Below are 230,686 nucleotides of genomic sequence, written 5' to 3'. Positions count from 1 at the left end.
GCCCGTGGTCGCATGGATCAATGCCGCCTCACGCGCAGATATTGTATCCGACCTCTACGAGCTCGCCGTACAGAGCGGCATCGACGCATCGCAGGACCACGACCGAGAATCCATCATCCGACGCTACTTGAACAAGCTTCACTCAGAGGATGATACAGACTGCCTTTTCGTTTTCGACAACGTAGAGAACTTCAATGATCTCACTGACCTCACCCCCCACGGGGAATACAACAGCATACGAATCATCGCCACCACCACACGACACCTTGCCGACTGGAATGACTGGCACCCCATCCCAGTAAACGTCTTCAAGCGCGAACAATCGATCACCCTGCTCTGCGAACGTACATCACAACCTGACCGCGACACTGCTAACCACATAGCAGACGTTTTGGGGGATCTCCCTCTAGCCATCATTCAAGCAGTCTCGACAATACTGCGGGGGCGACTAACTCTCGCCGAGTATCTCGACAAACTAAATAACTCATCACTTGAGGGAAGCATAAAAAAACGCGAAGTCGGGAATTATAGGGACACAGTCGCGGTTACCCTATTCATGGCGCACGAGCAGACATTGGAAGATATTCGCCGACGCAATCCCGCAGGAGAATCGATAGCCCCCCAGATTCTGGGAATTCTATCACTGTTAGCCGCTCCCGGCATCCCCAGCCACTGGCTCCGAAACATCAACGACAACCCAGAGGACACCCAAGAGGCTTTAACATCACTATTGGAGTCTTCAATTTGTCAAGAATCTACCGATAAATCGCAAATTTCACTCCACAGACTTCAGAGTCAGGTCTTCAGAGAGAACTACATGAACACACCAAAACAACTCCAAGACGCTTGCGATAACACCATTTCACTACTCACCTCAGTCGCCAGATCATCTTCACCTTCCACAGAGCAGGGGCAACGAGACATATCTTCGCTACTTGACCAACTACACATCGCCAGTTCACAGCCCCACTCTCAGCACATTTTCCAGAACGAGAAAATAGTAAGCCTCATCAGTTTGATTCTAGATAGATTAAGGGCGCCGGGAGCAATCCCTATTCCGTACGACTTAATCTCACCAATAGATGTGGCAATCAAGTCGCTAGCATCTACCAACCCTGAAGTCCTAACCTTGCGCGCAGACCTTGCAGATCTATTCCTAGACATAGGAGACAACTGGGAGTCAAATATTCTTCAAAGTGAGACGTACGGTGACCACATTAAGCTCTTCGGGCCTGACAGCGAAAAAACTCTAAGATTCCTACATAGGATGGCTGAAAACTGCTGCTGGCATGGCGACACAGAAAACGCTGCTGAACTATTTCAGATCGCGCTACCTAAGTTCAAGGAAATACTGGGAGACAATCACCCACTAACACTTTCGGCACAAGAACATCTAGGCCACCTAGGGCAGTGGCTCTAGTCGTCCATAAGATGTGATCCGTCGAAATTCATCATACCTTGACACCAATTTACGTTAGTGTTTTACTGGTAAGGTAGAGTACATATCCTGAGGGTATCAAGCCAACTCTTAAGGTTTTCGAAAACTAATTAACTCGATCTGGGTGACACAACAACCCGACGCCGCCCCCTTACCCTTAACCTATACAGGACGGTTTACACCACAGGTCCCTGCCTGCAGTAGATTCCTACACACTAAGACATAGAATTTTGCATGCACGTCCCCCTCGCCTACCTGCATCATAGGGCACTACAAAGACCTGACTCGTGACGCTTCGAAAGGGCCATGGTCTCCATCTGGGTTTTCGTTTGGGCCGCCAAATTGGGAGGAACCTACCGACACGCCAACGGGATCTAAGACTGAGGCTGTGCTCTCATCTCCAGGTAGGGGCGAGACAACCTTGGGGAAGAGAGACCGTGGTGAGCAGCGGCCCTCCTCGAATAGATGTCGGTGGGCTGTGAGACAGTGTCGGCATGCGGATCCTCCACACCTCCGACTGGCACCTGGGGCGCACCTTCCACGGACGGGTGCTCGATGACGCGCACGCCGCCTTCGCCGACCACCTCGTCGAGCTCGTCACCACCGAGTCCATCGACGCCGTCCTCGTGGCCGGGGACGTCTACGACCGCGCCATCCCGCCCAATGACGCCGTCGCCCTCCTGGATGAGACCCTGCGCCGCCTGACCGAGCGCACCCGCGTGGTCCTGACCCCCGGCAACCACGACTCCGCCCGCCGCCTCGGCTTCGCCGCCGACCTCATGCGCGAGGGCCTCATCATCCGGGCCCGCACCGCAGGCCTCGACCGCGGCATCATCCTGCCCGACGCCGACGGCAACGAGGCCGCCATCGTCCACGCCCTGCCCTACCTCGATCCCGACGCCGCCCGCGAGATCCTTCCGCCCCTCCTCGCCGAACGCCTCGGGGAGGAGGTCCCAGCGGACCGCACCGCCGGAGAGGACCGGACCGAGGGCGAGCCCGCTACTTCTCCGCCCAGTACCGCGGAGCGTCCCCGCCTGCCCCGCTCCCACGAGGCCGTCGTCTCCGCCGCCCTGCGCCTGGTGGCCGCGGACCTGGATCGGCTTCGCGCCGGCCGCACCCGGCGCCTGCCGAGCCTGCTCATGGCGCACGCCTTCGTCGTGGGCGGCAGCGCCTCGGAGTCCGAGCGGGACATCCGCGTCGGCGGCGTCGACTCCGTGCCCTCCGGCGTCTTCACCACCCTGGGCGGCTCGCCCCTGGCCGAGCGCAGCGGCGGGCTGGACTACGTGGCCCTGGGCCACCTCCATCGCCCCCAGGAGCTCACCCAGTCGGCGGGCCCGCGCCTGGTCTACTCCGGCTCCCCGCTGCCCTTCTCCTTCGACGAGGCCGAGGGCGCCCGCAGCTCGGCCACCAAGTCCTCCGTTCTCCTCGAGCTGAGCGCAGACGGCGTCGCCCGCCTCGAACGCGTCCCCACCCCCGTCCTGCACCAGGTGCGCACCCTGACCGGCACCATGTCCCAGCTCCTCTCCCCCGCCTTCGACGACGCCACCGGCGCCTGGGTGCGCGTCATCCTCCAGGGCGAGCGACCACCCGGCGCCCTGGCCACCCTCAAGGAGCGCTTCCCCAGCCTCCTGGCCTTCCAGCACGAGGCCCCCGCACGCGCCGCCCGCGAGCGCGTCACCGTCACCGCCGCGGCGGACCCGCTGCGCATCGCCGAGGACTTCCTCGACGACGTCTGCGGGCGCGCCCCCGCCCCGGCCGAGCGCACCGTCCTGCGCAACGCCTACGAGTCCGCCCTGGCGAGCGCGAGGAGCCAGCGATGAGGATCCACTCCCTGACCATGACCGGCGTCGGCCCCTACGCCGGCCACGAGCACATCGACTTCGACGCCGTGGGCGCCTCGGGCCGCTTCCTGCTCACCGGCCCCACCGGCTCGGGCAAGACCACCATCATCGACGCGATCGTCTTCGCCCTCTACGGGGACGTGGCCGACTCGGCCGACTCCTCCAAGGAGCGCATCCGCTCCACCCTCGTGGGCCCGCACACCGAGAGCGTCATCGAGCTCGTCTTCTCCACGGGTGCCGGCGTCTACCGGGTGCGCCGCACCCCCACCTACGAGCGGGCCAAGCGGCGCGGGCAGGGCACCACCACCCAGAACGGCACGGTCAAGCTCTGGCGCCTGGCCGAGGTCGGCGGGGAGCCGCTCGACGAGCCCGTCACCCGCGTGGGCGACGCCGACGCCGAGATCGCACGCGCCGTGGGCCTCAGCCGGGAGCAGTTCACGCAGACGGTGGTCCTGCCGCAGGGGAAGTTCGCCCGGTTCCTGCGCGCCGACTCCTCCGAACGCCAGCACCTGCTCAAGGACGTCTTCGGCACCGGGATCTACGACGCCATCCAGGACGCGCTCATCCAGGCCTCCCGGGACGGGGTCCGGCGGGTCGAGCAGGCGGCCTCCGACCTGCGTGGCCAGGTCGCCTTTCTGGGGCGGCACCCCTTCCTGAGCGAGTTTCTGAGCGAGGTGCCGGAGTCCGCAGGTACCGACGCCGCCGGAACCTCTCAGGACGAGGCAGACCGGGAGACTGAGCCCTCGGGGCCGGAGGCGTCCGGAGGAGTCCAGGACGCCCTCCCCCTGCCCGGTCACGATGCTGGCCACGATGCCGGCCATGAGGCGGCAGGCGAGGAGGAATCCGCGCCCGTCCCGACGCCGGCCGAGGCGCTGGAGGCGGCGATGGCCGGTGCCACCCCGGATCTGAAGGCTCTTCGTCGCGTCGGCGTCGAGGTGCTGGAGACCTCGCGCGGCGTCGTCGAGCGGGCCGGCAGCCGGGCTGAGGCTGCCGGGCAGGCGCTCACCCGGGCGCGCGCCGCCCGTGAGGAGGCTCAGAGGCTGCACGACCTCCTGGAGCGCCGCCGGGCGTTGGTCACCGAGAGCCGGCAGCTGGCCGAGCGCGCCGAGCAGGACGCCGCCGACGCCGAGCGTCTGCAAGCCGCCGAGCGTGCCGCCCGGGTACGGCCGTACCTGGCCGCCGAGCAGACCGCCCGCAGCAGCGCTCAGCGGGCCGTGGCCGCCCTGGCGGCCCGTGCCGACCAGAGCGACCTGGCCCGCCTGGCCGAGCAGGCCGGAGCCGGTGAGGCCGTCAGTGCGGATGGCGCCAGGTGCGCCGCCGGTCAGAACCTCGATGGACAGGAGTCACCCACTGCTCTGGTGCAGCCTCTGGTCCGTGAGGCTCAGCGCCGGCTCGCCGCGCTCGATGAAGAACCGGGCGGGACCGGAGCAGGGACGTTCGAGCTGGAGACTGTCGAACCAGGAAGCCCCGCCACGAGGGGCACTGGGGAGACTGAGGCACCTGCGGCGGCCGAGGCACCTCGGCGGATCGACGCAGATGCGCTGAGCACCCGGGCTCTCGAGGAGCTGGCGCACCGGTGCCGTCGCGAGCACGGGCAGCTTGAGGTCCTGGTCGACCTCGAGGCCGGCCTGGACGAGCGCGATGAGGCCCTCAAGCAGCGTGAGGCGAGTCTTCGGCGCAGCGTCGCCGAGCTGGCGCAGCAGACCGAACAGCTCTCCTCCCGCCCGGTGCAGCGCGCCGCCCTGACGGAGAGGCTGGAGGCTGCGCGCGCGGCCCACGAGCGCCTGGACGGTCTCCGTGACCGCCGCACCCGGGCGGAGGAGCGTCACCGGGCCGCCCTCACTGTCGAACGGCTCACGGCCCAGCTCGCCCGGCGGGAGGAATCCTGCACCCAGGCCGCAGCGGTGGTGAAGGAGGCGGCCGGTCGGGTCCACGCCACCCGTCTGGCCTGGATCTCCGGGACCGCCGGGGCACTGGCCGGTGAACTCACCGAGGGCGAGCCCTGCCCCGTGTGCGGCTCGCTCACGCACCCCTCCCCCGCCTCCGGTGACACCGAGGGCGCCACCCGCCTGCAGGTCGAGGCGGCCGAGGAGCACCAGAGGCAGGCCGACGAGGCGCTGAGCCTCGCGGTTCGGGAGCGCGACACCTGTGCCGCACAGCTTCAGGAGGCTCAGCGCGCCAGCGACGGCATGGGTGTCCCCGCCGCCGGGGCCGCCCTGGATGAGGCCACCACGGCCCTGGCCAAGGCGGAGGCCGCGGCCGGCGGCGTCGACGAGCTGGTGGCCCAGATCGAGGCCTTCGACGCCCGTACCGAGCAGGAGCGTACCGAGCTCGATGCCGCCCGGTCTGCTCAGGACTCGGCCCGCACCCGCCTGGAGGCCGACCGTGAGGCCCTGACCCAGGACCAGCAGCGCTGCCTGGAGGCACACGGGATATGGACGAGCGTCACCGCCCGCGCCGCCGCGCTCCTCGTGCGGGCGCAGGAGGCCGAGGACGTCTCCGAGGACGTCGACGCCGCACGTGCTGCCCTGACCCAGGCCCGCCGTGCTCTGGCGGATCTGGCCGGGGCGCTGCAGGAGGAGGACTTCGCCAGCGCGGCCCAGGTGCGGGAGGCCTCCATGGATCGGGGCGCTCTCGAGTCCCTGTCCGCGACCGTGCGCGCCGCCGCCACCGCCCGGGACCGGGTCCGCCTGGGGCTGGAGGCCCCGGAGATCGCCGCCCTGAGCGGCCAGGAGGAGGATCACCTCGACGAGGCCTCCTCAGCACTGGACCGGGCCGAGGCCACTGCGAAGGAGGCGGCCTCCCTCCAGGCGCGCACCGCCGAGTCCCACGAGCACCTGCGCCGGGCCGTCGACGGCGTCGAGCAGGCGGCCACCGCCTACGAGGAGGCGGCCGGATCCAGCGCCGACCTCATCCGGGTGGCCGCGCTGGCGCGCGGCGAGAACGAGGCCGGCACGCCCCTGGCCACCTGGGTGCTCCAGGCCCGGTTCGAGGAGGTCCTCGTCTTCGCCAACGAGCGCCTGTCGCAGATGTCCTCCGGGCGCTACGAGCTCATCCGGGTCGCTGAGGAGACCAGCCAGCGCAGGCGCCGCAAGGGTCTGGGCCTGGCCGTCGTCGACCACCTCGGGGAGGAGCGCACCCGGGACCCCCGGACCCTCTCCGGTGGGGAGACCTTCTACGTCTCCTTGTCGCTGGCGCTGGCCCTGGCCGACGTCGTCTCGGCCGAGTCCGGGGGCGTGAGCCTGGAGACCCTCTTCATCGACGAGGGCTTCGGCACCCTCGACGCCGACACGCTCCAGATGGTCATGGCCGAGATCGACCACCTGCGCGCCGGCGGGCGCACCGTCGGGATCGTCTCCCACGTGGCCGAGCTGCGCGACCAGATCGCCGAGCGCATCGCAGTACGGCGCGTCGCCTCCGGCGGATCCACCCTGAGGGTGACCGCCTGAGGCGACGCGCCGCGAACACGTCCTCTCACCGGTGCCGCCCCACTGGCCGGTGCCGGTCGGCCGCCCCAGTGGACGCCGCCGGAGGACTCAATCGTGACGGTGGGCCCGTCGGAGTCCTTCGACCACTCCACCTTCCCCGAGAAGGTGAACCTCGCCTTCCGAGAGGTGGGATTCTTCTCGAAGGTTGAGGGCTTGGGCGTCCCGGAGACACTGATCTCATCAGACGTGAGCGTCAGACCGTCACCGTCCTCGGAGAACCGGGCTGCCGGGAGGTTCTCGACGTGCTGCTGGAAATGGCCGAGTCCTTACTTCTCGGGCAGATCGATTCTCGTACCACCTATCTTGAGTGAGGAGAGCGGTTCAGCGCTGGAGCTGACGAGCACCACCAGCGCGTTACTCACCTTCCATCTCCCCAGCCCGCCGGCCGGGTCTCCACCCACTGTCCGGTGGCCGGATCCATCGAGAAGACCGCGCCGGTGGCCGTGTCAGTGGCGGTACTGGCCCCCGTGGCCGGGTCGGTGCCGTAGACCCACTGCTGGGCCGACGGCGTTCCCGCCTGACTGCTCGAGGTGCCGGCCAGCCAGGCGGCACTGGCCTTCTTCCCACCGGCCAGCTGCAGCACGGCGGGGAAGGCGGAGTGGATCCGCATGGGGAGCAGCTCCGCCAGAACGGAGATGGCTGCCACGACGATCCCGACCATGATGAAGGTCAGCGCATTGGGCTGGATGCCGTAGGAGAGCTGACGAGCGGCCTCCGCGCTCGAGGAGCGCAGCGGGACGTCACTGCCTGAGAACCGCAGTGGCAGCAGACCGTAGAAGGCGATGGCCCCGACAACGAGGGACACGAGCGGGAGCTGCCAGGTGCGCTGCCACTCGACCCGACCAGCGCGGCCACGCCTGACACCCACACGCACGGCCGCTGCCACGATCGCGACGATCATGGCCACGAACAGCAGAATCGACCAGCTGCCGAACCAGGTCCAGGCGTAGGCGTCGCCGCCTTTCTCACCGCCCAAGGACGGCATGTAGTAGGCCAGGTCCATGGCCTGAGCGGTGTCCGCAGTCAGGCCTCCCAAGGAGCCCAGGCCCAGCGCGACGAGCACCAGGTTCGGAAGCAGGACCGGTAGCAGGAGGATCGAGGAGACCCCCGACCCTTGAGAGAGGACCGCTCCGATGTAGGCGATGATGACGAAGACCCCGAGGACGACACCGAGTGCGACGCCCAGGGCACCCAGCTCCCGACCGACCTGCACCAGGGGAACCGGTAGCCGTTCAAGCAGCTGCCCGCCACTGCGGGCCACCACCAGTGCCGCGAAGACCACAACAGTCACCAGTAGGATCGTCATGAGCGGGGAGGAGGAGACCACGACCCGCTTCAGCCCCAGCATCTTGGTGCTCAAGGAGAACGGGGCCGTCACCAGGCAGGCGAGCAGCGCGACGGCGAAGGCCTCAGCTCCGGCCCTTGCCAGCGTCGGCACAGGTGGAGCCGCCGATCCGTCGACCGCGGTACGACGGCGCGCTATCAGATACACCCCGATCGCGGCCGCGGTGAGCGCGCCCATCGGAAGCAGTGTGAAGGTCAGGGTGACCGTCTCATAGGAGGTTGAACCGGTCAGAGCGAACTGTCCGCCCAGGCTCCACCCCATGAGCAGCGGCAGCATGGAGAAGGTCGTCGGGAACGTGTCGGACGTATCCGCGGTCGTGATGGCCACAAGCGTGAGGATCGCGCTGACGGCAGCGGATCCAAGTACGACAGCGAGAGTCAGGGCCGTTGACGTCAGGCCCGGGGCACGGAACCACGCGGTGAAGGTCTGCGCCATGGCCGAGGGCTGCCCGACCTGCCAGGGCTGCGCGGTCCCGACCTGTCCCTGAGGCATCGGCGCCCCAGGAGCGGGGGCTCCGACGGCCGGTACAGCCATAGTCTGCGGGGCGGCCACGGGCTCGGCGTCAGCCCTCGGGGGCGCAGGAGCCTTGGTCGCGTTCGGCGGCGGGGCCGGGACCTCGCTCGGCGGCGGAACCGGTGCGGGAGTCGGGAGCTCAGACGCCGATGCGCTCGGTGGAGGCGGGACCGGGATGGCGGGAAAGCTACCAGTCTCCGGCCCTGACGTCATCGGGGGCGGGGGTACGGGGACACCGCTGGAAGCAGGCGGATTCCCGCCATCTCCTGGAGCCTGGGCCCCGCCGTCTGCGGAAGAAGGATCGGGAGGAAAACTGCTGTTGGACACAGGGCTGCCTTCGATAGGGAATCGATCACGGCAGTTCTACCCCATCGAATTCAGCCGCACGCCTGTTTCGAGACGACGTCTTAATATCTGACCATATCTGACCAGGTCCGACCCGAGGCGCCTGCAACTGCGCAGCTACACGGCTGAGATCAATGCGCCGAACGCCCTACTCGCCTTCGCTGCCGGCCTGCTCACCATCGTCCTGCTGGCCGTCACCCTGCTGGACATCACCGTCCCCCTGACCGGCGCCGTCCTGGGTGCCTCCCTGCTGGTCGCCGGACTGGTCGGCTCCGCCCGACACATCAACGCCCTGCTGGGCGGCCTTGTCCTTGACCGTGTTGAGGACACTGATGATGTCCTCTCGTCCGGGGAAGGAGACTCCGGACTGCAAGGAGCTGAGAACCTGGTCGATGTCGCCGATGTTGCCGACATTGAGCTGACCGGCGAAGTTCTCCGCCTCAGCCATGGTCTGCGTCTTGAGCACGCCCGCGCCGTAGTAGATGCCCGCCCCCGTTGCCACCGCCGGCAGGAACAACGCGGCCAGGACCAGCAGCGCCGCCGGAGCCTTCGGCTTGGCCCGAGCCAGAGCCGTGCACGCCACGAAGAAGGCGATGAAGGCCAGCAGCGCACCGCCGCCGATCGCGCCGATCGCGGTCCAGTTCGGCGTCCAGGTCTGGCTCGAGATGATCTCGAAGACGTGGAGCGTGGTCAGGAGGGTGTACGTCCCCCATCCCAGGAGCCCGGAGGCCACGAGCACCATGATCGTCCCCACTGGTAGCGCGGCTGTGCGACGGCGCTTGGGCGGGCGGGGAAGATCCACCGGCCGCTCGGGCTCGGGCTCGGGCTCAGTCCAGGTCTGCTGAACGGGCACCTGTGAGGCCGCGGGTCGGGCGGGCTCGGGGTTGACGTAGACCGGCTGCACCTGCTGCGCCGGCTCGGTCGGGTAGACCGCCTGCGCCGGCATGGCCATCGTCTGCGGCGCGGCCGGCATGGGCTGAAGGACCTGGGTGTACTGGCTGCGCTGGTCCGGTGAGGCGGCCAGCTGAGGGGTCGACGTCGACGGCGGCAGGTAGCCCCACCCCTCACCTCCCGGCGGCATGGCGATCGCCTCCGTCGCGCCCGTCTGCGCCTCGGCCTGTGCGAGGTCGATCCGCTCGGTGGGCCGTCCACGATCAACATGGCCGGCGCGGTCGACGGTTTCATCCGCCTCGGCGTCGTCGAACTGCGGCCCACGGGAGAGAGGACGGGACACGATGAGGCTCCTTGCCAGGGGTATCGGTTTGGTCTCTACGACCATGAGGCTACGCCACCAACGTCTCCGGCACGAGAAGCCTCAGCCCCTCAGACGGAACCGGGCTGCGTGTTCTCGCGCACCACGAGCCCTGAGCGCGGGGCCAGGACCACGTGGCCCGTGCACGCCTCACCGCTGAGCAGGTCGGTGCCCACGACTCCGGCCACCTCGGCGGCCCGGTCGCCGTGGTTGAGCAGGAAGAGGATCTCTCCGCGCCGCTGGGCCTCGACGCCGTCGGGCAGGTCGGCGACGACCGGCCGCACCCGGGCGTGAGCGCACACCAGCCTCAGCAGGGCGGCCCGGCTGAGTGCGTCGAGGTCGGCGGCCACGTACCAGGCGGCGCCGGAGCCGGCGACCGGGCGCCTCGTGACGGCGGGCAGCCCGATCAGGTCCGCTCCCCCGCCACGGCCGTCGAAGACGGCCACCACCTGGGCCGGCTCCCCGCCCTGGTCGACCTCGACGACGTCGGGCGCCTCATCGACACGAACCTCCTCGGCCCAGCCTCCCGCACGCAGGTCGGGGGCGGGTGAGCCCAGCTGGTCCAGGACGCGGCGCAGCGACTCACTGACCGCTTCCAGGCCTGTCCAGGTCTCGGCGGCGGGCACTCCGACGTCGCGGCTGAGACGGTTGACGAGCGTGTCTCTCGGATCGGCCTGCCCCACCGGGCCGCTCAGGGCGGCGTGGTCGGTGACCCGCACCCCGAGCAGCGGCCGCAGGGATCCCAGGTAACCGCCCAGGACCGCGCCCCCGTTCTCGTCGACGACCCCGGTGGGGCCGACCACCACGACCTGGGCGCCCGAGGCTGTGGCCCGCTCCAGGCGCCGGGCGAGCCCGGGGTAGTCGATGAAGATCGCGGGAACGATGATGAGACGGTAGTCGGCCTGCTCCGCGCCCGGATCGGCGGCCGCCGGGATGATGTCGGTGGCGATCCCGGCCTCCCACAGGCTGCGGTGCCAGGCACGGGCCGCCTCGAAGCGCTCACCGAACTCGACCGGACCGATGGCCGAGCTCATGGCCCACTGGCTGTCCCAGTCCAGGACGACGGCCACCTGCGCGTGCACCGGCTCCCCCAGGACCGGTCCGAGCCGCTTCAGCGCCCGCCCGGTGGCCACCACTTCGTCCCAGGTGCGGCTGGCGCGCCCGGCGTGGGGAACCATGCCGGAGTGGAAGGTCTCGGCGCCCTGGCGCGACTGGCGCCACTGGAACTGCAGGATCCCGTCGGCGCCGTGGGCCACGCGGGCCAGCGACCACAGGAGGAACTGGCCGGGGCGCTTGGGCGAGTTGCGCCCGCGCCACTGGACGGCGCTGGGCGCCTGCTCCATGAGGATCCAGGGGCGCCCGCCGGCCAGGCCCCGCATGAGGTCACCGGCCCAGGCGACCTCGTGGGCAGCGGCCTCATCGGCGGGGTCGGGATAGGAGTCGTCGGAGATGACGTCGAGCGCCTTGGCCCAGCGCCAGTAGTCGGTGGCCGGGAAGTCGCCCATGAAGTTGGTGGTGATCGGCCGGCTGGAGTGCTCACGCAGGACGCGGGCCTCGGTCTCCATGAGGCTGCGCAGCTGGTGGTCGCTGAAGCGCCTCCAGTCCAGGAGCTGGGCGGGGTTGTGGAAGGTGGGCATGGCCGCGGGCGGACAGACCTGTTCCAGGCTCGTGTAGCGCTGGGACCAGAAGTCGGTGCCCCAGGCGGCGTTGAGGTGCTCGACGTCGCCGTAGCGGTCCTCCAGCCAGGTCCGGAAGGCCTGGGCGCAGGCGGGGCAGAAGCACTCGGCGGTGTGGCAGCCGTACTCGTTGCCGATGTGCCACATGACGACGCCGGGGTGGTCGCCCAGGCGCTCGGCCAGGGCCCGGGCCAGGGCGGCGCAGCGCTCCCGGTAGACGGCCGAGCTGGGGCAGTACTGCTGGCGCGAGCCGAAGCCCAGGCGCACGCCGTCGGCGCTCATCGGCAGGGACTCGGGGTGATCGGCCGCCATCCAGGCCGGCGGCGAGGCGGTGGCGGTGGCCAGGTCGACGGCGATACCGGCGTCGTGGAGGCGGTCTACGACCTCCACGAGCCAGTCGAGCTCGTAGACCCCCTCGCGCGGCTCGAGGCGCGCCCAGGAGAAGATCCCCAGGGAGACCAGGTTGACGCCCGCCTCGGCCATGAGCGCGAGGTCCTCGGCGAAGGTGGCCTCGTCCCACTGCTCGGGGTTGTAGTCGCCGCCGTAGGCGGGGCCGGCCAGCCCCAGCAGCTCATGGGGCTGGCGGCGCTCGGCTGCGTCAGGTGCAGGAGTCTGCTCGGGCTGGTGCGTGGAGGCTGTGGCAGGGGGTGTGGCAGAGACTGCGGGCGTGGGGCTGGTCATGGGGTGATTGTCCCCTACACCCAGCCCCGCCGGCGCCCGGATCGAGCAACCGCGAGCGGGACTCAGGAGATCGTTGAGCGCGAGCTCGTCAGCCAGGTCAGCGGCACCGTGGTGAGGAACAGCCCCTGCCACTCGCGCTCCCACAGCAGGGCGATGTCGCCGCCGGGCAGCTGGGTCATGCACTGATAGACGTAGTGGCGCGGGTTGATGACCCGGTTGTGGGGCCAGGTGGCGCCGTCGTCGTGGCTGAGCCGCATGACGCCGCAGCCGCGGAAGGGCAGCATCCGGGAGGCGTTGGCGAAGACGATGCTCTTGCCGCTCGATCCACCGGCGCCGGTGACGGCGATGGCGTTGGGCTGGGAGAAGATCTCGGTGAGCTGGGCGTCATAGTCGACCTCGCCCCAGGTGGCGCCCCCGTCCCGGGAGACGGCGTGGGCGACCCGCCCCGAGGGGTGCTGGTTGCGGGCCCACACGTGCACGGCGCCGTCGGCGCCCTCGACCAGGACGGACTCGTACAGGCTGGCCCGCTCGTCGGCCAGGTCCCGGGAGGAGACGACGGCGCCCAGGACCTCGCGACCGTCGTTGGGTGAGGCACCCAGGCTCCAGGTGGCCCCGCCGTCGTCGGAGTGGATGACGGCGCAGGACAGGAAGCCGGTGCCTCCGGCCTCATGGCTGTAGTAGACGGGCACGAGGAGGCGCCCGGCGTGCTCCGGGCCGGTCAGCTGGATGGCGTTGCCGGGGCCGGTTCCCAGGAAGCACATCCAGTCGGCCTTGACCTGGGCGGTGATGTCGATCGGCTCGGACCAGGTGGCGCCGTCGTCGTCGGAGGTGATCATGAGCAGGTGGGAGCTGCGGTGCTGGAAGAGGCAGTCCTCGGGGGCCTGCTCGTAGGCGAGGTAGATGCTGCCGGCCGCCTCGCCGTTCAGGAGGACGTCACCGGTGCGGGCGCCGGTGACGTCGTCATCGCGCATGGCGACGCGGTATCCGGTGGGCTCGCCGTCATCGGTCACCACAGTGCCGTCGGGCTCGACGGCGAACAGCTCGCCGGCGCGGTTGTGCAGCCGGCGGCGTCCCTGGGCGTCGAAACCGGTGCCGACGGCGGCGTTGGGCTGGCCGATGCCGCCGGGGAACTGGTCGACCAGGCAGATGACGCGTCCGGTGGAGCGGTCCTGGACCAGGACGGAGTCGATGAGGGAGGCACCGAGCGCCCCCGTGCCCGGCAGGGACAGGAGGGTGCGCATCTCCTCCCAGGTGGCGCCGCCGTCGAGGCTGCGGCGCATGACGAGGTTGATGTTGTTGGGGGCGTCGTTGGGGATGGAGACTCTCTGGTCGGCGCCGGCCAGGACGACGCCGCTGTCCAGGGTGAGCAGTGAGGGGATCCGGTAGGACAGGGCCCCGTGGTAGCCGGTGTCGAACAGGGCGCGGGTGGGCAGCGGCTCGACTCCGGCCAGGCGCTTGATCTGCGCGTCGGTCAGGGCGGCGTCGTAGACCATGGCGGTCTGGGCCTCGCCGAAGAGCCGTTTGCCGTCGAGATCGGCGCCCACGACCACGCGGGCCACCGGCGCGATGTCGGCCAGGAAGGCCTCGCCGGGGGCGTGGGCGACCTGGTAGCCGTCGACGTGGATCTCCACCGCTCCGCGCCCCGAGGTGACGACGACGTCGTGCCAGGTCCCCTCGTCCCAGTGGCCCGGGGCGCGTACCTCGATGAGGGGCTCGGTCTCCGGCGAGTCGGAAGCAGGCAGGACCCGGTAGATCAGGCCCTGCGCGTCGATGTCGAGGTGCAGGGTGCCGCCCTGGCCGCGGGCGGCGATGACGGTGCCGGCCTGCCCGCGACCGCGGGTGCGCAGCAGGGCCCGGATGGAGCCGGTGGCAAGAGCCCCGGTGCGGCAGGCGTCGCGGGCGGAGAGCTCACTGGCGGCGAACTGGACCAGTGGGGTGGCGGCCAGGGACTGGGCCACGACGGCGCGGTCGCTGAGCGGCTCGGCCCAGACGGCCAGGCGCGTCACCATCGCGATCCCGTCGGGGTCGATGTCCAGGCCGGTCAGGTCGATCTGGGCGGCGAAGGCGGTCAGGGTCGTGGAGAAGCACTCGTAGCCGTCGGCGTAAAGATGGGTGCCGGTGTCGTTGACGCTCAGGGCGATGGTGTGGGGGCGGCCGTCGTCCAGGCCCAGGGCGTCCTCGGCGTCCAGGAGTCGCCGCTCGACGGCGCCCTCCTCCCCGGTCTTAGACGGCAGTGCACGGTCGGCGGCGAGGACCTGCTCGCCGTGGAGGCGGCCCCCACGCAGGGATAACGTGATCCGTCCGTTGGTGCCGGTCAGTGCGATGAGGGTGGCGTCGGCGCGGGTGGCGACGTCCAGGAGGATCGTGCCGCGCTCGCAGGCGGCCAGGGCGGCGACCTCTCGCTCGCCGACGCTCAGCGGCGAGGTGGCATCGGATGCGGTGAGATCGAAGAGCATGAGCGGGTCCCTCGTGCCGGGAGCGACTCTCCGGCGGTTGTCTGCGACCGGGTCACGCCGTGCGCAGCGGTGCGTCACCACGCCCTCCAGTCATATGATGTCTGATGTATCGCGCACTGTAGCACGATCCCAGAACCTCAAGGAGACCTGATGTCCGCCACCTCCCCGAACCAGACTGTGAATCAGACTGAGAGCCAGACTGAGAACCAGGCCGAGCGCCGCGTCGTACCGGTCGTCGTCGGCGCCTACCCCATGCTCCCGCCCGACGACGAGGACCGCCGGGGCGCTGCCGCCCTCTACGCGGCTCTGGCCGACCTCGGCTGGGTCGACGGCATCGAGCTGCCCTTCCGGGAGGCGCTCGACGCGCCCGAGCCGTGGCTGGCCGAGCAGCTGGCGGGACGCTTCACCCAGTGCGTCGTCACGGCGATCCCGGGGACCATGGGCCGAACCGGAGCCGATCCCGCCTTCGGTCTGGCCTCCCCCGACGACGACGGACGCGGCCGGGCTCTGGCCTACACCCGCTCGCTGCTCGGGGCGGTCGACCGCCTCCACGATGCTGCGGGCCAGCAGCTCGTCACCCGGATCGAGCTGCACTCGGCGCCCCACCACCAGGCGAGCGCCGATGCCTTCCACGCCTCCTTGAGCGAGCTGACCGAGGACTTCACCGCCCGAGACCTGAGCATGATCGTGGAGCACTGCGACGCCGAGGGCGGCGTGGGCCCCTCGGAGAAGGCCTTCCTCCCTCTGGCCCAGGAGATCACCGCCTGCCGCGACACCCCGGCCCTCATCACCGTCAACTGGGGCCGCTCCGTCATCGAGACCCACGACCCGGCCACCCCGGAGCGCCACGTGCGCGAGCTCGTCGAGGCGGGCCGCCTGGGCGGGGTCATGATCTCGGGTGCGGGTCCCGAGGAGACCCAGTGGGCCTGGGCCTGGGCCGACGCGCACCTGCCCCTGGCCGAGCACGAGCCGACCAGCTGGCTCACGCCCGAGCGGGTGGCCGCCACGATGCGCGCGGCCGGCTCCGCCCAGACCTACGAGGGCATCAAGATCAACACCCCGGCCGCGGCCTCCCTGGAGGAGAAGATGACCTGGGTGCGGCGCGTGCGCGAGGCCATGCTCACCGGTGAGCACACCGACTGAGCCGCCTGCGAGGTTCTCCTCTGCCCGTCACACACCCGTGAAACGGCGTCCGGCCCGCTCCCCCACCGGGGAGCGGGCCGGACGTCATGGACGACGCGAACCCCGCGGGCTCTCGGCTAGAACTCGACGTCCTCGCTGCTGGAGAAGCCGGTGCGGAAGTCGTCGGAGAAGTCCGCGCGCAGGTCGCCGCCGAAGTGGAAGTCGTCCAGGGCGATGGACTCGCCGAAGACGTTGTCCCCCAGGTCCACACGGGAGAAGACCTCGGCCTTGACCTCCTCGGTGGGCTCGACCTCGATGTCCGAGTAGCGGGCCAGGCCCGTACCGGCGGGGATGAGCTTACCGAGGATGACGTTCTCCTTGAGGCCCAGCAGCGGGTCGGACTTGCCGTTCATGGCGGCCTCGGTGAGCACGCGCGTGGTCTCCTGGAAGGAGGCGGCGCTCAGCCAGGAGTCCGTGGCCAGCGAGGCCTTGGTGATGCCCATGAGCTCGGTACGGCCGGTGGCGGTCTTGCCGCCCTCGGCCATGACCCGGCGGTTCTCGGCGCGGTAGTGCATGACGTCGACGAGGTCCCCCTGAAGGAGGTTGGTGTCCCCGGAGTCCAGCACGGTCACGCGGCGCAGCATCTGGCGCACGATGACCTCGATGTGCTTGGAGTGGATGTCCACGCCCTGGGAGCGGTAGACCTCCTGGACCTCCTCGACGAGGTGACGCTGGGTGGCGGCCACCGAGCGCAGGCGCAGGACCTTCTTGGGGTCGACCGGCCCCTCGGTGAGGGCCTGGCCGGGCTCGACGTGGTCGCCGTCGGTCACCAGCAGGCGCTGACGACGCGAGACCGGGACGATGACGTCCTCCTCGCCGTCGTCGCGGGTGATGACCAGGCGCTTGCCGTCGGCGTCGTCCTCGATCTTGAGGGTGCCGGCGGCCTCGGCCACGGCGGCCTCGCCCTTGGGGGTGCGGGCCTCGAAGAGCTCCTGCACACGGGGCAGACCCTGGGTGATGTCGGCGGCGCCGGCCGCACCACCGGTGTGGAAGGTACGCATGGTCAGCTGCGTGCCGGGCTCGCCGATGGACTGGGCGGCGATGATACCGACGGCCTCACCGATGTCGACGCGCTTACCGGTGGCCAGGGAGCGGCCGTAGCAGGCCGCGCAGGTACCGACGTTGGAGTCGCAGGTGAGCACGGAGCGGACCGTGATCTCCTCGATGCCCGCGTCGATGGCGGCCTGGATCTCGGCGTCGCCGAGGTCGGCGCCGGCCTCGATGATGAGGTTGCCCTCGGCGTCGATGGCGTCGCGCGCCAGGGTGGTGCCGAACACGGTGGTGCCCAGGATCTCCGAGGGCTCCTTGATGAGCTCGTCGCCCGCCTCGATCCAGGAGAAGATCCGCTTGGTCAGGCCCTTGCGGGTGCCGCAGTCCTCCTCGCGGACGATGACGTCCTGGGAGACGTCCACCAGACGACGCGTGAGGTAGCCGGAGTCGGCGGTGCGCAGCGCCGTGTCCGCCAGGCCCTTGCGGGCGCCGTGGGTGGCGATGAAGTACTCCAGGACGCTCAGGCCCTCGCGGTAGTTCGACTTGATCGGGCGCTCGATGAGGCGCTGCTTGGGGTCGGCCACCAGACCGCGCATACCCGCGAGCTGACGGATCTGGTCCCAGTTGCCTCGAGCCCCGGAGACCACCATCTGGTAGACGGTGTTGCGCTGCGGGAAGTTCGCGCGCATAGCCTCGGCGACCTCGGCGGTGGCCTTGGTCCAGATGTCGATGAGCGAGGCGTAGCGGTCGTCCTCGGTGAGGGCACCGAGCTCGAACTGCTCCTCGATCTCGGCGGCCTCGTTCTCGTAGCGCACGAGGATCTCCTGCTTGACCTCCGGGGAGACGACGTCGGCGAAGGCCACGGTGATGCCGGACCAGGTGGACCAGTAGAACCCGTTGGCCTTGAGGGCGTCCAGGGAGGCGGCCACCTCAACGCGGGAGTAGTTCTCCGCCAGGGCGTTGACGATGTTGCCCAGCTGCTTCTTGTCCACGACGTAGTTGACGTAGGGGAAGGTCTCGGGCAGCGAGGTGTTGAACAGGGCCCGGCCCAGCGAGGTGCGCAGGGTGATCGGGTCGCCCTCGCTCCAACCCTCGGGCGGCTCCCAGCCCTCGGGCGCGGCGATGCCCTCCTCGAAGCGGATGTCGCAGGCGGCGTTGACGTGGAGCTTGCCGAAGTCGTAGGCCATGACCGCCTCGGCGAAGGAGGAGAAGGCCGGAACGATCTCGTTGCCCTCGGCGTCGCGCTCGACCTCGACCGCCGGGTCGGGGTCGGAGGTGAGGTAGTAGGTGCCGATGATCATGTCCTGGCTGGGCATGGTCACGGGGCGCCCGTCGGAGGGCTTGAGGATGTTGTTCGAGGACAGTATGAGGATGCGGGCCTCGGCCTGCGCCTCGGCGCCCAGCGGCAGGTGGACGGCCATCTGGTCGCCGTCGAAGTCGGCGTTGAAGGCGCCGCACACGAGCGGGTGGAGCTGAATGGCCTTGCCCTCGATGAGCTGGGGCTCGAAGGCCTGGATGCCCAGGCGGTGCAGGGTGGGGGCGCGGTTGAGCAGCACGGGGTGCTCGCGGATGACCTCGGCCAGGACGTCCCAGACCTTGGGATTGGCGCGCTCGACCATGCGCTTGGCGGCCTTGACGTTCTGGGCCTCCTTGAGCTCGACGAGCCGCTTCATGACGAAGGGCTTGAACAGCTCCAGGGCCATCTGGCTGGGCAGACCGCACTGGTGCAGCTTGAGCTGGGGGCCGACGACGATGACGGACCGGCCCGAGTAGTCCACGCGCTTGCCCAGGAGGTTCTGGCGGAAGCGGCCCTGCTTGCCCTTGAGCATGTCGGACAGGGACTTCAGCGGGCGGTTGCCCACGCCGGTGACCGGGCGGCCGCGGCGACCGTTGTCGAACAGGGCGTCGACGGCGTCCTGAAGCATGCGCTTCTCGTTGTTGACGATGATCGTCGGGGCGCCCAGGTCCATGAGCCGCTTGAGGCGGTTGTTGCGGTTGATGACCCGGCGGTAGAGGTCGTTGAGGTCACTGGTGGCGAAGCGGCCACCGTCGAGCTGGACCATGGGACGCAGGTCCGGCGGGATGACCGGGATGTTGTCCAGGACCATCGACTCCGGGGCGGTGCCGGTCATGCGGAAGGCGTTGACGACCTTGAGGCGCTTGATGGCGCGGGTCTTGCGCTGGCCGGTGCCGTTCTCGACGATCTCGGCCAGGGCGGCGGCCTCGGCCTCCAGGTCGAAGCTGCGCAGGCGGGCCTGGATGGCCTCGGCGCCCATGGCTCCCTTGAAGTAGATGCCGTAGTCGGCGACCATGTCGCGGTAGAGGACCTCGTCACCCTCCAGGTCACCGACCTTGAGGCTCACGAAGCGGTCCCACACCTTGTCCATGTGCTCCAGGGCGCGCTGGTTGCGACGGCGCATGGCCGTGATCTCGCGCTCGGCGGTCTTGCGCAGCTTCTCGCGCTGGGAGGCCTCGGCGCCCTCGGCCTCGAGCTGGGCGAGGTCCTCCTCGAGGCGCTGCTGGCGCGCCTCGACCTCGGCCTGGCCGGACTCCTCGAGGTGCTTCTTCTTGACCTCGAGCTCGTTGCGCAGCGAGGGCAGGTCGTCGTGACGGCCCTCCTCGTCGACCTCGGTGACCATGTAGGCCGCGAAGTAGATGACCTTCTCCAGGTCCTTGGGCGCGAGGTTGAGCAGGTAGCCCAGGCGCGAGGGGACGCCCTTGAAGTACCAGATGTGGGTCACGGGCGCAGCGAGCTTGATGTGGGCCATGCGCTCACGGCGCACCTTGGAGCGAGTGACCTCGACCCCGCAGCGCTCGCAGACGATGCCCTTGTAGCGCACGCGCTTGTACTTACCGCAGGCGCACTCCCAGTCCCGGGTGGGACCGAAGATCTTCTCGCAGAACAGGCCGTCCTTCTCGGGCTTGAGGGTGCGGTAGTTGATGGTCTCGGGCTTCTTGACCTCGCCGTGGGACCACGAGCGAATGTCCTCCGCGGTGGCGAGGCCGAGCTGGATCCTGTCGAACACGTTGGCGTCGAGCACAGTTCCTACTTCCGATGGTGAATCTCATCAGGTGGTGGTCTGGGGGCGTTCCGTCGTCGTTGTTCCATGACTCCGACGGCGCCTGCGAGCCTGGTGGGAGGGCGGGCGGGCCTGCCGCCCGCCCTCAACCGGGGCTCGATGAAGTTGTCACGGAGTCGTCACCGAGGTGGCCACTCAGATCTCGTCGACCGTGGAGGCGGTGGCCCCACCCGGACGCCGGCCCAGGTCGAAGCCGAGCTCCTCGGCGGCGCGCGAGCCGTCGTCGTCGGTGTCGTCCAGGGCGATGGCGCTGCCCTCGGCGTCCAGGGCCTCGACGTTCAGGCACAGCGACTGCATCTCCTTCATGAGCACCTTGAAGGACTCGGGGATGCCGGGCTCGGGGATGTCCTCGCCCTTGACGATGGCCTCGTAGACCTTGACACGACCGTTGACGTCGTCGGACTTGACGGTGAGGAGCTCCTGGAGGGCGTGGGCGGCGCCGTACGCCTCCATGGCCCACACCTCCATCTCACCGAAGCGCTGACCACCGAACTGGGCCTTACCGCCCAGCGGCTGCTGGGTGATCATGGAGTACGGCCCCGTGGAGCGGGCGTGGATCTTGTCGTCCACGAGGTGGTGGAGCTTGAGGATGTACATGTAGCCCACCGAGATGGGGTACGGGAAGGGCTCGCCGGAGCGGCCGTCGAACAGTCGCGCCTTGCCGTTGGGCTCGACCAGCTGCAGGCCGTCGGAGGTCGGCAGCGTGGAGTCCAGCAGCCCCATGAGCTCGTTGTCGCGCACACCGTCGAAGACGGGCGTGGCCACGGGCGTGCGGGGCTCGGCCTTGATGCCGTTCTCGGGCAGGTTGGCGGTCCAGGCCTCGCCGGCCTCGCGGGCCGCCGTGGCGTCCCAGCCGCGGGAGGCCACCCAGCCCAGGTGCAGCTCGAGGACCTGGCCGACGTTCATGCGGCTGGGCACGCCCAGCGGGTTGAGGATGACGTCGACCGGGGTGCCGTCGGCCAGGAAGGGCATGTCCTCCACGGGCAGGATCTTGGAGATGACGCCCTTGTTGCCGTGACGGCCGGAGAGCTTGTCACCCACGGTGATCTTGCGGCGCTGAGCGATGTAGACGCGCACCATGCGGTTGACGCCCGCGGGCAGCTCGGCGTCGTCGGAGGCGGCGTCGATCTCGCGCACGCCGGTGACGATGCCGTACTCGCCGTGGGGCACGCGCAGGGAGGTGTCGCGCACCTCACGGGCCTTCTCGCCGAAGATGGCGCGCAGGAGGCGCTCCTCGCTGGTCAGCTCGGTCTCGCCCTTGGGGGTCACCTTGCCCACGAGGATGTCACCGCTGCGGACCTCGGCGCCGATGCGGATGATGCCGCGCTCGTCGAGGTTGGCCAGGGTCTCCTCGCTGACGTTGGGGATGTCGCGGGTGATCTCCTCGGCGCCCAGCTTGGTGTCGCGGGCGTCGACCTCGTGCTCCTCGATGTGGATCGAGGTGAGCATGTCCTCGGCGACCACGCGCTGGGAGACGATGATGGCGTCCTCGTAGTTGAGGCCCTCCCAGGTCATGAAGGCGACCAGGAGGTTCTGGCCCAGGGCCAGGTCGCCCTCGTTGGTGGCGGGGCCGTCGGCCAGGACCGATCCGACCTCGACGCGCTCGCCCTCGGTGGCCACGACCCGCTGGTTGTAGCAGTTGCCCTGGTTGGAGCGGCGGAACTTGGCGACCTTGTAGACCTTCTCGGTGCCGTCGTCGTTCGCCACGCGCACGAAGTCCGCGCAGACCTCGGTGACGACACCGGCCTTGTCGGCCACGAGGACGTCGCCGGCGTCGACGGCGGTGCGCCGCTCCATGCCCGTGCCCACCAGCGGGGCGTCGGGACGGATGAGCGGCACGGCCTGGCGCTGCATGTTGGCGCCCATGAGGGCGCGGTTGGCGTCATCGTGCTCGAGGAAGGGGATCAGGGAGGTACCCACCGACACCATCTGGCGCGGGGAGACGTCCATGAGGTCGACCTGCGAGGAGGGCACGAGGGCCGGCTCGCCGCCGGTGACGCGGCACAGGACGTGGTCCTCGGCGAAGTGACCGTCCTCGGTGAGGGTGACGTTGGCCTGGGCGATGACGTGGCGGTCCTCGTCGTCGGCCGTCAGGTAGTGGGTCTCATCGGTGACCTGGCCGTCGACGACGACGCGGTAGGGGGTCTCGACGAAGCCGAAGGGGTTGATGCGCCCGAAGGTGGCCAGCGAGCCGATGAGGCCGATGTTGGGGCCCTCGGGGGACTCGATGGGACACATGCGCCCGTAGTGCGAGGTGTGGACGTCGCGGACCTCCATGGAGGCGCGCTCACGGGACAGACCGCCGGGGCCCAGGGCACTCAGACGGCGCTTGTGGGTCAGACCCGCCAGCGGGTTGTTCTGGTCCATGAACTGGCTGAGCTGGGAGGTGCCGAAGAACTCCTTGATCGCGGCCGTCACGGGCCGGATGTTGATGAGCGTGTTCGGCGTGATGGCCTCGACGTCCTGGGTGGTCATGCGCTCGCGCACCTGACGCTCCATGCGGCTCATACCGGTGCGCACCTGCGCCTGGATGAGCTCGCCGACGGCGCGGATACGACGGTTGCCCAGGTGGTCGATGTCGTCGTACTCGACGGCGATCTCGGTGATCTCGCCGTCGCGCACGCCCTCGACGGTCTCGGCGCCGGCGTGCAGGGCCAGCAGGTAGCGCAGGGCCGCGACGATGTCCTCGATCCGCAGGGTGGACTCGGTCAGGTCCGAGGCCAGGCCCAGCTTCTTGTTGATCTTGTAGCGGCCGACCTTGGCCAGGTCGTAGCGCTTGGGGTTGAAGTAGAAGTTCTCCAGCAGGGTGCGCCCGGCCTCGACGCTCGGCGGCTCGCCGGGACGGATCTTCTTGTAGATGTCCAGAAGCGCCTCGTCCTGGGTGGTGATCTTGCGGTCCTCGTCCAGGGCGGAGGTCAGGGCCGGGAAGTCGGCGAACTCCTTGCGGATCTCGGACTCGTCCATGCCCAGGGCCAGCAGGAAGACGGTGACGTCCTGCTTGCGCTTGCGGTCGATGCGCACCGAGACGCGGTCGGACTTGTCGATCTCGAACTCGAGCCAGGCGCCGCGCGAGGGGATGAACTTGACGTTGTAGACGTACTTGTCCGTGGCCTTCTCGGTGGTGCGCTCGAAGTACACGCCGGGCGAGCGCACGAGCTGGGAGACGACGACGCGCTCGGAGCCGTTGACGATGAAGGTGCCCTTGTCCGTCATGAGCGGGAAGTCGCCCATGAAGACCGTCTGGGACTTGATCTCACCGGTGGAGAAGTTCTCGAAGTCCGCCACCACGTAGAGGGGGGCGGAGTAGGTGAGGTCCTTCTCCTGGCACTCCTCGGCCGTGTACTTCGGCTCCTCGAAGCGGTGGTCGTGGAAGGACAGGGCCATGGTCTCGCCGAAGTCCTCGATCGGGGAGATCTCGTCGAAGATCTCCTCCAGACCGGAGGTCTCGGGCAGGGAGCCCGGGTGCGCCTTGTTGGCGGCGATCATCCGCTCACGCCACCTCTCGTTACCGACGAGCCAGTCGAAGCTCTCGGTCTGAAGGGCGAGCAGATTCGGAGCCTGCATGGGCTCGGCGATCTTGGCAAAGTTGATACGACGCGACGCGGTACGAGCGGCGATGTCAGCAGCAGTGGGTGCAGAGGTGCGCGAGGCAGCCAAAGGGGGATCCTTCCCTCAGATCGGGGATCACACAACGCACACCGCGAGCACCGGGTTGAGTAGAATCTGCGGTGTCGGGCTCGCGCCCGCCAGGGGTCCGCGGGGCCGGGGCCCGCGCGGAGGGCAGATACTCCTCGCTCCAATACACACAATGCACGCAAAGCGCTAGCGTACACGGCAGGCGTCAAGGACTCCACGCCGATTCTCACCCGATCCTTGCGATTCCCACCACAGTCGCGCATACTGCCCCGCCCGTGCCCTCCACGTGATCTGAATCCCTCTGTGCAGTCGGCCCTCCTCCCGGCTTTCCGAGGGGCTCATCGCCTGTTCCACCGTCGCGTCCGCCGGCGTCCCTGTCCCACGGGGTCTCGCACATCCGTCAACTACGACGGCCCTCCAGGAACGACCACCAGCCCCAGAGCCCCACCCGAGCGCCGTCGACCACCGCAGACGCCCTCAGCCGCCGACCTCTCGGGGCCGGAACGCATGCCGCACCCACCCTGACGCCTGTCCACTGATTTGCTCGTCCAGCGGCTTGCAGCACCTGGAGTCAGCCACCATCGACGACGTACTTTCCGCGCGGGGACTGCGTTTTCTCGCAAACCACTGGGGTCAGGCAGCAGTCATCTGCGGCATTGCGCAGTCCTCGCCACGAAGGTACGTCCCCGATCGACACCAGCCCCACCGGCACGGATACCAACCACCACCAGCCCAGTCCCCTCCCCGCACTCGACTTGACACCGCAGCACCAGCGACGCGAGCGCCCCCGGAATACAACCGGGTCCCGTCCACCTGGTGGTGGACGGGACCCGGTGATGCTGGGCTCACCCGGCCGTCGGCGGCCCTCAGGCCGCCTCGGGCAGCGGGGACGGGCTCACTTGAGGGTGACGGTGGCGCCGGCGCCCTCGAGCTGCTCCTTGGCCTTCTCGGCGGCCTCCTTGTTGGCGCCCTCGAGGACGGCCTTGGGAGCGCCGTCGACGAGCTCCTTGGCCTCCTTCAGACCGAGGGAGGTCAGGGCGCGCACCTCCTTGATGACCTGGATCTTCTTGTCGCCGGCGGCCTCGAGGATGACGTCGAACTCGTCCTTCTCCTCGACGGCGGCCTCGCCACCGGCGGCGCCGGGGGCAGCGGCAACGGCCACGGCGGCCGGAGCGGCGGCGGTAACGTCGAAGGTCTCCTCGAAGGCCTTGACGAACTCGGAGAGCTCGATGAGGGTGAGCTCCTTGAACTGCTCGATGAGCTCTTCGGTGGTCAGCTTCGCCATGATGGGCGTTCCTTCCTTATCAGGTTCCTGCGCGCGCAGGGTTGGTGGATGACGCGTGCGGCCCGCTCAGGCCGCGGTCTCCTGCTTCTCGCGCAGGGCGTCGACGGTGCGCACGGCCTGGGAGGCCGGTGCGGCGAAGAGGTACGCAGCCTTGGACAGGGACGCCTTGACGGCGCCCGCGGTCTTGGCGAGCAGCACCTCGCGGGACTCGAGAGAGGCAAGCTTGTCAACGCCGTCGGCGGACAGCACGGCGCCGTCCATGACACCGCCCTTGATGACGAGCTGCTGGTTGTCCTTGGCGAAGTCACGCAGAGCCTTGGCAGCCTCGACCGGCTCACCGGTGACGAAGGTCAGGGCGGAGGGGCCCGTGAGGTCGTCGGCGAAGCCCTCGAGCCCGACCTGGCGGGCAGCGATCGCAGCAAGCGTGTTCTTCACCACGGTGTACTCGGCGTTACCGGCGAGGGAACGACGCAGCTCCTTGAGCTGGGCGACGCTCAGTCCCCGGTACTCAGTCAGCAGGACCGCGTCAGCCTGGCGGAACTTGTCCGCCAGAGCAGCGACGGCTGCTTCCTTGTCAGGCCGTGCCATGGGCCCTCCTTCCGTGGTATGCCGCAGGGCCCACCCACTGAAAAAGCCCCGCGCCGGTGGGCACGAGGCTCGCTTTCGGGCACGCCCGAAAGGGTCACGTTCTCACCTGCGCCGGCCCCACCTGAGTGGACTTGGTCCCGCCGGAGCGGGAGACCTGCGGTCTTTGGCAGAGAGCACCATACCCAGCGGCAGGCCCCGTTGCGCAAGGCGGGGCGCCGTGGAACCGGTCACTGGAGATGCTCCTCACCCGTTGTCCCGGACGCGTCAGACCCCGAGGGCCTCGGCCAGCGCGTCGCGCTCGGTGACGTCGAACCAGAGCAGGTCGGCCTCGGCCGCGCGCTCGAAGGCGTCCTCGTCACCGAGCCGGGCGGCGCGAACATCCGCCTGCGCCTCGGACTCGTCCACGAGCAGGGCCGCGACGTCCTCCCAGGGGATCTCGGCGGCGACCTCGACCGTACCGGGCAGGACGTCGCCCTCGACGACGAGCTCACGCACGTGCTCGGCGTCGACGTCGGCGGCGATGACGATGCGCCGGTCGGCCAGGCCCTCGGCCTCAGGCTCGGCCAGGAGCACGAGGGAGGCGTCGGCGGCGCACAGGGAGGCCGAGACCTCCAGGCCCTCCTCATCCTCCTCCGGCAGGGCGCGGGCGAGCGCCGGGGTGGCGGCGTGGGCCAGCAGCGGCGCCTGCGAGGAGCCGAGAGCGGCCGCGCGCAGGTGGGCGGCGGTGGCAGGAAGGTAGATGCGCATGACTCCAGTCTGCCTCACCGCCCGCTCCGGAGGTCAGTACCGGTGCCGCCCGGTTCCGGGAGGCGCCGGCGGAGGATCGTCATGACCTCGGCCGCTTCGTCGACCACGGCCTGGGTCACCGGCTCGGGCGGCGCCGTGACCGGCGTCCGAGGCCCACCCCGCCCCGCGATCCGCTCCGGGATCCGGCACTGAGCCTGCGCCGGTATCCCGCCACGGCGCCGCCCCGGGCCAGCGCGCCGGGCCGGCCGGTACATCCTGCGTCGGTGGCGGGATCCGATTCGGCGACTGGACCCGCGACTGACCCGATGGCTGGATCGACGGCGGTAGAGCCCGACCCGACTGCTGCGTGGCACGAGCAGCGCTCTGAGGTCCTTGAGGAGTTGCCACCCGCGCTCTGAGCGTCGCGCCTCGGCCCGCACTCCCGTGCCGCGCTCCCTCCTCGCCGCGCTCGGCTGAGCGGCGCCCGCCTCCGGCCGTTCTCGTCCGTTCAGCGGAGTCACGTTTCCGGCCGCGCCTCTGAGAGCGTCGCAGCAGGGACCGGCGCGAGGACCGGGCCCTGCGATCCGTCGCCGTCTGCGGATCGATCCGATCGACCAGCGCACTCAACGCCTTGCCCAACGCGCTTCCGGGCGCCCCCTCCAGGACACTGCGCCCCTGGAGCAGGCAGGCGTCGGCCGTCGCGGCGTCGTCGGGCAGCAGCACGATGTCCTCCAGGCCGCCGAAACGGGCCAGGGCCTCACGCAGGGCCTGTTGGGGCGAGGGCCCGGCGGCCGAGGCCCGCACCCGGTTGACGACGACCTCGACCCGCCCGGCGGGAGTCATGGAGGACCTCATCTCGTCCAGGAGCTGGAGCAGACGGCGCACCCCGACCGGGTCCGCGCCACCGACCACCAGGACGACGTCGGCATGGGACACCAGGTCGGCGGTCACCGCCCCGCGTCCCGGTTCAAGCGTGAAGTCGTCGACGTCGTCATCGACGACACCACCGGCCACGTCGACGACGGTCCAGGCCGCGGCCTGGCGGCACTGGAGCCAGACCTCGGTCATGGAGGCCGGTGGCAGCTCTCGCCAGCGCCCGGCCCGCCCCAGGCCACCCATCAGGAACAGCCCGGTACCCACCGGCGCCAGGACCCGCTGAAAGCTCTCGGCGTCGAGACGGCCGTGAGTGGCCAGTCGGGCGGCCCCGGCCAGGGCCGAGGAGTCCTCCGGCATGCCGAGGAGCTGGACCAGGCTGGGCGCCTCGACATCGGCGTCCACGAGGATCGCCCCGCCGGAATCGGCCAGGCCGTGAGCGAGGGATGCCGCCACGGTCGAGCGCCCGGGAGCGCCGTGAGGCCCCCACACCACGACGATCCGTCCGTTCACGGCGGCGTGCGGCCGAACCGGAGCGGCCGACGGCGGTATCGCCAGTGGTCCCGACGGCGGTCTCGACGGCGGTGCCACGGCCCCAGGCCGCTCGGTCGGCTCCCCGGTTCGGTCAGGTCCGGGAGAACGGCGCCACAGCTCCTCGAGCCAGGCGGTCTCCTGAGCGGCGTTGCCCGAGCCCGCCGAGGCGGGTGTGGTGGCTCTCAGCCAGTCGTCGCCCGCGGCTAGCGGCCCGGTGACGGCCTCCGAGGCCGCACCAGCAGCTTCCCCGGACGTTGCCCCTGGTGCGTTGGCGGGCCCGACGGAGGACGCACCGGCATCGGTCGCCCCGCGCCGCACGATGTCCTGCATCGCGGAGCAGACGCGGCCGGGAGACGCATCGCGCCTCATCACCGGCCATCCCACGCTGCGCCAGCGCTCCTCCTCATGCCCCTCAACCAGAAGCAACCCACTCAGGCCGGCGCGAGCGAGCCGATCCAGGACGGTGCGGTCGATCTCGTCGAAGCCGGTGTCCAGCAGGGCGAAGGACGCCAGTCCGGCCATGCCCGCCGAGAGCAGCTCGGGCAGGTCGGCGCACCTGCGCACGACGCACAGCCCGCTTCCGGCCTGACTCAGCGCGCGCAGGATGTCGGCGTCGTCGCCGCTGAGGGCCAGAAGGACCCCGGCGCCAGGAGTGCTCACGAGGACTTCTCCGCGGGCGCCTCCTGGCCGGTGGGAACCAGGACCAGTGCCCCCTCCTGCCCGACGGCGCTGAGGACGGCGGCGAGGGACTCCTCGGGGACCTTGACCTCCACCCCGGTGCTGGGACCGGAGATCAGTCCCTTGCTGGCGCCGGCCTCGCCGACCGAGGCGATGACCAGTCCGGTGGCCACGCGGCGGGCTCCGCCGCTACCGGAGTCCTCCTGACCGCTCTGACCGCCTTGTCCGGGACCCTCGGTCGTAGGCGCCTGGGCGGCGGGTCCGCCTGCGACGCTGTCCTTGGGCACGATCCACAGGTCGACGTAGTCGCCGACCTTCGTCGAGGCCGGCAGGTTGGAGGCGACGTTGAGGACCACCGGCCGCAGCGCCTGCTCCCGGCCGCTGTCCACGGCCACCGCCGCCAGCAGCTCTCCCTTGCTCATGGAGCGGGTGGACACCGCGCCGTCGGGCAGGTGCCCGACCTCGATATAGGCGTCGGTACCGGGATGGGCCTCGACCGTCGTAAGAACGCCGTCAGCGGTCAGGTCGGTTCCGGGGGCGACGTCCTGGGAGAGCACGTAGACGCGCGTGGTGTCCGCGGCGGCGTCGACGGCCCAGGCCCCCAGGGCCACGGCCGCGGCGACCAGGACCACTCCCCCGGCCATTCGGGGATCCTTCCAGGCGGGACGGCGCCATCGGCCACTGCGGGTGCTCTCGGGTACTGCTCGGGAATGCGCACGGGGAGATGATGTCACGGGAATCCTCCTTGATCGCCTGCAATCATCCTCAAGGCAGGATGATACCGCAAGGTTATCCACAGAGGTCTTTGAGAATTGTGGAGAGGATCGAGCAGTGGGATCATCGTTCTATGAGCACACGATTCCTGACCATCGCCGACGTCGCCGAGCAGCTCCAGCTGTCCGCCCAGGCCGTGCGCGCCCTCATCCGCACCGGGGACCTCCCCGCCATCCAGGTCGGTGCCCGCAAGCTCTGGCGCATCGAGGACCAGGCTCTCGAGGACTACATCCAGCGTCAGCTCGCCTCGACCCGGGCCATGGTGGCCGCGGGCTGGGGCGAGGACGAGGAGTCCTGAGCCGTACGCCTCGGCCGCCCCGCCTCGGGGCACTGTCCCGACCCCCGCGACTCTCCTCGGCTCTCCCCACGCATCCCGACACCGAGACGGACGTCAGCGGCTGCGCAGCACCTCGATCGCCGCGGTCATGACGCTGACGATCCCCGCACCTCCTGCGCCGGGGGCGCGGCGCGCACGGATCCCGCCCTCAGGGTCGAGGGCGACGTCGACGTGGTCCGAGCCCACCCGAACCAGCCGCCCCACCACCTCTCCGGACCCCAGGACCAGGCGCACCCTCGCACCTCGCCGAGCGATCTCACGCAGCAGCGCCCCCAGCGTGGGGCGACGACGGGCCTCCCGGGGAGCGGGACCGGCCAGCGCCGTCATCGTCGCCACCGCGGTCAGCGGAACGACCGCCTGCAGCCCCTCCCCCTCGTCGACGAGGACGTAGGTGGGCTCAACCCGGGTCACGACGCCGTCCACCGGCACGCCACCACGGGTCCTCAGGTGAATGAGGCGCCCCACCGTCCCCCGGAGTCGGTCAATCACCTCGATCGAGGCGTGCTCGGCCTCGGCGAGCTCGGCGCTCTGCGCCACCAGGTCCGCACGACGTTCGGCATCGAAGCTGCTCTCCAGGTCGGCGAGCATCAGGTCCCAGTCCATGCCCCCACCTCACCACACTCGGCTCACTGCGCAAAGTCTCCCCACTCCTGAGCCCCGCAACGGATCGTTCGCGGAAGCAGCACCATCTCAGACAACACGTACCACCTCTTGACATTGCGACACCACAGGAGTACATCTAACATCATCAAACATCATCATTGGCGATGGAGATGACATGGGTGCACGCCTACGACTCGCACTGCTGGCCGGGGTATCCGGCGTTCTTCTGGTGCTTCTGGGGTACGCGGCCCGCAGCTCCACGGCGAGTCTCCTGGAGGTCGGCCCGCAGTCCTGGGGCATGACCCACCTGTCCGACGCCGTCGTCGCCGGGACCTGCACGATCGGCGCCCTGGGCGCCCTGTGGCACCTGGCCTCGGCCGTGCTCGCCCTCGTCGCCCTCACCGGCCCCCGTGATCGCAGGCCTTCCCGGCGGGGCGGCGGTCCCGGGCCGGCCGACAGGATTCTTGATGCGTGGGGAGCCCCGGCGGTCCGCCGCATCGCGGCCTCGGCCTTGGTCGTCTCCCTGTCCTCGGCTCCTGCCCTGGCGGCCGAGGAGGCCTCCGATGAGGATGATCTGGGCTGGCGGCCCACGAGCTCGGCCCCCGCCTCGCCATCCCAGACCCCGTCCCCGACGCCGTCGTCGCAGGCCGACCAGTCACCGCCCAGCTCCGCCGGGGGACCGGAAGGCACGCAGTCTCCCGCTGAGGACGTCACGCCCTCACCGTCCCAGACACCGTCGGACGGATCCGGCGAGCCGTCCGACTCGGTACCACCGAGCACGCCGGACAGGCCCGTCTCCACCGCCCCGGACGGCCAAGCGCCGTCGGAGCGCACTCACACCGTGCTCCCCGGAGAGAGCCTGTGGTCGATCACCGCCGGTCTCCTGCCCGCCGGGGCCGGCCCCGCGCAGGTCGCACGGACCTGGCCCGTCCTGTATCGCGCCAACGCCGACGCCATCGGGCCGAATCCGTCACTGATCCGCCCCGGAGCGGTGCTGAGCGTCCCGGACTCGCTGGCAGCCCCGCCCACGACGACGGGAGGCCAGCCCCCATCACGATGAACCCGCCACCCCGCAACCGGGGCCTGCGTCCCCCACCACCGCTCTCACCGCACCGTCCATGGTCCTCACCGCGGGACCGCGTCCATTCCTCCCGTGCCCACACGGCACCCACGCACTCCCAGGAGCCCGCCATGGCTGTCACCGCCACGCCGACCCGAGAAGCCCGTCCCGCCCGCCCCACTCGCCGCGAGACCGGGCCTCAGCACCACACTCACCCCACACCGACCCACCCGACGCCGACCCGAGCCGTCCCGTCAAGGCCCCCGAAACCCATCAACGGCTCGGCAGCCGCTCAGCATCATGACCTCCTCAGGCCCCGGCCCCGCACCGGCGTCGACGCCTCGCGCACGGCAGCGATCGTGGTGGCTGCGGCCAGCGAGGTGCTGGCCGGGCTGCGCCCCGTGGACCACCTGGCCCGGTGGACCAGTCCCTCCCTGTTCGAGGCTCTCGCCCGCCGGGCGGGCCTGGCCTCCCGGATCCTCGGGCACGAGCCCAGGCCGAGGCGTCCACGTATCCGCAGCGTGCGCACCGAGCTGACGATGTCGGGGGCCTGTGAGGCCACTGTGCTCCTGGAGGAGGGCAACCGGGTCCGGGCCGCGGCGGCGCGCTTGGAGATGCTGCGTGAGCGCTGGATCCTCACCGGTCTGGAGATCGCGTGATCCCGCCGGATCCTGGCGGTCTACCAGGTCCCGGCGGGATCACCCGCGGCATGATTGAGTACTCGGCAAGGGCTCAGTGACGGCGCTTCTTCCTGGAGCGGCGGCGTTCGGCCCGGTTACCGCCCGAGGCCGAGGAGGCCGGACTGGAGGCCCTGCGCGAGGAGGCGCCGGAACGCTCCTCCTCATCACCGGACTCGCTGGGACCGGAGTAGGTGATCCGCTGCTCCATGGAGGCCTGCCCGGTGTCCCCCAGGACGGTGCCCCGGCTCTGGCCTCCGCCCGCTCCCAGGCGGATGCCGGCCGCCGCAGTGGCATTGGCCTTGGCGACCGCCTGCGCGGCCTCGACGGCGCCGTCCTCGGCGGCGCGCTGAGCGGCGGCGTCGAAACGGGTGACGTTGGCGAAGATCTGCTCGACGGTCTCCTCGCGGATGCCCTCCATCATCGCCCGGAACATGCGAGCACCCTCGTTGGCGTACTCCACGAGGGGGTCGCGCTGGGCCATGGCCCGCAGCCCGATGCCCTCCTTGAGGTAGTCCATCTCGTAGAGGTGCTCCCTCCAGCGCTTGTCCACCACGGCCAGCAGGATGCGGCGCTCCAGGGTGCGCATCGGCTCCTCGCCGAGCTGGGCGTGGGCCAGGGCATTGGCGTCGATACGCGCCTCGGCGTCCTCGTAGGCCACGGCGACGTCCTCGCTGAGCTCGTCGATGAGGCTCTCCGAGGTGAGCGCATCCTTGCCGCCCAGCGCCTCGACGACCTCGTCCTGGGTCAGACCCACCGGGTAGAGGCGGCCGAGCTCGCCCCACAGGGCGTCCAGGTCCCACTCGTCGGGGCGGCCCTCGGCCGTGCCGGCGTTGACGATGGAGCTGACGGCCTGGGTGCGGAAGGCCTCGACCTGAGGCTCGAGGTCCTCACCGTCCAGGACGCGCCGGCGCTCGGAGTAGACCTTCTCGCGCTGCTCGGTCATGACGTCGTCGTACTTGAGGACGTTCTTGCGGATCTCGTAGTTGCGCGACTCCACCTGGCGCTGGGCGCCGGCGATGCCGCGGGTGACCATCTTGGACTCCAGCGGGACGTCGTCGGGGTAGGCGCCCGAGGACATGATGCGCTGGGCGAGCCCGGAGGCGAACATGCGCATGAGGTCATCCTCCATGGACAGGTAGAAGCGGGACTCGCCCGGGTCTCCCTGACGGCCGGAGCGGCCGCGCAGCTGGTTGTCGATGCGTCGCGACTCGTGGCGCTCGGTGCCCAGCACGTAGAGGCCTCCGAGCTCGACGACCTCGTCGTGCTCGGCCCGGCAGGCCTCCTTGGCCGCGGACAGGGCCTCGGGCCATGCCCTCTCATATTCCTCGGCGTTCTCCTCGGGGTCGAGCCCTGCCTCCTTGAGGGCCGTGACCGCGATGTGCTCGGCGTTGCCGCCCAGCATGATGTCCGTTCCGCGCCCGGCCATGTTGGTGGCCACGGTCACGGCGCCCTTGCGGCCGGCCATGGCGACGACGGCGGCCTCGCGGGCGTGCTGTTTGGCGTTGAGGACCTCGTGGGGGATGCCCCGCTCGCGCAGCCGTTCGGAGAGGACCTCCGACTTCTCCACGCTGGTGGTGCCCACCAGGACCGGCTGGCCGGCCTCGTGGCGCTCGGCGATGTCGTCGACGACGGCGTCGAGCTTGGCCTCGACGGTGGTGTAGACGAGGTCCGGCTGGTCCTCACGGATCATCGGCTTGTTGGTGGGGATCGGGACGACGCCGATCTTGTAGGTGCCGGCGAACTCGGCGGCCTCGGTCTCGGCGGTACCGGTCATGCCCGAGCGGGAGCCCTCGGGGTAGAGGCGGAAGTAGTTCTGGAGGGTGATGGTGGCCAGGGTCTGGTTCTCGGCCTTGATCTCCACCCGCTCCTTGGCCTCGATGGCCTGGTGCATGCCCTCGTTGTAGCGCCGGCCGGGCAGGACGCGACCGGTGTGCTCGTCGACGATGAGGACCTCGCCGTCGCGCACGATGTAGTCCTTGTCCCGGTGGAAGAGCTCCTTGGCCTTGATGGCGTTGTTGAGGAAGCCGATGAGGGGGGTGTTCTCGGACTCGTAGAGGTTGTCCACGCCGAGGTAGTCCTCGACCCGCTCGATACCGGGGGACAGGACGCCCACGGTGCGCTTCTTCTCGTCGACCTCGTAGTCCTTGCCCTCACGCAGGCGCTCGGAGATCGTGGCGAACTCCTTGTACCACTTGTTGATGTCCCCGGTGGCCGGCCCGGAGATGATGAGCGGGGTGCGGGCCTCGTCAATGAGGATGGAGTCGACCTCGTCGACGATGACGAAGGCGTGACCGCGCTGGACCAGGTCGTCGGGGCGCTGGGCCATGTTGTCGCGAAGGTAGTCGAAGCCGAACTCGTTGTTGGTGCCGTAGGTGATGTCGCAGGCGTACTGCTCGCGACGCTCGGCGGGGGTCTGCCCCACGAGGATGCAGCCGGTGGTCAGTCCCAGGAAGCGGTGAACGCGCCCCATGAGATCCGACTGGTACTCGGCGAGGTAGTCGTTGACGGTGACGACGTGAACGCCCTTGCCGGTCAGGGCCCGCAGGTAGGAGGGCATCGTGGCGACGAGGGTCTTGCCCTCACCGGTCTTCATCTCGGCGATGTTGCCGCGGTGGAGGGCGGCGCCCCCCATGATCTGGACGTGGTAGGGGCGCATGCCCAGCACGCGGTCGGCGGCCTCCACCACCGTGGCGAAGGCCTCGGGCAGCAGGTCGTCCAGCGTCTCGCCGTCCTGGTAGCGCTCCTTGAGCTCGTCGGTCATGTCACGCAGCTCGGCGTCGGAGAGCTCGCCGAACTCCTCGGCAAGGGCCTCGACCTGGTCGGCGATGGCATCAAGCTTCTTCAGGGTGCGGCCCTCGCCAATGCGAAGGATCCGGTCCACGATCGACACGCTGCATTCTCCCTTGGGACGTCTGTTGCGAAGAGCGGCGATGAGACCGGGGCCCAATGGGCTGAGTCAGCCCGGAGCCGGACCGGATCAGCGCCCGGATCAGCTCGGTATCGGCACAGGTCTCACCGGCTACCTGCCTCCGTACTCTAGTGGACCCGGGTGCACAGCGGTCTTCCTGGCACCGAGATTCTTCCCACCGAGGACACGGGACCCGCGCGAGGCCGGCACGAGGCTGGTACAAGGCCATCACGACGGCACCGGGCCGGCACGCCGTCGGCATGAGACCGGGGCAGGCAGCCGTCAGACAACCCGCAGACAACCCGCGGGCAACCGGCGGACAGCCGGTACGGATCCACAGGGCGTGTCGGGAGCCGCCCGCCCCGCCCCGTTGTGGACCGCGAAGCGCCCGCGCGAGCGGAGGCGGCGGGGCGGCCCCACAGTGAAGGGCATGGAGCATCATCAGCAACGCTCGCAGCAACGCTCCCACCGACCCGCCGCAGGCCGCTTCCCGCGCAGCCTCCCGGCAACGCTCTCATCACGCCTGCTGCCAGGACTGTCTCTGGGCCTGCCGGTCAGCTGCGCGGGCTGCGGGTGCTGGGAGACGGCGCTATGCCCTCGGTGCCGCGAGCTGCTCGAGGGCGATCCCTTCGCCGTGGAGCACGCCGACGCCGCCGGGGACCTCGGCGTCCTGGCCCTGGCGACCTACACCGGACCGGTGCGCACCATGGTGCTGGGATGGAAGAACGGCTCACGGGAGGACCTCTCGGAGGTGATGGAGCGAGCCGGCCGGCGCCTAGGAGGCCGGTGGGCGCAGGCGCACCCTCCCGAGGAGATCTGGATCGAGCCACCCGGAGACCGCCCCGGAGATCACTCCGGAGATCACCCCGGAGATCACCCCGGAGATCACCGTGCCGCCGGCACCTCAGCCGCCTTGCCCGCCTCCCCCGTCCTGTCGGTGCGGCCCGTTGCAGCACTGCTCGTGGTTCCGGCGCCCTCCGGGATCGCGCGCCGGCTGCGTGGCCACCTGGTGGCCGCCCGCCTGGCCGACGTCGTCGCCCGTGGAATCGCCGACCAGTGGGCTCATCGGGGACAAGCAGCCCCCTCGGACCCCATGGATCGGCAGCTCGGCTCCCCGCCGCCGGATCGGAGGTCGCCTCTGAGGACCTCGCCCGCGCCGCTCGTGCTGAGCACTGACCTGCTGCGTCGTCGGGGCGGCGGGGCGCATCAGGCGGGACGCTCATCGCGCCAGCGGAGGGGCAATCGCGCCGTCGCTCCGCGTCTGCTGGCTCCCGTCGCCGGGCTGCCGGCGCTGCTGGTCGACGACGTCGTCACCACCGGAGCCACCTTGGGGGCCTGCGCCCGGGCGCTGGAGGAGGCCGGGAGCCGGGTTCTGGGCGCCCTGGCGCTGAGCGCGGCGCCGCCTCCGGCGCACGCGTCCGTCACGGTCCCGGCCCGCGTCCCGGCGACCGCCGGGGATCGCGCCGCTCCCGCGCCAAGAATTGATCCGGTACCGCCGGGCTTGTCCGCCTGCGGCGATCAGACGGTTCCTCCAGGGCGCGGCACGCACGAAAAGGAGGCATGAACAGTCCCACATGGTGTACCTTATGTGGCACAGCGCACAGGCGATTCCCGACGTCGACAAGGACAGTCGGCCGGGTTCCCGCCTCGGTGCTTGAGGGCCCTCACGAGGTGACAGGAGGTGATGACACCAGTTCCGAACCCGCCGTGAGAAGTGGCGGGTACTTGTTGCACACGGTCCGTCAGGACCGGCCCACGAGCCCAGAAAGAGGTTCCACCATGGATATCACCGTCGTCGGTCGTAACGCCGAGATCAGCTCTCGTCTGCGCGACTACGTCGAGGACAAGGCCGTCAAGGTTGAGCAGTTCGACCCCCGGGTCCAGCGCGTCGAGGTGGAGGTCACCCACGAGCGCAACCCGCGCCAGGCCGACACCGCCGAGAGAGTGGAGATCACCGTCGTCTCCAAGGGCCCGATCATTCGGGCAGAGGCGTCCTCCTCGGACCGCTTCGCCGCTTTTGATATTGCCATGGGAAAGCTGACCGAGCGCCTTCGCCGGGCTCGGGACCGCAAGAAGGACCACCACCGTCGTCACACCGTGACCACCCCCGGCGAGGACCTCCAGGCGGCACCCGTCCTGGATGAGCCCGTCATTCCCGAGACCGGTGACGCGCCGATCGAGGACTCCCCCTCCGCCCCCACCGAGCCCGGTGTCGCGGTCGAGGCCCAGCTCGGCGACTCCCCGGTGATCGTTCGCCAGAAGCTTCACGAGGCCAAGCCGATGACCGTCGACGAGGCGCTCTACCAGATGGAGCTCGTGGGGCACCCCTTCTACCTGTTCATCGAGAAGGCCTCCAAGCAGCCCTGCGCCGTCTACCACCGCCACGGCTGGACCTACGGCGTCATTCGTCTGGACGCTCAGGTGCTTTAGCCCCACCTCGCGCCGGCCCTGATTCCGGGTGCCCACGGTCCCAGTCGACCGGGGCACCCGGAACCGTATGACCGTTCATAATGCCGAGCCCCGGGACCGTCGACGGGGCCACAGCACCGGGCCACAGCACCGGGGCTCAGGGGCCGGTCACGAGGTCAGGGCAGGGGGAAGGAGGGGTCGGTGACCTCCGAGGTGAGTACCCGCCACATCGCTCCGCGGCGCTGCCAGGTCTGACCCGCCTCATCGATGATGATGAGGGACTCCTCGGAGCGGTCGGAGATGACGGAGTGGGCCCCGCGCACCCCAACGAGCGTATTGACCGCGCCACCGACCTGGATGAGACGCACCTCGGGGACGCCTCCCCCCTCGGCACCGGCATCGGCCAGGACGCACACGGCGTTCGGGGCGCACCAGGAGACTCCGCGGGTGCCCGCGCCACTGGCACGAGGCATCTCCAGTGCCGGCCCGAGCCCCTGGGGACGGCCGTCCTGGTCCCGGATGATGACGGCGACGGCGACCCGGCCGTCGGCTCGGCGCACGGCGATCCGCTCGGACTCCACGGACAGGTCGAAGGCCACGACCGGGCTCTCCGGCAACCAGGACGACTCCAGGGCGGCGCGCTGCCCCGAGCCGTTGACCGCGGTGAGCTGCCCATCGGCCAGCAACCAGGCCCACCCGTGCCGGTCGCCCAGCGGCGCGCCCAGGCCACCGGCACCCGCGGAGGGATCCCCCACCGAGAGGATGACGGCGGCGGACTCCTGCCCCTGGGGCAGATGCAGCAGGCTGGAGGCCGACAAGGCGTAGACGGCCCCGTCCGCCCCGAGGCTCGGGCTGCGGGCGTCATCGGTCCCCAGCACCCGGTCGGTCGCCAGCGTGATGCGGCTCGCCCCGGTGCCGCGTACGACGGATCCCTCGGACATCCCCACAATGCCACCGACCTCCGGAGCCATCGGTGTCAGCTGGGCGGCCGCCCCGAGGTCGACGGTGCCCGCGAGCACCCGCACCCGGTCGATGCCGCTGATCTGCAGGAGGCTCTGCTCGATCTGGGCCACCATGAGCTGGCGAGCCTCCTCCGAGGCGGGGTCGGAGTCCGCACTCAGGTGAACGGTCGCGGTCCCCGTCTCGACGACGACACCCCGGCCGGCGCTCTCGGCGTTGCGCGGAATGAGGCTGAAGGCCCCTTTCGACAGCCAGTCGGAGGGCCCGGCCAGCAGCCCGGCGACGAGGGAGTCGGCCTGCGAGCTGCGGGGATACCATCTCAGCTCGCAGACGAACCTGGTCCGGTCCCGTGACAGGAAGGCCAGGGAGCTGACCGCGAAGTTCTGCATGAGTCGGGAGAAGGGCAGCAGGATCCCGTGGGGCAGCCCGACGATGCGCCACTGTCCGGTGGAGTTGGTGGCCAGGGAGAACTCACCGACGTACGTGGCCCCCTCCAGGGCCGGGGTGAAGACGCCCAGAGAGTCCAGGACCCCTACCTGACCGGAGGTCACTGTGAAGGAGCCGTCCGCGGCGACCGAGACCTGCGGCTCGGTCGATCCGCTGTAGGCGCTCACCGACTCCAGGGGCTTCCACTGGGCCGCGGTGCGTTCGGTGAGGAACTGCTTGGCGGTGGCGAAGTCGTCGGAGAACCCGGCGATGGCGGCGCGCAGGAAACCGTTGACGACATCCTCGGCCGAGTCGCCCTCACCCGGTCCGGGCGCGGTCTCAATGAGTGCGTTGGTGTCGGAGGCGGCCACCCCGGAGCGCGTGACGCCGCTGGAGCTCGGAAGCGCCGTGCACCCGGCCAGCAGGCCCGCGGCGGTGGCCGACAGGAGCCCCAGCGCGTCGCGTCGCGACAAGGAGAACAGCCCGGAGCTCCCGGTGTGCTCGCGACCCTCGGTGAGCGCGGTGCGGCTCAGCTGCTGCCTCATCGGCTGCCTCATCGGCTGCTTCATCGGCGTCGCCCCTCCTCATCGGCCTCTTCGGGAGTGCGGGTGGCCGGCTCCTGACCGGGCAGGACGACGACGACGCGGCCGACGTCCTCGGTGACCGCGTCGTGACTCTCCCCGGCCAGGGGGATGTCGCCCAGGACGACGCTCTGGCGCGCCCGGCGCGTGGCCGGGGCCGGCCCCAGCGGGCCGACCGGGGAGAAGAGCGACTCCTCATCGGCGGGGATGCCGGCCCGAGCCACTGCAGGTGCGTCCTGTGGAACGAGATCGAGAGGGCCGGGACCACCCAACCGGCCGGGGCCGCCGTCGGCCCCCTGGGTGCGAGGAAGAACCAGCAGGAAGGAGGCGCCGTCGGCGGGCCACCCCCAGGCCGACAGGCGGCCGCCGTGCAGGCGGGCGTCCTCCATGGCGATGGACAGGCCCAGGCCGGTTCCTCCCAGGCTCCGCTTGCGCGAGGGGTCGGCGCGGTAGAAGCGGTCGAAGACCTTGGTGACGACGTCGGGACTCATGCCGATCCCGTGGTCGCGCACCCGTACCGCCACCGCGTCGTCGTCCACGGCGACGGTGACGTCCAGCGGCTTGCCCTCGCCGTGCTCGAGCGCGTTGACCACGAGGTTGCGGATGATGCGCTCGACCCTGGTGACGTCGACCTCGGCCGTGGCCGGCTCCTCGGGAAGGTGGAGACGCAGCTCGGTGCCGGTGGCGTCGAAGTGGAACTGGGTGGTCTCGATGACCGTGTCCACCACCTGGGCGAGGTCGACCTCCTCCAGGCGCAGCTTGACGTTGCCGGAGTCGATGCGAGAGATGTCCAGCAGGTCGGTGAGCATGGTCTCGAAGCGGTCCACCGAGCTGGACAGCACCTGGATGGAACGCAGGGCGAAGGGATCGGAGATCTCCTCGCGCGCGTCCTGGATCTGCTCGGTGGCCAGGCGGATGGAGGCCAGCGGGGTGCGCAGCTCGTGGGAGACGTCGGACACGAAGAGGCGCTGCACCTTGGACAGGGACTCCAGGCGCTCGATCTGGTCCTCCAGCGAGGTCGCCATATGATTGAAGGATCTGGCCAGGGTGGAGATCTCGTCCTCCCCCTCGATGCTCAGCCTCTCGGCCAGCAGCCCGGAGGCCAGGCGCTCGGCGGCCCGCGCGGTGTGCCGCACGGGGCTGAGTACCCACCGGGTGAAGGCCCACACCACGACGATGAGAATGGCCAGGAATCCCAGGCCACCGATGGTGATGTTGCGCGAGGCCAGGGAGACGATGCGCTGCTCGCTGGCCAGGCTGTAGACGAGGTAGAGGTCGTACTCCCCGGCCAGGGGCAGACTCACCCGGGTCCCCACGATGAGCCCAGGATCGGTGCCTCCCTCGTCATTGGGGACGGCCACCGACTGCCAGTACTGCGAGCGGGCGCCGCCCTCGTCGAGCGCCTGGGACATCTCGTCAGTGATGAGGGAGCGCAGGCGGGTATCGGTCTCCAGGTCGTTGACCACCGTTGTCGAGGTCTCCTCATCATTGCGCAGCATGAGGACGCCCACTCCGCCGGAGGAGGAGATCGAGTCCTTGGCCCCGTTGACCTGCTGCTCCGCGGTGGCCGAGACCTCGTCAACGGTGACGGCGGTGGTGGAGTCGAACTCGGCCTGGGCGACGCTGGCACGCAGCGCGGCATCGGCAAGAATGACGTCGCGCTGGTCGGCGAACACCTCCGACCTGATCCGGTCGGTCACGAAGGTCAGCAGCAGTACGATGAGAAGCAGGCCGATGACGGTGGCGGTGCACACCATGCGCACCTCAAGGCTGCGGCGCAGCAGTCCCGGCAGGGGCAGACGCCGAACAACCCGTTCCTCCGCAGTGCCCACCGATGATCCCACCGACGTGCCCACTGAATTACGCATCGGGTTCATTGTAGGGCGCCCGATGCGCCGTCGCTCACGCGGATTCGCCGACCCTGTAGCCGACACCGCGCACCGTCACCACGATCGAGGGGCGCTCGGGGTCCTTCTCGATCTTGGCCCGCAGGCGCTGGACGTGGACGTTGACCAGACGGGTGTCGGCCGGGTGCTGGTAGCCCCACACCTGACTGAGGAGCTCCTCGCGGGTGAAGACCTTCCACGGCGAGCGAGCCAGGGTCACCAGCAGCTCGAACTCCAGGGGCGTCAGGGCGATGACCGTCTCACCGCGCTTGACCTGGTGACCGGCGACGTCGATGTCGAGGTCCCCGGCGCGCACGTGCTCGGCCGCCCCCGGGTTGGTGCGGCGCAGGCGGGTGGAGACGCGGGCCAGCAGCTCCTTGGACTTGAAGGGCTTGGTCACATAGTCATCCGCACCGGCCTCGAGGCCCGCGACGACGTCCTGGGTGTCGGTGCGCGCGGTCAGCATGATGATCGGCACGTCGGACTCGGAGCGGATGAGCCGACAGATCTCGACGCCGTCGAGCCCCGGAAGCATGAGGTCGAGAAGGACGAGGTCGGGGTTGACCTCGTGGAAGGCGTCCAGGGCCTTGGCCCCGTCATGACAAAGGGTGGGCGTGTAGCTCTCCGACTCCAGCATGATGCCGATCATCTCGGCCAGGGATGCATCGTCGTCGACGACCAGAATGCGCGTGCTCATAGCCCGTATCTTGGCATGAGCCCCAGGACCCAAGGGGCATCTGAGATACAGAGATGGCGTTCACAGTTCCCTCAGGAACTTAAGAGATTCCCTTCAGTTACGGGAAAAAACGGCACAAGTGCGCGAGGGAGCCGGAATTATTGCGGCCAAACCGTGATCTTCCAGACGGCTCTCGCGCACCTCTGAGCACGCCCCGGGGAGAGGCGCGCAACCCGGCGCGACGATTTCCTCCTCCAGGGGGAGGGCACAGCGACACCGAGGCGTGACAGCATGGGTTTATGAGCACCGACTCCCACCCGGACAACATCCACCCGAGCGGCGACGAGACGGGCCCTGAGGCTCCCTCCGCCGGTGACGGCGGCGTCGGAGGAGACCAGGAGGGATGGCAGGCCCCCGACGCCGGGGCGTTCACAGGCACCTCGCCCTACCCCTATTCCCCCCAGGGCTCGCCGCAAGGATCCCCGTATCCCGGTTACGGCGGCTATCAGACACCACCGGTCGGCCAGCCCGGCCCGCCTCCCGGCGGTCAGCCGGGTTACGGGGCGTACGACGGCGGCCAGCGACCTGGCAACCCGGCCGATGCCGGCTACGGCCCCGGCTACGCTCCCTACCCCGGAGCTCCCGGCGATCCCGGCGCCTCGGGGTACCCGGGGTACGGGGGCTACACATCGGTCCTGGCTCCCAAGCCGTCGATCATTCCGCTGCGACCGCTGTCCATCGGGGAGATCCTCGGCGGCGCCTTCGAGTCCCTGCGAGCCAACCCCAAGGCGATGTTCGTTCCCTCGCTCGTGGTGATGACCATCATCGGTCTCCTCTCCGCGATAGTGTCCGCCGTCTTCTACTACCAGCTCGGCGCCCCATCGACCTATTCCTCCTCGGGCGGGCTCAGCGAGGCCGAGCTTCAAAGACAGGGGGCGTGGTTGGCGGGCACATACGCCCAGTCCATCATCAACAACGTGCTGATCATGTTCGCCTCCTCGATTCTCACCGGTCTGCTCATCGTGACCGTCTCACGCACCATCCTGGGCCGCAAGGCGTCCCCGAGCGATATGTGGCAACGGACCAGACCGCGTGTCTGGGCGCTCATCGGTCAGACGCTCATCGTCCAGATCACCCTCGGCGTCGTGACAGCAGTCTTCGTCGTGATCGGGGTCGGTATCGGTTCGGTGACCCTGGGGAATCTCATCGGCAACGGCAGTGATGACAACCCCGTGGGAACCGTCCTTCTGACCATCCTGATCCTCCTGGCGCTGGGCGTGGTGTGCTTACTCGCGGTCTTAGCGCTGTACTGCAAGCTGAGCCTGGCTCCTGCGGCCCTCATCCTGGAAAACATCGGCGTCTTCGAGGGGATCTCCCGCTCCTGGACACTCACGCGAGGCTACTTCTGGAGAGTCATGGGCATCCGGGTCCTCTCCTTCATCATCATCTTCATCACCAGTGCGATAGCGACGACTCCGGTAAGCATCCTGGCGGGGGCGCTCGCCATCGCGGCACCGAACGCCGAGATCATCACCATGGCCGCATCGGTTCTGCTCGGCAACATCATCGGGGCCGCCACTCTTCCCTTCGACTCCTCCGTCAGTGCCCTCATCTACACCGACCTGAGAATGCGCTCGGAAGGCCTGGACGTGGAGCTCCGACGCGCCGCCGGGGTGTGAGTCGCCCGTGGTGCGCATCCTGCCCTCCGCAATTCCGACCGGGTCCCCCGGACTCCTGCGCCACGCGGCCGGTGCCGCCGGCGCACTCGCTGCCAAGGCCCCAGCGACCCCGGACGCCGACGAGGCCAGGCGCGCCGCGCGCAAGGAGCTCTCCCGCTCCGTCTACCACGAGCAACCCAGCCTGTGGGACCGGTTCTGGGACTGGATCCTGGATCATCTCGATACCGGCAGCGTGGTTCCCGGGGTTCCCTCCTGGGTGTCGACGGCGATCGTCGTCATCGTCGGCGCCGTCGTCATCGCGCTGCTGATCCTCCTGGTCACCAGGATCTCCTCGGCACGCCGGGTGGAGACACCGTCACTGTCCGTGCTCACCGATGACCGCGACGCCGCCGCCCTGACCCGGGCAGCGGACGAGGCCGCGGAGCAGGCCGACTTCACCACCGCCGTCGTCGAGCGATTCCGCGCCATCATCCGCTCCCTCGACGAACGCGGGATCATCGACGAGTACCCGGGCATGACGGCCCTGGAGGCCGCTACCCTGACGCATCAGGCCCTCGGCGAGCACCGCGTCGTGCCTGCGCTGTACGAGGCGGCTCACCTGTTCGACGCCGTTCTCTACGGTCGGGTGGTCCCCACCGGCTCCCAGGACCAGCAGATGCGCGAGCTCGCCGACCAGATGACCACGGTGACACGCCCCACCAGACACGACAGGACCGTCGTCGAGCCCGTTGCAGCGGCCCCGGGGGCACCCGCATGAGCGCGCCCCTTCAGACGTCCCCGCCGAGTCCCTCCCAGACGGATGCCGCCTCCGACCAGGTGACGAATCCGCATTGGTCCCACCGCTGGCGCCGGTGGCGCCCGGTCGTCATCACCCTGGCCCTCATGCTCATCCCCGTTCTCATCACCCTGTGGACCCGTCCCATCACCTCCAAGGCTCCGTTGGCCATCGACAACCCCAAGGACTCGGGGACGATGGCCGTCGCCGAGCTGCTGCGCCATGAGGGGATCTCCGTGAGCAAGGCCGGCAACGTCTCCGAGGCAGTGAAGGCGAGCGGGAGCGGAACCACCATCGCCGTGGTCAACGCCGACCGTCTGAGCCAGGAGGACAGGCAGGCGCTGGCCCAGGCGGGCGGGGACGTCGTCGTCATCGGCGCCAGAGGCGGCAGCGACGCGCTGGCGGGGCTGACGGACATGACCAGCAAGGGCACTGCGGCATCCGGCTCCAACAACCTGGAACCGCAGTGCGCCGACACCGACGCCCAGGCCGCCCAGGGCCTGGCCGGCACGCGCGCCTCGGTGTCGCTGCACAGCGACGCCGACGCCATCGGCTGCTTCCCCGTGGACGAGGACCGTTACGCCTACGCCACCGACACCCTGCCCAGCGGGGCCACGCTGCGCGTCCTGCCAGACCCCGCTCCGGTCACCAACAAGCACCTCGCCCAGGAGGGGAACGCAGCCCTGAGCGTACGCGCGCTGGGCCACCACGACCGCCTCCTGTGGTTGGACGGAAGCCGAGTTGAGACCGCCACCGTGTGGAACTCCCCCTCCACGCCCGCCTGGCTGCCGGTCCTCATTCTCCAGCTCCTCGTCATGGCCGGCGTTCTGGCGATCGTCCAGGGGCGTCGCTTCGGCCGCATCATGAGCGAGGAGCTGCCCGTCGTCGTACGCTCCACCGAGACCACGCAGGCACGTGGACGCCTCTACCGCCAGGGCTCGGACCGCCCTCGAGCGGCCGAGGCGCTGCGCTCGGGGACCGCGCTGCGTCTGGGCGCCGCCCTGGGGCTGCCCCCGGGGAGCTCACGACGCGATGTGGTGGCCGCCATCGCCCAGGCCTCAGGCATCGACCCGGCCACGGTCGACTCTCTTCTCTACGGTCCACCACCGACCAGTGACCGGGCCCTGGCCGCCCTGGCAGTTCAGCTCGACCAACTCGAGAGCGAGGTTCACTCCGCATGAGCACGGACAGCACCGACCCCACCCGCGACCCGAGCGCCACAGGTGGCGCAGGCACCGGTGGCCACCACCCGCCATCTCGCCCCCAGGGGCCGAGCGCCCCGGAGACCCCCGGCGCCCACCGCGCCTCTCAGCCCGCCCCTCGGGCCGACACCGGCACCGACCCGCGCCGGCGGCTGGTGGCGGTGCGCAGCGAGGTGGGCAAGGCCGTCGTCGGCCAGGAAGCCGCAGTGACCGGGCTGGTCATCGCCCTGCTCGCCGGCGGGCACGTCCTGCTCGAGGGGGTTCCGGGAGTCGCCAAGACCCTCCTGGTACGGTCGCTGGCCACCGCGCTTGACGTGGAGACCAAACGCATCCAGTTCACCCCCGACCTCATGCCCGGAGACGTCACCGGCTCCCTCATCTACGACTCCCGCAGTGCGCAGTTCTCCTTCCGAGCCGGGCCGGTCTTCACCAACCTACTCCTGGCCGACGAGATCAACCGCACTCCGCCCAAGACGCAGTCGGCGCTGCTCGAGGCCATGGAGGAGCGTCAGGTCTCTGTCGACGGCGAGCCCCTGGGCCTGCCGGATCCGTTCATGGTGATCGCCACCCAGAACCCGGTGGAGTACGAGGGGACCTATCCTCTGCCCGAGGCCCAGCTGGACCGGTTCCTGCTCAAGCTGGTGCTGCCCCTTCCCGAGCGGGCTCAGGAGATCGAGGTCCTGTCCCGCCACGCCTCGGGCTTCGATCCGCGCAACCTGCCGTCTGCCGGGCTGAGAGCGGTGGCCGGGGCCGAGGACCTGGCTCTGGCTCGTTCCCAGGTGACCACCGTGGGGGTGACCCCCGAGGTGCTGGCCTACGCGGTCGATCTCGTACGCGCCACGCGCTCCATGCCGTCGGTGGCGCTGGGGGTCTCCCCCCGCGGCGCCACCGCGCTCCTGGCGTCATCACGGGCCTGGGCATGGCTCGCCGGTCGGTCCTTCGTCACTCCCGATGACGTCAAGGCCCTGGCCCTGCCGACTCTGCGCCATCGCATCCAGCTGCGTGCCGAGGCGGAGATGGAGGGCATCACCCCTCAGTCCGTCATCGAGTCCGTGTTGAGAACCGTGCCGGTGCCTCGCTGAGACGCGGCCCGGGAACACCGATCCGATCACCTGACCGACTCACGACAGGAGTGGCATGTTCCTGACGATGCGCGCCGTGTGGGCGCTGCTTCCGGGGATCGCCCTGGTCCTCATCGCGCCTCGCCCGGCAACCGTGCTGGCCTGGGCCGGTGTCGTCCTGGTCCTCGTCGTGATCGACATCATCTACGCGCCCTCGCCCCGTCTGCTGCGGGCCTCGCGAGCCGTGGACCACGGGGTGCGGCTGGGCGAGTCGATCACCTCGACGCTGACGCTCACCAACACCGGTCGGCGCACGATCCGGCTCCTGCTGCGTGACGCCTGGCCCCCCAGCGCGGGAGCGACCCACGAGCGCGGAAGGATGACCATCCCCCCGACCCAGCGCCGTCGTCATTCCACAGTGCTCACGCCCCAACGCCGAGGGGATCGTGAGGCGGGACCACTGACCGTCAGGGTCACCGGGCCCCTGGGTATCGCGGGGCGGCAGGCCTCCCTGGCGGTTCCGGCCACCGTCCGGGTCCTGCCTGCCTTCCGCTCCCGGCGCCACCTGCACTCGCGCCTGGCCCGGCTGCGGGAGATGGATGGACGCAGCGCCGTCATGGTGCGCGGCGAGGGAACCGAGTTCGACTCCCTGCGCGAGTACGTCGTCGGGGATGACGTGCGCTCCATCGACTGGCGCTCCACCGCCCGCCGGGGCGAGGTCCTGGTGCGAACCTGGCGCCCGGAGCGAGACCGGCGCGTCCTCATCATCATCGACTCGGGCCGGCTGTCGGCGGCCCGCCTGGGGGACGCTCCTCGGCTCGATGCCCAGATCGAGGCGACCCTGCTGCTGGCCGCCCTGGCCTCTCGCGCCGGCGACCGGGTTGACGTCCTGGCCCTGGACGACGCCGTCCGCGCCCAGGTGAGGGGCAGCACCGGACCGGTGCTCATGACGGCACTGGCCGACCAGCTGACGGATGTGGAGCCGCGTCTGACCGAGCTCGACTGGACGCTCCTGGCCTCCCGGGTACGCACGGTGCTCTCGCAGCGGGCCCTGGTGGTGGTCATCTCCGCCCTGGACGGCAGCGGCGGGGACGCGGCGATGATCCGCACGCTGGCTGCTCTGGCCCATGACCACACGGTCGTTCTCGCCTCGGCGCTGGATCCCGAGCTGGAGGAGCTGCGGACCGGACGCGATGACGCCGACTCCGTGTACGTGGCCGCCTCGGCGGAGAAGGACGTGGTGGAGGTCGACGCCGTGCGCCGTCGTCTTCGCCGCGGCGGGGTGGAGGTCGTCGAGGCCCCCGACCAGGGGCTCGCCCCGGCTCTGGCCGACTGCTACCTGGACCTCAAGGCGGCGGGGCGACTGTGATGCTCAGGCACCCTGTGGCGCCGTGCTCAGCCGGCCTCGGGCTGGACGTAGCCGGCCTCGTTCTCCTCCAGGTCCCCCGTGGCTCCTGCGGCGACAGCGGAGCGTCCCAGGATGAGCGTGTACGCCCACAACAGCCCCAGTGCCCCGGCTCCGATGGTGATCTTGACCGGCCAGGCAATGGGGGCCGGGGTCACGAAGGCCTCGATGAGGCCGGCCACGGCCAGGGCGGCGGTCAGGCCCACGGCCACCGTGATGAGGGCTCGCCCCTCCGTGGCCAGGGCCGTGAAGCGGCTGCGGGGGCCGGGGACCAGCATGGTCCAGAACAGCTTGAGGCCGGCGGCGCCCGCAACGAAGATGCACGTCAGCTCCAGCAGCCCGTGAGGCGAGATGAGGGAGAGGAACACCCTGAGCATGCCGTGGTCGACCATGACCGCCCCGGCCTGTCCCAGATTGACGGCGTTGGCGTAGAGCATGTAGAGCGGCAGGACTCCGGTGATTCCGCTGGCCACGCAGATAGCCGCGATCCGAGCGTTGTTGGTCCACACCTGGGCGGCGAAGTCGGGGGCGGAGTAGGTGGAGTAGTAGGACTCGAAGGCCTCGTGGGCGTACTCGTCCAGCCTTTCGGGACTCCCCAGGGAGGCCATGGCCTCCGGGCTGTGCAGGGTCCACACCCCCACCACCAGCGCCAGGGCGATCTCGGCGACCATGACGCCGCAGGTCCACCAGCGGATCCGGTAGAGGGCCGCAGGCACTGCCTGAAACATGAACCGGCGCATCGAGTGGGCGCGCACCTCCCGGGTCCCGGTCAGGCGGCCGCGGGCCGTCGCCACCCGGGAGGAGAGCTCGGCGATCAACTGAGGATCCGGCGCCGCCGAACGCACCCGCGACAGATGGCGGGCACAGGTGCGGTAGAGGGACACGAGCTCGTCGGTCTCAGCACCGCTGAGGTGGCGACGCCCCACGAGCACGTCGAGGCGTTCCCACTGATCACGGTGCGCTGCAGCGAAGGCATCAAGATCCACGCAAGGAGTTTGTCATGGTGACCGATTCGTCCACATCCTCCGAGCGGATGATCGAGCGCGAGCTCCTGGTCACCGGGGAGGCCGTCGCCCTGGAAGTCGTCCCGGCGACGGTCGTCAACCGCATCATGTCGGGGCTCATCGACTACTCCGCCTACCTGCTGGGCGGGTTCCTGTCCATGTCCGCGGTGCGGTTCCTGATCATCGGCGCAGACCCTGAGGCGGCCCTGGGTGAGAACGCCGCTTTCATGAATGCGGTCCTCGCCCTGGTCGCCCTCGCCTGGGCGGTTGTCATCCCACTGCTCATCGAGCTCCTCAGCGGGGGGCGGAGCCTGGGGCGCATGGTGACCGGCACCCGAGTGGTGCGCGATGACGGTGGCACCGTCAGGCTGCGCCACTGCCTGGTGCGGACGCTGCTCGCCTTCGTCGAGATCTGGTCGACCTGGGCATTGCCGGCCCTGTGCTCCAGCGTCGTCTCCAAACGGGGCAAGCGGTTCGGGGACATGCTGGCCGGCACCTACGTGGTGCGTGACCGGCACCGCTCCGCCGAGGTTCCGCCCCTGCTCATGCCCCCTGAGCTGGCCGGCTGGGCGGCGGGTACGGACCTGCGCGCTCTGCCCGGTCGGCTGAGCCTGACGGCCCGGACCTTCCTGCAGCGAGCCTCGGTCCTGACTCCCGGATCCCGTTCTCGTCTGGGAATGGAGCTGGCCGCCCAGGTCCAGGGATACGTCTCTCCCCCGCCTCCCCCGGGTACGCACCCCGAACGGTTCCTCGCCGCGGTGCTCAGCGAGCGCCGTAATCGCGAGCTGGTGCTGGAGAGTCGCGACCGCCACCTGGAGCAGGAGGTGCTTCAGGACATGGCGCGCCCGCCCTACGAGGTCGGCAGGCAGGCCCGACGGCGCTGAGCGGGCCCCGTCCGACCTGGAACGGAGCGTCCGGAAAGGACCTGCGGACCGCCTTGCTCAGGCCTGCGGTTCAGGACTGGGCCCAGGAGCGCGCAGCGCCTCGTGGACCAGGAGGATCGGGACGCCGTCGCGCACCGGGTAGGCCAGACCCGCACTCGGGGAGATGAGCGCCGGTTGGCCGGCGTCGTCGATGCCGTCGATGAGCTCCTGCCCGCTGAGCGGACAACGCAGGGAGGATCGCAGCGCCGGGGAGAGCGTCGACTGCTGCGCCTGGAGCCCGGCGTCGTGCGAGTCATGGTTCATGCGTCGTCCTTCTGCCCGCGCAGGACCCGCAGGTGGCCGCGCCGCAGGATCTCGTCCTCGGCGACCTCCGGCGGAGGCGGCAGCGGGGCGGTGAGGGAGGCCGGCATGATCCCACCGGGTCGGGGCCGGTGCTCGGCCGGCGAGGCGACGGGGCGCGGGGCGCGGGAGGCCTCGCGAACGGCGTCGGCCAGGGCCAGGAGGTCGTCCTCGCTGGGAGGCGCCGGCTCGAACTCGGTGGCCAGTCGGATGATCTGCCAGCCACGGGGCGCGGTGAAGGAGGAGACGTGCTTCTCGCACAGATCGTAGGCCTCGGGCTGGGCCTCGGTGGCCAGTGGCCCCAGCACGATGGTGGAGTCCGCGTAGACGGAAGTCAGGGTGGCCACGGCGGGGCGCTCGCAGCCGGGCTTGCGGCAGTGTCGGACTCTTCTCACGCCCGCAGGTTACCGTGCCGCTGCCCGACGGTCATCCAGACGGCGCCTAGGCTGGCGGGTGTGACCGACCTGTTCCCCTTCTCGCCCGGGCAGATTCCGCCGCGATCCGCCGCTGCGCCGGCGCGGCGCCCGGCCAGGCGTCGTGATCGTCACGGCCGGGGCCTGCGCGGTCCGCTCCTACCACCGAACCTGCCGGCCTGGCGGACCCGGGCGGAGCGCTTCGACGAGCTCGTCGTGGACTCGGCCCAGGACCTGGCCCGGCGTTGGCCGTCCGTGGACCAGATCCAGTTCGCCGTCGAGGAGGTCCCGCCCTCGGACCCGGCGCCCTGGGAGCGCTCGGTGGTGCTGGGGCGTGGTTTCACCGCGGAGCCGCACGCGGGGCTGCCTGCGAGGGTCGTCATCTACCGGCGGCCGGTGGCCTCCCGTGCCACGGATGAGGCGGACCTGACCGACCTGGTGCGCCGCGTCGTCGTCGAGCAGGTTGCCCTCATGCTGGGACGCCGCCCCGAGGAGATCGACCCGGACTCGAGCCGGTGAGACGGCCCCGTCCTCCTCGACCCGGACATCTTTCGCGTGGCCGGGCGGAATTCCTGTTGGGCTCCGCGAAGAATGCCCGGCTCGGTGCGAAGCAGTCAGCCCAGCAGGATGCGGCGCTGGGCCTGAGCGGCGGCGTCGGGCTGGGCGGGCACCGTGGAGATGAGTGTCCCGGCCAGGTCTCCCCCGGCCTGCGCCGTCACGATCGTGGAGGCGGCCAGTCCGCTGGACGTGCGCGACTGGCCCGTGGAGCTCTCCCGTCCGGCCGCGCTCAGACGGACGGCGGCGACCTCGGCCGGCACCTCGACGACGACGGCGCTGCCCTTGGCGACGGCGACGTCCTGGCTCCATGAGCCGTCGATGGAGGAGACGGTGACGGAGGTGGCGGGGCCACTATTGGCCACGGTGACCGCGGAGGTCAGGGAGGCCGCACGTGGCACGGCCAGCAGACCGGAGTCGGCGGCACCCGGCAGAGCGGCCTGCGCCCAGGCCTGGTCATGGACGAGTGCCTGGGAGCGCTCGGGGTACTCGCCGCCGCTTCGCACCATGCGCACGGCGGCTCCCACCGGCGCGCTCGAGGTGACCTGAACGCCGTAGGTGCCCGCGGGCACGCCGGCCAGCGAGATGTCGAAGACGGAACCGGCGTCGATGGCCACCGACTGCGCCCCGGCCAGCGGACGGGGCCCGTCCTTGCCGAGCATGGTCACCGACACGGTCGCCCGGGACTGCCCGGGGTTGACGATGCGCACGGCCGGGGTGTCGGAGGAGTCCGCACCGGTCGTGGCGTCGGGGACCTCTCCCTGTGAGGCGGGCTCGACGATCTCCACCCCGGGGACCACGAGGTCGGTGGCCGGGGCCGCTCCCGGAGTGATGACGTCGGTGCCCGCGGGAGTCTCGCCGTCAAGGGACTCGGTGACGAGGGTGGGCACCACGGACCCGCCGTCGGCCTCGACGGACACGGCGATGCGCGGGTCCTGGCTCCCCTTCGTCTCCAGGGTCAGCGAGGAGGAGCCGCCCGCGGGGACGGTCACCTCGCCGTTGCTGGGCAGAGGGAGGCGTCCGATCGAGCCGTAGAGGTTCACTTTCGCGGTCGCCGGGGTGGCGCCGGGGTTGGTCAGGCGCAGCTCGGCGGACGAGCCGGCCGCGATGGAGCCGCCCACGATCCAGGACATGGCCGTCGGCTGGGCGCAGGGGGCGGTGGTGAGCCCCCGCAGGTCGCCGCTCTGGGTCAGGGTGGTCACCGAGCCGACGGCGTTGGCGACCTGGCCGTCGATGGGGGCGAAGGTGAGGATGCCGCCGTCGGCGGTGCTCAGGGAGGTGGTGGCGTCGGTGGGGATGGTTTGGCCGGCATAGGTGGCGGACTGGATCGTCTCGGCCCCGTCGGCGGGAATGATGGTGGTGGTCGACTCCATCGCGCCGACGTCGGTGCCCCGCAGCGTGTTGGTGGGGGCGTGGGGACACACGTAGGTGGTGGCGGCTCCGGGCTCGGCCAGGCTCAGGGCCTCCAGCTGCGGAGTCGGGGTGGTCGGGGCGGCGTGCCCCCACCAGGTGACTCCTCCGACGGCGCCGGCGAGGACGATCGAGGTCAGAATGCCGACGCCGCGAGCGATCGACTGACCCACGGTGCGCCGGCGCCGTCTGGAGTCCGCGCGGCGCCTCCTGGAGGAGGTGCCCGGCTCCGGGCCGCCCGAGGCGTCGGAGTCGGAGTCTCCGGTCTCAGCCGAGTCCGGCTCGGCGGTGCCACCGTCCGGGCCGGAGTCCCGGCTGCCGTCGCTCTCCTCATCCTGACTCGAGGCGCTGTCGGCCGCGGCCTCGACGCGCTCGGCCCCGGATCCGGGACGGGGCTGCCCGTCGGCCTCCTCCGTGGCCACCTCGTCAGCGGCCTGCCCCGGCTCCAGGCTCGCTACCTCGCGCTCCGCAGGTCGTGGCTCGTTCTGGTCCTGCTGCCTGTGCTGGTCCTGCTCGTCCTGCCGGCCGGCGGCATCGTCATCGCGGGGCTGAGTCATGAGGCCATTTCCTTTCCGCGTCGCAGGGGCAGCGCCGCCACCAGGGTCAGGGCCCAGACGGTCCAGATCGTGTAGGTCACGGCGGCGGTGGACCGGCGGGTGTGGGTGATGACCAGCTCGCCGCCCTGAGCGCCGACGGCGAAGCTCTGCTTCCAGCCGCCGTCCCGGGCGGGGACCGAGGTGGGCTCGAGACGCCGACCATCGAGGGTGGCGTTCCAGCCGGCGTCGGCCCGCTCCACCATGACAAGGGTGCGGCCCTCCGAGCCGGAGGGGATCCGGGTGCGGGTCCCCGAACCGGTGCCGGTGGAGGCGACCGGGGCGGCCTCTCCGCCCGCGTCGATGAGGCTCAGGCGGGCCGAGTCGGGGTGCGCCGAGGACGTGACGCGCCAGGAGTTGCCCGAGGCGGTCTGGGCGAGCTGCTCCAGGCCGGGCGTGGAGGTCAGGCCCACACGAGCCTCGGCGGTGACGGCGTCACCTTCCTTGTCCGCGAGCAGGACGACGGCGATGCCGTGGGCCGCCAGGGCGTCGGCGACCTCCTTGTCCTGTCCGGCAGTGGCACGGGTGACGATCTGGGCGAGCTCGGCGTCGGCCGGATCCTCCAGGACCACACCGGAGGAGGCCGTGCTGCTCCCGCCGTCCTGAGTGGCGCCGGTGGGCCTGAGACGGGGGTCGGCCAGGGCGCCCGCGGCCCGGCTGCGCGCCTCTGCGTTGACCGCCCCGGGAAGGACGTCGCTGACCTGGGTGCCGGGCCCGCGCCAGATGGTGGCCTGAAGCCCCTCCGAGGTGGAGGTGAGCTCGAGGACCCTGCCGGCCGTCCCCGAGCTCTGGAACTGCTCGGCGATGAGGGGGACCTGCTGAGTGGTGGGGTGCAGCGCCATGACCTGCGGGTTGCTGCCGCGGTGGGCCTGGTGGGACCAGATGGCGCCGACCATCACCGGGGCGAGCAGGACGAGGCATGCGGCGACCACGAAGGCGGTGCTCAGCCACCGCCGGCCACCAGGCGCCTCGGACGCAGCGGACGACACGGCCTCGGCGTCCTTCCGGCTCCTGCGCGCCAGCGCCCTGCGACCGTCGCCGGCGCGCCGTCCGATCATGCCCCAGATGGCCTCACCGGCAGGCAGCGCAGCGGCGAGGAAGCCGCTCAGTGCCAGGGATACTCCGGCCCCGGCCCACCCGTTGACAGGCGTCATACCGGCTCCGGTGACGTCACCCCCCAGACCGGTGGGCGTGCGCACCGAGATCCCCGCCAGGACCAGGCCGCCCAGGGCCAGAAGGACACCGGTGCGGGCCACCCGGACGCGCCGGGAGATGAACAGGCCGACAACGCCGAGGACCGGGACGAGCAGAAGCAGCATCCGGACCATGACGCCCAGGGCGCCGGAGGGGACGACGGCGTCCATGGCCACCGGCGATCCGGCCAGCAGGTCGAGGCTGCTCGGCGTCGGCACGGAGACGGGCAGACCGATGTCGGTCAGCAGCAGGCGGACGCCCTCGGCCCAGCCGTCCCTCTCCCCCAGCCGCCAGGCGCTCCACCAGGCCGGGGCGGCGGTGACCACCATGGGAACCAGGGTGAGAACGAGCTTGAACCCGCGTCGCGTTGTGACGGACAGCAGCAGGATGATAATGGTCAGCACGGCCGCGGTGGCCGGAACGGCCGCGACGACGATGCTCAGCAGCAGGCCGGCGACGGCCGCCGCCGTGGCCGAGCCGTAGCCGTACTTCTCGGTCTGGGGCAGGTCGACCTGGGTCTCGGGAGCGGCCGGGTCGGGGGCGTTGAGGGACTCGAGAACCTCGCGGGCCGTCGCCAGGGCCGATGCCGCCCGGCTGGCCTCCTCCTCGTCCTCGCCCCGGTCACGGCCGGTCTCGTCCTCGACGCCGGCGGAGGCCTTGACGCTCGTGACGCCCGAGCCCGCGTCCATGTTGTCCGTACTGGCCGAGGCCTCGTCGCGCAGGCGCGCCTGCTCATCGGAGCTCGACTCCGGCTCCTCGGCCCCGTCGACCATCTCGTCGTTCTCACGTTCGCCGGCGCTGTCCTCGGTCTCATCGCCGGCAGTGCCCTCAGCACTGTCCTCGGCACCGTCCTCGGTGCTCGCCTGGGCCTGCGCCTCCTCGTCGAGGTGGGCGAGGTCGGTGACTCTCTCGCTGGAGAAGCGGTCGAGCTCGTCCCGCTCATCATCAGTGAGCAGGTGGGCCCCCACGAGTCCGGACAGGACGAGGTCCCGCCGGTCAGCACCCACCGCACGGGCCAGGGCCAGCAGCCCCCAGGGAAGGACGAGGTGAACCAGGAGCGCTCCGAGACGCCCCTGCCCCAGAGCGAGCAGGAGGCTGGGCGCCAGGGCCCACACGAGCGCGGCCCAGGCCCGCAGGGCCACCTTCCGGGTCATGGTGCCGGCGGCGAACCAGGCCCCCAGGGCGGCGAGCGGCACGGCCAGGACCACCAGACCGCCGACGAGAGAGCCCGTCCCCAGTCCGATGAGCCTCCCCAGTGCCGCCGGACCGGCAAGGATGGCCAGCAGCGGGGTGACGCCGCCGGGGTAGCCGTCCGCGGTGGAGATCCAGGTGGCCCAGGCGGTGTCCCACAGCTGCCGCCAGCCGCCGCTGAACAGAGGCAGTGCCCCACCACTGACCGAGCGGGTGAGCAGCAGTCGGGACAGTCCGTAGGTGCTCAGTGCCGTCACCAGCACCATGAGGGCGCTCAGGGTCCGACGTCGGCTGCGGGCCAGGGCGGCGAGCTCACGCAGCTCGAGCTCGCTGGGGGCGGCCGCGCGGGCACGCCGCTCGCGCTCCTGGCGGGTTCGGTCACGGCGCACGCCCCGGATCTCCGCCGGGGTCGCGTAGAGGCGCCCCAGCGCGGAGGCGGGCACCTTGGTGTGCCGGGCGAGCCGACGTCTGGCCGCCTTGACCCGTCGACCACGACCGGCCACGGCCAGAGCCGCGCCGAGCTCGTCGCGGGCGAGCGCCGGCGCCTTGGACGCCAGCCGCCACACGGCTCGCATCGCCCCGAGGATGACGAACCAGGTCAGCAGCAGGCCGATCGGCCGCGACGAGAAGGCCGCCCAGTTGGTGAGCTGGGCGCTGCGGCGGGCGCGGAAGGATCGTTCCGGGTCGGGCGCGGGGAGCCGGACCTCGATGGCCTCGGCGTCGGTGCGGGCCTCGGGGCGCGAGGAGTGGGAGACGTGGGCGGGCCGGCGCAGTCCCTGGTAGGAGGCCCGGCGGTGGCGGATGACGGCGGTGGGCTCGACGACGACCCGGTATCCGGCCAGACGCGCGGCGCGGGAGAGCTCCAGACCGTCGCCGAAGGGGCCGAGCCACGGGGCGATGCCGCCGATCTCCTCCCACACGGCGCGGTCGATGAGGGCGCCCGCCGTTCCCACGGCCAGAACGTCGCTGCGGTCGTCGTGCTGGCCCTGGTCGACCTCGCCGGGGACGATGTCGTTGGCGCGCCGGGCCGAGGCCGTGGCGCGCAGCCCGACCTCAAGAAGCAGCTCCGGGTTGTCCCAGCCCACCTGCTTGGGGCCCACGATCCCCACGGAGCGCGCGTTGGTCGCAGCGGTGAGCAGCTGCTCAAGGCAGTCCGGGGCGGGCGCGGAGTCGTCATGGAGGAGCCAGAACCACACCTGGTGCTCCGAGGCCTCCGGGGCGGCCTCGGTTGGGGCCACGAGCTGCTGCTCATAGGAGGTGATCGGCGAGAGCGCGCCGGTGGGGCCGGTGATGGGACCGGAACCGGTCAGCAGGAGGTCGCGCACGGAGGTGCGTGACCCACTTGAGGCGGCGTCGGCGTCCGAGTCATCCGCGCCGTCACCAGCCCCTGCGCTGCGTCGGCGCCGGTTGCCGGCGGCGACGAGCTCGGCGTAGGCGGCCAGCCCCCGGGATACTGCGTCCCCGAAGCTCTTGGCCTCCTTGACTCTCACGACGCGCACCGCGGTGACGGCATCGAGCCCCGAGCTCTCAACGAGCTCCTCGATCGGTGTCCCGTCCCCCAGGCCGTTGGCGCGCGAGGCGACATCGACGACGAGGACGACGTCGGGCGCGCAGGTCTGGGAGGCGATCGCGGTCAGTGTCTGCGCCAGAAACGGGCTCGCCCCGGCCGACACGACGACGGCCAGGGCTCCTACCCGACTGGCTCCCTGCGTGGAGCCGGTGCGGGTCATACTGCGCGACGCTTGAGCTTGCGCCGTTCGCGCTCCGACATGCCGCCCCAGATACCGAAGCGCTCGTCGTTGGCGAGGGCGTACTCGAGGCACTCCTCACGAACCTCGCAAGTCGCGCAGACTCGCTTGGCCTCGCGTGTGGAACCACCCTTCTCGGGGAAGAACGCCTCTGGGTCCGTCTGAGCGCACAGCGCGCGCTCCTGCCATGCCAGGGGTCCTTCATCGACGTCGTCGCCACCGCCGAAGAGGAGCGAGAGCACCTCTGCGTCAGGCTCCTCCGGCTGCTTCAGTGGGCCGTCGCCGAGGATGTTCCACATGCCGGCCTCCCTTCGATCCGAGCTTCTTGCCAGTAAGAATTACATGCGTGTGAGACAAGGCCAGTCAAGCCGGCCAGAGAAAGTTGACACTCTCGTGACCATCGACACCATTCCTTGATATCTCAAGGAATGCCCCCATCTGGTCGTCACCATATGTTGACTTCCTACAAATCCCCTGGGAGGCATCCGCGCCCTGCCTGACAGCAGCAAAATGCACGGTTTTCCAGAGAACTTCAGGGGCCCTGACGCACGATTCCATATTGACCCAACCGGCTGGGCGTAGCCAGGGAGATTCCTGAACGTCAGTAGATCTGCTTCAATCTGAACCATGCACGACTCGCTGCTTTCACTGCTTCCCGGCCCTCACGACGCCGACAGACCGTGGCTGAATTGTTATAGAACCGACGAGCGAGTCGAGTTGACCGGACACGTCCTGTCCATGTGGTCAGCCAAGATTGCGGGATTGATCACAGCTGAGTCCGCACCGGGTGACGGAGTTCATGTGGGACTCCCTCCGCACTGGCGCACGGTGGCCTGGGCCTGCGGGGCGTGGCTGGCGGGACGGACCGTGCTTCTGGGCAGTGGAGAGGAGATCGATGCCGCAGGCCTGACCCCCGAGCTGAGCGTGGCCTTCACACCGGAGGACCTGTGCGACGAGGCGGAGGTGCAGGTGCTGGTCCCCACCGCCTCCCTGGCGCTGCGCTGGCCGGGCGAGCTGCCCGCCCTGGTGCTCGACGGCGCCGCGGACCTCATGTCCTATCCCGACCGCTTCACACCGGTCAGTGCCGACGCCGACCTGCCCTGCCTCATCGATCTCACCACTGACCTCAACGCCGGCCTCACCGCGGGCGGTGCTCACGGCGGTGCACACGGCGGTGCACCGCGAGGATCACGGCCCATCACGCTGACGCGCGCCGAACTGGTCTCCCGGGTCGAGGCCGCTGCCGCAGCCGCAGGAGATCGGGACCCGACGGACTCACGGGCCGTCCTGGTGCGCCGCCCAGGGACTGCTCAAGCGCTTGAGGAGGTGCTGGTCGCCTGGCGCACCGGGCGCACGGCGGTGGTCCTCACCCCCGAGGCGGGCGACGACGTCGCCGCGGCCGCGATCCGCCAGGAGGGGATCACCGAGGGAGTCGCCGGGGCGCAGACCGACTGAGCGCCACTGGAGCACCGAGCACCACTGTCAGGGGACGTCGGCCTGAATGAGGGCTCCCTCCCCCTCGACGGACAGGCTGCGCTCGTCGGCGCCGACGAACACGGCCTCGCCCTGGGCCAGGGTCTGCGAGTCGGCCTGGGTCACCAGGGTCATGGCGCCCTCGACGGCCAGGAGGATGCGCGGCCCCCGCCCAGGGACCGGCAGGCGGCCGTCGGCCGCCACCACGGTGGTGACCATGAGCTCGAAGTCGTCCACCGGCGCGTAGTAAGCACGAGTGGCCCGTGAGAGGTACTCGGGGGCGGGCCGCACCGGGGGCGCCGCCACGTAGTCGACGCAGGCCAGCATCTCGGGGACGTCGATGTGCTTGGCCGTCAGGCCGGCGCGCAGCACGTTGTCCGAGGAGGCCATGACCTCGACCCCGAGGCCGGAGATGTAGGCGTGAACGCTGCCCGCGGGTACGAACAGCGCCTCCCCGGGCTGGAGGGTGACGGGGTTGAGCAGGAGCGCGGCGGCGATACCGGGGTCTCCGGGGAAGGTGCCCGCCATCTTCAGAACGTTGGAGTCCACGCGCAGCGAGGGGGACGTTCCCGCCTCGAAGCGGGACCTGATCTCGGTGACGAGCTCGTCGATCTCCTCCGGACTCGGGCGGGTGGCGGCCGAGACGACGTCGGAGAAGACCTGCCGGATGCCGTAGCGGGTCGGGTTGAGTCGCAGGGTGCGGCGCATCCGCCGGGCCAACGGGCTGTCCAGGCCGGAGAGGACCTCGACGGCGCGCCGCGGGGCCCGGAAGCCGGCGACGGCCTGGAACCGGGTGAGGGCCAGGACCATCTCCGGCTTGTGATTGGTGTCCTTGTAGTTGCGGGAGGGGTGGTCCAGGGCGATACCCGCCTCGTCCTCCAGGGCGTACCCCTCGGCCGCCTGAGCCTGGCTGGGGTGAACCTGGAGGGACAGGGGCTGCTCTGGGGCGATGAGCTTGAGCAGGAAGGGCAGGCGGCGCCCGAAGCGCCAGATGATGTCCTCCCCCAGGAGACGCTCCGGCTCGGCCTCGATGAGGTCGGACAGGGCATCCCCCTGGGCCACCCGAGCCGGCCCGGCCGGGTGGGAGCCGTACCAGGCCTCGGCCCAGGGAGCGCCGTCGTCGGGCACGCCCAGAAGGGCTGGGATCGCCGCGGTCGACCCCCAGGCATACCGCTGGCGCGCGGGCTCAAGTCGTCTCATAGCGCCTCACCGTACCGGCACCCGGGCCCGATCGCGCCTGCGACGGCGGCATTCGGGCAGTTCTCCCCCATGAGACCCAACGCAGGCAGCCTTCGCGCAGCGGGGCCCAGGCGCGCCGGGCGATAGCGGCGGCCGAATGACCGACGGACGACCTTCCGGGGCCGGGAAGAGGACGTGGTTCTGATTGCGCCGAACGGTCGTCACCGGAAGGGGGCTGATCCTCGCCCGCCCTGGAGCGGCCACTGTCGATCCGATGAGCGCCTGCGCCCAGGCGGGCCACGATCACCATCGTGGCGGCCGCCCAGTAGACATAGGCGCCGGAGGCCAGGACCGCGAGGGGGCTCCACTGGGGCGAGTCGTAGCGCACGAGTTGGTCGGGGAAGTGAGTCGGGGCGATGAGCATGACGACGACGCTGCCCACCGCCGCCAGGCACTCCGTCTCCCACCCCGGCCTGCGCGCGTCGGAGGAGAGTCCGAGCACGGCCCGCCACACGAGGGTCATGATGAGGGGCAGGGCGAAGACCCAGTGGTGCACCCAGGCCACGGGCGAGACGATCGGGGCGATGAGGCCGACGACGCCGAAGGCGAGCAGATCGTCTCCGCGGCGGGTCAGGCGGGCGGCCTGCCCGGCGATGATGATGACGACGACAACGGCCAGCACCAGCCAGACGACCGATGAGAGGGGACCCGGCAGCACGCGGGAGAGCAGCCCGCGCAGCGACTGGTTCTCCGTGTCCCACCAGCTGGAGGCCACCCGGGTGGAGTCCCACATGGCCGAGCCCCAGAAGGTCAGCGACTCCCTGGGCGCGATGAGGAACCCGATGCCGGTGCAGACGGCGGCGCTGGCCAGCGAGACGAGCAGCGCCCGTCGGTCCCTCCTGAGGAGAGGCAGCAGCAGGAAGACGGCGGGGGTGAGCTTGATGGCGATGGCGATACCGGTGAGCAGGCCGCGCGGCCAGGCGGTCCGAGGAGGGAGCCAGTCGGCGGCCAGCAGGGCGATGAGGAACAGACCGACCTGCCCCCAGGTCAGGTGCGAGACCACGGGCATGAGCAGCGCCAGGGCGTTGGCGGCCGCCAGGGCGGTCCACGCACCACCGCCGCAGCGAGCGACGACGATCCTGGAGAGGACGAACAACGCCACCAGGGAGGCCGCGGTGTGAACGGCGGCCGCCAGGGCCGGACTGCTGATGGCGGCTCCGCAGAGCAGGGCCGCCCCGAAGGGCGGGTAGGTGAAGTGCATGAGGAAGCCGGGAACCCCGGTGTCGAGGGGGCCGGCGTAGAGGGGCTGGCCGTCAAGAAGATGCTGCGCACCGGCACGGTAGACGAGGAAGTCGATGTGCAGCTCCGGCTGGAGGGCTGAGTCGAGGAGCGCCCCTACCACCGTCACCACCGACCACAGGGCGATGAGGGCACGAGCCGCTGAGGTCGCGCTCCAACGCGGCGGGGCAATGTCCATGGTGGAGTCTCTTTCCGGCCGAAGGGAAGCAGCCGACCGAAACGGTCGGCGCCGAGGCGGCGTCGGGGAGGGCGCAGAGAGCCGCCACACACCGGACCGGAACCTGATCAAACTCCGGAAGAAGCCTTGATGAAACCGGATTCCAGGCCGGATAGCCGGGAGTATTCCATCAATTGGGGTCACTTATCCACCCCAACACTCACACAACCTCGTGATGTGATCCTTTTATTCATCAAAGTTTTCACTACTGAGTGTTTTCCCTGAAAAACACTCAGAACATGAACATCCTGTGAGGGCGGTCGACTGCTGCGACGCCCGGCGACTAACGGCGGCGGCGCCGCGAGCCTCGGAGGACTCGCGGCGCCGCCGCACCTGCGTTCAGACTTCTCCCAGCCGTCAGCCGTCAGCCTCGGGGGCCGGGAAGGGTGTGACGTCGGCCAGTCTCGGGTGAGCCCTGTCCTTGTCGGACAGGATCGCCTCGCTCAGCGCGATCGGCCAGGGGACGCTCGCCGTCTCATCGGCCAGGTTGAGGAAGGTGTACTGGGCGTCGGCCGACCAGTGGTCGTTGACGAGGTAGGTGTAGGCGGTGTTGGGCTCCAGCGTCTGGTAGGCGTTGCCCACCCCCCGGGGGACGAACACGGCCACCGACGGGTCGATCTCGCAGGTGTAGACGGTCCCGAAGGAGGGTCCCTCGCGCAGGTCCACCCAGGCGCCGAAGACCCGGCCGGTGGCCACCGAGACGAACTTGTCCCAGGGCTCGGCGTGGATGCCGCGAGTCACGCCGACCTCATTGTTGAAGGAGATGTTGTTCTGGACCGGCCCGAAGTCGGGCAGTCCCAGGGCCAGCATCTTCTCCCTCTGCCAGTTCTCCTTGAACCAGCCGCGGTTGTCGCCGTGGACGGTCAGGTCAATGCGCAAGAATCCCGGAATCGGCGTCGTCTCGACGGCGAGCGGCTTGCCCAACTCGATCTGCCCCATGGATGGCTCCTCCTATGTACGTCGTCATCAGTGTCGGCATCGCCGCGCCGGCGACCCGGACATCGGGGAGTCTATCGGCGTCACAGCCTCAGCACCTCGGAGACGACAGCGCACGAGCCGAACGTGCCGCGCACCACGAACATGCACCCCCGAATCATCCGATCCTGGCGTCATTCGATGCCCGAATAGGTCATGCTTGGAGCATGCGAGGAATCATTCTGGCCGGAGGCTCCGGCACGCGACTCAACCCGATCACCCTGGGGACCTCCAAGCAGCTGGTGCCCGTCTACGACAAGCCGATGATCTACTACCCGCTGAGCACCCTCATGCTCGCCGGGATCCAGGACGTCCTGGTCATCACCACCCCCCACGACGCCCCCTCCTTCCACCGCCTCCTGGGTGACGGCTCCCAGCTCGGCGTCAACCTGTCCTACACCGTCCAGCAGGAGCCCAACGGCCTGGCCCAGGCCTTCGTCCTGGGCGCCGACTTCATCGGCGAGGAGAGCGCCGCCCTGGTCCTGGGGGACAACATCTTCTACGGCCCCGGCATGGGCACCCAGCTGCGCCGTCACACCAGCCCCGACGGCGGCGTCGTCTACGCCTACCAGGTCGCCGACCCCACGGCCTACGGCGTCGTCGAGTTCGACGAGAGCTTCAAGGCCATCTCCATAGAGGAGAAGCCGGCCCACCCCCGCTCCACCTACGCCGTGCCCGGCCTGTACTTCTACGACAACGACGTCGTCGAGATCGCCAGGAACCTCGAGCCCTCCGCCCGGGGCGAGTACGAGATCACCGACGTCAACCGCACCTACCTGGAGGCCGGCCGGCTCACCGTCGAGGTCCTCCCCCGCGGCACCGCCTGGCTGGACACCGGCACCTTCGACTCACTGGCCGACGCCACCAGCTTCATCCGCACCGTCCAGCACCGCCAGGGCCTCAACATCGGAGCCCCTGAGGAGGTCGCCTGGCGCATGGGCTTCATCGACGACGACGGCCTGCGCCGGCGCGCCGAGCCCCTGGTCAAGTCCGGCTACGGCGCCTACCTCCTGGGCCTGCTGGAGCACCGACAGGCCTGAGCCGGCGAGCCCCAACGCCTACGGCTCTCCCTCCCGTGGGTGGACGGCAGGCACCGACGCCGTCCACCCACGGCGCATCCGCCACCATCTCCGCACGGTCCCCGCACGAACGCGGACCGATCTCGACAGTTCAGTTCGACCCCTCAATCTGTTATCTTCGAACAAGATGACTTCTACCGCTTCACTGAACGGATGGTGGACCCGATGACAGGCACCCTGTCGCAGTCGCAGTTCGACGTGCTCTACGCCCTCCTGCGGGCCGACGACGCCCTGACCCAACGTCAGGTCCAGGAGTCCACGGGCATGTCCCTGGGGCGCGTCAACGCCGCCGTCCGCGAGTGCGAGGCGGCCGGTTACATTCGAGAGCGCCACCTGACCGAGGCGGGCCGGGCCGCCCTGGAGCCCTACCGGGTGGACAACGCCGTCATCATGGCGGCCGGACTGTCCCAGCGCTTCGCCCCGATCTCCTACGAGCGCCCCAAGGGCATGCTGCGCGTACGCGACGAGGTCCTGGTCGAGCGACAGATCCGCCAGCTGCACGAGGCCGGCATCACGGACGTGACGATCGTCGTCGGCTACAAGAAGGAGTACTTCTTCTACCTGGCCGAGCAGTTCGGCGTGAGGATCGTCGTCAACGACGACTACGTCTCACGCAACAACAACGGCTCCCTGTGGCTGGTGCGCGACATCCTGGCCAACACCTTCATCTGCTCCTCCGACGACTACTTCACGGACAACCCCTTCGAGTCGCACGTCTACAAGGCCTACTACTCGGCCCAGTACGTGGCGGGCCCCACCGAGGAGTGGTGCATCACCACGGGACCGGGCGAGCGGATCACGGACATTGAGGTCGGGGGCGCCGACGCCTGGATCATGCTGGGTCACGTCTACTTCGACCGGGCCTTCTCCACCGCCTTCCGGCGCATCCTGGAGGCGGTCTACCACCTGCCCGAGACGGCGCCCAAGCTGTGGGAGGCGATCTACATCGAGCATGTCAAGGAGCTCGACATGGTCATGCGCCGCTACCCCGAGGGCATGATCAACGAGTTCGACTCGGTCGACGAGATCCGCTCCTTCGATCCCAAGTTCATCGAGAACGTGGACTCCGAGGTCTTCGACCACATCTCCGAGGCCCTGGGCTGCCGCAAGTCGGACATCTCGGGCTTCTACCCCCTCAAGCAGGGGCTGACGAATCTGTCGTGCCACTTCACCGTCGGTGGAGAGGAGTACGTCTACCGTCACCCCGGCGTCGGCACCGAGGAGATCGTCGACCGTCACGCCGAGGCCGCCGGGCTGCGCCTGGCCCGTGAGCTCGGCCTGGACACGACCTTCGTGGCCGACGACGACGTCAGGGGCTGGAAGATCTCCCGGTTCGTCCCCGGTGCCCGCAACCTCGACACCGCCAACGTCGACGAGCTCAGGCAGGCGATGCGCATGGCCCGCAGCCTGCACACCTCCGGCAAGGCGCTCGAGCGGGACTTCGACTACATCCAGGAGGCCCTGCGCTACGAGCAGCTGGTTGAGCGCCACCACCCCATCGACGTCCCCGACTACGTCGAGCTGCGGACCAAGGTGATGCGTCTCAAGGTCGCCGCCGACGCCGACGGCTTCGAGCGGGTGCCCAGCCACAACGACTTCTTCCCACCGAACTTCCTGGTGGCCGCCGACGGCCGCATCGACCTCATCGACTGGGAGTACGCCGGCATGTCCGACGTCGCCAGCGACTTCGGCACCCTGGTGGTGTGCACGCAGATGCGCATCGACCGTGCCGACGAGGCGATCGGCTACTACTTCGACCGCACCCCCACCGCCCGCGAGCGCCGCCACTTCTGGTCCTACGTGGTCTTCGCCGGCTGGTGCTGGTACGTGTGGGCCCTGGCCAAGGAGGCCGAGGGCGACGACGCCGGCCAAGCCGTCTTCACCTACTACCGCCACGTCACCGACTACGTCGACGCCCTCCTGTCCTGGTACCAGGACGGCGAGGACGCGGTTCCGGAGGTCTTCGCCGACGCCTGAGGGTCACCAGGGGCGGCACCCACGCCCCTCGGTCGACCACGATCGACCCGATCCAGTCGGACGATTCACACCGGACTCTCGGGCGCCCCTTCTTCAGCCTGGCTACACTGCTGAAACATCACAAAACACGCGATCGGTGATTATCAGCGACCAGGAGTCTCATGCTCGACATCATGCTCCCCTTCTGGGGAGATCCGCAGCACCTGTACGAGACGGTCGAGGCCGTCCTGAGCCAGACCGATGAGCGGTGGCATCTGACGGTCGTCGACGACTGCTACCCGGACGCCGGCGTCCCGGAGTACTTCGAGCGTCTGAACCACCCCCAGGTCACCTACATCCGCAATGAGAAGAACCTCGGAATCACCGAGAACTACGAGCGCTGCATCGAGATGGCCTCGGCCGACCTGGTGATGCTTCTGGGCTGCGATGACATCATGAAGCCCGACTATGTGGCACGCGTGCTGACCCTTCACGAGAGGTTCCCGCAGGCGGACATCTTCCAGCCGGGGGTTCAACCCATCGACTCCCGGGGACGGCCCGTGAGCACCCTGACCGACTCCATCAAGCGCATCGTCACGCCGCGCACCCGTCAGCCCCTCCTGCTCAGCGGTGAGGAGCTGGCCGCCTCCCTGCTCAAGGCGGACTGGCTCTACTGGCCCTCCCTGACCTTCCGCCGCGAGGCGCTCGTCTCCACACCCTTCCGCCCGGGCTTCCCGATCATCCAGGACCTGGCCCTGGTCATCGACATCATCGCGGCGGGCGGTTGCCTCCTGCTCGATCCGCATGTGTGCTTCTCCTACCGGCGCCATGAGGAGTCGGCCTCGTCGACGTCATTGTTCGACGGGCGCCGCTTCGCCGGCGAGCGCACCTACTTCTCCCTGGCCACCCGCCTCATGCGGCGCAACGGCTGGCACCGAGCCGCGCGCGCCGCGAAGCGGCACACGATCTCACGGGCACATGCCCTGTCCCTACTCCCCACGGCGCTGCGCCGCCAGGACTCGACGGCGGTGCGCACCCTGGCCACCCACGTCCTGACGCGCTGATCCCATTCCTGCCGAGCCGGGCATCTTTCGCGTACCCCAACGTTTTTTCTGCCCGGCTACGCGAATTCTGCCCGGCTCGATGATGGGCGCGAGCTCAGCGGGCCTCCTGACGCAGGTCTCCCCAGGGCCTGCGTCCCCGGGACCAGCGCATGGCGGCGCGCTCGATGCCGAGCCAGCTGGCGATGGACAGGATGACGGTGACGACGCCGGCCGCCAGCAGCAGGAGCGGCAGGCCGTGACGGTGCATCCCCAGCAGGATGAGGAGCTGGAGGACTGGGAAGTGGTAGATGTAGACGCCGTAGGAGATGTCGTGGACCTTGATGATCTCCGGTGAAGGCAGGACCGCGCCGAGCCACAGGATGACGTAGGCCATGAGCGGGGAGGCCAGCTGGGCGCCGAAGCTCGGCAGCATGAGGATGAGTGCCACGGCGCCGGTCGTCGCGGCGAGCGCGATCCATGACCTCATGGGGATCCGCTCGCGCAGCTGGTGCATGAGCGCCCCGCCCAGGAAGTAGGGCAGCATGAACACGAGCAGGGCGAACTCGCTGTTGCCGTCCACATAGGGGCCGATCCGGTGGATGCCGGCGTGCATGGCGACACTGACCAGGAACAGCAGCGCCGTGGGCCACACGTGGGAGCGGGTGAACCTCCAGGACAGGAAGACACCGATGATGATGTAGCACCAGAACTCATAGTAGAGGCTCCACAGGGAGCCGTTCCAGGCTCCGGGGTAGGGCACGGTGGCCAACGTGGTGCCGATGTTGTAGGTGGAGATGTGCAGCAGGATGTTGGAGTAGATGTAGCTGCCGGGCGTGGGCGCCGCTCCGAAGAAGCCGTCGAGCGTGCCCTTCTCGATGATGTGCGCCACCGGCGCCATGACGAGGGCGACGAAGACGAGGGAGAACAGGAAGCCGGGGAAGATGCGGGTGACTCGGTTGATGAGGTAGGGGCCGGCGTCGGCGCGCATGCGTGAGCCGGTGATGAGGAAGCCGGAGATGGCGAAGAAGCCGACGACGCCCCAGCTGCCGAGGTGCTGCCCGGCGACCTCGAATCCGTCCCCGGTCCCGGCGAGGATGTCCGCGTGGGAGTAGAAGACGAGGCAGGCCAGGGCCAGCCGGAGCAGGTTGAGGGCGTTGTCGCGGGACCCGAGGTCACGGGGAGAGAACAAACCAGCCGAGCGGGTCAAAAGCATGCGCGCTACCCTATAGGAGGCGCCCCGCACTTACCTCTCGGTCAGGAGTGTCCTTCGCCGCTATGCGCTGCCACGGCTCGCTGCTGGAACAGGGCGAAGAGAAGAACGAGGATGGCCATCCCGCAGGCGTAGGCGGTGGAAACGCCCAGGAGGGCGTATGAGGGGACCAGGAAGGCGCACAGCACGGTCATCGCGGCGGCGGTGACGAGGTAGCCGGCGAACACGAGCTTCTGGAGCCGCATCGTGGTCAGCGCGTAGTAGAGGACGACGCTGGCGGCGTTCATGGCCCCACCGAGCACCAGAACCATGAGCTCGGCGCGGAACATCGAGACGTCCTTACCGAAGACGAGCCCGAGGATGAGAGCGCCCGCCAGGAAGGTGACCGTTCCGACGACGACGAAGGCTCCGGCGGTCACCAGCAGGCCGCGCCGAATGAGCCGGTTGAAGCCGGGCAGGTCGGCGCGGACCCACAGGCTCGCCATGGAGGTGAGCAGGGGCCGGAAGACCATGAGGGAGAGCAGGTTGATGACCATGGCCGGCATGAACAGGATCTGGAAGTAGCCCTGCTGGGTGGAGTCGAGATAGCGGTCGATCGCGAAGGTGGGGACGTTGGCGAGGTACATGGAGATGAAGGAGGCCAGGCACAGGGGCAGGCAGATGACCAGCAGCTCCTTGATGAGTCGCATCTTCCACACCGGCCGCTGCGGGAAGAGACCGTGGGCCCGAGGCACGTAGAGGACGACGGTGACGACAAGGGAGACGACCAGCGTGACCACCGTCGAGACCAGCAGGTTGCCGGTGGCCACGAGCATCCCGCAGAAGGCCAGGGTGGTCGCCAGGGAGCGCCAGAACCAGGACTGCCCCCCGATGTCGAGGCGGCCGGCCCGTTGGAACTCGCAGACGTAGACGTCCTCAAAGGCGTCGAAGAGACGCAGCGAGGCGATGAGAACGATGAGCAGCATGTGGTGAGGACTCTTGCCGAAGGCGAGTGCGTAGCCGACGATGCCCAGGACCATGAGCCCCACCGTGACGATCCTGGTGGCCAGATAGGTGCCGAAGCCGAAGCGGTGCTGCAGGTCGGTGACCTGGTAGGGCCTGATCTCATACATTCCCAGAGGCTGGAACTGCTGACCGACCTTGTAAGCCAGTCCGAAGACCCCCGCCGCCGCAAGACCGGCCGTGCGGGTGACGACCACCAGAAGCACCACCGTCGCCAGTGACATCATGACGGAGGCGGCGGTGTTCCAGAAGTAGTCGCGGCTGATCTGCGAGGCCTTGCTCTCCTCCGTTCGAGGCATGTGCCGGGGCCTCAGTCGGTCGCAGTGCCGGCGGCCCCGGCGACCGACTCAGCACCCGCCTCGGCGGCGTTCTCAGGGCCCGCTTCGACGTCGTCGGCGTAGGGCCCGAAGTCGATCTCGCAGGGCTTGTGGTTGCGGCGCTGCTCCAGAGGCGGCAGCTCCATGTAGTCGCCGTAGGAGCGGCGCATCATGGCGTCGTAGTTGCGGGCGACCTTGACGGTGATGTTCTCGAAGGGGAGCTCGAGGGGCGGGTAGAGATCGTCCATGGTGACGGCCCAGTTCTCCGGGTCCCGCATGGAGAAGTCGGCCATCCGCCTGGTGGTGGCGTGCTCGTAGGTGCGGGCGGCCTTCTCCCATCGTCCCTGGAGGGAGCGCGGGGTGGCCCGCATGAGGCGCAGACCCACGTGGATCGCGGAGGTGATCGTGTGGATGGCCATGCGCTTGGCCCCGGTGATGCCGATGAGATAGGGGGTGGGGGTGCCCCGGAGGTAGAGGAGGCGGCCCCACAGCCAGGTCCTACGGCTCATCCTGCGGAAGGCGCGGGCGTCGTCGGGCACGTTGTCCACGGGCAGGATGTCCAGGGAGATCGGCGTCCGGTAGGCCGAGTCCTTGCCGAACTCGGGGACCAGGAGGGTGCCCTCCAGACCGAGCTTGGTGAACATGTAGGGGTACTCGGGGCGGGTACGGGTGTTGTCGATCTGGTAGCCGGGCGGCAGGGCCGAGGGCGCCTCAGCGAGGAAGCGCTCGTAGTCGGCTCGCGTCATGAGCACGTCGACGTCGTCGTCCCAGGGGATGAAGCCCTGGTGACGGATGGCCCCGATCATGGTGCCGCCGTAGACGGAGTAGGGGATGTCGAGGCGGCGGCACGTGTCGTCGAAGTCCTTGAGCATCTTCAGGAGCAGGGCATGGATGCGCTTGAGCAGCTCCGGGTCGTCCAACATCGCTTCAGACACTGTCTGACACTCCTATCTCTTCTCAGCCATGGTTGCCTCGGCCTTCCAACGGACCCTCGAGCGATTCTGCCACACGGTCAAGTCCGCTCAGGCCGGTCGCGGTGCGGCCTCCGACTCAGGCGGGGATGAGTCGAGTCGCCTGCGAGACGTGCGACAATGACCTTCGCCTTCCCAGGCGGACGAAAGGACAGGTCGATGGTCGCCACAGAGGATCCGACGCAGCTCAGGAAGATCCAGCTCGCCGCGACTGCGGCACTTGAGGAGTTCGACAGAGTCTGCACGCTTCTGGGAACCCGGTACGTGATCTATGGGGGGACCGCGATCGGCGCGGCCCGTCATCGGGGCTTCATCCCGTGGGACGACGACGTCGACGTGTGCATGCCCCGTGAGGACTATGAGCGCTTTCTCGCAGAGGCGCCCGCCGTGATCGATCCGGCCTTTGAGGTGCTCTCCACCAGTTCTCACCCCGATTACCCGAGAACCTTCGGCGTCCTTGGTCTCGTCGGCTCGACCTTCACTCCGGGCGTGGCCCGCAAACGATCATTCAGGATGCCATTGGGCATTGACCTGTTCCCCCTGGACCCCATCCCCGACGACCCCGAGGCCTTCAGGCGCCAGGCTCGCGCCACCTGGGTCTGGGGTCGCCTGCTGTTCCTCCTCGGCACGCCCACAGCCGACATCCCACTACGTACTCCCCTCAAGCAGATCGCCAGTGGCATCATGCACGTCATCCACTGGAGCCTGCGCACAGCGCGGGTGAAGCCCTCGACCCTGCAACGCCGCTGGGAGCACGCCGCACGCAGGTACGAGGCAAGCGGCTCCACCCGGTTGGGGGACTACTCAACACAAGACCCGGAACGCTGGTCGGCGTCCTTGAACGAGCTCTTCCCCGCCAGACGCGTTCCCTTTGAGCACATCACGGTGATGACCGCGCACGACGACGACGCGATCCTCAAGCGCGGCTACGGCGACTACATGCAGCTGCCCCCCGAGAAGGAACGCGTCAACCACCAGGCCTCCACCGTTGTCCTGGGCCCCAATGCTCCTACCTGTTAGCGGAGCACAGTATCGCGGCTCAACTGTGCTGGGGATGCTTGCGCCGGAAGGCGAGCCCCAGCAGCCGTGACGCAGTACGCGCTCCAAATATTCTGCAGACCGCACAGGTCATCCGGGAAACGCGGTTCCTGCTGTGACAAATGACTCCAGGCATCTGCGACAAAAGCTCCTTGCTGGACTTGTCACCACGAGAAAGCAGACCGAGTGCATCCGCCTGACCAGTCCACACTATGAACGGATAGGCAAGAAAAGCCAGAAGCGCCTCGCGGCGGTCCGGACTGAGCGAACGAGCCAAGACGAGATTATCTCGCAGAATCATCTCAAGATCTCGGACGGACGACTCGACCAACCTGTGAGAGGTCTGAGCGTATGGGTGCCCCATCCTGTAGACGTAGAAACGTTCATCGAACCACCCGACGCTCCGACAGTAGGCGAGCACCTTGGCGCTCCACTCAGTATCCTCATTGCGCATTCCGACTGGAAAAATGATATCGTGCTCGATCAACAGCTCACGACGCACCACCTTGGTCCACACGGCGCTCGTCGTCAGTCCGTGGTCGATGATGAACCGAATTCCACGCTCCACCGGCAATGCCGCAACCCGCCCGGAGTACTGCGTGGCCTCCACGTCACTGATCACAGTCCCATCGACGTTGGAACGAGCACTCATGTGCCACAACAGATCCACAGGTCTCTCCGTAAGCGAATCCACCACTCTACCCAGGCACGCCGAGTCGATCCACCAATCATCGTTATCCATAAAGGTGACATAACGCCCTCGCGCAACCTCGATCCCGGCATTACGCGCAGCACTTGTTCCCGCATTGTCCTGATGAATCACGGAGATGCGAGAGTCGCGTTCGGCATAGTCGTCACACATGCTCGCAGAATTATCAGTGGAGCCGTCGTCAACAAGGACGACCTCCCAGTCATCGTAGTCCTGACCCATAATCGACCCAAGACATGAATCTATATACTGTTCAGCGTTGTAGACGGGAATGATGATGCTAATGAATACCACGATGCCTCATAATTAACTAGTGATGCCGGTGCGATCCCAGAGCCATCTTAGCGCCTGGGACGCCCCTCCGACACAGGCTACGGAGCCGTCGCGGGAGCCACTCCTAGTGGAATGCACCAACAGTCGTCACCCACATTGATCGCCTTAACAAGATCAGAGTAAGGTATGCTCGTCCACTGCAACCCCCTATTGCAGACGGTCCCTACGAGCCCCTCCACAGGGGCACCCAACCACTGAGGTCACATCGGTCGTGAGCACCCCACCGCACCATCCGCGAGCAGAAGTCGCGACTCCCTCTCCCCTGCCTTTGAGAACGAACGTGATCTGGAGCTCAGCAGGGTCTCTCGCAAAAACCATGTGCAACTGGCTGATGACCATCGCAGCCGTTCGTCTCTCCTCCGGATTCGATACCGCCGGAGTTCTCGCTCTGGCGATGTCGATCTCGAACCTCGTGTTCCCGATCGCTGAGTACCGACTGCGCACCGTGCAGGTCACTGACGTGCATGGTGAGCACACAAGCCAGGAGTACCTGGGCATGAGGCTCATCGCCTCGTCCGCAGCGCTGATCATCGGGGGAGTTTACACGCTTCTGACGACGAATCCGAACGCCTTCCTCGTCATCATGATCTACACCCTCTCACAAGTTATAGCAACATACCTCGAGGGTTTTCATGCCACCCAGCAGCGCAGTATGCGGATGGACTACATCGGCATCTCCTACCTCCTGCAGGGCTTTGGAGGCCTCATCGCCTTCTGCGTCGGAATCACACTATTCAACTCCCTGCTTGCGGCAACCCTTTTCCTCACCGCTGCGATCATCATCACCGGCGTCTTCTACGATGCTCCGCGCGCACGCCGCTTCGGCTCGATCCGTCCAGTGATTCGTTGGCGCAACGCCATAACCACCTTCGCCAAGCTCTTCCCACTCGCTATGGTCAACGCCGCACTCAGTATCGTGACTCTGGTTCCCCGTCAGCACCTGTCCAGCGTTATGGGTGAAGATGCACTCGGCATATACGCATCGGTTGCGGTTCCCGCAGTCATCATTCAGGCGAGCGCCACATACATCTACACCCCCGTCCTAGGCCGGCTGATAGAGCTCATGATGACTGACAAGTCCAAGGCCGTCTCCCTACTGGCGCGGATTACTATCTTTTTCGTGGCGGTGGGTACGGCATCCTGCGCCATATTCTGGATGGCGGGAGAATGGATCCTGGGACTTGTTTTCGGTAGCGAGATCATCCCCTACATCTACCTCATACAGCCGGCACTCCTACTGTCCTTAGTTACAGCTTTCGTGTGGTTCACCAACGATATTCTGCTGGGTTTGCGCGATTATATCGGATGTCTATTGGGCGGCATTGTTGCCGCAGGCGTCACGGTGATCACCACGAGCCCGCTCACACACCGGTTCGGCCTGAATTCGCCAAGCATCGTGGGGATCGTCGCCAGTACCATCGCACTCCTGGTGATGGGCTTATTCTTGGTCAGAGACTACCGCAGGCTCACACCAACAAGATCCTCTTTCCCTGAAAACAAATGAATAAGGTGATCCACAATGTCTGACGCCATCCCCACCCTCCCCATTAAGAGCGCCCTAAATTCGGGATTACCTCAGTTGAGGATCGCCATGGTGACCAACACCTATCCTCCTAGAATGGGGGGACTGGAACTTCACATCGCTAATCTCGCTCAGAGCCTGTCGGATCTTGGGCATCGCATCTGGGTGCTGACGCTTGCATCGGAGCGCAGCGAGAGAATGGACAGCGGCATTCAGGTTCGTACAGAGCGATCACACCTGCCGATCGCGGATGTCATCTCGTTCCCTTCGTTCGGGACGACGTCTGACATCACACGCTTCCTGCGGGACAACTCGATCGATGTCGTCTCGACGCACACACGCTTCTTCCCAATGAGCCTGGTGGGCCTCCGCGCCGCACACGCCGCACGAATCCCGACCATTCATACCGAGCACGGCAGCGGTTTTGTGGCAACACCCTCGCCGATCATCGCAGTAGGTTCTCGCGCGGTTGATGTGTCGATGGGCCGTTACGTTCTCAGCCATGCTGATCGGGTACTGGCCGTCTCCCCTCAGGCGGCGGCGTTCGCACAGCGCCTCGGAGCTTCTCATGCAGAGGTGTTTTACAACGCGATTGCGCCTTCTCAGTACACGGGGTCAGTCGAGGACAGGCCTACCCATCTGGTATTCGTCGGACGCATGGTGGCGGGCAAGGGCTGGGACGCGTTCCAGGATGCTGTGTTTGCGCTGCGATCCGCCGGAATGGACGTAACTGGAGAAATGATCGGCGACGGCGCCCAGCTCGGAGCCGCTCGTGAGCGTTGCGAGGCCCTGGGACTGTCCGAGGTAGTCAAGGTGCGCGGCAGAGTTCCTCAGGAGGAGGTCAGGGTCGCACTGCGCGGGTCTACTCTCGTCAACCCGACGACCCTGTCAGAGGGATTCCAGACGACGTTGCTGGAAGCCATCGCGGAGCAGGGTCGAGTTGTCACCTTCGATGTCCCCGGAGCTCAGCTGCTACGTGAGCAAGGAGCGCCCATCACAGTCTGCGCCTCGAAGACGAGCGACTCATTGGTGGCCGGACTTACCGATGCCCTGAGCGATCCGCTTCCGCACGCATCAACCGACCTGATTCAGGAGTGGACATGGCCGGTGCGCGCACGTCAGTACGAATCCATTGCCTTCGAGGTCATCAACCAGTACGCACGGCACTGACGGATCCCGTGTCAGGAACTAGTCCCGTCCGTATCGTCACCCCGCGAATCCAGTTGGTTACGCAGCGCATCGACCTCGGCACGCAGAATGGCGATCTCCTCGGTGAGACGACGCCGGTCCTCGGAGGCCTGGGACAGATCTACGCTAAATCTTAAGGACAACAGCAGGAGAATGATACCTGCAACAAAGAAGCCGAGATTGAGGGGGACGGCAACTCCGAGGGCGTGAGAAAGAAATTCGAGCACTCCGGGGACCACCGAGAATAAGACGCTCCCCACCGCGATGACGATCCACCAGGTTGCATATGCTTCTTTCATCCCCGCGTTACGCATCTTGAGAAAGACGGAAACCAGAACCACCACACCGAAGGCGACACCCAGAAGATAAGTCGAACTCACGCTTCTTCTCCTTGTCCATAGCCTAGCGAGGAGTGGGGACGGGTCAAGGCGATCCCGAGAGCCAGAAAGGCTCGACCAAGGAGACGAGCGGACTTGAAGAAGCCGTGCGAAGGCGTCCCCCCGGCTCGTTGTCTCATCTGCACCGGAAGCTGACGCACCATCAAGCCATTGCGGACGGCAATGACCAGAGCCTCGATCGTGTCACCGAGGTACTCGGCCGGATACTCTCGAGAAAACAAAGTGATGGCCCGCCGATTCGTCAGCTTGAAGCCGGACGTGGTGTCCGTCAGCCGGGTGCCACACACGCGAGACAGCACCAGGGACAGCACATTCATGGCCCAATGGCGAGGTCCTCGCACCGTGTAGTCGCCCTTTCCAGCAAAACGGGCACCGATAACGATGTCCGCCCCCGTATCCCTCATGTGCTTGAGCATCGCGGGGATCTCAGCCGGATCATGCTGCCCGTCGGCATCTACCTGAATCGCGTAGTCGTAGCCATTCCTGACCGCATACAGGTATCCGGCTCGCATCGCCCCACCGACGCCAAGATTGAGAGGCAGATCGAGAACCGCTACACCCATCTCACGCGCGATGGCAGCAGTTGAGTCGGTGGATCCGTCTGACACCACTAGCACATCAACCAGGTTATCCATGACGGAGGTGATCTCAGCGAGCACAGGACCGATCACGGCCTCCTCGTTCCAGGCGGGAATGATGACGAGCACGTCCTGATCACTCATGAGGACTGCCTCTCAACTCTACGCGTCAGCATCGACATAATGATTCCGAATGCCGCGGTGGCAGTACATGTAGTAATAAACCATACCATCATCGGACTTACCGGAACACTCCACCACCACTCGATCTTCTCATTGAGATTGAGTTCCCAAGGCTCTTTGATACCGTGAACATACCGCAACAAGGTCGTGTGAAGACTGATCGTCTGACAAAGAGCTCCACAGACAACGATCCACACTGCCTGTGGAACCGTGAACCAGGCCTCTTCGTCTTGATCCAAAGCAAGGGCGAAGAAGAATGTGGGTGCCAGCAGAGGCAGAATATACCTCGCCTGATAGGCATCGATTACCTCAAACGCACCATTGGCGTGAAACACTGCCGGAAGACCCACAATCGCACCTATAAGCGTCACCAGGACCAGCCACTTGCGCCAACCCCCACGACGTAACGCTATGGCTACGAACGCTCCCGCAGCCATGACGGTAAGGATGAAGGGACTACGAACCCCCAACGGGATATCAGTCCACCCAGGATTCCAAGCGTGCCCCCAAAAACCACCAAGATACTTCGGGGCGGTTTCAATTCCGACAATCAATTTCTCGAGGAAAGACTGCTGCTCGACGGGCCCCTTTGCGGGATCGGCCACGTCAGCCACGTGCGACGACAACATCATGGAGCAGACTCCCACAAAGGCCGCCCCGACGACGAGACACAGCTCCGGCCACCGTTGACGAGTCCAACGCACTGCGAGGAGTATAGCGAGACCAACAACGAGGAGATAAAACGAAGCGTCATACCTGGAGGCCACGCACATGCCGGCACCGGCTATCGCGCAAAGCATAAGAGCGATACGAGCACGCCCTTCCTGCTGCGTAGCCATATACATGGCCGACGAGTACACGAGCAGCCCCGACACTGCCCATGAACTGGGATTGTTGGAGGCGATGAAGTAGATCCCCATTGGAACCCACGAGGCCATGATTGCCGCAATGAATGGCCGCCGCAACCTCTGCGGAGAACAGAATCCCACCGACCCAAGAAGAAATACCGAGATCAGAACATTGACTCCCCGCATGACCAGAGCCGATGTCTGAACATCCTCACCGATGAGGAGGTGATGGAAACGGTAGTATCCAACCGGGTATCCACCGTCATCGTAACGGGTGGACCACACCATTTTATTGTCGTCATACCCGAGCGTACAGGCCGCTGATTTATCCGGCTGGAAGACGAAGCACCTCATCGAGCTATCCGCCACAGCAACAGGCACTCGGACGACCGGTTTACCATCAACAACACTCGTCTCACATGAGCTATTTACCGGTCGCGGGCACCAGATACTGCCCAGATGATAGTCATCGTCAGGAGAGGACTCCAGCGGTGATGACACCGCCCAGCCCCAACCGGTCAGCAACATAAGGAGAAGAACAAGCCCACCAGCGAGCGCCGAACGTCGCGGAGAAGCCGACCCGATTCCAGCACCATCCGGAGCCGACCGCAGCAAACGTCTTCCGAGATCAAACTTCACACCAGTCTCCGATAAACCATGAGGATAAGGGCACGCGACCCGATTGACGGTATCTTACGACAGAGACCGTACATAAACATCTAACCGCTTCATGGAATCGGCGGGAGTAAAACCCGTCCCCTCGATCTTGGCGAGATCCAGAGCAGAGCTCAGGGGGCGCGGTGCGATCCCCTCCTGCCCGGCGTAGTACTCCTCGGTGGTGACGGGGGTGACCTCGTCAGAGCTGTGCCCGGCGAGCTCGTAGACACGCTTGGCGACGTCGGCCCAGGAGACGATCGGACCCTCACCGGAGAGGTTGTAGGTGCCGTACTCGGCTCCCGAGGCGAGGAGGTGAATAATGCCCGCGGCCAGGTCGGAGGCGAAGGTGAGGCGCCCGGTCTGGTCGGCCACGACGCTCGGGGTGATGCCGCGCTCGGCCAGCGAGAGCATCGTCTTGACGAAGTTCTTGCCGTCCCCCACCACCCAGGAGGTGCGCACCAGGTAGTGGTGGGGGCAGACGCCGACGGCGGCGTCACCGGCGGCCTTGGACTGACCGTAGACGCCCAGCGGAGAGGGGGTCTCATCCTCCCTATGGACAGCAGTGGCACCATCAAAGGTGTACTCGGTGGAGATATGCACCAGTGTCAGGCCGTACCGAGTGGCGGCCCGGGCCAGGTTGGCCGGCCCCACCGTGTTGGCGCGCCAGGACAGGCGACGTCCCTCCGACGTCTCCGCACCGTCCACGTTGGTCCAGGCGGCGGCGTTGATGATGATGTCGTAACGCGACCAGTCCCAGGTGGACATAGCAGCCGTGTCCGAGATGTCCACCTCCGGCAGGTCGACACCGGTGGGCACGAACCCGGCCTGCGGCAGCAGAGCCATGAGAGCACGCCCCAGCTGTCCGTTGGCGCCGGTAACGAGAACGCGGCGACTCGGCGGCTGCCCGTCTGCATTCCCATTCCCCGGCAGGGGCGTCTCCTCGATCCCCAGAGGCTTGGTCTCGTTCACTGCCGATTCTTCCTTCCCGCAGGGCGCCATCTCGCCGATGTCTCACCATGGTCCGTCGGTGAAGCCTACACGAGCACGCCGATCGCCTCAGTTGATGTAGGTGAAGTGGACGGCGTAGTAGAGGGCGCCGACGGCGAAGACCCCGAGGAGTCCTTGGGCCACCCTGCCGGTGACGCGACCGCACAGGGGCACCACCAGCACCGGGATGAGCACCATGACGTACCGGTTGAGAACCCCCGTACTGGCGCCGAAGACGATGGCGAAGAGCAGGATCGTCATCGGGCCGACCGCCGTGCAGGACAGCAGGGCGGAGCGAGCGAAGGCCCGTTCAACGACGTCGGCCTTGACGTCGAACATCGCGGTGGCCACGGTGCCGGCTACGAGGAGGGCGACGAGCACATTGGGGAAGATGGACCAGGGCGAGGTCACCCCCGACCATCCGGTGCCGGCGAAGACCAGCTGGTAGGCGTCATCCATGGAGGAGAAGACCGTCAACCCGTCGAGGTTCGCCGGCGGGTCCAGCGGAGGCCGGTCGACGACCGCGGCAACCGTGTGAGAGCGGATCACCATCCAGATCATGGACCCGGCCAGCGGCAGGACCACGAGCGCGATCCCCTCCCACAGGCGCGGCAGGCGCAGATGGCCATCGCCGCCGGCGTCATCGCTATCGCCGTGATGCGTGAGGTGACGCCGCACGAGGACGGTAACCACGTACCAACCCAGGAACACCAGCGCCGCGACCACGCAGAACACGTTCTGGAACTTCACGAAGGAGAAGACGATCGATATCCCGATGAAGGGCCAGATCCCCCACTCCCCCCGCACGTAGAGCACCATGGAGGCGATGATGAGGGTCCCCGCCAGCAGGTTGAGGGCATCGGGGGTGACATAGGCGTTCGTCAGGCGGAAGCCGGGCATCGAGGCCACAGCGATCGGCAGCGCCACCGCCACGCCCCACCGGGCTCCGAGCCGGCGCAGCATCCAGGCCAGGGCCACCATGCCGAGCCAGAGCCACACGGCGCCGGTGAGACGGGCCGCCGTGATGAGCTCCATGTGGAGGAAGCGCTTCAGGGGCCAGGACATCCAGCCGGTGAGGAAGAAGTAGGCCGGTGAGTGGATGTCCGCCGAGGTGTAGCCGTAGATGAAGGTGTCGGAGTCCGGCACGTAAGGGGCGCAGACTCCCTGGTGAATGACCGTACTGGGATTGTCGAACCCCACCCCCCTGCAAGCTGCCAGGACCCGGGCGTACTGGTCCGTCTTGTCCCCGGTGAGGACCACGTCCCAGCGCTGGGCCTTGTTGACGGCGTCGATGTACTGGAACTCGTCGACGATCGACAGCGGCAGGTGTCGCACCATGAACCGGTAGGTGAGAACCCCCGAGATGAGCGCGAACAACCCACTCAGCGCTGTCCACTGCAGCCGCGGCAGAGTCAGAATCCGACGGTGAAGGCTCGTGTGGATACTCCGGGCACCATCCGTCTTCTTATTGCGGTCAGTCCTAGGGCTCTCATTCGCGGAGGGAGCCGTTGCTTCCTCCGTCAGCGCCTCTTCACCATGCGACGTCTCCATACGTCTCCATCCGATCATGAACGGACCATTGTCTGCCACTGAGTCGACCAGGGGACCGATCTCATGAGTGAGATCGCCGCGAGCCCCGCGCACCGGCAACATGACCAAGTCTAACGGGGTACCGGCAGAAACCTTCGAAGGCCTACCGTGCCATGGCGGCGCGGTAAGCCTCGATGTGCGCCTGGGCAGAGGCCCTCCAGGTGAACTCTCCGGCCCGTTCGGCGGCAGCGGCCCCCAGTGCCCGGCGTCGCTCGGGGTCGGCGTCCAGGAGCAGTAGGGCCCGGGCGATGGCCTGGGCGTCGGACCCGCAGTAGGCGACGGCGTCTCCTCCGACCTCCGGCAGGCTCAGCTCGCGGGTGGTGAGCACGGCCGCCCCACAGGCCATGGCCTCCAGGACCGGCAGGCCGAAGCCCTCACCGATGGAGGGGTAGGCCAGGATCTCGCAGCCCGAGAGGAACCCGGGCAGGTCCGCCAGCGGCAGGTAGCCGGGCCGCAGGACGGTCAGGTGCCGGGGCACCTCGGCCAGGGCCGGCTCGATATCCGCGTCCCAGCCGGGTCCACCGGCCAGCACCAGGGCCGGGGCGTCGTCGGAGTCGCGGAAGACGCTCACCCAGGCGCGAACCAGGTTGGGCACGTTCTTCCGGGGCTCCAGGGTCCCCAGGAAGCCGATGTAGCGCCTGCCCTCCAGACCGAGGGACGCGGCCACGCGGGCCCGCTCGGCGTCGTCGACCGGGTGGAACACGGTGGCGTCCACGCCGTGGTAGGCGACGTGGAAGCGCTCGGGGTCACCGCCGACGTACTTGACGGTCTCGTCACGGGTGGCCAGGGAGGGCACGATGAGCGCGTCGGCCCCGCGCACGGCCCGGCCAATGGCGCGGGTGAAGAACTTCTGCTTGAAGGGCGAGTGCGCCTGCGGGTGGGAGAAGAACGTGGCGTCGTGGAGGGTGACGGCCACCGGCACCTGGTGCAGGACCGGGAAGGTGTAGTGGGGCGAATGCAGGACGTCGGGACGGATCCGGTGGATGAGAGCGGGTAGTCCCGTCTGCTCCCAGGCCATCCGGGCGCCGCGCGACTCCATGGACTCCGAGACCGGGAAGAGGTGGGCCCGGGGCACCTTGGCGGAGAAGTGCGCCACGTCCCGCTGCTGGACGGCCACGGCCAGGTTGACGCCGGAGGCGATGAGCTCGGGCACGAGGTCGTCGACATAGCGCCCCACGCCTCCGAGATCAGCCGGGATCGCCGTCGCATCAAGAAGAACCTTCATGGGGGCAGGCTACCGCGCCGCGCGCGGTCACCCCGTACTCTGAGGCCATGAGCGCAGACCACTCCCGCCCGGCGCCCTCCCCGGCCCCCTACCCCTCCCCCGCCTCCCGCCTCAGGCCCGGCTCCGGCCCGGACTCGAACCCCGCAGACTCCCGCACCGATCATCCCGGCCATCCCGGCCATCCCGGCCGCCCCCGCGGCCCGCGGGTCGGCATGGTGGTCGAGCAGCTGTGGCAGCCCGTCCCGGGGGGCTCGGGCACCTATATCGTCGAGCTGACCAGGGCACTGCGCGCCCGGCAGGTCCCAGTGGCCGGCATCGCCGCCCGTCACCAGGCGGCCCCTTCCCCCCGGGAGGTGGGTCTGCCCCCCATGCCGATGCGCCACTCCCACCTGCCGCGCACCGCCCTGTACGAGTCCTGGAACCGCCTGGGACTGCCACGGGCCGAGTCCATCCTGCCCGGAGCCCAGCTCATCCACGCCACCACCTGGGCCCTGCCCACCACCGCGCTGCCACTGGCCGTCACCGTGCACGATCTGGCCTTCCTGCGCGCCCCCGAGCACTTCACGCCCCGAGGCAACGCCTACTTCAACCGCTCGCTGGAACGCGTCATCACCGAGGCGAGTGCCATCATCGTCCCCTCACAGGCCACAGCCGACGACTGCATCGCGGCCGGAATCGACGCCGCCCGCCTCTACGTCATCCCGCACGGTGTGCGCACCCGCACCGTCACCGACAGCCAGGTCGAGACCTTCCGCGCCACGCGTGGTCTGGGGCGCGACTACATCCTGTGGACGGGCACGCGCGAGCCCCGCAAGAACCTGCTGGGCCTGCTGCGGGCCTTCGCGCTCCTCATCGAGGAGCACGACGACGCCGGCGACCTCGACCTGGTCCTGGTCGGCCCGGCGGGGTGGGGCGACGACGCCGTCGAGCGCGATCTGCTGACGCGCCTGGGTGATCGGGTCCACGTCACCGGCAGGCTCGACGACGACGAGCTGGCGGCCGCCTACAGCGGCGCGCGGGCCTTCGCCTTCCCCTCCATCTGGGAGGGCTTCGGTCTGCCGGTCCTGGAGGCCATGGCCTACGGGACTCCCGTGGTCACCAGCACCGGAACCAGCATGGCCGAGATCACCGGGGAGGCCGGTCTGCTGGCCGACCCCGCCTCGCCGCGCGAGATCGCGAGCCGGCTCGCCGAGGCCATCGGCCCGGCTCACGACGAGCTGGCTCAGGCGGGCCGGGAGCGCGCCCGCACCTTCACCTGGGAGGCCTGCGCCGCCGCGCACACGGAGGTCTACCACGCCCTCATCGGGGGTGCGGTGTGACGCAGCTCGTGCGCCGCCCCTCGGCCCGCGTCGTCATCGTCAACTGGCGCCGGCCCGAGCTGACGATCCGGGCGGCGCGCTCGATCTCCGAGCAGCTGGGGAGCGGTGACGCGCTCGTCGTCGTGGACAACGCCTCTATGGACGGATCGGTCGAGCGCCTGAGCCGGGAGGGCCTGACGGTGGTCGAGTCGAGCGAGAACCTGGGCTTCGGCGCGGGGGTCAACCTCGGGGCCCGGGGCATGGACGAGGACGTCCTCGTCCTGCTCAACAATGACGCGGTGGCCGAGCCCGGCTTCCTCGAGGCGATCCTGGGGCCGCTGAGCGATCCGCCGACGGCACCGACAGCACTGGACGAGCCCGAGGAGGAGCCCGACCGGCGGACCTCTTCTCGGGCGAGGTCGAGCTCGGCACCGGCCGCGGCGACGGCGCGCATCCTGCTGGCCGGACGTTGGAGGCCGGCCGGTCCGGGTGAGGACGCGCTGGTCTCACCGCGCACCGGCAGGTGGACGCGCGTCAGTGACGAGGAGGCCGCCCGCGGCGAGGGCGAGGTTCTGGTCAACTCCACGGGCAACCTCGTGGACGCCTCCGGCAACGGCTACGACCGCGACTGGCTGGTGCCCGCCGATCAGGAGCACTCCCCCAGCCCGGTCTTCGGCCTGTGCGGGGGCGCCTGCGCGATCCGGCGCGAGGCGTGGCAGGCCCTGGGCGGGTTCCGTGAGGACCTGTTCATGTACTACGAGGACACCGACCTCTCCTGGCGCCTGCACGAGCACGGCTGGAGGGTCGTCTACGTGCGTGATGCGGTGGTGCGCCACGAGCACGCCTCGTCCTCGGGCACCGACTCACCGATGTTCATCCGGGTCAACGCCCGCAACCGCATCCTGGTTTCCGCCGCCCACGGCCCGGCCCGGGTGGTGGTGCAGGCACTGGCCCGCACGCTGGTGCGAGGTGTGCGCGGTCCACGACGCGGCCCGGTGATGACGGGGCTCGTTCAGGCGCTCGCCGGCCTGCCACGCGAGCTGCGTCGTCGCTCGGGCGCCTCATCAAGGCGTCGGGAGTCACTGAGACGCCGCTGATTGCGGCGCTCGACTGCGCCGATCGCGCCCCACCCGCTAGAGTTACGGAACTGAGACGTAGCCGGAAGGCCCCGAGCCGTTCGGCGGCGTCATGAGACACGTCATGTGCCTATGACCGGATCGAGGAGGACCCCCGAAGATGGCTGGACAAGCCGCACGAGCCCCGCGAGTCACGGTGGTGACCCGTACCCGTAACCGCCCCCTGATGCTCAATCGAGCGGTCCAGTCGGTCGGGGCGCAGTCCTTCCAGGACCTCGAGCTGGTCATCGTCAACGACGCCGGTGAGAGCGAGCCGGTCGACGAGGCGCTGGAGAGCGCGCCCGAGTGGCTGCGGGAGCGCACCACGGTCGTCACCAACGAGGCCTCCCACGGTCGTGAGGCCGCCCTGGAGGACGGCCTGGCCGCCTCCGCCTGCGAGTTCTTCGCCATCCACGACGACGACGACTCCTGGGAGCCCGGTTTCCTGGCGGCCTGCGTGGCCCACCTCGATGAGCACCCCGGCCACGGGGCCGTGGCGACGCGCTGCGACCTGGTCGCCGAGACCGTCACCGAGGAGGGACTCACCGAGATCAACCGGGGGGTGCTGGCACCGGACAAGGAGAGCTGGACCCTCATCGACACGATGGTGGCCAACTACGTGCCGCCGATCTCCCAGCTCATTCGCCGTGAGGTGGCGGACCGTATCGGCCACTGGGACGGTAACCTGCTGACCCAGGCCGACTGGGACTTCAACCTGCGCCTGCTGGCGACCTCCCCGGTCGGCTTCATCGACGGCGAGCCGTTGGCGCACTGGCACCACCGCGACTCCACCGACGAGTCGGTGGGCAACTCCGTCGTCGTCGATGCCGTCAACCACCGCACCGACAACCTCGCCATCCGGGACCGCTACGCCCGGCTGTCCCTGGAGGGTGCCGGAGCCGAGGACTCCTCCTCGCAGAGTGGACCGGCCGAGCCCGAGAACCTGGGCGTCATGCTGGTCTCGGCGGAGTACTTCCACCGGCTCGAGGAGCGCCTGCGCCAGCACGAGGAGAAGCTGGACCATCAGAACGCGTACCTGACCCAGTCCGTCGCGCAGCTCAATGACGCCGTGCACTCCCTGCGCTTCACCATCGGCGACCTGCACGAGTCGATCCGTCACATCCTGCTCCAGGCCCATGAGACCAAGGCGAAGATCGACCACCTCGAGGCCACGGTCAAGCCCTTCTTCCGCACCGTGGCGCAGGGGGTCAAGAGGATACGGCGGGGCTGAGCAGCAGCCCGCCCCGCCGGGCCCTCAGTCCGTCCTGGCGACCTCGACCATGGGACGTGGCGGAGTGATCCGCTCGTAGTGGGCGCCCAGGGCCACCAGGCCTCCGGACTCCATACGCGGTCCCGGGGTGATGTCGAAGGCGGTGGCCTTCTGGTAGGCGTCGATGACGCTGGAGAGCTGCCAGGGCTGGATGGACCCGGAGATGAGGTAGGCGCCGGGACGCAGCATCATCGCGGGGATGGTGATGTCCACGGTGCCTTCGCCCGGCTCGATCCTCTCGGGCTGGAAACCGTCGTCGAGGCCGTGCAGGCCCCAGGCGAAGAAGCCCTCACGGGTGTCGATGGAGCAGCCGAAGACGGGCTTCTCGATCGTCTCCTCGCAGCGGTAGTGCAGGCGGATGGTGGCCTCGTCCCCGGTGCGCATGGAGCTGACCGACCTGCCCGTGCGGTCGAGCAGCTCAATGCGGCTGATCTGGGCCTCGCCGCTGCCGAAGCGGGTGCCGATGCCGTCCTTGACCTTCTTGGCCCCGTGGGTGAGGTCGGAGTACTTGTCGATGACCTCGGGGGCCGGTCCGACCTCCTTGAGGCGGCCGTGGTCGAGCCAGGCGACCTCGTCGCAGAAGGTGCGCATCTGCTCCAGCCCGTGGGAGACGACGACGACGGTGCGGCCGTCCTCGCGGAACTCGGCGAACTTGTCCATGCACCGCTCCTGGAACTCCATGTCGCCCACGGCCAGGACCTCGTCGACCAGGAGGATCTCGGGCTCGACGTGGATGGACACGGAGAATCCCAGGCGCACGTACATGCCCGAGGAGTAGTTCTTCACCGGCTGGTCGATGAACTCACCGACTCCGGAGAAGTCGACGATGTCGTCGAACTTGGCCTCGATCTCCTTGCGGCTCATCCCCAGGATGGCGCCGTTGAGGAAGATGTTCTCGCGTCCGGAGAGCTCGGGGTGGAAGCCGGAGCCGACCTCCAGCATGGCGGCCATGCGCCCTCGGGCGGTGATGGAGCCGGAGTTGGGGGCCAGGATCTTGGCGATGCACTTGAGCAGGGTGGACTTGCCCGAGCCGTTGTGCCCCATGAGTCCGAAGGTCCTGCCCTCGGGGATGTCGAAGGTGATGTCCTTCAGCGCCCAGAAGTCCTCGTAGACGCCGCGGCTGCGCTGCAGAATGGCGCCCTTGAGGGACTGGTTGCGGTGGTGGTAGATGCGGAAGCGCTTGGAGACGTCCTCGATGCGCACGGCCGGTGCGCTCGAGGACGCTGCGGCGACCTGCGCCGACGACGTGAGTGATGATGCGGAGGATCCGGTGGATGCGGTCATCTTAGGTTTCAGAGCTCCTCAACGATGCTCGCCGAGTGCCGGCGGAAGAAGACCATGCCCAGCGTCAGCATGACGACCGCCCAGCCGAGACAGGCCAGAGAGACGGGCAGGGAGGGCAGGGCGAAGTCGTACAGGCAGGATCGAAAGGCCTCGAGGTAGGTCTCGGCGGGGTTGAGCCGGGCAATCGTCGTGATGGGGATCGGCGCCCCGTTGATCTGCCAACCGGCGTCGAAGAGGCGGTTCTGGACGCCGTCGAGCATGGTCAGGGGGAAGACGACGCCGGAGGCGTACATCCAGATCTGGTTGAAGATCTGCCACAGGTGGCCCAGGTCCCGGAAGTAGACGGTGGCGATGGACAGGATGAGCCCCAGCCCGACGGCGAACATGCCGGCCAGCAGGGTGACGACGAGCAGCGCCGGAATCATGAGAAGGACTCCGGGGCCTCCCATGATCATGGCGATGATGATGAGCACGAGCAGCTCGAAGGCGAAGTCCACGGCCAGGGACAGGACCGCCGAGTAGATGAGGACCTGACGGGGGAAGTAGACCTTCGTGAGCAGGCCCGAGTTGGCCACGAGGGCGTTCATGGAGGACATGATGCCGCTGGAGAAGAAGGTCCAGCTGAGCACGCCGATGCCGATCCACAGCGCGAAGGAGTCGATCCCGGAATTGTGTCCCGGCTCCACACCGCCGCGGAAGACGACGCCGAAGATGAGGGCGAAGATGGCGATCGTGGCCAAGGGGTTGATGAAGGACCACAGGCGTCCCAGCGTCGTGCCCTTGAACTCGGAGGAGACCGAGCGCTGGGTCAGGCGCAGAGTGAGGTCCAGCGTCTGTCGGGCGTCCTCCGAGCGGAGAAGCTGAGAGAGTTTCATGGGTTCACACCTCCGTCGCGGCGTCGGTGGATGCCGCAGGGAACGTATCGGCCGGCGCGTCCGCGGAGGCGTCAGCCTGGGCATCGATCCAGTCGCACAACCGGTTGATGCCCTCGGTGACCCCCACCCTGGGCTCCCAGCCCAGCGCCTGGCGGGCGCGGGCGGTATCGGCCCAGGCGGCGCGCACGTCGCCGTCGCGGAACTGGCCGGTCACGTGCGGGGCGGGCGCCCCGTAGCGATCGGCGATGGCCTGAGCCACCTGCATGATGGTGGTGCGCTCCCCCAGGCCGATGTCGTAGGGCTCGACAGCGGCCGGTGAGCGCAGGACACCGGCCACGATGGCGGATGCGACGTCGTCGATGAAGACGAAGTCCCGCACGATCCGGCCGTCCTCGTAGACCGGGATGGACCGGCCGGCCCTGGCCAGGCGGGCGAAGAGGGAGACGATGCCGGTGTAGGGGTTGATGAGGGACTGGCCGGGGCCGTAGACGTTCTGGAGCCGGTAGAGCACCGGAGTCACGCCGAAGGAGCCGCACCATGAGGTCACGAGGTTCTCCTGGCAGAACTTGGTGGCGGCGTAGACGTTGGCCGGGGAGGCCTTGACGGTGGTGGAGGACTGGACCGAGGGGGTCAGTCCCGCGAAGTCCCACTGCCCGGCCTCGAGCATCGCGTGGGTGCGCTGGCCGGGATAGGAGGGGCGTCCCTCGGCGTCGGTCCACCGCCCCTCCCCGTAGACGGCTCGGGAGGAGGCCAGGACGATCTTCTCCGGGCGCATCTCGTGGCGCACGAGTGCGTCGAGCATCTGGGTGGTGCCGACGACGTTGACGCTCGCGTGGCGGCAGGCCTCGGTGAGGGACTGGCCGGTCCCGGTCTCCGCGGCCAGGTGGACGATGGCGTCCGGGGCCGTATCGTTCAGAAGGGAGTCCCAGTCGTCGGCGACGGCGACGTCCAGGCGGCGGAGCTCCACACGATCGTCGAGCTCGGCGGGGCGCTCCTGGGACGGGTGGATCTGCGGGTGCATGTTGTCCAGGGCCACGACGCGATCGAAGGCGTCGGCCAGGTCATGCGAGATCGCGCAGCCGATGAATCCGGCACCACCTGTCACGAGGCAGGTACGGGTCACGAGGGTCTCCCTTGGTTAGTCGAGTCGGGTCGACGGGACGTGCTCGCACACGTCACGCAATGACCTCATCACTATTCTCAGCGCTGCCGGAGCCGATGGTGTCGGCAGATGCCGTTGCCTTCGACACGCCGGCGGGTCGCACGCCACTATCGGTGATCAGGAAGGAGATCTCAGCGCTCGGCCTCGGAGACCTCGGGTCGCCAGCTCATCCCCTTGAAGGCCTTGGTGAAGAAGTCGACGACGATATCGGAGACCTTCACCAGCCCCACGGACAGGGCGAGGATAATGACGCACTCGGCGGCCAACAGCATGTAGCGCTGGATCGGGAAGAACCCGTAGACGTCGATTCGCTGAATCACCTGCCAGATCACCACGTGGTGGACGAGGAAGATCGGGTAGGAGTACTTCGCGATGAGGCTGACGAAGGCCCGCACCGGCTGGATCGCCACGTAGCGGCCGACGACCACGAGGATGAGGAAGGCCGAGATCCCCACGATCGTGGTACCCACGTCCTCGGGGATCTGCTCGGGGAACAGGGCTGAGACGGCCAGGACCGCCGCCGCGGGAATGACTGTGGCCCAGTGAGTCCGACGCACGTAGAGGACGAAGTAGCTGCCGAAGGCCAGCTCGGGGAGCCTGGTGGTGAGGATCATGGCCGAGGGGTAGCCCGGGAAGTAGCGCGGCATGATGACCACGGTCGCGACGTAGGCCGCCAGGAGCACGAGACCGGTGATGACCGGGAAGCGGTCGATGGCCCACAGCAGGAGCGGGAAGACGACGTAGTACAGGAGGATGAAGCCGAGGAACCACTCGCCCAGCAGGTACATCGTGGTGACGCCGAAGCTGGAGACGAGCCCGTCGACCCCCAGCAGAGTGAAGATGAAGGATCGCGCCGGGGCGGCGTTGGGCGGCCGTCCGTTGTAGATGAGGACGTAGTAGAGCGTTCCCAGGACCCAGGCGGTCCAGAACATCGGGTAGATGTTGAGAAAGCGCTTCCAGTAGAAGCGCTTGAGGTTGATCGGCCGCCGGTAGGTGAGGGTCAGGGCCGCGCCGGAGATGATGAGGAAGAGCGAGACGCCCAGGGCACCCACATAGATACCGAAGGGCTGGAATGTCAGAACGTACCCGCCCCCATGGTCACGGAGGTGGAAGTTGAAGTGGGTCAGCACGATGAGCACAGTGGCCAGCGCCCGAATGAGGTCCAGGTAGAAGATCCTGGGTCTCTTCCTCTTTCCGGGCGCGGCCGGCTGCGTGGTGGCCACCGGTGCTGCGGCCTCACTCATCTCACGATACCTCTAACTTTGCGGTACACGGTTTTCATCGGCACTTTCAGCGGAGCCGGCACCCACGGCCCCACCTTTCCCTTGACCCCCTTGGCCTGCTCCTTGACGCTGTCCTTGATCCGTTGACGGGTGGTCCGCTGGTCCCGGATCATTGCCACCATCCGCATCTCCGTGCCCCTGCCCCAGTAGTCGCCGATGGCTGAGGTCAGGTCGCGCACGTAGAAGGACAGGTTCGTCAGCTCGATGCTGGCGAAGGAGTCGGAGAAGAGCCAGCCGCAGTAGTAGCCGGATCCCTGGGCGACGTACCCGTGGGCGCGCTCGATGGCGTGCATGATGGTGCCGTCGACGGGGCAGGGCTCGGGCGGGAACTCCTCCCACTGCCAGTCGTGGTCGAACAGCGGCTTGAGGGCCTTGGGACGGAACCAGAACATGGACCCCAGCGGGGCGATGGGCTCCTTACCCGGGTCGAGGGGGACGTCGAGCCCCAGCTCGTGCAGGAGCGCCTTGGTGCGGTCGAAGTTGGGCCCCCAGCCGAAGCTGTAGACCGGGAAGTAGTCGGCGTGGTTCGGCGCCGTGGGAGCCAGGAAGCCCAGGCGCGGCTCGGCGCCGAAGGTGGCGATGACGTTCTTGACGAAGTCGCGTGTGGGCAGCAGGTTCTCGAAGCACTTGTAGGCGAAGCCGTCGCCCACCGAGTACGGGTAGAGCTGAGTGACCTTCTTGTCGTGGGTGTAGCACACGACGTCGTAGTTCTGGACGACGTCCTTCCATGCCACGAGGAAGGGGGCGACGTCGCGTCCTCGGTTCTCCACGAGGCGCACCTCGATGTTGTAGGGCAGCCCCTCGCAGACGGCCCTGACCTGCTCCACCTTCTCCGGGCTGGAGGTGCTCAGGAAGATGTCGATGCCCTCGGGCATATTGCGGATGTACTTGAGCGTGGGCTCGACCAGCTCCATGTAGTACAGGTGCGCGATGAGAGCGACCTTCTGCTTCCTGGGCTCGCGGACGACCGCCTGCGTGGGCAGGACGTAGGTGAGCTGGAGGTTCTTCACCACGTCCGCCATGTTCATCGAGCGCAGAGCATTGTCCCAGATGAGGTTCGTGTCATAGTCCGTGTGATCGCGCAGGTAGGCGTAGAGCTCGGCGCTGGACTCACCCACGGACTGGTTCAGGACGTCGTCGTAGGGGCGGAAGAAGGAGCGGCGCTTGAAGATGGGGCAGCGCTTGTCCCTGATCATCTCGACCGGGGCGAAGAGAATCGGGCAGAAGGTGAAGCCCTCCAGATCCTCGGTGTTGACGTAGACGTCGGACTTGAAGCCGAGACGCTCGAATCGTTGGGTGAAGGGCACCTCGTGCAGGCCCACCGACTGCTCGTAGCCGTTGATCTCGGGCATCTCGTCCCAGTAGTCCTGGAAGGCCTTGGAGGTGACCAGGGAGCGGCGGTAGGCGTGGAAGTGGGACTGGAGGTGACGGGGCAGGTAGCCCTCAAGGGCGTAGCCGAAGGGGTCGAAGGCGACCTCGTGGAACCAGGTGATGCCCCAGAAGTCGATGTTCCGGCCGGCCATCTCGGTGAACATCTCCTCGAAGGGATAGACCGGTCCCATGATGGTGGCGTTGAACAGGACGACCTCGTCGAACTCGGCGAGCCTCTTCCAGCCGTAGGAGTCCAGGGCCGTCTTGTAGGCCCAGACGTCCAGTCCCTTGTTCTCCCGCAGGATGATGTTGTCCGTGAAGACGCTCAGCTTGGCATAGCTCTTGGCGGTCAGCTCGCCGTTGACGACGATGACCAGTTCGGAGAGGTTCTTCACCATATCGGCGAGCAGGGTCTCCACATAGGAGTCCACGATGCCCTGGGCATCGAAGAAGAAGAAGATCCCGAGTCGCTTCGGGTCCTCGCCAAGCGTTGCCATGATGTCCCTTCTGGGCAGTGGTTCGGGCCGCTTAACGCGGCAGAAGGAAGAACGGAGGAATGATGCCGTCTCTCAGGGCGCGTCAGCTCGCGCCTGAGGCGAGGATACGGCGGATCTTCGTCGGATCGCCCCACACGCCGGGCGAGTCGTAGGGCCGGTCCGGGAAGGCCCCGTACTCCAGGGTGATGCCCAGGTCGTTGTCCCGGATGTAGGCCTCAACACGCTCGGCCAGGGTCATGGGCTCGCCGGTGCAGGCGTTGATGATGCCGTCGACCTCGCTCTGATCGACGATCGCGGCGATCTGCTCACCCAGGCCGTCCACGGAGATGAAGTCGTAGCGGTTCTTGCCAGTGGTGAAGGGGAAGGTGGTGCGCCCCTCCTCCGCGGCTGTCAGGAGCTTGGAGAAGATGGAGTTGCCGAACTTGTCATCACCGACGATGTAGTAGGCCCGGATCCACTGGGCGACGGCGTCGTGCGCCTGGGCGGACAGGAAGGTGGCCTCGCGCAGGGCGTTCTTGGCGATGCCGTAGAGGGAGGCCGGGTTGCAGGGGGCGGTCTCGTCGATGGCGCCCTCCCAGTAGCCGACCTCGTGCATGGTGCCCATGACGGCGAGCTGGGGCAGTCCGCCGGCGTAGAGGTTCTCGATGAGGTGGAAGTGCTTGGCCAGGTCGTCCAGGTGCGCGTGGGAGGCGTGCTTGAAGCCGTCACGCCAGGCCATGTGCAGGACGACGTCGGGGCGTCCCATCTGGTCGTAGATGTCGGCGTCGCCGGAGAAGAGGTCCAGGGAGAGCTTCTCGGCTCGGTCGTCGACGCCGTCGAGCCGCAGGTCGAGGGCCTTGACAGCCAGGCCCCGCTTCAGCAGCGCGGTGACGACGTGGCGGCCGATGTAACCGCCGGCTCCAGTGACGAGAACTGTCTTTGCCATGGCTCAGAATCCTAACAGGTGGACGTCGTGCGACGAGCTGGGGACGACGTGGACGGGCGGGAGGCTCGTCACGAGTCGGAGCCGGGCCGCAGGGACCACCGGTGACGCAGGTGCCCGCTGAAGGACCTTGCGGCACCCTTGACGCCGTCGGCCACGTCTCTCCCCCCATCGGTGACGTAGCGATAGGCGGGCTTGAGGGCGCCGGCCACCTCCGGGTGACGCACATCGACGTAGGAGCGCACTCGCGGCCCGAGGCCGGCCCTGGGACCGAACCGGGCCTGGAGGAACCTCACCTGCTCGTCGGCGTAGTCCGGCAGGTCCACGGTGACGGCCCGCTGCTTGTACGTCAGGGAGCCGTAGAGCCGCCCGGCCCAGGCGGGGGTGAGAACCTCGCGGGGGTGGAAGCCGCTGGACATGGCCGCGTAGACGGTCAGCCGCTCGAGCACCTCGGCGGCGCGGGCGCGCCGCAGGCGCTCCACCGCCTGCTCGGGGCCGGCGGCGGCCTGCTCGGTCAGGCGCACGAGCTCCTTGGCCCCTTCACTCAGTGTGCGCAGCGCCTCGGGGCGGGCCAGGAACATGGCGCCGACCGGCGTCGCCGGGGCGATCGGGTCCAGGGCCGCCGTCAGACCGAGCCGGCGGGACAGTGCCTCGGCGGCGCCGGCCAGGCCGTCCCACTGGGGACCGCCGTGGGGCTGGCCGATGTGGCAGTCGGAGGGCATGACCACACCGAGGCTGGGGTGGCGTGTGAAGAGGCCGATGAGACCGGTCACGTACCCCGGCGAGGCGAGCAGGCAGTCCAGGACCTGACGGCGGGCGACGTCGTCGGCTCGCCCCGCCGAGCCGGACAGGGGCCCGGCGTTGATCGCGAGAACCAGGTCGACACCGCCGGCCCCGTCGACACCGTCGGCTCCTTCGGCCCCGGCGTCTTGCACGCGCTCGGGATCCCACAGGTCGTCGCACTCGGTGAGGAAGGCGATGGTGCCGCGCGGGTCGAGGTCGCGAACCGTGCGGAAGGCGACGCCGGGCTCCCCGCCCTCCCCGGGCTCGGCGTCATCGGCCTTCGCCCGACGCCCGGTGACGCGCTCCAGGTCGGCGGTATCGAGCGGTGCGGGAGAGGTGACCACCATTCGCCAGTGCGCCGGCAGGTTCGCCAGGCGCTCCGGGAGGCGATCCGCCTCGGCACGCTCGATCCCCTCCCTTCCGGCCGGGACGTGGACGACGACGCAGCCCGAGGGCTCCGGCGCCGGCGACTGCGCCTGAACGGGTTCCGGGGCGGTCTTCGGGCCGACCTCTGGGTTGACATCGGTGATGACCTCGGTGAGTCCGGCGTTGACGATGAGGTCGCGGGCGGCCGCGGTGTGGACGACGTCGGACAGGATGAGGTCCTCGTCGTAGCCCGCCTGCGCGGCGGCGGTCAGCAGGTCCCCGCCGACGACGGCCTGCCGGTCCTGGTGGAGCGGGTCGTGGAAGAAGGCTCGGCGCTTGAGCAGGGGGCAACCGTCGGCCAGCAGCGCGGGGGCCTCCTCGATGGCCGGGTTGTCCGAGCTGTAGCGGTCCACCGGGAAGGCCACCTCGCAGGTGTGGCCGAGGCCGTTGAAGTAGTCGGTGAAGCGCGACTCGTGCCACTGGATGGAGTCGCGGTAGGAGGCGACCCGCGGCATCTGCTCCCAGTACTCCCGGAAGGCGGGGTCCGTCAGGAGCCTGCGGCGCACCGCGATCCAGTGGGACTGGATGTGGCGGGGCAGCTCGCGCCTGGCGAGGAAGGGGTGGGGGCGCATGGTGTCGTGCTCCGTCATGCCCCAGAAGGAGATGTCGCGCCAGTCCTCGGCCCGGGCGAGGACGTCCTCCCAGGGCCGCACGGGGGCGTAGTAGGTGTGGTTGGTCAGGATGATCTCGTCGAAGTCCGCGAGCCGGTCCCAGCCGAGGTGCTCCAGGCCCGCGCGGTAGGCCCCGACGTCGAGCCCCTCGTTGGGGCGCTCAAGAACCTCGTCGCAGGTGTCCTCCAGCCGGGCCCGGTCGGCGTCGCTGATGGGCGAGTTGGAGACCACCAGGATGTGGTCCGCGTGGGGGCGCAGGGAGGCCAGAGCACGGGGGACGTAGTCGCGGACACGGTCGTGAGGATCGAAGTGGAAGTAGATGATTCCGCGATTTCCTCGGGTCACGTGGGTCCTCCCCCGGCAGAGCTGGTCAGAGCAAGCGAATCAGAACAGGCAAGCACCGGTGTCACGAGCAGACGCTGGTGTTGTGGGTCAACGCCGGCGTTACGGGTCAACACCGGGGTAGAGGCCGATCCGTGCAATGGTCGCGGCGTCAGTCTCTCACGCCCGGCACCGCACGCACCGATTCCGGCGAGCAGGAAGCGGGGTCGGACTCCCCATGAGAGAGCCCGACCCCGCCGTGATCGGTGCCTGAGTCGATGTCTGCACCGAGTCTGCACCGAGTCTGCACCGAGTCTGCACCGACCCCGTTAGGCCAGCGCGTCTACCCGAAGTACCGGTCGATCATGGCCGCCAGGTCGTTACCGTAGTTGCGGGCGGTGGCCCAGCCGGTGCGCTGGGGGTTCTCCTGAATGCCCAGGTGCTCGACGTAGACGGCTGATCCCTTGCGCACATAGGTGAAGCGGGGGTCGACCAGCGAGCGGGAGAGCTTTTGGGGGGTGGCCTCCGCGTCGGCGTAGGCCCTCAGGTGCTGGACCTGGGCGCGCAGCCCGGTCTGGACATTCGGGAAGGAGGCGCCCGCGGCTCCCCCACCGGTGGCTCCCAGCCCTCCGAAGTTGAACTGCTGGGCCGAGACGTCGCCTCCGAACTGGAGCCAGGCGGTCTCCTTCATCACCTGGGCGAAGAGGAGCTCGGGGCTGACACCCTCAGCAACCGCCTCGTCGTAGACAGTGGTGAAGAAGCTCTGGGCCGTGGCGGCCCCTCCCTTGGACAGGACATCGGACGGGTAGGCGTGACCCGAGCCGTTATAGGTGGAGACCATCGTGGCAATGACCTGCTGCCGGCTCGCGGTGGGCGATGCCAGGACCGGGTGCAGGCCCTCGTAGCCCTGCCAGGCGCCGCCGGGGGCGAAGGTGGACCAGCGGCCCTCGATCTTCACGCGGCCGGTGGCCATGGCCCCGCCCTTGGAGCCGTCCAGGTAGTACCAGTTGCCGGCATCGGCGACCCAGCCGGTGGCCATGGCGCCGTCGGACTTCAGGTAGTACCAGCTGCCGCCGTCACTGACCCAGCCCGTGGCCATGACCCCACCCTTGGCGGGATCCAGGTAATACCAGCCGCCGCCGTCACTGACCCACCCGGTGGCCATGGCGCCATCGGACTTCAGGTAGTACCAGCTGCCGGCATCACTGACCCAGCCCGTGGCCATGGCCCCACCCTTGGCGGGATCCAGGTAGAACCACCCACCGGGGCCTCGCAACCAGCCGGTGGCCATGGCGCCGTCGGACTTCAGGTAGTACCAGCTGCCGGCGTCGCGAAGCCAGCCCGTGGCCATGGCCCCGCCCTTGGCGGGATCCAGGTAGTACCAGCCGCCGGCGTCGCGAAGCCAGCCCGTGGCCATGGCCCCACCCTTGGCGGGATCCAGGTAGTACCAGCTGCCGGAGTCATTGACCCACCCGGTGACCTTGGCACCACTGGCCCCCAGGTAGTACCAGGAGCCCGACTCGGCCTTCCAGCCGCCGGCACCGTTGATCTGCTGCTGCGCGATGGTGCGGATCGTGCCGAGCTTGGAGTAGCCGACGTTTCCGGGGCAGGTGGTGTAGCCGACGTCACGATGCCCCAGGATGCGGGGCATCGAGATGGTGGATCCGGCCTGGTAGCGCTCGGTGGTCCACACGTGCAGGCCCGCCCAGCCGTTGGCGTCCGTGATGCCGGCTCGCTTGAGGAACCAGCCGGCCATCTTGCCCACGGAGCTCAGCTGTGCGTCCGAGGGGCTGACGCTGCTGTAGTCGCCCATCATGGACAGGCCCATGGTGCCGGTGTTGACGCCTCGGGCGTGCGCACCGACGCTCATCCGGCCGGCGGGTGCCGCCGCCGAGCCGGAGCGCCCCTCGAAGACGGTGCCGTACTTGTCGATGAGGAAGTTGTAGCCGATGTCGCCCCAGTCCAGGGTGACCGCGTGGTAGTAGTAGATGCCCCGCACGATGGAGGCGGACTGCCCGGCGGAGTAGCTGTTGGTCCCCGCGGTGTGGTGGACGACGACGTGGCCGGCGCTCGCGTAGTCGGGGTCCCAGCTCATGTAGGAGGGGTTGGCGCCCCACTCCGCCCGGGTGGTGACCGGCACCGGCAGGCCGTTGGCGGTCGTCGCGACCGGCAGGACGGCCGGCAGGGCGGCCTGCGCAGCGCCCGCGGTCGGCGCCGATGCCTGGAGGGCCGCGGGCGTGATCAACGGCGTCGTCACCGCCGGCGCCGAGTGGGCGGCCGGCTCGGTGGAGCCTCCCGCCGCCCCGGGCTGGAGTGTTGAGGCGGCGTCGGCGTCCTCAATGACCGGGGTCGGCGCGGCCTCGGTGGTCTTGAGGTCACCCGCGTCCAGGACCTCCTCCCCCTGCGGCTGGGAGGGCACGAGGGCCAGCTTCAGGTCTGCGGGCAGCGAGCCTCCGACGACGGAGGCCTGGATCGCGTCGGCCCCGCCGGTGACGAACTCGCCGGTTCCGGAGGTGGCGCGGTCGTCGCGTCCGGAGTCGGCCGCCTCGTTGAGGTACCAGGGGCTCCAGGTTCCGTTCTCGCGGACACGCAGGTAGATGCGTACGCCTTCGGGGAGGTCGGCGCCGCCGGACCAGGTGAAACCTGCGACGAGGAAGCGGTCGACCTCGAGCGGGTCGGTCAGGAGCGTGGCATCCGCCTGCGGGTCGGTGGCGGCGGGCAGGATCGAGGGGAGCGGACCTCCGGTCGCGCCGACGCTCCGGGCGACGGCCTGGCGAACGGTGCCGCCCGCGCCGGGTGCCAGCGCGGGGCGCACCGATGCGCCGCCGCCCGTGCTGCCCGCTCCTTCAGCCGACGGCGTCGATGCCTCGACATCCGTCGAGGAGCCGTCACCGGATCCTGAGTCCGTGGAGGTCTGGACGTCGTCGAGACCCGACTGGGCGACCTCGGTGGCCTGTCCGCTGGAGGTGGTCAGGTCGAGGATCTGGACCGGGGCTGGGCCGTCGGCCTGTCCCGCGGTCCCATCGGCGGGAGCGCTGTTAGAAGCACTGCCGGAAGCACTGCCGGATTCTCCGGTCGAGGCACCGGAGTCACCGGCCCCGGGCGCGGCACCGGCCACGGGGACCAGGCCTGACAGGAGGAGCGGAGTCAGGGCGATCAGCCCCGTGACCCGGTAGGAGAGCAGGCGACTACGACAACCACTGTGAGCACGCCTGAGGCGATTGCCGCAGCGAGGGAGGACGCGGCCGAGAGCGCGAGGGACTTTCATGGGATTCCTTTGGGGTGATGCCGACTGGCGCCGATCGAGCCTCACCACCGCAGCTGCCGACGCCGCTCCCTCGAGATGGACGATATTTAATTCCTGAATAGTTTCCGAGAGATTAATGATAGTTTACTGATAATTTTGGAGAGCTTGACTGCGATCGCCCCTCCCCCGGACCCCTCCACCGCCCTCATCGCCCTGCAGATCGCATCTTTTTCTTGACAGATCAAGGTTTCGCCACGCCACGGCTCCTCCGTTGCAATCTGATTTCGCCACCGCGGACGAAATCAGCCCGCAGGGCGCGAGCGGGCGGACGACGCAGCCCCCGCGGGCTCCCATACGCTCCCGCGAGCTCCCGCACGATCCTGTGGCATGATGGCGTCGGCCATGATGGGCGCCCAGCGCCCGCAGTTCCCACTCATCGGAGCGAGTTCTATGCACGTCCTTATCACCGGAGGCGCCGGCTTCATCGGCGCCAACTTCGTCCACCAGACCCTGGTGCGTTACCCCGACGCCACCGTCACCGTCCTGGACAAGCTCACCTACGCCGGGAACAAGGGCTCGCTGGCGGACCTCGACGACCGCGTCAGCCTCGTCGTCGGGGACATCGCCGACGCCGACGTCGTCGATCCGCTCGTGGCCGACGCCGACGTCGTCGTCCACTTCGCGGCCGAGTCCCACAACGACAACTCGCTGCGCGACCCCTCCCCCTTCATTCAGACCAACCTCGTGGGCACCTTCACCCTCCTGGAGGCGGCGCGGCGTCACAAGACGCGCTTCCACCACATCTCCACCGACGAGGTCTACGGCGACCTGGAGCTGGACGACCCGGCCAAGTTCGAGCCGACGACGCCCTACAACCCCTCCTCCCCCTACTCCTCGTCCAAGGCCGGCTCCGACCTGCTCGTGCGCGCCTGGGTCCGCTCCTTCGGCGTGGAGGCCACGATCTCCAACTGCTCGAACAACTACGGGCCCTACCAGCACATCGAGAAGTTCATCCCCCGCCAGATCACCAACCTCATCGACGGCGTGCGCCCCAAGCTCTACGGCGCCGGCGAGAACGTGCGCGACTGGATTCACGTCCTGGACCACAACGACGCCGTGTGGGACATCATCGAGAAGGGCCGCATTGGCGAGACCTACCTCATCGGCGCCGACGGCGAGAAGAACAACAAGCAGGTCGTCGAGCTGATCCTGGAGCTCATGGGGTACGCGCCCGACGACTACGAGCACGTCGCCGACCGCCCCGGCCACGACATGCGCTACGCCATCGACAACTCCAAGCTGGTCCAGGAGCTCGGCTGGTCCCCGAAGTTCACCGACTTCCGCTCCGGCCTGCAGGCGACCATCGACTGGTACCGGGACAACGAGTCCTGGTGGCGCCCGCTCAAGGCCGAGGTCGAGGCCAAGTACGCCGCCCAGGGGCAGTGACCGCCCGGCGAAGTGACTGCCTGACGACCACCAGAACCGTCGGTTCACCCAACCACTCCCGACAGCCGCCTGGACAATACACAGTGATTGTCCAGGCGGTATTCTGTGTCCTGTGAAAACTCCACATGGCGCAACGGTGCGCACCGGCATGCTCATGCTTCTCCCCATCGCCCTGACAGGACCGGCCGTCGTCGGCCTGCCGGCGCCCATCACGGCCCACGCCTGGGCCGCCGAGTCTCCCGAGGCGCAGGAGACGGCAACGCCCCTTCCCCCTGCAGCCACCGCCGCCGCCCCTGACGCCGAGCCGTCGGCTACTCCGCATGACAAACCCGTTGCTGAGCCGTCTGAGACCGCCTCCCCCGAGGCGCAAGACCGGGCGAACGCTGAGGACGGGGCGGCCGCCCCCGAACGGAGACCCCCTGCTGCTCCGGCCGACGGCATCACGGATCTCACCGGTACGGGCAGCTGGGTCGCCGTCGGTCAGAGGTGGCAGTGGCGGAGCAAGGACGGCAGCCTCGCACGGTCGTGCTGGGCCCGGATCAACGGTGCGGTCTACCGATTCGACGACGACGGGAACATGCTGACCGGCTGGTGGAAGGACGGACAGTCCTGGTACCACCTGGCCGCCTCCGGAGCCCGATCGACCGGCTGGGTCCAGGACACCGGCACCTGGTACTACCTCGACCCCACCACCGGCATCATGGCCACCGGCGAGCTCATCGACGGCAGCGCCACCTACTTCATGCGCAGCAACGGCGCCATGGTCACCGGTTGGCTCCAACAGGCCGACGGCTGGCGCTTCTACCACCCCAGCGGCGTACGCGCCCACGGCTGGGTCCAGGACGCCGGCACCTGGTACTACCTCAACCCCACCACCGGCATCATGGCCACCGGATGGCTGAGTACGGGCGGGCACTGGTTCTACCTGCAGAGCTCGGGCGCCATGGCCACCGGATGGCTCCAGGTGGGCGGCAGCTGGTACTACCTCAACCCCACCAGTGGGGCGATGGCCACGGACTGGCTCAAGGACGGGGCCACCTGGTACTACCTGGACCCGGGCAGCGGGGCCATGGTGACCGGGACGCGCACCATCAACGGCACCTCACAGTCCTTCGCCCCGTCCGGGGCGTGGATCGGCTATCAGGCGCCGTCGGGCTACCTGCAGCCGGTCGCATCGATCACCCCTCTGGGATGGTCGACCAACGCACTCACCTGGGGGATGAACGGCGTCAAGGTTCGTATCGTTCAGCAGCGCCTGGGTCTGTGGCACTCCACCAAGCTCGCCAGCGTTGACGCGTCCTTCGTCTCAGCGGTACGCAACTTCCAGCGCCGAGCGGGTCTGCCCCAGACCGGAGTGGTGGACGAGTCGACCTGGAACGCGCTCAACACGGGTTTCTCCTGGTGGGTGGACCAGCACCAGGAGCCCCCCACATCCTTGAGCGCGACCCGCGGCGAGCGTATCGAGGCCATGATCGGCTACGCCTGGAACCAGATCGGCTCCAGCTACACATGGGGTGGGGCAGGCCCCTACGGTCTGGGTTTTGACTGCTCGGGGCTGGTGCTCCAGTCCCTCTACAGGGCGGGGCTCGACCCGCAGCCGATCAACGTGATCAAGCATGGATGGCCCGATTACCGCACCTCCCAGGAGCTCTACCGGCACCCGCAGATGATGCACGTACCGCTGAGCCAGCGCCAGCGCGGCGACCTCATCTTCTACACCTCCAACGGTGTGGTCACTCACGTGGCCATCTATCTGGGAGGCGACCAGGTGATCCACACCGACTGGATGGGACGGCCGGCCCGGGTCGACCACATCACGGTCTCCTACGGCTGGGGCAACATGACCTCCGACGTCGTGCGCCCCTTCCCGTGATCGGCCCGCAACCGGCCCGGGCCGGGGCGCCTCGGGATGTCAGGCACGGGGTCGTCAGAAGGTGACCGGCCAGTGGGGCATGCAGGTGCTCAGCTCCACGTGGGCGTTGGTGCGCGCCTCCACGGTCTTCTGGTACTCGGGGTTGGGCTCCGGGGTGCGTCCCAGTTTGATGTCCTCCTCGGCCTGCGCCTCATCCTTGAACTCCGGAATCTGCCCGCCGGCGAGCCGGTTGGTCGCGGTGGTGTATGTGGTCAAAGCGGTCACGGCACTGGCCGCAGTGACGTCACTGCCGGCAGCCGACTGCAACCGGGCGTGGTAGTCGGTCTCCAGGACCTGGGTGAACGTGTTCCAGGCGGACTGGACGTCCTCACTGTTCGACCCCTTGGGCAGGCCGGTGTACGCCTGCCCCTCGGGAGTCTGGTCCAGAGCCTCGACGAGGACCGCGTCCATCTGCTCGCACTGGGTGTTGGGGGCCGAGGTGGCCGGCGGACCGACGGGGGCGGTCTGTGCTGGGGTGGAGGCCACCGCCTGGGCCTTCGACGCCGATGATGAGCAGGCCGCCAGCGAGGCGGTCGCAATGAGGGCAAGGGATGTGACAAGGCAGGCACGGACGGCACGACGGGGACCCATGTCACAAGATTAGCCGACTGAACCGTCCTCCCCGGCCGACGGCACCGGTGGGTAGGTGAGATAGGCCAGGCGGGCGGCGTTGGCCCGCGAGCGCCGCAGCCCCGACTGGATGACCCCGAGCATCATCCACAGGAATCCCAGGGTCACCAGACCGATGCTCAGGAAGAGGGTGGGGAAGCGCGGGACGTTGCCGAACTCCAGGAAGTGCCACACGATCGGGACGCCCAGGACGATGGCGAGGAACCAGGTGAGGACCCCCAGGGTGCCGTAGAAGAGGATGGGGCGCTCGTCGCGCACGAGGCGGGCGATGAGGCCCAGGATCTTGAACCCGTCGGAGAAGGTGTTGAGCTTGGACTCCGTGCCGGCGGCGCGCTCCTTGAAGCCGACCGGGACCTCGATCTGGGGCACGCGCAGGGTGGCGGCGTGGACCGTCAGCTCGGTCTCGATCTCGAACTCGCGGCTCATGGCGGGGAAGGACTTGACGAATCGGCGGGAGAAGACGCGGTAGCCGGAGAGCATGTCGGTGACATGGGTGCCGAAGACCCGGGAGGTCAGGCGGTTGAAGGCCTTGTTGCCGGCCTCGTGGCCGGGCCGGTAGGAGCTCTTCTCCTGCACGTCGCGGCGCACGCCGAGGACATGGTCGTAGGGGCCCTGCAGGAGAGTCTCGATCATGCCGGGCAGGGCTGCGGCCTCGTAGGTGTCGTCCCCGTCGATCATGACGTAGATGTCGGCCTCAACGTCGGCGAAGGCCCGGCGGACCACGTTGCCCTTGCCCTTGCGCTCCTCGCGGCGGACGATGGCGCCGGCGGCTGCGGCGACCTCGGCGGTGCGGTCGGTGGAGCAGTTGTCGTAGACGTAGACGTGCATCGTGGGAACGGCCGTCACAAGGTCGGTGACGACCTTTTCGATCGCGCCCTCCTCGTTGTAGCACGGGACGATCGCTGCGATGTCGAGGTTGGAGAGATCCACCTGGTTCCAATCAGGACGGGAGCCGAGCAGGCGCTATTCTAGCGGCACCCGCCTCGGCCGGTGATTCTGCCGGTGGTGCGGGTGCTGATGCGCTTCTCATGCGTCCCCGGACTGGAGATCAACGCCCGTGCCACTGCCTTCGCCGCCCCGGCCCTCCTCCCATCGATCCGACCGTCCCGGCGCCCCGGCGGGATCCTCACAGGGGTCGCTGAGCGGGAGCCCTCGCCGACGTCGGGCGGTGGTGGCTGCTCTCTTCGCGACCGTCTTCGCGGCGGTGGATGCCGCGTCCCAGGTGGTGGGTCGGTTCCAGCCGGAGTCCGGGGTGATCCTCAGGACCGCCTTCAGCCCGGTGCGGCTCCTGGCGGCTCTGGTTCTCAGCGGCGCCGTGTGCTGGGGCTTCCTGGCACTGGTCGACCTCACCGTGCGGCGTCGGGCTCGCGGGTCCCGCAACGACGACGGCGAACCGTCAGGCGACGGGACGCCGGGCGCAGTGCCCCCGGGCACGGGGAGGTCGGCCCGCCGGCACCTGGCGCTGACGGCCTTCCTGGTGCCGCTGGTGTGCTGGTCCCTCCTGTACGCGCACCTGTGGCCGATGGCCTCGATGAACGACACGGCCTGGATCCTGCGCAATCCCACCGGCGCCGGGGCCCAGCACCCCATCACCTACACCCTGACGGTCGGGGGCCTGTTCCGACTGGGGCGCCTGGTCGGGGGCGACGTGGTCGGCGTCGTGCTGCTGTCGGTGGGACAGATGCTGCTGTGGGCGGCCTGCGTGAGCGTCGTCGTCGTCTTCCTGGACCGCAGAGGCGCCTCACGTCGGGTGAGCGGGTTCCTCATCGCCTACTGCGCGCTCATGCCGCTGGTGGCCGACTACTCCTTCGCCGTGGTCAAGGACGCGGCATTCTCCCTGTTCGCCACCCTGCTCATCCCGGTGCTGCTGGTGGTGCGTTCCAGCGCCGGGCGGGTGCTGCTGAGCGGGCGCGGCGCCATGGTGGTCGTGGCGGTGCTGGCCGGTTTCGCACTCATGCGCAACAACGCTCTGCCGGTGGTCCTGGTCATCCTGGCTCTGGTGGCATGGTGGTCACGGGCGCACCTGCGCCGGGCGGTGGCGGCGAGCGCCGTCGCCCTGGTGCTCATCGTCGTTCCACCGGCCACGACGGCGCAGTCCGCGCATGCCGAGGAGGCGCTGGGAATCCCCTTGCAGATGGTCGGCTACACCCAGGTCCACGACCCCGACTGCCTGCCGGACGACAGTCGGAGGGTCTTCGACGCCGTCCTGGAGCCGGCCGTCTGGAAGCAGGTCTACCGGCCCACCAGCGTCGACCCCGTCAAGGACGCCAAGGCCTTCAACACCGCCTACCTCGATGCTAACCGCGGCCGGTTCCTCTCCGCCTGGGGCCGGGCGCTGGTGGCCTGCCCCCGCCCCTTCGTCACCGGTTTCCTGATCCAGACCGCCAACCTGTGGCGCTTCGACGCCGACCCGATCCGCACCGACGGGCAGTCCCGCTTCGTCTCCGCGGTCTCGAACCACCCGGCCGACCGGGAGCGGCTGATCCGCAGCTACGCCAGCGCCGGCGTGGTCAACCACTCGCTCCTGCCCAGGCCTCTGCGCCCGGTGGGCGACGCCGTCGTGCGCGGCATGGAGGCCACGCCGGGCCAGGGGACCTGGATGTGGGTGATGGCGCTGAGCGTCACCGGATTCGTCTACGCCCGCAGGCGCGAGTGGGTGGCGATCTACACCCCCATGATCCTGCTGTGGGCGACGCTCATGATCGCGGCGCCCACCGTCACGCCGTTCCGCTACATGGCGCCCATCATCATGGTGGTGCCGATCGGGCTCGCCGTCCTGCTGGGCACCGACCGGACTGTCTGGGAGCCGGCAGCCACGCACGACACCCCTCACGACTGATACCGCATGTGGTATCATTCTGGGATGCCGAGCGTTGCGAAGATCCTTGCCAAGATGCAGGAGAATCCACGCAGTATCGCATATACCGAGCTGATGAAGGTCTGTGAACACTACTTCGGAGAACCTCGGAAGACCGGTGGCTCTCACGCAGTCTTCAAGACTCCTTGGCCCGGTGACCCTCGCGTCAACATCCAGAATGACCATGGCCAGGCAAAGCCTTACCAGGTCAAACAGGTTCTCACTGCGGTCCAGAAGAAGGAGGCGGAGAAATGAGCACGACGATCGACACTGCTCGGTACAGCTTCCGCGTCACGTGGTCAGCGGAGGATGACGAGTTCGTGGCCACCTGCATTGAGTTCCCCTCGCTGTCTTGGCTTGCTGACACTCCCGAGCTCGCCTTGTCCGGTCTGCGCAGCCTTGTCAGTGAGGTGGTCTCTGACCTACTCGATTCGGACGAGGTCGTGCCGGAGCCGCTATCGACTCGTCACTACTCGGGGAAGTTTCAGCTGCGTCTCGGCGAGGACCTCCATCGACGTCTGGCGATGGAGGCGGCGGAGCAGTCCATCAGCTTGAATCAGTATGTTGTGAGAAAGTTGGCCGCGGCCTCGTGAAGCGCCCACTTCTCATCACAGACAGGAGACTCCCATGATCCGTATCGTCGCCACCTTCCACGTCCGTCCCGACGCCGTCGAGGAGTTCCGCGTGCTCGCGGCCGAGCTCGTCGAGGGCTCACGGGCGGAGGAGGGCAACGTCGCCTACGACCTGTGCGTGGCCCGGGACGATGCGACCTCCTTCGTCGTGCTTGAGACGTGGCGCGATGACGCGGCAGTCGATGCCCACAACGCCTCGGAGCACTTCACGACCCTGGTGCCCCAGCTGGTGGAGCTGTCCGCCGAGCCGCCCTCGGTGGTCCAGTACATCAAGGCCTGAGCACGAGGCGGCCGGTGGCCACCGGCCGCCTCAGTCGCAGGCGGTGATGCGCCACAGGGAGACGCTGCCCTCGGAGTCGACGAGCTCGAGGCCCTCGGTGGGAACCTGCGTCAGGGGCGCGTCCCAGCGCAACGGGGCGGCACCGGTCGCCGAGCCCGAGGCGGTGGCATCCGAGCTGCTGTAGAAGTACCTCGCACCCAGGCGGCCAAGAAGCGTGCAGGTCTGGGAGTCCGTCTGTCCCAGGGCGGGCCAGGCGGAGACCAGCTCGGACTCCGGGGTTCCCGGTGCGGCTTCGGCGCGCGTCGGGTAGACGACGTGGACCCCGCCCAGGGACCACAGGTGGGCGGCGCCTCTCGACGGGGCCCCGATGACGACGGCGTCGTCGGGCAGCACGCTCCGGGAGCGCTGGATGAGTGTGATCGCGTCCCTGGTCAGCAGGGTCCCGTACTGGATGCGCTGCGGATCGTAGACGGAGGCGACGAGGTTGCGCTCCAGGGGTACCCGCGCCGCCACCGGCAGAAGCAGAACCGCCACGAGAACGGCCGCGGCCGTCCGCCCCGGCCGCGCCCCGTGGACCCGCGCCACCCTCCGGCGCAGCTCCTCCCACAGGCGCAGTCCGGGCCTCCCGGCGGCGGCCTGGGCCATGAGGACGAGGGCGGGAAGAATGGCGAGCGGGGCGATCCGGGCCTTCTGCAGGTACCAGGGTGAGCCGAGCTGACGGCCGATCCACTGGGGCCCTCCCACCAGGGCCAGGAGGAGGAGCACCATGAGCCACATGACGAGCCAGGGGCGCTGCTGCCGTGAGCGCGCAGACCAGGCCGCCGCCAGGGTGAGCACACCGATCAGGATCCCGACGGGCATGGTCGCCCCCGGCACCGACCCGTACATCGGCAGGTCGATGAGCGCCTGACCCGGTGTCGCCACGGCACCTGCCACTCCCCCGGCGGGACGCTGGTAGCCCAGGACGGAGGCCAGGGAGCTGCGCATGATCCAGGCCCCGACAACCAGGACCAGCACAGCCACGACCGCTCCGGCCACGACAAGGGCCCGGCCGCCACGGCTGCCGGCGCTGCGGCGCCACAGGGAGGCGACGGCGTCGGCCAGGAAGGGCAGGGTCAGGACCGCCAGGTTGAACAGGCCGGTGCCGTGCGCGGCCACCACGCCGCCGGCCGCGGCCAGGGCGAGCAGCACCAGCGTCAGGTGACGGCGTCGCGACGCCGCCCCCCGGCGCAGCAGGTCGTAGATCACGAGAACGCCGGGAAGACCCAGGACGCTCAGGGCGTAGGGCCACACTGACAGGGACGTCATGAGCAGCAGCGGGAAACCCACCACCCCGGCGCTGAGCACCAGCACCGCGGCCACCGCACAGACCCGTTGCCGCCGGCCGGCGCCGTCGCCGGCCGGCTCGCAGACGGTATCGAGACCGGTGACCCCGGCGAGCAGACCCAGGAGCCCCAACGGCCAGGCGACCGCGGTCAGGGCCAGGACCCCGGCGGTGCTGACGACGGCCGGGCCGCCCGGGGCCAGCGCCAGGACCCCGTGCCAGACCGTGGGGTAGTAGACGGCGCTGCCCGAGTAGAGGGCGGACAGGCCTCCCAGCATCGAGGCATTGCCCCCCTCGCGGATGGCTGCCACCGCGTTGAGGTGGAAGGTGGCGTCGAAGGCCTGCGCGGGATAGCCGGGTCCGGGCAGGGCGGAGAGGATCACCCAGGCCGGTACGACGACGGCCACGGCGAGGCCGCCGACCAGGATCAGCCGCTCGGCCCGACTCCACGGCGTCGTTCGTCGCGCGCGCAGTGATGGGGGGCCTGCGACCAGACGGGCCACAAGCGCCGCGATGAGCGTCAGACCGCCGATGACCGCCCATCCCCAGGGGCGCCAGGGCAGCGCGAGGGCGTGGGCGAGGATCTCCGCCGCTCCGATGAGTGCTGAGCCGACGGCGGGGGCCACCGCCAGCGACGGCAGGCTCCCCAGGCGGCCCGCCCGCCCCACGACCCAGCCGGGCACGAGCAGCAGTCCGGCCACGACGAGGGCGGCGGCCGCAAGGGCCCAGCCGGAGGCTCCGGCCGTTTCCCACGCCGCGGTCGCGCTCATGCCTGCCGCCGGGCTCAGGGCGCCTCCCGGATCACTCGCCTCCGCCGATGGTCAGGCGGGGCACGCCGGTCCACCTGGAGGCGTCGGTGGCGCGGCGCCCGTCCAGGAGGAGGCGCAGCCCGGGCAGGTCGGCGGGGGTGAGCTCGCGGTACTCGGGGTGGTCGGCCTGGACGATGGCGACGTCGACCTGCTCCCCCAGGTGGTAGGGGGTCCAGCCGAAGCCGGCCAGCTCGTCGTCGGTGTACATGGGGTCGTGGACGAGGACCTCGGCGCCGGCCTCGCGCAGGGCCTCCACGGTGGGGAAGACACCGGAGAAGGCGGTCTCCTTGACCCTGCCGCGGTAGGAGGCGCCCAGCACGACGACGCGCAGGCCCTCGAGCGAGCCGAGCACCTCGGTGGCCCGGCCCACCACGTAGGCGGGCATCGTGGCGTTGAAGGTACGGGCGGTGCGCACCACTGAGGCATCGGGGTCGGTGGACAGGTACAGGCGCGGGTAGACCGGGATGCAGTGCCCGCCCACCGCGATGCCGGGGCGGTGGATGTGGGAGTAGGGCTGGGAGTTGCAGGCCTCGATGACGCGCTCGATGTCGAAGCCGGCCCTGTCGGCGTAGACGGCGAACTGGTTGGCCAGGCCGATGTTGACGTCGCGGTAGGTGGTCTCGGCGAGCTTGGCCATCTCGGCGGCCTCGGCGGTGCCCATGTCCCACACGCCGTTGGGGCGCGGCAGGTCGTCGCGCTCGTCGAAGTCGAGGACGGACTCGTAGAAGGCGATGCCGGCCCGGGTGCCGGCCTCGTCCAGGCCGCCCACGAGCTTGGGGTAGCGGCGCAGGTCGGCGAAGACGCGGCCGGTGAGAACCCGCTCGGGGCTGAAGACGAGGTGGAAGTCGGCGCCCTCCCTCAAGCCGCTGATCTCCTCGATCATGGGCTTGAAGCGGCCCCGCAGGGTGCCCACGGGCAGGGTGGTCTCGTAGGAGATGAGGGTGTTCGGGGTCAGGTGGGCGGCCAGGGAGCGGGTGGCGTCGTCCATCCAGGCGAAGTCCGGCTCCCAGGTGGCATCGTCGACGAACAGCGGTACGACCAGGACGATCGCGTCGGCGTCGGGGATCGCCTCGGCGTAGTCGGTGGTGGCGCGCAGGGCGCCGTTGCCGGTGGCGGGGCTGAGCTCGGCGAGCTTCTCGGCCAGGTGGGCCTCCCCGGGGAAGGGCTCGGTGCCGGCGTTGACGGCCTCGACGACGGCGGGGTTGACGTCGACCCCGATGACCTCGTGGCCCTTGTCTGCGTACTGGACGGCCAGGGGCAGTCCGATCTTGCCCAGGGCGACGACGGCGATGCGCATGCGGGTTGGTCCTTCCGTGGCTTCTGGCGTGGCGGGTCCACCATACTCGTTCGTTCACGTCGCCCGGCCGGCGGCCGGGCGTCCTGCCTCACTCGCCGCGCTACTGCTCCCCGGAGGGCCAGCACAGGTCGATGCGGTAGACGGCCGCGGACCCGCCCCGGTCCACGAGGGTGAACCCGCTGGAGACGTCGACGTCGTAGAGACCCGGGCGCAGCTTCTGGTTGTTCACACCGTTGAAGCGTTGCGGCTCGTCGCTGTAGAAGTGGGTGATGCCATGGCGGCGCACGATCTCACACACCTGCGGATCGAAGTGGAGGTCGCGGAAGTGCGTGCGCAGGTACAGGCCGTCGGTGTCGCTGTCCGCCTGTCCCGCGAACATCCACACCGGGCTGCGCCCGGCCAGGAAGGGCAGCATGGCGGTGCCTGCCACGGGGTCGCCCAGCACGTAGGCGTCCGGGGGGAGCTCAGTGCTCAGACGCGTGATCATGGCCATCTCCTCGGGCGAGGCCACCATGCGGGACTGTCCGTACTTCGGGGAGAAGGCGCCTCTCACGTCCGCCCTGACGGCGGACATGCTGCTGGCGGCCCCCAGGACGAGGACGAGTGCTCCGACGACGACGGGGCTGCTCATGATGAGCCGAGCTGCCGACGCCCATCCCCCCGCGTGCCTGAGCCGTCGCGGCTGGGCGTCCGCGGCGTTCTCGTCGCCGCCCTGAGCACGGGCACCGGCCTGCGGGAACCTCCGACGCCGCCATGCCAGGAACCAGCCGATCAGCGCGTCCAGTCCGAGCGAGACGAGGAGGAGCGCGGGGACCACCGTCATGGCCTTGATCCGGTGGGGGTTGTTGTAGAACACGCCGGTCATGGCCGACAGGACGGGGACCGGGGCCAGCGCCGCCAGGATCAGCAGCATGCAGGCGACCCAGGCCACCACGATGCCCCGGTGGTGCCTGCGCAGGTAGGCCAGCAGCGCACCGAGAACGCTCAGGCAGGCCATGATGATGTAGGCGGCGCGGATCTCCCAGCCGCCTCCGCCGTAGTAGAGCAGGAACGGGATGACCAGCTTGGCGAACAACGGCTCCCAGCTGCGGTCGGGGCGCCTGCCGAAGTGCGCCTGCTGCGGTCCGGGTGCCATGACGAAGACGGCGATGGCCAGAACGACGACGATGGCGGCACTCAGCAGGATGATGCCACGTCGTCGGGCGGCACGGTCCTGCTGACGCAGGCCCCGGATCCCGGCCAGGACGATCCCCATCCAGGCCACGGCGGCCAGGGGCCAACCGATGATGATCGCGGTTGCCGGATGCGTGATGACCGAGCCCATGACCGCGGCGACCGGAGCCGCGAGGACGATGAGCGTGCGGCGTCGGCGCCCCACGGTGATCAACCAGGCGGCACGGCGCCAGGCGGCCACCGCCCAGGCGACGGTGGCCGGGCACGCCGCCAGGGCCAACGCGTACGGCCACACGGCCGTGTCGGTCAGGAGCCGGATGGGGAAGATCGGGGTGAGCGCGCCGGCCCCCAGGACGAGGTACACCGAGCCGCGGATCTCCGGGAGGATGACGCGGGCCAGGTAGGCCATGCCGATGAGCCACACGAGAGGCACCACGAGCAGGAGGGTGTTGGTGGCCGGGACCACCTGGTTCCAGCCGACTGAGGCGAGGGTGACGATCTCGTGCCACACCATCGGGTAGAAGGAGTGGTGACCGTCCATCCCGAACATGCCGGCGTTGCCGTCGAGCATCGAGGCGTTGCCGGTGTGCTCGATGAGCCAGGCCTGGTTGTAGTGGTAGAGGGAGTCGGCGGACTGGATCGGGATGTTGGGCCCGGAGCCGGGCAGGATCGGCAGGATCATGACGATCCAGGTGACCGCGACGGCGGTCCACATCAGCCACTGGGACCCCAGGATGGACCGGGTGTCGGGCATGTCGGGCTCACCCGGGGCACCCATGGCGCTGGAGTACGGGGTGGGCGCCGGCAAGCCGTGCGGCGCCGGTTCGGGAGCGAACCAGGTGCGCACGGTGAGCACCTGTCCCTTGCGTCTGACCCACAGCCAGCGCCCCACGGCGACGACCGTCGCGCACAGGAGCAGGTAGGTGATGATGGTGGGCAGGTGCCACCACACGCCCAGTGCGCGGAAGACGACTCCCCCCAGCCCCATGAGCAGGAAGGTCAGTGCCGGGGCGCAGGCGATACGCGCCAGTCGGAAGCGTGCGCCGCCCGCGACGAGGAGCAGCCAGCCGGGCACGAAGGTCGCGGCGATCAGCGCGACCAGCAGTGGCAGGGCGGACATCCAGGTCACGATCCAGGTCATGCGCCGCGCACCACCGTCCGCAGATGTCTCGCCACGGCCTCACCGGTGGCGCGCAGGGAGCGGTGGTCGCGCACCCAGGCGTGCAGCCGGCGGGCCCGGGAGATGTCATGGTCGGCGACCTGGTCGGCCTCGTCGAGCGCCTGGCTCATGGCCCGGGCGACGTCGTCCTCGGTGTAGCCGGCCACCCACCCCAGCTCGTGGGCGGTGAGGTCCTCGACGACGGGCCCGACCCCGGCGTAGACCACCGGCACCCCGCAGGCCAGGGCGGCCAGCACCTTGGTGGGGTAGGCGAAGTCATAGCCCTGACCCGGACGGATGGACACGAGGCTCGCGGCAGCGCCCCGCTGCCAGCGGGCGGCGTCGGCGGCGTCCATGAGGCCGTGCATGACGACGGCCGGCGCGCCGTCGGGGCCGGGTGCCAGCGTGGAGGCGACCCGGGCGATCTTCTCCCAGTCCGAGCCCTGCCCGATGTAGAGGATCTGCGCGGTGGGATGGGTGCGCCGCACCTGCCCCAGCGCGGCGGCGAAGATGTCCGCTCCCTGCCATTCCGACGCAGTGCCGGCGTAGATGAGATAGGGGCCGGTGATCCCCAGCTCGGCGCGCTCCTCGTCGGAGGGCAGCTCGCCGGTGGGCTCGAAGACGTCGGTGTCAATGCCGTTGGGAACGACCACCACGTTGCGGGCGCCCAGGGCGCGGGCGCGCTCGGCCACCTCCTCGTTGATCGCGATGACGCACCTGGCGCCCCGCATCGCGTAGGACTCGGCGGTGCGCACCACCCGGACCACCGCCTCCGGGGCGCCGGTGGAGGCGGCGGCGTCGGACCACACGTCGGGGGCGTACCAGACGTAGGGCAGACGGCGCAGCGCACAGATGGTTCGCGCCACGACGCCGGTCGTGGGCGGAGGCTCGACCAGGACGACATCCGGCCGGGAGGCCAGCCCCAGGCGCAGGGCCAGGGGCACGTCGAAGGAGAGGTAGGGCAGGTAGCCGCGCAGGTAGCCGCTGGCGTCCCGCAGGGCGGGCCAGCGCGAGACGCGCACGCCCTGCGGGTCATCGACCTGCGGGGCCGGTCTTCCGTCGCGTCCGGGAACGGTCGTGGTCAGGGCCCGCACCGGCACGCCGTGGCGGGCCAGGGCGCGCTCGACGCCGTCGAGCCGGAAGGAGGCGGCGGCGGCCTCGGGCAGGTGGATACGGGTGGCCAGCAGCGCCCCGCCTCGTGGGAACCGGGTCATGGCTTCCTCTCTGTCTCGCCCAGGACCTGGGCCACGGTACGGGCCCGGGCCTGCCAGGTCTGACCGGGCAGGACCGCGCGCATGCGGCGGCGCACGGCCTCGATCTCCTCGGGAGCCTCCCGCAGGCGGCTCAGCAGGCGACTCAGTGCGTCGGCGTCGTAGTCCAGGGCCCAGCCGATCCCCATCTCCTGAACGAGGCGACCGGCCTGGGTCCCGCGCACGGCGATGACGGGCAGCTCGTGGGCCAGGTACTCGTAGAGCTTGTAGGGGACGGCGAAGTCCCAGTAGGGGTTGGGCTCGGTGAACAGGACCCCGAGGTCGGCCCGCCGGTACAGGGGCAGCAGCTCGGCCCCGGAGAGGTGGACGACCTGCGCCCGGCCGGCCGGCAGGAGCGGGGCGTAGTGGTCGCGGCTGGCCTCCCAGGTCTCCCGGCGCACGCACAGGGTGGTGCGCGTACCGGGTGTGGCGGTCACGGCCCGGAGGCAGGCGTCGAGCCGGTAGTTGTCCTGAAGGACGCCGACGAAGAGCAGCTCGAGGTCCCCGCCGCCGCGACCGTCCTCGTCGTGGGCGCCGCGGGGCTCGACGTCGGGCGCCCCGGGCGGCAGGGCGCTCATACGGGCCGGGTCCACGTACGGGACGTGGCGGGCCATGGCCCGGCTGGGCAGGAAGAGGTGGAGGCCCGCCTTGTCGAAGGCCATGAGCTCGCTGCGGTAGGCGGCCTGGAGGCCGGCCTCCAGGAGCGGGTTGATGCCCTCGCGGAAGCGGGGGAAGCGCCAGTAGACGTCTCGGTAGAAGACGCCGACGGGCACGCCGGAGTGCTGGCAGTGACGGAAGAAGGCGGCGTCGAGCACGGGGTGGACCGGGAGATGACGCGGCTCGGTCAGCGCGTTGGGGATGGTCGCGTTCTCGCTGTAGACGAACTCGATCCTGTTGCCCGCAGCGATGGCCGCTCGCACCCGCGCCATCGCCCGCCGTCGCTGTGCGGCGTAACCGGTGACGTCCATGACCCGGTAACCGAGGTCGGCGAAGGCCTGACGCATCGCCACGGGGCGCAGCATGGAGGCGGCCACCCGGTCCGGCTGAAGCGGAAAAGGAGCGTGGAAGACCATGAGCCTGTCTGCGCTCATGACGTCACCTCCGTCTTGTGCATGGACCCTGGCGGCCCGCAGTGGGTAGGACCTCCAACCCACGGGATGCTGAGCGATCATCTCGCGCCCCATGGAAACCAGTGGGCGCTTCTCTATTGTCGGGCAACGCCGGGGGCCGATGGACGACGTCGGGCGTCATCCGCGTCACGTGTCATGACTGTGACACACTGAGCGCCGGCGGGCGGCGCCGACGCACCGCGGCACCGGGCGGCATTCGGCCTCACGGACCGATGAGAGGATTTCAAAGGATTGAGGACAACGGTGAGCGTTATCGAGGTCGAGCTTCGGCTGACGAGTCCGCAGTGGCAGCAGACCGCTTCATCGGGTGACAGTACCGGATCTCTGTGGGTGCGTTGCGACACACCCTGCCCCGATCCGACCGATCCGGAGATCCTCGTCTCCCACCCGGGGCGCCTGACCGCCGTCCGGATCAAGGACGATGAGGTGGTCCTGGCCCAGGACCGGCTGCGCTCCTGGCCCCTGTTCTGGACCCTTGAGGACGGGGCCGACGGCGGCCGGCGACTCGTCATCAGCGACGACGCCACCGCGATGCGCGACGCCCTGAGCAACCCCCGGCTGGATCCACGCGCGCGCCGCGAGCTCCTGGACGCGGGGTTCGTCTCCGGCACCGACACGCTGCTGGTCGGCGTTCACCAGACCGAGCAGGGCGCGATCGTTCGCATCTGCGGCACCACCGGCCGGGCCCGCACGGCCAGTTACGCCCTGGCACGGTTCTCCGAGGAGTCCGACATGGTCGTCGACCCCGAGGAGTTCTCCGACCTGCTCCTGGCGGCGCTCGACGCCGGCATGGGCCGGGTCCTGGATGACCTGGCCGCCCGGCCGGGCTCTCCGCGGCTCGTGCTGCCCCTGTCGGGCGGACTGGACTCGCGGCTGCTGGTGGCGTGGCTGACGCTTCACGGCGCCCTGGACAGGGCGGTGGCCTTCACCTACGGGCGCCCCGGTACGCGGGAGGTCGAGGTCTCACGGAAGGTGGCCGATGCGGTGGGCCTGGAGTGGCACGCCGTCGACTACGTTCCCTCCGATCTGCGCGAGGCCTGGCAGACGCAGGACGCGGCCGACTTCCTGGAGTACGGCTACGCCCTCGGAGCCCTGCCTCACGTGCAGGACTGGTACGCCCTGCGCAGCCTCATGGCCAGCGGCGTGGTGCGTCCGGGCGACGTCGTCCTGCCGGGGCACACGATCGTGGGCAACATGCACGACGAGCACCTGCTGGAGGAGCCCCGCGTCACCCGCGGTCAGGTGGCCAGGGCGATCCTCGTCCACCACCAGGAGCTCCAGGGGGACCAGCGACGCGCCTACGCAGACCCCTACCGGGCCGCGAAGGTCCGGGACTTTCTGGATCTGTGGCCCTTCACCGGCAGCCCGCGCGACGTGCAGAGCATTCTGGAGTCCTACAACGTCCGCGAGCGCCAGACCAAGTACATCAACAACTCCATGCGCGCCTATGAGCACCTGGGGCTGGAGTGGGCACTGCCCATGCTGGACGTGGAGTTCTGGAGCGCCTGGCACCGCGGCGCCGTGGAGCTGACGGCCACGCGGGACTTCTACGCGGTCTTCATCGCGCGCCTGTGGGCCCGGGCGACCGCCCTAGCCGACGGCGCCGGGGCGGGAGCGGTCGAGCGCACCGAGGACGCCAACCTGCCCTACTTCGCCGCCACCGAGGTCAGCGAGGAGACGCGCTCACGGCTCAAGACCGCGCTGTCGCGCCTTCACCTGCTGGGTCTGGCCGAGCGGACCTTCTCAGCGTGGGCGACGCTGCACTCGACCATGTCCTTCGAGGCATTCATCACCGACACCTCCCTGCCGTCGGCGGCCGTCCAGCTCATGGGTGGGCGCAAGCTCCTGGGCTTCTGGACGCGCGCCTTCCTCAACGACACCTGGTGCCGACGGTGCCGGCTGTTCACCGACCTGCCCGTCGCCACTCCCGCCGAGCTGGAGGCGGCCTCGGGAGACTCGGGGACAACGGTCTAGAGACCGGCCGGCTCCCGGACTGGATCCAGTCCGGGAGCCGTTCCGGACCGGTCTCAGAGGCGGGCGGTCAGACCGCTGGCGACCTCCTCGTGGAGTCGGCGGTAGGCACCGCCCACCTGGGCCGAGGAGAACCTGTCCCCGATGGTGGCGGCGATGGACGCCGCGCCGCGGGGGGCGAGGCGCTCGACGGTCTCGACGACGGCGTCGGCCCACTGCCCGCTGCCGGCCCCCAGGGGCAGGACCGTGCCGTTGGCGCCCGTGACGTACTCGGTCTGGCCTCCGGCGTCGGAGACGACGACGGGCCGCCCGCTCGTGATGGCCTCGGCCGCTGAGACGAAGAAGTTGTCCCCACGGGTGGGACCGATGAAGACGTCGGCGCGGGCGAGCTCGGCGCGCACGCCCGCCGAGTCGAGGTTGCCGGTCAGACGGGTGCGTTCGGCCAGGGAGGGGTCGGCGGCCAGGCGCTTCTCGATGTCGGCCCGCAGCGGCCCCTCCCCCACGAAGGTCATCGTGGCCGGGCGGCCTCGCGCCGTCAGCTCGGCGAGGATGTCGAGGCAGGCCATGGGGTCCTTGCGCTCCACGAGCCCGCCCACAGTGACCATGCTGATGCCGTCGGGACTCTCGCCGTCGGGCAGCTCGGCCACCGCGTCCTGGGGCTCGACGATGCAGGGGACGACCGCGGTGGGCAGGCCGCGCCGCAGGGCACGGATCGGGGCGGCCAGGTACTCGCAGACGGCGGTCACCAGGTCGGGGCGGGCCAGACCGTGTCCGACGACGGGGATCGCGGCGCGCAGGGCGGGGCCGAGCGTGTCGGGGTTGGTCAGGCCGGACCAGTGCTCGGTGTGCACCCAGGGAAGGGTGAGGGCCCGGGCGTGGTCCAGGGCGGTGAGCGGGAGAAGGGAGCTCATCGCCATGGAGTGCAGGACGTCGGCGCCCTCGAGTGCCGGACGCAGCCGGCCGGCGGCCCGGGCGACGGACAGGGGGCTGGAGGGCTTCATGGGGATGGACAGGACGCGCATGCCCTCCAGGGTGCGGTGACGGGCACCGTCGTCCTGGTGGGGTGGGACCAGGTGGATGATGCGCACGTCCTGCCCGGCGTCGCGGATCGCCGCGCTGTCGCGCAGGACGAAGGAGCCCGAGCTGGGGGCCCGGTCGGTGGGGAGCCAGGTGGTGACGACGATGACGCGCATGCCTCCCATGCTAGGGCCTATCGCTCGGCAGGAGCGTGGCCGTGTGCGGGCCTGGCTCGGTGCACGCGTTCGAGCTACGTGATGGTCGCTGGAATCCCGTGAGGTCAGGTGGCACGGATCCACCTGGGGTGGACACCCTGGCCACCAACGGCGCCTGCGACCGGTCGTGTCGCGCCGGGCCTGATCGGCGCCACCTCAGGTGGCCGGACGTGAGCACTGGTTGCGCAGCCCATACGGCACACCAGCGCCCCCGCCGCCGATCCGAACTTGGGTGGACGGCCGCTGCGGCCCGTAGGATCGGCCCATGCGCGTTGTCTCCGTCGTCGGGGCCCGGCCCCAGTTCGTCAAGCTCGCCCCGGTGGCCCACGCCATGGCCGCGGCCGGGGTGGAGCACGTCATCGTCCACACCGGGCAGCACTACGACCCGATGCTCTCCGACGTCTTCTTCACCGACCTGGGCATTCCGGCGCCCGACGTGCACCTGGGGGTGGGCTCGGGCGGACACGGGACCCAGACCGGGGCGATGCTCGCCGCGCTCGACGAGACCCTGCCGTCCCTGTCTGCGGACTGGGTCCTGGTCTACGGGGACACGAACTCGACGCTGGCCGCGGCTCTGGCGGCCGTCAAGCTGCATATCCCGGTGGCCCACCTGGAGGCGGGGCTGCGCTCCTTCAACCGGGCCATGCCCGAGGAGATCAACCGAGTCCTGACCGACCACGCTGCCGACCTGCTCCTGACGCCCACCGCGGTGGGGGCCAAGCACCTGGCCGACGAGGGGCTGGCGGGCAGCACCGTCGTCGTCGGCGACGTCATGACCGATGTGCTGCTCCAGGTGCGCGATCGGGTCTCGGGCTCTCCCAGCCCGGTCATGGAGGAGCTCTCCCTGGCCGAGGGCGCGTACTCCCTGGCCACTATTCACCGCGCCGAGAACACCGACGACGCCGAGCGCCTGGGAGCCGTCCTGGACTCCCTGGCCCGGGTGGACCATCCCGTCGTCATCCTGGCCCACCCGCGCCTGGTGGCCAAGTGCGCCGAGCACGGTCTGGCCCTGGAGAACCGGGGGTCTCTCCTGGTTCACCCGCCGCTGGCCTACCCCGACCTCATCGCCTCGGCGCTTCATGCCCGCGGCGTTATCACCGACTCCGGCGGGCTGCAGAAGGAGGCCTTCCTCCTGCGGGTCCCGTGCACCACGGTGCGCCCCCAGACCGAGTGGGTGGAGACCGTGGAGCTGGGCTGGAACCGGCTGGTCGAGCCCGGGGACGAGCTGGTGGAGGCCGCCTCAAGGCCGCGCCCGGCCGAGCCCCGGGAGGCCGACGCCCACCCCTACGGCGACGGTCACGCCGCCGACCGCGTCGTCCAGGAACTCACCGCCCACCTGCCCGCCTGAGGCCGGGCTCCAAGTCCGCCAGCAGGCACACCCTGACCCCAGAGGCTTATTCACGGGGCTTGTCGTGGTGCCCCTCATGCATATAGCACGCCGGCAGCGTCCGGCGTCCACACAGTGGACACCGGACGCTGTGGTCGCGTTACAGCCCGAGTGAGAACCGCAGAATCACGAGGTTTCCAACCGGTCACATCGACAGCGCACTCAGTCATGTCCGCCGTATGGACACCGAGCCGCTCGGTCAAGCTCACACCTCCATGTACATTGAGGACCGCAATTGGTCGCGAGGACGCACTTTCATCGTTGACGACTACTTCCCGACACCATGACGCCCTCACTACCAAGTCGAGACTCCGGCTACCGAGGCAAATTCAATCCCACAGAATCGCGAAGATACTTCCTCAAATAAATCGATTCCACCCTCTTTTCGCTCGACTCATTCAGGACATTACGCTGGATCAGAGATTCCCGTGGAATAACAAGGTTTAAAATAGCCTCATATTTCTGGACATCCAACCCTGAAGTTACTCCAAAATTATTCAGGCGCCGTCTTTTATCAAAGAGATCCACATCAATCTGATTTACCACTTCCTGCCGCACTCCATCACAGATCAACAACCCCTCGAGAGATGAACCAATTTTCGATCCACCCAAAGCAGGCGGCCTTGAGTCCACGAAAACCACACACAGCATCCTTACAGCACTTACGACCATAAATACAATCACCAACAATAAAGCAACTACGACAATCCACCACCGCCTCCACGAGAGGAAGGACAGCAAAATGTGGGGCGAATGCATATAATATATTATCCACAGCGCCAGAAGCATGAACACATGCATTACAGACTCAAGAAACACACTTCCACTCACTCTGCCGTCTGCTATCACGGCCGCCTTCGACTCAACGGCCCGAAGCAACAGCCAGCACGAAAATATAATGCAGAACGCACAAGAAATTAAAACGATGAGACCTTGCCAGTAAAACCCTCTCAAGAAAAAAGTCGCCGCAGCCAACATCCCCGGTAAAGCGCTCACGACATGAATTAAAGGCGACCCTCTCATGAGACCTTTAATACGTTTCAAGTAGTATCGAATTTCATAAACTTTAACACCCAAGTCGTCAAGAGCGCCATCACTCCCATTGACATACCTCCATTCCGCCAAGGCGGCGACATCATCCAAAAGTACCGCATACCCACGAAAACCCCCAGAATCAGTTCGCCGAACAAATACCGGTAACACAGAAACGATAATATACATCATACCAAGAAAAATCAGCAGCACTCTACTATTCCCTGGCCAGCCCTCATGCTTCGACAGCATCGCATAGACACAAACAACAGCGCCGTACAGACCCGCCAAAATTATAGTCAGGACATATGCGCCGTTTTCTCGAACGGATTTATCAAGCACATCCTGCAGCCATGCTCGATGAAAGCGAGGATCTGCAGGAAAATCATCAACCTGCCAACTCATACCCCTCAAGGCAAGCGCAATCGTTGCGATTCCAGCCAAAATCGAAAGAAAACCAGCGAACCCCTGATTATGCGTGTCTCTACCATCCCCCTTTCCAGCCTCGTCGATGACATCAAAAGGTGAAACATGCAACCATAAAACCAGAACCACCCCCACCACAAAAAGACATAAGGCACTGCAAAACGACACACCCACAGCAGTCCTGATAAACCCAGGCCCTGACGGACGCATCCTTTCACGACTTCGACCGGTCGCACTGTCAGCCGAAACCTCAGCCTTTTCCTTATTCTTAGCACTTTTATTGGCAGCCTGGTAGTGACGAGAGCGAGCAACACTATTCTTCGCCCGAGACTTCTTACTCCTACGTCTTCCCATGACGACAGTATATCTTCCGGACATGCCGGACTACCAGGATTCAACCAGCAGAACGACACCGCCGAATCAACAGGCATCACCTGCTGATTCAACTATTGAAATCGCCCTGAATTCAGTCCTCAAGGGCGATGAGGCCGTCGACGAACTCGCGGTACTGGCGCTGGGCGTCGGACATCTGGGCCCAGGTGGAGTGCGCGTCCTGGCTCATGGCCGCATACTCCTCATCGCTGAGGTCCATGACGGACTCGATGGCGTCGGCGATCTGCTCGGCGGTCGTCTCCACCGGAATGAGCCGACCGTTCTCACGGTCGTGGACGATCTCCCCGGTACCCCCGGCGGCCGTGGCCACCACCGGCAGCCCTGCGGCCTGGGCCTCCATGACGGCCACCGGCACGCCCTCGCCGTCGGAGCAGTTGAGGAAGCAGGAGAAGTCCGTGGTGGCGTAGAGCTCACGGACCTCGGCATTGGTCAGGTGCCCGGTGAAGGTGACCGGGGTGGAGGCGATCTGCTCCTCGGCCCGCGCCCGCATGGCGGCCAGGCGCTCGGCGTCGAACTCGCCGACGTGGGTCCAGGTGACCCTCCGGCCGCGCCGCTCCAGCTCGGCGACGGCCTCCACGATGAGGTGGACCCGCTTGTAGGGGGCCATGTGGGAGCAGGAGACGAGCTGGAAGGGATCGGTCCGGCGCCGCTCGTGGCGCGGGGCTGCCGGCACGCCCAGGCGGCGCACCTCGATGTTGCCCGCACTCGGGAAGCGGCGGCGCAGGAAGCCGGCCGCGTACCGTGAGATCGGGTAGACCTTGTCCACCGCCCGCATGACGAAGCGGCGCGAGGGAACGTATCCGCGCGGCGCGTCGTCCTCGTCGACGTCGTAGGCGTGCGCCCGGGAGACGACCTTGACCCGACGTCCCGCCAGCTCGCGGCGCCGCAGCATCCCGCCCAGCGCAGCCCCGGTGAAGAACCAGTAGGAGTAGATGGTCAGGTGTCCGGACCGCTCCAGACCGAGGCCCGGCAGGAGCCGACGCATCCGGCTGTAGGCGCTCAGGGCGATCGCCGCGAAGCGCACATCCATCCCGAAGCGCCCGAAGCTCCTCCACGGCGGCGTCTCCACCATCCGCTCGCGGCCCAGCAGGATCTGCGGGGCGCGCAGGACCGCGTGGAAGCGCCAGTCCGGCAGGCGGGAGGGCGGGAGCAGGGCGCAGCGGGCGTTGGCCGGCAGCTCACGGGTCCGGCGAGCCCCCTCGCTCAGGCGCACCGGGACGACGACGACCTCGTCGTAGGCGGCGCACAGCGTCTCGATCTCCTGCTCGAGGAACTCCTCCCCCACCTCGTAGGGGTAGAAGTCGGTGAGCAGGAGCAGGCTGCGTGGCCCCTGCCGGCCACCCCGACCGGCAGGCGCACCAGTCGGCTCCGTCTCGGACCTGCGGGGCGTGGTGGACGTCATCTCTCGCTCTTCCTTCCGGTTCGGCGGGTCCGGTCGCAAGTGGGCGCTACGACCCGCAACCAGTGTGCCCGAGGTGTCCTCAGCCCGCGTCGTCTTCCACTCCTCCGGAGACGGCCGACGACGCAGCCCCCTCCTGCCCGTCCTCCTGGCTCGTGCGTCCCTCCCGGTTCTCCCGGTTCTTCGCCTCCTGGAAGCTGCCCACGCGCTTGCCGGCGTCGAACTGCTTGGCGGCGTGGTCGGCCAGAGCGGTGTTGGCCACCAGCAGTCCGGCCATCATGGCGCCCAGGACGTAGCAGGTGGCCAGCAGGTCCAGCGGGGACCAGTACAGCCAGGCCAGGGGAAGCGCGGTGTAGAAGACGTTGAACCCCAGCATCCAGTCCTGGTGCTCGGTGACGATGAAGAGATTCGAGATCGGCGAGGTGATGAGCATCATGAACAGCCAGGGGGTCAGCGCGCGGGCGAAGCTCCCGGACTCGGCCCACTGCGAGCCGAACAGCAGCGGGAAGATCCACGGCGAGAGCACGTAGATGAGCGCGAAGGGAACGATCCCGATGAGCACCGCCCGCCTGATGGTGACCCGGACCAGTGGACGCATCTGCCCGGGCTCGATCGTGGAGAGCTTCTGGAAGAAGACCCTGGCCACGGCGCCGTTGATGAGGATGAGCGGGGCGTCGAGAACCCCCCACGCCATCTGGAACTGCCCCAGGGAGGAGACCGAGTAGCCCGAGATGAGCAGGGCGATGCCGTTGGTCCGCAGCGCGTCCCCCAGGGCGTTGGGACCGTTGAGCAGGGGCATGCGCCGGTAGCGGCGGGCCACCCAGCGCAGGGAGGGCGCGCCCTCGGGAAGCCGGCGCCACAGGGCCTTGGCCTGGCGTCCCAGGTTGGCGAAGGCGAAGAGCTGGCCCGCCGTGTGCCCGAGCACCAGCCCGGGCATTCCGCCCAGGCCCGCGACCCCCAGGATGAACTGGCCGCCGGTCAGGCCGATCTGCTGCTCGGCCTGGTTGACCGCGATCGTGCGGTAGTCGCTGTTACGGTTGAACCAGTACTTGAACAGCTCCACGCCGGACATGAGGAAGGTGGTCAGCCCCACCATCGGCATCCACAGGGCCACCTCGTGCCCCCACTGCCGGGTGATGACACCGTTGAGCGGGAAGGACAGGACCGTGGCCAGCAGCGAGACCACCGTCAGGCACACCATGCCCAGACGGGCCACGCTCAGCGCCTCGGACTCCCGCTTGGGCAGCATGATCGCCATGTCGTAGCGCAGCGCGGCGACCGCCACCAGGATCGAGGCCACCGAGATGTAGGTGCCCAGCAGCCCCATGTCGTGGGGGGTGTAGACCCGGGCCAGGACGATCTTCATGAGGAAGGTGACGCCCTGGGCCACCGCCGTGCCCGTCACCAGTGTCAGGACATGGCGCAGGAACGGTGAGGAGTCCATGACCGAGCGGACCCGGGCGAGCGCCCCCGCCACGGGTCCGACCGGTGCGGCCGAGCGGTTCAGAGCTCGACCGTCCGGTTCTCGCTCGCCGAGGTCAGGACCGCCTCGACGACGTCGAGCGTGGCCACGCCCTCGGCCATGGTGACGTGGCGCTGGGCCACGCCGCGCACGGCGTCACGGAAGCTCTCCTGCTCCAGGGCCAGCGGCTCGCGCTTGGGGATCGCGTAGCGGATGACGTCGCCCTCGCTGACGCCCCGGAAGACGGCGACCTGGTCCCAGGTGGAGGCCACGGTGCCGTTGGCGTGGAAAGTGAGGTCGCCGGTGAGGGTGTCGGCCACGAAGGCGCCCTTCTCACCGGTGACGATCGTGATGCGCTCCTTGAAGGGGGTGAGCCAGTTCACCTGGTGGCTGACGACGATGCCGCCCTCCAGCAGGCCGGTGGCCACCATCATGTCCTCGGTCTGGCGGCCGGAGCGGTGGGTGACCTGCGCGGCCACGGAGGTGTAGCGGGCGCCGGCCACCCAGGAGGTCAGGTCGATGTCGTGGGTGGCCAGGTCCTTGACGACGCCGACGTCGCTGATGCGGGCCGGGAAGGGGCCCTGGCGGCGGGTGAGGACCTGGTAGACCTCGCCGAGCTCACCGGCGTCGAGGCGCTCGCGAAGCGCCCGCAGGGCGGGGTTGCAGCGCTCCACGTAGCCGACGGCGCCCACGAGCCCGCGCTCGGCGAAGGCGGCGGCCACGCGACGACCCGCGGCGGCGTCGTGAGCGATGGGCTTCTCCACCATGGTGTGCACGCCCGCCTCGGCCAGGGCCAGGGCGACGTCCTCGTGGTAGACGGTGGGCACGGCCACCATGGCGGCATCGAGCCCGGCGTCGATGAGGGCGTGGACGTCCGGCAGGACCGGCAGCTCACCGGCCACGCCGAAGCGGTCACCGCCGGGGTCGGCCACGGCCACGAGCTCCATGCCCTCGGTGGCGCGGATGACCCGGGCGTGGTGGCGCCCCATGGAGCCCAGGCCGATGAGGCCCACGCGCAGGGGGGTCTCGGCCGTGCCCTTGTCCGGCAGGTAGTGGGCACCGGGCAGGCCTGTGGTCGTGGCCAGGCCGTCGAGGGCGACGTTCTCGCACATGTCAGGCACCCGCCTTGACGGTGGCGGCCACGGCCTGGCCGATGCGCTCCAGGTCGGCCTCGCTCAGCGAGGGGTGGACCGGCAGGGAGAGGCACTCGCGGGCGGCCTTCTCGGTCCCGGGCAGCTCAAGGCCCTCGGCGTAGTGGGCCAGGGAGGCCAGGCGGTGGTTGGGGATGGGGTAGTAGACGCCGCTGCCCACCTGCCACTCCTCGCGCAGGGCCGCCTGGACGGCGTCGCGCTCGGCGGCCGCGGCCCCCTCCAGGCGGATCGTGTACTGGTGGTAGACGTGCGTGTACCCCTCGGGGACGTCGGGGGTGACGACGCCCTCCACGCCCGCCAGCTCGGCGTTGAGGCGGGCGGCGTTGGCCTGGCGGGCGGTGGTCCAGTCGGCCAGCCTGGCGAGCTGGACGCGCCCGACGGCGGCGGCCACGTCCGTCATGCGGTTGTTGAGGCCCACCAGCTCGTTGGCGTACTGCTGCTCCATGCCCTGGTTGCGGATGAGGCGGCAGCGGCGGGCCAGCTCGGCGTCGGCGGTCGTGATCATGCCGCCCTCGAGGCTGGTCATGTTCTTGGTGGGGTAGAAGGAGAAGGAGCCCCAGGCGCCGAAGGTGCCCACCGGCCTGCCGTCGATGGCGGCGCCGTGCGCCTGGGCGCAGTCCTCGAAGACGGCCAGGCCGTGGCGCTCGGCGATGTCGAGGATCTGGGGCATGTTGGCGGGCAGCCCGTAGAGGTGGACCACCTCGATGGCCGCCGTGCGCTCGGTGATGGAGGCCTCGACACTGGCGGGGTCCAGGGTGAAGGTCACCGGGTCGATGTCGGCGAAGACCGGGACGGCACCGCTGATGGCCACCGAGTTGCCGGTGGCGGCGAAGGTGAAGGAGGGGACGATCACCTCCGGGGCGGCCCCGGCGCGCTCTGCCAGCTCGCTGGCCAGGGTGGCCACGTGCTGGGCCGAGGTGCCGGAGTTGACGGCCACGCACTCGACGCCGTCGACGACCTGGGCGGAGAACTCCTCCTCGAAGGCCTTGACCTGGGGCCCCTGGACGACCATGCCGGAGGCGAGGACGGCGTCGACGGCGTCGCGCTCCTCCTGCCCGATGATCGGCTTGGCGGCGGGAATGAACTCGCGTGACATCAGTGGGTGACCTCTCGGATGGTGATGGACTCGGGGCCCGACTCGGCGTCGGCCCCGGTGCCGGATTCTTGGTACAGGGCCCCGGTGACGGGGCAGCGCCAGCGCTGGACGCCGTCAGGACCGGGATCGGTGGGGGTGAGCGGCTCACCGGCGCGCCCGACCCAGCCGATGCGGCGGGCGGGGACCCCGGCGACCAGGGCGTGGGCGGGGACGTCCCTGGTGACGACGGCGCCGGCGGCGACCGTGGCCCAGGCGCCGACGTGGACGGGGGCGACGCACACCGCGCGGGCTCCGATCGAGGCGCCCTCGTCGATGGTGACCCCCACGGGCTCCCAGTCGTCGGCGGACTTGCGCGTGCCGTCGGGGTTGACGGCCCGGGGGAAGTGGTCGTTGGTCAGCGTGACCGCCGGGCCGATGAAGACGCCGTCGGCCAGTCGGGCGGGCTCGTAGACGAGGGCGTAGTTCTGCACCTTGCAGCTGTCCCCCATGACCACGCCCTCACCGATGTAGGCGCCGCGGCCCACGATGCAGTCCCGGCCGAGGACGGCGTGCTCGCGAACCTGGGCGAGGTGCCAGATGCTGGTGCCCTCTCCGAGGGTGGCGTCCTCGGAGACGTCGGCTGACGGGGCGATTCGAGTGGCCACGGCGACTCCTGTGCGGACGGCCCGGGCCGCCCTGACGGTCGAGTAAGGCCGGTCAACCTGCTGGTTGCCGGGGCCGTGCCACTCCGGTCGCCGGGGCGGCGGGCGCTGCACGACCGGCCCCATCCTAGGGGACGCGCCGGTCTCAGACGACGCCGGGACGTGACCCGAACGAGACCTACCCCACCCGGGCCCGGAGGTCCGGGACGTCACACGCCGGACGGAGCCCAGTCATCGCGTGCGAGAATGCATCGGTGACTACCTCCAACGTGACACGGGCCGACGAGTCCGCCCCGGTGCCCCGGGTCACCGACACCTGGCTCGTCATCCCCCTGTACAACGAGGCGACCGTCGTACGCGAGGTCATCTCCCGGGCCCGCGAGATCTTCCCCTACGTCGTCGTCGTCGACGACGGCTCGAAGGACGACTCGGCCCGGGAGGCGGCCGCCGCGGGAGGCATCGTCGTGCGCCACCCGGTCAACCTCGGTCAGGGCGCGGCGCTGCAGACGGGCTTCTCCTACGTCCTGGAGAAGACGAACGCCGACTACGTCGTCACCTTCGACGCCGACGGCCAGCACTCCCCGACCGACGCCGCCGCCATGGTCGCCGCGGCGCGCGAGGAGGGGCTCGCCGTCGTGCTCGGATCGCGGTTCCTGGAGGGTCCCTCCCCGGTGGGCTGGCTCAAGCGGCTCGTGCTGCGCACGGCAGCGGCGGTCAGCTCCCGCACCTCCGGCATGCGGCTGACCGACGCCCACAACGGCCTGCGGGTCATCCGCCGCGACGTCCTGGCGCGCCTCGACCTCAAGCAGAACCGAATGGCCCACGCCAGCGAGATCATCCGCCAGATCGGCGCCACCGGGCTGCCCTGGCGCGAGTTCCCGGTGCACATCGTCTACACGGACTACTCCCGCTCCAAGGGTCAGTCCCTGTGGAACTCGGTCAACATCCTGGTCGACCTGCTCTTCTCCTGAGCACTCTCGCCTGAGCCCGGCACGGAAGGCACAGACTCATGATTCATCAGATCGCCACCCAGGTCGCTCCGACCACCAACCGCCAGTTCTTCATCCAGGCCGCCCTCATCGTGGCAGTGGCGGCCGTGGGCTGGATGATGCTGCGCACCCCCGGGGGCGCCCGTCATCAAGCCGGACGTCGGCTGGCGACCCTGGCCTTCGTGGCCTTCGCCATCTTCACCATCGCCTTCCCCTCGGTGACGACCTCGATCGCGCACCGGGTGGGGGTCGGGCGAGGCGCGGACCTGCTGCTGTACGCCCTGGCCATCGCCTTCCTGGCGCAGATCCTGTCCTCCTTCCGCCGCAACGGCGCACGCGAGCGTCAGATCACGCACCTGGCCCGGCGCATCGCCCTGGATGAGGCCCCCGAGCCGCCCGCCGCGGCCAGGCTCACCCCTGAGCGCGAGGCGCCTCACGAGCGATAAGCCGGTAGCAAGCCCCCACCCCGTCAGCGCCGTGAGGCCCGGACCTCAAGCTCCTCGCGCAGGCGCAGCCCGCCGGAGAGCACCCAGCGCACCGGTGCCTGCCACGGCGCGTCGTAGACACCGGACAGGTAGTGGCGGGCCGAGGCGTGGTGGGCGCGGATCATCCTCTCGGGGCGGGCCTTCCAGCTCGCCCCCTGCTCGTGGATGACGACGGAGTCGTAGACCTGCACATTGAGCCAGCCGGCCCTGCCGACCCGCTCGCCGAGATCCACGTCCTCGAAGAACATGAAGTAGTCGTCGTCGAATCCCCCCAGGCGCCTCCAGGCGGCCGCCGGCAGCAGCAGACAGGCTCCGGAGAGCCAGCCCACCGTCCGCGACCCGCCCGAGCCCGACCGGCCGGCGGTGTGATAGGCGGCGGAGAAGGGGTTGCTCGGCCACACCTTGCCCAGGACCGCATGACCGGCGCCCTTGACCAGCAAGGGCAGAGCGCGCCCGGAGGGGTAGACGGTGCCGTCGGTGTTGAGCAGCAGCGGTCCGAGGCAGCCGGCCGCCGGGTTGGCCAGGCCCGCGTCGATGAGGGCGTCGAGGCTGCCCGGCCGCCAGACGAGGTCGGGGTTGGCCACCACGACCCAGTCCTCCTGAAGGTCGGCGGCCGCCAGGTTGGCACCGGCACCGTAACCGAGATTGGTCCCGTCGCCGACGACGCGGGCGCCGTGGCGCTCGGCCGCGGCGGTGACGACGTCGTGCTCGGTCCCGTTGTCCGCGATGACGACGGTGAGCCGGCGCGCCGTCGCCGTGGCCAGGGATTCCAGGAACCGCTCCAGCTCCCCGCCGGGGTTGAAGGCCACCGTCACCACCCGCACGCTCTGATCGTCGGGAGCCTCGGAGACCGGTGCCCCCTGCGAGGACCGTTCCGACATGCTGTCCGGTTGGCTGTTCTCACCAACCGGTCCGCCGTCGGCCCTTCGCTCAGGAGGGGGGACGACCTGGGGGACGGAGGGCTCGTCTACCGGATCCGGAGGGCCGCCGGGAGCACTTGAGGCAAGGGTTGGCGTGGGTTCCACAACATTGGTCACGGAAAGAGCCTATCGCTGTGACCGACGTGAGAGGCCTCACCCCTCTCAGGGCGAATCTCATGCGACAGGTGTAGGAAGGCCCATATAGATCTCCCCAGTGATTCCCTATCATCGCTCCTGTGCCTCAGTTCAGTAAGCCGCGCGCGCGGCACTCCTCCAAAGAACTCGGACGCCGCCTGGCCCGCCGAGCGGGGTTCAGCGTCCTGGCGGTGACGCTGTTCGTCGTCTCGGCCGCGGGCTTCGCATGGCACAACATCCAGTCGAGGATCGCGTGGTTCAACGTCGACAGCATCCTCTCCGAGGAGGACCGGCCCGGCACCAAGCCGCCGGACAGCTACGACGGCCGGGCCGTCAACCTGCTGGTCCTGGGCACCGACTCCCGTTCCGGGGACAACAACGTGGACGGTTCCGAGGGCAGTGACGAGGTCTCCGTGGCCCGCTCCGACACGGCGCTGGTCATGCACATCTCCGCCGATCGCAAGCGTGTTGACGCCGTCTCCATCCCCCGCGACACGCTGGTGGACATCCCCGAGTGCACGAGCCTCGATGGTGAGACCACCGGTGCCGAGGAGGACGGCCAGTTCAACTCCGCCTTCGCTAACGGGGCCGGCACCGGCAACGACAAGAAGGCCGTGGCCTCAGGAGCGACCTGCACCCTCAAGACCGTGGAGAAGATGACGGGCATCCGCATTGACGACTTCGTCGTCGTCGACTTCAACGGGCTGTCCAAGGTGGTCGACTCCCTCGGAGGAGTGCACGTGCAGGTGGACGAGGCCATCGACGACTCCGAGTACACCGGTCTGCAGCTCGACGAGGGCTGCCAGAAACTGGACGGTCAGACCGCCCTGCAGTACGCCCGTGTCCGCCACGGCGTCGGCGACGGCTCGGACATCTCCCGCATCTCCCGTCAGCAGAAGCTCATGAACGCCATGGCCTCCAAGGCGCTGTCCTCCAACGTGCTCACCCAGTCCGGCTTCCTGACCAGCACCCTGGAGACGCTCACCACCTCGGAGCACATCGGCCAGATCGGCAACCTGTCGGGTCTGGCCTACTCCGTCCAGGGCGTCGGCATGGACAAGATCAACTTCATCACCATGCCCAACGAGTCGGCGGCCGACGAGAACCGCGTCATCCCCACCGAGAACGCCAAGACGGTATGGAAGGCGCTCAAGGATGACAAGCCCGTCCCCGCCGACGCCACGGCGCCGGCCACGACGGAGACGGGCACCGCCACGGACGACTCCGCCGCCTCGGAGGAGACCCCCGAGGGGGCCGAGGACACCGAGGCAACGACGCAGTCGCCCCAGACACAGGCGCCTCAGACGGGCTCCTCCTCCCAGCAGCCCGCCGCGAAACCGAATGCTCAGACCTGCCCCGCCTGAGGCAGAATCGTAGGCGTGACCCCGACAGACGACTCGCTCCCGCCCTCGATCACCCCCGGCTCCGGCGGGGGCAGGCCCCAGCGACGGCAGCGTCCCATCGACGCCGTCAACCAGCGCAGCCGCGAGCGCGGGGAGGCACCCCGGGGTGAGGCCGGCGCCGCTTCCGACCCCGCCGGCGGCTCCCCACGACGCCCGACCTCGTCGGCCCCCGCCTCTCAGCCCCAGCGGCACTCGGTCCTGGGGCGTCGGAACGGTGAATCGGCCTCCTCTCAGCAGGCACCGCAGAAGGAGTCACAGGAGGCCCAGCAGCCCCCCTCGGTTCAGCCACGCCGAGCCGGGGCACCATCTCAACGTGGTAGTCACGCCCGGGCCGGGTCCAGTGCGGTGCCTCTGGAGCAGGGGGCCGACGGCCGCAGTGCCGCCGCCGGGCCCGAGCGCACTCAGGCGATGCCCGCCCGGCGCGGCACCTACCCTGTGGGCGCTCAGGCCCTTCAGTCCCCGCAGGACCCGGTTCCGGGGCGGCCCGCGCTGGAGCCCGAGCCGCCCCGGAGTCCCAAGCGTCGCCGGCCGAGCTGGCGCCGGATCCTGCGCTGGACGATCGTTGTCATCGTCGTCGTCCTGGCGCTCATCGCGGCCCGGGTCGCCTGGCTGTGGAACGACGTCTCCTCCCAGCTCCACCGAGTCGATGCCCTGTCCGGAGCCGCGGACACACCGGGCGAGACCTGGCTCATCGTCGGGTCGGATGCGCGCGGCGGTGTCATTCAGGACGACACCGAGGGCGCCCGCGCCGACTCCGTCATGCTGCTGCACCGAGCGGAGAACGGGCAGACGAGCCTGACCTCCCTGCCGCGCGACACCTTCGTGGACATCCCCGAGTACGGGGAGAACAAGATCAACGCGGCCTACTCCTTCGGCGGTCCCAAGCTGCTGGTTCAGACCGCGGAGCAGCTCTCCGGGCTGACGGTGGACCACTATGTGGAGGTCGGCATGACCGGCGTCTCGGAGATGGTCGACGCCGTCGGCGGGGTTGAGCTGTGCTGGTCGTCCGATGTCGCCGACGAGGACTCGGGGATGGTCTGGGACACCTCCCAGGGCGAGTGCCAGACCGTGGACGGGACGAAGGCGCTGGCCTACTCCCGGATGCGCAAGTCGGACCCGACCGGTGACGTCGGGCGCGGCCTGCGACAGCGGGCCGTCATCTCCGCAGTGGTGTCCAAGGCCGCCTCGCCGTACACCGCCGTCTCCTTCTCCCGGCAGGACGCGCTGGTCGACGCCGGCACCAACGCGCTGACCGTGGACGAGAGCGCCGGCACCATGAGCATCGCCAGGATGGTGCTGGCCTTCCGCTCGGCCTCGGGCGGCGGTCTGACCGGCGCCCCGCCCATCGAGGACACCGCCTACGTATCCGACGACGCCGATATCGGTGAGGCGGTGCTGCTTGAGGACACGACCGCGCCGAGCTTCTTCTCCAAGCTGCGCGACGGGAAGCTGACGGCGGCCGACTTCAACCAGGCCTGACGAGCCGGGCACGCGGCGCACGCGGGCGGGCCGGCACCTCACGATCGAGATGCCGGCCCGCCGGCGTGGATCTCCGGTCCGGGCGGGTGAGCCCGCTCAGCCGAAGTGGGGCCGGTTGGGGTCAGCCTGCCAGGAGGTGTAGGAGGAGGAGACGATGTCATCCAGATCGTGCTCGGCCTTCCAGCCCAGGACCTCGCCGATACGGGTGGCGTTGCCGATGAGCTGGGGCGGGTCACCGGCGCGGCGGGCCAGCTCCTCGGGCTCCAGGTCCAGGCCGGTGGCGGCGATCACCTTGGAGACCACGTCCCGCACCGAGGAGCCCTGGCCGGTGCCGACGTTGAAGACGTGCTCGGCCATCTCCTGGCCGCCGGCCAGGTAGTCCAGGGCGGCGATATGGGCGACGGCGAGGTCCTTGACGTGAATGTAGTCGCGCACGCAGGTGCCGTCGGGGGTCGGGTAGTCGGTGCCGAAGATCTTGGGGGTCTCCCCCTTCGAGAGGCGGTCGAGGACCATGGGAATGAGGTTGAGGGTGGCCATGTCGCCGAGATCGTCCCAGCCGGCGCCGGCGACGTTGAAGTAGCGCAGGCCGGCCCAGCGCAGCCCCCAGGCCTTCTCGGCGTCGGTCATCATCCACTCGCCGATGAGCTTGGTCTCGCCGTAGGGGTTGATGGGGTGGCAGTCGATGTCCTCGGGCACGACCTCCACCGGGGGCATGCCGTAGACGGCCGCCGAGGAGGAGAAGATCATCTGGTTGACGCCGGCTCTCTCCATGGCCAGCAGCATGTTCGCCAGGCCGCCCACGTTCTGCTGGTAGTACCAGGCCGGGCGCTCGACGGACTCGCCCACCTGCTTGCGGGCGGCGAAGTGGATGACGGCGGTGACGCCGCGCGAGCTCATGACCTCGGCGAGGGCCTCGAGGGCCCGGCCGTCGGCGACGTCGAGCTCGACCAGGGCGGCACCCCTGACCCGCTCCGGCGTCCCGTAGGAGAGGTCGTCGACGACGACGACCTCCTCCCCGCGCTCGAGGAGAAGTCGGACCACGTGCGCGCCGATGTAGCCGGCGCCTCCAGCAACGAGAATACTCATGCCGCCAGTCTACACACGATCACCCAGAACCGAACAGAAACGAACTTTGAGATCAACGCGTCCGCGAGCTCCTCGCACGGCCCCCGCACTCCTGTAAACCCGTGCACACTGGAACCACAGGAGGCCCGCGTCACGTCGCCGGGGTGTCCACAGGAATGACATTGGACCCCCAGCCCACAGAATCGATCCGGCGGATCGGCGCGATTCCAACGATCTTCCCGCCCCTCGCGCGCCGGGATCCTTCCAATGTCATTTCTGTGGACACCGAAGGACTGACGCGCTCACCGCAGACCGAGGAATACGGCAACCATGCAGCCGGACACTCCTTCGCGCGGTCGGTTGATCATCAACTCTGCAGGCGCTCGCGCAGAGCGGCGCCCTTGGCATGGGCCACCTCACCCAGGTCCTTCTGGAAGTCGCGCATCGCGGCGGCCAGGCGGGAGGCCTCCTCCCCCTGGCCGGAGGCGAGGATCCGCACCGCCAGCAGCCCGGCGTTGCGCGCCCCGCCGATGGAGACGGTGGCCACCGGCACCCCGGCCGGCATCTGCACGATGGAAAGCAGGGAGTCCATCCCGTCGAGGTACTTCAGCGGCACCGGGACCCCGATGACGGGCAGCTCGGTGACGGCCGCCAGCATCCCGGGCAGGTGCGCCGCTCCCCCGGCGCCGGCGATGATGACCCGTAGCCCCCGCCCAGCGGCGGCGCGCCCGTAGTCGATCATCTCGGTGGGCATGCGGTGGGCGGAGACGACGTCGGCCTCATAGGCCACGCCGAACTCGTCGAGCACCTCGGCGGCGGCGCCCATGACCGGCCAGTCCGAGTCCGAGCCCATGACGATGCCGACCGCCGGCCGGGTCGTACCTGCCTTCATTGCGCTGCCCTCGCTCATGATTCTCTCCTGTCTCCCGATGCTGTGTGCTGGTGCGTCCGACTCAGGCGTCCCCGCGCAGGATGGCGACGACGCCGCGCGCCTGCTCGACGACGTCGGCGACCTCCTGATCGGGACCGACCGTCATGGTGACGTGCCCGAGCTTGCGCCCGGGTCGCCACTGCTTGCCGTAGAGGTGGATCCGCGCGTCCGGCTGGGCGGCCATGGCCCGGGCCAGGGCGTCGGCGCCGGGCTCGTGCCGGCCACCGATGAGGTTGACCATGACGGTGGTGGGCGCCGTCGCATCGGTGGCGCCCAGCGGCAGGTCGAGCACCGCCCGCAGGTGCTGGGCGAACTGGCTGGTGACGGCGCCGTCCTGGGTCCAGTGGCCGGAGTTGTGCGGGCGCATCGCCAGCTCGTTGACGTACAGCCGCGTGGGCTCCCCGAAGGTCTCGACGGCGAAGAGCTCGACGGCGAGCACCCCGGTCACCCCGGCGCGCTCCGCCACCGCCCGGCCGATGAGCTCGGCCTCCTCGACGGCGACCGAGTCGAGCCCCGGCGCCGGAGCCAGGACCTCGGCGCACATGCCGTCCTCCTGGACCGTCTGGGCCACCGGCCACACCGCGACCCGCCCACTGGGGCTGCGCGCCAGCAGAACGGCCAGCTCCCGGGTGAACGGGACGGCCTGCTCCACCAGGAGGCTGGTCACCGCGGCCCCGCCGAGACTGCCTCCCCCGCCGGCCCCCTGACCGTCAGTCCGACCGGCGCGTGCCCGGGCCACCGAGGCGATCCACGCGGCCGCCTCCCCCTCGTGCAGGGACTCGGCGCTGCGCACGAGCAGGACACCGTGGCCGTCGTAGCCGCCGCGCGGTGTCTTGAGCACCACGGGCCAGCCGTGCTCGCCGGCGAAGGCCTCCACGGCGTCGGCCATCTGCTCGACGGTCTCCTGCTGCGGCCCGCCGACCTCGACCCAGGCGGGCTGAGGAAGCCCGGCCTCGCTCATGGCCCGGCGCATGGCCAGCTTGTCTCGGGCCAGCTCGAGGGCCTGAGGCGTGGGCTGGACGCTGACGCCCTCGCTCTGAAGACGCTCCAGAAGGGCGGCGTCCTGATGCTCGTGCTCGAAGGTGACAACCGCGGCCGGCCCGCCACCGGGCGTCTCGGTACCGTCACCGGTGACGACGGCGCGCACGGCCGCCTCATCGTCGGCAGCCCCGACGGGGGCGTCAGGGGTCACCTGACCGGTGGAGCCGTCAGCGGCCTCCACCAGGGCCCTCAGGTGGATGCCCAGGGCGCTGGCCTCCTCCTGCATCATGCGGGCCAGCTGGCCGCCTCCGATCACGGCAACAATGGGTGCGCTCACGTCTCCAAGGCTACCCGCCCGCCGCCCGCCCTCATCGCAGGCGGGGCGCGAGACCGTAGGCTGGAGGCCGTGACTCCACCCGCCTCAGACTCCTCGGCTCCCCAGCAGGCCCCCCTCCCGAGCACCGCTCCACAACCGTTCTCGCCGTCATCGCCGTCATCGCCGTCGTCGCACAGCGCGTTCTCGGCGTTCTCGCGCCTGCCCCGCCCTGTCCAGGTCCTGGCGGTCTGGGCCGCGGCGAGCACCCTGACCTTCCTCATCCTGCGGCTGGGCGCCCAGGACACACCGGCCACCCCGTGGGGCGGTGCCGCGCCGTCCTGGCAGGAGCACATGAGCTTCTGGGACGCCGGCTGGTACAACCGGATCGTCGAGGAGGGATACCCCGACCGGTTGCCGGTCGGCGCCGACGGGCGGGTCGTACAGAACGCCTGGGCCTTCATGCCGCTGCTGAGCGGTCTGGCCTCGCTGCTGGCCTGGACAGGCTGGTCCTTCTACGTGCGCGCGGCAATCGTGTCGATCCTGGCCTCGGCGGGCGCGGCCCTTGTCATGGACCGCTGGCTCTCGCCGCTGGCGGGGCGTCGCAGCTCCCTGTGGGCGGTGGCCCTGGTCTGGTCCTCACCGTGCGCGGCGGTCCTCCAGGTCCCCTACGCCGAGTCCCTGGGGCTGGTACTGGTGGGGCTGACGCTGTGGCTGGCGAGTCGCGGGCGGGCGCTCACGGCGATCCCCCTGGCGCTGGCGGCCTGCTTCGCCCGCCCCGTCGGCGTGCCCCTGGGCGCTGCGCTGGGCCTGTGGTGGGCCTGGGAGGTGGCCTGCGCCCGAGGATGGCTCCCGACCGCCTGGTTCTCCCGCCTCCTGCCGGGGCGCGATCCTCTCAGTGCGAGCGGGCGCTGGCGGCTGCTGACGCTGGCGCTGGTCACCTGCGCGGCGGCCCTGACCTGGCCGGCGATCGCCTGGCTGACCACGGGCAGGCAGGACGCCTACACGGCCACTGAGACCTCCTGGCGCGGCGCCGACCTGGCTCCCTTCGCCCCGTGGCTGACCCGACTGGGCGACTGGGTTGGCCCGCACCTGGGGCCGGTCCTGCTCGCCGTCGTGCTGGTCGCCGTGGGCCTGGTGCTGAGCGCCCCGAGCCTGCGCGCCCTGGGGCCGGCGGCCTGGTTCTGGTGCCTGGGATACCTGCTCTACCTGCTGGCCTTCTTCGACCCGACGACGTCGGTGCTGCGCCTGCTGCTGCCCCTGGCTCCGGCGGGCTGGGCGCTGGCCGCCACAGCGGGCACCACCCGTCGGCGGCTGGCGCTCCTGGCCGCCTGCGTCGTCGGCCAGCTGGTGTGGGTCTCCTGGGTCTGGGACTTCGGCAGCATCAGCATTCAGTGGGTGCCGTGACCGGTCTCGGCTTGCATGACCTGACAGAGACCGGCATAGGATGCCGATCATGACGCGTTCCTCCAGCAGCTCCTTGACGCAGCGGCTCATCGCCATCATCAAGGAGTTCATGCAGTTCGGCATGGTGGGCGCTCTTGCCTACGTGATCGACGTCGGCCTGTTCAACCTGTTCCAGCACGGTCCCGTAGGGTTCCTCTCCGGCCACCCGAACTCCGCCCAGCTCCTGGCCTCCTCGATCGCGACCGTCTTCTCCTGGCTGGCGAACCGCTACTGGACCTACCGGGGCCGTACCCAGAAGAACGTCGCCCGCGAGGCCACCCTGTTCGTCCTGGCCAACCTGGGTGGAATCGCCATCACCCAGTTCTGCCTGCTCTTCACCCACCACGTGCTGGGGCTGACCTCGCCCTTGGCGGACAACATCGCGGCCTACGTCGTCGGCTTCGGGTTGGGAACCGCCTTCCGCTTCGTCTTCTACCACTACATCGTCTTCACCGGCCACAAGGACCGCGGCGCCGACGACGAAGGCCCCCACGTCGCCGATGACACCGACGGCTCCGGCGCCCGCAGTGACATCCCTGAGCGGGTCGATGACGACGTCGACCCCCAGGTCCCGGCCGCGGTTCGCCCCTGAGCCGAACCTGGGCCGGACCGACGCGGACCGGAGCGCTCTGACATACCGACCGAGGGTGCCCGATTCCACAGCCCGGAGGGGACCACTCTCACGGCACGGCCACGCGGACACCGCTTAGCCTTGCACGGTGACTGCCCTGACCGCCTTGGCCCCGGCACTGAATCTGCCCGCCGCCCTCCCCGCCGCCCACGCCCCGATGCTCGGCCCTAAGTGGCTCGACGCCGCCAACCTCATTACAACGATCGTCGAGTGGTTCGGCCCCTGGGCCATCGTCGGCGTCATGCTCGTCATCTTCGCCGAGACCGGCCTGCTCGTCGGTTTCTTCCTGCCCGGCGACTCCCTGCTCTTCACTCTGGGGATGTTCGTAGGGACCGGTGCCGTCGGCGTGCACATCTGGGTGGCGGCGCCCCTGGTGTGGCTGGCCGCCATTGCCGGCAACCAGACCGGCTACCTCATTGGCCGCAAGGCCGGCCCCGCAATCTTCAACAAGCCCGACTCGCGCCTGTTCAAGCAGGAGTACGTGGACCGCACCTCCGACTTCTTCGAGCGCCATGGAGGCAAGGCCGTCACTCTGGCCCAGTTCGTGCCGATCGTGCGCACCTTCACCCCGGTCATCGCCGGCGTGGGGAAGATGCACTACCGCCACTTCATCACCTTCAACGTCCTGGGCGCCACCTTCTGGGCCTTCGGGATCACCTGGTTGGGCTACTTCCTGGGCTCCTTCGACTGGATCCGGGAGAACATCGACGCGATGATCCTGCTCATCGTCTTCGTCTCGGTGGCGCCGATGCTCATCTCCGCCGTCTCGAAGCTCATCAAGTCCCGCCGTCAGAAGTCCTGACCGCGCCTCCCCATCCGCTCCTCTCCCTCGGACGCACCATAGAGCTCGCGGACTGATCCCACACCATCAGTTCTCAAGCCCTAAGGTGCGTCCGCGCGTTGTTCTCGTGGCGCTCAGATGCGACGCCGCCGGCCCACGGAGACGAGGGCGCCTTGTGGCAGGACGTTGTTGGGGTCCAGGGACTTGGGGACCGCGTTGAGCAGGATGGAGAAGACGGCCGGCTTGCGCTGGGACAGCTCGATGCGGCCGCCGTCGGCCTCGACGAGGTCCTTGGCCAGCGCCAGCCCGACACCGGTGGAGCCGTAGCCGGAGACGTGCCGCTCGAAGACGTGCGGGGCGATGTCCTCATCCACCCCTTCGCCCTCGTCGGCGATATCGATGAAGACCGCGTGTCCGCCGTTGGCGCTGCGCACACTCACCGAGGTCGTCCCGTCCCCGTAGCGCAGTGAGTTCTCGACGACGGTGGCCAGCACCTGGGCCAGCGAGCCGGGCGTGGCCAGGACCGGGTGCCTGATCTCGTCGCGGAAGGTGATGGTGCGCCCGGCCTGCTCGAAGGCGGGCTCCCACTCCTCTCGCTGCTGGGCGAAGATGTCCTTGAGGTGGAGCGCCTCGGTGGTTCCGCCACCGGTCCGGCGTGAGACCTTGAGCAGATCCTCGACGACGCCGGTGAGGCGCTCGACCTGCTCCAGGCAGGCGTGGGCCTCGGCGCGCACCTCCTCCTCACCGGCGAGCAGCTCGATCTCCTCCAGGCGCAGGGACAGGCTGGTCAGCGGCGTGCGCAGCTGGTGCGAGGCGTCGGAGGCGAACTGGCGCTCGGCGGCGATGCGCCCGGCCACCCGCTCCGCCGAGCGCACGAGCTCGGCCTGGACCAGGTCGATCTCCTCGATCCCCGAGGATCGCAGCCGCGGGCGCACCTGGCCGCTGCCGAGCTGCTCGGCCTCGGCCGCCAGGTAGATGAGGGGCGCGGAGATGCGCCTGGCCGCCCGGGAGGCGACGACGGAGGCCGCCGTGAGCGCAGTGACGGTCAGGACCAGGACCGTGAGGATGACCGTGCCGATGATGGTGACCCGGTTCCCGCCTCCGGCGGTGCGCAGCGCGCTGGCGATCCAGGCGCCGCCCAGCGGCAGCCCCAGCAGGAGGATGGCCACGGACACCGCTGCCATGGTCATCGTCATGGCGTAGCGACGCATGGCCGTCCTCCTTCAGACGCGATCAGTTCTCCGGGGCGGCTCCAGGGCCCGGCGGCGCCCAGGGGCCGTCCCGGTCAGCGGGCTCAGCCGATGGCCAGCCGGTAGCCGTCCTCCTGGGCCAGCAGGAGCGTGGGCCGCTCCTCATCATCGCCAAGCTTGCGGCGCAGCCAGGTGGCGTGCATCTGAAGGGTCTGGGGGCTGCCGGTGGGGTCCTCGCCCCAGACCTCCTTGAGGATGTCCTCACCGGAGGCGACCTCGCCGCCGGCGCGTACGAGGACGCGCAGCAGCTCGAACTCACGGGTCGTCAGCTGCAGCTCGCGCGAGCCGACGAAGGCCCGGTGGGCCGCGACGTCGACCCGGATCTCTCCGGCGCTCAGCTCGTCCTCGGTGGCCTCCCCCGAGGCGCGGCGGACCTGCGCCCGCACCCGGGCCAGCAGCTCGGCCAGGCGGAACGGCTTGGTGACGTAGTCGTCGGCCCCGGCGTCCAGGCCGACGACGAGGTCGGAGTCCTCGCTGCGAGCGGTGAGCATGAGGATCGGGATCGTCAGCCCCTGGGCACGCACCTGACGGGCCACGTCCAGACCATCGATGTCTGGCAGTCCCAGGTCCAGGACGATGATGTCAGCGGCCGAGATCTCCTCAAGGGCGCCCTTTCCGGTGCCGTGAGTAAGGACCGCGTAGCCCTCACGCCCGAAGGCGCGGGCGAGGGGCTCGGAGATAGCGGGGTCGTCTTCGACGAGCAGAACAGTTGTCACATCCGCGATGTTAGGCGACGACGCAACAACCCGCCATCGTCCCAGGGGCGGAGAAGATACCGAGCCGTGACCAGTACCGCGGGACTGGGCCCGCCGCACCCCCGCGAGCGGAATATGTTTGCCAGGAGATACGGCGGCAAACCGCAATCCCGGCGCGACGTCCCAGGAGCTTCGAGACCAAATAATAACGAGATGATAACGGCAGTCCTGCTCCGTCCCATCGCCTCAGGGACGGGTCGGAGAGGTCCTCTCCAACGACCAGGGCACGATCTGCCCCAGCCCCTTGGCCACGACCTCATGGCACTGCCCCACGCGGTACCTGCCTGCCTGGGGCGAGTGGAGGATGGCCATGGCGGTGGACTCATCCAGACGGATCCCACCGGGCTCGGCCGCGTCCACGAGCCGTGAGGCCAGGTTGACGGTGGGGCCGAAGACGTCCCCGGAGCGGGAGATGACCCGCCCCTCGACGAGACTGGCTCTCACCCGGATGGCGTCCGGCCCCTTCTGGAGCTCGTCGACCAGGGCGGTGACGACGTCGGCGGCGACGAGCAGGTCGTCGGAGATGTACATGACGGCGTCGCCGATCGTCTTGACCACGCGGGCGCCCCGGGAGGTGATGACGTCGCGGGCCGTGTTCTCGAAGTCCTCGAGCATGTGGGTCAGGGCGGCCTTGCTCATGCCCTGGGCGCGCTGGGTGAAGGAGACGATGTCGACGAAGCCCAGGGAACGGATGAGCGGGTAGAGGTCGGGGCCGGTGTCCTCGCGCCCCCGAGCGGAGACCTCGGCGTCGGTGCGCCCCAGGATGGAGGCCATGTGGCGGCGCCACACGTAGGCCAGCTGACGCGACAGGAGGTCCACGAGACTGTCGATGCGGTCCAGGGCGACCAGCCTCGCCGAGGTGTCGTCCAGGCCGAGGCGCTCGCTGAGGTCGGTGACGAAGGTTTCCAGCTCCCACAGGACCAGGCGGTCCATCGTGTAGGACTGGGCCCGCAGGAGCTCGAGCACGCTGGCCGAGGCCAGGGAGGAGTCACTGGTCTCATCGAGCAGCGTCACGGTGTCCTGCAGCGCGGCGGCGTCCTGCTCAGTGAAGTGGACCGTATCGGGCTTGACATCGGCGAAGCCCATGGCGCGCCAGAACTTCTGCGCCATCTCCAGGCTGGTTCCGGCTCGCTGGGCGATCTCGCTCAGGGTGAGACTGGGGGCCTCCCCCAGAAGCAGGTGCTCGTGCCCCGCCACGGTGGTCCGGTCCTCGGGGCCCGCCCCAGCGGCGGCCTCGCCTTCCACACGTCGGGCACCCGCGTGAGCCTCCTGCTGGGCGTCTTGCCGGACCCCGTGTGAGTCCGCTGCGCGCCCCTTGCTCGCTTGGCTGTCTAATATCACCCTGCCAGAGTAGCGCAGATCACAGGAGGATGCTCATCGGGCGATCCATTCCTCGGGACAGCAATCGCTTAGCAACCGGTGAGGCCTCAGCCCTTGACGCGTACGAGCGTCACGTCCCCCGCGCGGACCGCGACGTCGCGCTCCTGGGTACGCAGCACCAGGGCGGGGGTGACGTCGAGCGCCAGTCCACTGAGCTCGCCGTCGGGAGCCTGGACACTGACCCGCTGCCCCAGAGTGGTCAGCACCGAGCGCAAACGGCGCCCGAGTCCCCCGTCCCCGGCGTCGACGTCACCGCCCACCGCCTCCCACTGCTCCAGGACCCCGGCCATCCGACGGCCGACCGCCGTCAGGACGGCCTGCGCTGCATCCCCACCGGTATCCGCCGCCCCGAGGGTGCGTAGCGAGCCCGCCCAGGCCACCGGCAGGTCATCGACGTCCTGGCCGATGTTGACACCGACGCCGAGGATGACCATCGGGGCCTCATCGCGGCCGGCCGGCACCTCGTCGGGCGCGGCTCGCCGGGCGGCACGGCTCTCGCTGGGCTCCGGGGTGACGAGCTCACTGAGAACACCGGCGATCTTGCGGGTGCCGGCCCAGCCGGGGACCGCGGGGACCGCTGACGGGTCCTCGGGAACGGCGACGACGTCGTTGGGCCACTTGGTGCCCAACCGCCAGGGAAGGTCGTCGACGAAGGGTTCCAGGGCGTCTCGCACGGCCAGGCCGGCCAGCAGCGGCAGCCAGGCCAGGCGCTCAGCCGGAACAAGAGGTCGCAGGACCACGGAGACCAGCAGGGCGCCGTCGTCGGGGGTGACCCAGGCCCGTCCGGATCGTCCCCTGCCGGCGGTCTGCCTCAGCGCTCGAAGGGCCGACAGGTGCGGCCAGGAGCCGGCCTCACCCCCCGTGAGGGCGCCGCGCAGATCATCCTGGGTCGATCCGGTGACCGGGACGGTGACAAGACGTGAGAAGGGGCTGCTGCCTGAGCTCATGTGCCGAGCCTAGCCGGCCGGGGCCGTATAGGGTGGCTCCGTGATTATCCTGGCTTCGAAGTCATCGGGCCGTCTGGCCACCCTGCGAGCCGCCGGTATCGACCCGCTGGTACGGGTCTCCTCGGTCGATGAGGACGCCGTGCTCGGCGAGCTGACCGAGCGGCGTCGGACCTCGGGCCTGACGGCTCCCAGCGCAGCCGAGCAGGTGCAGGCCCTGGCCCGGGCCAAGGCGCTCGACGTCGCGGACTCCACCGGCGCGCAGGAGGCCGAGGTGGTCGTGGGCTGCGACTCCATGCTGGAGATCGAGGGACGGGTCGTCGGCAAGCCCGCCGATGCCGCGCAAGCCCGCGAGCGCTGGCGGATGATGAGTGGGAGCACCGGCACTCTGTACACGGGGCACTTCCTGGTGCGCACCGCGGACGGGGCCATCGCCGAGGGGGTCAGCTCGGCCACCATCCGTTTCGGCTCCCCCTCCCGGGCCGAGGTCGAGGCCTACATCGCCAGCGGCGAGCCTCTGTGGTGCGCCGGCGCCTTCACCATCGACGGTCTGGGAGGCGCCTTCATCGAGGGGATCGACGGCGACCCGCACGGGGTCGTCGGCATCTCCCTGCCTTTGCTGCGCCGTCTCCTGGCCGACCTGGGGGTGCGTTGGACGGATCTGTGGACGCCGCCGGCCGGCCGTGGAACCGACTGACGACGCCCACCGATCCGCGGACGGCCGACCCGCAGCGTCAGGAGGCCGAGGAGGCCGACGGCGCCGAGGCCCCCGAGGAGTCCGGAGCCTGGGCGATGACCGTCATGAGCTCGGCCAGGGCGACCTGCTGCTCACGAGAGAGCCTGTCGATGACATGGCGGCGCACGCCGTCGAGGTGCACCGGCGCGGCCGCGCGCAGGAAGTCGAGACCCACCTGGGTCAGCGCGCAGTTGACGCCCCGGCGATCCGAGTCGCAGGAGCTGCGCTCGACGTACCCCACGTTCTCAAGGCGCCGCACCGTGTGGGTCAGGCGGGAGCGGGAGTGGGAGACGTGCTCGGCGAGGGTGGACATGCGCAGGGTGCGGTCGGGCGCCTCGGACAGGCGCACCAGGATCTCGTACTCGTGCATCGAGATGCCGCAGCCGGCCTCGAGCTCCCGGTTGAGGCGGGCGGTGACGGAGGTGGAGGCCGCCAGGAAGGAGCGCCAGGCGTCCATCTCGATCTCATCGAGCCGGCGGAAGCCGTCCGGCTGCGCCGCTGAGTCGCTCTGGCCGCAGGTCTGAGCAGGCGCCTGACCACAGGTTCCGGCCGGCTCCTGGCCGCACTCGCTCTGGCCGGCGGCCCCAGCCGACTCCTGGCTGTAGGTGGCTTCGACGGCTTCCTGATCGCTCTGAGTCCACTTCATCTCGACGTCCTCAGTGTAGGTCGTCGGCTCCACCATCGTCCGTTCTGCGGTAATCACCTTATCGACTCCTCTCAGCACCGACCCGGATAGGTCGCGAACCCTTAAGCGCTCACTTGCCGACTGCCTTGGGCTTTCATACAAGTGCAACTCCACTTCTTTTTTATCACACTCGGTCAGACCGTCAGCATGTCGGTACAGTCACTCAGAACGTCAGACAACTGCGAAGACACTGATCGCAGGCCTACTTTTCGCTGATAAGACGGGGGTCAGTGCACACCTGCACCCTGCCTGAAAGGAATTTCCGCACTGTCTTCATGTCACCCTGACATCCATCAGATTGACATTGTAATTACCCACCTTTTTCACGTTATCATCCCCACTGACCGATGATTGGAGTGGGTCGACAATTCGTTTCCACCCTCTCATCTCGACACCGTCGAGACAACAGTGAATCCCCGTCAGAATTCCCTCCAGCAGGTAATCATTTTTTCCTCACGGGGCGATAGGGGGTCGATCAGCACATGCAACCGTCACTGTCCAGCGGCATGGGCCGGGCGTCATCGCCCGCGTCGCAGAACGATGCGACGACCCTTGCTGACGACAACGCCGTCGGGATCGGCAGCGAGCGTCGCCCAGGGCGCCGCCCCACCCCGAGGGGAAGCCGGAACATCAGCAGAACCAATGAATTTCAGGGAAATACGCCGATCAGGTGAAGACTGGTCGAGAGCGAGGCTGAGTGCGCCGAGCAGAAGTCCGTGGGCCACGACGTCGTCGGGACCGGCCCGCAGGCCGACCTCGGCCGCTCTGCCGGCAAGGAGGTGGATGGGATTGCCGTCCCCAGTGGCCTCCGCCCAGGTGGCGATGTCGCCGCGGGTGAGCCGGTAGAAGCGGGCGCTTGGCGGCGGATCAAATCCGGCCCCGGACTCCGTGAGTTTCCCCGCCCGAGCCGCGGTCACCTGAGGCGCCGGGGCGCGTCGGGCGAGCTCGTGGGTCACCCGCCAGCACTGCCCGCCCGTCTCCACCTCGCTCGTCGCCCGGAGAAGCTCCCAGCCCGCGCGGCTGTTCCGGTGAAGCACCGGCCCATCGGTACACCCTCCGGCACCGGAGGACGGCTCGGCCCCATCAACGCGCGAGGGGATCGGCTCCATGAGGCAGCGACGGTGCAGCAGACCATCCCAGGCGGCGGCTGTCCCACGGGACCGCACCCGCTCCTGGACCTGCTGCATGGCCAGGACTGCGGGGAGAACCGCCGCCGCCCCACGCCGAGCGAGACGACCCGCCTCCATCCCGGTGAGCTCTGGCGGTCCTGACGGTGCGGACGACCCCGTCGCAAGGATCCCGGAGAGGACCGCTGCGAGCCGCTCAACGAGGTCGTCTAAGGGGCTGGAACCGTTCACGTCACCGATGCTAGGCGGTCTCCCCCGGGCACGACGAAGCCCCGCCGACATCATGCCGACGGGGCCTGCTCCTCGGTTGCAGGTGGCTGCTCCCGAGATCGGAACGCGCTGCTCAGCGGGTCTCGCGGTGCTCGGTGTGCTTGCCGCAGCGCGAGCAGAACTTGGAGATGCTGAGACGGTCGGGGGTGTTCCGACGGTTCTTCTTGGTGATGTAGTTCCGCTCCTTGCACTCCGAGCAGGCCAGAGTGATCTTGGGGCGAACGTCGGCGGACTTGCTGGCCACGTTTGTCTCCTCGTGTCGATCCTCGAGCATGCGACGGGTGCGCTGTACTCGAAACCTTGCGTAGCGGGGGAGGGACTCGAACCCTCGACCTCACGATTATGAGTCGTGCGCTCTAACCAGCTGAGCTACCTCGCCATAGGAACACAATGGGGGCCAGTGGCCCCCGCTGCGAGAGCCCCGAAAGGGAATCGAACCCTTGACCTTCTCCTTACCATGGAGACGCTCTGCCGACTGAGCTATCGGGGCAACGAGCCGAATCGTAGGCAGATCCGAACCGCGCTGGCAATTCGGTCCGCCGTGGCTTCGCTCACTGCGGGCCTCGCCGATGGGGGCGAGATGCGATCAACGAGTGATCAGCGTGGCGGGTGAGGGATTCGAACCCCCGTAGCATTACGCGGCTGATTTACAGTCAGCTCCCATTGGCCGCTCGGGCAACCCGCCTCGGCTCCGCGCTCCGGCCTCTCGGCCATCGCTTGGCGCCGTGGAAGAATAGCAAGGCGGCGGTGCGCTGCGCCAATCGCCCCCGTAGGACCCTCCTCACAGAACAACCCGCCTAGACTCGCCCCGACTGAAGTCCCACCCCGGAAAGGACTGCCGCCATGGCCAACGACTCCTCCTTCGACGTCGTCTCCCGCCTCGACCGCCAGGAGGTGGACAACGCCGTCAACCAGTGCGCCAAGGAGATCTCCCAGCGCTACGACTTCCGCGGCGTCGACGCCTCCGTGAGCCTGTCCGGCGACACCATCACCCTGGAGGCCAACTCGGCTGAGCGGGTCCTGGCGATCCTGGACGTCCTGGAGTCCAAGCTCTTCCGGCGCGGCGTCTCACTCAAGGCCCTGGACCTGGGCGACAAGGAGCCGCGCCCCTCGGGCAAGATCTACCGCCTGGTCTGCCCGCTGCGCGAAGGACTCACCCAGGAGGTCGCCAAGAGGATCACCAAGGCGATCCGCGACGAGGGCCCCAAGAGCGTCAAGGCCACGATCCAGGGCGATGAGGTCCGCGTGACCTCCAAGTCCCGCGACGACCTCCAGACGGCCATCGCCCTGCTCAAGAACCTCGACGTCGACGCCGCCCTTCAGTTCGTCAACTACCGCTAGGACGCCACTCACCTGAGACGTGAGCCCGAGGACGCCTGAGACGTGAGCCCGAGGACGTCGTCGCACCTCGGCGCACCTCGGCGCGCAGACCTATCTGACGGACCGCTGACGCCCACAGGGGTGAGGGAAGGCGGTTGCGACTGCGTCCTGCAGCAGCTCGATCCCGGAAAGACTCGGGTCGAGCAGCATCGTGGCACCGATTCCGACGACGGTGACCCACATCCGCTGAGCAACCCTGTCAGGCTCCACGTCGGGTGCAGCCTCCCCGCACCGCTGGGCGTTGCGGACCACGCCGGTGAGTCTTTCGCGAAAGGCGCGGTCAGAATCCCGAGCAACCGCTGCGATCCCCTCATCTCCCGCAGCCAAGGCGTGGAACTCCCGGCGCACCTGGCACTCACGGATCCTTGCGGCGTCCAGGGGGAGGAGCTCAGCCAGGCCGAGGACAGCCATCTCGCGTATGGAAGCGGCCTCCTCCTACCCCTGCTCCACGATCGTGGCGACACGGCTATCGACGTCGGCCAGCAGATCGACAAAGACACGCTGCATCAGCTCGCCCTTGGACGAGAAGTAGTGCTGCACCAGCCCGACTGACACACCGGCACGGCGAGCCACAGAGGCCACCGTGACTCCGGAGAGCCCCTCATCCAGGGCGACGTCGCGCGCAGCCCGGGCCATCTGTCGGCGGCGCGCATCATGATCCGCGGTTCGTGCCATGGAGGAGATGGTAACGCCGTGATATCAATACCGTATGAGCATTCAATTATGGTTCAGACTGTCCGCACTCCTGACCGCAGTAGCCCTGCTGCACGCCTCGTCACCGGCAACCGCATCACGGTCCGAGCTGGATACCGCGATCTCCCAGGCGAAGGACGCCGGCGCCCCCTCGGGCGCCTTCGCGCTTCTGAGGGACGCAGAGGTCGTACAGGTCGAGACCTTCGGCGAGGCGGACCCGGACTCGGTGTTCCTGTGGGGATCGGTGTCCAAGCCGGTCGCGGCCTCCGTCGCTCGTGAGCTGGAGTCACAGGGGCGCCTTGATCCGAACGCGCCGGCCTCACAGTATGCGCCGGGCAGCACGGGCGCCTCGGTGCGCCACCTGGTCAACCACACCTCCGGTCTCGGTTTCGGCGCCAAGGAGCTTGATGTCGATCGGCCGGAGGCCAATGCCGGCGACGTCGTCGCGGACCACCCAGCCAGTAGCACGGCAGGCGGGTACCAGTACTCGAGCCTGGGATACCTGCATCTCCAGGCGGTCCTGGAATCCGCCTCTGGAGGCTCCTACCACAGCCTCCTCAGCAAGACCCTCCCAGGTGCCGGTGCCAGCCAGGAATTCTGCAAGCACCGCATCCAGGGACATCGGCTCGCCGGGCCTATAGCGCTCCCGCTCGACTCCGGCTACGACGGCGCCGGCGGTGCCTACGGATACACGTGCGGAGACATCGGTACTCTCGCGGCCTTCGCCCAGCAGCATGCGAGGCAGCCGGAGCTGACGGACGTGGTGGACACCGGCCGGCACGGACAGCAGTACTCCGAAGGCTGGCGTCTCACCCGCGAGGATGACGGACGCCTCACCCACTGGCACACCGGCACGGTCCCCGGCTACTTCAGTGCCATCCATCTCGATACCTCCAGCGGAGACGGGGTAGCCATGCTCCTCAACGCCTCCGGATACCTGCATGAGCAGGAGCTGGCCTCGGTGGCCCGAGCGGCCTTCGAGCGAAGCACCGGCCGCAAGCCGGCAACCGAGGCCGGCTCGTTCGCCGCCACGCTCGTGCCGACCGCTCTCCTCGGAAGCGCTGTCCTCATCATGGCTGCCGGCCTCACGTGGCGCTCACGCCGCGCGGCACTGACGTGGACCGCTCTGCTCACGGCGCTGACCTCATCCATCGTCGGGCTACTCATGTGGTCGGGATACCCGATGCGCTACCTGTGGCTGTGGGAGCCCGGGACGCTCGTAGCAGCGGGCGCACTGGCCCTGGCGCTCCTCGTGGCCGCGACGGCGTCCCTGTGCGGACTCAGGGCGACAGCAGCGTCAGGACGGCCTTGACGCGTCGGTGGACGGCGGCGTCGGGCAGCAGGCCGAGCTTGGCGAAGATCCGCTGGGTGTGCTTCTCCACGGCGCCCTCCGTGACCACCATGACCTCGGCGATGCCGGCATTCGTACGACCCTCGGCCATAAGAGCCAGGACCTCCCGCTCCCGAGGCGTGAGCTCCTCGAGCGGGTCGTTGCGCCGTCCGCGCTGGAGGACCTGGGAGACGACGTCGGGGTCGAGCACCAGCTCGCCGCGCGCCACCCGCTCGACGGCCCCGAGGAAGGCATCGATGTCTCCGACCCGGTCCTTGAGGAGGTAGCCCAGGGCGCCTCCGCCGTCGGCCAGGAGATCAGGCAGGTAGCCGGCGACGACGTACTGGCTCAGCAGCAGGACCGGAGCCCCCGGCCACTGGGCGCGGATACGGGTGGTGGCGCGCAGGCCCTCATCGGTGTGGGAGGGAGGCATACGGATGTCGGCGACGACGACGTCGGGGCGCAGCCGCAGGGCCTCGCTCACGAGGGCGTCACCGTCGCCCACTCCCCCAACGACCTCGTGGCCGCCGTCGGCCAGGATGAGGGCCAGGCCCTCTCGCAGCAGGACGGAGTCGTCAGCGATCAGAACGCGCACGGGATCATCGCCTCCACTGTGGTCGGCCCGCCGGTCGGGGACGTGAGCGCGAGCCTACCGTCGACGCCGTTGAGGCGCTCGACCAGGCCGGCCAGGCCGTGCCCCTTGGCGGTCGACGCCCCGCCGATGCCGTTGTCGCTGACTGTCACGTGCAGGACGCCGTCGACCACGCGGGACTCGACGGCGGCCGCCGTGGCCCCGGAGTGCTTGTTGAGGTTGGCCAGGGACTCGCTGATGACGAAGTAGGCGGCCTGGGAGACGTGGTCGGGCAGGTCCTCGGACAGCTCGGTGCTCACGGTGACCGGGACGGAGGAGCGGGTGGCGGCCTCGGCGATGGCGGCGGCCAGGCCGCGGTCGACGAGGACGGGCGGGGCGATGCCGCGGGAGAGCTGGCGCAGCTCGTCGAGGGTCTGCTGGGTCTGGTCCATGGCGCCCTGGATGATCGCGGAGGCGGCCACCGGGTCCTTCTCGGCCTGGCGCTGGGCACGGGCCAGGTCCATGCGCAGGCGCACGAGGCGCTGCTGGGGTCCGTCGTGGATGTCGCGCTCCAGGCGGCGGCGGGTGTCCGCCTCCGCCCGCTGGACGGCGGCCCGGGACGTCTGGAGGCGGCTGACCTCGCTGCGCCAGGAGAGCATGCCGCGGGTGAGCCCCGCCTGCATGGCGGCCAGGCCCCGCAGGACGAAGGGAGCGGTCAGGGCGAAGATGACGCCGACGGCAAGGTTGAAGGCACTGTCCCAGAGCAGGGGCGGGTACAGGCCCAGGAGATAAGCCAGACCCTGGCGCTGGCCTGGAAGGACTGAGTCAATAATGACATTGACGATGGGGGCGAGGAAGCCGCCCACTGCCGCCGACAGCCACACGACGGTGAGGATCCAGGTGATGAGGGAGACCGGGAAGAAGACGATGACCCACAGCAGGTCCACCCAGCGCTGAGGGTCGCGCAGGCGTCGCAGGATCATGCGGTGCAGGGAGGTTCCCGGCTCGGGCTCGAGGTAGCCGCCCGGCACCGGATCGCGTCCGTCCAGGCGCGCCACGGCGAGGCGGGCCAGGTTGGCGAAGCCCCCGGCGATGCTCAGGGCCAGGACGAGCACCATCAGCCCCACCCAGATGATGATGGTGCCCGTGCCGAGGGCGGTCAGCGGCAGGACGAGGCAGAAGGCGAGCAGGCTCAGCGGCCAGCTCAGGAGGAGGAAGATGGCGTCCCGGCCGAGTCGGCGGTAGCGCGAGGCCCATGTTGATCGGTTCATGCCTCATATCCTCCTCAGGCCTGGAATCATGCCCAATCCTGTCACCTGGCGAGGCCTTGGTGGGGCTAGCCCGACATGTCAGTCTGTGAGTCGGGTGACCATGCTGCGGGCGAGCTCGTCGGCCCACATCCCGTAGCAGGCCTCACCGGAGCGGCTGAGGCAGTACAGGAGGTTGCCCAGGCGGTCGAGGAGCTCGTAGGCGCTGCGGCGGGCCAGCAGCCGGCGCGGCTCATCGGCGCCGGAGTCCGGCGAGAGGCCCACGCTCTGCGCGTACCGCGAGTACTCGGTGACGAAGGCGACGACGTCGTCGGGCGTCAGGGGCAGGTACCAGGGGCCTCCGGTCACCCGACCACCGATGAGGGCCAGGTCCTTGGCGACGTCACCGGGGCCCGACCACTCGAAGTCGATGAACCTCGAGACGCCGTCGGGTCCGAGGATGACGTTGGTGGCGACGAGGTCGCCGTGAATGAGCGGGTGGGCGCGGACTCCCGAGAAGGCGGGGTCGAGGCGGGCCAGCTCGCGGCGCCAGGCGGGCAGGAGCGAGGCGACGCGTGGATCGGTGAGCGTATCCGGGTGGCGCTCGCCCCACCAGGCCAGCAGCTCCTCCCCCTGCTCGCCGGCACTCAGAACTCGGGCGGCCGACGGCGCGGGGCCGGCCGCGAGCGCCGCGTGCAGACGGGCGACCCGGTGGGCCAGGGCGGTCGCCGTCCCCGGGCTCCAGTCGCCGGCTCGTAGGACTCGGCCGGGGACATGGGTGGTCACCATGTAGGGGGTGCCGAGCGGGTTGTCGGAGCCGGTCTCCAGGGAGACGGCGCTGGTGCCGATCTCAGGCGGAACGCGCCTGAGGGCCTCGAACTCGGCGGCCATGGAACGGGGCATCTCGCGGCCGGCGCGACGTGGAACGCGCAGGACGCGCGCCCGCCGGCCGGAGCCGATCCGCCAGGCGGTATAGCTCTCCCCGGCTCCCAGCGGTGTGAGCGGTCCGGAACCGACGCCGTGGAGCCGGCCGGCGTCGACGGCGGCCCGAACGCGTCGGGCGAGGTCGTCGGGCGGGGGCGGAGCGTGCACTGCCCTATCTCACCACTGCGTCTGGGGTCACAGAACCAGCCACAGAGCTAGCCACTGACACTGCTCGCATCGACGATGGCTCGGGCGGACTCGGTGGCGGTGAGTCCGGCGGTGTCCAACCGGAGGTCGGCCTCGGGCCAGGGGGCGTAGTCGCGTTGTTCGATCGCCCGCCAGTCCGGCAGGTCGAGGCCCTCGATGTCGCTGACCCGCTGCTGGGCGCGGCGGCGGTGCTCGGCCTGATCGGAGCAGACGAGCTCGACGGCCAGGAGGCGGCATCCCAGGGCCGAGGCGGTTTCCTCCCACAGGCGACGGGTGATGGGCAGCGGGTTGACGCACTCGGCCAGCACGTCACCGCCCGAGGCCAGGACGTCCCGGGCGACAGCGGCGGCCGCGTAGTAGCCGGCACCGCCGGGCGCGCCGGGAAGCATCTCGCCGCTGTTCCGCAGGGCCTGCTCGATGGAGTCGATGCGCAGCCACGTCGGGGGCCGCAGCGGCGACTGCGCCTCGGCGCACAGACGCAGGATCTCCCGGCACACGGCGGTCTTACCGACGGCCGGCAGCCCGCCGACGACGGTCAGGAGCCGGTGTGGAGAGTCCGCCTGCTCCTGACCGACTGCGACGTCGTCGGACCTGTGGCTCATCAGCTGCGTAGGCGACGGCGGGAGGGGCCGGCGTTCAGTACCCGGCCATCTGCTCGAGGCGGGCGATGCGCTTGTCCATCGGCGGGTGGGTGGAGAAGAGGTTGCGCAGGCTCCCGAAGGGGTTGGCGATCATCATCGAGGAGACCGGCTCCAGACGCGGGTCCTGCCCCATGGGCACGCGCGAGATGCCCGATTCGAGCTTGCTGAGCGCGCTGGCCAGGGCGAGCGGGTCCTGGGTGAGCTCGGCGCCGTCGTGGTCGGCGTCGTACTCACGGGTGCGCGAGATGGCGAACTGGGTGACGGTGGCGGCCAGGGGCGCCAGGAGGGAGAGCAGCAGGACGGCGACGATGTTGCCGCCGTCCCGGTCACGCCGGTTGCCGCCACCGAACCACAGGGCCATGGTGGCCACCGACGAGATGACGCCGGCGATGCCCGCGGCCACCGAGGAGGTGAGGATGTCGCGGTTGTAGACGTGGGAGAGCTCGTGGCCCAGGACGCCGCGCAGCTCGCGCTCGTTGAGGAGCTGAAGGATGCCCTGGGTGCAGCACACGGCGGCGTGCGCGGGACTGCGACCGGTGGCGAAGGCGTTGGGGCTCATCGTGGGAGCCACGTAGAGGCGCGGCATGGGCTGGCCGGCGGCTGCGGAGAGCTCGCGCACGATGGCGTACATCTGGGGCTGCTGGGCCTCGGAGACCTCGATGGCTCCCATGGAGCGCACGGCGATCTTGTCGGAGTTCCAGAAGGCGAAGGCGGTCTGCGCCACGCCGATGATCGGCACGATGAACAGCCAGATGGATGAGCCCGTTCCCCGCGTCAGCGCGTAGCCGAGCAGGAGGAGCAGGCTCCACATACCGCCCAGGAGGACGGCGGTCTTGAGACCGTTGTGGTGGTTGGTCCATGTCATGGCGGCAGACTATGGGACGAACCTGTGCCCCACCTATGTCTAGCGGCGCGTGCGGCCGTCGGCGGATCGGGGAATAGCCGGCGGCCCGGCGCGGCTCGGGAGGGCGTGGGTCAGTCGCGCGGGATCAGTCGGGCTGAGCTCAGGCCGCAGTCCAGGTAGCGCAGGGCGGCGCGGAACTCCTCGGGACGGAAGCGGGTGCCCGGCGCCTCGCGCACGAGTGTCCAGTACTCCCCCATCGAGTCGATGACGGCATACCCGGTGTCGCGGAAGCCGGCCCGCTCGTAGAAGGCGAGCCGACGACGTCGCTGCTCGGCGTTGTCGGCCTCGGCGACAACGGGCTCGATGTCGAGGACGATGCTGCAGCCGGGGTGACGGCGCTCGAGCTCGGCCAGGAGGCGGGTGCCCAGGCCGCGGCCGCGGGCGGCGTCGTCGACGGCGAGGTAGAAGAGGTAGAGCAGCCGGGATCCGGGGCGGCGCACGGTCCAGGTCAGCGCGCTGGGATCGGTCTGCCAGACGGGGCCGGAGGGGCCGGCGCCTCCCGGCCAAGTCGAGGACTCGTCCCACCAGGCGACGAGGTCGACGCCGCGCCGCAGGCTGAGCAGGTGGATGAGGCCCCAGGGCAGGCGCTCCTCCTCGGGGAAGGCGCGCCGGAAGAGGTCGCGCGCCCAGCGGTCCGTGGCACCGGCCAGGCGGATGCGCCGGGTTCGCATCGCCTCAGCCCAGCAGGTCGGCCACGTCGGCCGTGGGGATCCCCAGGGCCTCGCCCACCCCGGCGGTGTAGAGCGCCCCGGCGTGGGTGCTCAGGCCACGGGCGAGGTCGGGGCGCGCCGCGATGGCAGCGCGCCATCCGTCATCGGCCAGGGCGATCACGTAGGGCAGGGTGGCGTTGGTCAGCGCGTAGGTGGAGGTGTGCGGCACGGCGCCGGGCATGTTCGCCACGCAGTAGAAGACCTTGCCGTCCACCTCGAAGGTGGGCTCGGAGTGGGTGGTGGGGCGGGAGTCCTCGAAGCAGCCGCCCTGGTCGATGGCGATGTCGACCAGCACGCTGCCCGGCCGCATGGTCTCCACCATCGCGCGCGTCACCAGGCTCGGGGTACGGGCCCCGGGCACGAGGACGGCGCCGATGACCAGGTCCGCCTCGGCGCAGGCCCGCGCCACGTCGAGCTCGGTGGAGAAGCGGGTGCGCAGGGCTCCGCCGTCGACCTCCTCGATGCGGCGCATACGCAGGGGGTCGACGTCGAAGACCGTGACGTCCGCGCCCATGCCGGCCGCGACCCGCGCGGCGCTCAGGCCGGCGGTGCCGCCTCCCAGGACGACGACGTTCCCGCGCCGCACTCCGGCGGCGCCGCCCAGCAGGACGCCGGCCCCGCCGCGGGGGCGAAGCAGGGCGTCCGCGCCGACCTGGGCGGCCAGGCGTCCGGCGATCTCCGACATGGGCGCCAGGAGGGGCAGGGCGCCGGTATCGGTCTCGACGGTCTCGTAGGCGATGGAGGTGACCCGCTGGGTGAGCAGCTCATCGGTCAGGGCCCGGTCCGCGGCCAGGTGGAGGTAGGTGAACAGCAGCAGGTCCGGACGCAGGAACCCGTACTCGGCGGCGATCGGCTCCTTGACCTTGAGGACGAGCTCGGCGTCGGCCCACAGGCCCGGGACGTCGTCGGTGATGACGGCGCCGGCCGCGGCGTACTCCTCATCGGGGATCGAGGCGCCCCGGCCCGCCCCCGCCTGGACGGTGACGGCGTGACCGCGCCGGGTGAGGGCGTGGACGCCGGCCGGCGTGATGGCGACGCGGAACTCGTTGTCCTTGATCTCGGCGGGAACACCGATTCGCATGGTTCTACCTCCGGGGGGTGTCGTGGGTGGGTTGGTGCGCACCGACCGGAACCGGACGCGGGGTCGCGGAACCCGTCAGCCCTTGAGCCGGTGGGCGACGCGCTCGGGGACGCGGTCCGCCTCGGGCTGGCCGATGAGGTCCTCGGGGACCTCGGTGGAGCGGGAGATCGCGGTCATGGCGTCGCGGGAGACGACCTTGACGCGCTCACGCGGCTTGGAGGCGCCACCGGTGACGACGACCTCGCCGTAGCCCTGGCCGAGCTCACGCTCGTAGGCGTCGAGCAGCTCCCAGCCCTCCCAGTTGGTGAAGGGGATGCCGCGGGACTCCAGCAGGGCGATGAGGGCGTCGTGGCCGACCTGGGCCTCGTCGTCGGTCTCGGCGTGCAGGAGACCGGCGTTCGCGTCCGCCACGAGGTTCGTGATCGTCTCCTGCGCGTCGGACTTGGTGGAGCCGATGAGGCCCACGGGGCCGCGGCGGATCCAGCCGGTGGCGTACAGGCCGGTCAGCGGCTTGCCGTCCTCGCCGAGCACGCGGCCGCCCTCGTTGGGGACGACGTGGCGCTCGGCGTCGAAGGGCAGGCCCTCAATGGCGCTGGAGGCGTACCCGACGGCGCGGTAGATCGCCTGGACGGGCCAGTCGCGGTACTCGCCGGTGCCGGTGACGGTGCCGTCACCGGTCAGGCGGGTGCGCTCGGTGCGCAGGCCCACGACGTGGCCGTCGTCGTCGGTGAGGACCTCGTGGGGGGCGGAGAAGAGGTGGATGTGGATGCGGTGGGAGGCGGTGAGGTCCTCCGGCTCCTGCATCGCGTAGCCCTCGAGGGCCTTGACGACCTGGCGCTGCTGGTTGGAGGAGGCCAGGGCCGCCTGCGAGCCCTCGTCGTACTCGAAGTCCTCCTCGTCGACGAGGACGTCGACGTCGGTCTGCTTGCCGAGCTCGCGCAGCTCCAGCGGGGTGAACTTCACCTGGGCGGGGCCGCGGCGGCCGAAGACGTGCACGTCGGTGACCGGGGACTGCTGAAGGGTGGCGGCGACGTTCGCCGGGATCTCGGTGGTCATGAGGTCGTCGGCGTGCTTGGCCAGGACGCGCGCGATGTCCAGGGCCACGTTGCCGACGCCGATGACGGCGACCTCCTTGGCGCTCAGGTCCCAGGTGCGCGGGTGGTCGGGGTGGCCGTCGTACCAGGAGACGAAGTCGGCGCCGCCGTGGCACTCGGGGGCGTCGACGCCGGGGATGTCGAGGGGGGCGTCGGTGTCGGCACCGGTGGAGAAGACGATGGCGTCGTAGTGCTCGTGGAGCTCGGCCACCGAGATGTCGCGGCCGACCTCGACGTTGCCGATGAGGCGGATGTCCCCGCGCTGGAGGATCTTGTAGAGGGCCACGATGATCTGCTTGATGCGCGGGTGGTCGGGGGCGACGCCGTAGCGCACCAGGCCGTAGGGCGCGGGGAGGCGCTCGAACAGGTCGATACAGACGTCCAGACCCGACTTCGAGAGGATGTCCGAGGCGTAGATGCCCGCGGGACCGGCTCCGATGACGGCGACATTGAGAGGACGTGCGTTCACTGTTCTTCGTTCCTGACTCAGGGGACGTGGACGTGGTGCCCGGGGCCCGGACGGCCGGTGCGGCCTGGGTGGCCGGGATGGTGCGAACGGCAAGGCGACGGCGGAGCGTCGGCAGCGCGTCAGCAGAGTGTCAGCAGAGTGTCACTGGGTCGGTCGGGCGCGAGCGAGGTGCTGCGCCACGGCCTCGGGTACCGCGGCACAGTCTATGGACGAAGGGGTGCCTCACCCAGGGCGCGGGCAACATCGCGGCTTTGAGGCGCGTCACGTCGGAGGGGCGGCGATCAGTCGACGGCGGCGTGAAGGACGGCATATCGGGGACCTTTCGGCACATCGGGAACATGTGCCTGCCACGCTAAGCGCTGCGCCCCACGCGCACGATGGGCAGGTACCCGTCTCTCCCCATCGCCTCCCCAACGTCCTATGGAGAGTCGCGGGTAGTCATGGGGAGCCACGAGACCTCTTCAGCCCTCAGGCCATCCCTTCAGGCGGCCCGGTCCACGAGGATGCGGGCGAAGTCCTCCATGGCGGCGCGCACCTGGGTCACCCGCTCGCCGGCGTCGGCCAACGCGGCCTCAGCGGCCTCGCCCTCGATACCGGCCTCGGCCAGGCGCCGTCGGATTCCGTCGATGACGGCCTCCTCCAGGCCCTCCAGGCCCTGGACCGCCTCGGCGGCCCAGGCCATGGCCATCTCGCGGGTGCGGGCCAGGACCGGGTGCTCCCGCAGCCGGGCGACGACGTCGGCCAGGAAGGCGTCGTCGGACAGGTCACCGGTGGACAGGCGCGAGAGGATCGACTGACCGGCGGCGTCGAGCTCACCGGCCGCCAGGGCCTTGCGCAGCAGCAGGACCGGCATGGTGTCCACGCCCTCGCGCAGGTCGGTGCCCGGGGTCTTGCCGGTGGTGGCCGAGTCACTCATGAGGTCGATGACGTCGTCGGCCAGCTGGAAGGCCACCCCGATCCTCTCGCCGAAGTCCTCGACGATCCGCTCGGTGCGCTCCCCTGCGTCGGTGAGCATCGCCCCGTAGCGGGCGGAGACGGCGATGAGGGAACCGGTCTTGTCCGCCAGCACCTGGATGTAGTGGTCCACCGGGTCGGTGCCCGACGGGCGTGGCAGGGTCTCGTGGAGCTGCCCCATGCACAGGCGCTCGAAGGTCTTGGCGTGGGCCATGACGGCCTCGGGTCCCAGGGCCGCCACGAGCTGGGAGGCCCGGGCCACGAGGACGTCGCCCGTGAGGATGGCGGCGGAGTTGCCCCACACGGTCTGGGCGCTCGGGGCGCCGCGGCGCAGCGGGGCCTCGTCCATGACGTCGTCGTGGTAGAGCGTGGCGATATGGGTCAGCTCGACGGCCACGCCCGCGTCGCGGATCTGCTCGCCGGTGGCCAGGGCCGGGTCGCCGAGCTGAGCGGTCAGCAGGGCCAGGACCGGGCGCAGGCGCTTGCCCCCGGCCTCGGCGAGGTGGGAGGTCGGCGGATTGATGGTCTCATCCGCACTGGTGACCACCTCCATGAGGCGGTCCTCGATGGCCTGGAGGGCGGGGACGATGCGCGCCTCCAGCTGGGGCGCGCTCAGCGGCAATGATCCGATCACGGAAGGAGCATAGCCGTACGGTCGAACAGGTCGAAGGCGGCCTGCGGCAGAATCCCCAGCCCGATTGTGGCCATCACCGCAACACTGGCCGCCAGGATGATCGGCCCGTTGCTGGCCACGACCACCGAGCGCTCGCCGTCGGGCTCATGGAAGAACATGAGGACGATGAGCCGCATGTAGAAGAAGGCGGTGACGGCCGAGCAGACGACCGCCAGGACCACGAAGGGCACCCCGTTGCCGCTCAGCCCGGTGGCGAAGAGCCGGAACTTGGCCATGAATCCGGCCGTCAGGGGCACGCCCGCGAAGGACAGCAGGAACACGGTCATGGCACCGGCCGCCCAGGGGCTGCGGCGCCCCAGGCCCTTGAAGGCCTCCAGGTCGCCGTCCTCGCCGCCCACGGAACCGTCGCGGTTGGAGCGCACCAGGGCGATGATGCCGAAGGCGCCCACGGTGGCGATCCCGTAGGTCAGGGCGTAGAAGCTGAGCGCGGAGATCGCCGCCTTGGAGTAGGCGAGGATCCCGATGAGCATGAAGCCGGCGTGGGCGATGGCGGAGTAGGCGAGCATGCGCTTGACGTCGCGCTGGACGACGCCGACGACGGTGCCCACGAGCATGGTCAGCGCCGTCACGGCCCACAGGGCGGGCGCCAGGTCCCATCCCATGGCCCCGGCGATGACGTAGTAGAAGCGCACGAGGGCCAGGAAGGCCGCGGCCTTGACCCCGGCGGCCATGAAGCCGGTGACCGGGGTGGGGGCGCCCTGGTAGACGTCCGGGCTCCAGGCGTGGAAGGGCACGGCCGCCACCTTGAACAGCAGGCCGACGATCACGAGCATGAGACCGGCCAGGATGAGCCAGTCCTGCCCCTGCACGGTGCGCACCGCCTCACCGAGGCTGCGGTAGTCGACGGCGCCGGCCACGCCGTAGAGCAGGGCCGAACCCATGAGGAGGAAGGCGGAGGCGAAGGCGCCCAGCACGAAGTACTTCAGTGCCGCCTCCTGGCTGAGCAGCCGGCGGTGGCGGGCCATGGCGGCCAGGATGTAGAGGGGCAGGGAGATCATCTCCAGGATGACGAACAGCGTGATGAGGTCGCTGCTGGCCCCGAAGAGCATCATGCCGCCCAGCGAGAACAGGGTCAGGGGGAAGATCTCGGTGGTGGTCCACCCGGCCAGGAGGGACTCGCTCTCCTCCGCGCTGCCGGGCCGGTCGGCGGCCTGGGCGGCGAAGGCGCCGTCACCGACGGCGGTGCGGTCGGCCATGACCAGGACGGCCAGCAGCCCGATAACCAGGAGGATGCCCTGGGCGACGATGGAGAAGGGGTCCTCGGTCAGACCCGCGGACATGCGGGCGCCGGGCAGGAATCCCTGAGCCTCAGCGCTCTGGTAGGTCGCCTCGACAGCGGCCCCGGCGGCCTTGACCTCGCCCCAGCGCAGGAAGAGGGAGACCCCGGAGGCCAGGACGGCCAGGACGCTGAGCGTGGCCTGGACGGCCAGGCGGGCCGGACGGGCGATGAAGGCCTCCACGAGGACGCCCAGGACACCGGCGCCCAGGATGATGAGCACCGGCGTCAGAGCATCCCAGTTGACGATCGGGGCAGTGTCTGAGGGGCTCACTTGGCGTTCCCTTCCGTAGCGGTGGAGGCGGTGGGCGCGTCGGCGGCACCGTCGGCATCGGGGGCGACGCCGGAGGCCGCCGCCTCCGGGGCCCGGCTCACCGTGAGCGTGACCTGCCGGGCGACGTCGTCGAGCGCGTGGGTGAGCGTGGCCGGGGCCAGCCCGAGCGCGAGCATCGCGGCGATAATGGGGACCATGACGAGCCGCTCGCGCCCGTCGAGGTCGGGGCTGCCCACGCGCTCGGGCGCCGGCGCCCCGGTGAAGACCCGCTGGTAGGGCAGCAGCATGTAGACGGCCGCGATGACGACGCCGACGACGGCCGCGCCGCCCAGGGCCAGCGACACCGAGAAGGTGCCGGTGAGCACCATCCACTCCGGCACGAAGCCGCTCAGGCCCGGCAGCGCGATGGAGGCCAGGCCGCACACGAGGAAGGTGCCGGCCACCAGCGGCATGACCCGGGCGATGCCGCCGAGCTCGCTGATGGCGACCGTCCCGGTGCGCCGGGCCATGAACCCGGTGACCAGGTAGAGCCCGGCGATGGACAGTCCGTGGGCCACCATGTAGACCATGGCGCCGTTGGCGGCCACCTGGTTGCCGATGAAGATCCCCAGGACCATGAAGCCGAAGTGGCTCACGGAGGTGTAGGAGATGAGCCGGTAGAGGTTGTCCTGGGCGATGGCGGCCAGGCCCCCGTAGATGATGGAGACGACCGCCAGGACCAGGACCACCGGGGCGGCCCAGCGCGAGGCCTCCGGGAAGATCGGGATGACCAGGGTGATCATCCCGAAGGTGCCGATCTTGTCCAGGATGCCGATGAGCAGCACCGAGGTGCCCGGGGTGGCCTGCTCGGCGGTGTCGGGCAGCCAGGTGTGGACCGGGACGAGGGGCGCCTTGATGGCGAAGGCGATGAAGAAGGTCAGGAAGATCCAGTGCCCGGCGGAGGTGGACACGTCCAGGTTGGCGGCCACCGAGTCGATGAGGAAGCTGGGGCTGCCGTCCTTGGCGGAGTGCAGGTGGACCGCGATGACGCCGATGAGCATGATGAGCCCGCCGGCCAGGGAGTACAGGAGGAACTTCAGGGCGGCGCGCTGGCGCCCGTCCCCGCCGAAGCAGCCGATGAGGAAGTACACCGGGATGAGCATCGCCTCGAAGCAGAGGTAGAACAGCAGCAGGTCGCGGGCCGAGAAGATGACCACGACGAAGAACTCCAGGGCCAGGACGAGCCCGGTGAACAGGCCCTGCCGGTCGGCGGGGACCTCGCCCCAGGAGGCCAGCAGGACCAGGGGGGTGACGAAGGCGGCCAGGAGCACCATGGCCAGGCCCAGGCCGTTGACGCCCAGGGCCCAGGAGGCGCCGATGGCGGGGATCCACGAGTAGGTGTCGGTCAGCTGGACCGTGCCGGCGTGACCGAGGTCGAAGGCGCTCAGGGCCCACAGGCCCAGGACGAGGACGGCCAGGGAGAGCACCAGGCCCACGGCGCGGGCGTGGAGCCGGCGCAGCGGCGGGACCAGCCACAGCAGGAGCGCCCCGACCAGCGGCACGATCGCCATGACGGTCAGGACGGGCAGCGAAGCGGGAAGAGTCGGCATGTGTCTGGTGTCCTCTCAGAACCTGGCAGCCAGGACGGCGATGAGTACGAGGACCGTTCCGGCCAGCATGTAGCCGGCGTAGGAGCGCACGTACCCGGACTCGGTGCGGCGGGTCAGACGCCCCACGGCACCAGTTCCCGCGGCGGCGCCCTCGATCGCGCCGTCGACGACGTAGCGCTCGACGGCGTCGGTGGCCAGGACGAGTCCCTGACCGGTGCGCATGGCCAGGGCCTCGTTGACGGCGTCCTGGTACATGTCCTTGCGGGCGGCCTCCACCAGGGGGCTGGCGGGCTGGAGGACGACGGGCACCGGCCGGCGCACGTACATCCACCAGGCCACGCCGACCCCGACGACGACCAGGGCGAGGGTGGCGCCCATGATGACGGTGGCCGGCAGGACCGGCTCGCCGTGCTCGGCGTGGCCGGTGACCGGCTCCAGCCAGGTGACGAACATGTTGTCGTAGGTCAGCAGCCCTCCCAGGCCCGCGGAGAACACGGACAGGATGATGAGGGGCAGCGTCATGAGCCAGCCGGACTCGTGGGGGTGGACCTCGCCCTCCAGGTCCTTGTCCGTGGTCCAGCGCCGCCGGCCGTGGAAGATCATGAAGAACAGGCGGGACATGTAGAAGGCGGTCAGGCCGGCGCCCAGCAGGGCGATGGTTCCCAGGATCCAGGGCTTGGCGCCCTCGCCGACGAAGGCGGCCTCGATGAGGCGGTCCTTGGACCAGAACCCGGAGAAGGGCGGTACCCCCAGGATGGCGAGCCAGCCGATGCCCATGGTCGCCCAGGTGATCGTCATGGCGCTGCGCAGGCCGCCGAAGCGGCGCATATCGACCTGGTCGCTCATGGCGTGCATGACCGAGCCGGCCCCCAGGAAGAGCTGGGCCTTGAAGAAGCCGTGGGTGAGCAGGTGGAAGATGGCGAAGGCGTAGCCGATCGGGCCGAGCCCGGCGCCCAGCATCATGTAGCCGATCTGGCTCATGGTGGAGGCGGCCAGGACCTTCTTCATGTCGTCCTTGGCGCTTCCGATGACGGCTCCCAGCAGCAGGGTGATGGCGCCGACGACCGCGACGGCCATCTGGGCGTCCGGGGCGCCCTCGAAGACGGCGGCGGAGCGGACCATGAGGTAGACGCCGGCGGTCACCATGGTGGCGGCGTGGATGAGGGCGGAGACCGGCGTGGGGCCGGCCATGGCGTCGCCCAGCCAGGCCTGGAGCGGGAACTGGGCGGACTTACCGCAGGCCGCCAGGAGCAGGAAGAAGCCGATGGCGGTGAGCCAGCCGGTGGCCACCGAGCCGTCGAGGGCGGCGGCCGAGACGGCGTCGAAGGAGACCGAGCCGACCTGGCCGACCATCGTCATCATGGCCAGCAGGAGGCCGACGTCGCCCACGCGGTTCATGACGAAGGCCTTCTTGGCGGCGGCCGCGTTCTCGCGGCTGGTGACCCGCTCGCCCTGGGGGGCGTCGGCGTCGGCCGTGTTCCAGAAGCCGATGAGCAGGTAGGAGGCCAGCCCCACGCCCTCCCAGCCGACGAAGAGCACGATGTAGGAGTCGCCCAGGACCAGGGTGAGCATCGCGGCGATGAAGAGGTTGAGGTAGGCGAAGAAGCGGCGCCGGTGAAGATCGTGGGCCATGTAGGCCACCGAGTACAGGTGGATGAGGAAGCCGACGCAGGTCACCAGGGTCACGAAGGTCAGTGACAGCGGGTCCAGGCGCAGGCCGACGTCGATGCTCAGGTTGCCGGCGGTGAACCAGTGGTAGAGGGGCAGCCCGATGACGCGCTCCTCGGCGGGCAGCCCCAGGACCTGCACGAGGATGCCCACACCGAGGCAGGCGGTGGCCAGGGAGGCGGCCAGGCCCACCCAGTGGCCCCAGGCGTTGGAGCGGCGGCCGGCCAGCAGCAGCAGGGCGGCCGAGGCGGCGGGCACGGCGATGAGCAGCCACGCCCAGGAGGCCGGGCCGGTGGCCTCGGTCAGGGGCGTCACGACGGCGGTGGCAGGAGCGGGAAGCATGTCGGTGGCCTCTCCCCTCAGTTCTTGAGCAGGTTCTCGTCGTCGACCGACGTGGACCTGCGGGTGCGGAAGATGGATACGACGATGCTCAGCCCCACCACGACCTCGGCGGCGGCCACCACCATGACGAAGAAGGCGAAGACCTGGCCGGTGAGGTTGCCGTGGATCCGGGAGAAGGTCACCAGCACGAGGTTGACGGCGTTGAGCATGAGCTCAACGCCCATGAGCTCGATGATGGCGTTGCGGCGCAGCAGCACCGTGAGCGCCCCCAGGGTGAACAGGACCCCGGCCAGGATGATGTAGACGGCGATGGGGAGACTCACTTCTCCTCCTTGTGCTCGGAGTCGTCATCGTCGCCGAGGACGGGCTGCGTGACGGCGGGGGCGGCGGCGCCGGGCATGGCCGGCATCCCGGAGCGGCCGGTGCGCTGGGAGCCGACGTCCCCGACGCCGCCGACACTGTCCTGGCGGGCCACGATCCGCCCCGAGCGCTGGGCCAGGCCCATCTCCGGGGAGACGTCGGACAGCTCCAGGCCCTGGCCGCGGGCCCGCAGGACCCGGGGCACGGACTCCTCGACGGCCTCGCCGTCGGCGCCCAGGGCCGGGGCGGCGGCGGAGTTGGTGGAGGCGTAGACGCCGGGCATCGGCTTCTGCCCGGGGTGGACGCCCTTGGAGGCGTAGGCCTGCATCTTGCCCGCGGCCACGCGGCGCTGGCTGAGCCGGGCCCGGATGCGCTGGCGGTGGGTGAGGGTCAGGGCGCCGACGGCGGCGATGATGAGCAGGACGGCGGTCAGCTCCATGGTGACGACGTGGTCGTTGTAGAGGGTGACGGCCAGCAGGTCGGGGGCGGCCTTGGCGCCGTCGCTGAGCCCGGCCGGGGTCGGCAGGGCGGTGCGCCACACGGCGGCGCCCAGCACCCCGGCCAGCCCCAGGCCCAGGAGGATGAGGACCGGGCGTCTCATGACCGAGCCGGCGGCCCCCACCGGCTCGTCGCCGCCGACGCCCACGAGCATGATGACGAAGAGCACGAGGGTCATGACGGCGCCGGTGTAGACCACGACCTGGGTGATGCCCATGAAGGGCGACTCATTGACGATGTAGAGGACGGCCAACGAGATCACGATGCCGATCATGTTGATGGCGGCGGTCACGGCCCGCTTGGCGGTCAGGACGCCGATGCCGCAGGCCACGGTGACCAGGGCGACGACGCCGAACACGATGGTCTCCCCCAGCCCCAGGCGACCATCGCCGGTCAGCGCGGCCGGGACAGCGGCGGGGGCGGCGGCTGATGCGGCCGGCAGCAGGAGGGCGCTCATCGCACGGCCCCCTTGACGGTCTGCCTCGTGCCCCAGCCGGAGGCGGTGGAGGCGGCCTTGGCGCGGGCGCCGGCCAGGCTGGGATCATCGGGCCGGTGGGTGCGCACCCAGTCGATCTGGGCCTGGGTGGAGCCGGTGACCCGGCCGCGGTAGTAGTCGCCGTCCTCGGTGTCCTCGACCATGGGGTGGGGGGCGGCGACGGCGCCGTCGGGCACGGGGGCCAGCAGGTCCTCCTTCTCGTAGATGAGGCCCTCGCGGCCGGGGCCGACGAGCTCATCGAAGTCGGTGGACATGGTCAGGGCCCGGGTGGGGCAGGCCTCGATGCACATGCCGCAGAAGATGCAGCGCAGGTAGTTGATCTGGTAGACGCGCCCGTAGCGCTCACCGGGCGAGTACTGGGCGCCGGGCTCGTTGGAGGCCGCCTCGACGTAGATCGCGTCGGCGGGGCAGGCCCAGGCGCACAGCTCGCAGCCGATGCACTTCTCCAGGCCGTCGTCGTAGCGGTTGAGCCGGTGGCGGCCGTGGTAGCGGGGCATCACCTGGGCGGGCTCGAAGGGGTACTGCTCGGTGACCACCGGGCGGAACATCGAGGAGATGGTGACCCCGTAACCGGCCACGGGCGCGAAGGCCCGGGCCAGGGCGGAGGGAGCGTCGCGCAGCCAGTCGTCGTGCTGGGAGCCCCGGGAACGGTGCGGGCGATCAGTCATCTTTTCCCTCCTGGGGTGCCTCAGTGGCTTTGTCGCTGGCCTGGTCGGCCTTGAGGCCAAGGGTGAAGGTGGGCAGGGCGGTGGCCGCGTCCGCGCCGGTGCGGGCCGGGGCGGACGTATCAGCACCGGAGGAGTCGGGAGACCCGGCGGAGGCGGCGGAATCGACGGCATCGTCGGCGTCGTCGGACTCGTCGTCACCGTGGTCCAGGAGGCCGACGGCGGCCGCCGGACCGTCCTCGAAGCCCTCGAATCCGTCGGAGTCATCGGCCAGGGCGGCGCGTCGGGCGCGCGGCGAGGGCGGCAGGGACTCGCCCGGCAGCGGCGGGACGGGGAAGCCCTCGAGGAAGGCGACGTGGTCGTCGTCGGCGCTCATGATCTCGACGTCGTCGCCCTCCTCGTCCTCGTACTCGTCATCGTCGTAGAGCTCCTCCTCGTCCTCCTTGTCGGGGATGAGGAAGAGGATGAGCATGATGACGCAGAAGACGACGGCCAGCGGCAGCAGGAGGGCCTGCACGGAGGCGCCGGAGAAGGTGCGGAAGGCGCGCACGACCGCGACCAGCACGAACCACACCAGGGAGACCGGGATGAGGACCTTCCAGCCCAGCTTCATGAAGTGGTCGTAGCGGATGCGCACCAGGGTGCCTCGGGTCCAGACCATGAAGAACATGACCGCCCAGACCTTGCCGATGAACCACAGCATCGGCCACCAGCCGGAGTTGGCGCCCTCCCAGAACAGGCTGAGGATCGTCGAGCGCCAGCCGCCCAGGAACAGGGTGACGCACACGGCCGAGACGTTGAACATGTTGATGTACTCGGCCAGGAAGTACCAGGCGAACTTCATCGAGGAGTACTCGACCATGTGTCCGGCGACGAGCTCGCCCTCGGCCTCGGGCAGGTCGAAGGGGAGGCGGTTGACCTCGCCGATCATGGAGATGACGTAGATGATGAAGCTGGGCAGCATCGCCACGGCCCACCAGATCCGCTGCTGGGCGCTGACGATCCCGGAGGTGGACATGGTTCCCGAGGCCAGGAAGACCGTGAGGATGGACAGGCTCATGCTCAGCTCGTAGGAGATGACCTGCGCGGCGGAGCGCACGGCGCCGAAGAGCGGGTAGGTGGAGTGGGTGGACCAGCCGCCCAGGATGATGCCGTAGACGCCGAAGGCGGTGATGGCCAGGATGTAGAGGACCGCCACGGGGAAGTCGGTCAGCTGCAGGGGCGTGGAGTGGCCGAAGATGCTCACCTGCGGCCCGAAGGGGATGACCGCGTAGACCATGAAGGCGCTGAAGGCGGCGATGAGCGGGGCCAGGAGGTAGATGATCTTCTCGGCCCCCTTGAGCCAGAAGTCCTCCTTCATGATGAGCTTGCCGGCGTCGGCGACCGCCTGGAGCAGTCCGAGCGGTCCGTTGACGTTGGGGCCCAGGCGGGTCTGCATGCGGGCCAGGCCGCGGCGCTCCACCCACAGGGCCATCATGACGCTGACGATGAGGAAGGCGACGATGAAGACGGCCTTGATGAGGGTCAGCCACCAGGTCTCGGCGGAGAAGTCGGCGACCACGCCCCCGTTGGAGACGGCGTCGTCGGCGGCTGCCTGAGCCGCGTGGATCGGGTTCACCTCAGTACCTCCGCTGCGTGGGTCACGGTGACCCGGGAGCCGTGGCCGGCGCCCAGGGTCTGGTGGACGGTGGATCCGGCCGAGCACTCGGGCAGCCACACGGTTCCGTCACTGACGCCGCCGACGACGGCCGGCAGGGTGATCGACCCGGTGGCGGTCGAGACGGTCACCTCATCGCCGCCGGCCAGTGACAGGCGCTGGGCGAGGTCGGCGCCCACCTTGGCGACGGGGCGCAGGGCGGTGGCGGCCAGGAAGGGCTCGCCGTCCTGGAGGCGTCCGGCGTCGAGCATGGGCTTGTGGGTGGTCAGGCGAGCCTCCAAGCCGCCGACGACGATGGCCGCCTCGGCGCCGGGCGTCGGGGCGCGGCCGAAGGCGACCGGCATGCGCTGGCCGCGCCACAGGCCCAGGGCGGCGAGCTGCTCGTGCAGGGTGACCAGGTCGTCGACCTGGAGGTCGACGCCCATCTCGTCGGCGAGCATCCCCAGGACCTGGCGGTCGGTGCGGGCACGCGAGACGTGGGCCTGGCCGAAGGGCCGCACGCGCCCCTCCCAGTTGACGAAGGTGCCGTTCTTCTCCACGGCCGGGGCCACGGGCAGGACGACGTCGGCGTGCTCGCTGACCTCGCTGCGGCGCACCTCGAGCTGGACGGTGAAGCCGCTGGCGGCCATGGCCGCGCGGGCCAGGCCCGGGTCCGGGAAGTCGCGCAGGTCGATGCCGCCGACGACGGCGCCGGCGAGGGTGCCGTCCAGGAGGGCCGAGAGGATCCCGGTGGTGTCACGACCCAGCGACGTGGGCAGGTGGTGCTCGGGGCCCATGTTCCAGGCCCGCTCGACCTGGGACCGGGCCTCGGGGTCGGCCACGGGGCGCCCGCCGGGCAGCAGGCCGGGCAGCAGCCCCGCCTCGATGCCGCCGCGCTCGCCGCTGCGCCGCGGGACCCAGGCCAGCAGGGCGCCGGTGGCGGTGGCCAGGGCGTCGGCGACGCTGAGCAGGCCGGGCACGCGGGCGGCGCGCTCGCCGACGAGGATGGTGGCGCCGTCGGCCCGCAGGGCCTCCACGAGGGCGGGGTGGGTCTGGCTGAGGTGGGCGACGACGCGGGCCTCCTCCCCGGGCGGGGTGAGGACGGCCTGGGCGGAGAGCTTGCGGCTGCCGGCGCTCAGGCAGGTGGTCACCGTGGCCACGTTGACGCCGCCGGCGCGCACGCCCTTGCGCAGGCGCAGGAACAGCGAGCCGCACTCGTCCTCGGGCTCCAGGCCCAGGAGCAGGACCTGGCCGGCCGTCTCCAGGTGGCGGTAGGTGACGGCGCCCAGGCCGGTGCCGGCCACCCGGGCGGCCAGGAAGGTGTCCTCCTCCAGGCTGTGGGTGCGCACGCGCTGGTCGATGTCGTTGGTGCCCAGGACGGTGCGGGCGAAGCGGGACCAGGCCCAGGCGTCCTCCAGGGTGAGGCGGCCGCCGGGCAGGAGCCCCACTCCCCCGTCGGAGGCGGCGCGGGCCAATCCCCGGGCGGCGACGTCCAGGGCATCGGACCAGGAGGTGGTGACGAGCTCGCCGGTATCCTCGTCGCGCACGAGCGGCACGGTGAGGCGGTCGGGCTGGGAGGACCAGGTGAAGGCGAAGCGGTCCTTGTCGGTGATCCACTCCTCGTTGACCTCGGGGTCGTTGCCGGCCAGGTGGCGCAGGACGACGCCGCGGCGCATGTCGACGCGGATGGCCGAGCCGGAGGCGTCGTGCTCGGTGACGGAGTCGGTGGAGACCAGGTCCATGGGACGGGCCCGGAAGCGGTACCTCGCCGAGGTCAGGGCGCCCACGGGGCAGATCTGGATGATGTTGCCGGAGAAGTAGGAGGCGAAGGGCCGCCCGGAGACGTCGAGGTCCTCGCGTCCGGCACCCAGGTCGGGTCCGTAGTCGGTGCCGTCGGAGGCGCCGGGCTCGCCGCCGGGGCCGGTCAGGTCGCCCAGGGCGCTCAGGGAGGGCACGCCGCGGATCGTCTGGAGGTCGGCGTCGATCGACTGCTCGGCGGAGCCGGTGGAGAAGTCCAGGACGCGGGCGTCGAAGCGCCCGATCTGCTCGGAGTACAGGCCGCCGGCGTGCTCGGGGTGGCCGTCCATGTCGTAGGAGGGGTGGCCGCCGCCGCGTCCCTGGAGGGCGATGAAGGGGTCGCCGGGGATCTGGTCGGCGAAGCGCACGCAGCGCTGGCACAGGATGCAGCGGTCGCGGTCCAGCAGGATATTGCTGGTCAGGCGCAGCGGCTTGGGGAAGGTGCGCTTGACGTCGGTGAAGCGGGTGGCGGACTGGGCGCCGGAGGCCATGAGCTCCAGGGCCTGGTTCTGCAGGGGGCACTCGCCGCCCTTGTCACACACGGGGCAGTCCAGCGGGTGGTTGATGAGGAGGAACTCCATGGTGCCGGCCTGGGCCTTGGCGGCGACCTCGCTGGTGGCCTGGGTGGAGATCTCCATGCCCTCCATGGCGGTCATGGCGCAGGAGGGCTGGGGCTTGGGCATGGGCCGCACGACGCCGTCGCGCCCGGGCATGGCCACCTCCACCAGGCACTGGCGGCAGTTGGCCGACGGCGCGAGCAGCGGGTGGTCGCAGAAGCGCGGGATGCGCACCCCGACCTGCTCGGCGGCGCGGATGAGGAGGGTGCCCTTCTCGACCTCGACGGGAAGCCCGTCGATGGTCATGTGGACCATCTCGGGGGCCGGCGGCCCGGCCGGCGCGGGGCTCTTTGTGGTCGTCTCAGCAGTCATGGCTCACCGTGCGCTTTCGAAGACGGAGGAGGCGGCGTAGGGGAAGAGCTCGCCGGCGGCGGCGGTGTAGCCGGCCTCGAACTCCTCGCGGAACCGCTTGATGCCGGTCAGGACCGGGGTGGCCGAGGCGTCGCCCAGGGCGCAGAAGGAGCGCCCGGCGATGTTGGAGGCGATGGACTCGAGCTTCTCGACGTCGCCGGGCAGCCCGCGCCCGGCCTCCAGGCGCAGCATGATCTGGCGCATCCAGTAGGTGCCCTCGCGGCAGGGGGTGCACTTGCCGCAGGACTCGTGCTGGTAGAACTCGGTCCAGCGGGTGACCACGCGCACCACGGAGACGGTCTCGTCGAAGACCTGCAGGGCGCGGGTTCCCAGCATGGAGCCGGCCTCGGCCACGGACTCGTAGTCCAGGGGGACGTCGAGCTCGTCGGGGCCGAAGATCGGCGTCGAGGAGCCTCCCGGCACCCAGAACTTCAACTCGTGGCCCGCTCGGATGCCTCCGGAGAGCTCGATGAGCTCGCGCATCGTGATGCCGAAGGGGGCCTCGTACTGGCCGGGGTGGGCCACGTGCCCGGAGACGGAGAAGATGCCGTGGCCCTTGGACTTCTCGGTGCCCATGGCGGAATACCACTGGGCGCCGCGGGCCAGGATCGCGGGGACCGAGGCGATGGTCTCGACGTTGTTGACCACCGTGGGCCGGGCGTAGAGGCCGGCGACGGCGGGGAAGGGAGGCTTGAGGCGGGGGTGGCCGCGGCGGCCCTCCAGGGAGTCCAGCAGGGCGGTCTCCTCGCCGCAGATGTAGGCGCCGGCCCCCGCGTGGGCGGTGATGCGCAGGCGCTGCTGGCCGTCCAGGCCGAAGCCGGTGTCCAGCAGGCCGGACTCGGTGGCCTCGCGCACGGCCCTGAGCAGGCGGCGGTAGACGTGGGGGACCTCGCCGCGCAGGTAGACGAAGGCGTGGTCGCCGCCGATGGCCCGCGAGGTGATGGCGATGCCCTCGATGAGCGCCTGGGGGTTGGACATGATCGTGGGGATGTCCTTGCAGGTGCCCGGCTCGGACTCGTCGGCGTTGACCACGAGGTAGCGCGGGCCGCCGTCGACCGGGGGCAGGAAGGACCACTTCAGGCCGGTGGGGAACCCGGCGCCGCCGCGTCCGCGCAGGCCGGAGTCCTTGATGAGGGTGATGAGCTCCTCGGGGCTGAGGGCCTTGGCGCGCTTGAGGCCCTCGTAGCCGCCGTGGTCGAGGTAGGACCGCAGGGTCCAGGAGCGCTCCTGGTCCCACAGGTCGCTCAGGACCGGGGTGAGGGTGCCCGGCGCGGTGTAGGTGGCGGTGGCGCTCACTTGCTCTCCTCCTTGGGCGCGGTCCAGCCCTGCTCGCGGGCGATGCGCAGGCCCCGCAGGGTCGGCTCGCCGGGGCCGCGTCCCTCGTCGGTGCGGCCGTCCTCGAAGCCGGCGAGCAGGCGCTCGTTCTCACGGAAGGTGGGCACGGTCTCGGGGCCCCGGGTGGGGGCGACGTCCTCGCCTCGCTCGAGGGCCTCGATCATGGCGACGGCGGAGTCGGGGGTCTGGTTGTCGAAGAACTCCCAGTTGACCATGACGACGGGGGCGTAGTCGCAGGCGGCGTTGCACTCGATGCGCTCGAGGCTGATGGTGCCGTCCTCACTGGTCTCCTCGGCGCCCAGTCCGGCGTGCTCGGTGACGGCGGCCCAGATCTCGTCCCCGCCCATGACGGCGCACAGGGCGTTGGTGCACACGCCCACGTGGTAGGCGCCGGCCGGGTGGCGGCGGAACTGGCTGTAGAAGGTGGCCACGGCGCTGACCTCGGCGCGCTCCAGGCCCAGCCGGGCGGCGCACAGGGCGATGCCGGCCGGCGAGACGTATCCGTCCACGGACTGGATGAGGTGGAGCATCGGGATGAGGGCGCTGCGCTCCCTGCCCGACGGATAGCGGGCGATGATCCGCTCGATGTCGACCTGGAGGCCCTGGGCGACGTCGGGGCTGTAGCCGGCTGCGACGGCGGCGGCCGCCACGGTGCCCACCGGGCCCACGGCGCTGACGGTGGCGATGGTCTCGACGGCGGGGTTGACGGCCGGCGCTGCCGGGCCGGCCGGGGTGACTGCGTTATCGGTGGTGCTCATCAGCGGTCCACGCCTCCCAGGACGGGGTCGATGGAGGCCAGGGTGGGCACGAGGTCGGCGATCATGCCGCCCTCGCCCATCAGGGCCAGCGACTGCAGGTTGGAGAATGAGGGGTCGCGGAAGTGGACCCGGTAGGGGCGGGTGCCGCCGTCGGAGACGGCGTGGATGCCCAGGACCCCCTTGGCGTGCTCCACGGTCTGGTAGACCTGGCCGGCCGGGACCCGGAAGCCCTGGGTCACCAGCTTGAAGTGGTGGATGAGGGACTCCATGGACGAGCCCATGATCTCGCGCACGTGCTCCAGGGACTGGCCCTGCCCGTCGGTGGCGATGGCCATGCGGGCGGGCCAGGCGATGGTCGGGTCGGCCACCATCGTGGCGTTGGAGGGGTCCTCGCCACGGGCGGAGATCTCCTCGAGGCGGTCCAGGCACTGGGAGACGATCTTGAGCGACTCGTAGGACTCGTCCAGCCGGAGCCGCAGGCGGTTGTAGCAGTCGGAGACCTTGTAGGTGGGCACGCGGAAGTCGTAGGTCTCGTAGCCGCAGTAGGGCTTGGTGCGGCGGATGTCCAGGGGGTAGCCGGCGGCGCGCAGGCACGGGCCGCTCAGCCCCAGGGCGAGCCCGCCGGCCAGGCTGATCTCGCCCACGCCGATGAAGCGGGACTTGAGGATCGGGTTCTCCAGGAGCAGCAGCTCGAGCTCGTGGATGTCGTGCTTGATGTCGGGCATGACCGAGCGCACGAACTCGGTGAAGCCCTCGGGGATGTCCTGGGCCAGGCCCCCGGGGCGGACGTAGGCGTGGTTCATGCGCAGCCCGGAGACCATCTCGAAGGCCTTGAGGATGTTCTCGCGGCAGCGGAAGGCGATGGTCATGAGCGTGGTGCCGCCCATCTCGTTGCCCCCGGTGCCCACGGCCACGACGTGGGAGGCGATGCGGTTGAGCTCCATGAGCAGCACGCGGGTGACGGTGGCCTTCTCGGGGACGTCGTCGGTGATGCCCAGGAGCTTCTCGACGGCCAGCGCATAGCCGACCTCCTGGAAGAAGGGGGCCACGTAGTCCATGCGGGTCACGAAGGTCTCGCCCTGGACCCAGGTGCGGTACTCCATGTTCTTCTCGATACCGGTGTGCAGGTAGCCGGTACCGACGCGGACCTCGGTGACGACCTCGCCGTCGGCCTCCAGGACCAGGCGCAGCACGCCGTGGGTGGAGGGGTGGACCGGGCCCATGTTGAGCACGATGCGGTCGTTGCGCAGGCGGTCGGCCTCGTCGCGCTCGGCGATCCGGGCGACGACGTCGTCCCAGTCCCCGCCGCTGACGGTGAACTGCTCGAGGCCCTCGGACAGGTCGTCGGTGGCGGGGCCGGAGGCGCGGAAGGTGCGGGTGGTGCTCATCAGCGGTAGGACCTCCGGGTGTCGGCGGGCGGGGTCTGGGCTCCCTTGTACTCGACGGGGATGCCGCCCAGCGGGTAGTCCTTGCGCTGGGGGTGGCCCACCCAGTCGTCGGGCATGGCGGTGCGCGTCAGGTGGGGGTGACCGTCGAAGACGATGCCCATGAGGTCCCAGGTCTCGCGCTCGTGCCAGTCGTTGCCGGGGTAGACCGAGACGATGGAGGGCACGTGCGGGTCCGAGACGGGGCAGGCGACCTCCAGGCGCAGCTGGCGCCCGCCGTGGGTCAGGCTCATGAGCTCGATGCAGGCGTGCAGCTCGCGGCCGGCCAGCTGGGGGTAGTGGACGCCGCTGACGCCCAGGCACAACTCGAAGCGCAGGTCCTGGTCGTCGCGCAGGGGGCGCACGACGTCGAGCAGGTGCTCGCGGGCGATGAACAGCGTGAGCTCGTCGTGCTCGATGACGACCTTCTCGATGGCGGCGGCCGGGTCGACCCCGGCGGCCTGGAGGTCCTCGATGAGGGCGTCGACGACGCCGTCGAACCAGCTGCCGTAGGGGCGCACGGCGGCCGGCGCGAGAGTGACGACGCTGCGGTGCTCGCCGTATCCGGTGGTGTCGCCGGCGTCGGCGGCGCCGAACTGGCCGGTGGGGGCGGCGATGACCTCCAGACGCAGCTCTGGGCGCACGGGGGTGCCGGCGACCTCGGGGACGGCGGGAACGGCCGAGACCTCGGGGATCTCGGGCAGGGCGCCCGGGCCGGAGGCGTTCGCCGGGGCGTTCTTCTCACTCATGCCAGCTGGCCCTTCATCTCATGGGTGGGGGTGGCCGACAGGGCGGCGGCCTCGACGGCGCGGGCGATCTCCTCGCGGTGCTTGAACAGCGGCTTCCTCTCGATCTGGCGGGTGAGCTCGAGCATGGCGTTGAGCAGCATCTCGGGGCGGGGCGGGCAGCCGGGCAGGTAGATGTCCACCGGGACGATGTGGTCGCAACCCTGGACCACGGCGTAGTTGTTGAAGATGCCGCCCGAGGAGGCGCAGGCGCCCATGGAGATGACCCACTTGGGCTCGGGCATGGAGTCGTAGACGTTGCGCACGATCGGGGCCATCTTGTGCGAGACGCGCCCCGAGACGATCATGACGTCGGCGTGGCGCGGGGAGGCGCGGAAGACCTCCCAGCCGAAGCGGGCCATGTCGAAGCGGGGGGTGCCGGCGGCCATCATCTCGATGGCGCAGCAGGCCAGGCCCATGGTGACGGGCCACATGGAGCGGGCCTGGGCCAGGCCGGCGAGCTTCTCGACGGTGGTCAGCAGGAAGCCGGGGCTGTCCACCTCGGCGGCAGCGGCCGCGTAGGGGTCGTTGCGCTTGGAGGGGATGGACGCCATGAAGGCGTTGTGCTTTTTCATGCTCTTCACTGCTGTGTACTCCTTGAGATCATCCTTGAGATCATGGGGCCGCCCGGAGCCCGTGGGTCCCGTCGTGGCCGTCTCGCGCTCGATCCTGTTCTCAGTCCCAGTCCAGGCCGCCGCGACGCCACTCCAGGATGTAGGGCACGGTGATGAGGCCGATGAACAGGACGGCGGCGCCCAGCCCGAAGAACCCCAGACGTCCGAAGGCCGTGGCCCAGGGATAGAGGAAGACCACCTCGACGTCGAAGATGATGAAGGTCATGCCCACCAGGTAGAAGGAGACGGGGAAGCGTCCGTGCTCGGTGTTGGCGGGGGTCGGGTCGATGCCGCACTCGTAGTTGGCGACCTTGACCCGGTTGCGCCGGGCGGGACTGACGATGGCGCTCAGGGCCAGACCGCCGATGGCGACCACGAGGGCCAGCGCGGCCATGATGAGCAGGGAGGCGTAGGGGTTCATGCTTCCGGCACCATCCTTGTCAGGAGCTGGATGAAGTGGTCGATTCCGTCGCCGCCGCGGCGCTCCCAGCCGTCGGACAGGAGCTTGGTGACGAGCTTCATGAGGCGCTTGCGCGGCAGCCCGTAGCGGGTGCACAGGCGCATGACCTCGGGGTGCTCGATGAGGGCGACGAAGACGCGGCCGAGCGTGTAGTAGCCGCCCATCTCGGCGCTGAGGGCCTTGGGGTACTGGGCCAGGACCTGCTCGCGGCCCGAGGTCGTCGTGCGCGCGGCGGCCTGGGCGGCGGCCTGGGCGGCGAGGCGACCGGACATGAGGGCCTGGGCGATGCCCTCGCCGTTGAAGGGCGAGACCATGCCGCCGGCGTCCCCGAGCAGCATGAGGCCGTCGGCGTAGTGGGGCTTGCGGTTGAAGGCCATGGGCAGGGCGGCGCTGACCAGGCCGCCGACCTGGTTGTCCTTGGTGAAGCCCCAGGAGGCCGGGACGTTGTCCATCCAGCGGTTGAACACGGCGCGGTAGTCGATGGCGGTGGCCGAGGCTCGCGAGGAGACCGACCCGAGGCCGACGTTGACCAGCCCCTCCCCCACGGACCAGATCCACCCGTATCCGGGCAGGAGGTCGGACTGGCCGGGCTTGCCGTCCCACAGCTCGAGGCGGGACTCCATCCAGGCGTCCTTGGCGCGCGGGGAGCGGAAGTAGGCGCGCACGGCCACCCCCATGGGGCGGCGCTCGTTCTTGGTTCGCCCGACGGCGGTGGCCAGGCGGGCCGAGACTCCTCCGGCGTCGATGACCAGCGGCGCGGTGAAGGTGGTGGGGCCCTCGATACCGGGGTAGGCGACCCGGTTGGTGGGGCGGGCCTCGACGCCGGTGACCCGGCCGGTGGGCGAGGTGACGGGGCCGGTGACGGTCACGCCGGTGAGCAGGCGGGCGCCGGCCGCGGCGGCATGCTCGGCCAGGTCCCGGTCGAGCAGGGCGCGCGGGCGGGCCATCCCGTAGGAGGGGAAGGAGGCCTGCTCGGGCCAGGGGAAGTGGAGGAGGTGACCGCCTCCGATGACGCGCAGGCCGCGGTTGCGCTGCCAGCCGGAGGTGTCCACGCCCATGGAGACGAGCTCGCGCACGGCTGAGGGGGTCAGGCCGTCGCCGCAGACCTTGTCCCGGCCGAGCTCCTGCTTCTCCAGGAGGATGACGTCGAGGCCGAGTGTGGCCATGTGGAAGGCTGCCGAGGAGCCGGCCGGGCCGGCGCCGACGACGACGACGTCGGCCGTGGTGGAGGCGCTGGACTGGGCGGCCGCCTGAGTCACTCGGGCTCCCCTCCTCGGTACATCTGGTACGGCAGGTGTTGTCATAGGCATCACAGTTGGCACCGTAATGCAGGCCCGCGCTCGTCGGAGCCTGTGCCGACTGTACCCAGGGGGCGAATGCCTCCTGGACGCATGCGCCCACGGGACCACTGACCAGGGGTTTTCGTTGCTGTCACGGCATTGCCCGAGCGATGCCGCACAGAACCGGGAGCCTGCGCCTCCCCAGAATTACGCTGCAAGTGAGTGACGAATTTCAACATTGTCGGACGGGACCTGGGTCCTAGGCCGTCACTGCAGCTCCGCAGCATCCGGTTCCGGCCGCGATTTGCGATGATGATCCCCATGAGCCGATCCCCTCTTCGAGCCACCCTCGCCAAGGACCCCCGCGAGGTCGCCGGGATGTTCGACGCCGTCGCGCGCCGCTACGACCTGTCCAATGACGTGATGAGCCTGTTCCAGGTGCACATGTGGCGCCGGGTGACACGCGCCGCCGTCGCCGCCGGGCCGGGGGTGCGGGTCCTGGACCTGGCGGCGGGGACCGGCACCTCCTCGGTGGAGTACGCGGCCGACGGCGCCGAGGTCGTGGCCTGCGACTTCTCCACCGGCATGGTGGCCGAGGGCAAGCGCCGCCACCCCGAGATCGCCTTCGTGGCCGGGGACGCCACGTCCCTGCCCTTCGCGGACGGGACCTTCGACGTCGTCACCATCTCCTATGGGCTGCGCAACGTGCAGGACACGGCCCGGGCGCTGGCGGAGATGCACCGGGTGACTCGCCCGGGCGGACGGATCGTCATCGCGGAGTTCTCCACCCCGGTCTCCGCGGTCTTCCGCCGCATGTACCGCTTCTACCTGGGCAGCGCCCTGCCTGCCGCGGCCCGCCTGGTCTCGTCGAACACCGAGGCCTATGACTACCTGGGTGAGTCGATCCTGGCCTGGCCGGACCAGAAGGGGCTGGCCGACCTCATGCACGGGGCCGGTTGGCGCTCCGTGGGATACAAGAACCTCTCCGGCGGGATCGTCGCCGTCCACCGGGCCACTCGCGCCGCGCGCCCTGGGCTTGAGCGCTGAGAGCCACGGGAGCTGACCGGTGAGGGCCGAGCACTGTCAGGCGGCGCCGCCGCGCCTGTCCTTCCGCACCCGCGAGCTGACCGTTGGGGCGCTGGAGGGACTCGCGCTCATCGACCTGCTGGCGGGCCGCCAGGACGTCTGCTCCTGGGTCCACGAGGGGCGGGGACTCATCGGCCTGGGGCGCGCCCTTGCGATCGAGGCCCACGGCGACGGGCGCATCGAGGCGCTGCGGGGGGCGTGGCGCTCCGTCGTCGGCGCCGCCTGGTGGCGCGACGCGCTGGTGCGCCCGGGGACCGGCCCGGTGGCCCTGGGCACGATCGCCTTCTCCCCCACCTCGGCGCAGTCCTCGGTGCTGCTGGTCCCCGAGGTCCTCATCGGGCTCGATGACGACGGCGCCTGGCTGACGACCGCGGTTCGCGCAGCCTCGGACGGGATGGAGCCGGAGCACCCGGATCCCGAGGCGCTCATCGGGGCGCTCGTGGCTAGGGCCCGTGACGTGATCGACCGGGAGCACGCCGGCGGCGGGCACAGCGGCGACGATGCCGGCGGCGACACCGCCGTCGAGACCGGGGCTCTCAGCGAGGAGCAGTGGTGCCGGGCGGTGACGGTGACGCAGGAGCGGATGCGCTCGGGGCGGGCCCGCAAGGTGGTCCTGGCCCGCGACGTCCTGGCCCGCCCGACGGCGCCGCTGGCCACCGGCACGGTGCTGAGGCGCCTGGCCTCCAGCTACCCGTCCACCTGGACCTTCGCCGTCGACCAGATGGTGGGGGCCAGCCCGGAGCTGCTGCTGCGTCTGCGCGATCGGCGTCTCATCAGCCGGGTGCTGGCCGGTACCGCTCGCCGGCACGCCGGTGAGGACGCGTCGGCCACGGCCCGTCTGGCGGCCTGGCTGGAGGGCTCGGAGAAGAACAACCGGGAGCACGAGCTGGCCAGGGCCTCGGCGATCACGGCGCTGGAGCCGCTGTGCTCGGCGGTGGAGACCCCGACGCGCTTCGTCCTGACACTCCCCAACGTCCTGCACCTGGCCAGCGACGTCACCGGGGTCGTCGCCGGTGACACCGGCGCCCTGGCCCTCGTGGATGCGCTGCACCCGACGGCGGCCGTGTGCGGGACGCCGACGCCGGCGGCCGCGCGCCTCATCGAGGAGGTCGAGTCCATGGACCGGGGCCGTTACGCCGGGCCGGTGGGCTGGGTGGACTGGCGCGGCGAGGGCGAGTGGTGCATCGCGCTGCGCAGCGCCCAGCTGCCCGCCGGCGGCGTCGGCCCGCACCGCCCCGCACGGGTCTTCGGGGGCGGCGGCATCATGCCCGACTCCGATCCCATCGACGAGCTGGCCGAGACCACCGCCAAGATGCGCCCCATGCTGGGCGCGCTGGGTGCGCGCCTCTGACCGGGCCCGGGATTCAGGAGTCCTTGCGCTCGGCCAGGGTCACGTCGACGTCCTGCTGCTTGGAGTCGCGGATGACTGTGAGCTTGACCTTGTCATTGGCGGAGTACTGGCGCACGTAGCCGGTCAGGGCCGAGCCCTGGGAGGTGGTCTTGCCGTCGATGGCGATGACGACGTCGTCCCTCTTCAGGCCGGCCTTGTCGGCCGGGGAGCCGCTCTCGACCGAGGTGATCTTGGCGCCGGCGCGCTTGGTGCCGTCTGCCTCAGCGGCATCGGTATCGAGGCTGACCCCCAGATAGGCGTGGGTGGCGGACCCGGACTCGATGAGCTGCTTGGCGACCTTCTCGGCCAGCTTGACGGGGATGGCGAATCCGATGCCGATGCTGCCCGAGCCGCCGCTCTCACCGGAGCTGGAGCGCCCCATGGTGGCGATCGAGCTGGTGATGCCGATGACCCGACCCTTCTCGTCGAACAGGGGGCCACCGGAGTTGCCGGGGTTGATGGCGGCGTCGATCTGGATGGCGTTGGTGTAGACGGCGGAGGAGGATGAGCCGCCGCCCGAGCCGTCCTCGCCGCCCTCCCCCTGGGAGTTGACGACGGGGCGGTCGAGGGCCGAGATGATGCCGGTGGTCACCGTGGAGGACAGGCCCAGCGGGTTTCCGATCGCCATGACGTCCTGGCCGGTGGCCAGCTTGTCGGAGTCGCCGAGCTGGGCGACGGTGAGGTTGTCGGGGGCGTCCTTGAGCTGGATGACCGCCAGGTCGGTGGCGGGGTCGGTGCCAGTGGTCTCGGCCTCGTAGACGCGGCCGTCGGCCAGCGTCACCTGGATCTGCGAGGCACCGGCCACCACGTGGTTGTTGGTGATGATGTGGCCGTCCTTGTCGAAGATGACGCCGGATCCCAGCGCCGTCCCGTTCGGCGTGGCGATGGCGATGGACACGACGGCGTTGGACACCGCGGCCGAGACGGCCTCCCAGTCGGGGGCCTGGCCGGCGCTGTCTACGGTCTTGGTCGTGTCGCCCGTGGCGATCGCGGTGGGGGCGGCCGAGGAGCGCGACGAGGCGCCATCGCCGTGGGCACCCATGTACCGGATCGCGCCGACGGCGCCGCCGGCCCCCAGTAGGGAGGCGACCACGACGGAGGCCACCAGGGCGAACCAACCCGGTCCCCGACGTCGGCTCTTGCCGCTCTGAGCGCCTGCGACGTTCGAGGTCGCGTAAAAGGACTCCCCTGCGGCGCCGACGGGCGCGTAGCCACTGGGGCCGCCCTGCGCGCTACCGGCCGACGCACCGGCACCGTGGGTCTCCGAGTGGGCGACGTCGTAGTCGCCGGGCGTCGTCGGAACGCTCGTGTAGGGCGAGCCGAGGTGCGCCTGCTGCCCCTGGTAGGGCTGCTGGGCGGATGACTGGCTGTATGACGCCGCCTGCTGCACCTGAGGGGAGGCGGGGTAGGGGCTCTGCTGCTGGAGGTACTGCGGGGACGGGTACTGGCCCTGCGCAGGCTGGTACTGACCCTGCTGGTAAGCGTCGTAGGACGGGGAGGAGCTCTGAGCGGGCTGATCGTAGACCGACGTCGGCTGGTCCGCGGGCAGCTGCGAGGTGGGCTGGTCCGCCGATAGCGGCCGGGTGTGCTCGGCATGCTCCGCGCCCACCGCCTGGGCGGGCCTGGGCAGGACCGGCTCGGGCTGGGAGGTGTCCGCCCCGTAGGCCTGCGAGAGGTTCTCGTAGCCGGACCGGTTCGGGGAGACGCTCAGGGGCTGGTTCGAGGACTCGTTCGGAGCCTCGCTGCCGGAGGCCGCCGCGGCCGACGATTCCTGACTCGTAGCGGGCTGGGAGCCGACACCGGGATGACTGCCGCCCGCGGCCTGGGTCGGATCAGCGGGCCGGTAGGCCTCCGAGTTCGTCTCGTCGTAACCGCTCATAGATGTGTTCCTCCTCGGGCCTTGCGCCCTGTCCAGGTCCGCAGGCAGACAACCTCAGGGCTCTGTACCGTTTCCGATTGTTTCCTGAGGCTGTGCTGTGGATCATGTAACCGTTGTGTCGCAGCGCGATGAGAGTGGGAGGTGGGCTCGACGAGCCGGTGGCCTCTCCTGCGGGGCTCATCTCGCGCAGTGCCGTCTATCTCTATCGTTGCTCATGTTGTCCCGGCGTTAGGCGTGCGCCCATCGACGGTCCCCATCGACGGCCTACCGACTCTCCAGAGGACGACGCTCAGTCCGTCGACCGGTTCCGCCAGGAGCGCCTGGAGGGCTGCGGCGTCCTCGGGGACATGGACCCGAGCCCCCAGAGCGGAGGCCAGTGCAGAAATACTCGCACACTGGGGCGCGGCGAAGAGCCGTTCGAACCGACCAGACGCTGTGGTGTGGGCGTACTCAAGGTGGGAGAAGATCGTTCCTCCACCGTCGTCGATGACGATAACCTGAAGGTCGGCCTCCTCCTCACGGAGTCCTCTCCCCATTGACATGGCGTCGTGGAGGAAGGCGAGGTCCCCCATGACGGCACGCACCGGCTGCCCCGATGCCATCCACAGCCCGATTCCGGTGGCGATGGTGCCGTCGATTCCCGCCAGGCCGCGGTTGGCAGCGGCCCTCGGAGCCGCCTCACCGGGGCGGGCGAGGCGGTCGAGACGGCGCACCGTCATCGAGGAGCCGACCAGCAGGGTGGGGGCGCCGGGCAGGAGGCTCGCCTCCCACACGGCCGTCACCGCGGCGTTTCCGGAGACGTCGGCAGCGGCCCTCCCGATGGCGTCGGTGCTGCCGGAGCGGTCCGGCTCGGGCAGGTCCGCCACGGCTCGCCGCCAGGCGGCGCTCCAGGCGGCACCGGCTCGAACCAGGCCGAGTGAGTCGGCCAGCCGGGCGGCCCGGGCGGCGGCGCCGTCGGCCGGCAGGGAGCCGGGCCCGTCGATGGGGATGACGCGGTGGGCCCGCCCGGAGACATCAGTCCACCGGGCGCGCTCGGCCAGGACGATGACGTCGAGGTCGTCGCGCCCCAGGAGCGCGGTCACCGAGCGGCTGAGGCTGGGGTGGCCGACGACGATGAGGTGGCCGGCGCTCCCGGCGAGCTCACGGCCGGACCGGGTGCCCAGGAGCTCGGCGTAGCGGGTCAGGGCCTGAGGCCCGCTGCGGGCCTGAGAGGTGGGTTCGGCCAGCAGCGGCCAGCTGAGGTGCTCGGCCAGCGCTTTGGCCAGGGCCCCGACGGCGCGATGGGCGGTGTCCCCGGCGATGACGACTCCCGGACGACCTTCCTGGGAGGACCCGTGAGCGGGCTGCTCACCGCCCTGGGCACCGGCCCTCGGGAGAGCCGCGGCCGGCGCAGCCGCATCAGTCGTCGGCGGACCGGAGGTCGGCGGGACGGCCGGCGCCGCGCCCTCCACCGTCAAAGGAGGTCGGAAGCGGGCGTTGATCTGGGCGGGCCCGGGGTCTCGGCTCAGGGCCCCGGTGGCTGCGGCGACGGCGCGGCGCACCTGCCCGCCGATGGCGACGCGGGCCGCACCGCCCGCGTCGCCCCCGAGGTCGGCGGACAGATCGGCGGGCAGGTCGACGACCAGGCGCGTGGCCGGTACGAAGAGGCCGGTCTGCTCGGTGGTCTGACTGGCACCGGTGCCGACCAGCTCGTGGGGTCGGTCGGCGCTGATGACGAGCAGGGGGACACCGGCGGCGTCGGCCTCGCTGACGGCCGGGTGGAGGTTGGCCACGGCCGTCCCCGAGGTGGTGACGACGGCGGCGCACCGGCTGTCCCCGTTCAGGGCGTGGGCCCGGGCGGCGCCCAGCGCGATGAAGCCGGCGCTGCGCTCGTCCAGGACGACCCGTAGCCTCAGGGCCCCGGCGTCGGCGGCGTCGGCGAGGGCATCCGCCAGCGGGGCGCTGCGCGACCCCGGGCACAGGACGACCTCGCGAACGCCTTCGGACAGGAGTGCCGCCACGAGGCTGCGGGCGTCGGCCAGGGCGGGCGGGAGCTGCGGGGACTCCGGGGTGGCGGTCACAGGGGTGAGAATACGAGAGCGCCCGACCTCCTTCCCGCTGCGATTCGTCACAGTTCGGCGGACCTGCGGCGCGGGTCGAACGGGATTTACAACGGCAGCCCGGCCACGGACCGGCTCGGGTCGCGGGCCTCACGCTGGCGGCGGGCGTGCAGGGCGCCGGCCAGGTGCAGCAGACGCGTCTGCCAGTGCCGGGTGAGGTAGGGCCCCGCCTTCACCTCGTTCAGGAGGCGCTCGGAGACCGGGGCCCCGTCGTCGACGCGCAGGGTCCCGTCGCGGGGGACGACGCTGGGCTCGGCGACGTCCTGGGTCAGCAGGCGCGCAGTGCCCAGGCCGCAGGCGTGACCGAGGCCGGGCAGGCTGAAGGCGAGCGTCGCGCCGGCCATGATCCCCACGGAGGTGTCCAGGGCGGAGGAGACGACCGCAGGCAGACCGAGGCGCTCGGCCATGTCCAAGGCCCGGTTCACACCGCCCAGCGGGGCGACCTTGAGGATGGCGACGTCGGCCGCGCGCCGGTGCACGACCTCCAGGGGGTTGGCCGACAGCCGGATCGACTCGTCCGCGGCGATGGGGACGTCGACCGCGCGGCGCAGGTCGGCCAGGTCGTAGACGGTGGCGCAGGGCTGCTCGACGTACTCCAGTCCCCCGGCGGCCCGGTCCATCTGCGGCAGGTTCTCGCGGGCGGTGTCCACGTCCCAGGCGCCGTTGACGTCGATGCGCACCCTGCCGGCACGGCCGAGGGCTGAACGGACCGCCTCGAGCCGCTCCAGGTCGGCGGAGCGATGCTCACGCCTGCCGGAGACCTTGACCTTGGCGGTCCTGGCCCCGGAGGAACGCACCATCTCGGCCGCGTCCTCGGCTCCGACCTCGGGGACCGTGACGTTGACGGAGATGGTCTCGCGGTAGCGGGGCAGGAAGGCGTTTCCCAGGGCCTGGGACAGTCCGGAGGCGAGCCAGGGCGCGCCGGCCTCCGATCCGTAGTCCCAGAACGGCGCAACCTCGCCCCAGCCGCCGGGGCCGTGGAGGAGGACGCCGTCACGGCGGGTGATGCCGCGAAACGGCGTCGTCAGGGGGATGTCCCAGACTACGGCGCGGTCGATCCGATCCAGCAGGCCGGTGGAGTCCTGCGCATGAAGAGAGGCGATGTCGATCTCGCCGCTGGCATGCTGATGGTCCGGACTCACGATCACAGAATACGCACGATCTTCAATCAACATGATGAAACCGGGACAAGGGTGGCGGGCCCCACCTCGACGAACGCCCGAACGGGTGCCGTCCGACGCCGTCGGCCGGGGCCCGCCCCTCCGCCGGTTCCGCCGGTTCAGTCCGCCGGTCGGTCGCCCAGGGTGGCGACCATCACCGCCTTGATGGTGTGCATGCGGTTCTCGGCCTGGTCGAAGACGATGGAGGCCTCGGACTCGAAGACGTCGTTGGTGACCTCGACGCCGTCCATGCCGGTGGCCTGGAAGATCTCCTCGCCCACGGTCGTGTTGCGGTCGTGGTAGGCGGGCAGGCAGTGCATGAACCTGGCCTGCGGGCCGGCGATCTCCATGAGCGAGGCGTTGACCTGGTAGGGGCGCAGCAGGGCGATGCGCTCGTCCCAGACCTCCTTGGGCTCACCCATGGAGACCCAGATGTCGGTGTGGACGAAGTCGACGCCGGCGACGCCCTCCTCGACCGACTCGGTCAGGGTGACGCGGGCGCCGGTGGACTCGGCGACCCGGCGGGCGGCCGCGATGCACTCCTCGTCGGGCCACAGCTCCCTGGGCGCCACGATGCGCACGTCGGCGCCCAGGAGCGCGCCGTTGACGAGCAGCGAGCGCCCCATGTTGAAGCGGGCGTCGCCGATGTAGGCGTAGGAGATCTCGCCGGCGGGCCTGCCCGCGTGCTCCAGCATCGTCAGGGAGTCGCACAGCATCTGGGTGGGGTGCCACTCGTCGGTCAGCCCGTTCCACACCGGCACCCCGGACAGGGTGGCGAGCTCCTCGACCTTGGACTGCTTGTCGCCGCGGTACTCGATGCCGTCGAACATGCGGCCCAGGACCCGGGCGGTGTCCGCCACGGACTCCTTGTGACCCATCTGGGAGCCCGAGGGGTCCAGGTAGGTGACGTGGGCGCCCTGGTCGTGGGAACCGACCTCGAAGGAGCAGCGGGTGCGCGTCGAGGTCTTCTCGAAGACGAGGGCGATGTTCTTACCCTCCAGGTGACGAGCCTCCTGCCCGGCCTTCTTGGCCGCCTTGAGCTGGGCGGCCAGCTCGATAAGCGCCATCCACTCGGCGGGGGTGAAGTCGAGCTCCTTGAGGAAGCTGCGGCCCTTGAGGCCGGCGAGGACGGTGGGGTCAGGGGCGGCGAGCGAGGTCATAGGGGTCCTTTCAGTGCGGTGAGCCGGGATGATGGTAAGGCACGCCCCGTACCGACGCCGAGAGCTACTGTCAGTGCGAGACGTCTCCCACAGGCTTTGTAGAATGACTCAAACGGTTGAATCCACGATCAGGCCGATCAGAAGGGAATCCATGAGCAGGACCGGCACGGGACAAGGCGAGACAGGACACGGACGTTGGAGGCCTGTCACCCCCGTCTCCGCGATGGTGGTGGGTCGCCTGCTTCTCGGAGTGCCCGGCGTCATCGGGCTGGCGGTGATCGTGCTGACCTGGTCCGCTATGACCGGGGCCGGCCTGGGACTCGGCCGGGTGATCCTCTTCTCCCTGGTGGCGGTGACCGTGCGCGAGGCCGTCGACGCCTCCGCGCACCGGCTCATCATGCGGGCGTGGCGCTCCCGGGACGCTCATGGCCTCCTGCTGACTCTCGTTGCCGTGATCTGCCCCGCATTCGCCGGGTTCCTGGCCGCCCGGCTCCTCGCTCCGGCGTCGACGACGGCGCTGACGGTTCTCACATGGCTGCCGTTCATGGCCTTCGTCGCCGTCATCGAGAGGCCGTGGGACACCTCGCTCGGCTATGACGCCATCCAGGAGCGCGTCCACCAGCCCCAGCCGATCCCGCCGGAGTACGTCACCGCCGACTTCCGCGACGGCCGCAGGTACCTCCCCGAGCTCAGCCGGATCGCGCTGAGCCGGCCAGCGCCGTAGCCGCCGGACCGCCGAGGTTTATTCACTGCGCCGGATGAAAGGGCGGCGGCCTCGGATCACCAGGAAGCCCGCGTCACGTCGCCGGAATGTCCACAGGAATGACATTGGATCCCCAACCCGCAGATTCGATCCGGTGGATCGGTGTGATTCCAACGATCTGCCCGCCCCTCGTGCGCCAAGATCCTTCCAATGTCATTTCTGTGGACACCGATAACCCGATGCGGACGTCAAGATGACGGAACCCGCTCGCCACCACCGACGAGCATCAACTGCGACGGCGCTCACGCCATCGTTAGGGTGGAGGTGCGACATCTGTGGGCTGCAAGGCGGTAGGAGGGGCACATGAGTGCGCGCAGCATCGCTCACACACCGGACCACGGGCACTGGACACCGGCCGTCCCCCTGTCCGGAGTGGTCACCGGAAGGATCCTCCTGGCGATCCTCGAGGCACTCGTTGTCGGAATCGCAGTGGCCATCTGGTCCGCTCTCACCCATACCGGACTCAGCTCCGACCAGATCACGGGGTTCACGATCCTGGCAACCGCGGTACGCGAGGCCCTCGACGCCTCCTCGATGCGCCTGACCATGCGTATCCAGCGCACCAACGACATGAACAGAGCCGAGCGGATCGCCTCGGCCCTTACCTGGCCCGCCATCGGCGGGGCGATCGCGACCATGCTCTTCGCTCCGGCGCGCCTCATCCCCCTCACCGCACTCACGTGGGCCGCCTCGGTCATCGTGACCTGCGCGTTGGACAAGCCGTGGACCACACCGATGTCGCATGAGGAGATGAGGAAACGCAGCCGTCAGGACGACGTCGCCTCCACCGGTACGGCACACCGCCCTGACGGTTCCCCGTCAGCTCCGTCCTGACAGCGGTGATCCCGCCGTCGGGCATGCCGACGGCGGGATCACGAGGCCTCAGACGCCGCTCTCCGCACGGACGGGCGAGCGGCAGTACCGCGTCAGGACTCCTTGAAGTCGTACTGCGGGTGCTCCTGGGACCAGGCGACGGCTGCCTGGTCCTCCTTGCCCTTGCCATAGGTGTTGACGACCATGTCCTCGAGGCCGCCGTAGGTGGCCTCATCCATCTTGATGGAGCCGAGCCACGTGGCGATCTCGGGATACTCCTGCGCGAAGCCCTCCCGTCCCAGGAAGTGAAGACCCTCCCCTTTGCCGAAGGCGCCCTTGGGATCCTCCAGGTCACGCATGTTGAAGGTGGTGTTCGCCCAGAAGGGGTGCCACAGGGTGACCACGATCTCCTGCTTGGCGTCAACGGCCTTCTTGAGCTCGGTGAGCATGCTCGCGGTCGAGGAGGTCAGGAACTTCATGTCCTGCAGGCCGTAGGCCGGAATCACCTCCTCCTCGGAGGCCTTGACCAGGCCGGACCCCGACTCGATGCCGACGATCCGGTTGTCGATCTGCGAGGCATGGGGCTTGATGTCCTCGATCGAGGTCATGGCGGAGTAGTCCGGGACGGACCAGCACAGCTTGGCCGAGTCGTAGTAGGTCCCCAGGTCCTCGATGTACTTACGGTACTTGTCCATGTAGTCCTTGTGGGTGATGTCGGGCCACGCCGAGGGGTAGAGATCGACCGCCCCCTGGCTGAGCCCCGCGTAGAGCGGCCCGGCCTCACTGAGGTCCATGAGCTTGATCCGGTAGCCGGCCTTCTCCAGCTGGGTCTTGAGCAGGTGGGTCATGGACAGCCCGTCGCTCCAGGACGGGACGAAGCCGAGACGAAGCCGCTTGCCCCCGCCGGATGCCCCGCCGCAGGCCGACAGGGCGCCGGCTGCCGCCAGGGAGGCGAGGGCGGTGGTGAACGTGCGGCGGGAGGTCTGCATGGCGTTCCTTCGATATGCGCCCGGCGCCGACGAGGGCAGAGCGGAATGGCATCGTCGAGTCAGTCGAGTCATGGGTCACCGCTTCTTGATGAGCGAGAGCAGCGAGCCCTCCTCCCGCGGCGCCCCGAGGGCCGCGGTCACCCGATCCAGGAAGATCGCCAGGAACACGATGGACAGGCCCGCCTCGGTGCCCTTGGCGATGTCGATGGTGGACAGGGCGTTGACGACTTCCTTCCCCAGGCCATCGGCCCCGACCATGCCCGCGATGACGGCCATCGACAGGGCCAGCATGATGACCTGGTTGACACCGGCCATGATGGTGGGAACGGCCAGGGGAAGCTGGATGCCCCTGAGGATCTGCCAGTCGGTGGCGCCGAAGGAGCGCCCCGCCTCGACGGTCTCCTTGTCCACCTGCTTGATGCCCAGCTCGGTCATGCGCACCCCGGGAGGCATGGAGAAGACGAGCGTGGCGAACATGCCGGGAACCACACCGATGGAGAAGAACAGGACCGAGGGGATGAGGTAGACGAAGGCGGGCATCGTCTGCATGAGGTCGAGGACCGGGCGGACGAGCGCGCTGACGTACTTGTTGCGGGCGGCCCAGATCCCCAGGGGGATCGCGAAGACAAGGGCGGTCAGGGTCGCCAGGGTGACCAGGACCAGTGTCTCCATCGCGTTGCGCCACTGTCCCAGGGAGATGATGAGCAGGAAGGTGACGGCGGTCCCCACGGCCAGCCTCCACGACTTCGCCACCCAGGCGATGAGCGCGAAGACGACCACCATCAGCAGGGGCGGCACGGCCAGGAGCAGGTCCACGAGAGTGTCATTGACTGAGGTTCCGGCCTGGGAGACGACGGTGAGAAGCCCGTGAAGATGGTTCTGGATCCAGTCGATGAGGACCTCGACCATCGAGCCCAGAGGAATCTTGGGGATGGGGGTCTGTACGGGAATCATCAGGCGTCGGCTCCTTCGGCCTCGGTGGTCTCACTGGCCTTGGCGGCCTGCTCGTCGGTCTGCTCTGCGGCCCGCTCGTCCCCGGCGCCCTGCGGGGCGCCGCCGGAGGTCGCGGGCTCGGGGCTCCCCGCACTGGAGGCGCTGGAGGCGCTGACGTCCTGGTTCTGCTCACTGATGGCGGCCAGCAGCGTGACGCGCGGAATGACACCGGAGATCCGTCCGTCGTCGTCGACGACGACGATGGGGGCGGCGTGCTGAGCGGCGTAGGCGAACAGCTCGTTGACGGGGGTCGAGTGCGACACGACCGGCATCTCGTGAATCGTGGACAGCGGCAGGACGTCGGAGTCCTCCTTGACCGCACGGGCGACGTCGTCCTCCCACACGTAGCCGAAGGGCGAGCGGTCACGGTTCTGCACCAGCAACCACGGCGGCTGGTTCTCCCGCAGGAGCTTGTGGGCGGCGCGGGGGCTGCGGTCCGAGCCCAGGACCGCGTAGGGCGGCTCCGCGATCGAGCCGGCCGTCAGGACCCGGGTGCGGTCGACGTCGGCCACGAATCGTGAGACGTAGTCGGAGGCCGGGTCGCGCAGGATCTCCTCGGCGGTTCCGACCTGCTCGACGCGCCCGTCGCGCATCATGGCGATCCGGTCCCCCAGGCGCATGGCCTCGTTGAGGTCGTGGGTGATGAACAGGATCGTCTTGCCGAGCTTGCCCTGGAGGTCGATGAGCTGGTCCTGCATCTCGCGGCGGATCAGCGGGTCCAGCGCGGAGAAGGCCTCGTCCATGAGCAGGATGTCGGTCTCGGCGGCCAGCGCCCGGGCCAGGCCCACGCGCTGGCGCATCCCGCCGGAGAGCTCGCCCGGCTTGTAGCCGCCCCAGCCCTCGAGACCGACCATGGACAGGGCCTCCTCGGCCCGGCGCTCGCGCTCGGAACGGCTCACGCCCTGGATCTCCAGACCGTAGGCGGCGTTCTCCCCCACCGTCCGGTGCGGCAGGAGGGCGAAGTTCTGGAAGACCATGGAGACGCGTTTGCGGCGCAGGTCGCGCAGCTTCGACTTGGAGATGTGGGCCAGGTCCTCCCCGTAGAGGGTCATGCTGCCCGCGGTGATGGGCAGCAGACCGTTGACCATACGGATGAGCGTGGACTTGCCGGAGCCCGACAGCCCCATGACGACGAAGATCTCTCCCTTGTCGACGTCGAAGGAGGTATCGATGACGGCGGCGGTCTGCCCCGACTTCCTCAGCTCGTCCCGCGTCCTGCCTGACTTGAGCTTCTTGACGCCGTCGGACGGTCGCCGCCCGAAGACCTTGTAGACATGGCTGGCCTCAATGACTTTCACAGTACTCCTCGCGATCTCTCTCCAGGCTTGACCATGGGAATCCGGAAGACGAGTTGTGAGAGCCGCTTCCAGGCCCCATCACGGCCGCAAGCCCGTTTCATGGTGCTGCGGAACATGCGGGCGGTCAATTTGAGATCACCCCGGAAACTGCGGATTCGCGGGCCTTGAGGCCTTGACACAGCTCCGGGCACGGTCCGGGGCGCTCCCGCGGAACGCGGCGATGAGCGCCACGGGATCGGGGCCGGACCCATCGCTCCGCACGGCCGGAATCTATTGAAACGGTCACGGATATCGAGAACTCACATGGGTAGCACTCATCTAGACCACAGTCGCGGCACATAACCAACATCTGGTGCATCCGCAACTGGAAGCTCTCAAGGGGTTCACGAGTGAATAAAATCACATTTCATTTCGGATTCCGCCAACGTCGAGACTGCGGACGCCTCACGGAGCGCGTCCCCACCCGGCCGAGACCGGAGCGAGGCGCCCGAACCGCCACCACCGCCGCAGGCCGTCATCCGAAACGGGCCGGCCGCCACCTCCGAATCACTAGGCTGAGGGGCACGACGACGGCCCACGGAGCCGACAGAGTGCCAACGAAGGAGGAGACCGGCGTGCCGGCTGCAGGATGGACCCCGGTGGACGGGCCGGATCGCCGAGGATTCCTCGAAGGCCCGGGAGCGCAGAGCCCCAAGGCTCACACCGACGTGCGCATCTCGAATATGTCGCTCATCCTGCGCCACCTTCAGGCGAGCCCGGCGCTGTCACGCACGCGCCTGGTTCGAGAGACGGGACTGTCGAAGGCGACGGTGTCGACCCTGGTGGCCGAGCTGTGCTCACGGGGACTGCTCATCGAGGAGAAGCCCGATCTGTCCGGCAGGGTCGGCAGGCCGAGCACGGGCCTGCGTGCGGCTCCACGCGCAGCGGCGGGGATAGGCCTGGAGATCAGCGGAGCCTCACTGCTCCTGACCATCGTGGACCTGACGGGGGACGTGCTTGTGCGCCGCTCCGAGCTCGTGGGCGACGCCGGGCACCACCCGGGGAAGATGATCGAGCGCATCGCCACCATGCTGTCCCATGCCCTGAACCGGCTGTCGCGGCAGGGGACGAACGTTCCGGGAATCGTCCTGGCCCAGCCCGGGATCATCGACTACGCCAGCAGCACCGTGCGCTACTCCTCCGCTCTGGGATGGCACGACGTCGCCGTGGCGGACGAGGTCCGTGACGCAGTCGCCCGCCGTACGACCTCCCGTGGGGACGTCCCGACCATCACGTTGGAGAACGATGCCAAGCTCGCCGCAGTGGCCACCTACGAGCGTTATGCGGAGGCCGGGGTGCGCAACCTGCTCTACCTGTCGGGCGGGGAGGGGATCGGCGCGGGCATCATCTCCGACGGCCACCTCCTGCGGGGATGGCTGGGTCTGACCGGCGAGGTCGGGCACATGCCCGTGGAGCCCGAGGGCCTGCCGTGCCGATGCGGCAGGCGGGGCTGCTGGGAGACCCGCTCCGGCCTGCAGGCACTGACCTCGGCGTACCCACCAGGCGATGAAGTGCGTGACGAGACCACCTCCCTGGAACGGCGCACCGAGATCCTGCGCCGGCGCTTCGACGCCGGGGACGCCGGACTCGCGCAGAGGCTGAGGCTCTCTCAGCAGGCGCTCGCACGCGCGCTGGCGATCCTGGAGGACGTCCTCAACCCCGAGGTGATCGTCCTGTCGGGGTACCTGGCCGCCTTCGCGGACGTGTTCATCGCCCCTACCACCGCCGCCCTGGAGGGCCGTCTCCTGGACGAGCGCGCCCGAGCGAGGGTGGAGGTCTCCCACCTTGGAAAGTGGGCTTCATCACATGGGGCGGCCCTGGTGGCATTGGAATCCGTACTCGACAACCCCTCCCTGGTCGACCTCGGCCCAGACGCCTGACCGCCGTCGGACTTACCGACCACCTCGACAGTAGCGGGCAGGCGGCGCATGCTGTATTTTGTTCGGAGTTCAGACTATTCAGCTCGAAGGAGCGCTGATGTCTCTCCAGACCCAGCCCGCGTCGCCTCCCTCCCCCTATGAGGGAGGCCGCCTCACCCTGCCGATCCAGACCGGCATGGACGAGGACATCCGCTCCCTCATCGCCCGCCTGGGCGCCGACGCCGTGCGGAACTCCGACGGCACCGAGCTGCCCGGCATCGTCTCCGAGCTGGCCACCAGGGTCTACTCCACCTACTTCGTCGGACGCGGAGACAACGCCTGGGCCGATGCCCATCCCGAGGAGGCCACCCGGATCTTCCTCATGTCCGACCGGGTCGTCGCCACCGCCGACGGCCCGCTGGGCATCGACCTGCTGTCCTCCTGGTTCGCCGACCAGGTCCGGCCGGACACCGACTGCGACGTCTCACGCTGGTGGCAGGCCCATGACCGCACCACCGGCCGGGAGCTGCCCGCCACGGCGTGGAGCGTGGGGGCCGACGGGCGCACGGTCACCGTGCACGACGCGCTCGCCGGACACGTCTACACCGTCAGCTTCCTGGCGACCCAGATCTGGGACCCGACCCAGATGTACAACTACCTCACCAACGGCTGGGACGAGGACCCCTCGCGCGCCAGGGAGAAGCCCTTCGACGTGCGCCACGAGGCCACCTGGGCCCATGTGCGCTCCCACCTGAGCTCCTGGCTCGACGAGCACCCCGAGGTGGACGTGGTCCGCTTCACCACCTTCTTCTACCACTTCACCCTCGTCTACGGCGCCGACGCCGCCGAGCGCTACGTCGACTGGTTCGGCTACTCCGCCTCGGTGAGCCTCCCCGCCCTGGAGGCCTTCGAGGAGGAGTACGGCTACCGCCTGAGCGCCGAGGACTTCGTCGACGCCGGGTACTACAACTCCCCCTTCCGGGTCCCCACCCGCGCCTTCCGCGACTGGATCGACTTCCAGCAGCGCTTCGTGACCTCCCGGGTGCGCGAGCTGACCGAGGCCGTCCACGCCCGCGGCAAGGAGGCGATGATGTTCCTGGGGGATAACTGGATCGGCACCGAGCCCTACGGCGAGCACTTCGCCACCACCGGCATCGACGCCGTCGTCGGCTCCGTCGGCTCGGGGGCGACCTGCAGGATGATCGCCGACATCCCCCACGTCCGCTACACCGAGGGCCGGTTCCTGCCCTACTTCTTCCCCGACGTCTTCCACCCGGGGGGCGACCCCGTCGCCGAGGCGAACCGCAGCTGGCTGGAGGCCCGCCGAGCCATCGTGCGCTCCCCCCTGGACCGGATCGGCTACGGCGGCTACCTGTCCCTGGCGCTCGAGCACCCCGACTTCATCGACCGCATCGAGCAGATCGTCTCGGAGTTCCGCTCCATCCACGCACGCTCCGCCGGGCACCGGCCGCTGGCCCCCGGCTTCAAGGTCGCCGTCATCAACTCGTGGGGCCGCCTGCGCTCCTGGATGACGCACATGGTGGCGCACGCGCTGTGGTACCGCCAGACCTACTCCTACCTGGGGGTCCTGGAGGCGCTGTCGGGCCTGCCCCTGGACGTGGAGTTCCTGTCCTTCGACGACGTGCGCGCAGGAGCCGCCCGGGACGTGAAGGTCCTCGTGTGCGCGGGGGCCGAGGGCACCGCCTTCTCCGGGGGCGCGCAGTGGGCGGACCCCGAGCTGGTCGCCGCGGTCAGCTCCTTCGTCACCGGCGGCGGGGGCCTCATCGGGGTGGGGGCTCCCAGCGCCCACCCCGCCCACGGGGTCACCTTCCAGCTCGCCGACGTCCTGGGCGTCGACCGCGAGATCGGCTGGGGCCTGAGCACCCGTCGTCCCCTTCCACGGGTGCAGGAGCACTTCATCACCCAGGACCTGACCGACGGCCTCGACGACGGCGAGGGCACCCCCGACGTCGTCGTCACCAGCCCCACCACCCGGGTGCTCGACGCCGCCGACGGACAGGTCCGCCTCGCGGTCAACGAGGTGGGCCGGGGCAGGGCGGTGTACGCCTCGGGGCTGCCGTACTGCGCCCAGAACTCCCGGCTCCTGCACCGGGCCGTCCTGTGGGCCGCGGGCCAGGAGGAGGACTTCTCCCGCTGGGCGGCCCTCGACCCCAGGGTGGAGGTGGCCGCCTACCCCGACGGGCGCACCACCCTCGTCATCAACAACGCGCTCGAGCCCGTCACCACGACGGTGCCGACGCCTCAGGGCCCCCGGACAGTGCGTCTGGAGGAAGGAGGACACCAGTGGCTCACCGCTGCGGCGCAGTGAGCACCCATGTTCCACGTTCCGGGGGCGGGCCCGTGCCGGCCCGAGCTGATGCCGTACCGGCACCGTACCGGCACCGTACCGGCACCGTCTCCCCCACCACCCCACTCCTTCCGGCACCCGCCGGTCCTTTTCAATGACGAAGAAGGAAGAACCCATGAAGAAACACGCACTGGCCGCCTCGATGCTCGCCTTCGCGATGATCGTCGCCGGCTGCTCCGCCACGTCCTCGTCCGGCTCGGCCTCGTCCGACGGCGTGATCCGCTACGTGCACCGCCTTCCCGACGGCGAGGGCATGACGAAGGTCAACGACATCGTGGCCCGGTGGAACGCCGAGCACCCCGACATGAAGGTCGAGGCCACCAAGTTCGACGGCAAGGCCTCGGACATGAACGTCAAGCTGGAGAACGACGTGAAGGCCGGAACCGGCCCCTGCCTGGCGCAGGTCGGCTACGCCGAGATCCCCAAGCTCTACTCCTCCGGGCTGCTGGCCGATGTGTCCCAGCAGGCGGAGAAGTACAAGGACCACTTCTCCGAGGGGTCGATGTCGCTGATGACCGTGGGCAAGACCGTCGTCGGCCTGCCTCAGGACTCCGGCCCGCTGGTCTACTTCTACAACAAGGCCGCCTTCGACCAGCTCGGGCTGAAGGTGCCCACCACGAGCGCCGAGCTGGCCGACGTCGCCCAGAAGGCGGCGGCCCAGGGCAAGTACGCCGTGGCCTTCGAGCCCGACGAGGCCCCCAACACCCTGGCGGGTCAGTCCGCCGCGGCGGGTGCGCAGTGGTTCAGCGCCGAGAACGACAAGTGGAAGGTCGACGTCAACAGCCCGCAGACCGCCAAGGTCTCCACCTTCTGGCAGGGCCTCCTGGACTCCAAGACGGCCCTCGTGGCCAACCGCTGGGACGACGCCTTCGGTAAGGCCCTGGTCGATCAGCAGCTCATCGGCACCATCGGGGCGGCCTGGGAGGGCGCGCTTCTGGCCGACACGATGAAGGACTCCCCCAACGCCGGCTCCTGGGCGGTCGCCCAGCTGCCCGCCTTCGGCGACACTCCCATGTCCGGTCCCGACGGCGGCTCCGGTGTGGCCGTCCTCAAGGGCTGCTCCAACCCGGAGGGGGCCATGGCCTTCAACGACTGGTTCAACACGCAGGTCGATGACCTGGCCACCCAGGGACTGGTCCTGACCGCGAAGGCGCCGGTGAAGACCCCGGAGTCCATCTCCACCTTCTTCGGCGGGCAGGACGTCTACGCCGAGTTCACCAAGGCCAACGCGGCCGTGAACTCCAAGTTCGGCTTCATGCCGACCTGGCCCTCCCTGACCGACCCCATGACCCAGGCCGCCGAGGCGGCCGGCAAGGGGACCGGCAAGGTCGACGACATCTTCCAGGCGGCCCAGAAGACCGCGGTCAGCTCCCTGAAGGACGCCAACCTGCCCGTTGCCGAGTAGGCAGTAGCGGGTAGGAGCAGGTAGTGATCGACACCACGATCGAAGTGAGAACACCATGAGCACGACAACGACCACGGGGCGCTCCTCCGCCCCCTCGGCACCTCAGCGGACAGCCTCTCCCGGACTGCGCACCACCTCGGCGCGCCGGCGCAGGCAGGCCCGAGCGGGGGTCGGGTTCGTGGCTCCGTTCATGATCATGTTCACCGTCGTCTTCCTCATTCCGATCGTGGTGTCGGTCTACCGGTCCTTCTTCCGTGACGTCGCCTCAGGCGGGGACCTGTACGGCGGCGGGGACAGGGTCAGCACCTTCGTCGGCCTGGACAACTACGCCCAGGCCGCGGGGCAGCCCGCCTTCTGGAGGGGGATGGGACGGGTCCTGCTGTTCGGCGTGGTCCAGGTCCCGGTCATGATCCTGGCGGCCCTCGCCCTGGCGCTGGTGCTCGACTCCCTCCTGGTCAGGCGGGTGACGGTCTTCCGCCTGGGCTTCTTCCTGCCCTACGCGATCCCCGGGATCGTGGCCGCGATCATGTGGCTCTACATGTACAACCCCACCTTCTCCCCGATCAACGAGCTGCTGGGGCTGGTGGGCCTCCACGTCGACTTCTTCGGCAGGAACATCATGCTGTGGTCCATGGCGAACATCACGACGTGGACCTTCACCGGGTACAACATGCTCATCTTCCTGGCGGCGCTCCAGTCCGTGCCCCATGAGCTCTACGAGGCCGCCCGCATCGACGGCGCCAGCGGGTGGCAGATCGTCCGGCGCATCAAGGTCCCCATGGTCCGCTCCGCCTCCCTGCTGGCGGTCCTGCTGTCCATCATCGGCACCGTGCAGCTGTTCAACGAGCCCACCGTTATGTACAACCAGAACCAGTGGATGGGGTTGGACTACACCCCGATGATGATGGCCTACAACTCGATGACCGGCGCGCTCTCACCATCCGGCTCAGGGCCGGCCTCCGCGGTCTCCGTCCTCATCGCCGGTGTGGCCGGTGTCCTGGCCGCCCTCTACGCCCTCGTGCAGAACAGGATCGACAAGTGAAGCCCACCGACATCCCCCGCTCGCTGCGTCCCTCGCTCCCCTCACGGGTCCTGACCATCGCGGTCCTGGTCATCGTCCTGGCCTACATGCTCGGCCCGGTCTACTGGCTCATCGTCTCCTCCACCAAGTCCAACTCCGACCTGCTGACCACCTCCGGGTGGTGGTTCTCCCACCACAACAGCGTCTCGGCCAACTACAGCGCGCTGATGAGCTGGACCCAGGGGCTCTTCTGGCGCTGGATCCTCAACTCCCTGCTCTACTCGAGCGTGGCCGGGGTGCTGGGCACGCTCCTGTCGGTCGCCGCCGGCTACGGTCTGGCCAAGTTCGAGTTCGCCGGTCGGGGCGCCGTCCAGGTCGCCATCCTCTCCGGCCTGCTCATGCCCATCGCCCTGCTGACCATCCCCCTGTACCTGGTCCTCGACGCCGTCCACCTGACCAACACGATCTGGTCGGTCATCCTGCCGTGCTCGGTCAGCCCCTTCGGAGTCTTCCTGGGCCGCGTCTACGCCGACTCCTCGGTGCCCAACGAGATCATCGACTCGGCCCGGATCGACGGGGCCAGCGAGATCCGCATCTTCTTCACGATCGTGCTGCGGCTGCTCGCCCCGGCGATGGTGACCATCTTCCTGTTCATCTTCGTGGCGACCTGGAACAACTTCTTCCTGCCCCTGATGACCATCAACTCCGCCTCGCTCAAGCCCGTGACCCTCGGGCTCTACGGGATGTCGACCTACTTCAACCCCCAGTACGGCGCGCTCCTCCAAGGCGCTCTTCTGGGCGTCATCCCCCTCATCGTGCTGTTCCTGGGCCTGCAGCGCTTCTGGCAGTCCGGCCTGGCCGCCGGCGCCGTCAAGGGCTGAGTGCCCACCCCACTCGATCCTCAGCTCGTCTCCCCGGCCCCGGTTCCTTCCCCGAACCGTCCCATGCCCACCTAAATCCCCATGTCCACCCATATCCGTGCCGCCGCCCCAGGCCGGGCAGCGGCCACCTCACCCGAGGAACAACCATGATCCACTTCGGCACCGGCGGCTGGAGAGCCGTGATCGGTGATGAGTTCACCCGCGCCAACGTCAGGCTCCTGACCCAGGGACTGGCCAACCGCATTCTCACTGAGGGCACGGCCGAGCAGGGCGTCGTCATCGGCTACGACCGCCGCTTCCTGTCGGACACCGCAGCCTGGTGGGCCGTCGAGGTTCTTGTCGGCAACGGCGTCCGAGTCACCCTCATCGACCGCCCCTCCCCGACTCCCACCACCATGTGGACCGTGCGCCGTCTGAAGGCCGCCTACGGGATGGCCGTGACCGCCTCCCACAACCCGGCCCTGTACAACGGCATCAAGATCTTCCTGCCCGGTGGCCGCGACGCCGACCTGGAGTTCACCGACGAGCTCGCCGCCTCCGTGAGCCTCCTGACGGATGAGGACGTGCGCAGCGTCGAGCCCCATGTGGCCCGCGCCTCCGAGCTGGTCACCGTCCAGCGCTCCATCAACTGGTACCTGGACGCGATCATCGACAAGCTCGACACCGAGACGATCCGCCACGCCCACCTGCACATCGTGCTGGACCCGATGTTCGGGGTCTCCGAGACGAGTCTGCAGACGATCCTGCTGACCGCCCGCTGCCAGGTGGACGTCATCCACGACCGTCACGACCCGCTGTTCGGTGGCCGCATGCCCTCGCCCGCCGAGGGAACCGTGACGACCCTGCGCAACGCCGTCGTCGAGTCCGGAGCCGATCTGGGCATCGCCACCGACGGCGACGCCGACCGTCTGGGAATCATCGACGACACCGGCGCCTACCTCACCCCCAACCAGGTCCTGGTCCTGCTCTACGACTACCTGCTGACCCGCAAGGGATGGACGGGCCCGGCCGTGCGCAACATGTCCACCACCCACCTGCTGGACCGGGTCGCGGCCGCCCACGGGCAGACCTGCTACGAGGTGCCCGTCGGCTTCAAATGGATCAGCGCCAAGATGGCCGAGACCGGCGCCGTCATCGGAGGCGAGTCCTCCGGCGGCCTGACCGTGCGCGGTCACATCCCCGGCAAGGACGGGGTCTACGCCGGCTCCCTGCTGGTCGAGGCGGTGGCGGCCTCCGGCAAGAGGCTCTCCGAGCTCTATGCCGATATCGTGGAGCGGTACGGCGAGCTCGTCATGGTCGAGGGCGCCTACGGCTTCACCTCCGAGCGGCGCGCCGAGCTGGAGGAGCGCATCTTCTGCGCCCACGATCTTCCCGCCTTCGACCATGACATCGAGCGCGTCTCCTGGGAGGACGGCTGCAAGGTCTACTTCTCAGGCGGCGGCTGGGTGACGATCCGCTTCTCGGGCACCGAGCCGCTCCTGCGGGTCTTCGCCGAGATGCCCACCGGTGACGAGGCCCGGGCGACCGCGGCCGCCGTCGCGAGCCACTACGGCCTGGGCGCCTGAGACGAGCAGGAGGACGGACCCACATGACTGACGCAGCAGACTTCACCCGCACCGCCGTCGTCCTGGCCCGGGGCCTGGGCACCCGCATGCGGGCGGCCGGGCCGACCGGCTCGGGCCTGAGCTCCCGGCAGGCCGCTGCCGCCGCCTGCGGCTACAAGGCCCTCATGCCCATCGGGGAGCACCGGCTCATCGACTACGGCCTGTCGGCCCTGGCCGACGCCGGCATCACGCGGGCCGTCCTGGTCGTCGGCCCCGAGCACGAGGACTTCCGCAGTCACATCGACTCCCTGGAGCTCAAGCGGCTCACGATCGACCTGGCCGTCCAGGCCGAACCCCGGGGAACGGCCGACGCCGTCCTGGCCGCCGAGCCGGCCGTGGGCGCGGAGCCCTTCCTCATGGTCAACGGGGACAACCACTACCCGCTCCGGGCGCTGCGCGACCTTGCCCATCACCGGGGCCACGCCCTGGCCGGCTTCGAGCGCGCCGCACTCGTGGCGGACTCGAACATCCCCGCGGAGAGGATCGCCGCCTTCGCGCTCGTACGCGCCCGCGACGGGCTGCTGGAGGAGATCGTCGAGAAGCCCTCCCCCCAGGTCGTCCGGGCCGCCGGGGCCCACGCCCTGGTGTCGATGAACGCCTTCGGCTTCACCAGCGAGATCTTCGCCGCCTGCCGCCGGATCACCCCCTCACCGCGCGGCGAGCTGGAGATCGTCGACGCCGTGCGCGCCCTGCCCGGCCCGGTGTCGGTCCTCCCGGCCACCGGGGCGGTCCTGGACCTGTCCCGTCGCGAGGACATCGCCGCGGTCGAGGCCCGCCTGGCCGGAGTGGAGGTGTCACTGTGAGCCCGGTGATGGGCCGGACGCCCGAGGAGGCCGCGTGGAGGGTGCCCGGGCGCGTCGAGATCCTGGGCAAGCACACCGACTACGCCGGCGGCTCGGTCCTGGTCGGCGCCGTCGACCGGGCGATCACGGCGCGAGCACGGCGCACCCAGGGGCCGCCGTCGTCCCTGACCGCGACCACTGACGGCGGCGATCCCGTCACCCTGTTCGCCGGGGTGGACCCCGGCCTGGAGCCGGGTCACTGGGGCCACTACCTTCAGACGGTGCTGGACCGCCTCACCCTCAACTTCGGGACCTCCGCCGCGGCCCACCTGTCCATCTCCTCGGACCTGCCGCCGGCCTCCGGGATGAGCTCGTCCTCCGCGCTCGTGTGCGCCACCGCCCTGGCCCTGGCCGACCTCAACGGGTGGAGCCGGGATCCCCGGTGGGTCGAGGCGATGCCCGACCGGCTGTCCCTGGCCGGCTACCTGGCCGCCGTGGAGGGCGGACGGGCCTGGCACGACCTGCCGGGGACCACGGGGGTGGGCACCCGCGGCGGGAGCGAGGACCACACCGGCATGCTGTGCGGGGCCCAGGACCGGCTGCTCCTGGCCGGATTCGACCCGATGCGCATCATGCGGACCGTCTCATTCCCCTCCCAGTGGGCGCTCGTCATCGGGGTGAGCGGGGTTCTGGCGCACAAGACCGGCGCGGCCCTGGAGGACTACAACCGCGGGCCGACCACCGTCCAGTCGGTGCTGGCCAGGTGGAACGAGGCCACTGGGCGCTCCGACGCCTCGCTGGCCGGCGCGGTCAGGCACCTGGTCGGGGACGCCGACGGCGAGCAGGCGGCCGGCGATCCTGCCCTGAAGGAGCTGCTGAGGCTGTGCGAGCCCGGCTATGAGCGGGAGAGGATCGAGCAGTTCCTCATCGAGTCCCTTGTGCTGGTGCCGGCCGGCGCTCGGCTGATCGCCGCGGCCGACCCCGGCGTGGGCGAGGTTCTGGAGCGCTCCCAGGACCTGGCCGACCGGGGCCTGCGCAACCAGGTGCCGCAGACCCGGCTCATGGTGTCCCTGGCCCGTGAGGTGGGTGCCATCGGCGCCTCCTCCTTCGGCGCCGGGTGGGGCGGGTCGGTGTACGCCCTGGTTCCGGCCGATCATGCCGAGGACTTCGCCACCCAGTGGCTTGAGGCCTACCGGGACCGTGAGGGCCTGGCCGAGCGCGCCGCGACGATCGTGACCAGGCCGGGACCGGGGGCCCGCCGGCTGCTCTGACCGGAGGCCGTGCTCACCCGGCGATCACACGGCGCTCACACGGCGTCGCGGGTGACGGGGCAGGTCATGCAGTGCGAGCCGCCGCGGCCGCGCACGAGCTCGACGCCGGGGGTCTCGACGACCTCGATGCCGGCCTTGCGCAGGGCGTCGTTGGCGCGCTGGTTGTGGGCGTAGCCGATGACGCGCCCGGGTGCCAGGGCGACGACGTTGCAGGAGTCACGCGCGAGCTCGCGCAGGGCCTCGGCCTCGTCGGAGGCGCCGGGGCTGATGACGCGGAAGGAGTCGATGCCGGCGGCGCGGGCGAGGACCGCGTCCATCTCGGAGCCGTCGTGGACCGTCACCTTGAGGGCCCGGCCGGCCGTTCCGGGCTCGATCTCCACCGTGGTGACCTCGGTGAAGCCGGGGAAGCGCAGGTAGGTATCGGGGCTGACCTTCGTCATGAGGGTGTCCAGGTGCATGACGGCCTCGAGCTGGGTGTAGAAGGCGGCGTCGGGCATGTGGACGCCGATGACCCTGTCCGCCACCCCGGCCTCGAAGAGCTGGGAGGCCAGGCGCTCCACACCGGCGGCGGTGGAGCGGTGCGTGAGTCCCATGACGAGGGTGCGGTTCCCCAGGATCTGGAAGTCGCCGCCCTCAATGGTGGAGGCGGCCGAGACCCGGCCCTGCTCGCACCACAGGCGGGTGACGGAGGCAGACCGGTTGGCGGTGCTGCCGGCAGGGCCGCCGGCGGTGGAGCCGCCCAGCTCGGCCAGGCGGGGCGCGAAGGCGGGGTGGTAGCGGTAGACGGCCTCATAGCCGACGGCCTCGCGCCGGCGCGGCTCCAGGGCCATGGAGTTGACGGACACCCCGCCGTAGAGCCAGGCGGAGGTGTCGCGGGTGAAGAGCAGGTTGGGCAGGGGGGTGACGACGAACTGCCCCTCCAGGGTGGACAGGTAGGTGGAGGAGAAGAGGTCTCGCCCGTCGGCCTGGCTGAGCCGCTCGCGCAGCTCGGTGCGGGTGATGCCGGCCAGGAGCACCTCGGCGAGCTCGGCGTCGGGAAGGGACTGGAAGTAGTCGATGAGCAGCTCGGAGGCGGAGACGCCGACGACGTCGGGGCCGACGGCCTCGTCCAGTACCAGGTCGCGGGCCTCGGGCACGGCGAGGGCCTCGGTGAACAGCTCGCGGAAGTCGTGGACGACGACGCCCTCGGAGCGCAGGATCGCGGTGAAGGCGTCGTGCTCGGCCTGCGCCCGGGGGATGTTGAGGGCGTCATCGAAGAGCAGGGAGTCGGCGTTGATGGGGGTCAGGCGGGCGATCTCCCCGCCGGGGCGGTGGACGATCACCTCGCGCAGGGCGCCGGTCTCGGAGTCGACTCGCCCCCCGCCGTCGGCTACGGGGATGAAGGGGCGGCTGGCGGTCTCACCGGTCTGCGTCATGGTCACAGGGTAGCGGGAGGCGGAGGAGGCGACCCGCGCGTGTCCTGTGCAGGCGATTAGGAGAGCGGAGATCCGCTCCGTCTCGACGCCTTTTGTTGAGCAGCGAATCAGTTGGGGCGCCGAAGATACGCAGTTGTCACAAACCGCAAGAATGGTAAGATAAATTGCCTTAATCACCCCTCACAAGTCAGGAGTTCCCCTCATGAAAACCGTTGCCCGCATCTCCCTTGTCGCCCTCCTTCTGGCGGGCTTCGCTGCACCGGCCAGCGCCGCGCCGACCAGCACGCGGGTGAGCCACGACGATTCGGTAACTACTTTTGGCCCGCCCCAGGTGGACTGGTGCGCTTTCCCATCCTCTCCATGGTGCGACCGATCAACCAGCTGGTGGTTCCGCCGTTGACACCACCTCGTCACCCCTAAGTCCCCACCACTTAGGGGTGACAGTATTTTACTCTCGGACACCCCACACAACAACAAGCCTCGACAGTAATTACTTTTACTTTCCAACACCTCGACGACAATGCAGAAAACCAGTTTCCTCTCGACACTGCGGGTGCAGTACTACAGATTCTTACCGCACCTGAGGAGAGCCGCACTGTTGTTGACCGCCACCTCCATACTCCTCCTAGATTTCATCACATTTTTCACCTACAGCGGCACAAAAAGGATACTCCTCGAAGCTCTCCTATTCCTCTCATTCATACCTTTCACTTACGCGAAGGATCGCCGTATCGGTGTATTAATATTTTCTACTGCACTGATATCGACTTTTATCGTACCTAATACACGGCCAGGATGGGCATGGGCATTCGTTTACGTGATCATCGTAGACCTCCTTGTATCCAACAAGATACGATTGGCGTTCATTCAGGCACTAGCATTCTATTTCGCCCAGATGGCCTCGGGACTCCCTCCTCTTGTCACCACAGTTTCCACGATCTTCTGGTTTCCCATCTGCGCTTCTGTCAGCATCCTGATTCGCACCGCCAAAGATCGCCTGGAGGAGATGCAACGAGAGGCGGAGCGCTCCAAGGAGGCAGCAGCCGAGCTCATTCAGCAGCTGCGCCGCGACATCGCCGACAGCCTCCACGACGACCTGGCCGCCGACCTCACCCGCATGCTCATCATCTCCCGCTCCATCAGACTCCCGATCGGCGAAGACCGCGATCGCATGCTCGACCTCCAGGACCGCACCCAGCAGGCCCTCACCCACCTGCGCCTGCTCATCCACAACCTCGCGATCTCCCAGGGGCCGCCCAAGGAGGAGCCCACGCTTCAGGAGATCGTCGACTCCAGCGTCTCCACTTTGGCTCAGCGTGAGATCATCCTGGACGCCGACCTGGCCGGCATTGAGGGGATCCCGGCGCTGCACCGGTCCGAGCCCGGCCGGCTCCTGGTCGCCTTCATCCGCGAGAACACCCTCAATGCCCTGAAGTACAACTCCCCGCACGACCTGGTCTCCCTCTTCGTGGAGCAGGAGAGGGACACCCTCTTCATCAGCTGCAGCTCGCCCTGGCGCGAGCAGAAGGTCCCCGAGGAGATGCACGGAGGGTACGGTTTATGGGCGCTCCAGGACCGGTTCGAGAACGCCGGAGGATCTCTCAGCTCCAACCGGATCGGAGCCTCCTGGACCGTTCTCGCCAGCCTCCCCTGGAACGAGATCGCCATACCAGCCACTAATGCACGATCCCTCATATCACCGCCGGACGGAGCCGCTTATGCCTAGCCACACCCTGCGTTCCCTACGAGTCCTCATCGTTGATGACGACCCCCTCATCCGCACCACTTTCGCCGAGCAGCTCGACACGCAGCGGGCCATTACCGTCGTCGCCGCCGCCTCCGGCGGGAGGCAGGCCATCAGTCTCCTCATGACCGGGCAGCAACCGGTCGACGTCGTCCTGCTGGACAGTGATATGCCGGATATGGACGGGGCCCAGACCGCCAGGGAGATCTACCGGCGCTTCCCCAAGATGCCCATTGTCATGTTCACGGTCTTCAGCCGTGACGAGATGCTGGCCGACGCCCTGGCCGAGGGCGTCAACGGGTTCATCACCAAGGATGAGAGCACGGAGAACGTTGCCGCCGCGCTTCTGCGAGCCAGCCGCGGCGAGCCCGTCATGTCCTCACGACCCACGGAAATGCTCGTCAACGCCTACCAGTCCGAGCAGCGCCGCGCCACCGCGGAGGCCCGCATGCAGCAGCTGGTCAACGAGCTCCCGCCCCGGCTCCAGGACATCTACACCTGCCTCCTGGAGGGCCTGACCAACCGGCGCATCGCCCGCAAGCTCGGCATCTCGGAGAACACCGTGCGCATCTACGTCTCCGAGGTCCTCCACCGCCTCGGCCACACGTCGCGCACCGAGCTCATTGCCGCGGCCCTGGGGAACTGAGAGGCCGGACTGAGAGACCACGCCAAGAGGTACGGCCCAGCACCGGCGCCCTGGGGCTGAGCGGGCCCAACAGCCCTACGCTGGAGCCATGAACGCCGCCCCCACCCCGACCCACCCGCTGCCGCACCGCGTCTCGGAGATCTTCGACCCCGTCCGCTGGCGGGAGGTGCCCGGCTTCGCCCACGCCGAGCCCGGCACCCAGGCCGCCGAGGCGCTTCAGCAGCAGGCCCTCACCGACGTCACCTACCACCGGGGCTGCGTCCGAGACGAGGACGGCACCTGGCTGCGGGACCTGCCGGTGGTCCGAGTGGCCTTCAACCGCCCCGAAGTGCGCAACGCCTTCCGCCCCCGCACCGTCGACGAGCTCTACCGGGTCCTGGACCACGCGCGCATGAGCGGCGACGTCGGCGCCGTCATCCTCACCGGCAACGGCCCCTCCCCGCGCGACGGCGGCTGGGCCTTCTCCTCCGGAGGCGACCAGCGCATCCGCGGCCGGGACGGCTACCGCTATGAACGGGAGTACGCGCCAGGACAGGTCCCCGACACCCCTCAGGCACGGGCCACGTCCACCGGCGGCGCGGACGGTTACAGCCACGAGGCCGATGTGGCCGCCGCGCAGGCCCGTCTCGACACCGCCCGGGCCGGGCGCCTCCACATCCTGGAGGTTCAGCGCCTCATCCGCACCATGCCCAAGGCCGTCATCGCCGCAGTGCCGGGCTGGGCGGCCGGGGGCGGGCACAGCCTCAACGTCGTCGCGGACCTGTCCCTGGCCTCGATCGAGCACGCCCGCTTCAAGCAGACCGACGCCGATGTCGGCAGCTTCGACGCAGGCTACGGCTCCGCGCTCCTGGCCCGTCAGGTCGGCGACAAGCGCGCCCGCGAGATCTTCTTCCTAGCCCGCACCTACGACGCCGTCACCGCCGAGCGCTGGGGGGTCGTCAACGAGGCGGTCCCCCACGCCGAGCTCGAGGAGCGGGCCCTGGACTACGCGGCCACGGTGGCGGGCAAGTCCCCGCAGGCCATCCGCATGCTCAAGCTGGCCTTCAACCTGGCCGACGACGGCCTGGCCGGCCAGCAGGTCTTCGCCGGGGAGGCCACGCGTCTGGCCTACATGACCGACGAGGCCGTCGAGGGGCGAGACGCCTTCCTCCAGCGCCGCGCCCCCGACTGGTCACCCTTCCCGTACTACTTCTGATCCTGAGACGTCACCCTGTGACGTTTCGATAAGACCACCAGTAACCAAAGGTTCCGAACCCCACCATCAACCATGGGACCGGATTCCTCTCGCACTGGATACGACGTCGGAATCCCTGATCAAAATGAGCGCCAAAACCGAGAGACCGAGGAGGAGAACAAAAGCTCCTGGCGCTTTCCGCAAAGCGGAAGAAGAAAAGTTCGTCATTTCCCCTCACTCCAGTAACCGCTGTTCACGGCCTCTCACGGCCCACCGATGCCGTCGCGGAGAACCGCGGTCGGACGGGCGGCCGCCTCGCAGGCACTGACGTCCGTCAGTGTCCATGGCAGGCCCCCAAGACCGACTTGATTGTTGACTACATCACAATAATGGGTCTGTTTCGTCTCTGCTTCGCACGACCTGCCGCTAGGCGGAGTCGCCGGTGGGACCGGTCGAGGGCTCGGGGGTCGGTGAGCCGGTCGGTGCGCCGGACTGCTCGGAGTCCTCACTCACCCGCAGGGTGACCAGGGGCGGCGTCGTCGGCTGGTCCGATCCACCCGCCGGCTCCAGGGTGATGACGATCTGCTGGCCGGGCTTGGGCATGACGTCGAGGAAGGAGAAGCCGGCGCCGTCCCGGGGGTCGTAGACGCCCAGCGAGGTCGTCCTGTCCCCCTCCTTGAGCCAGACCTGGAGGCTGCGGTCGCCGGCCGACTCCTTCATGGCGGCCGGCAGGGTCAGCGCGGTCATGCTCATGTCGTGGGACCAGGTGAGGGTCGCGACATGACCGTCCGACATCGTGTCGGTGACCCGCTGGACGTCCTGGGCCTGGTTGAGGTGGGCGTAGTGCTGAGTCGGCGCCATGGAGTCCATCGCCTCATCGACCGCGCCCCGCGCGCTCCAGCGCCCCACGCCGACGCCGACGCCGAGCAGGACCACGGCCGCGGCCACTCGTATCAGACCGGTGCGCCAGGCCGACCGGCGCCGACGGCGCGCGTCGAGAGAGACGACACTCGCCTGAGCGGCGTCACCTCCGTGCCCGTCGGCGGCGCCGTCGCTCCCACCGGCACTGTGATCGGCACTGTGATCAGCACTGTCGCCGGTGCCGTTACCGGTGCCGGCAGCACCGTTGGCCCGATCCTGCGGCTCGCCGGCAATGGCCTCCAGCAGGGTGGAGCGGATCGCGGCGGGCGGGGCCACGGGCCTCAGCGAGGCGCCGAGCAGGGCCGCCGTCTCGGAGTCGAGCGGCTCACCATCGAGGACCTCGTCATCGATGGTGCCGCCGTCGTCGATGCCCCGGACGCCGTCAAGGCCCGCGGCGCCCTGCGCACCGGCGGCACCGTTGATGGCGTCCTCGTGAGTCTCGTGAGTGTTGTCGCGGTCGCTCATGACTGCACCCCCAGCTCTCGTCGTAACCGTGCCATTCCGTCCCTGATGCGTGTCTTGACCGTTCCCAGCGGGGTGCCCGTGCGGCGGGCGATCTCCCGGTGGGTCAGGCCGGTGAAGTAGGCCAGCTCGATGGTGGAGCGGTAGGGCTCACCCACGGCCTCAAGGGCCCGGTGCACCTGCTGACCCACGAGCCTGTCCTCGACCTGCTGAACCGTCAGGTCGACGTCGGGCATGTAGTCGTGCCATCGACTCTCCCGGTCCCGGGAGGACTGGGAGGAGCGGACCCGGTCGATGGCCCGGCGCCTGGCCATGGTCACCAACCAGGCCCTGGCGCTGCCCCGGGCCGGGGAGAAGGCGCCGGCCGTGCGCCAGACCTCGAGGAAGACCTCCTGGAGGACCTCCTCGCTCTGGGCACGGTCAACGACGATCTGCAGGATCAGTGCGAACAGGCGAGAGGACCAGGCGTCGTAGAGGCGGGCGAAGGCATCGGCGTCGCCGTCGGCGACCTGAGCGATCCACTCCCCCTCAGAGCTGTTCGTGCTTGTCACAGGGGAATGGTAGGCGAGACCGACGGCGCGGACGGTGCGCGCCGCGGTGCAGGACGTGTATCCCGTTTCCAGCGTCGCCAGGCTCACCGCACCGTCTCCTGCGTCATCTCCCGTGTCGCCTCCCGGGCAGGGCTCGGGGCCGTCGATTCCGTCACCGCCGCGTCACCCGAAGGTGAAGGAGTAGAGCTGCAGCCCGGGTGAGGCCTCCAGCTCGAGCACGCCCGACCCCACCTCATCGGTGCGAACCAGCTCCATCCCGTTGGGCACGCCCGAGACGTGGGTGGTGCGGGTCTGCCCGTTGACCGTCCAGGTCAGGTCGCCCTCCCCGGAGACGACGAGGTTGACCTGCTTGCCGCGGTAGGACAGGCGCAGCCGGCCGGCGCTCTCGACCGGGGCGATCGACTGGGGCTCGACCTTCCAGGTGCCGTCCAGGGCGAAGGTGTCGGCCTGGAGGTTGGAGGGGAAGGCGAAGGAGTGCTGTCCCTTGTTCAAGGTGCCCTGGGCAAAGCCGGAGGCCCGGTCCGAGCCCAGGTAGGTCTCGGGGGTGCGGGGGCTGGAGGAGGCTGCGGCGTCGTCGCCGGCCTCGGAGAAGACGGGGGCGGGGAGGGTCACGTTCGGGTTGGCCTGCTTGAGCAGCTCGCGGACGAGCTTCTCCGTGGCCGCCTCCCCGCCCTCGCCGACGTGCGTCTGGCGGACGTTGCCCTTGGCGTCGGCCAGGTAGTGGGCGGGCCAGTAGTGGTTGTTGAAGTTGGTCCAGGTGGTCAGGTTGGAGTCGACCGCCACCGGGTAGGTGATGCCGAGGCGCTCGACGCCGCCGCGCACGTTGTCGACCTCCTTCTCGAAGGCGTACTCCGGGGAGTGGACGCCGATCACCTGCAGGCCGGAGGAGGCGTAGGTCTTGTGCAGCTTCTCGATGCCGGGGACCGAGCGCTGGCAGTTGATGCAGGAGTAGGCGAAGAAGTCGACCAGGGTGACCTTGCCTGCGCGGTCTTTCTGGGTCAGTGGCTGGTCGCCGGGGGTGTTGAGCCAGGCCACCGTGCCGTCGATGGCGGGCAGGGGCCCGCAGTCACCGAGCTCGGTGGCTCCGGGCCGGCAGGCGCCCGAGGAGCTGCCGTGGAGGAGGGCGTCGGTGCGGGCCTGGAGGGAGGCCGTGTAGTCGGGCAGACGGCGCTGCAGGGCGGCGGGCGCGTCCAGGACGAGTGCCACGGACAGGCCGAGCATGACGACGCCGGCGGTGATGCGGATGGCGCGCTGGCGGGTGCGGAAGGCCCGGATCCGCTCCGTGATGCCGCGCCCGGCCAGGGCGAAGGCCAGCAGCGGGATCGCGGTGCCCAGGGCGAAGGACACGGCCAGTGCGACGGTGTCGACACCGATCCTCCCGGTGGCACCCGCCACAGCGACGGCGGCCAGGACCGGACCGGCGCAGGGGACGTAGGCGGCTCCCAGCACCAGGCCGAGCAGGAAGCCGTTCGAGGGGTTCTTCGAGCCTCCGAAGCGCTGGAAGCGTGCGAAAGGACGCTCCAGGATCTCCATGACCCTCGGAACCATCATGCCCAGGCCGATGAGCGCGAGCATGACGATGCCGACCCACCGAATGAGGTCCTGCGGCAGGTGGAGCAGGCTCAGCAGGGTCGATCCCAGGAGCGTGAACACCGTGAAACTGACCACAAGGCCGCTGACCACGAGGTAGGGGTGAAAGCGGGAGGCGAGGCCGACGTCGGAGTCCTCGCCGTCCCCGCGTGCGCCCTGCGCTCCCGCGGAGAGGAGGATGACGGGCAGGACGGGCAGGACGCACGGTGAGATGCCCGTGATGAGCCCTCCGAGCAGTCCGATGACCACCAGACTAGAGATGGTTGTCACGATGATTCACCCTTTCGGTCCGTTTGTTGTTGCTAGTCTCGAAAGAGGTTCGGAGCTATCGGCAACGGGGATTGTCGAACAACCACATAGCCGTCTATGACGATCGTCACTCACGACGGGCGCCGTCGGTCTCCCGCATGAACTCCATGGACGACGGCGACTCCGGATCCGCAAGAGCGGGCCATCCCGCACTGACACTGCACCAGCAACCGCATAAGGAGAACTCATGCGATTCACCGCTACACGTGCCAAGACCCTCGCCACCTCACTCCTCATCGCCACCGCCGGACTCGGTCTGGCCGCCTGCTCCGGCTCCGGCTCGAGCGACTCCACCACCCCGGCCACCGACCAGACGGCCGGCAGCACCAGCGACGGCGGTTCGGCCGCTCCCAGCGCTGACAGCAAGATGTCCGGCGGCGCCGGCAGCACAGGTGGCGGCTCCGCACAGCCCGGTGGTGCCGGTGGTTCCCAGGGCGGCGACAGCCAGCAGGGCGGCTCCGAGGGCGGCGACAGCCAGGGCGGCTCCGTCCAGGGTGACAACCACGAGGGCCACCAGGGTGGCGCCGACAGCAGCGCTGACAGCCAGCAGGGCGGCGACAGCCAGCAGGGCGGCTCCGAGGGCGGCGACAGCCAGGGCGGCGGCAACTGAGCCGGTAGATCCGCGTTACCCATCCGGCGATGGCCCCGTCGCAGCGACAGGCTGCGGCGGGGCCATCGCCGTACTCAGCTCCCCGCCCCGCCCTGCGCACCGCGCATGAGACACGCACGGGGGCACAGGTGGGACGCACACGGGACACGGTCACCCGCGGATCATGACGGCGTTGCGGCCGGACCATCTCCCGTGCCAGGCTTCCGGGGGCCGGGTCGGCGGACAACGGACGACTAAGACACCGTTCGATCTGCAAGCCGTCCGTCGACCCGGTCATCACACCGCTCGTGCCCCCGACACCAGGAGACACCCATGCTGTCCACCCTGCTGGAGAAGACCGACCCCGCACGACGACGAATCGGGACCGCGATCGTCGTCGGCATCATCGGAGGGTTCTTCTCCGCCATCGTCAAGTTCGGCTGGGAGGTCCCCTTCCCGCCCCGTACCCCGGAGCGCAACGCCACCAACCCGCCCCAGCGGCTCCTCGAGCAGCTGGGGATGAGCCCGGAGCAGTCCCACACCGGCGTCACCTTCAACGGCAACGAGGGTCTGCCGATCTACTCCTTCATCATCCACTTCGCCTTCGCGATCGTCTTCGCCCTCTTCTACTGCGTCATGGCGGAGTACTACAAGGCGATCACGCTGTGGCAGGGGGCCGCCTTCGGTCTGCTCGTGTGGGTGGGGGCGCACCTGGTGCTCATGCCGCTGACGGGCACGGTCCCCTCGCCCTTCCCGTGGGTCGCCGGTGGGCAGACCTGGGCGGAGCACTTCTCGGAGGCGCTGGGGCACGTCATCTGGCTGTGGTCCATCGAGCTCGTGCGCCGCGACCTGCGCAACCGCATCACCCACCAGCCCGACCCGTGGGTTCCGCTCGACGCCGAGCCGGCTCGCTGAGCCACCGGCGCTCAGCGCATCACCCCGGCGTGGGCCGTACCGTTGGCAACGGTGCGGCCCACGCCTGTTCGTCTGCCGTTGTCCGCCGGTCGGCACCAAGAGGAGGCGGGAGGGAAGCCGCGTGCGCTCCACCCGCCGACCACCCGACAACCGCTGGAGACACGATGCCGACCCTGAGAACGAGTCATGCAGAGCCTCGTGACGAGTTCGGGGTTCAGGTGCTCCCGTACCGGCCCCTGCTCCACTACTCCACGAGCCTCGGAGGCCACTGACCGACACTTAACCGCACTGCACGAGCCCCGGGCCGTCGTGGAGTACACCCAGGTGCCGGCCAGTAGCACCCCACCCTCGTGCAGTAGCGGCTGGGCTCACAGGGTGATGATGACGGTGGCTGCGGCGAAGACGATGCCGTAGGCGAGCTCCATGAGCCCGGCGTCGCGCAGGGAGCTGATGAGGTCACGGCCCGCGGCGCCGGCCCGCACCGGAGCGGTCGCCCGCCTCACCAGCGGAACCAGCAGGAGCGGCGCGGCCAGAGCGATGGCCAGACTCAGCAGCGGGCCGACGTGGCCTCCGCCGTCGGCCGGAGCGGCCGAACCGGTCTCCCGCGTCCACACCAGCGCGACGGCCCCAAGCCACAGCGGCAGCCAGAGCATGAGGGAGAAGGCCCTCCTTGCGCCGCTCTCCCCCAGGCGGACCGCCAGGGTCATCTTGCCGTGGGCGGGGTCGGTGTCGATGTCGCGCAGATTGTTGACCATGAGCAGGGAGCAGGCGAGCAGGCCGATCCCGCAGGCCGAGGGCCATAGCCACCCCGGGACCGTGTCGGCCTGGACGTAGGTGGTCCCCACGGTAGCCACCAGGCCGAAGAAGATGAAGACGAACAGCTCCCCCAGGCCGGCGTAGCCATAGGGGCGGGGCCCGCCGGTGTAGAACCAGGCGGCCGCGATCGCCGCAGCGCCGACGGCGATCAGCCACCAGTGGCCGCTCAGCGCCAGCAGGGCCAGGCCCAGAAGGGCTCCCAGTGCGAAGCAGCCGAGGGCGGCGAGCTTGACGGTGCGGGGGGTGACCTGCCCGGAGGCGGTCAGGCGGGGAGGACCGGTGCGATCGTCGTCGGTGCCGCGCACGCCGTCGGAGTAGTCGTTGGCCAGGTTGCAGCCGACCTGGAGCGCCAAAGCGACGCCCGCGGCCAGAAGGGTCCGCACCACCGAGAAGTCCCCCATCGCGGCGGCGGCCCCGGCCCCCAGGACCACGGGGGCGACGGCGGCCGGCAGGGTGCGCAGGCGCACCACCTCCGCCCAGCTGGTGGCGCGGGGCCCGCCGTCCTTCGCTGTCTCGCCGCTCACAACGTCCTCCGATCCTCTAAAGTAGGCGGCAGCGACCCTACCAGCGCCGTGACCGGCACAGTGGCCATCACACTGGCCATCACACTGGCCGGCGCAGGGGCCGGCACAGGAGCCGGCACCTCGGCGGGTGCGACCGGCGGCACAACCCATCGTCAGGAGGACCTCCGTGAGATCACCCGATTCCCGGCCTCGTGACCCCTCGGGCGAGCCTGCGGCTGCGCCTCCAGCCTCTGAGCCCTCCGAGCCCTCTGAGCCCTCAGTGCGTGAGCGCGCCCTGGGGGCACTGACCGGCCTGGCCCTCGGAGACGCGCTGGGCATGCCCACCCAGTCCATGAGCCCGGCGCTGATCCGCCGGCACTACGGCGCGATCACCGGGCTGCGCGACGCCGTGGCCGAGCAGCCCGTCGCCCCCTCGATGCCTGCGGGCAGCGTCACGGATGACACGGAGCAGGCCCTCATCCTGGCCGGTCTCCTGATCGACGGCGGTGGCCGCATCGACCCCCACCGGCTCGCCGATGCCCTGCTGACCTGGGAGGACGGTATGCGCGCCCGCGGCTCCCTCGATCTGCTGGGCCCCTCCACCAAGCTCGCTCTGGAGCGGGTGCGCGCCGGGGCCGACCCGCGCCGCACCGGCCGGGAGGGCACCACCAACGGCGCCGCGATGCGGGTGGCCCCGGTGGGCATCGCCTTCTGCCTCGACAGTGCCGACGACGCCCTGGCCCGGGCCGTTCACGCCTCCTGCCTGGTCACCCACGACACCCGTCAGGGATTCGAGGCCGCCGGGCTCATCGCCGCGGCGGTCAGCGCGGCCGTCGACGGCGCCGACGCCGTCTCCGCCGTGGCGGCCGCGCTGGACTTCGTGACCGCCCACCCAGATGAGGGCCACTGGACGGAGAAGGCCTCGGTGGCCGCCCGCGCCCGCCTGGCCCTGGAGACGAGCCGGGGTCTGCACGGTGACGCCCTGGCCGAGCACCTGCGGACCTGCGTCGGGACCTCGGTGGAGTCGGCCGAGTCGGTCCCCTGCGCCTTGGTCATCGTGCGTGAGTTCGCGCACCGGCCCCTGGACGGACTGTGCTTCGCCGCCGAGCTCGGGGGCGACACCGACACCATCGCCGCGATGGCCGGCGCGATCCTGGGGGCGAGCTCGCCCCGTCTGCTACCCGCCGAGCCGGTCCGCCAGGTGCTGGAGCGCTCCGGGCTGGAGCTCGCTCCGGTCTGCGAGGCCCTGCTCGCGATCCGTTCCGGCAGCCGGGGGCCCGCGGAGAGCGCCCCGGAAGGGAGGCAGTCATGACCGGGCGAGTCATTCACACCGGTCAGGTCGTCATCGATCTGACCCTGCGGCTCGAGGCGGTTCCCGAGCCGGGCGCCGACGTGTTCGCCGACGAGGCCGCCATGGCCGTCGGCGGCGGCTTCAACGTGCTGGCGGCCGCCCGCGGGCTCGACGTCGAGACCCTGTACGCCGGGCCGCTGGGCGAGGGGCCCTTCGCCCAGGCCGCCCGCGGGGCTCTGGAGGCGATCGGGGTGCCCCACGTCGGGCCCATCGCGCCGGGAGACCAGGGCTACTGCGTGGCGATGACAGACGCGCGGGCCGAGCGCACCTTCGTCTCGACGCGAGGGGCTGAGACCCGTGGCCCGGTCGATGCCTTCGACCACCTGGAGGTGCGCGGCGACGACGTCGTCTACCTCTCCGGATACTCGCTGGCCGATGCGGCCCCCACGGCCGCGCTGGAGCGGCTGGTGGGGCGGCTGGTCGAGGCCCGGGTGGGGTGCACGGCACTGTTCGACGTCTCCCCCATGATCGGATCGGTCCCGATGTCCTCGCTGGAGCGCATCGGCGCGCTGGGGCCGATCTGGTCGCTCAACGAGCGGGAGGCGGGTCTGCTGGCGGACCGTCTGGGGCTGCGGGTGGAGGCCGGCGACCACGCCGGCGCCTGCGAGGCGCTCTCGGGCCGGCTCGGGACCGTACTGGTTCGGGCCGGGGAGCAGGGCTCCTGGTTCGCCGACGGCGGCCCGGCGACCCACACCCCGAGCGTGCCGGTGACGCCGGTGGACACCAACGGGGCCGGGGACGCGCACTCGGGGGTCCTGGCCGCCGCCCTGGCCCGGGGCACGGCGATGGCGACGGCGCTGCGCTGGGCGAATGCGGCCGGGGCCCTGACGACGACGCGCTTCGGCCCGGCGACCTGCCCGAGCGAGGAGGAGATCAGGGCTCTGGTATAGAGGAGGGTGTGGAGGGCCCCGGGGGCTCAGCGGACTGTGCGGCAGGATCTGAGGCCGTGTCTGCGGCCTCAGCGAGGATCCGGGCGACCGCGCGCCGGTCGACCTTTCCGCTGGGGCGCAGCGGCAGGGCCTCCAGGACGATGACCCGCTTGGGGGCGTGGGCGCCGTCCAGCCGGGCACGGGCCGCCTGGCGCAGGGCGGCGCCGTCGGGAGCTCCCGAGTCCTCCTGCCCGGCGGAGGGCTCCAGCACGACGGCGGCGACGACGATACTGCCCCACTGCTCATCGGGCAGACCGACGACGCAGGCCTCGGCCACCGCCCCCAGGCCGGTGAGGGCCTCCTCCACGTGGCGGGGCTCGACCTTGACGCCACCGGTGACGATGACGTCGTCCAGGCGCCCCAGGACCTCGAGGCGTCCGTCGGGGCGCAGGCGGCCGCGGTCGGAGGTGGCCAGGACGCGTCCGCCGGCGCTGTCGGCAAAGCCCTCACCGGCGTCGCCGGGCGTGGGCTCGGGTGGCTGCAGGTAGCCCTCGGCCAGGACCGGCCCGGAGATGAGGATGCGGCCGGCGCCGTCGGCGTCCGGGTCATGGATGGAGACCTCCACGCCGTCCAGGGGGCGGCCGTCATAGACGCAGCCGCCACCGGTCTCGCTCATGCCGTAGGTGGGGACCACGGTGATGCCGGAGCCCCGGGCCCGGCTCAGCAGCGCGGGATCGGCGGCCGCGCCACCCAGCAGAACGGCGTCGGCCCCTGCCAGGGCGCTGCTCGCCGCCGGGTCCCGCAGGACTCGCACCAGCTGGGTGGGTACCAGGGAGACGTAGAGGCGGGTGGCGGTAGGACCGGCGGAGGAGCGGGCGGAGCGCAGTGCGTCCGCGAGCGCCGTCGGGCTGAACCCGGCGCTCGTGTCGACCACGACCGGAGCGGTTGCGGCCATGAGGGAACGGGTGAGGATCTGCAGGCCGGCGACGTGGTGGACGGGCAGGGGCAGGAGCCAGGTGCCCGGGCCGCCCAGGCGATCGTGGGTGGCCCGGGCCGAGGCCGCCAGAGCGGCGGCGCTCATCGCGATGAGCCGGCCGGTGCCGGTGGAGGAGCCGGAGGTGCGCAGGAGGAGGTCGCTGCGCGGGGGTAGTCGGGTGATGCGGCGGGCCAGGTCGGTCCGGACCCGGTCAGGATCCTCGCCCGGGCCGATGGGCACGAGCAGCGGGAGCGGGCTCGCGGACGGCCGGCCGTCGCGGGCCGGCAGCAGGCCGCGCTGGGCCAGGCGCTCGGCGAGGGCGGCGCGCAGGGCGGCGACGTCGTCGGGGGAGGTTCCGCCGGTCAGGAGGCGGACGGTGGGCGGGGTGGGCACGGGACGATCGTGCCACGGCCGGTGCCGGACCGGGATGCGCAGGTGCGAAGGTCGGCGGGGCCGTCCGGCTCGGTTAGGGTTGGCCCATGCGTATCGTCCTCCCCGTCCTGGTGTTCGCCCTGACGCTGTACGCCCTGCTGGACTGCGCGCGCACGCCTGAGGAGAGCATGCCGGCGCGGATGCCGAAGTTCCTGTGGATCACCCTCGTCGTCCTGTTCCCCGCCGTCGGCCCGATCGCCTGGATCATCGTCTCGCGGGTCAAGGCCGCTGAGGAGCGCGGCGGCTACGTGGAGCCCACCGTGTGGTCCTCCAAGGAGGGCACGACCTTCCGTCGCCCGCAGCGGGCCCGGCCCGTCGCGCCCGACGACGACCCGGAGTTCCTGCGGGACCTGGAGCAGGACATTCGCCGTCGTAGGCATCATCCGGGGAAGTCCGCCGGCGGCCGTGACGCCGACGGGGCCGGGGAGGAGACCGGCAGGGAGACCAGTCATGAGACCGGGAAGGATGCTGGGGAGACGGACGACTCCGACCGCTCGGGCAGCGACCGACACTAGGTCGTGTGACGAAACTGGGCCTGCGGGGATCTCTCGGAGCCGTGGTAAGGCACGTGATCCGTCGCGGTCGTACCTTAGGTCGCGCGTTCGAGGGGTAGAGGGTACGAACGCGCGACCTACCCTACGAACACGCGGATGCCTCATCGTGCGTTCGCAACAGGGCCTAACCGGCCGGCCTTTGAGGCCTCAGGGCAGGGCGGCGGGTGCCTGGGGCCAGGGGCCGGTGTCGACGTCGTAGCCGTGGGCGGCGGCGTGGATGAGCCAGTCGCCCGGGATCCAGGTGCGCCCCACGATCTGGGGGTGCTCGGGCATGTAGCGCACCGACCACAGGATGAGGACGAGCTCGGCCCACTGCGCCCGGATCTTCAGGCGCACCGAGCCGGAGGCGTTGGCCGCGGCGATGACGATCTCGCCGGTGTCGGTCAGCCGGACCTCCTGGATGTCGGCGTAGGAGATGGGCATGACGCCCTCCCCCGTGCCCAGGTAGATGCCGTGGGTGGACACGGTCAGGCGGGCGCCGGCCAGGTGGCGCCACTTCTCGACGGCGTCGGCCTCGGCGGCGCGGCGGCGCCGGTGGTTGAGGTAGGCCTGCCCGCCGAAGAATGCGGCCGTCAGGGCCAGGCCGACGGGTCCGCCGGCCAGGAAGAAGCCGCGTGAGGGGTTGTAGGTGGCATCCCCGCGCCGCCACATGAGCAGCTCGGCGTCGCAGGTGGCCAGCATGACCTCGCCGGAGCCCAGGGCCGGGCGCACGGGGTCGATGGTCGGTGAGACCGGGTTGGGACGCCGGCCCTGGCGGGTGGCGGTCAGGACGGCGGCGGTGTGCCACCACACGAAGTCCTGCCCGGTCCAGGGGCGCCGCGGGGCGGGCCGCCGGGCCCCGGGGCGCAGCACCTGGCCGGAGGCCGCGGGTCGGGTGGCGGTGCGCACGACCTCGCCGCCGACCGGGCGCGAGGGCGGCTGCTGGGTCACCGGACCGCCTCGACGTGACCGGTGGCGGCCCGGGCGGCGGAGGTGCCGGGCACCATGTCGCGGGCCTGGCGCAGCAGGTCCCCGGCCGGCTCCCAGTAGGCCAGCCCCACTAGGGTGCGGTCCTCGAAGGTCAGCGAGGTCAGGGAGGCCAGGGCGCACTGGCGCCGGCGCGGGTCGTGGGCCAGGGAGCGTCCCTCCAGGAAGAGGCGCAGCGACCAGATGGGCAGCTGGTGGGAGACCAGGAGCGCCTCGTGGCCCTCGGCGACGTCGAGCGCGGAGACGACGGCGCCGCGCATGCGCTCGACGATCTCGCGGTAGGGCTCGCCCCAGGAGGGACGCAGCGGGTTGATGTAGCTGCGCCAGTGGGCGGGGTGGGCCATGATCCAGCGGTTGCGGTTGACGGCCACGCCCTCGAAGCTGTTGCCGGCCTCGATGAGCCGGGCGTCCGTCGTCGGCGCCAGGCCGAAGGCGGCGGCCGTGGGGGCGCCGGACTCCCGGGCCCGCTCCAGCGGTGAGGTGATGACCCGGGTGATGTCGTGCCCGGAGGCGGACAGGACGTCGGCGACCTGTTGGGCCATCTGATGGCCCAGGGTCGACAGGTGGTAGCCGGGCAGGCGGCCGTAGAGGATGCCCTCGGGGTTGTGCACCTCGCCGTGCCGCATGAGGTGGATCGTCGTGCGCGCCATGCGGTGATTCTCGCACGCCCGTCCACCGCGGTCAGCCACCGCTTCCCGTAGGGTGTTCTCCATGACGACTCGCAGCGCATGGGGTCTCGGTCTGGCGACCGTGACTGACGACGGCAACACGCTTGACGTGTGGTACCCCCGCCCGGTCCTCGGCGACGAGCCCGAGGACGGGCACGCCGACCTCCTGGGAACCCTGAGCGCCATGGAGCGCCGCGACGAGGCCCGCGGCATCCACACCACCGTCGTGCGCACCTGGGCCGACCTCGACGATGCCCCCCAGACCGTGGCCGGCGCCTACCTGCGCCTGCACACCCTGTCCCACCGGCTGGCCAAGCCCAACACCGTCAACCTCGACGGGATCTTCTCCCGCCTGCCCAATGTGGTGTGGACCTCCGCCGGTCCCTGCCGCGCCGAGGGCTTCGAGACCACCCGCACCCGTCTGCGCGCCGCCCTGGGCCGCCCGGTCCAGGTCCACTCGGTGGACAAGTTCCCCCGCATGACCGACTACGTCCTGCCCTCGGGCGTGCGCATCGGCAATGCCGCGAACGTGCGCCTGGGCGCCTACCTGTCAGAGGGCACCACGGTCATGCACGCCGGCTTCGTCAACTACAACGCCGGGACGCTGGGCCACTCCATGGTCGAGGGCCGTATCTCCCAGGGCGTTGTCATCGGTGACGGCTCCGACGTCGGCGGTGGCGCCTCCACGATGGGCATGCTCTCGGGCGGCGGCCGCCAGCGGGTGGCCCTGGGCGAGCGCTGCCTGCTGGGGGCGAACTCGGGTCTGGGGATCCCCCTGGGTGACGACTGCGTCGTCGAGGCGGGCCTGTACCTGACGGCCGGCACGAAGGTCTCCCTCATGCCGCAGGGCGGCGTGGTGCCCGGCAGCCACGGGCTGTTCAAGGAGCCGCGTGTGGTCTCGGCTCGCGAGCTGGCCGGCGCCTCCAACGTCCTGTTCCGCCGCAACTCCCAGTCCGGCGCCGTCGAGGCGCTGGCCCGCGGAGGCAAGGGCATCGAGCTGAACTCGGCACTGCACGCCAACCAGTAACGCGCTCAAGAGCCCGCTGCCACGGCAGCCGATCCGGCCGTTTCCCGCCTCAGTCGTAGGAGACGGCCGGTCTTCTGCGGGCCAGGGGCGCGCTGACGAGCAGGCGGGTGCCGGGGTGGGTGGGGTGCTCCATGAGCTCGGAGGTGGGGCCGGTCTCCACGATCCGGCCCGCATGGAGCACCGCCGTTGTGTCAGCGAGGTGGCGGGCCGAGGCCAGGTCGTGGGTGATGAGCAGGATCGACAGGCCCCGCTCCTGGCGCAGGCGTCGCAGCAGGTCGAGGATTCCGGCGCGCAGTGGGGCGTCCAGCATCGAGGTGGGCTCGTCGGCCACCAGCACCTCGGGGTCGCAAGCCAAGGCCCGGGCGATGGCCACGCGCTGGCGCTGCCCGCCGGAGAGCTCGTGGGGGCGCGCCCCCACCAGATCGGGACTCAGGCCGACGGACTCCAGGAGCCCGGCTGCCGTGGTCTCAGCCCGGTCCGTCCGACGGAACACCAGCGCCCGCCCCAGGGCATGCCCAACCGTCCGGGCCGGGTTGAGGGAGGCGAAGGGGTCCTGGAAGATCATCTGCACCCGGCTGCGGTAGCCGCGGGATGCTCGGCGCGGCTCCTCGGCCAGGACATCGCGCCCCTCCAGGAGGAGGCTCCCGGAGGTCGGGGTCTCCAGGCGCGCGATGATACGGGCGAGCGTCGACTTGCCCGAGCCGCTCCGCCCCACCAGGGCGAGAATCTCACCGCGGTGCAGGGTCAGGTCGACGCCATCCAGCGCGTGGACGGCGCGCCGCGAGAGCGGTCCACCGGCGGGGAAGTCCTTGCGCAGGTCTCGCAGCTCCAGGACCGGCTCGGCCGAAGCCGTCTGCCGGGGCCGGGCTTCGGGCGGGGCCGGCAGGCCCGCCAGGAGAGCCCGCGTGGCCGGGTGGGTGGGCGTGCTGAGGATGCTGGCGGCCGGCCCCTCCTCCACGAGGCGTCCCGCCTCCATGACGCCGATGCGGTCGCACACCCCGGCCAGGAGCGACAGGTCGTGGGTGATGAGGAGGACGGAGAAACCCAGGGCCTCCCTGCGCTCGAGCACCAGCTCCATGATCTCCCGCTGGACGACGACGTCCAGGGCCGTGGTCGGCTCATCCAGGATGAGCAAGGCCGGTCCCAGGGCCAGGGCCATGGCAATGACCACGCGCTGGCGCTGCCCTCCGGAGAGCTGATGGGGGTAGGCGCGCAGACGACCGGCCGGGATGCCGACGGACCCCAGGAGCTCTCCGGCGCGCTCGCGGGCGGCTCGTCGCCGCAGGCCCTCGTGGGTGGTCAGGACGTCGCTGATCTGCTCGCCGACGGTGATGACGGGGTTGAGGGCGTTCATGGCGGACTGGGGGACGACGGCGACCCGGCGCCAGCGAAGGCGGCGCAGCTCTCCGGGGTCCAGGGTCAGGACGTCGCTCCCGTCCACCGTGATGCGGCCTGCGGTCACGCGCGCCGTCGGTCCCAGCAGCCTCGTGATCGCGGCCGCGACCGTCGTCTTGCCGCAGCCGGAGGGCCCGGCCAGGCCCATGACCTCTCCGCGCCCGACGGTGAGGCTGAGCCGGTCGGTGCCGATGACGCGGCGGACCGAGCCGATGTGCTCACCGGCGTCGTAGTCGACGCTCAGGTCCTCGACGCGCAGCACGGGCTCGGGAACCTCACGGTCGGCGGTCTCCATGTCAGGGCCTCCCCGATCCGGTCCGGTGCAGGCGGGGGTTGGTGGCCTCGTCGACGCCGGCGTTGACGAGGGCCAGGGCGTAGGCGACCAGTGCGATGGCGAGGCCCGAGGGTACGAAGGTCCACCAACGCCCGGTCATGAGGGCGCCGTCGGTCGCCGCCCAGTACAGGTTGGTACCCCAGGACACGGAGCCGGAGCGGCCCAGTCCCAGGAACTCGAGGCCGGCCTGGGCACCGATGGCGGCGTTGACGCAGCCCAGCAGCGCGGACATGACGACCGAGGCCATGTTGGGCAGCATCTCCCCCACCATGACCCGCACCGGCCCCTGACCGGTGACGACGGCGGCCTCCACGAAATCCGTGCTGCGCAGGCTCATGGCCTGGGAGCGCAGAACGCGGGCGGCCCCGGCCCAGCCGGTGACGACGAGGACGATGAACGTGCTGGCCCACCCCGGAGGCATGTAGGCGGCCAGCACGACGAGCAGCGGCAGCCCCGGCAGCAGGAGGAAGACGTTGGTGACCACCGACAGCAGGCCGTCGACCATCCGCCCCAGATGGGCCGAGGCCAGGGCGACGACGAGGGCCACGAGGGTCGCCGCCGCGCCGGCCCCCAGACCCACGGCCAGAGAGGATCGGGCGCCCCACAGGGTCAGGGCGAGCACGTCCTGACCCTTGGGCGTCACACCGAGCCAGTGGGCGGGGCTCGGAGCGGCGGCCGGTGCGCCCGTGATGCGGGCGGGGTCGCCGGGGCTGAGAACAGGGGCCAGGAGGGCGCCGGTAATGAACAGGGCCAGGATCACCGCCCCGGCCCGAGCCCGGCGGGAGCGGGCCAGTGGGGCTATCAGTGAGGCGAGCAGACCCGGTCGGGGGCCGCCGGAGCGTCGGACGCGTTGCCAAGTGCGCCGTCGGATGTCCTGCTGGCTGTCCTGCTCGACCGGTCTCATGACTCCCCCTGACCGGTGGTGCGCACGCGGGGGTCGAGACGGACGTAGACGAGGTCCACCAGGAGGTTCGCGGCCAGCACGGCGGTGGTGATGGTCAGGAAGATGCCCTGCATGAGCGGGTAGTCCAGGGCGCCCACGGCGCTGAAGAGCTGGTAGCCGATGCCGGGGTAGGCGAAGACGACCTCGGTGAGCATCGAGCCGCCCACGATGAAGCCGAGCGACATGCCGACGCCGGTCACCGTGGGCAGCATGGCGTTGCGGGCTGCGTAGCGCAGCATTATCCGCGAGCGCGAGAGCCCCTTGGCCTCGGCCAGGAGGATGTAGTCCTGGGAGGCGGTGGAGATCATCGTGTTGCGCATTCCCAGCGCCCAGCCGCCCAGGGAGACCGCGACGATGGTCAGGGCCGGCAGCGCGAGGTGCTGGGCGACGTCGGCCAGGAAGGCCGGGCTGGACCAGTCCACGACGGTCCCGGCGGTGTAGGCGTGACGCAGCGGGAACCACCCCAGTCCCGCCCCCAGGACGTAGAGGGCACCCATGGCCAGCCAGAAGTAGGGGAAGGAGCCGAGGAAGACCAGGAGGGGCACCAGGACCGAGTCGGCCACTCCCCCGCGCCGCCAGGCCGCCAGGATCCCCAGCAGGCTGCCGGCTCCGGCAGCGATGACCAGGGCGAGACCGCCGAGCAGGACGGTCCAGCCGATCTGGCTGCCGATGACCTCGCTGACGGGGGCCGGGAAGCGGGAGATGGACACGCCCAGGTCCCCGGTGAGGACGGACCTGAGATACCTGAGGTACTGCTGCCACAGGGGTGCGTCGTCGAGCCCGAACAGCCGGCGCAGCTGGAGGGCCTGGGTGTCGGTGAGGCGGGCGCCGGAGCGGGCGAACATGCGTGAGACGGGGTCGCCGGGCATGAGCCTGGGCAGGAGGAAGTTGAGGGTGATCGAGGCCCAGAAGGCCAGAAGGTAGTAGCCCAGGCGCTTGAGGATGTAGGCCACCGGCGCGTGCCTCCTTCCCGGCCCTGTTCCCGGTTCTGGGTGTCGAGTGCTTCCGCGGACGCGGTGGCGCGCCCGCCGGGGACGGTGTCCCCGCTCAGTGTCCCCGCTCTGCCTGAGCGTTCGGTAGTCGCGCCCGGCCCGACTGCCGCGGGGGCGTTCGGGGCGGGTGCTCCGAGGTGAGCGGCTCAGGCGCGGGGCCTGAGGGAGTTGAGGACCAGGACGGTGGTGGCGGCGCGGGTGCTCAGCGAGGCGTAGGGGTTGTCCTGGCTGGGCCAGCCGGTGAAGTGCTCGTCGGTGTAGGCGCCCCAGACCGGTCCGGGGAACAGGGGGATGACGGGCAGCTGCTCGGCGTAGCGCTGCTGGATCTGGTGGCAGATCGCGATCTGCTGGGCCCGATCGGTGGTGGCGGCGAACCGGCCCAGGAGCTCGGTGGCCTGCTCGTCGCCGAAGCGGTGGTAGTTCTCCAGGGCGTGGGTGCCGACGGGCTTGACCTTCTGGGTGCTCATGGCCGCCTCGTAGTAGGTGTACGGGGTGGCGCCCAGCGAGGACCAGCACACGGCGGTCTCGAAGGTGCCGGCCTCCAGGGCGGCGGTGACCTCGCTCCAGTCGGGTGAATCGATGGTGGCGCTGATGCCGACGTCGGCGAGGTTCTGGACGATGATCCGGGCGACGCTGAGCCAGTCCGACGACGTCGAGCCCACCTGGATCGTCAGGGCCAGGGGCTTGCCGTCCAGGCCCAGGCGCCTGGAGCCGGACCCGAGGGTGTAGCCGGCGGCGTCGAGGGCGGTGGTGGCGGCGGCCTTGTCGTAGGTGCACAGGTCCAGGGCGGCCACGGCCGGGTCCTTCCAGACCTGGAAGCTCTCGCTCAGGCCGGTGGGGTCGGCGGGCTGGGCGTAGCCGGACATGCCGGTGGCGCAGATGGTCCGACGGTCGATGGCCCGGCTGAGGGCCTTGCGGAAGGCGGGGTCGCTGTAGGGGGCCTTGGTGGTGTTGAGGGTCCACTGGATGGTGGAGTCGGCGCCGGGGAACCAGTAGTGGCGGTGGTCGGGGTCCTTGTCGATGTAGGCGGTCTGGATATCGGCCATGTACTGGGGCGCCCAGTCGACGTCGCCGCTGACGGCGGCCAGGTTGGCGCTGTCGTTGCCGGCGAAGGCCAGCATGCGGATGCCGGGGACCGAGGTGCTGCTCGCAGTGGAGCCGGGGGTGGGGCTCGAGGATGGGTCGCCGGCGGCCTCGTCCTGGCGACTGTTGCCCCAGTAGGTGGGGTTGGGCATGAGGTCGAAGGACTGGGCCCCGAAGCCGGAGACCCGGGTGAAGGGGCCGGTGGCGACGGGGTCGGGGTTGGGGAACTTGGCGGGCTCGGAGATGGTGGACCACACGTGGTCGGGGGCGATGAGCTGGCTGCCGAGCTCCTGCAGGGCGATGGAGTAGGGGCGGGTGAAGGTGAGGGTGACGGCGGTCGAGCCGGCGGCGGTGACGGCGTCGAGGTAGTCGTAGCCGCCGGTGACGGCGCGGTGGACGGAGAAGGTGGTGACGACGTCCTTGGCGACCAGGGGCCTGCCGTCGGACCAGGTGACGCCGGGGCGCAGGTGGAAGGTGAGGGAGGTGGCGTCGTCGGACATCGCCCAGGACTCGGCGAGCCAGGGGGTGATCTCGCCGTCCAGGGGGTTGACGACGAGGAGGGGCTCGTAGACGGCCTGCCCGGTCATGGGGGCGCTGTTGGTGGTGAAGGGATTGAAGTTGCGGGTGAAGGTACCCATGTCCTCGCGCGGGATCGTCAGCAGGCGCGGGCCGCCGGAGCTCTTGGAGCACCCCGAGGCGGCCATGAGGACGGCGAGGGCCCCGGTGACTCCCCCGGCCAGGACCTGACGGCGGGAGAGCCCGGGTCTGCACTGCAAGGCCGGTGAGTCCAGTGAGACCGGCGAGACCGGTGAGACCTCAGCGGGCACGGCTGGTCCTTTCGTCCATGGAGCTCAGACTTCCTGGGCGAGGTTATCGCGTGGTCGGCTCATTCACCCTGATAACGGAGACGATGGCCGAGGACGACGGTCGTGACGACCGGCAGGCGAGCCGCGAGCACGGTGGACCCGAGTCCGGCCTCGGCCGACATCGCGAAACACATTGTTCACACACTATGACAGTTTCAAGGTATTCGTTATCATAGTGATGGGTTGTTTTGCGCCAGTGAGGGGAGGCCCGATGACGATGACGTCCACGACCGCCCGGGCCCCCGAGTCCGCTGAGTCCACTGAGCCCGCAGCCCCCGTCGGTGACGCGCTGCCGCCCCGGCGCCGGCGCCGCACCCCCGTGTGGGCCTCTCATCGGGTCCTCAAGACGACCATGGCGGTCACGGGCACGGTCATGGCCCTGTTCGTCGTGGTCCACATGATCGGCAACCTCAAGGTTCTCGCGGGCCCGGAGGCCTTCAACGGCTACGCGGCCTGGCTGCGTGAGGTCGCCTACCCGCTCCTGCCGCACGAGGGCCTCCTGTGGGCCATGCGCCTGGTGCTGGGCGCCTGCATCGCGGCGCACGTGGCCGCGGGGATCACGCTGTGGTGGCGCGCCAGGGCCGCACGCGGGACCTTCCGACGCCGCTCCCTGCCCGCCCGCACCGTCGGCGCCCGCTCCATGCTGGTGACCGGCGTCCTCATCGGGGTCTTCGTCCTCGTCCACGTCCTGGACCTGACCATCGGCCGGCTCGTCGCGCCCGAGGGCTTCGTCGCTCCGACGACGTCGAACGGCGAGCTGCAGGTCAGCGCCTACCACAACCTCGTGGCGAGCCTGTCACGCCCGGGCATGGCGGTCTTCTACAGCCTGGTCATGCTGGCCCTCTCCCTCCACCTGGCGCAAGGGCTGTGGAACGTGGTCATCGACCTGGGCGCCACCGGCCCGAGGCTGCGGAAGGCGTGCCGCGCCGTCGCCCTGGCCGTGGCCCTGGCCATCGCCGTCGTCAACGGCCTGCTGCCGGTGCTCATCTGCACGGGGGTGATCCGATGAGTGCGAGCGCACCGCCCGTCGTCGGCGGCCTGTACGGGGTCGGTGAGGACCTGGACGCGCACCTGCCGGACTGCCCGCCCGCGCAGGCCTGGGAGCGCCGGCGAGACGAGTACCGCCTGGTCAACCCCGCCAACCGCCGCAGGCTGACCGTCATCGTGGTGGGTGCCGGCCTGGCCGGTGCCGGGGCGGCCGCGACCCTGGGGCGCCTGGGCTACCGGGTGGAGTGCTTCAGCCTGCACGACGCCCCTCGGCGCGCCCACTCGGTGGCCGCGCAGGGCGGCATCAACGCGGCCCGGGCCCGCAAGGTCGACGGCGACTCCCTGGCCCGCTTCGTCAAGGACACCGTCAAGGGCGGGGACTACCGGGGCCGGGAGGCCGACGTCGTGCGCCTGGGGCTGGAGTCCGGCCGGGTCATCGACCACATGGAGGCGATCGGAGCCCCCTTCGCCCGCGAGTACGGCGGCCAGCTCGCCACCCGCTCCTTCGGCGGGGTGCAGGTCTCACGCACCTACTACACGCGCGGGCAGACCGGCCAGCAGCTGGAGATCGCCTGCGCCCAGGCCCTCCAGGAGCAGGTGGCCGCCGGAACCGTCCACATGCACACCCGCACCGAGATGCTCGACCTCATCGTGGCCGACTCCCGCGCCCAGGGCATCGTCACCCGGGACCTGCTCACCGGCGAGGTGCGCGCCCACACCGCTCACGCCGTCGTGCCGGCCACCGGAGGCTACGGCAGCGTCTACCACTACTCGACCCTGGCCATGGCCTCCAACGCCACCGCCACCTGGCGGGCCCACCGGCGCGGGGCCGCCTTCGCATCGGCCTGCATGGTGCAGTTCCACCCCACGGCCCTGCCGGTGAGCTCCCACTGGCAGTCCAAGACCACGCTCATGAGCGAGTCCCTGCGCAACGACGGGCGCATCTGGGTGCCCGTGCGCCCCGGGGACGACCGGCCCCCGAACGACATCCCCGAGGATGAGCGCGACTACTACCTGGAGCGCAAGTACCCGGCCTTCGGCAACCTCACCCCGCGCGACGTGGCCTCGCGCAACGCCCGCGAGCAGATCGAGTCCGGTCGCGGCGTCGGGCCGCTGCGCAACTCGGTCTACCTCGACTTCCGCGACGCCCTGGAGCGTCTGGGCAAGCCCACGATCGCCTCGCGCTACGGCAACCTGTTCGAGATGTACCTCGACGCGACCGGCGAGGACCCCTACGAGGTGCCCATGCGCATCGCACCCGGCGCCCACTTCACCATGGGCGGGTTGTGGGTGGACTTCGACCAGATGTCCACCATCCCGGGGCTGTTCGTGGGCGGGGAGGCCTCGAACAACTACCACGGCGCCAACCGCCTGGGGGCGAACTCGCTGCTGAGCGCCAGCGTCGACGGCTGGTTCGTGCTGCCGCTGGCCGTGCCGAGCTACCTGGCCGGGCTGGTGGGCTCCAGGCCCCTGAACCCTGAGGCGCCGGAGGCGCTCCAGGCCGTGGCCGCCACCCGCAAGCGCATCGAGGCGCTGATGGCGGTGGGCGGCAGCCACCGTCCGGTGTGGTTCCACCGGCGCCTGGGTGAGGTCCTCTACTCAGGTTGTGGGGTCAGTCGCTCCGAGGCGGGGCTGCGCCGCGCCCTGGAGGAGGTGCGCGCGCTGCGCGAGGAGTTCTGGGGCGACGTCAAGGTGGTCGGCGGCGGTGCGCGCCTCAACCAGGAGCTGGAGAAGGCACTGAGGGTCGCCGACTTCCTGGAGCTGGCGGAGGTCATGGTCCTCGACGCCCTGGATCGGCGGGAGTCCGCCGGCGCCCACTTCCGTGAGGAGTACGCGACGCAGGGTGGCGAGGCCCAGCGCAACGATGAGGCCTGGTGCTCGGTGTCGGCATGGCACACGGAGCCCGATGGCACGCACACACGCCGCATCGAGCCGCTGCGCTTCTCGCTGGTGCCCATGCAGGTGAGGGACTACCGATGAGGGTCGAGCTGGAGATCTGGCGGCAGGACGGGCCGCGGGCGCGAGGCTTCTTCGAGAGTCACGTGGTGGAGGACGCCGAGCCGCAGATGAGTCTGCTCGAGCTGCTCGACCGGCTCAACGACCAGATCATCGAGGCCGGCGGTGAGCCGGTGGTCTTCGAGTCGGACTGCCGGGAGGGGGTGTGCGGGGCCTGCGGCTTCCTCGTCAACGGGGTGCCTCACGGGCCGATGGACACGACGCCGGCCTGCCGCCAGCACCTGCGCGCCTTCCCCGGGGTGACGCGCTTCCGGCTGGAGCCGTGGAGGTCGGCGGCCTTCCCCGTCATCCGGGACCTGGTGGTGGACCGTACGGCGCTCGACGAGCTCATCCGGGTGGGCGGGACGGTCGACGTCGCCGCGGGGACCGCCCCGGACGCCGACGACGTCGCCCAGGGTCACCTGCAGGCCGAGCGGGCGCTGGACTTCGCCGCCTGCATCGGCTGCGGGGCCTGCGTGGCGGCCTGCCCGAACGGGGCGGCGGCGCTGTTCGCGGGGGCGAAGCTGGCGCACCTGTCGCTCATGCCGGCCGGGCGCATCGAGCGGGGTCGGCGGGCGCGGGCGATGACGCGGGAACTCGATGAGCTCTTCGGGCCGTGCTCGGTGTACGGCGAGTGCGTGCCCGCGTGCCCGGCGGGGATCCCGATCGAGGCGATCGCGCTGCTCAACCGGGAGGTGCTGCGCGCCGGAGTGCGCGGGGCGACCCACGACGACTGACGCCGGCGTGCGCGTCGAGGGCGGTGACCGGGCCGGCCCGCCGGAGCTCTTGGGAGGGGCGGGGCTCAGGCCTCGGGCTTGTGGGCCACCAGGGCGATACCGACCATGTCCTTCTCGTAGCGCTTGAAGGTGGCGGCCATCTCCTGGACGCGCCGGCGCAGCTCCTTGTCGGCGGCGACGTTGCGAGCGATCCGCAGGAAGCCGCCCAGGCCCTCGTCGTGGATGTTGCGTCCGACCTTGAGCAGGGCCATGGGGGCGGTGTCGACCCAGTCGACGACGAGCCCGGCCTCCTCCATGAGCTGTCTCCAGGCGGCGGCGGTCATGGGGCGGGCGTTGACGTGGATGGCGCGGGCCAGGTCGCGGCGCAGCTCGGTGTAGTGCTGCTCGTCGATGTCGTCGGGGGTGACGCCGAGCTCGTGGATGGCGTAGCGGCCGCCGGGGCGCAGGACGCGGGCGGCCTCGGCGACGATGGCGGCCTTGCCCTTGTCCCCCTGCATGGTGAGCATGGCCTCGCCGACGACGACGTCGGCGCTGGCCTCGTCCAGGCCGGTGTCGGCGGCCTCGCCCTGGCGGACGGTGCCGAGGTCGCCGACGACGGCAGCCACGCGCCGGGCGGCGTCGGGGTCGCGGTCGATGGCCGTGTAGGAGGCGGGGCGGGCCTTGATGACCTCGGCGGCGGTGCGTCCCAGGCCCGGGGCGAGCTCGACGACGTCGGCGCCGGCCAGGCCGGCGTGGCTGAGCATGGCGGCGGACAGGGCTGCGCCGCCGGGTCGCAGGACGCGCTTGCCGGCGCGGGCCAGGACCCAGTGGCCGGGAGCCGAGGCGACGGACCGGTCGGCGTAGGGCAGCGGCAGGTCGGTCGAGGCGGCGGAGTCTGCGGAGTCAGCGGGCTTCTCAGTCATGAGGTCACCCTAACCACACCGGATCGACCACGGGTAGGACGATGAGCCGCCAGAAACCGCGGCGACACACAACTGACCGAAGACATACCCCTCAACACCGCGACCGATATCGGCTCCCGGATACAGAACTTCTGACCAATACCGTACTTATTGAGTTTCAACACTTCTGACTTCAAAGTCTAAGCCATCAGAACATCACCACTGCAAACCACCTTCTCAATCAAGCATGGCCACCAGGCAACACGTCAACTAATCATCTGACAACAGATAACACTGACGAATATCAGCACACAAAACCTACCCTACCCCCTAACAAATTATATAAAATCGTGACATGACTACGGCAGTCCCACAACCCCACGACTCACCTCACGCCAACCCCACTCCCCCCCCGGAATCTACCGAGCATACTTCACACCCATCTCGACGAAAGCTGCTGGCCAGAATCGGCTGCGGCGCGCTCACTGGAGGTCTAATCATCGGAGGTGGATTCACCTGGGCATATGGCCCAGGAGGACCTCTATCCTACTCGGCAAAACAACTTAGAAAACTTAAAGACGACCCAATGGGAAAGAAAGAGATCCTCAATCACAAATCAGTTCGCATCGACGATTCTCCACTCCCAAAATGGTTCGAATGGAAGTACCCGGGAACTCACTTAAGACGATGGTTCAAAGACGACAAAATACAAGCAAAAGAACTCATGAATCAATTCATTGACTACGCTGAACATCATGGGTGGGCGAACGATCCAGGACCGACCACCTCGGCATCATGGGCTGGGAGACATGGGGGTTCGCAACCTGTCGACGATATGTTTCTCGCAATTTATTTAGCCTCAGATGACTCCTCCCCTCCACCTGACGCAGATAAAAGTATCGTCGTACTTTTGTGCTATTTTTAGGCCATTAAAATAGATCTTATCCACGACACTACACCCACTAAGTGAGTCAAACGCAGACCATCCTCCCAGCAAGTAACATTCACCTCCATTTATAACCTACAGAACTAAAGCATTACAGACTGAAAGTCGACCGAAATGAAGTGCTCTCCACAACACAGCAAACCTAATGTTGCACGTTATTTGAAACAATTAGTTTTTACCATCCTCACCACATTAATGTTATTCAATCAAGGACTTCCCTTGTCTCCCACTCCCCCAACAGCCTCCGCAGCGATTACAACCAATGTGCCGCTCCGGGTGGCCCTGCTCGGAGACTCTTATTCTGCAGGAAATGGAGCAGGACATTACTATGGAGACAAAGACCTGAGTTGCACAGTTTTTAGTGCCCTGTTGGGATGTTCAGGGCGGTGAGGATTTTCTCGGCTTCGGGGGTCAGGGGGTCGGCGGCGGTGAGGTGGTGGCCGTTGAGGTTGATGGTGACGTCCTGGA

Annotated in this window: 181 protein-coding genes and 3 tRNA genes (1 of these 184 cut by a window edge); 68 read left to right on the top strand and 116 right to left on the bottom strand. The window is 69.5% G+C overall.

What is annotated here, in order from left to right; all coding sequences use genetic code 11:
- The 3 genes from HCR68_RS00930 to HCR68_RS00920 all read left to right on the top strand — a co-directional run.
- On the top strand, positions 1-1,420 hold the 3' portion of the coding sequence (locus HCR68_RS00930; RefSeq protein ID WP_167145304.1) for an NB-ARC domain-containing protein. Its footprint begins 797 nt before the window's first position; 1,420 of the gene's 2,217 nt are visible here — the last part of the coding sequence; its start codon lies beyond the left edge, outside the window; the stop codon is at positions 1,418-1,420.
- A 512-nt stretch (positions 1,421-1,932) separates the two neighbouring features.
- The gene (sbcD, locus tag HCR68_RS00925) at positions 1,933-3,258 is read left to right on the top strand and encodes an exonuclease subunit SbcD (protein ID WP_167145302.1); all 1,326 of its coding nucleotides are present in this window, start codon (positions 1,933-1,935) and stop codon (positions 3,256-3,258) included.
- The gene (locus HCR68_RS00920; RefSeq protein WP_167145300.1) at positions 3,255-6,728 is read left to right on the top strand and encodes an SMC family ATPase; all 3,474 of its coding nucleotides are present in this window, start codon (positions 3,255-3,257) and stop codon (positions 6,726-6,728) included. Before sbcD ends, HCR68_RS00920 begins: the two co-directional genes overlap by 4 nt.
- Before the next feature lie 397 nt (positions 6,729-7,125).
- On the opposite strand, the gene HCR68_RS00915 is transcribed toward HCR68_RS00920, so the two are convergent.
- From HCR68_RS00915 to HCR68_RS00900, 4 genes are all read right to left on the bottom strand, one after another.
- Positions 7,126-8,604, bottom strand: a complete 1,479-nt coding sequence (locus tag HCR68_RS00915; protein WP_243858837.1) for a hypothetical protein — start codon at positions 8,602-8,604, stop codon at positions 7,126-7,128.
- Positions 8,605-9,118: 514 nt separating this feature from the next.
- Positions 9,119-10,204, bottom strand: coding sequence for a hypothetical protein (locus HCR68_RS00910; RefSeq protein ID WP_243858836.1), 1,086 nt, complete (start codon positions 10,202-10,204; stop codon positions 9,119-9,121).
- An 89-nt stretch (positions 10,205-10,293) separates the two neighbouring features.
- On the bottom strand, positions 10,294-12,579 hold the full coding sequence (locus HCR68_RS00905) for a beta-galactosidase (RefSeq protein ID WP_167145296.1): 2,286 nt from the start codon (positions 12,577-12,579) through the stop codon (positions 10,294-10,296).
- A gap of 62 nt (positions 12,580-12,641) precedes the next feature.
- Positions 12,642-15,035 carry a sialidase family protein gene (locus HCR68_RS00900; RefSeq protein WP_167145294.1) on the bottom strand — a complete coding sequence of 798 codons (2,394 nt, stop codon included), beginning with the start codon at positions 15,033-15,035 and terminating at the stop codon, positions 12,642-12,644.
- Positions 15,036-15,185: 150 nt separating this feature from the next.
- On the opposite strand from HCR68_RS00900, the gene HCR68_RS00895 reads away from it, so the two are divergent.
- Entirely contained in the window at positions 15,186-16,178 is a 993-nt protein-coding gene (locus tag HCR68_RS00895; RefSeq protein WP_167145292.1) for a DUF4862 family protein, read from the top strand.
- Between the two features lie 116 nt (positions 16,179-16,294).
- On the opposite strand, the gene HCR68_RS00890 is transcribed toward HCR68_RS00895, so the two are convergent.
- From HCR68_RS00890 to HCR68_RS00860, 7 genes are all read right to left on the bottom strand, one after another.
- Positions 16,295-20,248 carry a DNA-directed RNA polymerase subunit beta' gene (locus HCR68_RS00890; RefSeq protein WP_167145290.1) on the bottom strand — a complete coding sequence of 1,318 codons (3,954 nt, stop codon included), beginning with the start codon at positions 20,246-20,248 and terminating at the stop codon, positions 16,295-16,297.
- Positions 20,249-20,422: 174 nt separating this feature from the next.
- Positions 20,423-23,944: a DNA-directed RNA polymerase subunit beta gene (rpoB, locus tag HCR68_RS00885; protein WP_167145288.1), complete on the bottom strand. Its 3,522-nt coding sequence runs from the start codon at positions 23,942-23,944 to the stop codon at positions 20,423-20,425.
- Positions 23,945-24,818: 874 nt separating this feature from the next.
- Positions 24,819-25,208, bottom strand: a complete 390-nt coding sequence (gene rplL, locus HCR68_RS00880; RefSeq protein WP_167145286.1) for a 50S ribosomal protein L7/L12 — start codon at positions 25,206-25,208, stop codon at positions 24,819-24,821.
- Positions 25,209-25,274: 66 nt separating this feature from the next.
- Positions 25,275-25,796, bottom strand: coding sequence for a 50S ribosomal protein L10 (gene rplJ, locus HCR68_RS00875; RefSeq protein ID WP_167145284.1), 522 nt, complete (start codon positions 25,794-25,796; stop codon positions 25,275-25,277).
- Between the two features lie 264 nt (positions 25,797-26,060).
- A complete protein-coding gene (locus HCR68_RS00870; RefSeq protein ID WP_167145282.1) occupies positions 26,061-26,543 on the bottom strand; it encodes a hypothetical protein in 483 nt (160 codons plus the stop codon).
- A 33-nt stretch (positions 26,544-26,576) separates the two neighbouring features.
- The gene (locus HCR68_RS00865) at positions 26,577-28,589 is read right to left on the bottom strand and encodes a hypothetical protein (RefSeq protein ID WP_167145280.1); all 2,013 of its coding nucleotides are present in this window, start codon (positions 28,587-28,589) and stop codon (positions 26,577-26,579) included.
- The gene (locus HCR68_RS00860; RefSeq protein WP_243858835.1) at positions 28,586-29,341 is read right to left on the bottom strand and encodes a hypothetical protein; all 756 of its coding nucleotides are present in this window, start codon (positions 29,339-29,341) and stop codon (positions 28,586-28,588) included. The genes HCR68_RS00865 and HCR68_RS00860 overlap by 4 nt, the downstream gene beginning before the upstream one ends.
- 113 nt (positions 29,342-29,454) lie before the next feature.
- On the opposite strand from HCR68_RS00860, the gene HCR68_RS00855 reads away from it, so the two are divergent.
- On the top strand, positions 29,455-29,679 hold the full coding sequence (locus HCR68_RS00855) for a helix-turn-helix domain-containing protein (RefSeq protein ID WP_167145278.1): 225 nt from the start codon (positions 29,455-29,457) through the stop codon (positions 29,677-29,679).
- Between the two features lie 93 nt (positions 29,680-29,772).
- Here HCR68_RS00855 and HCR68_RS00850 read toward each other — a convergent pair whose 3' ends face one another.
- The gene (locus HCR68_RS00850) at positions 29,773-30,321 is read right to left on the bottom strand and encodes a Fis family transcriptional regulator (RefSeq protein WP_167145277.1); all 549 of its coding nucleotides are present in this window, start codon (positions 30,319-30,321) and stop codon (positions 29,773-29,775) included.
- 175 nt (positions 30,322-30,496) lie between these two features.
- Here HCR68_RS00850 and HCR68_RS00845 point away from each other — a divergent pair, with 175 nt between their 5' ends.
- Together HCR68_RS00845 and HCR68_RS00840 are read left to right on the top strand one after the other, a co-directional pair.
- Entirely contained in the window at positions 30,497-31,381 is an 885-nt protein-coding gene (locus HCR68_RS00845) for a peptidoglycan-binding protein LysM (RefSeq protein WP_167145275.1), read from the top strand.
- A 131-nt stretch (positions 31,382-31,512) separates the two neighbouring features.
- On the top strand, positions 31,513-32,040 hold the full coding sequence (locus HCR68_RS00840) for an Rv3235 family protein (protein ID WP_167145273.1): 528 nt from the start codon (positions 31,513-31,515) through the stop codon (positions 32,038-32,040).
- 73 nt (positions 32,041-32,113) lie between these two features.
- On the opposite strand, the gene secA is transcribed toward HCR68_RS00840, so the two are convergent.
- Complete coding sequence (gene secA, locus HCR68_RS00835; RefSeq protein ID WP_167145271.1) at positions 32,114-34,951, bottom strand: preprotein translocase subunit SecA; 2,838 nt, start codon at positions 34,949-34,951, stop codon at positions 32,114-32,116.
- A 448-nt stretch (positions 34,952-35,399) separates the two neighbouring features.
- On the opposite strand from secA, the gene HCR68_RS14060 reads away from it, so the two are divergent.
- Together HCR68_RS14060 and raiA are read left to right on the top strand one after the other, a co-directional pair.
- A complete protein-coding gene (locus HCR68_RS14060; protein ID WP_243858834.1) occupies positions 35,400-36,533 on the top strand; it encodes a ComF family protein in 1,134 nt (377 codons plus the stop codon).
- Positions 36,534-36,748: 215 nt separating this feature from the next.
- On the top strand, positions 36,749-37,399 hold the full coding sequence (raiA, locus tag HCR68_RS00820) for a ribosome-associated translation inhibitor RaiA (protein ID WP_167145269.1): 651 nt from the start codon (positions 36,749-36,751) through the stop codon (positions 37,397-37,399).
- A gap of 155 nt (positions 37,400-37,554) precedes the next feature.
- On the opposite strand, the gene HCR68_RS00815 is transcribed toward raiA, so the two are convergent.
- Genes HCR68_RS00815 through mtrA form a run of 3 tightly spaced genes read right to left on the bottom strand, consistent with a single transcriptional unit; the run spans position 37,555 to position 41,928 of the window.
- Complete coding sequence (locus HCR68_RS00815; protein WP_167145267.1) at positions 37,555-39,309, bottom strand: GerMN domain-containing protein; 1,755 nt, start codon at positions 39,307-39,309, stop codon at positions 37,555-37,557.
- Between the two features lie 20 nt (positions 39,310-39,329).
- A complete protein-coding gene (mtrB, locus tag HCR68_RS00810; RefSeq protein WP_167145265.1) occupies positions 39,330-41,213 on the bottom strand; it encodes an MtrAB system histidine kinase MtrB in 1,884 nt (627 codons plus the stop codon).
- A gap of 34 nt (positions 41,214-41,247) precedes the next feature.
- The gene (gene mtrA / locus HCR68_RS00805) at positions 41,248-41,928 is read right to left on the bottom strand and encodes an MtrAB system response regulator MtrA (protein WP_126414060.1); all 681 of its coding nucleotides are present in this window, start codon (positions 41,926-41,928) and stop codon (positions 41,248-41,250) included.
- A 278-nt stretch (positions 41,929-42,206) separates the two neighbouring features.
- On the opposite strand from mtrA, the gene HCR68_RS00800 reads away from it, so the two are divergent.
- Genes HCR68_RS00800 through HCR68_RS00780 form a run of 5 tightly spaced genes read left to right on the top strand, consistent with a single transcriptional unit; the run spans position 42,207 to position 47,993 of the window.
- Positions 42,207-43,586, top strand: a complete 1,380-nt coding sequence (locus tag HCR68_RS00800) for a hypothetical protein (protein WP_167145264.1) — start codon at positions 42,207-42,209, stop codon at positions 43,584-43,586.
- Positions 43,587-43,641: 55 nt separating this feature from the next.
- Positions 43,642-44,343 (top strand): DUF4129 domain-containing protein, encoded by a 702-nt coding sequence (locus HCR68_RS00795; protein WP_243858848.1) that lies wholly within the window; start codon positions 43,642-43,644, stop codon positions 44,341-44,343.
- A complete protein-coding gene (locus tag HCR68_RS00790; protein ID WP_167145260.1) occupies positions 44,340-45,542 on the top strand; it encodes a DUF4350 domain-containing protein in 1,203 nt (400 codons plus the stop codon). Before HCR68_RS00795 ends, HCR68_RS00790 begins: the two co-directional genes overlap by 4 nt.
- Positions 45,539-46,645, top strand: a complete 1,107-nt coding sequence (locus tag HCR68_RS00785) for a MoxR family ATPase (protein WP_167145258.1) — start codon at positions 45,539-45,541, stop codon at positions 46,643-46,645. Before HCR68_RS00790 ends, HCR68_RS00785 begins: the two co-directional genes overlap by 4 nt.
- A 55-nt stretch (positions 46,646-46,700) precedes the next feature.
- Positions 46,701-47,993, top strand: a complete 1,293-nt coding sequence (locus tag HCR68_RS00780) for a DUF58 domain-containing protein (RefSeq protein WP_167145257.1) — start codon at positions 46,701-46,703, stop codon at positions 47,991-47,993.
- A 26-nt stretch (positions 47,994-48,019) separates the two neighbouring features.
- On the opposite strand, the gene HCR68_RS00775 is transcribed toward HCR68_RS00780, so the two are convergent.
- A complete protein-coding gene (locus HCR68_RS00775) occupies positions 48,020-49,015 on the bottom strand; it encodes a stage II sporulation protein M (protein ID WP_167145255.1) in 996 nt (331 codons plus the stop codon).
- Positions 49,016-49,029: 14 nt separating this feature from the next.
- Here HCR68_RS00775 and HCR68_RS00770 point away from each other — a divergent pair, with 14 nt between their 5' ends.
- Positions 49,030-49,917, top strand: coding sequence for an RDD family protein (locus HCR68_RS00770; protein ID WP_167145253.1), 888 nt, complete (start codon positions 49,030-49,032; stop codon positions 49,915-49,917).
- A gap of 57 nt (positions 49,918-49,974) precedes the next feature.
- On the opposite strand, the gene HCR68_RS00765 is transcribed toward HCR68_RS00770, so the two are convergent.
- Together HCR68_RS00765 and HCR68_RS00760 are read right to left on the bottom strand one after the other, a co-directional pair.
- The gene (locus tag HCR68_RS00765; protein WP_167145251.1) at positions 49,975-50,220 is read right to left on the bottom strand and encodes a Trm112 family protein; all 246 of its coding nucleotides are present in this window, start codon (positions 50,218-50,220) and stop codon (positions 49,975-49,977) included.
- Positions 50,217-50,651: a DUF3499 domain-containing protein gene (locus HCR68_RS00760; RefSeq protein WP_034513320.1), complete on the bottom strand. Its 435-nt coding sequence runs from the start codon at positions 50,649-50,651 to the stop codon at positions 50,217-50,219. The genes HCR68_RS00765 and HCR68_RS00760 overlap by 4 nt, the downstream gene beginning before the upstream one ends.
- A gap of 60 nt (positions 50,652-50,711) precedes the next feature.
- Here HCR68_RS00760 and HCR68_RS14055 point away from each other — a divergent pair, with 60 nt between their 5' ends.
- Positions 50,712-51,188: a metallopeptidase family protein gene (locus tag HCR68_RS14055; RefSeq protein ID WP_243858833.1), complete on the top strand. Its 477-nt coding sequence runs from the start codon at positions 50,712-50,714 to the stop codon at positions 51,186-51,188.
- Positions 51,189-51,283: 95 nt separating this feature from the next.
- Here the strand turns inward: HCR68_RS14055 and HCR68_RS14415 are convergent, their stop codons facing one another.
- Genes HCR68_RS14415 through HCR68_RS00740 form a run of 3 tightly spaced genes read right to left on the bottom strand, consistent with a single transcriptional unit; the run spans position 51,284 to position 57,659 of the window.
- A complete protein-coding gene (locus HCR68_RS14415) occupies positions 51,284-53,191 on the bottom strand; it encodes a DUF5719 family protein (protein WP_167145249.1) in 1,908 nt (635 codons plus the stop codon).
- Entirely contained in the window at positions 53,188-57,342 is a 4,155-nt protein-coding gene (locus HCR68_RS00745) for a glycosyltransferase (RefSeq protein WP_167145247.1), read from the bottom strand. Before HCR68_RS00745 ends, HCR68_RS14415 begins: the two co-directional genes overlap by 4 nt.
- The gene (locus tag HCR68_RS00740) at positions 57,339-57,659 is read right to left on the bottom strand and encodes a WhiB family transcriptional regulator (RefSeq protein ID WP_003779817.1); all 321 of its coding nucleotides are present in this window, start codon (positions 57,657-57,659) and stop codon (positions 57,339-57,341) included. Before HCR68_RS00740 ends, HCR68_RS00745 begins: the two co-directional genes overlap by 4 nt.
- Before the next feature lie 328 nt (positions 57,660-57,987).
- Between HCR68_RS00740 and HCR68_RS00735 the strand changes: the two genes are divergently transcribed.
- Positions 57,988-58,815 (top strand): TIGR03089 family protein, encoded by an 828-nt coding sequence (locus HCR68_RS00735; RefSeq protein ID WP_167145245.1) that lies wholly within the window; start codon positions 57,988-57,990, stop codon positions 58,813-58,815.
- Positions 58,816-58,842: 27 nt separating this feature from the next.
- Here HCR68_RS00735 and manA read toward each other — a convergent pair whose 3' ends face one another.
- The 3 genes from manA to rfbC all read right to left on the bottom strand — a co-directional run bounded on the left by manA (position 58,843) and on the right by rfbC (position 62,467).
- The gene (manA, locus tag HCR68_RS00730; protein WP_167145243.1) at positions 58,843-60,033 is read right to left on the bottom strand and encodes a mannose-6-phosphate isomerase, class I; all 1,191 of its coding nucleotides are present in this window, start codon (positions 60,031-60,033) and stop codon (positions 58,843-58,845) included.
- Positions 60,020-61,489, bottom strand: coding sequence for a glycosyltransferase 87 family protein (locus HCR68_RS00725; protein WP_167145241.1), 1,470 nt, complete (start codon positions 61,487-61,489; stop codon positions 60,020-60,022). Before HCR68_RS00725 ends, manA begins: the two co-directional genes overlap by 14 nt.
- 396 nt (positions 61,490-61,885) lie before the next feature.
- Positions 61,886-62,467: a dTDP-4-dehydrorhamnose 3,5-epimerase gene (gene rfbC, locus HCR68_RS00720; protein ID WP_167145239.1), complete on the bottom strand. Its 582-nt coding sequence runs from the start codon at positions 62,465-62,467 to the stop codon at positions 61,886-61,888.
- Positions 62,468-62,670: 203 nt separating this feature from the next.
- Between rfbC and rfbA the strand changes: the two genes are divergently transcribed.
- The 3 genes from rfbA (at position 62,671) to HCR68_RS00705 (ending at position 66,602) form a co-directional block, all read left to right on the top strand.
- The gene (gene rfbA, locus HCR68_RS00715; protein ID WP_126414076.1) at positions 62,671-63,543 is read left to right on the top strand and encodes a glucose-1-phosphate thymidylyltransferase RfbA; all 873 of its coding nucleotides are present in this window, start codon (positions 62,671-62,673) and stop codon (positions 63,541-63,543) included.
- A gap of 204 nt (positions 63,544-63,747) precedes the next feature.
- The gene (locus HCR68_RS00710) at positions 63,748-65,559 is read left to right on the top strand and encodes a phosphotransferase (RefSeq protein ID WP_243858832.1); all 1,812 of its coding nucleotides are present in this window, start codon (positions 63,748-63,750) and stop codon (positions 65,557-65,559) included.
- A 161-nt stretch (positions 65,560-65,720) separates the two neighbouring features.
- Positions 65,721-66,602, top strand: coding sequence for a glycosyltransferase (locus HCR68_RS00705; RefSeq protein WP_167145235.1), 882 nt, complete (start codon positions 65,721-65,723; stop codon positions 66,600-66,602).
- 94 nt (positions 66,603-66,696) lie between these two features.
- On the opposite strand, the gene HCR68_RS00700 is transcribed toward HCR68_RS00705, so the two are convergent.
- From HCR68_RS00700 to HCR68_RS00690, 3 genes are read right to left on the bottom strand one after another with little or no spacing between them, the layout of a single operon-like run.
- Positions 66,697-67,794 carry an acyltransferase gene (locus tag HCR68_RS00700; protein WP_167145233.1) on the bottom strand — a complete coding sequence of 366 codons (1,098 nt, stop codon included), beginning with the start codon at positions 67,792-67,794 and terminating at the stop codon, positions 66,697-66,699.
- 41 nt (positions 67,795-67,835) lie between these two features.
- A complete protein-coding gene (locus HCR68_RS00695; protein WP_167145231.1) occupies positions 67,836-69,092 on the bottom strand; it encodes a lipopolysaccharide biosynthesis protein in 1,257 nt (418 codons plus the stop codon).
- Between the two features lie 11 nt (positions 69,093-69,103).
- Complete coding sequence (locus HCR68_RS00690) at positions 69,104-70,033, bottom strand: LicD family protein (protein WP_243858846.1); 930 nt, start codon at positions 70,031-70,033, stop codon at positions 69,104-69,106.
- Positions 70,034-70,240: 207 nt separating this feature from the next.
- On the opposite strand from HCR68_RS00690, the gene HCR68_RS00685 reads away from it, so the two are divergent.
- Complete coding sequence (locus tag HCR68_RS00685; RefSeq protein WP_167145229.1) at positions 70,241-71,101, top strand: LicD family protein; 861 nt, start codon at positions 70,241-70,243, stop codon at positions 71,099-71,101.
- 19 nt (positions 71,102-71,120) lie between these two features.
- On the opposite strand, the gene HCR68_RS00680 is transcribed toward HCR68_RS00685, so the two are convergent.
- Entirely contained in the window at positions 71,121-72,122 is a 1,002-nt protein-coding gene (locus HCR68_RS00680) for a glycosyltransferase (protein WP_167145227.1), read from the bottom strand.
- Positions 72,123-72,492: 370 nt separating this feature from the next.
- On the opposite strand from HCR68_RS00680, the gene HCR68_RS00675 reads away from it, so the two are divergent.
- On the top strand, positions 72,493-73,665 hold the full coding sequence (locus tag HCR68_RS00675; protein WP_167145225.1) for a polysaccharide biosynthesis protein: 1,173 nt from the start codon (positions 72,493-72,495) through the stop codon (positions 73,663-73,665).
- 87 nt (positions 73,666-73,752) lie between these two features.
- Positions 73,753-74,853, top strand: coding sequence for a glycosyltransferase family 4 protein (locus tag HCR68_RS00670; protein ID WP_347878283.1), 1,101 nt, complete (start codon positions 73,753-73,755; stop codon positions 74,851-74,853).
- Positions 74,854-74,864: 11 nt separating this feature from the next.
- Here HCR68_RS00670 and HCR68_RS00665 read toward each other — a convergent pair whose 3' ends face one another.
- From HCR68_RS00665 to HCR68_RS00640, 6 genes are all read right to left on the bottom strand, one after another.
- Positions 74,865-75,251, bottom strand: a complete 387-nt coding sequence (locus tag HCR68_RS00665) for a DUF2304 domain-containing protein (RefSeq protein WP_167145223.1) — start codon at positions 75,249-75,251, stop codon at positions 74,865-74,867.
- Positions 75,248-75,991 carry a glycosyltransferase family 2 protein gene (locus HCR68_RS00660; RefSeq protein ID WP_167145222.1) on the bottom strand — a complete coding sequence of 248 codons (744 nt, stop codon included), beginning with the start codon at positions 75,989-75,991 and terminating at the stop codon, positions 75,248-75,250. Before HCR68_RS00660 ends, HCR68_RS00665 begins: the two co-directional genes overlap by 4 nt.
- The gene (locus tag HCR68_RS00655; protein WP_167145220.1) at positions 75,988-77,406 is read right to left on the bottom strand and encodes a DUF2142 domain-containing protein; all 1,419 of its coding nucleotides are present in this window, start codon (positions 77,404-77,406) and stop codon (positions 75,988-75,990) included. Before HCR68_RS00655 ends, HCR68_RS00660 begins: the two co-directional genes overlap by 4 nt.
- Before the next feature lie 165 nt (positions 77,407-77,571).
- A complete protein-coding gene (locus HCR68_RS00650; RefSeq protein ID WP_167145218.1) occupies positions 77,572-78,504 on the bottom strand; it encodes an NAD(P)-dependent oxidoreductase in 933 nt (310 codons plus the stop codon).
- Between the two features lie 87 nt (positions 78,505-78,591).
- Entirely contained in the window at positions 78,592-79,860 is a 1,269-nt protein-coding gene (locus HCR68_RS00645; protein ID WP_243858831.1) for a hypothetical protein, read from the bottom strand.
- 355 nt (positions 79,861-80,215) lie between these two features.
- Entirely contained in the window at positions 80,216-81,337 is a 1,122-nt protein-coding gene (locus HCR68_RS00640) for a glycosyltransferase family 1 protein (RefSeq protein WP_167145214.1), read from the bottom strand.
- A gap of 212 nt (positions 81,338-81,549) precedes the next feature.
- Here HCR68_RS00640 and HCR68_RS00635 point away from each other — a divergent pair, with 212 nt between their 5' ends.
- From HCR68_RS00635 to HCR68_RS00625, 3 genes are all read left to right on the top strand, one after another.
- Entirely contained in the window at positions 81,550-82,656 is a 1,107-nt protein-coding gene (locus tag HCR68_RS00635; RefSeq protein WP_167145349.1) for a glycosyltransferase family 1 protein, read from the top strand.
- Positions 82,653-83,732, top strand: coding sequence for a glycosyltransferase family 2 protein (locus tag HCR68_RS00630; RefSeq protein WP_167145212.1), 1,080 nt, complete (start codon positions 82,653-82,655; stop codon positions 83,730-83,732). The genes HCR68_RS00635 and HCR68_RS00630 overlap by 4 nt, the downstream gene beginning before the upstream one ends.
- A gap of 139 nt (positions 83,733-83,871) precedes the next feature.
- Positions 83,872-84,981 carry a glycosyltransferase family A protein gene (locus tag HCR68_RS00625; RefSeq protein WP_167145211.1) on the top strand — a complete coding sequence of 370 codons (1,110 nt, stop codon included), beginning with the start codon at positions 83,872-83,874 and terminating at the stop codon, positions 84,979-84,981.
- Positions 84,982-85,005: 24 nt separating this feature from the next.
- On the opposite strand, the gene HCR68_RS00620 is transcribed toward HCR68_RS00625, so the two are convergent.
- From HCR68_RS00620 to HCR68_RS00585, 8 genes are all read right to left on the bottom strand, one after another.
- Positions 85,006-86,304 carry an ABC transporter ATP-binding protein gene (locus HCR68_RS00620; protein WP_167145209.1) on the bottom strand — a complete coding sequence of 433 codons (1,299 nt, stop codon included), beginning with the start codon at positions 86,302-86,304 and terminating at the stop codon, positions 85,006-85,008.
- An 8-nt stretch (positions 86,305-86,312) separates the two neighbouring features.
- Entirely contained in the window at positions 86,313-87,179 is an 867-nt protein-coding gene (locus tag HCR68_RS00615; protein WP_167145207.1) for an ABC transporter permease, read from the bottom strand.
- Between the two features lie 4 nt (positions 87,180-87,183).
- Positions 87,184-88,302, bottom strand: a complete 1,119-nt coding sequence (locus HCR68_RS00610; protein WP_167145205.1) for an NAD-dependent epimerase/dehydratase family protein — start codon at positions 88,300-88,302, stop codon at positions 87,184-87,186.
- Positions 88,303-88,472: 170 nt separating this feature from the next.
- Complete coding sequence (locus tag HCR68_RS00605; RefSeq protein ID WP_167145203.1) at positions 88,473-89,585, bottom strand: acyltransferase; 1,113 nt, start codon at positions 89,583-89,585, stop codon at positions 88,473-88,475.
- Positions 89,582-91,492, bottom strand: a complete 1,911-nt coding sequence (locus HCR68_RS00600; protein ID WP_167145201.1) for a rhamnan synthesis F family protein — start codon at positions 91,490-91,492, stop codon at positions 89,582-89,584. Before HCR68_RS00600 ends, HCR68_RS00605 begins: the two co-directional genes overlap by 4 nt.
- An 82-nt stretch (positions 91,493-91,574) precedes the next feature.
- Positions 91,575-92,417 carry an NAD(P)-dependent oxidoreductase gene (locus HCR68_RS00595; RefSeq protein WP_167145199.1) on the bottom strand — a complete coding sequence of 281 codons (843 nt, stop codon included), beginning with the start codon at positions 92,415-92,417 and terminating at the stop codon, positions 91,575-91,577.
- A gap of 68 nt (positions 92,418-92,485) precedes the next feature.
- The gene (locus HCR68_RS00590) at positions 92,486-94,579 is read right to left on the bottom strand and encodes a rhamnan synthesis F family protein (protein WP_167145197.1); all 2,094 of its coding nucleotides are present in this window, start codon (positions 94,577-94,579) and stop codon (positions 92,486-92,488) included.
- A gap of 319 nt (positions 94,580-94,898) precedes the next feature.
- On the bottom strand, positions 94,899-97,823 hold the full coding sequence (locus HCR68_RS00585; RefSeq protein WP_167145195.1) for an N-acetylmuramoyl-L-alanine amidase: 2,925 nt from the start codon (positions 97,821-97,823) through the stop codon (positions 94,899-94,901).
- Positions 97,824-98,252: 429 nt separating this feature from the next.
- On the opposite strand from HCR68_RS00585, the gene rfbB reads away from it, so the two are divergent.
- Together rfbB and HCR68_RS00575 are read left to right on the top strand one after the other, a co-directional pair.
- Positions 98,253-99,248: a dTDP-glucose 4,6-dehydratase gene (gene rfbB / locus HCR68_RS00580; protein WP_167145193.1), complete on the top strand. Its 996-nt coding sequence runs from the start codon at positions 98,253-98,255 to the stop codon at positions 99,246-99,248.
- A 148-nt stretch (positions 99,249-99,396) separates the two neighbouring features.
- Positions 99,397-101,121, top strand: coding sequence for an NlpC/P60 family protein (locus HCR68_RS00575; RefSeq protein WP_243858844.1), 1,725 nt, complete (start codon positions 99,397-99,399; stop codon positions 101,119-101,121).
- Between the two features lie 54 nt (positions 101,122-101,175).
- Here HCR68_RS00575 and HCR68_RS00570 read toward each other — a convergent pair whose 3' ends face one another.
- On the bottom strand, positions 101,176-101,751 hold the full coding sequence (locus tag HCR68_RS00570; RefSeq protein ID WP_167145191.1) for a hypothetical protein: 576 nt from the start codon (positions 101,749-101,751) through the stop codon (positions 101,176-101,178).
- A 9-nt stretch (positions 101,752-101,760) separates the two neighbouring features.
- Entirely contained in the window at positions 101,761-102,720 is a 960-nt protein-coding gene (locus HCR68_RS00565; RefSeq protein WP_167145190.1) for a glycosyltransferase, read from the bottom strand.
- Between the two features lie 241 nt (positions 102,721-102,961).
- Between HCR68_RS00565 and HCR68_RS00560 the strand changes: the two genes are divergently transcribed.
- The 4 genes from HCR68_RS00560 to HCR68_RS00545 are packed head-to-tail and all read left to right on the top strand — an operon-like array spanning position 102,962 to position 105,559.
- Complete coding sequence (locus tag HCR68_RS00560; protein WP_243858830.1) at positions 102,962-104,629, top strand: DUF6020 family protein; 1,668 nt, start codon at positions 102,962-102,964, stop codon at positions 104,627-104,629.
- 24 nt (positions 104,630-104,653) lie between these two features.
- Positions 104,654-104,902: a toxin HicA gene (locus HCR68_RS00555; RefSeq protein ID WP_167145186.1), complete on the top strand. Its 249-nt coding sequence runs from the start codon at positions 104,654-104,656 to the stop codon at positions 104,900-104,902.
- Positions 104,899-105,240, top strand: a complete 342-nt coding sequence (locus tag HCR68_RS00550; protein WP_167145184.1) for a type II toxin-antitoxin system HicB family antitoxin — start codon at positions 104,899-104,901, stop codon at positions 105,238-105,240. Before HCR68_RS00555 ends, HCR68_RS00550 begins: the two co-directional genes overlap by 4 nt.
- A 34-nt stretch (positions 105,241-105,274) precedes the next feature.
- On the top strand, positions 105,275-105,559 hold the full coding sequence (locus HCR68_RS00545) for a putative quinol monooxygenase (RefSeq protein WP_167145182.1): 285 nt from the start codon (positions 105,275-105,277) through the stop codon (positions 105,557-105,559).
- 30 nt (positions 105,560-105,589) lie between these two features.
- On the opposite strand, the gene HCR68_RS00540 is transcribed toward HCR68_RS00545, so the two are convergent.
- From HCR68_RS00540 to HCR68_RS00520, 5 genes are all read right to left on the bottom strand, one after another.
- Positions 105,590-107,653, bottom strand: a complete 2,064-nt coding sequence (locus tag HCR68_RS00540) for a DUF6541 family protein (protein ID WP_167145180.1) — start codon at positions 107,651-107,653, stop codon at positions 105,590-105,592.
- A gap of 31 nt (positions 107,654-107,684) precedes the next feature.
- Positions 107,685-108,989: a nucleotide sugar dehydrogenase gene (locus tag HCR68_RS00535; protein WP_167145178.1), complete on the bottom strand. Its 1,305-nt coding sequence runs from the start codon at positions 108,987-108,989 to the stop codon at positions 107,685-107,687.
- Between the two features lie 100 nt (positions 108,990-109,089).
- Positions 109,090-111,303, bottom strand: coding sequence for a DUF6541 family protein (locus HCR68_RS00530; protein WP_167145176.1), 2,214 nt, complete (start codon positions 111,301-111,303; stop codon positions 109,090-109,092).
- A complete protein-coding gene (locus HCR68_RS00525; RefSeq protein ID WP_167145174.1) occupies positions 111,300-112,535 on the bottom strand; it encodes a glycosyltransferase in 1,236 nt (411 codons plus the stop codon). Before HCR68_RS00525 ends, HCR68_RS00530 begins: the two co-directional genes overlap by 4 nt.
- Positions 112,532-113,662, bottom strand: coding sequence for a glycosyltransferase family 4 protein (locus HCR68_RS00520; protein ID WP_167145172.1), 1,131 nt, complete (start codon positions 113,660-113,662; stop codon positions 112,532-112,534). Before HCR68_RS00520 ends, HCR68_RS00525 begins: the two co-directional genes overlap by 4 nt.
- 282 nt (positions 113,663-113,944) lie before the next feature.
- Here HCR68_RS00520 and HCR68_RS00515 point away from each other — a divergent pair, with 282 nt between their 5' ends.
- Positions 113,945-115,675, top strand: coding sequence for an asparagine synthase-related protein (locus tag HCR68_RS00515; RefSeq protein ID WP_167145170.1), 1,731 nt, complete (start codon positions 113,945-113,947; stop codon positions 115,673-115,675).
- A gap of 53 nt (positions 115,676-115,728) precedes the next feature.
- Here the strand turns inward: HCR68_RS00515 and HCR68_RS00510 are convergent, their stop codons facing one another.
- Complete coding sequence (locus HCR68_RS00510; RefSeq protein WP_167145168.1) at positions 115,729-116,865, bottom strand: glycosyltransferase; 1,137 nt, start codon at positions 116,863-116,865, stop codon at positions 115,729-115,731.
- A 304-nt stretch (positions 116,866-117,169) separates the two neighbouring features.
- Between HCR68_RS00510 and wecB the strand changes: the two genes are divergently transcribed.
- Positions 117,170-118,252 (top strand): UDP-N-acetylglucosamine 2-epimerase (non-hydrolyzing), encoded by a 1,083-nt coding sequence (gene wecB / locus HCR68_RS00505; protein ID WP_167145166.1) that lies wholly within the window; start codon positions 117,170-117,172, stop codon positions 118,250-118,252.
- 354 nt (positions 118,253-118,606) lie between these two features.
- Here wecB and HCR68_RS00500 read toward each other — a convergent pair whose 3' ends face one another.
- The 6 genes from HCR68_RS00500 to HCR68_RS00475 all read right to left on the bottom strand — a co-directional run bounded on the left by HCR68_RS00500 (position 118,607) and on the right by HCR68_RS00475 (position 125,894).
- Positions 118,607-120,103 carry a hypothetical protein gene (locus HCR68_RS00500; RefSeq protein WP_167145165.1) on the bottom strand — a complete coding sequence of 499 codons (1,497 nt, stop codon included), beginning with the start codon at positions 120,101-120,103 and terminating at the stop codon, positions 118,607-118,609.
- Positions 120,104-120,215: 112 nt separating this feature from the next.
- Complete coding sequence (locus HCR68_RS00495; RefSeq protein ID WP_167145163.1) at positions 120,216-121,544, bottom strand: glycosyltransferase; 1,329 nt, start codon at positions 121,542-121,544, stop codon at positions 120,216-120,218.
- Positions 121,545-121,623: 79 nt separating this feature from the next.
- Positions 121,624-122,985 carry an oligosaccharide flippase family protein gene (locus HCR68_RS00490; RefSeq protein WP_167145161.1) on the bottom strand — a complete coding sequence of 454 codons (1,362 nt, stop codon included), beginning with the start codon at positions 122,983-122,985 and terminating at the stop codon, positions 121,624-121,626.
- A 59-nt stretch (positions 122,986-123,044) separates the two neighbouring features.
- Positions 123,045-124,115 carry a Gfo/Idh/MocA family oxidoreductase gene (locus HCR68_RS00485; protein ID WP_167145159.1) on the bottom strand — a complete coding sequence of 357 codons (1,071 nt, stop codon included), beginning with the start codon at positions 124,113-124,115 and terminating at the stop codon, positions 123,045-123,047.
- A gap of 1 nt (position 124,116) precedes the next feature.
- A complete protein-coding gene (locus tag HCR68_RS00480) occupies positions 124,117-125,250 on the bottom strand; it encodes a DegT/DnrJ/EryC1/StrS family aminotransferase (protein ID WP_167145157.1) in 1,134 nt (377 codons plus the stop codon).
- Positions 125,250-125,894 carry an acyltransferase gene (locus HCR68_RS00475; protein WP_167145156.1) on the bottom strand — a complete coding sequence of 215 codons (645 nt, stop codon included), beginning with the start codon at positions 125,892-125,894 and terminating at the stop codon, positions 125,250-125,252. The genes HCR68_RS00480 and HCR68_RS00475 overlap by 1 nt, the downstream gene beginning before the upstream one ends.
- Positions 125,895-126,145: 251 nt before the next feature.
- Between HCR68_RS00475 and HCR68_RS00470 the strand changes: the two genes are divergently transcribed.
- Together HCR68_RS00470 and HCR68_RS00465 are read left to right on the top strand one after the other, a co-directional pair.
- Positions 126,146-126,862 (top strand): glycosyltransferase family 2 protein, encoded by a 717-nt coding sequence (locus tag HCR68_RS00470; protein WP_167145154.1) that lies wholly within the window; start codon positions 126,146-126,148, stop codon positions 126,860-126,862.
- 38 nt (positions 126,863-126,900) lie between these two features.
- Positions 126,901-127,326, top strand: coding sequence for a DUF2304 domain-containing protein (locus HCR68_RS00465; RefSeq protein WP_167145152.1), 426 nt, complete (start codon positions 126,901-126,903; stop codon positions 127,324-127,326).
- A 23-nt stretch (positions 127,327-127,349) separates the two neighbouring features.
- Here HCR68_RS00465 and HCR68_RS00460 read toward each other — a convergent pair whose 3' ends face one another.
- A complete protein-coding gene (locus tag HCR68_RS00460; protein ID WP_167145150.1) occupies positions 127,350-128,246 on the bottom strand; it encodes a glycosyltransferase family 2 protein in 897 nt (298 codons plus the stop codon).
- Between the two features lie 275 nt (positions 128,247-128,521).
- On the opposite strand from HCR68_RS00460, the gene HCR68_RS00455 reads away from it, so the two are divergent.
- Together HCR68_RS00455 and HCR68_RS00450 are read left to right on the top strand one after the other, a co-directional pair.
- Positions 128,522-129,784, top strand: a complete 1,263-nt coding sequence (locus HCR68_RS00455; RefSeq protein ID WP_167145148.1) for an LCP family protein — start codon at positions 128,522-128,524, stop codon at positions 129,782-129,784.
- Between the two features lie 15 nt (positions 129,785-129,799).
- On the top strand, positions 129,800-131,302 hold the full coding sequence (locus tag HCR68_RS00450) for an LCP family protein (protein WP_243858829.1): 1,503 nt from the start codon (positions 129,800-129,802) through the stop codon (positions 131,300-131,302).
- A gap of 96 nt (positions 131,303-131,398) precedes the next feature.
- Here the strand turns inward: HCR68_RS00450 and galE are convergent, their stop codons facing one another.
- The 3 genes from galE to HCR68_RS00435 all read right to left on the bottom strand — a co-directional run bounded on the left by galE (position 131,399) and on the right by HCR68_RS00435 (position 134,616).
- Positions 131,399-132,388 carry a UDP-glucose 4-epimerase GalE gene (gene galE / locus HCR68_RS00445; protein WP_167145147.1) on the bottom strand — a complete coding sequence of 330 codons (990 nt, stop codon included), beginning with the start codon at positions 132,386-132,388 and terminating at the stop codon, positions 131,399-131,401.
- A gap of 346 nt (positions 132,389-132,734) precedes the next feature.
- The gene (gene purE / locus HCR68_RS00440) at positions 132,735-133,277 is read right to left on the bottom strand and encodes a 5-(carboxyamino)imidazole ribonucleotide mutase (RefSeq protein ID WP_167145145.1); all 543 of its coding nucleotides are present in this window, start codon (positions 133,275-133,277) and stop codon (positions 132,735-132,737) included.
- Positions 133,278-133,320: 43 nt separating this feature from the next.
- Positions 133,321-134,616: an ATP-grasp domain-containing protein gene (locus HCR68_RS00435; protein ID WP_167145143.1), complete on the bottom strand. Its 1,296-nt coding sequence runs from the start codon at positions 134,614-134,616 to the stop codon at positions 133,321-133,323.
- A gap of 198 nt (positions 134,617-134,814) precedes the next feature.
- Here HCR68_RS00435 and HCR68_RS00430 point away from each other — a divergent pair, with 198 nt between their 5' ends.
- The 3 genes from HCR68_RS00430 to HCR68_RS00420 all read left to right on the top strand — a co-directional run bounded on the left by HCR68_RS00430 (position 134,815) and on the right by HCR68_RS00420 (position 137,471).
- Positions 134,815-135,999: a hypothetical protein gene (locus HCR68_RS00430; protein ID WP_243858843.1), complete on the top strand. Its 1,185-nt coding sequence runs from the start codon at positions 134,815-134,817 to the stop codon at positions 135,997-135,999.
- Between the two features lie 40 nt (positions 136,000-136,039).
- A complete protein-coding gene (locus HCR68_RS00425; protein WP_167145139.1) occupies positions 136,040-136,630 on the top strand; it encodes a GtrA family protein in 591 nt (196 codons plus the stop codon).
- A gap of 127 nt (positions 136,631-136,757) precedes the next feature.
- On the top strand, positions 136,758-137,471 hold the full coding sequence (locus tag HCR68_RS00420; RefSeq protein ID WP_167145137.1) for a VTT domain-containing protein: 714 nt from the start codon (positions 136,758-136,760) through the stop codon (positions 137,469-137,471).
- 113 nt (positions 137,472-137,584) lie between these two features.
- On the opposite strand, the gene HCR68_RS00415 is transcribed toward HCR68_RS00420, so the two are convergent.
- The 4 genes from HCR68_RS00415 to HCR68_RS00400 form a co-directional block, all read right to left on the bottom strand.
- Positions 137,585-138,661, bottom strand: a complete 1,077-nt coding sequence (locus tag HCR68_RS00415) for a HAMP domain-containing sensor histidine kinase (protein WP_167145135.1) — start codon at positions 138,659-138,661, stop codon at positions 137,585-137,587.
- A gap of 83 nt (positions 138,662-138,744) precedes the next feature.
- Positions 138,745-139,416, bottom strand: a complete 672-nt coding sequence (locus HCR68_RS00410; RefSeq protein WP_167145133.1) for a response regulator transcription factor — start codon at positions 139,414-139,416, stop codon at positions 138,745-138,747.
- 225 nt (positions 139,417-139,641) lie between these two features.
- On the bottom strand, positions 139,642-140,700 hold the full coding sequence (locus HCR68_RS00405) for an adenylate/guanylate cyclase domain-containing protein (RefSeq protein WP_167145131.1): 1,059 nt from the start codon (positions 140,698-140,700) through the stop codon (positions 139,642-139,644).
- 182 nt (positions 140,701-140,882) lie between these two features.
- A complete protein-coding gene (locus tag HCR68_RS00400) occupies positions 140,883-141,782 on the bottom strand; it encodes a biotin--[acetyl-CoA-carboxylase] ligase (protein ID WP_167145129.1) in 900 nt (299 codons plus the stop codon).
- Between the two features lie 40 nt (positions 141,783-141,822).
- Here HCR68_RS00400 and HCR68_RS00395 point away from each other — a divergent pair, with 40 nt between their 5' ends.
- Complete coding sequence (locus tag HCR68_RS00395) at positions 141,823-142,476, top strand: Maf family protein (protein ID WP_167145127.1); 654 nt, start codon at positions 141,823-141,825, stop codon at positions 142,474-142,476.
- A gap of 37 nt (positions 142,477-142,513) precedes the next feature.
- On the opposite strand, the gene HCR68_RS00390 is transcribed toward HCR68_RS00395, so the two are convergent.
- The 6 genes from HCR68_RS00390 to HCR68_RS00365 all read right to left on the bottom strand — a co-directional run bounded on the left by HCR68_RS00390 (position 142,514) and on the right by HCR68_RS00365 (position 145,282).
- Positions 142,514-143,218, bottom strand: coding sequence for a MarR family transcriptional regulator (locus tag HCR68_RS00390; RefSeq protein WP_167145125.1), 705 nt, complete (start codon positions 143,216-143,218; stop codon positions 142,514-142,516).
- A 500-nt stretch (positions 143,219-143,718) separates the two neighbouring features.
- Complete coding sequence (locus tag HCR68_RS00385; RefSeq protein WP_243858828.1) at positions 143,719-144,558, bottom strand: MaoC/PaaZ C-terminal domain-containing protein; 840 nt, start codon at positions 144,556-144,558, stop codon at positions 143,719-143,721.
- A gap of 112 nt (positions 144,559-144,670) precedes the next feature.
- Positions 144,671-144,871 carry a 50S ribosomal protein L33 gene (gene rpmG / locus HCR68_RS00380; RefSeq protein WP_197722278.1) on the bottom strand — a complete coding sequence of 67 codons (201 nt, stop codon included), beginning with the start codon at positions 144,869-144,871 and terminating at the stop codon, positions 144,671-144,673.
- A 31-nt stretch (positions 144,872-144,902) separates the two neighbouring features.
- Positions 144,903-144,976 (bottom strand) — tRNA-Met (locus HCR68_RS00375).
- 38 nt (positions 144,977-145,014) lie between these two features.
- Positions 145,015-145,087, bottom strand: a tRNA-Thr gene (locus HCR68_RS00370).
- A 113-nt stretch (positions 145,088-145,200) separates the two neighbouring features.
- A tRNA-Tyr gene (locus tag HCR68_RS00365) sits at positions 145,201-145,282 on the bottom strand.
- 158 nt (positions 145,283-145,440) lie between these two features.
- Between HCR68_RS00365 and HCR68_RS00360 the strand changes: the two genes are divergently transcribed.
- Positions 145,441-145,938: a YajQ family cyclic di-GMP-binding protein gene (locus HCR68_RS00360; RefSeq protein WP_167145123.1), complete on the top strand. Its 498-nt coding sequence runs from the start codon at positions 145,441-145,443 to the stop codon at positions 145,936-145,938.
- Between the two features lie 474 nt (positions 145,939-146,412).
- On the opposite strand, the gene HCR68_RS00350 is transcribed toward HCR68_RS00360, so the two are convergent.
- Positions 146,413-146,652 (bottom strand): TetR family transcriptional regulator, encoded by a 240-nt coding sequence (locus HCR68_RS00350; RefSeq protein ID WP_167145120.1) that lies wholly within the window; start codon positions 146,650-146,652, stop codon positions 146,413-146,415.
- 34 nt (positions 146,653-146,686) lie between these two features.
- Here HCR68_RS00350 and HCR68_RS00345 point away from each other — a divergent pair, with 34 nt between their 5' ends.
- Positions 146,687-147,982 carry a serine hydrolase domain-containing protein gene (locus tag HCR68_RS00345; protein WP_167145118.1) on the top strand — a complete coding sequence of 432 codons (1,296 nt, stop codon included), beginning with the start codon at positions 146,687-146,689 and terminating at the stop codon, positions 147,980-147,982.
- On the opposite strand, the gene HCR68_RS00340 is transcribed toward HCR68_RS00345, so the two are convergent.
- From HCR68_RS00340 to HCR68_RS00225, 24 genes are all read right to left on the bottom strand, one after another.
- The gene (locus HCR68_RS00340; protein ID WP_167145116.1) at positions 147,951-148,595 is read right to left on the bottom strand and encodes a response regulator transcription factor; all 645 of its coding nucleotides are present in this window, start codon (positions 148,593-148,595) and stop codon (positions 147,951-147,953) included. The two genes, HCR68_RS00345 and HCR68_RS00340, sit on opposite strands and share 32 nt — an antisense overlap.
- Entirely contained in the window at positions 148,583-149,842 is a 1,260-nt protein-coding gene (locus HCR68_RS00335; RefSeq protein WP_167145114.1) for a sensor domain-containing protein, read from the bottom strand. The genes HCR68_RS00340 and HCR68_RS00335 overlap by 13 nt, the downstream gene beginning before the upstream one ends.
- 78 nt (positions 149,843-149,920) lie before the next feature.
- Positions 149,921-150,910, bottom strand: coding sequence for a phosphotransferase (locus tag HCR68_RS00330; protein ID WP_167145112.1), 990 nt, complete (start codon positions 150,908-150,910; stop codon positions 149,921-149,923).
- Between the two features lie 47 nt (positions 150,911-150,957).
- Positions 150,958-151,551 (bottom strand): AAA family ATPase, encoded by a 594-nt coding sequence (locus HCR68_RS00325; RefSeq protein ID WP_243858827.1) that lies wholly within the window; start codon positions 151,549-151,551, stop codon positions 150,958-150,960.
- 34 nt (positions 151,552-151,585) lie between these two features.
- On the bottom strand, positions 151,586-152,455 hold the full coding sequence (htpX, locus tag HCR68_RS00320) for a zinc metalloprotease HtpX (protein WP_167145110.1): 870 nt from the start codon (positions 152,453-152,455) through the stop codon (positions 151,586-151,588).
- Between the two features lie 110 nt (positions 152,456-152,565).
- A complete protein-coding gene (locus HCR68_RS00315; RefSeq protein WP_167145108.1) occupies positions 152,566-153,165 on the bottom strand; it encodes a GNAT family N-acetyltransferase in 600 nt (199 codons plus the stop codon).
- Positions 153,166-153,169: 4 nt separating this feature from the next.
- Positions 153,170-154,285: an alanine dehydrogenase gene (ald, locus tag HCR68_RS00310; RefSeq protein ID WP_167145106.1), complete on the bottom strand. Its 1,116-nt coding sequence runs from the start codon at positions 154,283-154,285 to the stop codon at positions 153,170-153,172.
- A gap of 75 nt (positions 154,286-154,360) precedes the next feature.
- On the bottom strand, positions 154,361-155,848 hold the full coding sequence (locus HCR68_RS00305) for an FAD-dependent oxidoreductase (RefSeq protein WP_167145104.1): 1,488 nt from the start codon (positions 155,846-155,848) through the stop codon (positions 154,361-154,363).
- A 481-nt stretch (positions 155,849-156,329) separates the two neighbouring features.
- On the bottom strand, positions 156,330-157,436 hold the full coding sequence (locus HCR68_RS00300; RefSeq protein ID WP_167145102.1) for a polyprenyl synthetase family protein: 1,107 nt from the start codon (positions 157,434-157,436) through the stop codon (positions 156,330-156,332).
- A complete protein-coding gene (nuoN, locus tag HCR68_RS00295) occupies positions 157,433-159,046 on the bottom strand; it encodes an NADH-quinone oxidoreductase subunit NuoN (protein WP_167145100.1) in 1,614 nt (537 codons plus the stop codon). The genes HCR68_RS00300 and nuoN overlap by 4 nt, the downstream gene beginning before the upstream one ends.
- Positions 159,043-160,635 carry an NADH-quinone oxidoreductase subunit M gene (locus HCR68_RS00290; protein ID WP_167145098.1) on the bottom strand — a complete coding sequence of 531 codons (1,593 nt, stop codon included), beginning with the start codon at positions 160,633-160,635 and terminating at the stop codon, positions 159,043-159,045. Before HCR68_RS00290 ends, nuoN begins: the two co-directional genes overlap by 4 nt.
- 15 nt (positions 160,636-160,650) lie before the next feature.
- Complete coding sequence (nuoL, locus tag HCR68_RS00285; RefSeq protein ID WP_167145096.1) at positions 160,651-162,645, bottom strand: NADH-quinone oxidoreductase subunit L; 1,995 nt, start codon at positions 162,643-162,645, stop codon at positions 160,651-160,653.
- A gap of 17 nt (positions 162,646-162,662) precedes the next feature.
- The gene (gene nuoK / locus HCR68_RS00280) at positions 162,663-162,968 is read right to left on the bottom strand and encodes an NADH-quinone oxidoreductase subunit NuoK (RefSeq protein ID WP_108833632.1); all 306 of its coding nucleotides are present in this window, start codon (positions 162,966-162,968) and stop codon (positions 162,663-162,665) included.
- A complete protein-coding gene (locus HCR68_RS00275) occupies positions 162,965-163,960 on the bottom strand; it encodes an NADH-quinone oxidoreductase subunit J (RefSeq protein ID WP_167145094.1) in 996 nt (331 codons plus the stop codon). Before HCR68_RS00275 ends, nuoK begins: the two co-directional genes overlap by 4 nt.
- The gene (gene nuoI, locus HCR68_RS00270; protein WP_167145092.1) at positions 163,957-164,667 is read right to left on the bottom strand and encodes an NADH-quinone oxidoreductase subunit NuoI; all 711 of its coding nucleotides are present in this window, start codon (positions 164,665-164,667) and stop codon (positions 163,957-163,959) included. The genes HCR68_RS00275 and nuoI overlap by 4 nt, the downstream gene beginning before the upstream one ends.
- On the bottom strand, positions 164,660-166,282 hold the full coding sequence (gene nuoH, locus HCR68_RS00265; protein WP_167145090.1) for an NADH-quinone oxidoreductase subunit NuoH: 1,623 nt from the start codon (positions 166,280-166,282) through the stop codon (positions 164,660-164,662). The genes nuoI and nuoH overlap by 8 nt, the downstream gene beginning before the upstream one ends.
- A complete protein-coding gene (locus tag HCR68_RS00260) occupies positions 166,279-169,026 on the bottom strand; it encodes an NADH-quinone oxidoreductase subunit G (protein ID WP_167145088.1) in 2,748 nt (915 codons plus the stop codon). The genes nuoH and HCR68_RS00260 overlap by 4 nt, the downstream gene beginning before the upstream one ends.
- A gap of 3 nt (positions 169,027-169,029) precedes the next feature.
- Positions 169,030-170,361: an NADH-quinone oxidoreductase subunit NuoF gene (nuoF, locus tag HCR68_RS00255; RefSeq protein WP_167145086.1), complete on the bottom strand. Its 1,332-nt coding sequence runs from the start codon at positions 170,359-170,361 to the stop codon at positions 169,030-169,032.
- Positions 170,358-171,158, bottom strand: a complete 801-nt coding sequence (gene nuoE, locus HCR68_RS00250) for an NADH-quinone oxidoreductase subunit NuoE (RefSeq protein WP_167145084.1) — start codon at positions 171,156-171,158, stop codon at positions 170,358-170,360. The genes nuoF and nuoE overlap by 4 nt, the downstream gene beginning before the upstream one ends.
- On the bottom strand, positions 171,158-172,546 hold the full coding sequence (locus HCR68_RS00245) for an NADH-quinone oxidoreductase subunit D (protein WP_167145082.1): 1,389 nt from the start codon (positions 172,544-172,546) through the stop codon (positions 171,158-171,160). The genes nuoE and HCR68_RS00245 overlap by 1 nt, the downstream gene beginning before the upstream one ends.
- Positions 172,546-173,331, bottom strand: a complete 786-nt coding sequence (locus HCR68_RS00240) for an NADH-quinone oxidoreductase subunit C (RefSeq protein WP_167145080.1) — start codon at positions 173,329-173,331, stop codon at positions 172,546-172,548. Before HCR68_RS00240 ends, HCR68_RS00245 begins: the two co-directional genes overlap by 1 nt.
- Positions 173,328-173,942, bottom strand: a complete 615-nt coding sequence (locus HCR68_RS00235) for an NADH-quinone oxidoreductase subunit B (RefSeq protein WP_208320461.1) — start codon at positions 173,940-173,942, stop codon at positions 173,328-173,330. Before HCR68_RS00235 ends, HCR68_RS00240 begins: the two co-directional genes overlap by 4 nt.
- A gap of 100 nt (positions 173,943-174,042) precedes the next feature.
- Complete coding sequence (gene ndhC / locus HCR68_RS00230; RefSeq protein ID WP_167145078.1) at positions 174,043-174,402, bottom strand: NADH-quinone oxidoreductase subunit A; 360 nt, start codon at positions 174,400-174,402, stop codon at positions 174,043-174,045.
- Positions 174,399-175,700 (bottom strand): geranylgeranyl reductase family protein, encoded by a 1,302-nt coding sequence (locus HCR68_RS00225; protein WP_167145076.1) that lies wholly within the window; start codon positions 175,698-175,700, stop codon positions 174,399-174,401. The genes ndhC and HCR68_RS00225 overlap by 4 nt, the downstream gene beginning before the upstream one ends.
- Before the next feature lie 342 nt (positions 175,701-176,042).
- Here HCR68_RS00225 and HCR68_RS00220 point away from each other — a divergent pair, with 342 nt between their 5' ends.
- Together HCR68_RS00220 and HCR68_RS00215 are read left to right on the top strand one after the other, a co-directional pair.
- Positions 176,043-176,768, top strand: a complete 726-nt coding sequence (locus HCR68_RS00220) for a demethylmenaquinone methyltransferase (RefSeq protein ID WP_167145074.1) — start codon at positions 176,043-176,045, stop codon at positions 176,766-176,768.
- Between the two features lie 19 nt (positions 176,769-176,787).
- Positions 176,788-178,158, top strand: coding sequence for an isochorismate synthase (locus tag HCR68_RS00215; RefSeq protein ID WP_167145073.1), 1,371 nt, complete (start codon positions 176,788-176,790; stop codon positions 178,156-178,158).
- Between the two features lie 13 nt (positions 178,159-178,171).
- On the opposite strand, the gene HCR68_RS00210 is transcribed toward HCR68_RS00215, so the two are convergent.
- From HCR68_RS00210 to argF, 4 genes are all read right to left on the bottom strand, one after another.
- Positions 178,172-180,076 (bottom strand): trypsin-like peptidase domain-containing protein, encoded by a 1,905-nt coding sequence (locus tag HCR68_RS00210; protein ID WP_167145071.1) that lies wholly within the window; start codon positions 180,074-180,076, stop codon positions 178,172-178,174.
- A gap of 212 nt (positions 180,077-180,288) precedes the next feature.
- The gene (gene menD / locus HCR68_RS00205; RefSeq protein ID WP_167145069.1) at positions 180,289-182,136 is read right to left on the bottom strand and encodes a 2-succinyl-5-enolpyruvyl-6-hydroxy-3-cyclohexene-1-carboxylic-acid synthase; all 1,848 of its coding nucleotides are present in this window, start codon (positions 182,134-182,136) and stop codon (positions 180,289-180,291) included.
- 86 nt (positions 182,137-182,222) lie between these two features.
- Positions 182,223-183,350: an o-succinylbenzoate synthase gene (locus tag HCR68_RS00200; protein ID WP_167145067.1), complete on the bottom strand. Its 1,128-nt coding sequence runs from the start codon at positions 183,348-183,350 to the stop codon at positions 182,223-182,225.
- Between the two features lie 104 nt (positions 183,351-183,454).
- Positions 183,455-184,495, bottom strand: a complete 1,041-nt coding sequence (gene argF, locus HCR68_RS00195) for an ornithine carbamoyltransferase (protein ID WP_167145065.1) — start codon at positions 184,493-184,495, stop codon at positions 183,455-183,457.
- A gap of 151 nt (positions 184,496-184,646) precedes the next feature.
- Between argF and HCR68_RS00190 the strand changes: the two genes are divergently transcribed.
- Both HCR68_RS00190 and HCR68_RS00185 read left to right on the top strand, forming a co-directional pair.
- Entirely contained in the window at positions 184,647-185,219 is a 573-nt protein-coding gene (locus HCR68_RS00190) for a hypothetical protein (protein ID WP_243858826.1), read from the top strand.
- A 342-nt stretch (positions 185,220-185,561) separates the two neighbouring features.
- Positions 185,562-186,092 (top strand): hypothetical protein, encoded by a 531-nt coding sequence (locus HCR68_RS00185; protein WP_167145064.1) that lies wholly within the window; start codon positions 185,562-185,564, stop codon positions 186,090-186,092.
- A 92-nt stretch (positions 186,093-186,184) separates the two neighbouring features.
- Here the strand turns inward: HCR68_RS00185 and HCR68_RS00180 are convergent, their stop codons facing one another.
- The 3 genes from HCR68_RS00180 to HCR68_RS00170 all read right to left on the bottom strand — a co-directional run bounded on the left by HCR68_RS00180 (position 186,185) and on the right by HCR68_RS00170 (position 189,351).
- Complete coding sequence (locus HCR68_RS00180) at positions 186,185-187,060, bottom strand: glycine betaine ABC transporter substrate-binding protein (RefSeq protein WP_167145062.1); 876 nt, start codon at positions 187,058-187,060, stop codon at positions 186,185-186,187.
- A gap of 75 nt (positions 187,061-187,135) precedes the next feature.
- Positions 187,136-188,014 (bottom strand): proline/glycine betaine ABC transporter permease, encoded by an 879-nt coding sequence (locus tag HCR68_RS00175; protein WP_167145060.1) that lies wholly within the window; start codon positions 188,012-188,014, stop codon positions 187,136-187,138.
- The gene (locus HCR68_RS00170; protein WP_167145058.1) at positions 188,014-189,351 is read right to left on the bottom strand and encodes a glycine betaine/L-proline ABC transporter ATP-binding protein; all 1,338 of its coding nucleotides are present in this window, start codon (positions 189,349-189,351) and stop codon (positions 188,014-188,016) included. Before HCR68_RS00170 ends, HCR68_RS00175 begins: the two co-directional genes overlap by 1 nt.
- 590 nt (positions 189,352-189,941) lie before the next feature.
- Between HCR68_RS00170 and HCR68_RS00165 the strand changes: the two genes are divergently transcribed.
- The 8 genes from HCR68_RS00165 (at position 189,942) to HCR68_RS00130 (ending at position 200,581) form a co-directional block, all read left to right on the top strand.
- Positions 189,942-191,270, top strand: a complete 1,329-nt coding sequence (locus tag HCR68_RS00165) for an ROK family transcriptional regulator (protein ID WP_243858825.1) — start codon at positions 189,942-189,944, stop codon at positions 191,268-191,270.
- Positions 191,271-191,367: 97 nt separating this feature from the next.
- The gene (gene gnpA / locus HCR68_RS00160) at positions 191,368-193,578 is read left to right on the top strand and encodes a 1,3-beta-galactosyl-N-acetylhexosamine phosphorylase (RefSeq protein WP_167145056.1); all 2,211 of its coding nucleotides are present in this window, start codon (positions 191,368-191,370) and stop codon (positions 193,576-193,578) included.
- Between the two features lie 154 nt (positions 193,579-193,732).
- Positions 193,733-195,022 carry an extracellular solute-binding protein gene (locus tag HCR68_RS00155; protein ID WP_167145055.1) on the top strand — a complete coding sequence of 430 codons (1,290 nt, stop codon included), beginning with the start codon at positions 193,733-193,735 and terminating at the stop codon, positions 195,020-195,022.
- 190 nt (positions 195,023-195,212) lie between these two features.
- Positions 195,213-196,064 (top strand): sugar ABC transporter permease, encoded by an 852-nt coding sequence (locus HCR68_RS00150; RefSeq protein ID WP_243858842.1) that lies wholly within the window; start codon positions 195,213-195,215, stop codon positions 196,062-196,064.
- Positions 196,061-196,924, top strand: a complete 864-nt coding sequence (locus HCR68_RS00145) for a carbohydrate ABC transporter permease (protein ID WP_167145053.1) — start codon at positions 196,061-196,063, stop codon at positions 196,922-196,924. Before HCR68_RS00150 ends, HCR68_RS00145 begins: the two co-directional genes overlap by 4 nt.
- Before the next feature lie 146 nt (positions 196,925-197,070).
- On the top strand, positions 197,071-198,489 hold the full coding sequence (locus tag HCR68_RS00140) for a phosphoglucomutase/phosphomannomutase family protein (protein WP_167145051.1): 1,419 nt from the start codon (positions 197,071-197,073) through the stop codon (positions 198,487-198,489).
- A 23-nt stretch (positions 198,490-198,512) separates the two neighbouring features.
- Complete coding sequence (locus tag HCR68_RS00135; RefSeq protein ID WP_167145049.1) at positions 198,513-199,331, top strand: sugar phosphate nucleotidyltransferase; 819 nt, start codon at positions 198,513-198,515, stop codon at positions 199,329-199,331.
- Positions 199,328-200,581 carry a galactokinase family protein gene (locus HCR68_RS00130; protein WP_243858824.1) on the top strand — a complete coding sequence of 418 codons (1,254 nt, stop codon included), beginning with the start codon at positions 199,328-199,330 and terminating at the stop codon, positions 200,579-200,581. The genes HCR68_RS00135 and HCR68_RS00130 overlap by 4 nt, the downstream gene beginning before the upstream one ends.
- Positions 200,582-200,616: 35 nt before the next feature.
- Here the strand turns inward: HCR68_RS00130 and HCR68_RS00125 are convergent, their stop codons facing one another.
- Positions 200,617-201,996, bottom strand: a complete 1,380-nt coding sequence (locus HCR68_RS00125) for an arginine deiminase family protein (RefSeq protein ID WP_167145047.1) — start codon at positions 201,994-201,996, stop codon at positions 200,617-200,619.
- 1,006 nt (positions 201,997-203,002) lie between these two features.
- On the opposite strand from HCR68_RS00125, the gene HCR68_RS14035 reads away from it, so the two are divergent.
- The 3 genes from HCR68_RS14035 (at position 203,003) to HCR68_RS00110 (ending at position 205,581) form a co-directional block, all read left to right on the top strand.
- The gene (locus tag HCR68_RS14035) at positions 203,003-203,722 is read left to right on the top strand and encodes a hypothetical protein (RefSeq protein ID WP_243858823.1); all 720 of its coding nucleotides are present in this window, start codon (positions 203,003-203,005) and stop codon (positions 203,720-203,722) included.
- Positions 203,715-204,386 carry a response regulator transcription factor gene (locus tag HCR68_RS00115; RefSeq protein WP_167145043.1) on the top strand — a complete coding sequence of 224 codons (672 nt, stop codon included), beginning with the start codon at positions 203,715-203,717 and terminating at the stop codon, positions 204,384-204,386. Before HCR68_RS14035 ends, HCR68_RS00115 begins: the two co-directional genes overlap by 8 nt.
- 88 nt (positions 204,387-204,474) lie before the next feature.
- A complete protein-coding gene (locus HCR68_RS00110) occupies positions 204,475-205,581 on the top strand; it encodes a 1,4-dihydroxy-2-naphthoyl-CoA synthase (protein ID WP_167145041.1) in 1,107 nt (368 codons plus the stop codon).
- A gap of 405 nt (positions 205,582-205,986) precedes the next feature.
- On the opposite strand, the gene HCR68_RS00105 is transcribed toward HCR68_RS00110, so the two are convergent.
- The 3 genes from HCR68_RS00105 to HCR68_RS00095 all read right to left on the bottom strand — a co-directional run bounded on the left by HCR68_RS00105 (position 205,987) and on the right by HCR68_RS00095 (position 209,354).
- Complete coding sequence (locus HCR68_RS00105) at positions 205,987-206,946, bottom strand: anti-sigma factor (protein WP_167145039.1); 960 nt, start codon at positions 206,944-206,946, stop codon at positions 205,987-205,989.
- Positions 206,943-207,581 carry a sigma-70 family RNA polymerase sigma factor gene (locus tag HCR68_RS00100; RefSeq protein WP_208320458.1) on the bottom strand — a complete coding sequence of 213 codons (639 nt, stop codon included), beginning with the start codon at positions 207,579-207,581 and terminating at the stop codon, positions 206,943-206,945. Before HCR68_RS00100 ends, HCR68_RS00105 begins: the two co-directional genes overlap by 4 nt.
- Before the next feature lie 75 nt (positions 207,582-207,656).
- Entirely contained in the window at positions 207,657-209,354 is a 1,698-nt protein-coding gene (locus HCR68_RS00095) for a cytochrome c biogenesis protein CcdA (RefSeq protein ID WP_208320457.1), read from the bottom strand.
- 226 nt (positions 209,355-209,580) lie between these two features.
- On the opposite strand from HCR68_RS00095, the gene HCR68_RS00090 reads away from it, so the two are divergent.
- Together HCR68_RS00090 and HCR68_RS00085 are read left to right on the top strand one after the other, a co-directional pair.
- Positions 209,581-210,003 (top strand): hypothetical protein, encoded by a 423-nt coding sequence (locus HCR68_RS00090; protein WP_167145035.1) that lies wholly within the window; start codon positions 209,581-209,583, stop codon positions 210,001-210,003.
- 312 nt (positions 210,004-210,315) lie between these two features.
- Positions 210,316-210,897: a DUF1440 domain-containing protein gene (locus tag HCR68_RS00085; protein ID WP_167145033.1), complete on the top strand. Its 582-nt coding sequence runs from the start codon at positions 210,316-210,318 to the stop codon at positions 210,895-210,897.
- A 368-nt stretch (positions 210,898-211,265) separates the two neighbouring features.
- On the opposite strand, the gene HCR68_RS00080 is transcribed toward HCR68_RS00085, so the two are convergent.
- The gene (locus tag HCR68_RS00080; protein ID WP_243858822.1) at positions 211,266-212,237 is read right to left on the bottom strand and encodes a 1,4-dihydroxy-2-naphthoate polyprenyltransferase; all 972 of its coding nucleotides are present in this window, start codon (positions 212,235-212,237) and stop codon (positions 211,266-211,268) included.
- 166 nt (positions 212,238-212,403) lie between these two features.
- On the opposite strand from HCR68_RS00080, the gene HCR68_RS00075 reads away from it, so the two are divergent.
- Together HCR68_RS00075 and HCR68_RS00070 are read left to right on the top strand one after the other, a co-directional pair.
- On the top strand, positions 212,404-213,528 hold the full coding sequence (locus tag HCR68_RS00075; RefSeq protein ID WP_167145029.1) for an ADP-ribosylglycohydrolase family protein: 1,125 nt from the start codon (positions 212,404-212,406) through the stop codon (positions 213,526-213,528).
- Entirely contained in the window at positions 213,525-214,457 is a 933-nt protein-coding gene (locus tag HCR68_RS00070) for a PfkB family carbohydrate kinase (RefSeq protein ID WP_167145027.1), read from the top strand. The genes HCR68_RS00075 and HCR68_RS00070 overlap by 4 nt, the downstream gene beginning before the upstream one ends.
- On the opposite strand, the gene HCR68_RS00065 is transcribed toward HCR68_RS00070, so the two are convergent.
- Positions 214,441-215,805, bottom strand: a complete 1,365-nt coding sequence (locus HCR68_RS00065; protein WP_167145025.1) for an AMP-binding protein — start codon at positions 215,803-215,805, stop codon at positions 214,441-214,443. The two genes, HCR68_RS00070 and HCR68_RS00065, sit on opposite strands and share 17 nt — an antisense overlap.
- Positions 215,806-215,891: 86 nt before the next feature.
- Here HCR68_RS00065 and HCR68_RS00060 point away from each other — a divergent pair, with 86 nt between their 5' ends.
- Entirely contained in the window at positions 215,892-216,359 is a 468-nt protein-coding gene (locus tag HCR68_RS00060; protein WP_167145023.1) for a PLD nuclease N-terminal domain-containing protein, read from the top strand.
- Between the two features lie 186 nt (positions 216,360-216,545).
- Here HCR68_RS00060 and HCR68_RS00055 read toward each other — a convergent pair whose 3' ends face one another.
- Both HCR68_RS00055 and HCR68_RS00050 read right to left on the bottom strand, forming a co-directional pair.
- Entirely contained in the window at positions 216,546-217,328 is a 783-nt protein-coding gene (locus HCR68_RS00055) for a hypothetical protein (protein ID WP_243858821.1), read from the bottom strand.
- On the bottom strand, positions 217,325-218,014 hold the full coding sequence (locus tag HCR68_RS00050; RefSeq protein ID WP_167145022.1) for a histidine phosphatase family protein: 690 nt from the start codon (positions 218,012-218,014) through the stop codon (positions 217,325-217,327). The genes HCR68_RS00055 and HCR68_RS00050 overlap by 4 nt, the downstream gene beginning before the upstream one ends.
- A gap of 61 nt (positions 218,015-218,075) precedes the next feature.
- On the opposite strand from HCR68_RS00050, the gene dapD reads away from it, so the two are divergent.
- Complete coding sequence (dapD, locus tag HCR68_RS00045; RefSeq protein ID WP_167145020.1) at positions 218,076-219,059, top strand: 2,3,4,5-tetrahydropyridine-2,6-dicarboxylate N-succinyltransferase; 984 nt, start codon at positions 218,076-218,078, stop codon at positions 219,057-219,059.
- A gap of 49 nt (positions 219,060-219,108) precedes the next feature.
- On the opposite strand, the gene HCR68_RS00040 is transcribed toward dapD, so the two are convergent.
- From HCR68_RS00040 to HCR68_RS00025, 4 genes are all read right to left on the bottom strand, one after another.
- Positions 219,109-220,749 carry an ABC transporter ATP-binding protein gene (locus HCR68_RS00040; protein ID WP_167145018.1) on the bottom strand — a complete coding sequence of 547 codons (1,641 nt, stop codon included), beginning with the start codon at positions 220,747-220,749 and terminating at the stop codon, positions 219,109-219,111.
- Between the two features lies 1 nt (position 220,750).
- Positions 220,751-221,692: an ABC transporter permease gene (locus HCR68_RS00035; protein WP_167145016.1), complete on the bottom strand. Its 942-nt coding sequence runs from the start codon at positions 221,690-221,692 to the stop codon at positions 220,751-220,753.
- Positions 221,689-222,684 (bottom strand): ABC transporter permease, encoded by a 996-nt coding sequence (locus HCR68_RS00030; protein ID WP_167145014.1) that lies wholly within the window; start codon positions 222,682-222,684, stop codon positions 221,689-221,691. Before HCR68_RS00030 ends, HCR68_RS00035 begins: the two co-directional genes overlap by 4 nt.
- Before the next feature lie 185 nt (positions 222,685-222,869).
- Positions 222,870-224,633 (bottom strand): ABC transporter substrate-binding protein, encoded by a 1,764-nt coding sequence (locus HCR68_RS00025; RefSeq protein WP_208320456.1) that lies wholly within the window; start codon positions 224,631-224,633, stop codon positions 222,870-222,872.
- Positions 224,634-224,883: 250 nt separating this feature from the next.
- On the opposite strand from HCR68_RS00025, the gene HCR68_RS00020 reads away from it, so the two are divergent.
- The 3 genes from HCR68_RS00020 to HCR68_RS00010 are packed head-to-tail and all read left to right on the top strand — an operon-like array spanning position 224,884 to position 228,391.
- Positions 224,884-225,681 (top strand): succinate dehydrogenase cytochrome b subunit, encoded by a 798-nt coding sequence (locus HCR68_RS00020; protein WP_167145012.1) that lies wholly within the window; start codon positions 224,884-224,886, stop codon positions 225,679-225,681.
- Complete coding sequence (locus tag HCR68_RS00015; protein ID WP_167145010.1) at positions 225,678-227,639, top strand: fumarate reductase/succinate dehydrogenase flavoprotein subunit; 1,962 nt, start codon at positions 225,678-225,680, stop codon at positions 227,637-227,639. The genes HCR68_RS00020 and HCR68_RS00015 overlap by 4 nt, the downstream gene beginning before the upstream one ends.
- A complete protein-coding gene (locus HCR68_RS00010; protein ID WP_167145008.1) occupies positions 227,636-228,391 on the top strand; it encodes a succinate dehydrogenase/fumarate reductase iron-sulfur subunit in 756 nt (251 codons plus the stop codon). The genes HCR68_RS00015 and HCR68_RS00010 overlap by 4 nt, the downstream gene beginning before the upstream one ends.
- A gap of 65 nt (positions 228,392-228,456) precedes the next feature.
- On the opposite strand, the gene HCR68_RS00005 is transcribed toward HCR68_RS00010, so the two are convergent.
- Positions 228,457-229,293 (bottom strand): class I SAM-dependent methyltransferase, encoded by an 837-nt coding sequence (locus HCR68_RS00005; RefSeq protein ID WP_167145006.1) that lies wholly within the window; start codon positions 229,291-229,293, stop codon positions 228,457-228,459.
- Positions 229,294-230,686 lie beyond the last annotated feature (1,393 nt).

Origin of the sequence: Actinomyces sp. ZJ308, assembly GCF_011752065.1 — a bacterium.
Taxonomy (GTDB): domain Bacteria; phylum Actinomycetota; class Actinomycetes; order Actinomycetales; family Actinomycetaceae; genus Actinomyces.
The sequence above is the reverse complement of the archived record's forward strand: the minus strand, read 5'-3'. Positions and strand labels throughout refer to the sequence as shown.

What these genes read in the sequence shown, in the direction of transcription:
- sbcD (WP_167145302.1), top strand. Translation starts at nt 1,933, where the DNA reads ATGCGGATCCTCCACACCTCCGACTGGCACCTGGGGCGCACCTTCCAC.
- HCR68_RS00920 (WP_167145300.1), top strand. Translation starts at nt 3,255, where the DNA reads ATGAGGATCCACTCCCTGACCATGACCGGCGTCGGCCCCTACGCCGGC.
- HCR68_RS00915 (WP_243858837.1), bottom strand. Translation starts at nt 8,604, where the DNA reads ATGCCTCAGGGACAGGTCGGGACCGCGCAGCCCTGGCAGGTCGGGCAG.
- HCR68_RS00905 (WP_167145296.1), bottom strand. Translation starts at nt 12,579, where the DNA reads ATGACCAGCCCCACGCCCGCAGTCTCTGCCACACCCCCTGCCACAGCC.
- HCR68_RS00900 (WP_167145294.1), bottom strand. Translation starts at nt 15,035, where the DNA reads ATGCTCTTCGATCTCACCGCATCCGATGCCACCTCGCCGCTGAGCGTC.
- HCR68_RS00895 (WP_167145292.1), top strand. Translation starts at nt 15,186, where the DNA reads ATGTCCGCCACCTCCCCGAACCAGACTGTGAATCAGACTGAGAGCCAG.
- rplL (WP_167145286.1), bottom strand. Translation starts at nt 25,208, where the DNA reads ATGGCGAAGCTGACCACCGAAGAGCTCATCGAGCAGTTCAAGGAGCTC.
- rplJ (WP_167145284.1), bottom strand. Translation starts at nt 25,796, where the DNA reads ATGGCACGGCCTGACAAGGAAGCAGCCGTCGCTGCTCTGGCGGACAAG.
- HCR68_RS00870 (WP_167145282.1), bottom strand. Translation starts at nt 26,543, where the DNA reads ATGCGCATCTACCTTCCTGCCACCGCCGCCCACCTGCGCGCGGCCGCT.
- HCR68_RS00855 (WP_167145278.1), top strand. Translation starts at nt 29,455, where the DNA reads ATGAGCACACGATTCCTGACCATCGCCGACGTCGCCGAGCAGCTCCAG.
- HCR68_RS00850 (WP_167145277.1), bottom strand. Translation starts at nt 30,321, where the DNA reads ATGGACTGGGACCTGATGCTCGCCGACCTGGAGAGCAGCTTCGATGCC.
- HCR68_RS00845 (WP_167145275.1), top strand. Translation starts at nt 30,497, where the DNA reads ATGGGTGCACGCCTACGACTCGCACTGCTGGCCGGGGTATCCGGCGTT.
- HCR68_RS00840 (WP_167145273.1), top strand. Translation starts at nt 31,513, where the DNA reads ATGGCTGTCACCGCCACGCCGACCCGAGAAGCCCGTCCCGCCCGCCCC.
- HCR68_RS14060 (WP_243858834.1), top strand. Translation starts at nt 35,400, where the DNA reads ATGGAGCATCATCAGCAACGCTCGCAGCAACGCTCCCACCGACCCGCC.
- raiA (WP_167145269.1), top strand. Translation starts at nt 36,749, where the DNA reads ATGGATATCACCGTCGTCGGTCGTAACGCCGAGATCAGCTCTCGTCTG.
- HCR68_RS00815 (WP_167145267.1), bottom strand. Translation starts at nt 39,309, where the DNA reads ATGAGGCAGCAGCTGAGCCGCACCGCGCTCACCGAGGGTCGCGAGCAC.
- mtrB (WP_167145265.1), bottom strand. Translation starts at nt 41,213, where the DNA reads ATGCGTAATTCAGTGGGCACGTCGGTGGGATCATCGGTGGGCACTGCG.
- mtrA (WP_126414060.1), bottom strand. Translation starts at nt 41,928, where the DNA reads ATGAGCACGCGCATTCTGGTCGTCGACGACGATGCATCCCTGGCCGAG.
- HCR68_RS00800 (WP_167145264.1), top strand. Translation starts at nt 42,207, where the DNA reads ATGAGCACCGACTCCCACCCGGACAACATCCACCCGAGCGGCGACGAG.
- HCR68_RS00790 (WP_167145260.1), top strand. Translation starts at nt 44,340, where the DNA reads ATGAGCGCGCCCCTTCAGACGTCCCCGCCGAGTCCCTCCCAGACGGAT.
- HCR68_RS00785 (WP_167145258.1), top strand. Translation starts at nt 45,539, where the DNA reads ATGAGCACGGACAGCACCGACCCCACCCGCGACCCGAGCGCCACAGGT.
- HCR68_RS00780 (WP_167145257.1), top strand. Translation starts at nt 46,701, where the DNA reads ATGTTCCTGACGATGCGCGCCGTGTGGGCGCTGCTTCCGGGGATCGCC.
- HCR68_RS00770 (WP_167145253.1), top strand. Translation starts at nt 49,030, where the DNA reads ATGGTGACCGATTCGTCCACATCCTCCGAGCGGATGATCGAGCGCGAG.
- HCR68_RS00765 (WP_167145251.1), bottom strand. Translation starts at nt 50,220, where the DNA reads ATGAACCATGACTCGCACGACGCCGGGCTCCAGGCGCAGCAGTCGACG.
- HCR68_RS14415 (WP_167145249.1), bottom strand. Translation starts at nt 53,191, where the DNA reads ATGACTCAGCCCCGCGATGACGATGCCGCCGGCCGGCAGGACGAGCAG.
- HCR68_RS00745 (WP_167145247.1), bottom strand. Translation starts at nt 57,342, where the DNA reads ATGACCCGCACCGGCTCCACGCAGGGAGCCAGTCGGGTAGGAGCCCTG.
- HCR68_RS00740 (WP_003779817.1), bottom strand. Translation starts at nt 57,659, where the DNA reads ATGTGGAACATCCTCGGCGACGGCCCACTGAAGCAGCCGGAGGAGCCT.
- HCR68_RS00735 (WP_167145245.1), top strand. Translation starts at nt 57,988, where the DNA reads ATGCACGACTCGCTGCTTTCACTGCTTCCCGGCCCTCACGACGCCGAC.
- manA (WP_167145243.1), bottom strand. Translation starts at nt 60,033, where the DNA reads ATGAGACGACTTGAGCCCGCGCGCCAGCGGTATGCCTGGGGGTCGACC.
- HCR68_RS00725 (WP_167145241.1), bottom strand. Translation starts at nt 61,489, where the DNA reads ATGGACATTGCCCCGCCGCGTTGGAGCGCGACCTCAGCGGCTCGTGCC.
- rfbC (WP_167145239.1), bottom strand. Translation starts at nt 62,467, where the DNA reads ATGGGGCAGATCGAGTTGGGCAAGCCGCTCGCCGTCGAGACGACGCCG.
- rfbA (WP_126414076.1), top strand. Translation starts at nt 62,671, where the DNA reads ATGCGAGGAATCATTCTGGCCGGAGGCTCCGGCACGCGACTCAACCCG.
- HCR68_RS00710 (WP_243858832.1), top strand. Translation starts at nt 63,748, where the DNA reads ATGACAGGCACCCTGTCGCAGTCGCAGTTCGACGTGCTCTACGCCCTC.
- HCR68_RS00705 (WP_167145235.1), top strand. Translation starts at nt 65,721, where the DNA reads ATGCTCGACATCATGCTCCCCTTCTGGGGAGATCCGCAGCACCTGTAC.
- HCR68_RS00700 (WP_167145233.1), bottom strand. Translation starts at nt 67,794, where the DNA reads ATGCTTTTGACCCGCTCGGCTGGTTTGTTCTCTCCCCGTGACCTCGGG.
- HCR68_RS00695 (WP_167145231.1), bottom strand. Translation starts at nt 69,092, where the DNA reads ATGCCTCGAACGGAGGAGAGCAAGGCCTCGCAGATCAGCCGCGACTAC.
- HCR68_RS00690 (WP_243858846.1), bottom strand. Translation starts at nt 70,033, where the DNA reads ATGTTGGACGACCCGGAGCTGCTCAAGCGCATCCATGCCCTGCTCCTG.
- HCR68_RS00685 (WP_167145229.1), top strand. Translation starts at nt 70,241, where the DNA reads ATGGTCGCCACAGAGGATCCGACGCAGCTCAGGAAGATCCAGCTCGCC.
- HCR68_RS00675 (WP_167145225.1), top strand. Translation starts at nt 72,493, where the DNA reads ATGACCATCGCAGCCGTTCGTCTCTCCTCCGGATTCGATACCGCCGGA.
- HCR68_RS00670 (WP_347878283.1), top strand. Translation starts at nt 73,753, where the DNA reads ATGGTGACCAACACCTATCCTCCTAGAATGGGGGGACTGGAACTTCAC.
- HCR68_RS00660 (WP_167145222.1), bottom strand. Translation starts at nt 75,991, where the DNA reads ATGAGTGATCAGGACGTGCTCGTCATCATTCCCGCCTGGAACGAGGAG.
- HCR68_RS00655 (WP_167145220.1), bottom strand. Translation starts at nt 77,406, where the DNA reads ATGTTGCTGACCGGTTGGGGCTGGGCGGTGTCATCACCGCTGGAGTCC.
- HCR68_RS00645 (WP_243858831.1), bottom strand. Translation starts at nt 79,860, where the DNA reads ATGGTGCGACACCTGCCGCTGTCGATCGTCGACGAGTTCCAGTACATC.
- HCR68_RS00640 (WP_167145214.1), bottom strand. Translation starts at nt 81,337, where the DNA reads ATGAAGGTTCTTCTTGATGCGACGGCGATCCCGGCTGATCTCGGAGGC.
- HCR68_RS00635 (WP_167145349.1), top strand. Translation starts at nt 81,550, where the DNA reads ATGGTGGTCGAGCAGCTGTGGCAGCCCGTCCCGGGGGGCTCGGGCACC.
- HCR68_RS00625 (WP_167145211.1), top strand. Translation starts at nt 83,872, where the DNA reads ATGGCTGGACAAGCCGCACGAGCCCCGCGAGTCACGGTGGTGACCCGT.
- HCR68_RS00620 (WP_167145209.1), bottom strand. Translation starts at nt 86,304, where the DNA reads ATGACCGCATCCACCGGATCCTCCGCATCATCACTCACGTCGTCGGCG.
- HCR68_RS00615 (WP_167145207.1), bottom strand. Translation starts at nt 87,179, where the DNA reads ATGAAACTCTCTCAGCTTCTCCGCTCGGAGGACGCCCGACAGACGCTG.
- HCR68_RS00605 (WP_167145203.1), bottom strand. Translation starts at nt 89,585, where the DNA reads ATGAGTGAGGCCGCAGCACCGGTGGCCACCACGCAGCCGGCCGCGCCC.
- HCR68_RS00600 (WP_167145201.1), bottom strand. Translation starts at nt 91,492, where the DNA reads ATGGCAACGCTTGGCGAGGACCCGAAGCGACTCGGGATCTTCTTCTTC.
- HCR68_RS00595 (WP_167145199.1), bottom strand. Translation starts at nt 92,417, where the DNA reads ATGGCAAAGACAGTTCTCGTCACTGGAGCCGGCGGTTACATCGGCCGC.
- HCR68_RS00585 (WP_167145195.1), bottom strand. Translation starts at nt 97,823, where the DNA reads ATGAAAGTCCCTCGCGCTCTCGGCCGCGTCCTCCCTCGCTGCGGCAAT.
- rfbB (WP_167145193.1), top strand. Translation starts at nt 98,253, where the DNA reads ATGCACGTCCTTATCACCGGAGGCGCCGGCTTCATCGGCGCCAACTTC.
- HCR68_RS00575 (WP_243858844.1), top strand. Translation starts at nt 99,397, where the DNA reads ATGCTCATGCTTCTCCCCATCGCCCTGACAGGACCGGCCGTCGTCGGC.
- HCR68_RS00570 (WP_167145191.1), bottom strand. Translation starts at nt 101,751, where the DNA reads ATGGGTCCCCGTCGTGCCGTCCGTGCCTGCCTTGTCACATCCCTTGCC.
- HCR68_RS00555 (WP_167145186.1), top strand. Translation starts at nt 104,654, where the DNA reads ATGCCGAGCGTTGCGAAGATCCTTGCCAAGATGCAGGAGAATCCACGC.
- HCR68_RS00550 (WP_167145184.1), top strand. Translation starts at nt 104,899, where the DNA reads ATGAGCACGACGATCGACACTGCTCGGTACAGCTTCCGCGTCACGTGG.
- HCR68_RS00545 (WP_167145182.1), top strand. Translation starts at nt 105,275, where the DNA reads ATGATCCGTATCGTCGCCACCTTCCACGTCCGTCCCGACGCCGTCGAG.
- HCR68_RS00540 (WP_167145180.1), bottom strand. Translation starts at nt 107,653, where the DNA reads ATGAGCGCGACCGCGGCGTGGGAAACGGCCGGAGCCTCCGGCTGGGCC.
- HCR68_RS00535 (WP_167145178.1), bottom strand. Translation starts at nt 108,989, where the DNA reads ATGCGCATCGCCGTCGTCGCCCTGGGCAAGATCGGACTGCCCCTGGCC.
- HCR68_RS00530 (WP_167145176.1), bottom strand. Translation starts at nt 111,303, where the DNA reads ATGACCTGGATCGTGACCTGGATGTCCGCCCTGCCACTGCTGGTCGCG.
- HCR68_RS00525 (WP_167145174.1), bottom strand. Translation starts at nt 112,535, where the DNA reads ATGACCCGGTTCCCACGAGGCGGGGCGCTGCTGGCCACCCGTATCCAC.
- HCR68_RS00520 (WP_167145172.1), bottom strand. Translation starts at nt 113,662, where the DNA reads ATGAGCGCAGACAGGCTCATGGTCTTCCACGCTCCTTTTCCGCTTCAG.
- HCR68_RS00510 (WP_167145168.1), bottom strand. Translation starts at nt 116,865, where the DNA reads ATGCGCGTCATCGTCGTCACCACCTGGCTCCCCACCGACCGGGCCCCC.
- wecB (WP_167145166.1), top strand. Translation starts at nt 117,170, where the DNA reads ATGCGCGTTGTCTCCGTCGTCGGGGCCCGGCCCCAGTTCGTCAAGCTC.
- HCR68_RS00500 (WP_167145165.1), bottom strand. Translation starts at nt 120,103, where the DNA reads ATGGGAAGACGTAGGAGTAAGAAGTCTCGGGCGAAGAATAGTGTTGCT.
- HCR68_RS00495 (WP_167145163.1), bottom strand. Translation starts at nt 121,544, where the DNA reads ATGACGTCCACCACGCCCCGCAGGTCCGAGACGGAGCCGACTGGTGCG.
- HCR68_RS00490 (WP_167145161.1), bottom strand. Translation starts at nt 122,985, where the DNA reads ATGGACTCCTCACCGTTCCTGCGCCATGTCCTGACACTGGTGACGGGC.
- HCR68_RS00485 (WP_167145159.1), bottom strand. Translation starts at nt 124,115, where the DNA reads ATGTGCGAGAACGTCGCCCTCGACGGCCTGGCCACGACCACAGGCCTG.
- HCR68_RS00480 (WP_167145157.1), bottom strand. Translation starts at nt 125,250, where the DNA reads ATGTCACGCGAGTTCATTCCCGCCGCCAAGCCGATCATCGGGCAGGAG.
- HCR68_RS00465 (WP_167145152.1), top strand. Translation starts at nt 126,901, where the DNA reads ATGATTCATCAGATCGCCACCCAGGTCGCTCCGACCACCAACCGCCAG.
- HCR68_RS00460 (WP_167145150.1), bottom strand. Translation starts at nt 128,246, where the DNA reads ATGTCGGAACGGTCCTCGCAGGGGGCACCGGTCTCCGAGGCTCCCGAC.
- galE (WP_167145147.1), bottom strand. Translation starts at nt 132,388, where the DNA reads ATGAGTATTCTCGTTGCTGGAGGCGCCGGCTACATCGGCGCGCACGTG.
- purE (WP_167145145.1), bottom strand. Translation starts at nt 133,277, where the DNA reads ATGAGCGAGGGCAGCGCAATGAAGGCAGGTACGACCCGGCCGGCGGTC.
- HCR68_RS00425 (WP_167145139.1), top strand. Translation starts at nt 136,040, where the DNA reads ATGCCGATCATGACGCGTTCCTCCAGCAGCTCCTTGACGCAGCGGCTC.
- HCR68_RS00415 (WP_167145135.1), bottom strand. Translation starts at nt 138,661, where the DNA reads ATGCGTCGCTACGCCATGACGATGACCATGGCAGCGGTGTCCGTGGCC.
- HCR68_RS00400 (WP_167145129.1), bottom strand. Translation starts at nt 141,782, where the DNA reads ATGAGCTCAGGCAGCAGCCCCTTCTCACGTCTTGTCACCGTCCCGGTC.
- rpmG (WP_197722278.1), bottom strand. Translation starts at nt 144,871, where the DNA reads ATGCTCGAGGATCGACACGAGGAGACAAACGTGGCCAGCAAGTCCGCC.
- HCR68_RS00360 (WP_167145123.1), top strand. Translation starts at nt 145,441, where the DNA reads ATGGCCAACGACTCCTCCTTCGACGTCGTCTCCCGCCTCGACCGCCAG.
- HCR68_RS00350 (WP_167145120.1), bottom strand. Translation starts at nt 146,652, where the DNA reads ATGGCACGAACCGCGGATCATGATGCGCGCCGCCGACAGATGGCCCGG.
- HCR68_RS00345 (WP_167145118.1), top strand. Translation starts at nt 146,687, where the DNA reads ATGAGCATTCAATTATGGTTCAGACTGTCCGCACTCCTGACCGCAGTA.
- HCR68_RS00335 (WP_167145114.1), bottom strand. Translation starts at nt 149,842, where the DNA reads ATGAACCGATCAACATGGGCCTCGCGCTACCGCCGACTCGGCCGGGAC.
- HCR68_RS00325 (WP_243858827.1), bottom strand. Translation starts at nt 151,551, where the DNA reads ATGAGCCACAGGTCCGACGACGTCGCAGTCGGTCAGGAGCAGGCGGAC.
- htpX (WP_167145110.1), bottom strand. Translation starts at nt 152,455, where the DNA reads ATGACATGGACCAACCACCACAACGGTCTCAAGACCGCCGTCCTCCTG.
- HCR68_RS00315 (WP_167145108.1), bottom strand. Translation starts at nt 153,165, where the DNA reads ATGCGAACCCGGCGCATCCGCCTGGCCGGTGCCACGGACCGCTGGGCG.
- ald (WP_167145106.1), bottom strand. Translation starts at nt 154,285, where the DNA reads ATGCGAATCGGTGTTCCCGCCGAGATCAAGGACAACGAGTTCCGCGTC.
- HCR68_RS00290 (WP_167145098.1), bottom strand. Translation starts at nt 160,635, where the DNA reads ATGCCGACTCTTCCCGCTTCGCTGCCCGTCCTGACCGTCATGGCGATC.
- nuoL (WP_167145096.1), bottom strand. Translation starts at nt 162,645, where the DNA reads ATGCTTCCCGCTCCTGCCACCGCCGTCGTGACGCCCCTGACCGAGGCC.
- HCR68_RS00275 (WP_167145094.1), bottom strand. Translation starts at nt 163,960, where the DNA reads ATGAGCGCCCTCCTGCTGCCGGCCGCATCAGCCGCCGCCCCCGCCGCT.
- nuoI (WP_167145092.1), bottom strand. Translation starts at nt 164,667, where the DNA reads ATGACTGATCGCCCGCACCGTTCCCGGGGCTCCCAGCACGACGACTGG.
- HCR68_RS00260 (WP_167145088.1), bottom strand. Translation starts at nt 169,026, where the DNA reads ATGACTGCTGAGACGACCACAAAGAGCCCCGCGCCGGCCGGGCCGCCG.
- nuoE (WP_167145084.1), bottom strand. Translation starts at nt 171,158, where the DNA reads ATGAGCACCACCGATAACGCAGTCACCCCGGCCGGCCCGGCAGCGCCG.
- HCR68_RS00245 (WP_167145082.1), bottom strand. Translation starts at nt 172,546, where the DNA reads ATGAGCACCACCCGCACCTTCCGCGCCTCCGGCCCCGCCACCGACGAC.
- HCR68_RS00240 (WP_167145080.1), bottom strand. Translation starts at nt 173,331, where the DNA reads ATGAGTGAGAAGAACGCCCCGGCGAACGCCTCCGGCCCGGGCGCCCTG.
- HCR68_RS00235 (WP_208320461.1), bottom strand. Translation starts at nt 173,942, where the DNA reads ATGAAAAAGCACAACGCCTTCATGGCGTCCATCCCCTCCAAGCGCAAC.
- ndhC (WP_167145078.1), bottom strand. Translation starts at nt 174,402, where the DNA reads ATGAACCCCTACGCCTCCCTGCTCATCATGGCCGCGCTGGCCCTCGTG.
- HCR68_RS00220 (WP_167145074.1), top strand. Translation starts at nt 176,043, where the DNA reads ATGAGCCGATCCCCTCTTCGAGCCACCCTCGCCAAGGACCCCCGCGAG.
- HCR68_RS00210 (WP_167145071.1), bottom strand. Translation starts at nt 180,076, where the DNA reads ATGAGCGGTTACGACGAGACGAACTCGGAGGCCTACCGGCCCGCTGAT.
- HCR68_RS00200 (WP_167145067.1), bottom strand. Translation starts at nt 183,350, where the DNA reads ATGTTGATTGAAGATCGTGCGTATTCTGTGATCGTGAGTCCGGACCAT.
- argF (WP_167145065.1), bottom strand. Translation starts at nt 184,495, where the DNA reads ATGACCTCGCTCGCCGCCCCTGACCCCACCGTCCTCGCCGGCCTCAAG.
- HCR68_RS00190 (WP_243858826.1), top strand. Translation starts at nt 184,647, where the DNA reads ATGAGCAGGACCGGCACGGGACAAGGCGAGACAGGACACGGACGTTGG.
- HCR68_RS00185 (WP_167145064.1), top strand. Translation starts at nt 185,562, where the DNA reads ATGAGTGCGCGCAGCATCGCTCACACACCGGACCACGGGCACTGGACA.
- HCR68_RS00180 (WP_167145062.1), bottom strand. Translation starts at nt 187,060, where the DNA reads ATGCAGACCTCCCGCCGCACGTTCACCACCGCCCTCGCCTCCCTGGCG.
- HCR68_RS00175 (WP_167145060.1), bottom strand. Translation starts at nt 188,014, where the DNA reads ATGATTCCCGTACAGACCCCCATCCCCAAGATTCCTCTGGGCTCGATG.
- gnpA (WP_167145056.1), top strand. Translation starts at nt 191,368, where the DNA reads ATGTCTCTCCAGACCCAGCCCGCGTCGCCTCCCTCCCCCTATGAGGGA.
- HCR68_RS00155 (WP_167145055.1), top strand. Translation starts at nt 193,733, where the DNA reads ATGAAGAAACACGCACTGGCCGCCTCGATGCTCGCCTTCGCGATGATC.
- HCR68_RS00150 (WP_243858842.1), top strand. Translation starts at nt 195,213, where the DNA reads ATGATCATGTTCACCGTCGTCTTCCTCATTCCGATCGTGGTGTCGGTC.
- HCR68_RS00140 (WP_167145051.1), top strand. Translation starts at nt 197,071, where the DNA reads ATGATCCACTTCGGCACCGGCGGCTGGAGAGCCGTGATCGGTGATGAG.
- HCR68_RS00135 (WP_167145049.1), top strand. Translation starts at nt 198,513, where the DNA reads ATGACTGACGCAGCAGACTTCACCCGCACCGCCGTCGTCCTGGCCCGG.
- HCR68_RS00125 (WP_167145047.1), bottom strand. Translation starts at nt 201,996, where the DNA reads ATGACGCAGACCGGTGAGACCGCCAGCCGCCCCTTCATCCCCGTAGCC.
- HCR68_RS14035 (WP_243858823.1), top strand. Translation starts at nt 203,003, where the DNA reads ATGCAACGAGAGGCGGAGCGCTCCAAGGAGGCAGCAGCCGAGCTCATT.
- HCR68_RS00115 (WP_167145043.1), top strand. Translation starts at nt 203,715, where the DNA reads ATGCCTAGCCACACCCTGCGTTCCCTACGAGTCCTCATCGTTGATGAC.
- HCR68_RS00110 (WP_167145041.1), top strand. Translation starts at nt 204,475, where the DNA reads ATGAACGCCGCCCCCACCCCGACCCACCCGCTGCCGCACCGCGTCTCG.
- HCR68_RS00105 (WP_167145039.1), bottom strand. Translation starts at nt 206,946, where the DNA reads ATGAGCGACCGCGACAACACTCACGAGACTCACGAGGACGCCATCAAC.
- HCR68_RS00090 (WP_167145035.1), top strand. Translation starts at nt 209,581, where the DNA reads ATGCGATTCACCGCTACACGTGCCAAGACCCTCGCCACCTCACTCCTC.
- HCR68_RS00085 (WP_167145033.1), top strand. Translation starts at nt 210,316, where the DNA reads ATGCTGTCCACCCTGCTGGAGAAGACCGACCCCGCACGACGACGAATC.
- HCR68_RS00070 (WP_167145027.1), top strand. Translation starts at nt 213,525, where the DNA reads ATGACCGGGCGAGTCATTCACACCGGTCAGGTCGTCATCGATCTGACC.
- HCR68_RS00060 (WP_167145023.1), top strand. Translation starts at nt 215,892, where the DNA reads ATGCGTATCGTCCTCCCCGTCCTGGTGTTCGCCCTGACGCTGTACGCC.
- HCR68_RS00050 (WP_167145022.1), bottom strand. Translation starts at nt 218,014, where the DNA reads ATGGCGCGCACGACGATCCACCTCATGCGGCACGGCGAGGTGCACAAC.
- dapD (WP_167145020.1), top strand. Translation starts at nt 218,076, where the DNA reads ATGACGACTCGCAGCGCATGGGGTCTCGGTCTGGCGACCGTGACTGAC.
- HCR68_RS00040 (WP_167145018.1), bottom strand. Translation starts at nt 220,749, where the DNA reads ATGGAGACCGCCGACCGTGAGGTTCCCGAGCCCGTGCTGCGCGTCGAG.
- HCR68_RS00035 (WP_167145016.1), bottom strand. Translation starts at nt 221,692, where the DNA reads ATGAGACCGGTCGAGCAGGACAGCCAGCAGGACATCCGACGGCGCACT.
- HCR68_RS00020 (WP_167145012.1), top strand. Translation starts at nt 224,884, where the DNA reads ATGACGATGACGTCCACGACCGCCCGGGCCCCCGAGTCCGCTGAGTCC.
- HCR68_RS00015 (WP_167145010.1), top strand. Translation starts at nt 225,678, where the DNA reads ATGAGTGCGAGCGCACCGCCCGTCGTCGGCGGCCTGTACGGGGTCGGT.
- HCR68_RS00010 (WP_167145008.1), top strand. Translation starts at nt 227,636, where the DNA reads ATGAGGGTCGAGCTGGAGATCTGGCGGCAGGACGGGCCGCGGGCGCGA.
- HCR68_RS00005 (WP_167145006.1), bottom strand. Translation starts at nt 229,293, where the DNA reads ATGACTGAGAAGCCCGCTGACTCCGCAGACTCCGCCGCCTCGACCGAC.